At 69.2% G+C, this 230,686-nt stretch carries 186 protein-coding genes, 1 tRNA gene and 7 pseudogenes (1 of these 194 running past the window's edge); 85 read left to right on the forward strand and 109 right to left on the reverse strand.

Going from position 1 to position 230,686, the window contains the following annotated elements; translation table 11 throughout:
• Positions 1-78: 78 nt before the first annotated feature.
• The 5 genes from O7632_RS09790 (at position 79) to O7632_RS09810 (ending at position 6,412) form a co-directional block, all read left to right on the forward strand.
• Positions 79-1,596: an ABC transporter substrate-binding protein gene (locus O7632_RS09790; protein ID WP_278113324.1), complete on the forward strand. Its 1,518-nt coding sequence runs from the start codon at positions 79-81 to the stop codon at positions 1,594-1,596.
• A gap of 28 nt (positions 1,597-1,624) precedes the next feature.
• Complete coding sequence (locus O7632_RS09795) at positions 1,625-2,578, forward strand: ABC transporter permease (protein ID WP_278113326.1); 954 nt, start codon at positions 1,625-1,627, stop codon at positions 2,576-2,578.
• A 7-nt stretch (positions 2,579-2,585) separates the two neighbouring features.
• Positions 2,586-3,482, forward strand: coding sequence for an ABC transporter permease (locus O7632_RS09800; protein ID WP_278113328.1), 897 nt, complete (start codon positions 2,586-2,588; stop codon positions 3,480-3,482).
• Between the two features lie 96 nt (positions 3,483-3,578).
• The gene (gene speB / locus O7632_RS09805) at positions 3,579-4,550 is read left to right on the forward strand and encodes an agmatinase (RefSeq protein ID WP_278113329.1); all 972 of its coding nucleotides are present in this window, start codon (positions 3,579-3,581) and stop codon (positions 4,548-4,550) included.
• Entirely contained in the window at positions 4,547-6,412 is a 1,866-nt protein-coding gene (locus O7632_RS09810; protein ID WP_278113331.1) for an ABC transporter ATP-binding protein, read from the forward strand. The genes speB and O7632_RS09810 overlap by 4 nt, the downstream gene beginning before the upstream one ends.
• 32 nt (positions 6,413-6,444) lie before the next feature.
• Here the strand turns inward: O7632_RS09810 and O7632_RS09815 are convergent, their stop codons facing one another.
• From O7632_RS09815 to O7632_RS09840, 6 genes are all read right to left on the reverse strand, one after another.
• Positions 6,445-7,746, reverse strand: a complete 1,302-nt coding sequence (locus O7632_RS09815) for an MFS transporter (RefSeq protein WP_278113333.1) — start codon at positions 7,744-7,746, stop codon at positions 6,445-6,447.
• The gene (locus O7632_RS09820; protein ID WP_278113334.1) at positions 7,743-8,963 is read right to left on the reverse strand and encodes an MFS transporter; all 1,221 of its coding nucleotides are present in this window, start codon (positions 8,961-8,963) and stop codon (positions 7,743-7,745) included. The genes O7632_RS09815 and O7632_RS09820 overlap by 4 nt, the downstream gene beginning before the upstream one ends.
• A gap of 281 nt (positions 8,964-9,244) precedes the next feature.
• Positions 9,245-9,856: a GntR family transcriptional regulator gene (locus O7632_RS09825; protein ID WP_278113335.1), complete on the reverse strand. Its 612-nt coding sequence runs from the start codon at positions 9,854-9,856 to the stop codon at positions 9,245-9,247.
• Positions 9,857-10,140: 284 nt separating this feature from the next.
• Positions 10,141-10,809 (reverse strand): YdcF family protein, encoded by a 669-nt coding sequence (locus O7632_RS09830; RefSeq protein ID WP_278113337.1) that lies wholly within the window; start codon positions 10,807-10,809, stop codon positions 10,141-10,143.
• Positions 10,810-10,880: 71 nt separating this feature from the next.
• Positions 10,881-11,756 (reverse strand): DMT family transporter, encoded by an 876-nt coding sequence (locus O7632_RS09835; RefSeq protein WP_278113339.1) that lies wholly within the window; start codon positions 11,754-11,756, stop codon positions 10,881-10,883.
• Positions 11,757-11,789: 33 nt separating this feature from the next.
• Positions 11,790-13,100, reverse strand: coding sequence for a helix-turn-helix transcriptional regulator (locus O7632_RS09840; protein WP_278113340.1), 1,311 nt, complete (start codon positions 13,098-13,100; stop codon positions 11,790-11,792).
• Between the two features lie 480 nt (positions 13,101-13,580).
• Between O7632_RS09840 and O7632_RS09845 the strand changes: the two genes are divergently transcribed.
• The 5 genes from O7632_RS09845 (at position 13,581) to O7632_RS09865 (ending at position 15,583) form a co-directional block, all read left to right on the forward strand.
• Complete coding sequence (locus tag O7632_RS09845; RefSeq protein WP_278113342.1) at positions 13,581-13,910, forward strand: hypothetical protein; 330 nt, start codon at positions 13,581-13,583, stop codon at positions 13,908-13,910.
• Positions 13,879-14,118 carry a hypothetical protein gene (locus O7632_RS09850; protein WP_278113344.1) on the forward strand — a complete coding sequence of 80 codons (240 nt, stop codon included), beginning with the start codon at positions 13,879-13,881 and terminating at the stop codon, positions 14,116-14,118. Before O7632_RS09845 ends, O7632_RS09850 begins: the two co-directional genes overlap by 32 nt.
• Before the next feature lie 554 nt (positions 14,119-14,672).
• Complete coding sequence (locus tag O7632_RS09855; protein WP_278113345.1) at positions 14,673-14,948, forward strand: type II toxin-antitoxin system Phd/YefM family antitoxin; 276 nt, start codon at positions 14,673-14,675, stop codon at positions 14,946-14,948.
• Complete coding sequence (locus O7632_RS09860; protein WP_278113347.1) at positions 14,945-15,208, forward strand: Txe/YoeB family addiction module toxin; 264 nt, start codon at positions 14,945-14,947, stop codon at positions 15,206-15,208. The genes O7632_RS09855 and O7632_RS09860 overlap by 4 nt, the downstream gene beginning before the upstream one ends.
• Positions 15,209-15,340: 132 nt before the next feature.
• Positions 15,341-15,583, forward strand: coding sequence for a DUF433 domain-containing protein (locus O7632_RS09865; RefSeq protein ID WP_278119948.1), 243 nt, complete (start codon positions 15,341-15,343; stop codon positions 15,581-15,583).
• An 843-nt stretch (positions 15,584-16,426) separates the two neighbouring features.
• Here O7632_RS09865 and O7632_RS09870 read toward each other — a convergent pair.
• Entirely contained in the window at positions 16,427-17,065 is a 639-nt protein-coding gene (locus tag O7632_RS09870; protein WP_278113348.1) for a hypothetical protein, read from the reverse strand.
• A gap of 617 nt (positions 17,066-17,682) precedes the next feature.
• Between O7632_RS09870 and O7632_RS09875 the strand changes: the two genes are divergently transcribed.
• Together O7632_RS09875 and O7632_RS09880 are read left to right on the forward strand one after the other, a co-directional pair.
• Positions 17,683-19,206: a hypothetical protein gene (locus tag O7632_RS09875; protein WP_278113350.1), complete on the forward strand. Its 1,524-nt coding sequence runs from the start codon at positions 17,683-17,685 to the stop codon at positions 19,204-19,206.
• Positions 19,203-20,075, forward strand: coding sequence for a DNA adenine methylase (locus O7632_RS09880; RefSeq protein ID WP_278113352.1), 873 nt, complete (start codon positions 19,203-19,205; stop codon positions 20,073-20,075). Before O7632_RS09875 ends, O7632_RS09880 begins: the two co-directional genes overlap by 4 nt.
• Before the next feature lie 99 nt (positions 20,076-20,174).
• On the opposite strand, the gene O7632_RS09885 is transcribed toward O7632_RS09880, so the two are convergent.
• The 3 genes from O7632_RS09885 to O7632_RS09895 form a co-directional block, all read right to left on the reverse strand.
• The gene (locus O7632_RS09885) at positions 20,175-20,534 is read right to left on the reverse strand and encodes a hypothetical protein (protein ID WP_278113354.1); all 360 of its coding nucleotides are present in this window, start codon (positions 20,532-20,534) and stop codon (positions 20,175-20,177) included.
• A gap of 74 nt (positions 20,535-20,608) precedes the next feature.
• Entirely contained in the window at positions 20,609-21,160 is a 552-nt protein-coding gene (locus O7632_RS09890; RefSeq protein ID WP_278113356.1) for a GNAT family N-acetyltransferase, read from the reverse strand.
• Positions 21,161-21,175: 15 nt separating this feature from the next.
• Entirely contained in the window at positions 21,176-22,495 is a 1,320-nt protein-coding gene (locus tag O7632_RS09895) for a hypothetical protein (RefSeq protein WP_278113357.1), read from the reverse strand.
• Positions 22,496-23,147: 652 nt separating this feature from the next.
• On the opposite strand from O7632_RS09895, the gene O7632_RS09900 reads away from it, so the two are divergent.
• Both O7632_RS09900 and O7632_RS09905 read left to right on the forward strand, forming a co-directional pair.
• Positions 23,148-23,477 (forward strand): hypothetical protein, encoded by a 330-nt coding sequence (locus tag O7632_RS09900; RefSeq protein WP_278113359.1) that lies wholly within the window; start codon positions 23,148-23,150, stop codon positions 23,475-23,477.
• Positions 23,446-23,685 carry a hypothetical protein gene (locus O7632_RS09905; protein ID WP_278113344.1) on the forward strand — a complete coding sequence of 80 codons (240 nt, stop codon included), beginning with the start codon at positions 23,446-23,448 and terminating at the stop codon, positions 23,683-23,685. Before O7632_RS09900 ends, O7632_RS09905 begins: the two co-directional genes overlap by 32 nt.
• A gap of 454 nt (positions 23,686-24,139) precedes the next feature.
• On the opposite strand, the gene O7632_RS09910 is transcribed toward O7632_RS09905, so the two are convergent.
• Positions 24,140-25,231, reverse strand: a complete 1,092-nt coding sequence (locus O7632_RS09910) for an IS630 family transposase (protein WP_278113361.1) — start codon at positions 25,229-25,231, stop codon at positions 24,140-24,142.
• A 364-nt stretch (positions 25,232-25,595) separates the two neighbouring features.
• On the opposite strand from O7632_RS09910, the gene O7632_RS09915 reads away from it, so the two are divergent.
• A complete protein-coding gene (locus tag O7632_RS09915) occupies positions 25,596-26,285 on the forward strand; it encodes a hypothetical protein (RefSeq protein WP_278113363.1) in 690 nt (229 codons plus the stop codon).
• Between the two features lie 548 nt (positions 26,286-26,833).
• Here O7632_RS09915 and O7632_RS09920 read toward each other — a convergent pair.
• The 4 genes and pseudogenes from O7632_RS09920 to O7632_RS09935 form a co-directional block, all read right to left on the reverse strand.
• Positions 26,834-27,241, reverse strand: coding sequence for a hypothetical protein (locus tag O7632_RS09920; protein WP_278113364.1), 408 nt, complete (start codon positions 27,239-27,241; stop codon positions 26,834-26,836).
• On the reverse strand, positions 27,238-28,068 hold the full coding sequence (locus O7632_RS09925) for an IS5 family transposase (protein WP_278113366.1): 831 nt from the start codon (positions 28,066-28,068) through the stop codon (positions 27,238-27,240). Before O7632_RS09925 ends, O7632_RS09920 begins: the two co-directional genes overlap by 4 nt.
• Positions 28,069-28,737: 669 nt before the next feature.
• Positions 28,738-30,177, reverse strand: coding sequence for a LuxR C-terminal-related transcriptional regulator (locus O7632_RS09930; RefSeq protein WP_278113368.1), 1,440 nt, complete (start codon positions 30,175-30,177; stop codon positions 28,738-28,740).
• Between the two features lie 30 nt (positions 30,178-30,207).
• Positions 30,208-30,613, reverse strand: a pseudogene (locus O7632_RS09935) (hypothetical protein).
• Positions 30,614-31,395: 782 nt separating this feature from the next.
• On the opposite strand from O7632_RS09935, the pseudogene O7632_RS09940 reads away from it, so the two are divergent.
• Together O7632_RS09940 and O7632_RS09945 are read left to right on the forward strand one after the other, a co-directional pair.
• A pseudogene (locus O7632_RS09940) lies at positions 31,396-31,642 on the forward strand (tyrosine-type recombinase/integrase); the annotation flags it as partial.
• Between the two features lie 192 nt (positions 31,643-31,834).
• Positions 31,835-33,400: a DUF262 domain-containing protein gene (locus O7632_RS09945; protein WP_278113372.1), complete on the forward strand. Its 1,566-nt coding sequence runs from the start codon at positions 31,835-31,837 to the stop codon at positions 33,398-33,400.
• Between the two features lie 449 nt (positions 33,401-33,849).
• On the opposite strand, the gene O7632_RS09950 is transcribed toward O7632_RS09945, so the two are convergent.
• From O7632_RS09950 to O7632_RS09965, 4 genes are all read right to left on the reverse strand, one after another.
• On the reverse strand, positions 33,850-34,371 hold the full coding sequence (locus O7632_RS09950; RefSeq protein WP_278113375.1) for a hypothetical protein: 522 nt from the start codon (positions 34,369-34,371) through the stop codon (positions 33,850-33,852).
• Between the two features lie 768 nt (positions 34,372-35,139).
• Complete coding sequence (locus tag O7632_RS09955; RefSeq protein ID WP_278113376.1) at positions 35,140-36,204, reverse strand: RIP homotypic interaction motif-containing protein; 1,065 nt, start codon at positions 36,202-36,204, stop codon at positions 35,140-35,142.
• Between the two features lie 13 nt (positions 36,205-36,217).
• On the reverse strand, positions 36,218-39,448 hold the full coding sequence (locus tag O7632_RS09960; RefSeq protein WP_278113377.1) for a hypothetical protein: 3,231 nt from the start codon (positions 39,446-39,448) through the stop codon (positions 36,218-36,220).
• 280 nt (positions 39,449-39,728) lie between these two features.
• On the reverse strand, positions 39,729-40,718 hold the full coding sequence (locus O7632_RS09965) for a hypothetical protein (RefSeq protein WP_278113379.1): 990 nt from the start codon (positions 40,716-40,718) through the stop codon (positions 39,729-39,731).
• Positions 40,719-40,881: 163 nt separating this feature from the next.
• On the opposite strand from O7632_RS09965, the gene O7632_RS09970 reads away from it, so the two are divergent.
• Both O7632_RS09970 and O7632_RS09975 read left to right on the forward strand, forming a co-directional pair.
• The gene (locus O7632_RS09970; protein ID WP_278113381.1) at positions 40,882-43,590 is read left to right on the forward strand and encodes a hypothetical protein; all 2,709 of its coding nucleotides are present in this window, start codon (positions 40,882-40,884) and stop codon (positions 43,588-43,590) included.
• 228 nt (positions 43,591-43,818) lie between these two features.
• Positions 43,819-45,105, forward strand: coding sequence for an ATP-binding protein (locus O7632_RS09975; RefSeq protein ID WP_278113383.1), 1,287 nt, complete (start codon positions 43,819-43,821; stop codon positions 45,103-45,105).
• A 181-nt stretch (positions 45,106-45,286) separates the two neighbouring features.
• Here O7632_RS09975 and O7632_RS09980 read toward each other — a convergent pair whose 3' ends face one another.
• From O7632_RS09980 to O7632_RS10055, 16 genes are all read right to left on the reverse strand, one after another.
• Positions 45,287-45,664: a hypothetical protein gene (locus tag O7632_RS09980; protein WP_278113385.1), complete on the reverse strand. Its 378-nt coding sequence runs from the start codon at positions 45,662-45,664 to the stop codon at positions 45,287-45,289.
• A gap of 475 nt (positions 45,665-46,139) precedes the next feature.
• Positions 46,140-46,775, reverse strand: a complete 636-nt coding sequence (locus O7632_RS09985; protein WP_278113387.1) for a PIG-L family deacetylase — start codon at positions 46,773-46,775, stop codon at positions 46,140-46,142.
• Positions 46,769-47,668, reverse strand: coding sequence for a 5'-3' exonuclease H3TH domain-containing protein (locus tag O7632_RS09990; RefSeq protein ID WP_278113389.1), 900 nt, complete (start codon positions 47,666-47,668; stop codon positions 46,769-46,771). The genes O7632_RS09985 and O7632_RS09990 overlap by 7 nt, the downstream gene beginning before the upstream one ends.
• The gene (locus O7632_RS09995; RefSeq protein WP_278113391.1) at positions 47,668-48,768 is read right to left on the reverse strand and encodes a glycosyltransferase family 4 protein; all 1,101 of its coding nucleotides are present in this window, start codon (positions 48,766-48,768) and stop codon (positions 47,668-47,670) included. Before O7632_RS09995 ends, O7632_RS09990 begins: the two co-directional genes overlap by 1 nt.
• Positions 48,765-49,334, reverse strand: coding sequence for a phosphoribosyltransferase (locus O7632_RS10000; protein ID WP_278113393.1), 570 nt, complete (start codon positions 49,332-49,334; stop codon positions 48,765-48,767). Before O7632_RS10000 ends, O7632_RS09995 begins: the two co-directional genes overlap by 4 nt.
• A complete protein-coding gene (locus O7632_RS10005) occupies positions 49,331-50,266 on the reverse strand; it encodes a radical SAM protein (RefSeq protein ID WP_278113395.1) in 936 nt (311 codons plus the stop codon). Before O7632_RS10005 ends, O7632_RS10000 begins: the two co-directional genes overlap by 4 nt.
• On the reverse strand, positions 50,263-51,294 hold the full coding sequence (locus O7632_RS10010; RefSeq protein WP_278113398.1) for a glycosyltransferase family 2 protein: 1,032 nt from the start codon (positions 51,292-51,294) through the stop codon (positions 50,263-50,265). The genes O7632_RS10005 and O7632_RS10010 overlap by 4 nt, the downstream gene beginning before the upstream one ends.
• A gap of 2 nt (positions 51,295-51,296) precedes the next feature.
• Positions 51,297-51,761 carry a DUF6884 domain-containing protein gene (locus O7632_RS10015; RefSeq protein WP_278113400.1) on the reverse strand — a complete coding sequence of 155 codons (465 nt, stop codon included), beginning with the start codon at positions 51,759-51,761 and terminating at the stop codon, positions 51,297-51,299.
• Positions 51,758-52,378: an SUMF1/EgtB/PvdO family nonheme iron enzyme gene (locus tag O7632_RS10020; RefSeq protein ID WP_278113402.1), complete on the reverse strand. Its 621-nt coding sequence runs from the start codon at positions 52,376-52,378 to the stop codon at positions 51,758-51,760. The genes O7632_RS10015 and O7632_RS10020 overlap by 4 nt, the downstream gene beginning before the upstream one ends.
• Positions 52,379-52,388: 10 nt before the next feature.
• Positions 52,389-53,177: a reverse transcriptase domain-containing protein gene (locus tag O7632_RS10025; protein WP_278113404.1), complete on the reverse strand. Its 789-nt coding sequence runs from the start codon at positions 53,175-53,177 to the stop codon at positions 52,389-52,391.
• 166 nt (positions 53,178-53,343) lie between these two features.
• Entirely contained in the window at positions 53,344-54,045 is a 702-nt protein-coding gene (locus tag O7632_RS10030; protein ID WP_278113406.1) for a 7-carboxy-7-deazaguanine synthase QueE, read from the reverse strand.
• On the reverse strand, positions 54,042-54,425 hold the full coding sequence (locus tag O7632_RS10035) for a 6-carboxytetrahydropterin synthase (RefSeq protein WP_278113408.1): 384 nt from the start codon (positions 54,423-54,425) through the stop codon (positions 54,042-54,044). The genes O7632_RS10030 and O7632_RS10035 overlap by 4 nt, the downstream gene beginning before the upstream one ends.
• The gene (gene queC / locus O7632_RS10040; RefSeq protein ID WP_278113410.1) at positions 54,426-55,136 is read right to left on the reverse strand and encodes a 7-cyano-7-deazaguanine synthase QueC; all 711 of its coding nucleotides are present in this window, start codon (positions 55,134-55,136) and stop codon (positions 54,426-54,428) included.
• A gap of 210 nt (positions 55,137-55,346) precedes the next feature.
• On the reverse strand, positions 55,347-55,931 hold the full coding sequence (gene folE, locus O7632_RS10045) for a GTP cyclohydrolase I (protein WP_278113411.1): 585 nt from the start codon (positions 55,929-55,931) through the stop codon (positions 55,347-55,349).
• A gap of 4 nt (positions 55,932-55,935) precedes the next feature.
• Complete coding sequence (locus O7632_RS10050; RefSeq protein WP_278113413.1) at positions 55,936-56,301, reverse strand: hypothetical protein; 366 nt, start codon at positions 56,299-56,301, stop codon at positions 55,936-55,938.
• A 31-nt stretch (positions 56,302-56,332) separates the two neighbouring features.
• Positions 56,333-56,659: a hypothetical protein gene (locus tag O7632_RS10055; protein WP_278113416.1), complete on the reverse strand. Its 327-nt coding sequence runs from the start codon at positions 56,657-56,659 to the stop codon at positions 56,333-56,335.
• 558 nt (positions 56,660-57,217) lie between these two features.
• Between O7632_RS10055 and O7632_RS10060 the strand changes: the two genes are divergently transcribed.
• Together O7632_RS10060 and O7632_RS10065 are read left to right on the forward strand one after the other, a co-directional pair.
• Complete coding sequence (locus O7632_RS10060) at positions 57,218-58,114, forward strand: helix-turn-helix transcriptional regulator (RefSeq protein WP_278113418.1); 897 nt, start codon at positions 57,218-57,220, stop codon at positions 58,112-58,114.
• The gene (locus tag O7632_RS10065) at positions 58,104-58,316 is read left to right on the forward strand and encodes a DUF397 domain-containing protein (protein WP_278113420.1); all 213 of its coding nucleotides are present in this window, start codon (positions 58,104-58,106) and stop codon (positions 58,314-58,316) included. Before O7632_RS10060 ends, O7632_RS10065 begins: the two co-directional genes overlap by 11 nt.
• Positions 58,317-58,579: 263 nt before the next feature.
• Here the strand turns inward: O7632_RS10065 and O7632_RS10070 are convergent, their stop codons facing one another.
• From O7632_RS10070 to O7632_RS10080, 3 genes are all read right to left on the reverse strand, one after another.
• Positions 58,580-62,305, reverse strand: a complete 3,726-nt coding sequence (locus O7632_RS10070; protein ID WP_278113421.1) for an AAA family ATPase — start codon at positions 62,303-62,305, stop codon at positions 58,580-58,582.
• A gap of 2 nt (positions 62,306-62,307) precedes the next feature.
• Positions 62,308-62,697: a hypothetical protein gene (locus tag O7632_RS10075; RefSeq protein WP_278113423.1), complete on the reverse strand. Its 390-nt coding sequence runs from the start codon at positions 62,695-62,697 to the stop codon at positions 62,308-62,310.
• 214 nt (positions 62,698-62,911) lie between these two features.
• Complete coding sequence (locus tag O7632_RS10080) at positions 62,912-63,151, reverse strand: winged helix-turn-helix domain-containing protein (protein WP_278113425.1); 240 nt, start codon at positions 63,149-63,151, stop codon at positions 62,912-62,914.
• 298 nt (positions 63,152-63,449) lie between these two features.
• Between O7632_RS10080 and O7632_RS10085 the strand changes: the two genes are divergently transcribed.
• The 3 genes from O7632_RS10085 to O7632_RS10095 all read left to right on the forward strand — a co-directional run bounded on the left by O7632_RS10085 (position 63,450) and on the right by O7632_RS10095 (position 66,148).
• The gene (locus tag O7632_RS10085; RefSeq protein ID WP_278113427.1) at positions 63,450-64,466 is read left to right on the forward strand and encodes an ABC transporter substrate-binding protein; all 1,017 of its coding nucleotides are present in this window, start codon (positions 63,450-63,452) and stop codon (positions 64,464-64,466) included.
• Positions 64,467-64,483: 17 nt separating this feature from the next.
• A complete protein-coding gene (locus tag O7632_RS10090) occupies positions 64,484-65,272 on the forward strand; it encodes an ABC transporter permease (RefSeq protein ID WP_278113429.1) in 789 nt (262 codons plus the stop codon).
• A gap of 63 nt (positions 65,273-65,335) precedes the next feature.
• Complete coding sequence (locus O7632_RS10095; RefSeq protein WP_278113430.1) at positions 65,336-66,148, forward strand: class I SAM-dependent methyltransferase; 813 nt, start codon at positions 65,336-65,338, stop codon at positions 66,146-66,148.
• Between the two features lie 20 nt (positions 66,149-66,168).
• On the opposite strand, the gene O7632_RS10100 is transcribed toward O7632_RS10095, so the two are convergent.
• Positions 66,169-66,297, reverse strand: a complete 129-nt coding sequence (locus O7632_RS10100; protein WP_278113432.1) for a hypothetical protein — start codon at positions 66,295-66,297, stop codon at positions 66,169-66,171.
• 88 nt (positions 66,298-66,385) lie between these two features.
• Between O7632_RS10100 and O7632_RS10105 the strand changes: the two genes are divergently transcribed.
• From O7632_RS10105 to O7632_RS10120, 4 genes and pseudogenes are all read left to right on the forward strand, one after another.
• Positions 66,386-67,309, forward strand: a complete 924-nt coding sequence (locus tag O7632_RS10105) for a hypothetical protein (RefSeq protein WP_278113433.1) — start codon at positions 66,386-66,388, stop codon at positions 67,307-67,309.
• A gap of 96 nt (positions 67,310-67,405) precedes the next feature.
• Positions 67,406-67,569 (forward strand): annotated as a pseudogene (locus tag O7632_RS10110) (SAM-dependent methyltransferase); the annotation flags it as partial.
• Between the two features lie 72 nt (positions 67,570-67,641).
• A complete protein-coding gene (locus tag O7632_RS10115; protein ID WP_278113435.1) occupies positions 67,642-67,821 on the forward strand; it encodes a hypothetical protein in 180 nt (59 codons plus the stop codon).
• A 127-nt stretch (positions 67,822-67,948) separates the two neighbouring features.
• Positions 67,949-68,854 carry a trypsin-like serine protease gene (locus tag O7632_RS10120; RefSeq protein WP_278113437.1) on the forward strand — a complete coding sequence of 302 codons (906 nt, stop codon included), beginning with the start codon at positions 67,949-67,951 and terminating at the stop codon, positions 68,852-68,854.
• 318 nt (positions 68,855-69,172) lie between these two features.
• On the opposite strand, the gene O7632_RS10125 is transcribed toward O7632_RS10120, so the two are convergent.
• A complete protein-coding gene (locus O7632_RS10125; protein ID WP_347403564.1) occupies positions 69,173-70,036 on the reverse strand; it encodes a DUF6545 domain-containing protein in 864 nt (287 codons plus the stop codon).
• A 1,079-nt stretch (positions 70,037-71,115) separates the two neighbouring features.
• Here O7632_RS10125 and O7632_RS10130 point away from each other — a divergent pair.
• The 4 genes from O7632_RS10130 (at position 71,116) to O7632_RS10145 (ending at position 78,900) form a co-directional block, all read left to right on the forward strand.
• On the forward strand, positions 71,116-73,146 hold the full coding sequence (locus O7632_RS10130) for a bifunctional diguanylate cyclase/phosphodiesterase (protein WP_278113438.1): 2,031 nt from the start codon (positions 71,116-71,118) through the stop codon (positions 73,144-73,146).
• 710 nt (positions 73,147-73,856) lie between these two features.
• Positions 73,857-74,540 carry a hypothetical protein gene (locus O7632_RS10135; RefSeq protein ID WP_278113440.1) on the forward strand — a complete coding sequence of 228 codons (684 nt, stop codon included), beginning with the start codon at positions 73,857-73,859 and terminating at the stop codon, positions 74,538-74,540.
• Complete coding sequence (locus tag O7632_RS10140) at positions 74,537-77,944, forward strand: hypothetical protein (RefSeq protein ID WP_278113442.1); 3,408 nt, start codon at positions 74,537-74,539, stop codon at positions 77,942-77,944. Before O7632_RS10135 ends, O7632_RS10140 begins: the two co-directional genes overlap by 4 nt.
• Positions 77,932-78,900 carry a hypothetical protein gene (locus O7632_RS10145; protein ID WP_278113444.1) on the forward strand — a complete coding sequence of 323 codons (969 nt, stop codon included), beginning with the start codon at positions 77,932-77,934 and terminating at the stop codon, positions 78,898-78,900. Before O7632_RS10140 ends, O7632_RS10145 begins: the two co-directional genes overlap by 13 nt.
• A gap of 549 nt (positions 78,901-79,449) precedes the next feature.
• Here the strand turns inward: O7632_RS10145 and O7632_RS10150 are convergent.
• Both O7632_RS10150 and O7632_RS10155 read right to left on the reverse strand, forming a co-directional pair.
• Entirely contained in the window at positions 79,450-80,274 is an 825-nt protein-coding gene (locus tag O7632_RS10150) for an SAM-dependent methyltransferase (RefSeq protein ID WP_278113446.1), read from the reverse strand.
• 53 nt (positions 80,275-80,327) lie between these two features.
• Positions 80,328-80,780, reverse strand: coding sequence for a helix-turn-helix transcriptional regulator (locus O7632_RS10155; RefSeq protein WP_278113448.1), 453 nt, complete (start codon positions 80,778-80,780; stop codon positions 80,328-80,330).
• 372 nt (positions 80,781-81,152) lie between these two features.
• On the opposite strand from O7632_RS10155, the gene O7632_RS10160 reads away from it, so the two are divergent.
• The 17 genes from O7632_RS10160 to O7632_RS10240 all read left to right on the forward strand — a co-directional run bounded on the left by O7632_RS10160 (position 81,153) and on the right by O7632_RS10240 (position 96,562).
• On the forward strand, positions 81,153-81,347 hold the full coding sequence (locus tag O7632_RS10160) for a hypothetical protein (protein ID WP_278113449.1): 195 nt from the start codon (positions 81,153-81,155) through the stop codon (positions 81,345-81,347).
• Positions 81,348-81,487: 140 nt separating this feature from the next.
• Positions 81,488-81,790, forward strand: a complete 303-nt coding sequence (locus tag O7632_RS10165) for a hypothetical protein (RefSeq protein WP_278113451.1) — start codon at positions 81,488-81,490, stop codon at positions 81,788-81,790.
• 154 nt (positions 81,791-81,944) lie between these two features.
• Entirely contained in the window at positions 81,945-82,631 is a 687-nt protein-coding gene (locus tag O7632_RS10170; protein WP_278113453.1) for a DUF981 family protein, read from the forward strand.
• A 204-nt stretch (positions 82,632-82,835) separates the two neighbouring features.
• Positions 82,836-83,705, forward strand: coding sequence for a hypothetical protein (locus O7632_RS10175; protein ID WP_278113455.1), 870 nt, complete (start codon positions 82,836-82,838; stop codon positions 83,703-83,705).
• The gene (locus tag O7632_RS10180) at positions 83,699-84,607 is read left to right on the forward strand and encodes a hypothetical protein (RefSeq protein ID WP_278113457.1); all 909 of its coding nucleotides are present in this window, start codon (positions 83,699-83,701) and stop codon (positions 84,605-84,607) included. Before O7632_RS10175 ends, O7632_RS10180 begins: the two co-directional genes overlap by 7 nt.
• Before the next feature lie 153 nt (positions 84,608-84,760).
• Positions 84,761-85,372 carry an SAF domain-containing protein gene (locus O7632_RS10185; protein ID WP_278119951.1) on the forward strand — a complete coding sequence of 204 codons (612 nt, stop codon included), beginning with the start codon at positions 84,761-84,763 and terminating at the stop codon, positions 85,370-85,372.
• Position 85,373: 1 nt separating this feature from the next.
• Positions 85,374-86,180 carry a hypothetical protein gene (locus tag O7632_RS10190; RefSeq protein ID WP_278113458.1) on the forward strand — a complete coding sequence of 269 codons (807 nt, stop codon included), beginning with the start codon at positions 85,374-85,376 and terminating at the stop codon, positions 86,178-86,180.
• Positions 86,180-87,568, forward strand: a complete 1,389-nt coding sequence (locus O7632_RS10195) for an ATPase, T2SS/T4P/T4SS family (protein WP_278113460.1) — start codon at positions 86,180-86,182, stop codon at positions 87,566-87,568. Before O7632_RS10190 ends, O7632_RS10195 begins: the two co-directional genes overlap by 1 nt.
• Positions 87,559-88,473: a type II secretion system F family protein gene (locus O7632_RS10200; RefSeq protein WP_278113462.1), complete on the forward strand. Its 915-nt coding sequence runs from the start codon at positions 87,559-87,561 to the stop codon at positions 88,471-88,473. The genes O7632_RS10195 and O7632_RS10200 overlap by 10 nt, the downstream gene beginning before the upstream one ends.
• A complete protein-coding gene (locus O7632_RS10205) occupies positions 88,470-89,366 on the forward strand; it encodes a type II secretion system F family protein (RefSeq protein WP_278113463.1) in 897 nt (298 codons plus the stop codon). The genes O7632_RS10200 and O7632_RS10205 overlap by 4 nt, the downstream gene beginning before the upstream one ends.
• A 60-nt stretch (positions 89,367-89,426) precedes the next feature.
• A complete protein-coding gene (locus O7632_RS10210) occupies positions 89,427-89,618 on the forward strand; it encodes a hypothetical protein (RefSeq protein ID WP_278113465.1) in 192 nt (63 codons plus the stop codon).
• Between the two features lie 5 nt (positions 89,619-89,623).
• Complete coding sequence (locus O7632_RS10215) at positions 89,624-90,109, forward strand: TadE family protein (protein WP_278113467.1); 486 nt, start codon at positions 89,624-89,626, stop codon at positions 90,107-90,109.
• Positions 90,106-90,558 carry a TadE/TadG family type IV pilus assembly protein gene (locus O7632_RS10220; protein ID WP_278113469.1) on the forward strand — a complete coding sequence of 151 codons (453 nt, stop codon included), beginning with the start codon at positions 90,106-90,108 and terminating at the stop codon, positions 90,556-90,558. The genes O7632_RS10215 and O7632_RS10220 overlap by 4 nt, the downstream gene beginning before the upstream one ends.
• Positions 90,555-91,010: a pilus assembly protein TadG-related protein gene (locus tag O7632_RS10225; RefSeq protein WP_278113470.1), complete on the forward strand. Its 456-nt coding sequence runs from the start codon at positions 90,555-90,557 to the stop codon at positions 91,008-91,010. The genes O7632_RS10220 and O7632_RS10225 overlap by 4 nt, the downstream gene beginning before the upstream one ends.
• 27 nt (positions 91,011-91,037) lie before the next feature.
• Positions 91,038-93,857 carry a BTAD domain-containing putative transcriptional regulator gene (locus O7632_RS10230; protein ID WP_278113472.1) on the forward strand — a complete coding sequence of 940 codons (2,820 nt, stop codon included), beginning with the start codon at positions 91,038-91,040 and terminating at the stop codon, positions 93,855-93,857.
• Entirely contained in the window at positions 93,854-94,741 is an 888-nt protein-coding gene (locus O7632_RS10235) for a DUF2637 domain-containing protein (protein WP_278113474.1), read from the forward strand. The genes O7632_RS10230 and O7632_RS10235 overlap by 4 nt, the downstream gene beginning before the upstream one ends.
• Before the next feature lie 1,161 nt (positions 94,742-95,902).
• Entirely contained in the window at positions 95,903-96,562 is a 660-nt protein-coding gene (locus O7632_RS10240; RefSeq protein ID WP_278113476.1) for a hypothetical protein, read from the forward strand.
• A gap of 214 nt (positions 96,563-96,776) precedes the next feature.
• On the opposite strand, the gene O7632_RS10245 is transcribed toward O7632_RS10240, so the two are convergent.
• From O7632_RS10245 to O7632_RS10335, 19 genes are all read right to left on the reverse strand, one after another.
• On the reverse strand, positions 96,777-97,427 hold the full coding sequence (locus O7632_RS10245; RefSeq protein ID WP_278113479.1) for a hypothetical protein: 651 nt from the start codon (positions 97,425-97,427) through the stop codon (positions 96,777-96,779).
• A 191-nt stretch (positions 97,428-97,618) separates the two neighbouring features.
• On the reverse strand, positions 97,619-98,011 hold the full coding sequence (locus O7632_RS10250; RefSeq protein WP_278113481.1) for a hypothetical protein: 393 nt from the start codon (positions 98,009-98,011) through the stop codon (positions 97,619-97,621).
• Positions 98,008-98,556 (reverse strand): hypothetical protein, encoded by a 549-nt coding sequence (locus tag O7632_RS10255; protein ID WP_278113482.1) that lies wholly within the window; start codon positions 98,554-98,556, stop codon positions 98,008-98,010. Before O7632_RS10255 ends, O7632_RS10250 begins: the two co-directional genes overlap by 4 nt.
• A 107-nt stretch (positions 98,557-98,663) precedes the next feature.
• Entirely contained in the window at positions 98,664-99,080 is a 417-nt protein-coding gene (locus tag O7632_RS10260; RefSeq protein WP_278113485.1) for a hypothetical protein, read from the reverse strand.
• A 153-nt stretch (positions 99,081-99,233) separates the two neighbouring features.
• On the reverse strand, positions 99,234-99,845 hold the full coding sequence (locus tag O7632_RS10265; RefSeq protein ID WP_278113487.1) for a hypothetical protein: 612 nt from the start codon (positions 99,843-99,845) through the stop codon (positions 99,234-99,236).
• A 1-nt stretch (position 99,846) separates the two neighbouring features.
• On the reverse strand, positions 99,847-100,833 hold the full coding sequence (locus tag O7632_RS10270) for a DUF932 domain-containing protein (RefSeq protein ID WP_278113489.1): 987 nt from the start codon (positions 100,831-100,833) through the stop codon (positions 99,847-99,849).
• A 171-nt stretch (positions 100,834-101,004) separates the two neighbouring features.
• Complete coding sequence (locus tag O7632_RS10275; RefSeq protein ID WP_278113491.1) at positions 101,005-101,145, reverse strand: hypothetical protein; 141 nt, start codon at positions 101,143-101,145, stop codon at positions 101,005-101,007.
• 182 nt (positions 101,146-101,327) lie between these two features.
• Positions 101,328-101,732 (reverse strand): hypothetical protein, encoded by a 405-nt coding sequence (locus O7632_RS10280; RefSeq protein WP_278113493.1) that lies wholly within the window; start codon positions 101,730-101,732, stop codon positions 101,328-101,330.
• A gap of 325 nt (positions 101,733-102,057) precedes the next feature.
• A complete protein-coding gene (locus tag O7632_RS10285; protein ID WP_278113496.1) occupies positions 102,058-103,326 on the reverse strand; it encodes a hypothetical protein in 1,269 nt (422 codons plus the stop codon).
• Between the two features lie 429 nt (positions 103,327-103,755).
• Positions 103,756-104,808 carry a M23 family metallopeptidase gene (locus tag O7632_RS10290; RefSeq protein ID WP_278113498.1) on the reverse strand — a complete coding sequence of 351 codons (1,053 nt, stop codon included), beginning with the start codon at positions 104,806-104,808 and terminating at the stop codon, positions 103,756-103,758.
• Positions 104,796-105,668, reverse strand: a complete 873-nt coding sequence (locus O7632_RS10295; protein WP_278119953.1) for a replication-relaxation family protein — start codon at positions 105,666-105,668, stop codon at positions 104,796-104,798. The genes O7632_RS10290 and O7632_RS10295 overlap by 13 nt, the downstream gene beginning before the upstream one ends.
• An 8-nt stretch (positions 105,669-105,676) precedes the next feature.
• Positions 105,677-107,275, reverse strand: coding sequence for a type IV secretory system conjugative DNA transfer family protein (locus O7632_RS10300; RefSeq protein WP_278113499.1), 1,599 nt, complete (start codon positions 107,273-107,275; stop codon positions 105,677-105,679).
• Entirely contained in the window at positions 107,272-108,546 is a 1,275-nt protein-coding gene (locus tag O7632_RS10305; RefSeq protein ID WP_278113500.1) for a hypothetical protein, read from the reverse strand. Before O7632_RS10305 ends, O7632_RS10300 begins: the two co-directional genes overlap by 4 nt.
• 111 nt (positions 108,547-108,657) lie before the next feature.
• Positions 108,658-110,451: a DUF87 domain-containing protein gene (locus O7632_RS10310; protein WP_278113501.1), complete on the reverse strand. Its 1,794-nt coding sequence runs from the start codon at positions 110,449-110,451 to the stop codon at positions 108,658-108,660.
• Positions 110,448-111,374, reverse strand: coding sequence for a PrgI family protein (locus tag O7632_RS10315; RefSeq protein WP_278113503.1), 927 nt, complete (start codon positions 111,372-111,374; stop codon positions 110,448-110,450). Before O7632_RS10315 ends, O7632_RS10310 begins: the two co-directional genes overlap by 4 nt.
• Positions 111,371-113,371 carry a hypothetical protein gene (locus O7632_RS10320; protein WP_278113504.1) on the reverse strand — a complete coding sequence of 667 codons (2,001 nt, stop codon included), beginning with the start codon at positions 113,369-113,371 and terminating at the stop codon, positions 111,371-111,373. The genes O7632_RS10315 and O7632_RS10320 overlap by 4 nt, the downstream gene beginning before the upstream one ends.
• Positions 113,359-113,799 (reverse strand): pilin, encoded by a 441-nt coding sequence (locus O7632_RS10325; protein WP_278113507.1) that lies wholly within the window; start codon positions 113,797-113,799, stop codon positions 113,359-113,361. The genes O7632_RS10320 and O7632_RS10325 overlap by 13 nt, the downstream gene beginning before the upstream one ends.
• A 283-nt stretch (positions 113,800-114,082) precedes the next feature.
• Positions 114,083-114,904, reverse strand: coding sequence for a hypothetical protein (locus O7632_RS10330; protein WP_278113508.1), 822 nt, complete (start codon positions 114,902-114,904; stop codon positions 114,083-114,085).
• 472 nt (positions 114,905-115,376) lie between these two features.
• Complete coding sequence (locus tag O7632_RS10335; protein WP_278113510.1) at positions 115,377-115,499, reverse strand: hypothetical protein; 123 nt, start codon at positions 115,497-115,499, stop codon at positions 115,377-115,379.
• Positions 115,500-115,563: 64 nt separating this feature from the next.
• Here O7632_RS10335 and O7632_RS10340 point away from each other — a divergent pair, with 64 nt between their 5' ends.
• From O7632_RS10340 to O7632_RS10360, 5 genes are read left to right on the forward strand one after another with little or no spacing between them, the layout of a single operon-like run.
• Positions 115,564-116,289 carry a hypothetical protein gene (locus O7632_RS10340; protein WP_278119954.1) on the forward strand — a complete coding sequence of 242 codons (726 nt, stop codon included), beginning with the start codon at positions 115,564-115,566 and terminating at the stop codon, positions 116,287-116,289.
• Complete coding sequence (locus tag O7632_RS10345; protein ID WP_278113512.1) at positions 116,282-117,295, forward strand: DNA methyltransferase; 1,014 nt, start codon at positions 116,282-116,284, stop codon at positions 117,293-117,295. Before O7632_RS10340 ends, O7632_RS10345 begins: the two co-directional genes overlap by 8 nt.
• Entirely contained in the window at positions 117,292-118,776 is a 1,485-nt protein-coding gene (locus O7632_RS10350; RefSeq protein WP_278113514.1) for a site-specific DNA-methyltransferase, read from the forward strand. The genes O7632_RS10345 and O7632_RS10350 overlap by 4 nt, the downstream gene beginning before the upstream one ends.
• Positions 118,773-118,982, forward strand: a complete 210-nt coding sequence (locus tag O7632_RS10355) for a helix-turn-helix domain-containing protein (protein ID WP_278113515.1) — start codon at positions 118,773-118,775, stop codon at positions 118,980-118,982. Before O7632_RS10350 ends, O7632_RS10355 begins: the two co-directional genes overlap by 4 nt.
• Before the next feature lie 3 nt (positions 118,983-118,985).
• Positions 118,986-120,203 (forward strand): site-specific integrase, encoded by a 1,218-nt coding sequence (locus O7632_RS10360; RefSeq protein WP_278113517.1) that lies wholly within the window; start codon positions 118,986-118,988, stop codon positions 120,201-120,203.
• A gap of 332 nt (positions 120,204-120,535) precedes the next feature.
• Here O7632_RS10360 and O7632_RS10365 read toward each other — a convergent pair whose 3' ends face one another.
• Positions 120,536-121,306: a phage Gp37/Gp68 family protein gene (locus tag O7632_RS10365; protein WP_278113519.1), complete on the reverse strand. Its 771-nt coding sequence runs from the start codon at positions 121,304-121,306 to the stop codon at positions 120,536-120,538.
• A 43-nt stretch (positions 121,307-121,349) separates the two neighbouring features.
• On the reverse strand, positions 121,350-123,860 hold the full coding sequence (locus tag O7632_RS10370) for a helicase C-terminal domain-containing protein (protein ID WP_278113521.1): 2,511 nt from the start codon (positions 123,858-123,860) through the stop codon (positions 121,350-121,352).
• 237 nt (positions 123,861-124,097) lie between these two features.
• Between O7632_RS10370 and O7632_RS10375 the strand changes: the two genes are divergently transcribed.
• Complete coding sequence (locus O7632_RS10375; RefSeq protein WP_278112971.1) at positions 124,098-125,456, forward strand: IS4 family transposase; 1,359 nt, start codon at positions 124,098-124,100, stop codon at positions 125,454-125,456.
• 13 nt (positions 125,457-125,469) lie between these two features.
• On the opposite strand, the gene O7632_RS10380 is transcribed toward O7632_RS10375, so the two are convergent.
• A complete protein-coding gene (locus O7632_RS10380) occupies positions 125,470-126,516 on the reverse strand; it encodes a three-Cys-motif partner protein TcmP (RefSeq protein WP_278119956.1) in 1,047 nt (348 codons plus the stop codon).
• A gap of 435 nt (positions 126,517-126,951) precedes the next feature.
• Here O7632_RS10380 and O7632_RS10385 point away from each other — a divergent pair, with 435 nt between their 5' ends.
• Together O7632_RS10385 and O7632_RS10390 are read left to right on the forward strand one after the other, a co-directional pair.
• Entirely contained in the window at positions 126,952-127,134 is a 183-nt protein-coding gene (locus tag O7632_RS10385; RefSeq protein ID WP_278113523.1) for a hypothetical protein, read from the forward strand.
• Positions 127,131-127,499, forward strand: coding sequence for a hypothetical protein (locus tag O7632_RS10390; RefSeq protein WP_278113524.1), 369 nt, complete (start codon positions 127,131-127,133; stop codon positions 127,497-127,499). The genes O7632_RS10385 and O7632_RS10390 overlap by 4 nt, the downstream gene beginning before the upstream one ends.
• A gap of 174 nt (positions 127,500-127,673) precedes the next feature.
• On the opposite strand, the gene O7632_RS10395 is transcribed toward O7632_RS10390, so the two are convergent.
• Together O7632_RS10395 and O7632_RS10400 are read right to left on the reverse strand one after the other, a co-directional pair.
• A tRNA-Arg gene (locus O7632_RS10395) sits at positions 127,674-127,746 on the reverse strand.
• Between the two features lie 194 nt (positions 127,747-127,940).
• Positions 127,941-128,450 (reverse strand): DUF1707 domain-containing protein, encoded by a 510-nt coding sequence (locus O7632_RS10400; RefSeq protein WP_278113526.1) that lies wholly within the window; start codon positions 128,448-128,450, stop codon positions 127,941-127,943.
• Positions 128,451-128,662: 212 nt separating this feature from the next.
• Between O7632_RS10400 and O7632_RS10405 the strand changes: the two genes are divergently transcribed.
• Positions 128,663-129,424 carry a TetR/AcrR family transcriptional regulator gene (locus O7632_RS10405; RefSeq protein ID WP_278113528.1) on the forward strand — a complete coding sequence of 254 codons (762 nt, stop codon included), beginning with the start codon at positions 128,663-128,665 and terminating at the stop codon, positions 129,422-129,424.
• 109 nt (positions 129,425-129,533) lie between these two features.
• On the opposite strand, the gene O7632_RS10410 is transcribed toward O7632_RS10405, so the two are convergent.
• The 11 genes from O7632_RS10410 to O7632_RS10460 all read right to left on the reverse strand — a co-directional run bounded on the left by O7632_RS10410 (position 129,534) and on the right by O7632_RS10460 (position 154,924).
• The gene (locus O7632_RS10410; protein WP_278113530.1) at positions 129,534-129,707 is read right to left on the reverse strand and encodes a hypothetical protein; all 174 of its coding nucleotides are present in this window, start codon (positions 129,705-129,707) and stop codon (positions 129,534-129,536) included.
• A gap of 371 nt (positions 129,708-130,078) precedes the next feature.
• Positions 130,079-131,653 carry an MFS transporter gene (locus tag O7632_RS10415; protein WP_278113532.1) on the reverse strand — a complete coding sequence of 525 codons (1,575 nt, stop codon included), beginning with the start codon at positions 131,651-131,653 and terminating at the stop codon, positions 130,079-130,081.
• Positions 131,650-132,417, reverse strand: a complete 768-nt coding sequence (locus tag O7632_RS10420) for a 4'-phosphopantetheinyl transferase superfamily protein (RefSeq protein ID WP_278113534.1) — start codon at positions 132,415-132,417, stop codon at positions 131,650-131,652. The genes O7632_RS10415 and O7632_RS10420 overlap by 4 nt, the downstream gene beginning before the upstream one ends.
• Entirely contained in the window at positions 132,414-134,186 is a 1,773-nt protein-coding gene (locus O7632_RS10425; protein WP_278113537.1) for an acyl-CoA dehydrogenase family protein, read from the reverse strand. The genes O7632_RS10420 and O7632_RS10425 overlap by 4 nt, the downstream gene beginning before the upstream one ends.
• Positions 134,183-135,949, reverse strand: a complete 1,767-nt coding sequence (locus O7632_RS10430) for an acyl-CoA dehydrogenase family protein (RefSeq protein ID WP_278113539.1) — start codon at positions 135,947-135,949, stop codon at positions 134,183-134,185. Before O7632_RS10430 ends, O7632_RS10425 begins: the two co-directional genes overlap by 4 nt.
• On the reverse strand, positions 135,946-137,622 hold the full coding sequence (locus O7632_RS10435) for a PfaD family polyunsaturated fatty acid/polyketide biosynthesis protein (RefSeq protein WP_278113541.1): 1,677 nt from the start codon (positions 137,620-137,622) through the stop codon (positions 135,946-135,948). The genes O7632_RS10430 and O7632_RS10435 overlap by 4 nt, the downstream gene beginning before the upstream one ends.
• 7 nt (positions 137,623-137,629) lie before the next feature.
• Positions 137,630-145,084, reverse strand: a complete 7,455-nt coding sequence (locus tag O7632_RS10440) for a beta-ketoacyl synthase N-terminal-like domain-containing protein (RefSeq protein WP_278113542.1) — start codon at positions 145,082-145,084, stop codon at positions 137,630-137,632.
• Positions 145,085-145,106: 22 nt separating this feature from the next.
• Complete coding sequence (locus O7632_RS10445) at positions 145,107-152,372, reverse strand: type I polyketide synthase (protein ID WP_278113544.1); 7,266 nt, start codon at positions 152,370-152,372, stop codon at positions 145,107-145,109.
• The gene (locus O7632_RS10450; RefSeq protein WP_278113545.1) at positions 152,359-152,646 is read right to left on the reverse strand and encodes an acyl carrier protein; all 288 of its coding nucleotides are present in this window, start codon (positions 152,644-152,646) and stop codon (positions 152,359-152,361) included. The genes O7632_RS10445 and O7632_RS10450 overlap by 14 nt, the downstream gene beginning before the upstream one ends.
• A 99-nt stretch (positions 152,647-152,745) precedes the next feature.
• On the reverse strand, positions 152,746-154,044 hold the full coding sequence (locus O7632_RS10455) for an FAD-dependent oxidoreductase (protein WP_278113547.1): 1,299 nt from the start codon (positions 154,042-154,044) through the stop codon (positions 152,746-152,748).
• Positions 154,045-154,342: 298 nt separating this feature from the next.
• Positions 154,343-154,924: a sigma-70 family RNA polymerase sigma factor gene (locus tag O7632_RS10460; RefSeq protein ID WP_278113549.1), complete on the reverse strand. Its 582-nt coding sequence runs from the start codon at positions 154,922-154,924 to the stop codon at positions 154,343-154,345.
• Between the two features lie 253 nt (positions 154,925-155,177).
• Here O7632_RS10460 and O7632_RS10465 point away from each other — a divergent pair, with 253 nt between their 5' ends.
• Together O7632_RS10465 and O7632_RS10470 are read left to right on the forward strand one after the other, a co-directional pair.
• Positions 155,178-155,906, forward strand: a complete 729-nt coding sequence (locus O7632_RS10465; RefSeq protein ID WP_278113551.1) for a TetR/AcrR family transcriptional regulator — start codon at positions 155,178-155,180, stop codon at positions 155,904-155,906.
• A 154-nt stretch (positions 155,907-156,060) separates the two neighbouring features.
• Positions 156,061-156,477, forward strand: a complete 417-nt coding sequence (locus O7632_RS10470) for a hypothetical protein (RefSeq protein ID WP_278113552.1) — start codon at positions 156,061-156,063, stop codon at positions 156,475-156,477.
• A gap of 169 nt (positions 156,478-156,646) precedes the next feature.
• Here O7632_RS10470 and O7632_RS10475 read toward each other — a convergent pair whose 3' ends face one another.
• The 5 genes from O7632_RS10475 to O7632_RS10495 form a co-directional block, all read right to left on the reverse strand.
• Positions 156,647-157,852: a GAF domain-containing SpoIIE family protein phosphatase gene (locus O7632_RS10475; protein ID WP_278113553.1), complete on the reverse strand. Its 1,206-nt coding sequence runs from the start codon at positions 157,850-157,852 to the stop codon at positions 156,647-156,649.
• A 150-nt stretch (positions 157,853-158,002) separates the two neighbouring features.
• Positions 158,003-158,287, reverse strand: a complete 285-nt coding sequence (locus O7632_RS10480) for an acyl carrier protein (RefSeq protein WP_278113554.1) — start codon at positions 158,285-158,287, stop codon at positions 158,003-158,005.
• A 51-nt stretch (positions 158,288-158,338) separates the two neighbouring features.
• Positions 158,339-161,644, reverse strand: a complete 3,306-nt coding sequence (locus O7632_RS10485) for an amino acid adenylation domain-containing protein (protein ID WP_278113556.1) — start codon at positions 161,642-161,644, stop codon at positions 158,339-158,341.
• A 97-nt stretch (positions 161,645-161,741) separates the two neighbouring features.
• Entirely contained in the window at positions 161,742-163,379 is a 1,638-nt protein-coding gene (locus tag O7632_RS10490; protein ID WP_278113557.1) for a class I adenylate-forming enzyme family protein, read from the reverse strand.
• A complete protein-coding gene (locus O7632_RS10495) occupies positions 163,376-169,012 on the reverse strand; it encodes a non-ribosomal peptide synthetase/MFS transporter (RefSeq protein WP_278113559.1) in 5,637 nt (1,878 codons plus the stop codon). Before O7632_RS10495 ends, O7632_RS10490 begins: the two co-directional genes overlap by 4 nt.
• A gap of 188 nt (positions 169,013-169,200) precedes the next feature.
• Between O7632_RS10495 and O7632_RS10500 the strand changes: the two genes are divergently transcribed.
• The 3 genes from O7632_RS10500 (at position 169,201) to O7632_RS10510 (ending at position 173,103) form a co-directional block, all read left to right on the forward strand.
• Positions 169,201-170,625, forward strand: coding sequence for a condensation domain-containing protein (locus O7632_RS10500; RefSeq protein ID WP_278113561.1), 1,425 nt, complete (start codon positions 169,201-169,203; stop codon positions 170,623-170,625).
• 9 nt (positions 170,626-170,634) lie between these two features.
• Positions 170,635-172,008, forward strand: coding sequence for a condensation domain-containing protein (locus O7632_RS10505; protein ID WP_278113563.1), 1,374 nt, complete (start codon positions 170,635-170,637; stop codon positions 172,006-172,008).
• A gap of 132 nt (positions 172,009-172,140) precedes the next feature.
• Positions 172,141-173,103 carry a winged helix-turn-helix domain-containing protein gene (locus tag O7632_RS10510; protein WP_278113565.1) on the forward strand — a complete coding sequence of 321 codons (963 nt, stop codon included), beginning with the start codon at positions 172,141-172,143 and terminating at the stop codon, positions 173,101-173,103.
• A 130-nt stretch (positions 173,104-173,233) separates the two neighbouring features.
• On the opposite strand, the gene O7632_RS10515 is transcribed toward O7632_RS10510, so the two are convergent.
• The 5 genes from O7632_RS10515 to O7632_RS10535 all read right to left on the reverse strand — a co-directional run bounded on the left by O7632_RS10515 (position 173,234) and on the right by O7632_RS10535 (position 182,534).
• The gene (locus O7632_RS10515; RefSeq protein WP_278113566.1) at positions 173,234-177,034 is read right to left on the reverse strand and encodes a S8 family serine peptidase; all 3,801 of its coding nucleotides are present in this window, start codon (positions 177,032-177,034) and stop codon (positions 173,234-173,236) included.
• A gap of 250 nt (positions 177,035-177,284) precedes the next feature.
• Positions 177,285-178,466: a multiple monosaccharide ABC transporter permease gene (mmsB, locus tag O7632_RS10520; protein ID WP_278113568.1), complete on the reverse strand. Its 1,182-nt coding sequence runs from the start codon at positions 178,464-178,466 to the stop codon at positions 177,285-177,287.
• Entirely contained in the window at positions 178,463-180,001 is a 1,539-nt protein-coding gene (gene mmsA, locus O7632_RS10525) for a multiple monosaccharide ABC transporter ATP-binding protein (protein WP_278113570.1), read from the reverse strand. The genes mmsB and mmsA overlap by 4 nt, the downstream gene beginning before the upstream one ends.
• A gap of 7 nt (positions 180,002-180,008) precedes the next feature.
• Complete coding sequence (gene chvE, locus O7632_RS10530; RefSeq protein ID WP_278119958.1) at positions 180,009-181,118, reverse strand: multiple monosaccharide ABC transporter substrate-binding protein; 1,110 nt, start codon at positions 181,116-181,118, stop codon at positions 180,009-180,011.
• A gap of 432 nt (positions 181,119-181,550) precedes the next feature.
• Positions 181,551-182,534, reverse strand: a complete 984-nt coding sequence (locus O7632_RS10535) for a LacI family DNA-binding transcriptional regulator (RefSeq protein ID WP_278119960.1) — start codon at positions 182,532-182,534, stop codon at positions 181,551-181,553.
• A 693-nt stretch (positions 182,535-183,227) separates the two neighbouring features.
• On the opposite strand from O7632_RS10535, the gene O7632_RS10540 reads away from it, so the two are divergent.
• The 7 genes from O7632_RS10540 (at position 183,228) to araA (ending at position 191,957) form a co-directional block, all read left to right on the forward strand.
• On the forward strand, positions 183,228-184,172 hold the full coding sequence (locus O7632_RS10540) for an ABC transporter substrate-binding protein (protein WP_278119961.1): 945 nt from the start codon (positions 183,228-183,230) through the stop codon (positions 184,170-184,172).
• A gap of 121 nt (positions 184,173-184,293) precedes the next feature.
• A complete protein-coding gene (locus O7632_RS10545; RefSeq protein ID WP_278113572.1) occupies positions 184,294-185,820 on the forward strand; it encodes a sugar ABC transporter ATP-binding protein in 1,527 nt (508 codons plus the stop codon).
• A complete protein-coding gene (locus O7632_RS10550) occupies positions 185,817-186,962 on the forward strand; it encodes an ABC transporter permease (protein WP_278113574.1) in 1,146 nt (381 codons plus the stop codon). The genes O7632_RS10545 and O7632_RS10550 overlap by 4 nt, the downstream gene beginning before the upstream one ends.
• Positions 186,959-187,990, forward strand: a complete 1,032-nt coding sequence (gene yjfF / locus O7632_RS10555) for a galactofuranose ABC transporter, permease protein YjfF (RefSeq protein ID WP_278113576.1) — start codon at positions 186,959-186,961, stop codon at positions 187,988-187,990. Before O7632_RS10550 ends, yjfF begins: the two co-directional genes overlap by 4 nt.
• Before the next feature lie 43 nt (positions 187,991-188,033).
• Entirely contained in the window at positions 188,034-189,719 is a 1,686-nt protein-coding gene (gene araB / locus O7632_RS10560) for a ribulokinase (protein WP_278113578.1), read from the forward strand.
• Positions 189,716-190,405 carry an L-ribulose-5-phosphate 4-epimerase gene (locus tag O7632_RS10565; RefSeq protein ID WP_278113579.1) on the forward strand — a complete coding sequence of 230 codons (690 nt, stop codon included), beginning with the start codon at positions 189,716-189,718 and terminating at the stop codon, positions 190,403-190,405. Before araB ends, O7632_RS10565 begins: the two co-directional genes overlap by 4 nt.
• Positions 190,406-190,460: 55 nt before the next feature.
• Complete coding sequence (gene araA / locus O7632_RS10570) at positions 190,461-191,957, forward strand: L-arabinose isomerase (protein WP_278113581.1); 1,497 nt, start codon at positions 190,461-190,463, stop codon at positions 191,955-191,957.
• On the opposite strand, the gene O7632_RS10575 is transcribed toward araA, so the two are convergent.
• From O7632_RS10575 to tnpA, 9 genes and pseudogenes are all read right to left on the reverse strand, one after another.
• The gene (locus O7632_RS10575; RefSeq protein WP_278113584.1) at positions 191,902-192,627 is read right to left on the reverse strand and encodes a DUF6444 domain-containing protein; all 726 of its coding nucleotides are present in this window, start codon (positions 192,625-192,627) and stop codon (positions 191,902-191,904) included. The genes araA and O7632_RS10575 overlap by 56 nt on opposite strands.
• A 524-nt stretch (positions 192,628-193,151) precedes the next feature.
• Positions 193,152-194,684 carry an FAD-dependent oxidoreductase gene (locus tag O7632_RS10580; protein ID WP_278113585.1) on the reverse strand — a complete coding sequence of 511 codons (1,533 nt, stop codon included), beginning with the start codon at positions 194,682-194,684 and terminating at the stop codon, positions 193,152-193,154.
• Between the two features lie 92 nt (positions 194,685-194,776).
• A complete protein-coding gene (locus O7632_RS10585) occupies positions 194,777-195,067 on the reverse strand; it encodes a metal-sensitive transcriptional regulator (protein WP_278113587.1) in 291 nt (96 codons plus the stop codon).
• Between the two features lie 10 nt (positions 195,068-195,077).
• The gene (locus tag O7632_RS10590) at positions 195,078-197,462 is read right to left on the reverse strand and encodes a heavy metal translocating P-type ATPase (protein WP_278113589.1); all 2,385 of its coding nucleotides are present in this window, start codon (positions 197,460-197,462) and stop codon (positions 195,078-195,080) included.
• A 94-nt stretch (positions 197,463-197,556) separates the two neighbouring features.
• Complete coding sequence (locus tag O7632_RS10595) at positions 197,557-198,540, reverse strand: hypothetical protein (protein WP_278113591.1); 984 nt, start codon at positions 198,538-198,540, stop codon at positions 197,557-197,559.
• 1 nt (position 198,541) lies between these two features.
• Positions 198,542-198,748, reverse strand: coding sequence for a heavy metal-associated domain-containing protein (locus O7632_RS10600; RefSeq protein ID WP_278113592.1), 207 nt, complete (start codon positions 198,746-198,748; stop codon positions 198,542-198,544).
• A gap of 75 nt (positions 198,749-198,823) precedes the next feature.
• Positions 198,824-200,068, reverse strand: a pseudogene (locus O7632_RS10605) (APC family permease).
• A gap of 17 nt (positions 200,069-200,085) precedes the next feature.
• Positions 200,086-200,973, reverse strand: coding sequence for an SURF1 family protein (locus O7632_RS10610; protein ID WP_278113594.1), 888 nt, complete (start codon positions 200,971-200,973; stop codon positions 200,086-200,088).
• Between the two features lie 95 nt (positions 200,974-201,068).
• A pseudogene (tnpA, locus tag O7632_RS10615) lies at positions 201,069-201,484 on the reverse strand (IS200/IS605 family transposase).
• 25 nt (positions 201,485-201,509) lie between these two features.
• Here tnpA and O7632_RS10620 point away from each other — a divergent pair.
• The 3 genes and pseudogenes from O7632_RS10620 to O7632_RS10630 all read left to right on the forward strand — a co-directional run bounded on the left by O7632_RS10620 (position 201,510) and on the right by O7632_RS10630 (position 204,141).
• Positions 201,510-201,611 (forward strand): helix-turn-helix domain-containing protein, encoded by a 102-nt coding sequence (locus tag O7632_RS10620; RefSeq protein ID WP_278119963.1) that lies wholly within the window; start codon positions 201,510-201,512, stop codon positions 201,609-201,611.
• Positions 201,612-201,654: 43 nt separating this feature from the next.
• Positions 201,655-202,500, forward strand: a pseudogene (locus O7632_RS10625) (transposase); the annotation flags it as partial.
• A 141-nt stretch (positions 202,501-202,641) separates the two neighbouring features.
• Complete coding sequence (locus O7632_RS10630; RefSeq protein WP_278113596.1) at positions 202,642-204,141, forward strand: cobyrinate a,c-diamide synthase; 1,500 nt, start codon at positions 202,642-202,644, stop codon at positions 204,139-204,141.
• On the opposite strand, the gene O7632_RS10635 is transcribed toward O7632_RS10630, so the two are convergent.
• Positions 204,121-206,286: a transglycosylase domain-containing protein gene (locus O7632_RS10635; protein WP_278113598.1), complete on the reverse strand. Its 2,166-nt coding sequence runs from the start codon at positions 206,284-206,286 to the stop codon at positions 204,121-204,123. The two genes, O7632_RS10630 and O7632_RS10635, sit on opposite strands and share 21 nt — an antisense overlap.
• A 124-nt stretch (positions 206,287-206,410) precedes the next feature.
• Here O7632_RS10635 and cobC point away from each other — a divergent pair, with 124 nt between their 5' ends.
• Genes cobC through cobA form a run of 3 tightly spaced genes read left to right on the forward strand, consistent with a single transcriptional unit; the run spans position 206,411 to position 209,925 of the window.
• Entirely contained in the window at positions 206,411-207,568 is a 1,158-nt protein-coding gene (gene cobC, locus O7632_RS10640) for an Rv2231c family pyridoxal phosphate-dependent protein CobC (protein ID WP_278113601.1), read from the forward strand.
• A gap of 51 nt (positions 207,569-207,619) precedes the next feature.
• A complete protein-coding gene (cobT, locus tag O7632_RS10645; protein ID WP_278113603.1) occupies positions 207,620-208,669 on the forward strand; it encodes a nicotinate-nucleotide--dimethylbenzimidazole phosphoribosyltransferase in 1,050 nt (349 codons plus the stop codon).
• Positions 208,666-209,925: a uroporphyrinogen-III C-methyltransferase gene (cobA, locus tag O7632_RS10650; protein ID WP_278113605.1), complete on the forward strand. Its 1,260-nt coding sequence runs from the start codon at positions 208,666-208,668 to the stop codon at positions 209,923-209,925. The genes cobT and cobA overlap by 4 nt, the downstream gene beginning before the upstream one ends.
• A gap of 75 nt (positions 209,926-210,000) precedes the next feature.
• Here cobA and otsB read toward each other — a convergent pair whose 3' ends face one another.
• Both otsB and O7632_RS10660 read right to left on the reverse strand, forming a co-directional pair.
• Positions 210,001-212,610, reverse strand: a complete 2,610-nt coding sequence (otsB, locus tag O7632_RS10655; protein WP_278113607.1) for a trehalose-phosphatase — start codon at positions 212,608-212,610, stop codon at positions 210,001-210,003.
• The gene (locus tag O7632_RS10660) at positions 212,611-214,008 is read right to left on the reverse strand and encodes a trehalose-6-phosphate synthase (RefSeq protein ID WP_278113609.1); all 1,398 of its coding nucleotides are present in this window, start codon (positions 214,006-214,008) and stop codon (positions 212,611-212,613) included.
• Between the two features lie 397 nt (positions 214,009-214,405).
• Between O7632_RS10660 and ettA the strand changes: the two genes are divergently transcribed.
• The 4 genes and pseudogenes from ettA (at position 214,406) to O7632_RS10680 (ending at position 218,415) form a co-directional block, all read left to right on the forward strand.
• Positions 214,406-216,082 (forward strand): energy-dependent translational throttle protein EttA, encoded by a 1,677-nt coding sequence (gene ettA, locus O7632_RS10665; protein WP_278113610.1) that lies wholly within the window; start codon positions 214,406-214,408, stop codon positions 216,080-216,082.
• 58 nt (positions 216,083-216,140) lie between these two features.
• Positions 216,141-216,632, forward strand: coding sequence for a thioesterase family protein (locus O7632_RS10670; protein ID WP_278119964.1), 492 nt, complete (start codon positions 216,141-216,143; stop codon positions 216,630-216,632).
• A 124-nt stretch (positions 216,633-216,756) separates the two neighbouring features.
• Positions 216,757-217,284: pseudogene (locus O7632_RS10675) on the forward strand (hypothetical protein); the annotation flags it as partial.
• A 486-nt stretch (positions 217,285-217,770) separates the two neighbouring features.
• The gene (locus tag O7632_RS10680; protein ID WP_278113612.1) at positions 217,771-218,415 is read left to right on the forward strand and encodes a YbjN domain-containing protein; all 645 of its coding nucleotides are present in this window, start codon (positions 217,771-217,773) and stop codon (positions 218,413-218,415) included.
• A gap of 114 nt (positions 218,416-218,529) precedes the next feature.
• Here O7632_RS10680 and O7632_RS10685 read toward each other — a convergent pair whose 3' ends face one another.
• The 3 genes from O7632_RS10685 to O7632_RS10695 form a co-directional block, all read right to left on the reverse strand.
• Positions 218,530-219,036: a globin gene (locus tag O7632_RS10685; protein WP_278113613.1), complete on the reverse strand. Its 507-nt coding sequence runs from the start codon at positions 219,034-219,036 to the stop codon at positions 218,530-218,532.
• A 52-nt stretch (positions 219,037-219,088) separates the two neighbouring features.
• On the reverse strand, positions 219,089-220,567 hold the full coding sequence (locus tag O7632_RS10690; protein WP_278119966.1) for an MFS transporter: 1,479 nt from the start codon (positions 220,565-220,567) through the stop codon (positions 219,089-219,091).
• 250 nt (positions 220,568-220,817) lie between these two features.
• Entirely contained in the window at positions 220,818-221,948 is a 1,131-nt protein-coding gene (locus O7632_RS10695) for a mechanosensitive ion channel family protein (protein WP_278119968.1), read from the reverse strand.
• 300 nt (positions 221,949-222,248) lie between these two features.
• Here O7632_RS10695 and O7632_RS10700 point away from each other — a divergent pair, with 300 nt between their 5' ends.
• Positions 222,249-222,785 (forward strand): HNH endonuclease, encoded by a 537-nt coding sequence (locus tag O7632_RS10700; RefSeq protein WP_278113614.1) that lies wholly within the window; start codon positions 222,249-222,251, stop codon positions 222,783-222,785.
• Between the two features lie 34 nt (positions 222,786-222,819).
• Here O7632_RS10700 and O7632_RS10705 read toward each other — a convergent pair whose 3' ends face one another.
• On the reverse strand, positions 222,820-223,869 hold the full coding sequence (locus O7632_RS10705) for a class F sortase (protein WP_278113616.1): 1,050 nt from the start codon (positions 223,867-223,869) through the stop codon (positions 222,820-222,822).
• Positions 223,870-223,889: 20 nt separating this feature from the next.
• Positions 223,890-224,417 (reverse strand): hypothetical protein, encoded by a 528-nt coding sequence (locus O7632_RS10710; RefSeq protein WP_278113618.1) that lies wholly within the window; start codon positions 224,415-224,417, stop codon positions 223,890-223,892.
• A gap of 308 nt (positions 224,418-224,725) precedes the next feature.
• Here O7632_RS10710 and O7632_RS10715 point away from each other — a divergent pair, with 308 nt between their 5' ends.
• Both O7632_RS10715 and O7632_RS10720 read left to right on the forward strand, forming a co-directional pair.
• A complete protein-coding gene (locus O7632_RS10715) occupies positions 224,726-225,031 on the forward strand; it encodes a hypothetical protein (RefSeq protein ID WP_278113620.1) in 306 nt (101 codons plus the stop codon).
• Positions 225,018-225,437 (forward strand): DUF5130 family protein, encoded by a 420-nt coding sequence (locus O7632_RS10720; protein WP_278113621.1) that lies wholly within the window; start codon positions 225,018-225,020, stop codon positions 225,435-225,437. Before O7632_RS10715 ends, O7632_RS10720 begins: the two co-directional genes overlap by 14 nt.
• Before the next feature lie 40 nt (positions 225,438-225,477).
• Here the strand turns inward: O7632_RS10720 and O7632_RS10725 are convergent, their stop codons facing one another.
• The 3 genes from O7632_RS10725 to O7632_RS10735 all read right to left on the reverse strand — a co-directional run bounded on the left by O7632_RS10725 (position 225,478) and on the right by O7632_RS10735 (position 228,299).
• Entirely contained in the window at positions 225,478-226,197 is a 720-nt protein-coding gene (locus tag O7632_RS10725; protein WP_278113623.1) for a zinc-binding dehydrogenase, read from the reverse strand.
• Complete coding sequence (locus tag O7632_RS10730) at positions 226,140-226,349, reverse strand: alcohol dehydrogenase catalytic domain-containing protein (RefSeq protein ID WP_278113625.1); 210 nt, start codon at positions 226,347-226,349, stop codon at positions 226,140-226,142. The genes O7632_RS10725 and O7632_RS10730 overlap by 58 nt, the downstream gene beginning before the upstream one ends.
• A gap of 702 nt (positions 226,350-227,051) precedes the next feature.
• Complete coding sequence (locus O7632_RS10735; RefSeq protein ID WP_278113627.1) at positions 227,052-228,299, reverse strand: helix-turn-helix transcriptional regulator; 1,248 nt, start codon at positions 228,297-228,299, stop codon at positions 227,052-227,054.
• A 304-nt stretch (positions 228,300-228,603) separates the two neighbouring features.
• Here O7632_RS10735 and O7632_RS10740 point away from each other — a divergent pair, with 304 nt between their 5' ends.
• Positions 228,604-228,981 carry a hypothetical protein gene (locus O7632_RS10740; protein ID WP_278113629.1) on the forward strand — a complete coding sequence of 126 codons (378 nt, stop codon included), beginning with the start codon at positions 228,604-228,606 and terminating at the stop codon, positions 228,979-228,981.
• Between the two features lie 70 nt (positions 228,982-229,051).
• On the opposite strand, the gene O7632_RS10745 is transcribed toward O7632_RS10740, so the two are convergent.
• A complete protein-coding gene (locus O7632_RS10745) occupies positions 229,052-229,261 on the reverse strand; it encodes a type II toxin-antitoxin system prevent-host-death family antitoxin (RefSeq protein WP_278113630.1) in 210 nt (69 codons plus the stop codon).
• A 203-nt stretch (positions 229,262-229,464) separates the two neighbouring features.
• On the opposite strand from O7632_RS10745, the gene O7632_RS10750 reads away from it, so the two are divergent.
• Entirely contained in the window at positions 229,465-229,647 is a 183-nt protein-coding gene (locus O7632_RS10750; protein WP_278113632.1) for a hypothetical protein, read from the forward strand.
• A 118-nt stretch (positions 229,648-229,765) separates the two neighbouring features.
• Here the strand turns inward: O7632_RS10750 and pepN are convergent, their stop codons facing one another.
• On the reverse strand, positions 229,766-230,686 hold the final stretch of the coding sequence (pepN, locus tag O7632_RS10755; protein ID WP_278113634.1) for an aminopeptidase N. Its footprint extends 1,644 nt past the window's final position; only the last 921 of its 2,565 coding nucleotides appear in the window; its start codon lies off the right edge, out of view; it ends in the stop codon at positions 229,766-229,768.

Below are 230,686 nucleotides of genomic sequence, written 5' to 3' on the forward strand. Positions count from 1 at the left end.
CCGATTACTACCCACATAGGAAGGTGTCACATGGGTCCAAGACTCAGTCGACGTTCAATACTGGTAGCGGGTGTCGGCATGGTCGGTCTGGCGGCCACCGCCGCCTGCGGTGCCGACTCGCCCTCGCCCTCCGCTTCCCCGGGCACCTCGCCGGGGACACCCCGCAGGGGTGGCAAGCTGCGCGTCGGCGTGATCGGCAGTTCCGGCAACATCTACGATCCGCACTTCACTTCGTCGGACACGGACCAGGGCCGTGGCCAGCAGATCGCCGACAGCCTCGCGCTCCTCGCGCCGGATCTGCCCTACCGCCGCGAGCTGGCGCTGGCCGAGTCGTTCGAGATGAACGCCGACGCCACGGTGGCGACGATCCGGCTGCGCAGCGGGGTCGAGTTCCACCACGGCAAGTCCCTGACCGCCGACGATCTCATCTTCTCGCTGCAGCGCATCCTGGATCCGGACAACCCGGGCCGTGCGGCGTCGTCGCTGGCCTCGATCGACCCCAACGCCATCAGGAAGCTCGACAACCTCACGGTCGAACTCACCCTGAAGACCCCGGACTCGCTGCTGCCCACCCGCTGGGGATCGTCGCAGACGAGCATCCTGCCCACCGACTTCGACCCGGCCAAGCCCGTCGGCACCGGGCCGTGGGTCATGCAGAGCTTCCAGGCCGGCGCCCGCTCCACGTACACCGCCTTCCCGAACTACTGGCGCGAGGGGCAGCCGTACCTCGACGAACTCGAGATCATCGACTTCGCCGACAACACCCCCCGGATGGCCGCGCTGCTGGCCGGCCAGGTCGACGCGATCGACGGTGTCGACTCCACCCTGATCCCTCAACTGCCCCCGAGCGGGTTCACCACGGTCATCACCAAATCGGGCTTCTACCAGCCGATCACGATGCGCGTGGACTCCGCGCCGTTCAACGACCCCAACGTCCGTCTTGCCATGAAGCTGCTCGTCGACCGTGAGCAGATGGTGCAGCAGGCCTACAGCGGCCTGGGCGAGATCGCCAACGACATGCCCTGCCCCGGCGACCCGGGCTACCCGGACCTGCCGCAGCGCGAGCAGGACATCGAGCAGGCGAAGAGCCTGCTGAAGGCCGCCGGCTACGAAGGGCTGACGATCACCCTCAACACGAGCGCCCAGAACGGCGGCATGGTCAACTCCGCGCAGGTCTACGCCGAGCAGGCCAAGGCCGCCGGTGTCACGGTGAACATCAACATCCAGGACGCCGCGACGTGGAGCGCCAACCACAAGGAAGACCAGTTCAAGCAGAACTACTGGGCGGCCGGGCTCGTCGGCGGCTCCTGGTCGCAACGGTGGAGCGAGGGCGGCCGCTCCAACGAGAGCTGGTGGCAGGACGCCGAGGGCGACCAGATCTACACCCAGCTGCTGAGCACCACCGACGAGGCGAAGCAGGCCGAGTACTCCGGCCAGCTGTTGACGAAGCTGTACGAGTCGGGGCCGGACATCATCCACTCCTTCAAGAGCAACGTCGACCTGACCACCGACAAGGTCAAGGGCGTGATCCCGATGGAGTCGAACGGCTGGAACCTCGGCAGCTGGCGCTACCGCCTGATGTGGCTCGAAGGCTAGCAGAACTCCTTTTCCGACGGGTGGCGACATGATCCGATCGATCCTGCTCCGGCGACTGGTCAGCGGGGTGATCACCCTCTGGCTGATCTCCGTCGTGATCTTCGCGGTACTGCACGTCCTTCCCGGCGACCCGCGTCTCATCGCGCTCGGCGACGAGTACACGCAGGAGCAGTGGGACGCGATGACTCGTGAGATGCAGTTGGATCAGCCGCTGCTCAACCAGTACGGCAGTTGGCTCAGAGGATTGGTCACCTTCGACTGGGGCAATTCCCTCATGTCGCCGTACCCGATCTCCGAGCTGCTCGGTAGCGCCGTCTACTACACCGCGCTGCTCACGTTTTTCGTGATGATCCTGGTGATTCCGATAGCCACGGTGATCGGAGTGTACAGCGCCGTACACTCCGGTCGCCTGGCGGACAACGTCGCTTCCTTCTTGACGCTGAGCCTCGCCGCGATGCCCGGCTTCGCCATCGCCGTCCTGACGATCTACTTCCTGGCCACGAACGTCTTCCGGATCTTCCCGGGCTCAAGCATCTTCGATCCGAACGCTTCGGTCTGGAGCCAGCTCGAACTCTTCGCCCTTCCGGTCCTCGCCTCGGTGCTCGGGCTGATCCCGTACCCGATCCGGATGGTCCGTGCCGCCATGATCGAGGCGCTGGAAAGCGACGCCGTCATGGTCGCCCGCCTCAAAGGACTACCCGAACGTACGGTGATCTTCCGGCACGCGCTGCGCATGTGCCTCGGCCCGATCGTCCAGGCTTTCGGGCTGACGCTCGTGTTCCTCTCCGGCGGCACGATCATCGTCGAGACGGTGTTCTCCTATCCCGGCGTCGGGTACGAACTGATCCAGGGGGTCGGCCGCCGCGACTTTCCGGTCATCCAGACCCTCGTCGTGATCCTTGCCTTCTTCACCATCGTGTTGAACCTGTTGACGGACCTGGCCGTCATGATCGTCACCCCTCGCCTCAGGACGAGAATGTGAGGCCCTGATGACGACAGAAGTTGTCGACCCGCTCGCCACCCCTGTCGCGGTGGACGCCCGTACGCCGGTGGCGCGCCAGCGCGGATTCGTCCGTCGGGCGCTGAAACTCGGACGGACCCGGGTAGGTCTCGCGGCCGTGTTCGCGGTGGTTCTGTTCGCGATCGTCGGCCCGTACTTCGCCCCGTTCTCGACCACCGAGTTCGTCGGCATACCGTTCTCCGGGCCCGGCGGCGAAGCACTCTTCGGCACCGACCGGATCGGCCGCGACGTCTGGTCACGATTCCTCTCCGGAGGTCGCGACCTGCTCATCGTCAGCGCGCTCGCGACGATCCTGGGCGTCGTCGTGGGTACCGTCATCGGACTCGTCGCCGGCTACACCAAGAAGGTCGTCGACGAGACCCTCATGCGCTTCGTCGACCTGATGATGGCCTTCCCCGGGTTGGCCTTTTCGCTCCTGGTCATCACGGTCGCCGGCGCCCAGACCTGGGTCCTCGTCGTCGCCGTCGGCGTCGGCCTGTTCCCGCACACCGCGCGGGTGGTGCGCTCCGCGACGGTCGGCGTCGCCGAATCCGACTACGTGCGCTACAGCGAGGCGACGGGCACACCCACGCGCCGCATCCTCTTCTCGGAGATCCTGCCGAACATCCTCGTACCGTTGTCGGTCGAGACCGGGCAGCGCTACACCCTCTCGCTTGGCTCCGTCGCCGGCCTCAACTACCTCGGTCTCGGCGTCAAGCCGCCGGCCGCCGACTGGGGCCTGATGATCCAGGAAAACCAGGCCGGCCTGCTCACGACACCGATGGCGGTGCTCCTGCCGGTCATCGCGATCATCATCGTCACCGTCGGCGCCAACCTGGTCAGCGACGGCCTCGCGGTGGCCGCCGCCGGGGCCGACGGCCGGTGAGCGGCATGTGCCAAGGAGCCGTGACGGCGCCTGTCACCGGAATGCGGAAGGGAAACGCAGCAGTGAGTGCCAGCGGCATGTGGAGGGAGTGGGGCAATGAGTGACGAGTCACGGTCCGCCGGGCCGGGTCTGCCCATCGGGCCGCCCGACGCGACCAGGGTCCCCCGCTACGCCGGACCGGACACCTTCGCCCGGCTGCCCCGCCTGCAGGACGTGTCCCGCGCGGACGTGGCGATCCTCGGCGTACCGTTCGACAGCGGCGTCTCGTACCGTCCCGGCGCCCGCTTCGGACCCCAGGCGATCCGCGCCGGTTCCAAGCTGCTGCGCAGCTACCACCCGGCGCTGGACGTCGAACCGTGGAAGGTGCTGCAGCTCGCCGACGCCGGTGACGTGGCGGTCAACCCGTTCGACATCGAGGAAGCCGTGGCCGAGCTTCAGGTCGCCGCGACGGCGCTCTACGAACAGGTGGCGAAAATCGTCACGATCGGCGGCGACCACACGATTGCCCTGCCGTTGCTGCGCGCGGCGTACGCCCAGCACGGGCCGATCTCGCTGGTGCACTTCGACGCGCATCTAGACACCTGGGACAGCTACTTCGGGGCGAGGTACACCCACGGCACGCCGTTCCGGCGGGCGGCCGAGGAGGGCATCCTCGCCCTGGACAGCTCCGCACACGTCGGGATCCGCAACTACGTCTACAGCCCGCACGACTTCAGCGAGGACCGGCGGCTCGGCTTCGCCATCGTATCCACGCTGGACATCGCGCGCCGTGGCGTCGACGACGCGATCGACCGCGTACGCGACCGGGTGGGCGAGCATCCCGTCTACGTCAGCATCGACATCGACGTCCTGGATCCCGCGCACGCACCCGGGACCGGCACCCCCGAACCCGGTGGCCTCACCACCCGGGAACTTCAGCTCATCCTCCACGGGCTGGTCGGTCTGAACATCGTCGGCGCCGACATCGTCGAGGTGTCACCGGCCTACGACCACGCGGAGCTGACGTCGATGGCCGGCGCGGTAGCCGCCTTCGAACTCCTGGCGATGTTCGCGAAGGCCGCGTCATGACCGCCGACCTGCCCACCGGCACCGACGATCACGTCCTCGACGTCCGTGGCCTGACCGTCACCGTCAACGCCCGCGAACCGTACGACATCGTCCGGGAAGTCGACTTCGGGCTACGGGCCGGCGAGGTCCTCGGCCTGGTGGGCGAATCCGGCTCGGGCAAGACGACGCTGGCGCTGTCGCTGCTCGGCTTCGCCCGGGACAACCTGACCATGTCCGGGTCCGTCACGGTGGCCGGCGTCGAGATGGTCACGGCCACCGAGTCGGCGCGGCGACGCGCGCGCGGGCGGGTGATCTCCTACGTCCCACAGGATCCGATGTCGGCGCTGAACCCGGCGCTGCGGATCGGGACGCAGCTGGCCGAGACCATGGGCGAGTCGCGGTGGATCCGCAGATCGGCCGACTGGGACCGGATCCGGCACCTGCTCGACCGGGTCAAGCTGCCGGCCACGAAGGAGTTCCTGCGCAGGTTCCCCCATCAGCTTTCCGGTGGACAGCTGCAGCGGGTCACCATCGCGATGGCGATGCTCAACCGGCCGAAGGCCATCGTCTTCGACGAACCGACCACCGGCCTGGACGTCACGACACAGGCGGCCGTACTCGACACGATCCGCGACGTCATCGCCGAGGAGGGGGTCGCCGCGGTCTACGTCACGCACGACCTGACCGTCGTCGGGACAATCGCCACCAGGATCGCCGTCATGTACTCCGGACTGGTCGTCGAGGACGGCCCGGCGGCCGAGATCCTCACCGCCTCGGCGCACCCCTACGCCCGCCGCCTCATCCTCGCCACCCCGACCGTGGATCAGCGCCGGAAGCTGGTCGGCATCGCGGGCACGCCACTCAACCCGAAGGAGCGCGGCGCCGGCTGCCCGTTCGCGGCCCGCTGCGACCTGGTCGTCGACGACTGCCTGGTGGCGACCCCCGTACCCGTCGACGTCGGCCCCCGTCACACGTCGCGGTGCCTGCGAACTGACGTCGTCCGGTCGGCCAGCTACGCCCGCCCCGCCGACACCGACCAGCGGTGGACACCGCCGGAACGCCGCGAGCCCGGGCTGCTCTTCGTCCGCAACGTCGACATCAGCTACGGCAAGCGCTACGACGAGAACCGGGTGCTGTTCGGTGTCGACCTGACCGTACGCGAAGGCGAGTGCGTCGCCCTGGTGGGCGAGTCCGGCAGTGGCAAGACCACCCTGGCCCGCGCGGTCAGCGGCCTGCACAAGGAAGCCGTCGACGGCCGGCTGCACTACGACGGCCAGCGGATGCCGTGGCCGTCCGGATCCCGGGCGAAGGTCGCCCGCCGCGAGATCCAGTACATCTTCCAGAACCCGTACGGCTCGCTGAACCCGCGCCACACGATCGGCCGGATCATCACCCGGCCGCTGGAGACCTTCGGGATCGTCAAGGGGGCGGCGCGACAGCGCGAGGAGGTACGCCGTCTGCTCGCCCAGGTCTCCCTGCCCACCGACTACGAGACCCGCTACCCGGCGCAGCTCAGCGGCGGTGAGCGGCAGCGCGTCGCGATCGCCCGTGCGCTCGCCGCCCGGCCCCGGGTGCTGATCTGTGACGAGATCACCTCCGCTCTGGACGTCTCGATCCAGGCGTCGGTGCTGGAACTCCTGGTGAAGCTGCGGGTCGAGGAGAACCTCAGCATGCTGTTCATCACCCATCACATCGGCGTCGTGCGCGCCATCGCGGACTCGGTCGTCGTCCTGCAGAACGGTGTCGTCGTCGAGGCTGGTCCGGCCGACGAGGTCCTGGACCGCCCGCAGCACCCGTACACCGAGATGTTGCTCCGCGACACCCTTGTCATGCCCGAACCAGGCGGCCTGGACGCGGGCGATGTCACGGCGGCCCGCGCGTAAGGGTTCGTTCGGTTCGGCGTACGGCCGGGTCGTCAGTCGCCGGAGACAGGCGGCCATCCCGGGGTACGCCGTCTCGGTCCGACCGGCAGGCACAGGGCGGCCAGCCCCGCGATCGCCATGACCACGGCGGAGAGCATGAGGGCCGGGACGATACCGAGGCCGGTCGCCGTGAGGCCCCAGGCGACGGCGCCGACCGACTGGCTGCCCATCCGTACCGTCTGGAACAGGGCCATGACCCGCCCCCGGATCGGATCGGGCGCGGTCAGGGCCATGGCGGCCGCCAGTGGCGTCTGCATGACCATCCAGGTGACGCCGAAGACGAACAGGGCCACCGCAGCGCCGATGAGGTCCTCGACCAGGGCCAAGGCACCGAGCGCACCCGCCGAGGCCACCCCGGCGAGCAGCAGGCCCGTGTTGTCGCTCGCCCGTCGGCGCAGGCCCGGCAGGAGCAGGGCACCGACGACGCTGCCGGCGCCGGCGGCCGCGAGGAGCAGACCGTAACCGGTGGCGTCGACGCCGAGGCGCAGCGTCGACACCGACGGCAGCAACGCCCAGACGGCGCTCGACGGGATACCGATCAGCAACGAGTGCACCAGGATTCGGCGGACCAGCACCGAGCGCCAGGCGAAGACCATGCCTTCGACGAGCGCGCGCCGCAGGGCCGGGCGGGTTCTGGCCGGTCGGCCGGGGACCTTGTAGAAGCACAGCACGACGACGAAGACCAGATAGGAGAACGCGTCGAGCACGAACACCGCGGACGGTCCGGTCAGGGCGACGAGCAAACCGCCGAGCACCGGCCCCAGCACCCGCGCGATGTTCAGGTTCACCTGGGCGAGTGCGACGGCGGAATGCAGCAGGGGTGGGGGGACGAGTTGCGGCACCAGGGCCTGGAACGCGACCGTCGACAGCGCCGATCCGAGGCCAAGCAGCAAGGTGTAGACCAGTAGAGCGGTGGGCCCGAGCCACCCGAGCAGGCTGGTGACCGCGAGCGCCGCACCCACCAGGGTCTGGAACGCCTGGGATCCGAGCAGGAGCCAGCGCCGGTCGACGAAGTCGGCGATCGCGCCGATGGGCACCGACAGCACCAGCACCGGCATCCGCGCCGCCGCCACGACCAGCGCCGCGAGCAGTACGGCGTTGGCGTGTCCGACGATCACCCACTGCGCGCCGACGGTGTGCATCCAGTTGCCCATGTCGCCGGCGAATTCGGCGAACCACAGTGCCCGGAACACCGGAATCGACAGCGCCGCGAACGGGCCGGGCTCGGTGCCCGTCCGGGCGTGGGCCATCCGTCGCCTGCGGGGCAGCACCAGCCGTGGGCTCGGCCAGTTCACAAGGTGCGCTCCGGGCCGGTGGCGGGGACTGCCGGTTCGGTCGCCGAAGGGGCGGCCTGGGTGGCCCGGGCGAGTAGGACCGACAGCCCGTACGCGCCGAGCAGGCCGAGCAGGCAGAGACCGACCATCGCGTACATCCCGATGGCGAACGAACCGGTCACGTCCTTGACCTGGCCGAGCCCGAAGGCGAAGCTCAGGCCGCCGATGTTGGCGCAGAGATTGGACCAGCCGCTGGTCAGGCCGGCGGTGCGGACGCCGAGCACTCTGATCGGGATCTCGAACAGTGGTCCGAAGTAGAACTGGAGGAAGACGGCCTGCACCAGCACCACCACGACGACGACGGGCAGCGAGCGCGCCGAGACCAGGGCCACGATCGTCGCGGTGAGCACGGCCAGCGAGACGCCGATCACCAGGGCGGGGCGGCGCAGCCGGTCCGAGACGTGTCCGCCGAGGAAGTTCGACGGTGCGGTCACGACCGCCGCCCCGGCGAGCAGCAGGCCCGCCGTGTGCAGGGAGAAGCCCTTTTCCGCGATGAGGTACGTGGGCAGCCAGAAGCTCAGGCCGTTGACCACGGAGTAGCGGACGAACTGCACCCCGCCGGCTACCCACATCACCGGGTGGGCGAGCAGGCCGGGTAGCTCCCGCAGCCGTACGTAGGAGTCAGGCTGGCGGGTCGGTCCGGGACTACCGGCGCGCCAGTAGAGCGCGGTGATCCCGAGTCCGAGCAGGGAGAAGCCGATGAAGATCCATCGCCACCCGACGTAGCCGACCAGGGTGGGACCGGCCAGGCTCAGCACGACGTTGGAGGAGAAGCCGCCGGCCACGTAGAGGCCGAGCGCGGTGGCTCGCCGGTGGGCCGGGAACTCGTGGGTGATGAGCAGCAGTCCGGGACCGAAGACGAACGCCCGGGCCAGGCCGGAGAGGGCCTGGTTGACGAGGAGGAGGGTGAAGGAGTCCAGCAGAGCGAAGATCAGGGAGCAGAGGTTGAGGCCGACCAGCCCGAGCAGGAACAGCCGCTTGGGGCCGTACCGGTCGGCCAGGTATCCCGCCGGGACCTGCATGGCGGCGAACACCAGCAGGGAGACGGCGCCGAGGGTGCCGGCCTGGCCGAAGGTCAGCCCGACATCGTCACGGATCAGCGGGAGGAACAGGGCGATGCCGCCGAGCGAGAGGCCCTGCGTGCTCTGGCAGATCACGATCAGGGCGATCGCCCACACCGATACCGAAGTTCGCGTCGAGGTCGACGCGGGGTCGGCCTTCGGCGGCGGTACGGCTACGTCACGTGATCTCAACATCTACCTTTGCTGATCCCAGCGACATGGTGCCTCGTGTCTCCTTCGTCGGGTCGGCGTGGTGATGCGATGCTGCGCACTATAGATTGTGCATAATCAACGTGATCAAGCATCCACCAGCCGTGGGCGATCCGACAAGAGGCGAAACACAATGCTTACAAGACGCGTCCCTGGTCAGCGTCCCGGTCGCCGGGACTTGACCGACGTCACTCGTCGCGGTCGCGCTCCAGATCGCTGCGGAGCAGGCGCAGGATCGGCTGACAGTGCTCGTGAGCCAGCCGCGCGGCCTCCTCGCCGTCACCGGCTCGGGCGGCGTCGACCAGCGCCCGGTGTTCCCGCTGCGACTGAGCACGCCGACCGGGCAGACGAGCGCTGTCCGACGGTACGTGCAGCGCGCTGAGCGTGAGCAACTCGGCCAACAGGGCGATCGCCCGATGGCGACCAGACGGCCGGGCCAAGGTCAAATGGAGCTCCCGGTTGAGCAGCGCGTAGCTGCCGCCGACGTCGGCGCGGCTCATCTTGCGGCACAACGCGTCGGCCTCGGCCAGCGTCGCCTCGTCCATCAACGGCACCGCGTGCCGTAGGTTGTCCGGTTCGACGACGGCGATCAGTTCCTGCATCTCGATGCACTCGGCGATGGTCAGCTTCCGCACCATCACGCCACGGTGCTCGTCGATCGCGACCAGTCCCTCGGTCGCCAAGGAGCGGAAGGACTCCCGTACCGGGGTGGTCGACAGGCCGAGCTCGGCGGCGATCTCGACCTGGCGGAGCCGGTCACCGGGTTGGATCAGGCCCAACAGAATGCGTTCGCGCAGCACGTCGGTCGCCCACGCCTGCGCGGTCTTGGCGGTCCGCGCGACAGTCGGCTGTTTGCGTTGCTTGACTGGCGTGGCTATCGCACGTCCTCCTGTCCTGCCGCGGCGACCGCCGTCGAATGGCGCCGTGCGTGTCCATCACGCTGTCCCAGCGGCGGACCGGGGGCGACCAGCGCCGCTCCACCGCACCTATGCACAATCTACAGCCTAGCCTACGGGCCGGATGCGTCGCCGTTACGGGCAGTGGCCGCGACGCTCTGGACCGCTGATCCGACGATGCCCGCCGGTCAGGTGACGAGTCGGCGGGTGAAGCCGGGGTCGATGAGGCGAGCGTTGGCGGCGGTGACCGCTCGGGGCAGCTCCTGAGGAATCGCGTAGCCGAGTTCGGCGTACCTGTCGATGCGCTGGGTGTCGCCGACCAGCATGTTGATCACCTTGTCGGCGTCGCCGATGCTGGCGACGTAGTCGTCGAGCGGCAGCGGATGGGACGCGCAGCTGACGTCGACCTCCGGCCAGAGCTTCTTCGTGGTGGCGTAGGCGCGGCGCTGCTGGTACGGCCGAGACATCAGGATGACGGACCGGGGATGGACGCCGTGTTCCGCCAGAAGACGGCGGGTGTTGACGATGTTCTCGCCGGTGTTGGTGGCTCCGGTGTCGATCAGGATCGCGTCGTCGGGTACGCCGTTGGCCAGGGCGTACTCGCGGTAGTGGACGGCTTCGCCGCGCGGGAACCGGTCGATGGTGGTCGGTGCGTTGGCACCGGTGAACACGACGAGCGGGTACATGCCCCGGTGGTAGAGATCGGTCGCGACCTTGGCCACGCCGAGATCATGACTGCCGAGACCGATGCCGACATCGACCGGACGCAGGTCGTGGCCCATCTGGTGGTAACCCCACAGGCATTCGACGTCGCGGCGGTGCTCGGCGGGGATGCTCACGCGGTTCGTCGCGGTCATCTCGTCCGACCTCCTCGAATTGTTACGAAAGCACGGGCTCACGCTAGTGGAGGAGTGGTCGCCGGACGGGGCTATGCCGGCGATCGGTCCGTACGCTGAGCCGCGAGCAGGCAGCCGATCACGATCGCACCCAGCCCGGCCGCCGCAGTGACTGTCAACTCTTCACGCAGCAGCACCGCACTGAAGATGACAGCGAAGGCAGGGGACAAGTAGAAGGCGAGCGCTGCTCGTGCCGGTCCGGTACGCGCGATGAGCGTGTAGAACAGGACGAGTGTCAGCCCGGTGCAGACGACGCCGAGGACCAGCACCGCCGCCGAGACGTCGGGAGCGGGCAGCCGGTCCGGCCAGCTCAACGCGGCTGGTGCGAGCATGGCCGCGCTGGTCACCAGCATCGCGGAGGTAGCAACCCCGAGCGGCGACGCGTCGGCGTGGCGTCGGTGGATCATGACCGCGCCGGCGGCGTAACACAGCGCCGCGGCCAGCACGAGCAGGCCGCCCAGGAGCGCGAGTCGGCCACCCTGCAGATCAACCCCGAAAACCAGCACGAGCCCGATGAAGCCGATCACGATCCCGGAGATCCCCTTGAGACCCTGTGGTCGCTCGTCAGGCGCGTACCAGTAGGCCAGGACCGCGACGAACAGCGGCTGCGCTCCGATGAGGATGCCGGCGATCCCCGCCGGCACATACTGCTGCCCGTAGGTCAGCAACAGAAGCGGAATCGTCGACTGCACCAGGACGGTCTCGATGATCGCTCGTGGCCGGCGCCAGAGTTCAGCCAGGGCGTTTCGGTGAATCGCCAGCGGTACGAGCAGGAGACAGGCGAGCCCGACCCGCCCGAGGACGACGACGGTGGGAGACAGCTGCCGCAGGGCGACATCGATCAACGGATAGACCGCGCCCCACAGGGCGGCCAGGACGACCAGCGCCACCCAGGCCCTTCGGCTCACGGGTGACTCAGGTGAGGGGCCGTCAGCACGCCTCTAGTTAAGCAGCACCTGGCGGTAGAGACTCTGTACGCAGTCGAGATCGCTCCACGGCATGAGATCGACGAGCAGCTCACGGAGGCGTCGGCGGTTGCGCTCCGATCCGGTACGTCGGGAGATGACATCGGCTTGCCGCGCCACATCACAGGCTTGTTCCACCTGGCGCATCTGCACGTACGCGGTGGCGAGATCGATCAGGGTGCCGGCCCGTTCCCGGACGAAGGTCGCCGGCAACAGGGTGAGTGCTTCGTACAGCGACCGGGTCGCCTGCCGGGGCTGGCGTAGGCGGGTCAGACATCTGCCCTTGAGCCTTGCCGCGTGACATTCGGCGTTGTAGAAGCCCAGCCAGACCGGGGTCGTGTCCGGTACGACGGCGTCAAAGGTCCGTTCAGCCTCCACGAGCGCGGTAATGCCCGTCTTCGGCTGTCCGAGGAACCCGTACGCCTCGCCGACAGCTTCGCTCAGCCACGATCTGACGGCGGGAGCGCTGCGTCCGGGTACCAGCGACTGCGCGACGCTCAGCACGTCGAGCGCCCCTTTGCCATCGCCCGCGTGGAGGCGGATATAGCTGATCACACCCAGGCCGTACGCGTGCAGTGCTCGGTCGTTCGCTTTCTCGGCCAGGGACACCGCCAGCCGGCAGTAACCTTCAGCCTGGTCGTACTTCTGCGCGTCGATAGCGAGCCACCCCGCCAGCTGGGCCGCGTCTCCGGCAGCCCGTAACAGACGGCGATGGGTGGCGCCGGTAGGGGTTCGGTTGCTGACCCCCAGCATCGTTTTCAAGTGATTAGCTACTTCGGCGCTGACTCGACCCGAGCCTTCGCGGTAGTCGAGGTGCCGGTAGGTGTCGGTCAGCGTTTCCAGATCGGCGATCACCCCGTCTGTGACCTTGCTGATTCGTCCGCTGCTGGTTGCCGCAGGCGGCGAAGGATCGTGAACGTTCGCGTTTATGGCGCTGAGGCTGTCGAGGTCGCTGTAGTCCTCGCCGTCCAGCAGTTCTCCCGCGCTACAGCGGTACAGGTACGCGAGCTTGTTCAGCGTGTCCAGCGAGGGTGCCCGGCCCGCTGGACCCGGCCAGATCTCCCAGTACGAGATCTGTTTCGCTGTCTTCGGCGTGTCAGCGTCCGGCCACAGCTCGTTCCATCGCCGAGCTACCTCTGCCTGCGTCATCCCGTGAGCCAACCGGAACGCGACCCGCGAGTTGATCTCGTACTCTGCTTTCCACTGTCTGGCGATCTGTCGATAGGTGAGACCTCTGGCACGAAGTTGATCGGCTTCTCTCTGGAAACTGCGTGCACTTCGCGGCACGGCTTCTCCTCGCCACTGGATTTTCTGACAATCACAAATCTACTGGTCGATCGCTCCGCATGGAACTCTGTTCGTTGGCTTGTCCCCGCGAGACGGGGAGTCGGCAGAGGTCGAGGACCACACCAGACGTGGTCGACTGTCTACTCAGGTGCGGGCATTCTTTGGTCGTGTTCAACTCGACTACGCGATGGGCGGCGCGCGAGGGCCGCGACAAGTGCGGCTTCCACCACTCGGGATGGAGTACGGGTGACGCTTGGCTACACGCAGATCAATCAACGGCTGCCCGTGGCCGGCGTAGTGCTGCCCACCGTGACGGACCTGGCGGCGGGTCGGCGGCCGGGTGATCGAGACGGGGCGCCGGGCTGGGTGCTGGGTAGGTGGCGTGCTGGCCGTGCCGCTGATCCCGACAGCTGTGCATGTGGGGGCTGCTGATCCCCGCCCGGCTCGGCGCCCATCCAAACGTTCGGGGGCAGCCTAGTGATGGATCTGAAGGTGGGGGATGTGCTGCGTATCGGTGCTGCGGCGTCGGTGCAGTTCGCCGGTGACCGGGCGCTGATCTTCCGGGTGACCGCGATCCGGAAGGAGCAGACGTACATCGGTTGGTGTTGGTTGGCGGGTTACGTGCTGGATTCGACGGGGTCGGCGGTGGAGCGGCGGGAGGTGTTCGTCCGGCGGGCGGGGCTGCGTCGGATCGTCGTCCACGACCGGCGGCCCGGGACAGGGGAGCAGCGGCCGGGGTCGGGGATGACGCCGGCAGGGGTGAGGATGGAGGGTAACCGTGGCGTTCGACATCCGGGTCAGACTCGGTGACACGATCCGGCTGCAACCGACGGATCGGTACCGGCCGGCGGACGGCCCGGTCGTGATGCGGTTGACCGGCGTGCGGCTGATCACGAACCGGCCGGACAGTGACGAGTGGATCTGGCTGGAAGGTCTGAAGCTCAACCTCGACGGTTCGTGGGGTGATCACGCGTTGGTGATGGCGCGGGCGTCGCTGCTGGCAGCCGACCGGAACTGAACCGCCGCCGTGCGCCGCCTGCCGCTGCCGTATGTCGAGCTGCGGGCTGCGCAGCGGTTGCTGGACCGGCATCCCGGACCTGACCGTGACGGCCGGTGTCCGGGGTGCGGCCGGTTTCACTGCGGCCGGCGGCGGATCGCGTTGCGCGTGTTCGGACGGTACGGCTACCTACCGCGACAATGGCCGAACCGGCAGACCTGGGGCACCCGGCCGTGATGGTTGATCATCACCGGTTGGCACGGTGCGTCCAAGCTGCTGGTGCAGGCGGATGGACGTGGGTGCATCACAGACCGACCCTCGGCCTCGAACCTGGCCACAGAAACGGCCGGCTGGATCGTCCCTGGCCTTCCGCCGCCAACTCGCTCTGGTCCCGTCCGGCTGGTCACGCAGTCCCCGCCCGCCGTTGCCGCGTTTCGTACGCCAGCCGCGCCGTCTCGTACGCTCCTCGGCCGACAGGCCCGGCATCCGCTGCGTCCTGCCACATGCAGAAGTCGTACAAGATTTTGGTACGGCAGTGGTACGGTATTTCTGTACGTACCGGAGGGAGCGTAACCATGTCCATCAGCGCGAGCGAAGCGCGCCAGCGCCTGTTCCCCCTTATCGAGCGAGTCAACGCCGATCACCACCCGATACGCATCAGCTCGCGCAGCGGGGACGTGGTGCTCATGTCGGCGGAGGACTACGACGCCTGGCAGGAAACCGTGTACCTGCTGCGGTCTCCCGCAAACGCGAGGCGGCTCATGGAAGCCGTCGCCCGGGACCGGGCGGGCGGCCCCTCGATCGCCAAGACCATGGATGAGCTGCGGGAGCTGGCCGGGGGTGAGGAGTGAGGAGGGTCAACTTCGATCCCGACGCATGGGAAGACTTGCTCTTCTGGCTTGCCTCGGATCGGAAGAAGGCTCGCCGGATCACCCGCCTGATTGGTGAGATCCAGCGTGACCCGTTTACCGGCGCAGGCAAGCCGGAACCGCTGAAAGGCGATCTGTCCGGCTACTGGTCACGGCGGATTGACGATGAACATCGCCTCGTGTACCGGGCCGACGAGAAGGAAGTAAAAATCATCAAGGCCCGGTACCACTACAGCGACTGACTGGTCTCGACGTCGCCGACGTCGCCGAGTACGACGGCCTCCGCCTCTTCGACGTTTCGTAGTAGCTGCTGTTACCTTCGGTGGTCAGGGCTGAATCACGGAGGGCTATGAGGACGGCATGAGCTTGAGCGGATCACCGTTGACGCTGCCTGGATGGGCGGGGCACCGTGCGTCCGAGGGCTGCGTATCCCGGTGGCGACGGTTATGGCGATGGCCGCCGACGGCATGAGCGCTGACGAGATCGTGTCGGAGCTGCCGGACTTGGTCGTTGATGATGTTCGGACGGCGCTGCGCTTCGCCGCTGAGACTGTTCGGGAGCGGGAACTGCCGTTGCGTCACCCGGCCGGAGGTTGTGCCCGGCGCCTGATGGCCTGATGGCCGGCGGATCGGAGACGAATAGATCGGCGTCTCGGCCCAGTCTGGCTTGTCGCTGTTCAGCGCCTTGTGCTGGTGCCCCCGGCAGGATTCGAACCTGCGACACACGGTTTAGGAATGGAATTCGGATCAGGTGGCCCGCCGGCCTCTGAGCTGCGGCGGCGCCTACTACCCGACCAAGGTGCGTCATGATCAGTCCGCGCATAGTCCGTGGCGGTCTCGCCTTCGAAGCTGGTTGGCGCGGCCGTCCGCGCCGTCCGCATCGCCGCCCCGGCCTGAGGGCCGGGCGGTTCTTCGTAGCGCTGGCTCACGGCGACCGGACCACGTTCATCGAGATCGGAAGTGCCTTAGCGCTGGCTACGAGATCGGCGGACCGCCCAGACCCCACCAACGATCGCCGCAGCAGTCGGCAAGAGGCAGCAGATCATCAGGACGAACATGTGCCACGGCTTGAGAGCTCCCATGGCCCGGAGGATAGGTGCCGATCCCCAACGCTGCTGTCCCTGCTCTGTGGCCGGAGCGAGGTTGGTGCCTGGAGCCTCAGTTTGGAAGATCGCCTGCCCTGGGCGTGATCTTGCTGGTCGTCCTGGTCACGGTGCCGGTGGTGGTATCCGCTCGTGCCCGCTGGTGACCTCCTCGGCACCGGCTTATGGTCCGTGAATGGCCCACCGCCGGGCGAGGTCGGCCGGCGTCGTACGGTTTCCGCCCCGGCCTTCGGGCCGGGGCGGCTTGCCGTGCCGGTGGCTCTCCGCGACCTGGACCACGTGGCCCGGTGGCAAGCCGCGAAGCGGCGCGGCAGCCGATCGCCCCGCCCTCGACGGCGACCGACCACCCTCGCGATCGTCACGGCCGTGGCTGAGCCTCACTGGCCGTCCCGGCTCGCTCATCGACGATGTCACCCGAGGCGTTGATGGCGTCGATGTATCGGCGGAAGACGGGCCAGGGGAAGCTCAGTTTGCCGTGAGCGGTGCAGCTGACCTGGTCGGCTGGCTGGGGGGTGAAGGGTCCGTCGTCGGGAGACGCATCAGGGACGCGTACCTCGATGTAGGCGTTGTCTGCTGACTGGGTGTCGACCTCGTACATCTCGTAGCACCAGGAGTCATGCTCGCTGAAGTAGAAGGAGTTGACCTCGAACTGCCGGCCGTCGTGCTCCCAGAGGTTGCGTGACAGCGGCAGCTCAGCGTCCTCGCTCGGAGCCTGCTGGTCGTAGATGAGGTCGCCTGAGGACTCGACCAGGTCGAGGAACCGGCGCAGGATGAGCCAGGGTGTCTGGCCGCTGGCCAGACGGATGGTGGCGAGCTGGGCCGGCTGCGGGGTGAAGGGGCCGTTGTCAGGGGTGGCGTCGGGGATAGCGATTGCGAGGTAAGGGCCGGTGCCTGCGGTTCCGCACAGCCCGGCCAGCTCGTAACACCAGGCGTCGTCAGGCAGGCTGTAGTTCGAGCTGACCTCGTAGAGGTTGGCTCCGTGTGACCAAACTTCCACGGCAGGATCATCGCGCAACCTGTCGTAGTGCGCATCAGAGATCCTCCGTGGCGGCTCTGCGCGGCCGATGCCGGCCGGAGGCCGCCAGCAGGCGGCGCAGAGCCAGCCGGGGTGCGCCGCGTAGCGGCGCCTTGATCCAGAAGAGAACGTCTCGGCAGTGTGGGGAAATTGGGACAGCTTGGTCTGACCACCCCGCCTCGGCCGGGAGCTCCAACTCCTCGCTCTCAGGTTCTGTGCGCTGTCTGGCGGTGCATGCCCACGTCTGTCACCTCGGGCGCTCGTCCACGTTGCGCCGCCTGTGGTAGTCCTGGTCGAGTTCCGTTGCTGTCGACGCTGCTGTCACCAGTCCGCAACACGCGGCCTAGGAGAAGTGGACTAGCACTGCTGGTGTTGCCCTGCCTCCTACCAGGCTGAACGTTGGACGACTTCGGGCTAATGCGACTGGTCACTCCGCACTGACCCGGATCTCGCTGCATAGCGGACTAACAGCTTGCGAGCTCTGCGCACCCATCCACAGACGCAGACCGCTGGTGTCAGATCCTTGACAGTGGTCAAGCTCTGCACAGTACAGTAGACAATGATCGACTCGACGCAGAGCGACGGCGAGGGAGTGGTGCATGACCTACAAGTATTTGCGGCCGGCCCAGGTCATCCTTGATTCCCGGAATCCACGGCTTCCTGATGGCACCTCAAGTGACCGCGACGCAATCAACCGTCTTTTGGACGAGGGCGCGGACGCTCTAATCAATCTTGCACGCGATATGGCTAAATCAGGGCAGACCAACCCGGCGGAACTCCCCATTGCTGTTAAGGATGGATCAAAGTACATCATCCTTGAGGGAAATCGTCGCTTTGCCGCCCTCAAGCTATTGAATGATCCGGCGTTAGCTAACAACGAGGAGCATGAAGCGGCCTTTCGGCGCGCTCGCGCCCTGGGTGCGCCGCCAAAAACGGTCTTCACGTTGATATTGCAGAGTCGGGAAGAGGCAGACTACTGGATTGTGCTTCGGCACACGGGCGAGAACAACGGCCGAGGCCTTAAGCGCTGGAGTACAGATCAGGCTGCAAGACATGCGCGGCGCGCGAATAGGTCTTCGATTGATAGTGGTACGTTGCGATCCCTTGTCATAGCGGACGAGGTGGAAGCGGTTTATGCGGGAGATGCGGAGCTGGTCGCACTGGTTCGCCAAGTGCGTCGAGAAAAGTTGACGAATATCGGGCGACTGTTCTCGCTGGATGTTCTGAATCGCCTCCACCTCTCGGTGCGGGTCGATGAGGGAAGTGCGCTCCGTGAACGAATTTTGTTGACGAGGCATACTAGCGACGATCTGAGAGATTTGTTTGTTTGGGCATTCTCGCTAATCCTGGACAAGCCCGTTGATGTCTTCAAGAATCCCGAGAAACGCCGCGCGCTACTGTTAACAATCCCGCACCTTATTCCCAAGGATGAGGATGCGTCCGCGACGCCATTTCGACTTGCGGAAGGGCCGGGCAATACGCTTTCGGCCACAGTCGAGGGTCCGATCGAATCTGACGACGAACCAGTCCGAGATGGTGAGAACGATTCCGCTGAGAGGTTCAACGCCGGTGATGGGGTTCTTGGACGGGTCGACGGGGCGTCGAGCGGCACAACTGCAATCGGGTCGGGTGGCGCACCCAACTCGGGCCCTAAGCGGCGCGAGGCGCGTCCAGAACGATACTTACTGCAAGGGCTGAAGCTTCCCAATCATCCTGATCGGGTGCAGAAACTTCTGCAGGAGTGTAGGCAGTTGGAGGTCGATATGTTCCCAAGCATCGCTTGCGTAATGATGCGGGTAATTGTCGAGCTATCGGTATCCAGTCCTTCGGCTCTCGGCCTTACGGGCAAGAAAGAAGGTGACCCCCTGAAAGACAAGATCGTTAGTATGCTAAAGTTTCTTGATCCTCATATAGAGTACAGCAGAAAGCGGGATAAGGAATTGGAGCAGGCTTATATCGAGGTAGCGGGCGATTCCGCTGCTCCCAACGCTCCTGCGGGGCCGGGAATGCAGTACTTAAACGGCTTCGTCCATAATCCAGGAGTCAACCCGGATCCACACCTCGCCCGGCGCTTCAGTAAGGCATTTCGTCCGCTTCTCGTTCAGATCGACAGCAAGCTGTGAAGACGGCATTTATCTCACCATTGAGATACCCGGGTGGCAAGGGCAAGCTCGGCCCCTACTTCGCTCGGCTACTCGCCGATCAAGCGGCTCGGATCGACACCTATGCCGAACCCTATGCTGGTGGGGCTGGCGCTGGGCTGTATCTTCTTGCTGAAGGCTATATAGGCAAGCTCCTGATTAACGACCTCAATCCGGGAATTGCCGCCTTCTGGCGGGCCGTGCTTTATCGGAACGAGGACTTTGCAGAGAGAGTTCGGGAGGCCGATGTAAGCATAGGTGCTTGGCATCGCCATAGGCGGGTGTATCTGGAGCCCGAGGGGCATGACGATTTTGAGCTCGGTTACTCAACGTTTTTCCTCAATCGGTGTAACCGGTCAGGTATCTTAACTGCTCGACCTATCGGCGGCCTTGATCAGGCAGGCAAGTGGAAAATTGATGCGCGGTTCAACAGAACGAATCTGTTCCAGCGAATACGAAAGCTGGAAGCACTGAGCGATTCGATCCAGGTTACCCAAGAACCTGCGATTACCTTTCTGGAATCTCTATCCAAATCAATCAAACCCGTTCTTCTCTATGTGGACCCTCCTTACCTAGTAAAAGGCGAGGAGCTATACATGAGTTCCCATTCTTGGGGCGACCATGAGAGACTTGCAAAAGTTCTCGCAAGGCTGCGCCATCCGTGGGTCCTGACATACGATGTCGATGAGCGCGTCAGAAATCTTTACCCACTGAACCGGTGCATCCAATACAGCATTTCGCATACTGCCCAGACTCAAAAGATTGGCCGCGAATTCATGCTCTTCAGTAAGGGTCTCCGTGTTGGCGACCTGGCTGTTTCGTCTAATCGTCACGGTGTCTGGATCGCGTGAAGTCCTGGGGTCACGGTCACATAAAGCCCACCGAGCTATTCCCGTCTGCCATCGGTCCGCAGACCGTGGAGCGGGTGGCCTGAAGATGTACAGAATTCCTCACAGCATTCGCGGTCGGTCAGGTATGTTGCTACGTACGACGCTTGCCGACAAGCGTTCCGCTGCGGCGTGGATTGCCTGTTGGGAGCCCGGGCGGCTGGGATTCCAGACGGCGCATGCGGGCCGGATGGTGGTGGTCATGTCGGCGAGGTGGTCTGGTGTAACCGGGTCGGGTAGTGCGTCGAGCTGCGCGCAGGCGTCGACCGTGGTGCGGTAGCGGTGTTGGTTGGTGGGGGTGTCTTGCCAGTGTGGGGAGTTGCGCCATTCGGTCACGCGGGTGAGGAGTTCGGCGGCTGCGGCGCGGATGGCGGCGGCGCGGGTGGCGAGGCGTTGCGTGTCCGGGGTGGGGTCGTCTCGCATGCCGTGATGGTACCGGCGCGGCGACTACGGGTGATCTTGCGGCCGCTGGTCCTGGTCCTGTTGTCCCGCCGGTCCTACGGCTGGTCTGCCTGGCGTGTCCATTCTGGGGCGAGGATGGAGTAGAGCAGGGAGTCTCGCCATGCGCCGTTGGTGTGGACTTGGTCGCGGAGGCGGCCTTCGTAGGTCATCCCGAGTCGTTTGGCTACGGTGATGGATGCGGTGTTGTCGGGTCCGATGGCGGCGGTGATGCGGTGTAGTCGGAGTGTTCGGAAGCCGTGGGTGATGAGGGTGTGGGCGGCGTCGGTGGCGTAGCCGTGGCCCCAGTGGTCGGCGTGGATGGCGTAGCCGAGTTTGGCGGCCTGGACGCCGCCGAGTCCGAGGCGGCCGAAGCCGATCATCCGGTCCTGTTTGTCGACGACGGCTAGGTAGTACTCGGTGCGCGGCTGGTGCTGTGCTCGGCTGATGGCGTCTTCGATCATGGCGGCGGTTTGGTCCTGGTCGCGGGCGTCGAAGGACAGCCAGCGGGTCACGCGCTCGTCTCCGACGATGCCGACCGCGTCGGGGATGTCGCTGGTGCGGAAGTCGCGTAGGTCGACGAGTCGGCCGGTGAGGTGGATCGGGTCCATGCCGGTGATGGTGCCTTACCGGGGGAGGGCGTTGGCGGGGGTGTGGGTGAAGTGTTCGATGCCGTCGACCAGGTCGCGGGCGTCGGTGGCGTATCCGGCGCGGGTGATGGCTTGGTGTACGCGGCGGACGGAGTGGATGATGCCGTTGATGCGCTGTTCGGCGGGGAGTTCCAGTACGGGTGCGATGGCGTCGGCGGCGGCGTCGAGGTCGCGGCCGGCGACGCGGGCGATGGCTAGGTCGGTGTGGCTGCCGGCCTGGTCGCCGAAGGCCCATGCGGGGTCGTGGGGGTCGGCGTAGGCGGCGACGGCTTGGGTGGCGTATTCCTCGGCGGTGGCGGCTTCGTCGGGTAGCCAGGCGAGGGCGTCGGCGGCGTAGTAGAGGGTGCGTGGGTGGGAGAAGGTGCAGATGCCGCCCATCTCGTCCATTTCGTCGGGTTGGACGCGTGTCCACGCTTGTTCGGCTTCGGTGATGGCGGCTTTGGCCTGTTCGGCGTTGCCGAGGGCGGCGTAGGCGCGGGCGGCGCTGATCGGAAGCCATACGGAGGTGGTGCCGCCGGTCTGCTGGGCGTGGTGGGTGCCGGTGTTGGCGTAGCGGACGGCTTCGGCGTAGCGGCCGGCCCAGTAGGCGACCAGCGATTGGAGGCCGCGGAGCCAGGCTTGCAGTCCGGGGTGTCCGGCCTGGTCGGCGCAGAGTACGGCGGTGCGGGCTTGCAGCATCGCTGAGTGCGGGTCGGCGAGGTCGTGGGAGACCTTGGCGAGTAGGCCGCTGGTGATGCCGGCGAGGAAGTGCAGGTCCCGCGATTGAGCGGGGGGTTGGCGGCGTTCCAGGAGGGTGAACAGGGTGTCCTGTGTTTCGGTGAGGTCGCCGATGATGTGGCTGACGGGCTGCTGCGGGTAGGCCAGGGCGAGGCGTTGGACGTCTTCGGCGAGGCTGGTGATGGCGGCGGGGGTGGTGGCTTCGGCGGCGAGCAGGGCGTAGCGGCGGGCGCGTTCGGCGGCCATGGCGAGCAGGTTCCTTTCGGTTCCGGGGCCGGACAGCAGCGGTTGAGGGGTGGTCGGGGTGCGCTGCGCGGGCGGTACGGGGTGGTTGCCGGTCCAGGGTTGTTGGAGTTCGTCGACGGGGCGGCCGAACATGGCTTGTAGGGCGCGGCGGGTGGCGGGGTTGGCGCCGGTGAGGTCGCGTTCGCCTCGGGCGAGGCGGGCGAGGTGGCGGGCGCTGATCACGGCGTGGGGGTCGTGGCGGGTGAACTCGTCGGCGAGTTCTTCGTAGGTGCGGTCGCTGTGCTGGATGAGGTACTCGAGCACGGTTCGGGGTTCGCGCCGTGGGGGTGCCATCCGGTGTGCCTTCCTGGACGGTGGCGGTTCTGCTGTCAAGGCTGGTCCGGTGGATGTCCGGACGGCAACCCGTGTCCTGATGTGGTCCTGGTGAGGTCCGTCTGATGTGCCGGGCCGGGTCCTCGTTTTGTCCTGTTAGGTCGGTGGACGATCGTTGTCGTGAACCGGTTATGGATTGCTGTGCCTGGTGATGTGACGCTGTCCCGAGTGTGCCCGGCCGGCGGCTGGCTCGTCGCTCCTCGGCTGGTCGGCGTCGGCGCGGCGGTGTTCGCTGGCGGCAGGTCTGCGGCCGTGCGCTGCCATACGGGAACAGACGCTCCGAGTCCCGGCGGGTCGGCGGCGACCGGTCCGGCGTGTGTGGCGTGTGAGGGGCGCGGCTGGAAGGTGGCGTCTCCGCGTCGGGTGCTCCGCGCTCCGGCCGATCCGCACCGGTTGCGGCGGCGGCCGTGCCCGGACTGCGGCGGGCACAGTGCTGCCGGCGGTGACACACCTGGCGGCGGGTCGGCGGCCGGGTGATCGAGACGGGGCGCCGGGCTGGGTGCTGGGTAGGTGGCGTGCTGGCCGTGCCGCTGATCCCGACAGCTGTGCACGTGGGGGCTGCTGATCCCCGCCCGGCTCGGCGCCCATCCAACCGACCAGGGGTGGCCCGGTGATGGATCTGAAGGTGGGGGATGTGCTGCGGATCGGTGCTGCGGCGTCGGTGCAGTTCGCCGGTGACCGGGCGCTGATCTTCCGGGTGACCGCGATCCGGAAGGAGCAGACGTACATCGGTTGGTGTTGGTTGACGGGCTATGTGCTGGATTCGACGGGGTCGGCGGTGGAGCGGCGGGAGGTGTTCGTCCGGCGGGCGGGGCTGCGTCGGATCGTCGTCCACGACCGGCGGCCCGTGGCCGGGGGACTACGGCCGGGGTCGGGGATGACGCCGGCAGGGATGAGGATGGAGGGTAACCGTGGCGTTCGACATCCGGGTCAGACTCGGTGACACGATCCGACTGCAACCGACGGATCGGTACCGGCCGGCGGACGGCCCGGTCGTGATGCGGTTGACCGGCGTACGGCTGATCACGAACCGGCCGGACAGTGACGAGTGGATCTGGCTGGAAGGTCTGAAGCTCAACCTCGACGGTTCGTGGGGCGATCACGCGTTGGTGATGGCGCGGGCGTCGCTGCTGGCAGCCGACCGGAACTGAACCGCCGCCGTGCGCCGCCTGCCGCTGCCGTATGTCGAGCTGCGGGCTGCGCAGCGGTTGCTGGACCGGCATCCCGGACCTGACCGTGACGGCCGGTGTCCGGGGTGCGGCCGGTTTCACTGCGGCCGGCGGCGGATCGCGTTGCGGGTCTTCGGCCGGTACGGCTACCTACCGCGACAATGGCCGAACCGATAGACCTGAGGCACCCGGCCGCGTCGCCCGTATCGCGGCTGATCCCGTGCTCGGGACTGGTGTGCGAGTATGGGACGTGGTCGAGAACAACGAGGAGGTGAGCCGTGATGTCGAGCAACGCCGAGCAGGTGCCCGAGTGGCCGACCGCTGAGCACGTGCCGGCTGAGGAGTTGGCGCGTCGTCAGGGCGTGCGACCGGTTGCTTCCGTCGACGATCTCGCCCGGCCCGACCTGTTTGAGTCGGACAAGGAACTAGTGCCTCGTCATGCAGCCTTGAACGGGTAATCCGGGTGGCGGATCTTGGAGCCGGCGGCGAATCCGGTTTTCGGCTTCGCGCGTTGGTTGCGCCAGCGGATGTAGGCGCCGATGGCGGCGTCCTGCTCGGCGTGGGTGCGGTGGTCGGTGCCGTTGAGGGCGAAGTACCTGACGGCGGCGAACTCGGCCTCGATCCAGTTCAACCACGACGAGTACGTGGGCAGGAAGACCAGGTCGACGCGGTTGGCCGTGCACCAGGCGCGGACCTCAGGATGCTTGTGCGGGGAGAAGTTGTCCACGATCAGGTACAGGCGCTGGTCGGGCCAGCGGGCGCGCAGGGTCTTCAGGAAGGCCAGGAACTCGCGCCAGCGTTTACGGTCACGGATGCGGTAGTGCAGCCGTCCGGTGGCCAGGTCCAGGGCTGCGATCATGTGCCGCACGCCCTGGTCACGGGTGTAGGTGGCCCGTAGTCGCACGGGTCGGCCCCGCGGTCGCCAGGCGCGGCCGGGGCGGGGCTGCAGGTTCAGCGGCCCGAACTCGTCCAGACACAGCACCCTGCCGTCGGCGGGTGGATGGTCGTACAGCTCGAGCACCCGGCGCATCTTCGCGGTGAAGTCGGGGTCGGTGCTGGCCTTCCACGTCTTGGTGGCCTGCCAGGACACACCGCGTTCGTGCAGGACCCGCCGGACGGTCTCGACACTGACCGCGTCAACGTAGCCGGCGTCGATGAGGTAGTCGCGCAGCTTGGCCAGGGACCAGCAGGAGAACGGTTGGCCGAGGAAGCGGGGGTCGCACCGGGCGATGACGCAGATCCAGTCACAGGTCTGCTCATCGATCCGTCTCGGTGCGCCCCCGCTCCATTTTGGGGACAACGCGTCGAACCCCCGCTCGTTGAAGGCGTGGATCACGTCGCGGACGTAGTCCTCGCAGGCTTTGAGCAGGTGGGCGATGTCCGGGGCCGGCTGTCCCTGGGCGGACATCAGCACCACGATCGCCCGGCGCAGCTTGACGGGGTCCTTCGCGGTCCGGGTGATCTTCTGCAACCGTTGGCCCTCGGCCATCGACACCTGCCGGACGAACACCTCTGGCCGTCTACCCACCGGCCATCACCTCCCACGCGTCAAACGTCGGAGACAGCCCCCCCGATAGACCCCCGGAACCGGCGGATTACACGATCAACGTTCAAAGACGAGGCACTAGACGATTTCCTCGCGGACCTGTGCGCCTCCCGTCGAGCTGGGGCCGAGTGAGTCGACTACAGCGAAGCCTTACGACGGTGGATCTGTGCTCGGCTGGCACCTCGACCAACCGGTGTTGACCTTCCTCCCCCGTTGAGTTGGGAGCGAGCCCGCCGTGCCGACCGATGCCTGCCGGCGGTTGCCGGCGAAGGCCACGTCCGTTTGCCGCCGCCAGCCCGTACGCTCCGGGAGGGATGCGGGTGCGGACGGCTGGGATCATGGGCCGATGATGCACTCGTTCCATCTCGCGCTGCTTCCGCCGGCCTTGACCTTGCGCACACTGCGTCGCGGGCCTCGGGCGGCTGGGCTGCGGCATGCCGAATGCCTCGCGCTCATGCGACTCGGCTCCCCGGCGTTGTCGGTGGAACGGATGCAGCTGCGACGCCTTGCGATGTTCGCCGAATGGGACGACGAATCGGCGTTGGAACGGTTCCTCGCAGACGACGATCTAGGGCGGCGGCTCGGCGGCGGATGGCATGTGCGATTGCAGTACCTGCGGCGTTACGGCGAGGTGGCCGCCCTCGCTGGCCTGCCGGTGCAGGCGGGCCGGTGGGCTCCGGAGGAGCCGATTGTGGCCGTCACCCTCGCCCGGCTCAAGGTTCTCGAACTACCCCGGTTCCTGAAATGGGGGCGGCCGGTCGAACGCTTGGTCGCCGGCCACCCCGGCACCACCTTCGCCACCGCAGCGATACGCCCGCCCCACACCTTCTCCACCTTCACGATCTGGCACAGCGTCCGCGAGATGACCGACATGGTCCACGGCCGCAGCGCCGTCCCACAGGCCCATACACACACCGTCGCCATGGCTGAACAGCATCGCCGGGACTTTCACCACGAATCCGCGTTCATGCGGTTCCGCCCATTGTCCGAACACGGAACCTGGGAGGGGCGCAGCCTTCTCCCCGGAGCGACGTGAGAACCACGCTTGATCATCGGGTTGCGCGTTTGCGGTTCTGTGACGTGCCCCGGCAGGATTCGAACCTGCGACACACGGTTGCCGAACGTCACGGTCATGAGATTGTCATTGGCCGCCAGAAATCATCGCTGACCAGCACCGACGCAATCGTCGGCTTGTCAACGCTCGTCACTGATAGTCCACCCTTAGCAGGGGTTTTCGGGGGGTAAACGGGGGCACCGTTGACCCGTTACCGGGACGTTCACAAGCCCGCCGGGCCCCTATCCGGGCGCCAGCCGCCCTGCCAACGTCGCGCGCCCGGTGGCCGGTGGTGAGCTGACTGGGCTCACAGCGAGGCCAGCTTTCTGGCATCAGTGACCTGCCACCTGCCACCAGGCTGCGCTGTTTGCCGGTCGGCCTCCCGTGTAAGCCGGGCAGGGCTAAATCAGCGGGAACGAGGGATAACCAGCACCCGTCGACGGCCACGCCTGTCGCAAACACTCACTCAGTCCTGGTCGCGTTTGGCATCGGTGAGAAATCGGATAGCGCTCAGTGGGCAGTTCGGAAGATTACGTCCTTTTCTGGGCGAGAGTGAATACTCCGGGTTCGTCTTCGGTGAGGACTTGGCGGTTGACCATGCGCTTGAGCTTCGCGCGGGTGCCTTCGACATGCTTCGGTGAGGGCTCGACGCCGAGCGCGAGGCAGATGCCCTTCGCCCGCATCCCGGCGGGTGCGGCGGCGAGGACTTCCAGGATCTGCTGGTAAGGGGTGCTGGCGAAGGTCGGGTCGTCGGCGGTGAACTCGGCGGCGGCGAGCGCGCGCAGGGTGGTGCGGGTGGTCGCCAGGGCGGCCAGTTCGCTGTCGACGCGGCCGAGTTCGGCGGTGAGTGTGGCGATCTGCTCGCGGAGCCGGTCGGCTTGCTGGCCGGCGGTGGTTTCCCGGTGGGTGATCAGGTCGAGGACCGTGGTGAGGTTCACCGGTGCCGCCAGGTGGGTGTGCTGGTGCCGGTGAGTCGTCGGACCAGGTTCGCGGTGGACGCCCACCAGGTGCGTGACGCGCTGGACTCCGGTCGGCTCTCGTACTCGCGGACGAGGCGGCGGTGCAGCATGAGGGTGCCGAGGGTCTGCTCGACGATCCAGCGTCTGCGGACGGGTACGAACCCGGGCCGGGTGTCGGCGCGTTTGACGACCTCGACGTCGACACCCAGGACGGCGCCGTGCAGTGCCATGTCCTGTTTGAATCCGGCGTCGACCCAGGCGCGGGTCACGGTGGGGGTGTGCGCGACGACCTGGTCGAGCAGCCGGATGCCGATGGCGTTGTCGGTGACCGACGCGGCGGTGACCACGACGGCGATGACCAGTCCCAACGCGTCCACGGCCAGGCCCCGTTTGCGGCCCGGTACCTTCTTGCCGACGTCGCTGCCGGTCGTCGTGGCGGGGATGTGGTTCGCGGCGCGGATCGACTGGGTGTCCAGCACGACCGCGCTCGGGTCCTCGGTACGGCCGGCCTTCTCGCGTGCCTGGCAGCGCAGCAGGTCGTGGATGACCTGGTCGGTGCCGTCGTCACGCCACCGGGCGAAGTAGTAGTACGTCGCGGACTTCGGCGGCAGGTCGTGCGGCAGGTACGCCCACTGACAGCCGGTCCGGTTCTGGTAGAAGATGGCGTTCACGATCTCCCGCAGCTCGTAGCGGCCTTGGTGCCCGGACACCGACGGGTGGCGGGTCTTCCACGCCCGCAGGAACGGTCCGATCACCGCCCACTGCTCGTCGGTCAGGTCACTCGGATACGCCGCGCGTTCACCCATGATCGACCCAACGCGGTCGGGTCCTCACCGGTTACGACCAACGTTCACATCCGCAGGATCGGATTAACCCACAATGGACAAGAGCTAGCGAACCAGCCTCTCAGAACCAAGGCGAGCGACGCAGCAAAGCTGCCACCTCCGATGAGGATTACGTCCGAGGGCGCCTTACCTCCTGCCCAAGCGATCAACCCTGCGGCTATGCCAACCACCGTCGCAGCTAGCACCTTGAAAGCAAGCCATAGAGCCCGGACAGTGGTGTCCTGCATTGCGCAGCCTCCTGTAGACGCACTCCTCCCGTGAGGAGTGCGTCTACAGGCTTCTTCGCCTTGCTTCGCAAGATGCCGGATCTAGGTCATCGATGTCAATAGTCAGGAGAAAATTCAGGCTAAAAGTTGCTCATGTTGAAGGGGCCTGGCTGTCGGGTTGGCAGGTCAGGCCACTGTTGATCTTGCGTGTCAACGACATTTGAGATTTTCACGCGTCGTCGACACCACGCTCGCCGCTGCCGGTGGCCGGGTGCATGGTCCGACCGCCGGGACCGTGCCCGCCCTGCCACCTCGACGAGAAGCCTGGGTCCCTGAAGACTGTGATAGTCCTGCTCCGGTTCTGTGTTGCGACTGTTGATCAGGTTCGAAGCTCCTTGGTGTGGACGCCATCCGGTGGGGATCGCTATCTGAGAAGGCGTTCACGGTGTGCCACGGCGATCGCCCCCACGCTGCTGTGCACCCCCAACTTCCGGTAGATGCTGCTTAGCTGGGTCTGCGCGGTCCGTACTCCGACTCCGCGTGTGCGGGCGATGGCCGTGGGATCGAGCCCTTTACACAACAGCCGTAGCGTCTCGAATTCGGCGGGTGTGAGGCGGTAGGGCAGGGCTGTAGGGGTTGGCCGATCGCGGAGGTCGAGGCCGATCTGAGCGGCCAGGCGGGCTACCTCGGTGCGCGACGGCTCGGCTCCTAGCGCGGTTGCGGCTTGGTGGGCTTCCCGTGCCGGTGGCCGCGGGTCGCTGCCGTCGCTTCTGGCGTAGGTCGCGGCTGCTTGCCGCCATCGTGCGTAGGCGGGCCTCGTACGGCCGGTCGAGTTGGGTCCAGCCGGCTGCGACCCGGTTCCACTCGGCGGCGGTGTCGCTGCCGTGCAGACGCTTACGTTCCGCGCCGCACAGCGCCACCAGCTACGCGGTCTCCTGGGTTGTCCCCTGCCCGTTGTCCATGCCGCTTGCGCGAGCCAGTCGCCGAGTGTTGCGTCGCGTTGGTCGGCGGCGTAGCGCAGCCCAACCGCGCACAGACGCAGCAGTTCGAGCTGGTTTTCCCCGTCGCGGACCGCCTCGACCCCGCGCCGTACCTCGTCGCTGGCCCGGCGTAGGTCGCCTTCGCCGAGCGAGAGCAGGGCTTGTGCGGTGTGCAGCGGGCCGAGGAACCGGGGATCGCCGCGATGGTCGGCGTCGGCGATCGAGTCGAGTAGCTCGTGGGCCTGGGCGTATGCTCCCCGTGCCACCTTGATCTCGCCAAGGATGAGCCGTTGGTAAAGGCTTTCGGCTGGCGACCGGTCTTGGATCGCCTCCGTGACGATCTTCTCGGCCTTGTCCCAGTCGCCGAGCAACATGAACGCGGCGCTGGCGTTGTTCGCTAAGACCATCATTTGGCGCGTGTCCGCAAGTTCGTACCGCTGTGCCTCCTCCAACCCTTTCGCAGATGTTTCGGCTGACGCGCGCAACTGCCCGGCGTGCTCCAGGACCAGGCCGAGGTTCTCGTAACCCCGCAGCAGGTCCTCGATGTGGTTTACAGCACGCGCGATCTCGATCGCCCTCTCCAGCAGACCGACGCCACCGGGGTCACCGAGCAGGCCGAGCGCGAGGCCGGAGACGTTCAGCGCCCGGCCCTCCTCGGCCCGCGCCCCGGCATCAACCGCTGTCCAAAGAGCCACGTCGGCCCATTCACACCCGTCCTGATATCGCCCGGCTTGCAGGGCGGCGATGGCGACGCCAACGAACACGCGGGCCTTCACCGCCGATGCCGGCTTCTCCTGCAACTCAGCAGCTGTCTCACGGAAGGCCGCCACCGCCTCAGTTCGGCGGCCCAGCTCCCACAGGTAGGTGGCGCGTCGCTCGTTCAACTCCGATGGGTGAGAGGGCAGTTCGAAAGATTACGTCCTTTTCTGGGCGAAAGTGAACACTCCGGGTTCGTCTTCGGTGAGAACGTGGCGGTTGACCATGCGTTTGAGCTTCGCGGGGGTGCCTTCGACGTGTTTCGGTGAGGGCTCGACACCGTGCGAGGCAGATGCCCTTCGCCCGCATCCCGGCGGGTGCGGTGGCGAGGACTTCCAGGATCTGCTGGTAAGGGGTGCTGGCGAAGTTCGGGTCGTCGGCGGTGAACTCGGCGGCGGCGAGCGCGCGCAGGGTGGTGCGGGTGGTCGCCAGGGCGGCCAGTTCGCTGTCGACGCGGCCGAGTTCGGCGGTGAGTGTGGCGATCTGCTCGCGGAGCCGGCCGGCTTGCTGGCCAGCGGTGGTTTCCCGGTGGGTGATCAGGTCGCCGAGCGTGGTGAGGTTCACCGGTGCCGCCAGGTGGGGGTGCTGGTGCCGGTGAGGCGGCGAACCAGGTTCGCAGTGGACGCCCACGGCGTGGCCGAGGAGCATGGCACCAGCCGAGCGAAGGAGATCGTAGGGGTCGACGCATCCGATGCTGCCCAGCGGCGGCTGCGGCAGATCGCTAACAACCGCATCGATCCGATCGTGGCGGGTGTGGAGATGGTGCCGCTGACCGGTGACGGCAAGTCTGTGCTGGTGCTGTCGGTGCCACGCAGCCCTGACGCACCTCACATGATCGGTCAACGGGAGTGCTTTCGCGTGCCCTACCGGGATGGGTCCAAGAACGAGTGGATGCGGGAGCGGAACATCGAGCACGCCTACCGTCAGCGCTTCGACCGGCAGCACGACCAGACGGAACGATTGTCGGCCATGACCAAGGACATCGCCGACCACTTGGAAGGCAGCGGCAAGGCCTGGCTCATCGGGGTCGCGCGGCCCAGCACGCCTCTACCGCCCCTGGTCAAGCCGCTCGCACGCGGGCAGGTACGAGAACTGCTGGAGGCGGTGTTGCGGTACGCCAACCAGCTCGTGCCGCAAGACAGGTTCGGCCGAGAACTGCTCATCCGGTCGCTCGCCGACGCGGCGCTCAATCCGAGGACGGGGCTAAGGCGATGGATCATCAGCCCACTGGCTGACTACGGCCCAGAGCCACGCGCCGCATACCTGCTCGTGGAGCTGCATCGAGACGGGTCGCTGGCGTATGCGGTCGATAGTGGAGGTTGGGCACCCGGCCAGCCGGAGACGCCCGCCAGTGGCGTCAAGCCCGCGCTGAGGCGAGCCTTGAGTGGGTCACCCCACACACCTTCCGCAAGACCGTCGCCACCCTCATCGACAAGGAGACCGACGCCAAGCGCGGCAGCCCAGCTCGGACACGCCACCGAGCAGGTCACAAACAGGCACTACATCGTCAAGCCTACTGTCGCACCCGACAGCTCCGACATCCTCGAACAGCTTGGGGTTGGCCAAGCAGCCGAGCTCGAGCGTCCGCTCTGACCCACCGCTGACCCCCGACCCTGGGCCTCCTTTGGAAGCCTGAGACGCGCGGCCGACAACCTCGCCCTGTCCTGGGTCAACCGATTTGATATGTCGGAGGCTCGACGGCGGCAACGACGTACCTGCGAGTAGGGTGCTGGCGGGCCGAGGACTGAGATAGGGTGTCCGTCGGGAAGCGACTCGGAGGGTCAAGTGACGTCGATTCGACAACTAATTGCGGGTATATCCGAGGGGCGTGTCAGGATTCCGGCGTTTCAGCGAGGATTTGTGTGGGATCCCGATAGGGTTGCGCAACTCATGGATAGCATCTACAAGGGTTACCCGTTCGGGGCGCTATTGTTCTGGCGAACGAAGAATACGCTCCGTACTGAACGCGACCTGGGGCCATTCGTTCTCCCGGCTCGTCCTGAAGACTATCCTGTGGATTACGTACTTGACGGACAGCAGAGGCTGACCAGCATCTTCGGGGTATTTCAAACCGAGTTGGCGCCAGTTGGCGATGCTGCCTGGACGAACATTTACTTCGACTATCGAACGAGTAGCGATGTCCAGGAAAGCAGCTTCGTTTCCCTGGCGCCTGACGAGGTCGACCCTGAGCGGCATTTTCCGTTGAGCGTCCTGTTTGATGCGCCTCAATATGGGGCGGCCTTCCGGAGGCTATCGGAGGAAGTTGTCCCGGTAATCGACGAGATGCACAGCCGTTTCAAGGAAACCGTTATACCGATACAGACCTTCACGACCGACGATCGGGCGGGTGTGGCGATTGTATTCGAGCGAGTCAACAGGCTTGGCGTGGAGCTGGACACGTTGCAACTGTTAAGTGCTTGGACTTGGTCGGACGACTTCGACTTACAGGGAAAATTTGCCGAACTCAGCGAGGAATTGGCACCATTCGGGTTCCGTGATGTCGGCGAAGAGGTGACCCTACTCTTGCGATGCTGTGCTGCTATCGTCGAAGGTGACGCATCGCCAAAAACCATGGTTTCCCTTAATGGGACGAAGGTTCGGGAGCAATTTCCGCTGGTTGTCAACGGACTTAAAGGGGCGATCGACTTCGTCCGGAAGGAGCTAAACGTCGAGAAGTTGGATAATCTTCCGTACTCATCGCTACTGGTTCCCCTGGCCGTCTTTTTTGCCTCCGAAAGCTCGAAGTCGGTTCCATACACGGATGGGCAACGTCGACAGTTACTCCGTTGGATATGGAAATCCTGTTGGTCGTTGCGATATGGCCGTCAGGTCACTCGAAGCTTGGAGGTCGATATTGCGGAGATTGTTCGGATGAAATCGGGGCTGGCGTCACGACTGGATGACTTCGCCGTGCATCTCGACGATCGGACGTTCCTTGAGAATAGATTTAACCTTAACACCGTCATAACCAAAACCTTTGTGCTCATGCTGGCTCAAGCTCATCCCCGGAGCCTGGTTAGCGGACAGAGTGTAGATCTGTCTGAAGTGCTGCGTAGCTACAACCGAAACGAGTTTCACCACTTATATCCGCAGGCGTTCCTGAGGAGTCGCCAGGTTTCGGCAGAGAATCACAGCTATCTTGCAAACATGTGTTTTATAAGCTCAATTGATAACAAAGTGCTCGGGGGTAGGGCGCCGAGCGTCTACAAGCCCGATGTGGCAAAGGACCCCGATGTTCTTGCGCGTGCTTTCTGTCCGGACCGCGAACTGTGGGACGACAATTATTCAGATTTCGTCCGTGCTCGGGCGAATCTGCTGTGTAAAGAGGCGCAAAGGCAAATGACTCAATAACCGGGGATTGTCGGGTGACCGCGCGGGGTTTGGCTGATGCGCCTAGGGATGGTTCACTTGGTCTCGGGAGAGGTCGGTCGCACTGATCAGGCAGGCTGACCTCGGGTGCGGGTGTGCCGAAACACCTGGCGGACGCGAGCGGGCAACACGGGATCGTGTGGCGTCAGGCTTCTCGGATAGGGCTGTTTGACCGGGGTTGCTTTGATTTGCTGCAAGATTGGGTGCAGCGCCCGGGCGCTGGCGCTCACGACTGGCCACTGATCGGTCGCGATGCCGGCGTTGTGGGGGTTTTCGAGGGCCGCGAGGACTTGGCTCGGTTTTGCGGACGGCGGCCCACGCTCCGACGTCGCGGTCCTGTCGGAAATTGGCCGCCCACAGGCTTTGCCGGGCAAATTCTTGGGGTCGACTCAGAACTTCTTTGAATAGCTATTCAGTCGATCTCGATCTTATCAACCTTCGCCAAGCGCGGTACCACGCTTGGCGAGGTAACCAGCGCATCGGCGGCCAAGGCTCGTGAGTTTCCATGACCCTCCACTGTAACCCATGACCGCATCAACGTCCGTGTCGATCACCATGCCAACACTGCCCAATTTGCTGATTAGTGCATCGTATCCTTCGGTCAATCCGGGGTCGGCAGCAACAACGCTCTTCTCGCTCCACCGGCCGTCGCGCGAATTCGGGTTCTCGCTAGCGAGGATCTTCAGCAGGCGGAGATGAGGCCGTTCCAGTTGACGAACAGCGTCGAAGGCCAACACCGCACCATCGACCTTATCCTCATCTTGTGTGCCGTGCACGAAAATCCGCGCGAGAAGGTCGACCTTCCATCCGTCCAAAGATCTAGACGCTACCTCGGCGACTTGGGCAAACAGCTCCAGCTCGCGAGGATCTCCCGCGATTTGTTTAAGGAGGCTCTCTGCCGACATGCCAGCCTCAGCAGCTGCGGTTTGAGTGAATCGCTCGACGTTCATCACTCGCCGTGACCATAGCTTATGTGTTACGTCAACCATCTCTTCTGTGAAGGAGCCAACGGCGGCTCCTAAGGCGGCGCCGACGGCGGCACCGGCCCCGGGGGGAGCTTCAAGCGCGACTCCCGCCAGCTCACATGTTGCAGCGACAGCTGGAGTAACCGCTCCGCTGTTCACCCACCGCCCGGTAATTGCCGCAGTCCGCTTGGCTAGATCGCCCATGTCCTGCAGTATGCCGTGCTCAAGCAAGTTTCGGTCGGATGCGGTCCCGGCAGGTGGCAGGCGAGCGGGCCGCTCAGACGTTGGAGGACGACGGGAAGGTCGCACCCCTTTTTGAAGGCACAGCGATGCGGCGGTCTGTGAGATCCGGCGGGCGGCGGCGATGTGGCTGTACAACTGGGTCTTGCCGCCGTTCAACGGTCTACCGGAACGCCAGATGTTGCCGCGCGACCCGCCTTCGATGTGCTCGACGGACTAGACCTCAACGTTGACCACAGCAGCAACAGCTCGATCGACACCGTGGCGGGCTGTCTGATCCTCGGATCCCCGGATTCCCCGCGCCGTTGCCGCGCGGCCGTTGGTACCCCACCATGGACCTGTTCCAACCTGGTCGCCCACGGGCGTTACCGGGGGTTTTCCGGGGGAGAGTTCAATACAGTATAGATGAAAGTCGAACTATTGACCGGGTTCTTGCTCGTCAGAGCTTGCGTTGGTGCCCCGGCAGGATTCGAGCCTGCGATTCGGATTAGAGATCGAATTCCTCCGCCGCACCACTCAGCCACTGAAGGTATTACGCTGGACGTTGTGGTCGCCGATCTGCACGCCCCGGACATTGTCCAGCCGGACGTTTCGCGCGGCCGGGTTCGGTGATCGGACGGCCCGTCTGTTAAGGAGGGCGTAGAGGACCTCGGCCGAGGCACGGGCCGCGAACCGCTTGTAGCGGTCATCCTTGGCCGGGTCGGCGTGATCCATGACGCCCTTTACCACCAGCCAGTCCGGTACGCCCTGGGTCTCGGCGACGGTGGCGATGGTCGCGGCCTCCATGTCCAGGCCGGTGACGGTGCGCACGCCCATCGCCGACAGCCGCGCCCAGGCCTCGCCATCTTTGGCCACGTAGCTCCCACTGGCCATAGGCGCCACCGCCACCGCGAACGGCAGCTTCGCGGGCCCGTGCACATCGTCGTAGCGGGCGCGCTCGATGAACGTGCGGCCCTTATCGGTCAGCACCCACTCCACCCCGGGCCGGACGATGTGCCCCTGGGCCTCGATTGCCTCCGGCCGTTGCGGCCACGTGCCCGGTGGGAAGTAGCGTTCGAACGCCGGGTGCTTCACCGGGTCCTGATCGAGGAGCAGCCGTTCCAGCAGCCAGAGGGCGGCCTCGTCCTCGGTTGCGGGGCCGTAGCTGGGCAGCCCGCTCGGAGGACTCAGCTCCTGCGCGGCGCGGATCCATTTCTGGTCGAGCTGGTACTGCCGGTGGTCGCCGACGAAGCCGTCCCTGGTCTGCTTGCCCTCGTCGTACTCGTACGTCATCTCGGCTACCACCACATCGCCCAGCGCGACCTGGCCCGGATTGCCCGCGCACACGCCGGGCATGGCCAGGCAGCCCGGACGCAGCCGGTCGACCAGCGCGGTGGCCGCTACCCCGGTCGGGCGGCCGCTCATCCGGACCGGCCGGGCGAGCGCCACCGACAACCGTCGGCCGTCGGCGCATCGATATTCGCCCCGCAGGTACGGATGCGGGTCGTCCTCGTCGCAGGGTGTCCAGTCCTCGATGCAGGCCTTGGCTGCCTCGTGCTCCAGCGGGATCGCCGCGACGATCAGAACGTCGATCATGTCCATGTCATCTCCATCGTCACCACTCGATTCCGCGTCGCCAGACCTCGGCGTCGTGGTCATGCTTGCTGCTCTCAAGCTCGTACGTGTCGGCCAGCTGCCGGAGGATCCGCTGCGATCGAGGCCATCCCTCGGCCTGACGTTCGTACTCTCGATAGCGCTTGACCAGCGTCCGTTCCTGAGCGCCGCCGTCCCGGAGAGCACGCATCGTCAACCCGCGCCGGTTGTAGAGGCCGTTCCAGAGGCCGCTGTCCATCTCGTCGCTGTCGGCGTCCTCCAGCACCTCGCGTACGGCCAAAGGTGGCACCGAGCCGTCCTCGTCCGGGTTGGCGGAAGCGAGGGCCGTGCCGATGATTCCGTCAGCGAGGCGTAGCCGGCCGGAGGCCAACAACCGTCGTCTTGCCTCCTCGACCCAGGCGGCGAGAGCCTTGGCGTCGATGGTCCCGTCCGGGTCGGTGCCCGGGCATCGGCGCCAGGACCGCAGGACCTGGAAGATGGCGCGGATCCGGGCGACTTGGTCCGGGCCGTCGACGGTGTCGTCAGAGCCCTCGGCGCGGAAGGCGGTCTCGACGAGCTCGGCGAAGAAGGATGGGTCTTCGGCGAGGCGGGCATGGATCGTGGGCGTACGGGCGTCGTAGCGCAGAAGCGGGACGAGGCTCAGCTCGATCTCGGTCACCCGATGCGTCCCGAGCGCGTCCCGGTGACGTTCGAGTAGTTCGACGACGATTTGCAGGTCGTATCCGGAAAGCGGGTGGTCCTTCTTTACCGACCGGACGAATCCCTCGCAGGCGGTGGCCGCCTCGACGGCGACCTCGTGTGTGTCGACCTGTTCGGCGTACATCGCGATCAGATCCAGTGCCGGTGCACACCGACCCACGCTGATCAGGCCGGCCGCCGCCTTCGCGACACCGGTGAACTCCGGGCCGAGGCCGTTGATCCCGAACTCGCGCCAGTAGACGGCGGCCGCCTCGGGACCGGGATCGGTGTTCTCCGGATCGCGCCGCGCCAGCAGCAGCCTCGCCCGCGCAGTCCCATCCGAAGTGCGGTCGAGGTAGTCGGCGCCGCGTAGCATCCGCAGCGCGAAGTACTCGAACGCGATGTCCGGCCGGCTCGCCGGGCGGTCCTCGGACAGCCAGGTCAGCAGCACGTCGTCGTGCTCGGTGGACGGCGACTGGGCGAGAGCGGCCCCGATCAGGTCGCCGTTCCCGGTTCGGCCGGCCAGCGCCACTAGCGCGTCGAGACCGTCGGAGGCCAGGATCCGCGCCACCGCCTCGGCCCGCAGCCGGGACAGCTCGGTGAAGTACTCCTCCGCGCTGGACCGTTTCTTCGTGAAGCCCTCCGGTTGTGGCCACCGGTCGCCGAAAAGCCAGAACGTCTGATCGGCCGGTTGCGACGGCGCGAGCGCGTCGGCGGCCCGCCTGAACGGCGCGAGTTGGTCAGCCGACATCGCCCACCGCGCGTCGCCGAATCCGGTGTGCAGGGCAATCAGTTCCCGGAGCGCCTCGGACAGACGCCGCCGCATGTCCTGGTCGTTGACCGAACCGGACAGGGACATCAGCCGTTCCACGAAGCCGCAGCGCTGGTCGTCGGGCAGGTTGTCGGACAGCGGGATGAGGGCGAGGAAGCGTTCCGGATCGTCGTCGAGGTCGTCCAAGGCCAAGCCGGCGACGTCCCGGAAGGCGGCATAGGTCTCGGCCGGCGGCGGTGCCCCCGGTATCGGCCAGTCCCGCAGGAGCGGCGTCGGGTGGACCGTACCGATGGTTCCGTGCCGGGCCGACCGGAGCAGGTCGAGCAGCAGCATCCGGGCGACCTCGGGCCTGTCGCGGAGCATCCGCTTCAGTGCACGCAGCCGGACCGGTCGGGGTGCGTTGGTCTGGGGCCGTGTGACCTCGAAGATCTCGGCGAGCGAGACACCCGGCCGGTCTTGCTGATCGCTGCCCGGATCGGCCGCGGCCATCCGGGCCAGAGCCTCGACCGCACCGCCGAAATGCTCAGTCGGCCAGGCGAGGAGCTCCAGGGCCGCTCGAGAGGAGGGGCGGCCATTCCGCACGGCGTCGAGGAACGCGGTGGGAGATGCCTCGGCCAGATACGTCAGCACGTCCGCCAGGGAGACGTTCGCCTGGCTCATAACCTCGCGCACCACCCGGCGCACGAGCTCGGCAGAGCCACCGCGGACCGCGAGGACGACCAGCGACTCCGCGATACCGCGCCGGATCGCCACCGACCCGCCACGCGTGGTGAGGACGCGGACCGCCAGGGCGGCGAATGCCGCCCGGTCCTCCTCGGTGAAGCTGGGCGCCAGCAGGACGATGGCGTCCTCGGGCGCCTGCACGTACCACCGCTGACCCAGGTGCCCGAGCATCGCCGTGTCCGGGTCCGCAGCCGCCTGAGCAGAGATCTCGGCGATCTCGGCGTTGTCCACCCCGGTGAACCCACTGACGATCGTCCGATCGCCGTCGTGATCGCCGTGCCAGCCACCCAGCAGCGCCAGCCGCCGGAGGCGGACATCGGCAGACCGGGCCCAAGGCGGAATCGCGAGCGAACGGTGTTTGGCCAGGGCCCGCCGCAGCTGGCTCAGCCCACGCCGGGCCAGGACGCCGAGGGACCGGGCCCGGTCCGGCTCGATCGTGGCGGACAGGTGCCTCTCGACCTCCTCCTCGTCGAGCGGGGGCACCTTCACGGCCGGGTTCGGCACGAGCTTGCCGTACACCAGGAGGGTATGCGGGTGCCGGAGCGGGATCTCGTTCAGCGGCAGGCTGGTCGGCACGGCCAGGATCTGCGGGTCCTGCGCCGCCAGCTGGGGGCGCAGGGCCGCCTGATCGTCCTGATCGTCGATCAACAGCGTGCGATCACCCAGCGGTGTGCCGTTCAGGGCCACCGCAATGAACGCCTTCAGCTCCAGCTCGCCCAGCTCGCCCCCGACCTCGACGACGGCCGGGCTAGTGTCGAGGGCGGCGCGCAGGGCGGCGGCCTGCTCCTGGCGACCGGCCAGCACGATCTCCGCGCCGAGGGGAGGGTCGGTGAACGGCAACCATGTGTCGTTCCACCACTCCGTCAACGGCACGCCGGGCTTGGAGCCCTCGTAGTAGTGGTTGTGCTGAGTGTTGCGGTCGCCGACCTGGACGCCGGAGCTGTTGCTGATCATCGGATCCGATTCTCCCAGGCGCGGGTCGGGGCGGCGACGGAACTCGCCCAGGGTGATGGTCGGGGATGAAGGCCATGATCTACACCTCGGGTGGCCGGCATCCACGCCACGGCCGGCGTATACCGATGCACCCCACCGGGGATCCCCAGAGCGGGATCAGTCGCAGCAGCGGCGGTCTCTGAGGGCACTGACCTGTGGTTCGAGACGGAATTCCTTGGAGAAGCCGGGCTCGGAAACCCGTCACTCCGGAGTCGGCTTCGAAGGACAGCGTGATGCATTGTAGAGCGACAGGGTCGCTGGGCCGAGGCGCACATGCCGTGCGCCAGCCGCGCCCCGCGAACGGGCCACCCGCTGCACCAGCTCCGGTCCCGGAAGAGCCCCAGGGTTACGAAGGACAAACCTTTTCCTGATCGGACGTTGGAGCCGCCGGCATGCTGCCGGCCCATGTCGCCCGTGAGCTGCTGCCGGCGGTGGCTGGGTCCGCGCTCCGGCGCGCGGGCGTGCCGATCCACAGCTTCAATGGCGTGGTGTCGTCTGGGACGTTCGTGACGGGGATCCAGTCCCTGGCGCTGTTACCGTCGCCGAGGAGATCGGCGTCGAAGACCTGATCAGACGCTATGACGATGACGGCGACGTCGTCGTCGCCCACCAGAGCATCCCGGACGGTCATTGACTCGTTTTGCGCGTGCAGTGCTAGCAAAAGGGCGCCGCTACACTCCGTTCCGTCGTACTCGACCTGGCCGGCGTGTGCTAGGAGCCGCAGCTGTGGGTATGGCCGCCGCCGGTAGTGGTTGGCGCGCCGGTCGGAGGCGAGTAAGTCGTCGAACGCTGTCATCAGCCGGGCGAGGACCTCTGGATACGACCGGCCGTCACCCTGTAGGACGAGCAGGCTACCGTCGGCGCTGTCCCGACGGTTGACTACAAGCGTGTCGGCTGCCGAGTCGGTGAGGGCAGCATCTACAAGTTGCCGGATGCGCTGGGTTGCCGGGAACGGCAACAGTGGGGCGTTTACCCATTCCGCTATGACCAGCAAGACGTCGAGCGTGCTAGGGCCTGGGTGCGCGCTGTCCGTAGCCGGATGTCCGGTCGCGGCCAGCCACAGCTGGTGGAAGCGGTGCACTTCATCGCCCGAATCCGGACCCGCCGGTACCTTATCGGCAAGCTGCTCGACTAGGACGTCCAGCAGTCCCCAGTCGGGCACCCGGGCACTGATGAACGCCTCGTGGATGCGGCTGCGGCTGGCGACACCGGCGCCGATCCAGCTGACCATGGTGGTCAGCGAGGGACGGCCGGCGCGAGCGTGCAGGTCGTGCAAGGCGTCGTTGAGCGCCCGCGCCTCGTTCGGCAGCGAGCCGGGACGCTTGAACCCAGCCACCTCGACTCCTTCGCACGCTGGCTCTCGGCCTACAAGCATTGCATACCGTCTGAGTTCAGTCTCTGTCATCCTGTCTCGTCCGATGTCGTCTGGATTCGTCCGTGCCCCTTGAACCTGCCGCAGGGTTGGTGGCGCTGGACCGACTGAATCGATGGAGGTTGTCATGGAGACGCTGAATCCGGCCGCGCGTCTGGCGCTCGAAGGGTCCTGCCCCTGTGGATCGGCGCGCGACGGGTTGGCGGACAATCGCTCCGTGACGTTGCCCGAGCAGGTCGGCGCTACCCACCAAGCCGTCCTCAACGCGGTCTGGGACTTGCTGGTACGCGGCGGACGCTGGCCGACTTTCCAAGAACTTGATCAACATCTTTACCGGATCTATGACCTCGACGCGGCCTGTCTGCTGCCGGAGTTGCCACCAGGTCTGCTTCACGGCGTCGATCCCGGCAGCATCATGCCGATCGCTCAGACTACGACGATCGGGCTGACTGCCGCAGGTGCTGGCGCGACCGGACGCGCGGAGCGCGAACTCGATCTGTTTCTCACCGTCGTACACCACGCTGTCGCGTTGGAACGCGACTACGATTCGCCAGCTGATCAGCCGTACCTGCAGCCAGGTTTGGTCGCGGCCGATGTCGCGGCGCTCTTGGAGCTGACCTTGCCCGAAGACGCCGCGTTGCTCAAGCGGCTCGGGGCGATCTTGTACACAGAACGGTGGGGGTGGACCAGCTTCGGCGGCATGGGCACCGACGTGTGGGAGGTGCGAGTAGGACGGGAGGTTCGCCGGTTCCGGCACGCCCTTGACATCGCCACCTACTGGAAACTTCGCCCAAAGCACTGGGTGCCGGACGAGCCCGCGCCTGCGGCAATGCGCTCCATGGTACCGAGCACTCCGCCGACGGCGTTCCTTGAGCCGGTGGCAGAGTATGGGTCGGCGACTGAGCAGCACGGTATGGCTGCACGCGCCGCCCGCGACAGCGCACTGAATTACTACGGGGGAGACATGGACCGCGTCGATGTGCTGGTGATTGCGGCCTTGCCGGAGGAGTTCTATGCGGCCAAGGCCGCTGGTCTGGCGACCGCTCCGGCGGGTCCAGGAGTGCTCCGGTGGGAGAACCGTGACCTGGACGGTGTCCCGCCGTTTTTGTGGGGCGAGTACCACGTCGATGGGACGCCTCGGTTCACGGTGGCGTTGGCCCGGCCGACGCAGATGGGTGGTCGCGCTACAGGGCCTTTCGCTGCGTCGCTGGCCGATCGGCTGCGCCCGGCGTCCCTAGCCATGTGTGGCGTATGCGCCGGTAACGCCACAGACACTGCGCTGGGTGACGTCGTGGTCGGTGAGCCCGTATACGAGTGGGACGAAGGCAAGCAGTCGGCCTCCGGGTTCGAGGGCGATCACCGGCAATTCCGGCTGCAGCCCCGCTGGCTACGCTCCGCGCAGGACTTCGACCCCACCCGATTGGCCGGCTACGGCGACGCCAGCGAGGACGAGGCCTTGCTCTGGTTTCTCGAACAGCTACACCGTGGGCAGCAACCACGCACCCACCCTGCACGCAACGCCTACTTCCCGAGCGGCACCTGGCAACAGCGCTTGGCACAGCTCGAGGAGCAAGGTCTGATCCGACGCGAGCCGACCGGCGAGGCCGTTCTGACCAGCGACGGATCCGACCTCGTGCAGCGACGGCTCTACGACGACGCCGACGGACCACAGCGGCTTCCGTTTCGCGTCCTCGCCGCCCCCATGGCCAGCGGCAGCGCCGTCGTAGCCGACCCCGACGTCTGGGGCCGATTGAAGGCGATGGGCATGCGGAAGGTCACCGCCGTCGAGATGGAAGCCGCTACCATCGCGACCGTCGCCCACGATCGGGGACTTCCCTGGATTGTCGCCAAGGGCGTGATGGACCATGCAGACGCCAGAAAGGACGACCGGTACAAGAAGTTCGCCGCCCGCGCCTCCGCGCAGGTCATGTTCGCCTTGCTGGAACGCCTCGTGACAAAGACAGACACGAGCACGCAACGCATCACGGAGATGGTCCGAACAGCCGAGATCTCTAGTGCGTCTCACCGCGGAGACGCAGACGACTCCCGCGCGCGGGTCACTGAGCCCACCCGGGTGGATATCGTGCGGTTGCTCGACGAGTTGGCCGACGACGACCCGGTGCCGGACATTTCCGCACGCTCGAACGGCCGCCTCTGCCTCGTTGCTCACCCGGTGGACGCTGCAGCTGACGCTCTCGCTGGCGTCAGCACGATGTCCGCGAGCGGAGACCTGGACGCCATGATCCGTCAGGCGGTCGCCGTGCGTGGAGGACAGCCCTTTGCGCCTGACCTTGACAGCGGCACGTGGCGACGCCGTAGCAGCGGCATGGTCAAGGAAAACGGCATTCGCGAGGACGGATCGGTCCGGGAGGACTCCCTGCTGGTCCTTAAACTTCACGAGAACGGGGCTGTTGGCGTGCTCTGCGGTCGCGCAACCGCCGTGGCGCAATCCCAATGGCGCCCTCTTGGCTCCACCGCCGAACCCCCCGCACACCGGGTGATCTTTCCCAGTCTGGTCCTCGGACTCGTGCACGGCGCGCTGTGTGTGGCCGGCGACCTCGCGAACCGCTACGCCGGGTACGACGGCCCCTGGGTAATCGGCCTACGCCTCACCGGGATCAAGACGGCGATCGCCTATGAGTACGTGCAAAGCGGCGACGCTGACATGGTGCAACCGTACGACGCAGACACCTACCAGAGGACCGCGACAGCAAGTACCCCAGACCTACTCAGAACACCCAACGTCCTCACCGAGCAACTCGTCGGAGCACTGCTGCGCGGCCTTAGCGTCGACAAGCGTTACCTGCCGTACGCCAAATCCGCGAGTGACGAGTAACGGCGGTGAGCGCTCAGCAGGTCGGCCAGCGTGGACGGATGCTCCGTTGCACCGGTTGTCTCGATGATGCCCTCCTGTCTAGCACGGCGCGGGATGGCCTGACGCACGAGATCTCAGCGCACGTGATCCGCGCGGGGATTCACTGACCGATCCTCCCTCGTACCTGCCTATGCGACGGAGCTGGAACGCCGGCATCTGGAGGTGGACGCACCCCGGTACCGTGCCTACGTGCCTATCCGCTGGAGTTCCATCCATCAGCAGCTCGGGGAGCCTCCGTGCGACCTCAGCTACGAGATCATTCAGGCTGCCCGGGACCAGGGCGTCGTAGAGACCGACAGCTTGGACTGGAAGCGGACCCTCCCGGGCAAGGAACCCGGTGAACTGGACAAGTTCGCCACGGACGTTGCCGCCATGGCCAACACGGGAGGCGGGATCATCGTCTACGGCGTGGCCGAGGAGCATGGCACTAGCCGAGCGAAGGAGATCGTAGGGGTCGACGCATCCGATGCTGCCCAGCGGCGGCTGCGGCAGATCGCTAACAACCGCATCGATCCGATCGTGGCGGGTGTGGAGATGGTGCCGCTGACCGGTGACGGCAAGTCTGTGCTGGTGCTGTCGGTGCCACGCAGCCCTGACGCACCTCACATGATCGGTCAACGGGAGTGCTTTCGCGTGCCCTACCGGGATGGGTCCAAGAACGAGTGGATGCGGGAGCGGAACATCGAGCACGCCTACCGTCAGCGCTTCGACCGGCAGCACGACCAGACGGAACGATTGTCGGCCATGACCAAGGACATCGCCGACCACTTGGAAGGCAGCGGCAAGGCCTGGCTCATCGGGGTCGCGCGGCCCAGCACGCCTCTACCGCCCCTGGTCAAGCCGCTCGCACGCGGGCAGGTACGAGAACTGCTGGAGGCGGTGTTGCGGTACGCCAACCAGCTCGTGCCGCAAGACAGGTTCGGCCGAGAACTGCTCATCCGGTCGCTCGCCGACGCGGCGCTCAATCCGAGGACGGGGCTAAGGCGATGGATCATCAGCCCACTGGCTGACTACGGCCCAGAGCCACGCGCCGCATACCTGCTCGTGGAGCTGCATCGAGACGGGTCGCTGGCGTATGCGGTCGATAGTGGAGGTTGGGCACCCGACCAGCCGGAGACGCCATGCCAGATCTATGCACCCTTCGTCGAGAATTTCGCTGTCGACCTCGTGGCCCTGCTGAGCGTGTACGGAAGACAGATGGGCGGGCAGGCACCCATGGACTTTCGGATAGACCTGTGGAAAGCGGATCCGTCCGCGTTAGTGACCCCTGTGGACAATTTACGAGCAAGCGGAATTGTCTCCTCGCACCTAGAAAGGCCGGCAGGAGCCCGGGACGTGCGTCGTTTCCACCCATTCTACGGCGAAATACCAATCGAAGGCGACAGCTCAGACTTGCTAGACGCGGCCCGCACAATTGCATCTGACATTCTGCACCAGTTTGGCATTAGCCGTCACGCGGTACTCCCTCTGGCTTGAAATCCACACATACCCACTCTTGAAACGGTGCAGTTCTTGAACCTTTGGACCATCCTTGCCTTGCCGACCGGGGGCGCCAAGTTGAGTGCTGCAGGGCAGGCGGACGAGTCGCTCGGACCGCTGGGTCTCGCCGAGTAGTACGGGACAGCCTGTGGACTGTGAGCCTCTCGTTCGCGCGCTACTATAAATCTTCTACTCGGGAGTCGATCGTTTCGTATGTTAACGCGCTACTGGCTGATCGGCCGGCATGCGTAGAGGCGAAGGCTGCAAGGAGTGCTGCGAGCGCCCGCTTTGCCTCATCCTTGTCGTCGGATGGGACAATTGCTTCGACCGTGATCGAGTTCTCGGTCGCGTCCGTCTCGGTAGCGAGGTTCGCGATCGCACCATCTTGTTCGGCGTCAAGCAGGGCGTCCATGATGCGGTTGGCTTCTTCTCGGAGCCGGGCTGCTGGCAGTCGCACCTCGGGTCGGCCGGGTTCCGCAACCCGCAAGGTGATACGGACCCGCATGACAACATCCCGCCCCTCTTCTCTGGCCAACAGCGAAGCTTCCGTGCCCACGCCAGCAACTCGTCGCCGTAGTCTCTGGGCTTGCTTGGCCAGTAGTGTGCCGCTCGGGAATGCTCCTTGCAGGGACAGATCACGTTGCAGTACTTGGCCTTGACTTCGAATGTGAAGCCGTGGCGATAAAGCACCCACAGCACCCACGTCACGTATGTGTTGGGATACTTCGGGTACTTGGTCGGGGGTGTCATCACTCGTCTCCATTGACTCAGGGGGTTTCCCCATCGGCAACGAGGCGGGCGATCGAGTGGTTACGCACATCTTTTTATCGGAACCTTACGCGGATATGTTCGGGCAAGCGCTACCCCGCAGTACGTGGAATTTCCACGCAGTTTAGTTGCGTTTTGCAACTTTCGTCGCACAAAATGTGCGACGCATTAATCGAGATGGCCATATTTATACGAAATATTAATATTGTCCGTTTGGCAAATATTCACCCAGTGAGAATAGCGGCAATTCATGCATACTCCACCTAATGCGCTGCTAGGGCGAGTGGGGTGGTGGGGAGCCTGCCGAGGACGGGTACGGGGGCGAAGGCTTCGCCGTATCGGACGCCGGCGCGTCCGCCGTGGAGGCGGGCCAGGGTCTCGGCCATGGGGCCGAAGTGTTCGGTGATGGGCTGGGACTGGTGTACTGCGAGCGCGGTGGTCTTGGTCTGCCAGGCCGAGGTGATGTCGATGATGGTGGGCAGGTGGAGTGCGTGTCCGTGGCGGTCGAGGTTGTGGTAGCTGTCGCAGGTGTAGACGGCGTGGGGTCTGCCGGTGCTGATGACGACGTCGGGTAGCGCGGTGAGCAGCGTCTGCGCAGCGTGTTGGTGGTCTGGGTGGATGTCGTCGGGGTTGTGGGTGATGACGACCTCGGGCTGAACGCCGACGAGAAGTTCCCGCACCGTGTCGACGGTGATGGCGTCCAGTAGCTGCGGTGTCGCGCCGAGGATTCGGGCACCGGCGACGGCTTCCCGACGTCGTGTTGGATTGAGGCCGGGCACCGCGATGGTGACGGGTACGCCGGTGGCGGCGTGTACGGCGAGGGTTCCGCCGGCCCAGAGTTCGGCGTCGTCGGGGTGGGCCATGACGGTGAGGATTCCGCCGGAGGGGGTGGCTACCACAGTCGGAGTTCCTCAACGATGTCGGCTGGTCGGGGGAGTGCGGGGCTGGGGGTGCCGGTCGGGTGGTGGGGCAGGTCGAGGGTGGTGGTGAGCCGGATGAGGTCGCGCCATTTGAGGGCGAGGTCGTACTGCTCGGCGACGGTTCGGCCGCGGCCGGTGGCGAGCCGGCCGGAGGTGGGGAGGTCTTCCAGATGAAGCCCGCCGTCGAGGAGTCGTGCGGCTGTCTTGGCACCGATGCCGTGGACGCCAGGTATCTCGTCGGCGGGGTCGCCTGCCAGGGCTCGGAAGTCGCTCCACTGGTCGGGGGTGACCTGGTGGCGGGCGTACACCTCGTCGGGGGTGACGAGCCGGTGGCCGGCGCGGAAGCGGGTGTTGAGGACGTGTACGCGGTCGGTGACGAGTTGGTAGTAGTCCCGGTCGCGGGACATGACGATCACGGGTCGCGGTGTGGGGGTGGTGTGGACGAGGGTGGCGATGACGTCGTCGGCTTCGGCGTGTTCGAGTTCGATCCAGCCGATGCCGCAGCTGTCGAGGCCCCGCTTGACGTCGGGCAGGAACCGCAGCGGTAGGAGGGCGTCGTCGTCGGTGGGCCGGCTTGCCTTGTACCCGTCGTGTTCCTGCTGGCGTGCCTGCGAGCCGTGTTCGCCGTCCCAGACGACGATGACTTCGGGGTTGCCGCCGGGGATCTCGTTGCGGATCGCGACCCGTAGGAGGGCGAAGAAGGCGAACAGTCCGGTGAGCAGGCGAGTCTTGTCGCGGGAGTAGATCGGCGCGGGGAAACCGAAGGTGGCTCCCCACAGGAGGTTGTGTCCGTCGACGAGCAGCAGCGGCGGCACAGCAGTTGCGGCGTCGGCGGGGATCGGGAGCGTTGGCTGCATGGGGCGACCGCCCATCAGCTCACCACCTTCAGGAGTTGGCCAGCGATGTGGGCGGGTCGATAGTCCCGCGCGCGGTAGTAGCCGACCCTGGAGATGCGTTCGTAGCGTACCGGGTCGTGCAGGAGCTGGTCGGCGGCGCGCCACAGCCCGGCGTGGCCGCTGGCCTGCTCGACGATGACGCCGCCGTCGCCGATGAGCGTCGGGAGGTGGTCGACGTCGAGGGCGATGACGGGGGTGCCGACGGACATTGCTTCGAGGGCGACCAGGCCGAACGTCTCGGCCAGGGAAGGGACGATGCAGACGCTGGCGGTGGCGAGCCAGGCGGGCACCTGTGCCCATCGCAGACCTGCCCGGAGCTGCACTCCGGCTCCGGCGGCGAGACGCCGCGCTTCACCAAGTAGCTGAGATTGGCCCCCGGTGGAGTTCTCGAACCCGGCCGCGGCCAGGGCGATCTCGACGGTGTATCCGGACGGGCGATCGCTCGCAAGAGCGAGCAGCTGCGTGACGCCCTTCTCCGGGCCCAGGCGCGCGACGACGCGGATCGGACCTTCCCGGCGTAGTAGACGGCGGAGGGATTCCGATGCTGGCGGCTGATTGGTGAGCAGGGGGTTCGGGACGACTCGCCAGCGGGAGCTGTCGTAGCCGTGAGCGGCGGCGCGGCGCAGGCCGGTGTCGGATGGGGCGATGACGGTGTGGGCTCGGGGCAGGGCGGTGGCTAGGTCGGTGTGGTGGCCGACGACGTGCATGCCGAGGACTCGGCGGGGGGTGTCGGTGGTGGGCATGACCCGGCCGAGTCCCCAGAGGCTGTCGACGTACACGGCGATCTCGACCTGGTGCGCGGCGAACGCGCTGGCCAGCTCGGCGCGGATCGCCGTTTCGGCGGCGGTGATGGCGTCGCGCAGGCTGTCGTCGTCGCAGGGGTGCGGAATGTGCAGGCTGTCGAGGGTGACGACGGGTGCGGCGGCGTAGCTGGGTGGCGCGGTGCGGTCGGCGGTGATGATGACGGCACGGTGGCCGCTGGCGGTAAGGCCGGTGACGGTGCCGGCTACGGCGCGTTCCATTCCGGCGGGGGCGTCCGGTCGCCAGGAGGCGAGGATGAAGGCGACGGTGGTCATCGGTGTTGCGCGGTGTCGGGGACGGCGAGGTCTTCGACGGGCGTGGCGGTAGGGAGGGGCGCTTCCCAGGGGAAGTGCACCCAGTCGTCGGTGTCCCAGATCCACAGGTGGGGGTTGTAGTCGGCCCCGGTGTTGAGGCACAGGACGGCGGTGTGGACGACCGATCCCGCCCAGAGGTATGGGAGCAGTCTCGGGTAGAGCGTGTCGATGGTCGCGCCGGTGCCGCAGATGTCGTCGACGAGCAGGACGTTGCCGCGCAGGCGGGTGTCGCCCAGCACGGTGGTGAGTGGCCGCAGGTCGAGGGTGACGTGGCCGGTGGCCTGGGTGTAGATCGTGTCGGTGGGGTTGTGTCGGGCGTCGACTCGCAGGACCCGGGCGTCGAGGCAGGCGGCGAGGCTGTGGGACAGGGGTACGCCGCCGTTAGCGATGCCGATCACGGCTTCGATGGTTCCGATCCGGTTGGTCACCTCGCGGGCGAGGAGGTTGACTGCCTGCTCGTAGGCGTCGGCGGTGAGCCGTAGGACGCGGCGGTGGGTGAAGGTCCGCCGGGCGGTGCGGCTGGTCATGCGGATCCGTCCTTCGCGGTGAGGGTGAGGTCAGCGGGCGTGTTCAGCGGCTCCAGGCCGGCGATGGTCAGACCGCGCTGGTCGTTGCGCCAGATGCGTCCGTCGGCGCGGACGACGGTGAATCCGCCCGCGAGTTCGCGGGTGCGCAGCCGTACGCGCAGGGTGTCCGGGATGTGCAGGCGGCCCATGAGGTCGAGCGCGGCGACGTCGGTGAGCATCTGGTTCTGTTGGTACAGGCCAGCGCCGATGGGCAGCATCTGGAGCAGGGTCAGGCCGTTGACCCCGAGGTCATCGGCAAGGTCGACCATCCGTTGGGTCTCCGGCTGGTTGGCAGCCATCAGCACGGTCTGGATCTGGACGGAGACGCCGGCCTGAACGGCGGCGCGGATCCCGGCGACGGCGTGGGTGAAGCTGCCGATGCCGCGTAGCCGGTCGTGGGTGGCCTCGGTCGCTCCGTCGAGGGAGACCCGGATGGCATCGACGACGCCAGCGAGGTGCGGGACGCGGCGCTGCAGGTGGGTGCCGTTGGTGGTGATCGACACTGCGGCGCGTCCGCCTGCGGTGACGGTGCGGACCAGGTCAGGTAGGTCCTTGAGGAGCAGCGGCTCGCCGCCGCTGATGTCCACGCCGAGGATGTCGCTGCTGGCGAGGATCTGGGCGATACGGCGGCGGTCGGCGGGTCCGAGCTCGCGGACGCTGGTGTCGTCGAGACAGTGCGAGCAGTGCAGGTTGCAGCGGACGATCGGCGACCAGCAGATACTGACCGGTTGGGACCGGGCGTGCTGGTCGGGAGCGACGACCGGCCAGCGGTTGACCTCAGCCGAGTCTCCGCTCCATCTGCCGGCGGGTAGCGGGTGTGGGGCGTGGTGGGTCAGTCCGGTCGCCGGGTCGTGGGCGAGGTGCCCGTCGACGCCATAAACACGAGAGGTCACCGCAGTACCTCCGCGTGCGCGAGCAGGGCCTGCGCCCGCGAGGCGAGGTCGGCTTCCCGCTGGGCGGGGGCGGGCTCGCCGAGAAGATGCCGGTAGTAGGCGATGCGCGCTGGCGTGCTGGCCAGCTTCGCGCGCCACTGGATTGCGGCGTCGGGCGCGTCGATGTGCCAGGCGCGGAGCTGACGCAGGGGTGTGATCTTGCAGCCGGCGGCGATCAGCGTCGCGCCGAGGTGAGTGTCCTCGGCTCCCCAGCCGGCGGCGGTCCATCCGGGGTCGAACCCGCCGACGTGGGCGACGGCTGCGCGGGGCGCGGCGACCAGGGCGGTGACGACCATCCTCGGCAGGTCCCAGTCGAAGTAGCGGGCGCCGTGGCCGAGATCGACGAAGTCGTGGGTGTCGTCGAGCGGGCGCAGGTCCATCGGCTGGTGATAGACGTCGCCGGTGTAGAACATGGGTTTGCCGACCGGTGGGGTCCAGCGGACGCGGTGGTCAGCGTGCAGGTCCGGTTCCCCGGCGGGGACCTCGGCTCGCAGGTAGCGGCCGGGCTGGTAGCCGATGTTGTGCCGAAATCCGACCTGAACGAGGTTGGGGTGGGCTCGTACGGCGATGTCGGCGAGGGCGTGGGCGGTCAACACCATGTCGGCGTCGAGGTAGACGACGGTGTCGGCGTCGGCGAGGTGGGTGCCGAGGTTACGGGCGGCGGCGGCACCTACCTGTGCGGGCAGCCGGTAGGCGGTGTCGACGGCGGGGTGCAGTCGGATGATGGCCGGGGTGTCGTCGGTGGAGGCGTCGTCGATCACGATGACCTGGACCGTTCCGGAGGTGTCCTGCTTCGCTAGTGCGTCGAGCACGACGGGCAGGCTGTAGGCGTTGTTGTGTGCGGGGATCACCACCGACAGGACGGTCCCCGCCGCCATCGCCGCTGGTGTCGGGTCGTGCCAGCCCAGGCCGGTACGGGCGGTGAACGCGGCGGTCACTGCGGCGTGGTCGTTGTCGCTGGCTGTCAGCATCTGGGCCAGGGCCGGCATGGTCACCATCCCCAGGTGTCGAGGACACGGGTGGCGTCGGGCCACCCGGACGCGTGGTCGGGAATCCAGTGGATGCGGGGACGTGTCGGGTGGGCGAGCAGGTCGGCGAGTAGGACCAGGTACAGCGGTTCGGCGACGACGAGGATCTCGTCCGGTACGCCGGTGGCGGCGAACTCGGCGGTCAGTGCCGCCGACACCTGGGGCCGCAGCTCGACGGCGCGGTGCGGATCGAGCGGCCGGTCGTAGGTGTGCAAGGGGGTGTTGGCGTGCACGAGTCCGTGTTCGGCGCTGAGGAAGCGGACCCGGTCGCGGTGTGGCCGATAGCCGAGCCGATCGCGCATCGGTGGGATACAGCCGCCGCCGTAGAGGTCGAACGCGGCCAGCGCGCGGCGCGTTGCTGACTTCTCTTTCGAGCAGCCGACGAGGACAAGTCCGTCGCTGACCGGCAGCGCGAGTTTGTAATTCATGCTGGCCTCACCGGGCGTACGCCGATTCCCGCACTGCGGCACTCGGCGTGCACAGCGTTGAGGAAGGTGCAGCGGGCGTACAACGGGGGCGAGGCGTAGGAGCCGCCTCTGATCACGTACCCGCGTCCCATGGTTGCTGTGGACGTCCACTCCCAGCAGTTGCCGGCCAGGTCGAGCAGGCCTTCCGGGGTCGCACCGGCCGGGTGGGCGCCGGCCGGTCCGCACCGGGTGTGTTCGACCTCCGTGCCGCGGAGTCGGGCGAGGTCCGGCCGCCAGGAGTGGTCGCCCCACGGCCAGGTCCGTCGTTGCCGGCCGCCGGCGATCCATTCCCACTCCGTCGATGTGGGCAGCCGTCCGCCCACCAGGGTGGCGAGCCGGACGGCCTGGGCGTGGTCGACCTCGACGACCGGCAGGTCCGGGTCCGGCGTCTCGTCGGGGCGGTTCAGGTGCCGGTACGTCAACGGTGTGGCCGCCACGAGGAGGTCGATCACCGTACGTTCCCGGGCTGCGTCCCCGAACCGGCCGCTGCCGCCGGGAACGGGTAGCCACCGCAGCGGTGACGCCCGCCCAGCCCCAGCGTCCGCGTTGGCGGAACGTGTCGTATCGGTGCTGTGCATGTCTCTCCCGTTATCCGTCGATCAGGAACAGGTCTTCGGGATGCGCCAGGTGCGGTGGCCGGATTCGGCTCTTGCGCGCGTTCGGGGCGAGCCCTACCGCCGCGAGCGCGCAGGTGATCCGCTCGTACGCGATGGCCGCACCTTGGCGGTCAGGTGCGAGCGCGGTGTAGTTGTCCGCGAAGCGCACCACTGACAGCCCGTCGAGCTGCGCGTCTGCCTGCGCCAGACGCAGGTGGAACACGACCGGCCACAGGCCGCTGCCGGGCATCATCGGGGTGGGCAGGGCATCCAGGGCGCGGCGGAACCGTGCCAGGAACGCACCGTCTTTCACGTGTACGGCGAGCCAGCCGACCAGCTCGTCGACGGTGCCGCCCTGTGACGCGCCGGCAACGTCGACGTCCGCGACCCAGCGCCTTCCCGCACGCTGGTGCTGGTCGGCCTGCCGTACCGAGGTGATCCGGTTACGGCCGGCGCGGTAGCCCGACACCCAGTCGGCGAGCACCCTCGCCTCCATGATCGGAGTGAGGGCGTCGCGCATCGCCCGGTGCACGATCCGGTCCTCCACTGTCGGGATCGCGGCCGGGAAGGTCTTGCCGGTGTAGCTCGGGATCCACACCGGCCGCAGCGGAGCCGGCTGCCAGGAGCCGCCACGGAGACGCTCCGCGAGCTCCGCGAGCCGGTCCCGTAGACCCACCCGGTACGCCGCCCAGGTCATCCCGTCGACACCGGGTGCCGACGCCCGCCGCATGCAGGCGCGGGCCGCCGCGACCAGATGGACCGGATCGACGAGGTACGACATCAGGGAGTGCGCCGCGAGGGCCGAATCCGGTACGCTCGATCCAGCCTGGACGGCAGGAACGATCCCGCCCCCCACAGCGTCCCCCGAGCCGCTACCCGACACGCGCGGCCGATGGGGCCGGGAACGACGGCCCCGTCCAGGCCCTTCGCCGTCGTGGTAGGTCGAGTCACCGGCCACGGACGTCACCCCACGCCAACACGTGCAGCCGCGACGTCAGGTTCCATCCCCGCCGCACCACCTCGTCGGCCAGGCCCCGCAACCCGGTCAGCACCTGATCCGCTGCGGTGCCTTCCGGCATCACCCAGACCGGGTCCAGTCCGAACCGCTGCTGCAGGCCGGCGATCTCGTCAAGGTCCGCCGGGCCGGACGCGACGAACTTGAACCGCGCCCGGCCGGTGCGCGCGAACGCTTCCAACGCCTCGCCGACTGTCCGGCGCAGCTGGTCACGCGGGGCGCTGAAGCTCGCCAGCTTCGGCGAGACGTTCCAGTCGACCAGATTCGCCACCGCCGGATCGGGCACCACCGTGCCGTTGGTCTCCACCTCCACCCGCCGGCCGGCAGCAGCCAGCTCGGCGAGCAGCGGCACCAGCTCGGCCTGCTGAAGCAGCGGCTCACCGCCGGTGACCACCACCAGCCGGGCCGGCTGGTCCAGCACCCACCGCAGCACCTCGTCCGTCGAACGCCGGGTCGCTTCACGCGCCGGGTCGAACCGGCTCCAATCCCAGGTGTACGGGGTGTCGCACAACGGGCAGGACAGGTTGCACCGCGACAGCCGGACGAACAACGCCTGCTGGCCGCAGCTCGGCCCTTCGCCCTGCACCGTCGCGAACATCTCTGACACCAGCAGCCCGCCGGCCGACGCGCTCATGACCGACCATCCGCCGGGGCGTACTCCGCATATGTCGACGCGGTCTCACCGACGCGGACGGCCCTCAGCTGGACCGTCACGGGCAGGGACAGGTTCTCCTGACACCACTCGTAGAGGAACCACGCCAGGTTCTCGCTCGTCGGCGCGACGTCGAGCACCTCCGTCAGGTCCCGATGGTCGAACGTCGCGGCCAGGTACTCACCGAGCGGCGCCAGGTCGGCGAAGTCCACCACGAACCCCGGCGGCACGAGGTCGGGGCTGCTGACAACGACCTCGACGGTGTAGCTGTGCCCGTGCAGCCGCCCGCACTTGTGATCGACGGGGAGACCGGAGATCCGATGCGCCGCCTCAAAGCGGAACGACTTCCTGATCGTGAACACCTACGGCACCTCGTACTCGGTCGGGTCCGCCACGTCGGCGACGAAGAAGGCCTCGCGGCGCTCGACGCAGGTCCCGCACCTGCCGCAATGCCGTGCGCCGCCCCGGTAGCACGACCAGGTGTCCTCGAACGGCACACCCAGCCGGGCACCTTCGGCAACGATCTTCGATTTGCTTGCGTCGATGAACGGGGCGAGAACCGCGAAGTCCGGATCAATGAATCCCTCGTTCGCCACCCGTACCATCTGCTCGTAGGCGGCGACGAAGCTTGGCCGGCAGTCCGGGTAGATCGGATGGTCGCCAGCGTGAGCGCCGAACGCCACAGCGCTGGCTCCGACGGCAACCGCGTGTGCCACCGCCACGTCGAGCAGGATCGCGTTGCGGTTCGGCACGACCGTCGCCCTCATCGAGGAGTCGGAGTAGTGCCCGTCGGGCGTCGCCACCGCCGGGTCGGTCAGCGACGACCCGGCGAGCAGCTCCGTGATCGCGCCGAGCTGAATGACCCGGTGGGCACCGCCGAGGCTTGCGGCGCTCCGGTATGCGAACTCCAGCTCCCGGCGATGCGACTGCCCATAGTTGAACGACAGCATCGTCAGGTCGCAACCCTCGGCCCGCAGGCGATGGGCGAGCACGGTGCTGTCCAACCCGCCGGACAGCACCAGTACCACTTTCCTGGGCGATCCCGCGTTCGCCTTGCTAGGTCCGTGTCCCATCGCCCCTCCTGGCGTCACCTGAAACGTGCGTGAGGTTTGCCGTACGGTCGTGAACTCTCGTAGGTGCGGAACCCGTTACAACGGCAGCAGGATCCGATAGACGGCGTGACCGCCTCGATACCTGCCGCGATGTCGTCCCGTACCAACCGATCGCGCTGATCAGCTGCGGCGATTCGGTATCGCGTCTCGGTTTCCGAGCGGGACCGTCGGTCACAGCGGGCCGCCCGCAAGCAGCGAGACTCCGGCAAGGGTCAGGAACTCTGCCCTCGTGGACGGATCGTCAGCGAGGGTGCCGCGCCATCCCACGCTGACGGTTGTCGCACCGTGTGCTCTGATGCCTCTGCGGGTCATGCAGGTGTGCTCCGCGACGACGACAGCCCCGGCGCCGCATGCGCTCAGCTCGTCGAACAGCCAGCCCACGATCTGTTGGGTGAGGCTTTCCTGGACCTGCGGACGTCGGGCGAACATCTCCACCAGTCGAGCGATCTTCGACAGGCCGAGAATGCGGCCGTCGGGGAGGTAGCCAACGTGCGCGACCCCCGTGAACGGCAAGAAGTGGTGCTCGCACAACGACACGAACGGCACCGCGCGTGCCAGGACCAGATCCCGGTGCCCTGCGTCGTTCGCGAAGGTCGTCGGTGCGAACTGCGGGCTGGCCAGCAGCTCCCGGTAGGCGGCCACCATCCGCGCCGCGCTGCGCGACCTGGAGTCCGTGTCCAAGGTGACACCCAGCTCCGTCAGGAACTGCTCGGCTGCACGTTCCGCAGCCTTCACGTCGACAGAGCCGGAGGGCATGGGCTCACGCCCCCGACTCGCGGATCACGTCACGACCCGCCTGCGCCTGCGCGAGGAGCACGTTCAGTACGTCGCGCATCGCCTCGCCCTGCGCGAGGCGCACGTAGTGCGAGCGCCGCTCCTCGAAGTTGCCCAGCTCCACCCGGATGAAGTCAGTCTTCGGCGGATCGTCGACGAACCGGACGAGCTGGACCGCCACCTCGGTCGGGTACCGCCCCGGCTCCGGGTTGCAGGGATGCCGGTGGCCCCAGTGCGCGGGCGGCGACGACTCGGGGTGGAACTCGCTGGGGCCGCCAGCGGTGCACTCACTGAGATCACACCAGTTCGGATGGTCGAGGATGTCGGACGGTGCTGGGAGCTCGTTGTCCACACGTAGCCCTTTCACGTCGAGAGTCGGCTGGTCAGGCTGAGGCGGTGGCTCGGGCGACGACGGGTCGGATGTCGCGCAGCCGGATCGGAAGGGACGAGGTGCCGTCGAGGTTGGCGTCGGGCTCGATACGGGCCATGACGTTGTGCGGGAGGAGCGAGTCGACGCTGGTCCCGCCGCCGGGACGCTGGCAGGTCACCAGCACCGCGACGTCCGACCCGGCTTCCACGACGCCGGGCAACCACTGGCCTGTGTACGGGGGCCATACCCACACGCGGTCGGACGGTCGATAGGTGGCCGCGTCGGCGATGTCGTCGGGGCGGCGCTGGTGCGGGTCGATGGCAGGGGTGGGTGGTGGCATCACGCCTCCGTCCTTGAGTTGCTATGTAACAGCTGTTGGGCCGGGTCCCGGCCTGGGTGGCGAGGTGCAGGGGTCCCGAAGCTCCGCGAGCCCGTCGTCGGCCGCGCGCGTCGGTCGGTCACGCGTCCGCTTGATCAGGACTAAGGTCTTCGGGTACGGGTCTGGCCGCCAGCACGGTGCAGGTCGGGTGGGCGCACCCGATCCCCGCACTCCACGCACCAGCCGCTGACTTCCTTGCCGAAGCAGAACCCTACGATGATGCCGGCGAACAGGCATATCGCGGCTACCAGCACGAGAATCACGCTCTTGCTCCAGTCGATAGCACGCCAACATCAGAACGGTCGGCAGAGAACTTGCGACCACCTCATTACACTTTGAGTGTGTCCAAAAATCAACACCTCAGGGTGATCGGCTTTCCATTAATCGACCCCACGTGAGATCATCGGTAATTGTCCAGCCCATTTAGGCGGGGCCAATGTTTGTAATGGCAGATCGGTTGTATCATTTGGGCAAGACACACGCCCAAGACGAGCGGGAGGTGGTCGACAGGTGTCGGATATGGTGGGTTCTGCACTGTTGCGTCGGTACGTCGGCCGGCGACTCGAAGCGCTGCGACGGCGTGCCGGCCTGACCCAGGAGCAGGCGGCAGACGCACTCCAGAAGGGCCGCGCGACGATCGCTCGGATGGAGGACGGGCACGAGGCCGTACGCTTCCGGGACATCGACGTCAAGGCCATGCTGGAGCTCTACGGCGCGGAGCCTGAGGACGGGAGGATCCTCCTCGCGCTCACCGCCGAGACCCGCAACGGGCGGCGGAAGTCCTGGTGGCACGACCGCACCGAGACCGAGCTGCCGGCCTTCTTCGCGCTCTACGTCTCGCTGGAGGACTCCGCCGAGACGATCCGGAAGTACGAGGTCGAGCTGATCCCGGGTCTGCTCCAGACCCGGCGGTACGCCGAGGAAGTCCACGGAGTGCCGACCGACTACATCGATGACGACGAGAAACGGCGACGAGTCGAGGTTCGGATGGAGCGGCAATCGCTACTGACCCGCCCTCGCGCACCACACCTCAGCGTCGTCCTCAACGAGGCCGTACTGCACCGGCTCGTGGGCGGGCGCGAGGTGATGATCGAGCAGTTCGAGCACCTGCTCGACCTGACTCGGCGCGGCAACATCAGCATCCGGGTGCTGCCGTTCACCGCCGGAGTCCACGGCGGCATGGCAGCGTCCACCCCGTTCGCGCTGCTGACCTTCCCGGCGGACCCGCAGAGCGGTGAGCCGCTCGAACCGCCACTCGCCTACGTCGACACATTGACTGGGGCGCTCTACCTGAACAAGCCCGGTGAGTCCGGCACCTACCAGCTCGTCTGGGAAGACATCGACCGCCGCTCACTCAACGAGGACGAGTCGAGAAGCATGATCACTTCTGCATTGGAGGCACTCCGTGAAGCCTGACCAGACCGGTGCCCAGTGGCGTAAGTCCAGCCGCAGCGGCAACGGCAACGACTGCGTGGAGGTGGCCACCAACCTCCTCCCGACGACCGGGCGAGTCCTCGTCCGCGACAGTAAGGACCCTGCGGGCCCCGTCCTGAACATCAACCCCGAGGACTGGCAGTCCTTCGTACGCGAAGCGAGCCGCGAACGCTTCACCGCCTAACAGCCAGTACGCCGCAGCCACCCTGCCGTTTCCGGTAGGCGCTTCTTGACAACGGCTGACGACGGCTCGCCGCACCGACGCCCAGTAGCCGGCACGCCACCGTGCCGGCTACTGCTACTACATGGCAGTGATCTGCCGTTTCAGTGTTTGTTGAACTTCCACAAGTCGCCGGCGGAGAGCCACCGACCGTCTCCGGCAAGTCGGCCGTTGATCGCCTCGAATGACGCCTTGGGCGAGAGTCTGGCCACGGGTCACCATCGAGATCACCGTGAAGCTGCTCCAATCTCGCGACAATCCGGAGTGTCGCTGTTGGGGCTGCGGGCTGGCGCACGGCTCTTCGGTCCCTGGCAATAAACCACCACGGAACCGTCGTCGCCACCGGCGACAATGCGGTGTCGGCTATCCAGGCCAGGTAACACCGCCAACGACACCACCTCACTGGTCTGGCCCGTGAATTCGGCCAGTTGGCAACCGGTGTCAGAGTCCCAGACCTGCACCACCCCATCGTTCAAGCCGCCGCCGGCGGCGATGATGCAGTGTCGGCCGTCCGGACCAGGTAGCGCCGCCAGCGCGTTGATCCTACCGACACTGGTCAATTCGGCTAGCTGATCGCCGGTATCAGGGTCCCAGACCCGCACCGTCCCATCGTTCAAGCCGCCGCCGGTGACGATGCGGTGCCGGCCATCCAGGCCCGGCAACACCGCCAACGATCCCACCGAGCCGACGTGGGCGGTCAGCTCGGCCAGCAGGTCGCCAGTATCAGGATCCCAGACCCGCACCGTCCCATCGTCCCGACCGCCAGAGACGATGAAGTGCCGGCCATCGAGGCCCGGCAACACCGCCAACGATCCCACCGAGCCGACGTGGGCGGTCAGTTCGGCCAGCAGGTCGCCGGTATCAGGATTCCAGACCCGCACCGTCCCATCGTCCCGACCGCCGGTGACGATGCGGTGCCGCCCATCCAGGCCCGGCAACACCGCTACTGACATCACTCCATTGACGTGGGCGGTCAGCTCGGCCAGCAGGTCGCCAGTATCAGGATCCCAGACATGCACCGACTCGTGCATCCAACTGCCGGTGACGATGCGGTGTCGGCTATCCAGGCCAGGTAACACCGCCAACGACACCTCGCTGGCCTGAAACGTGAGTTCGGCCAGATGGTCGCCGGTGTCAGGGTCCCAGATATGCGCCGTCCCATCGAGGATGTCGCCAGCCGAGACGATACGGTGCCGGCCATCCCTGCCTGGCAACACCGCCAACGACACCACCGCGGCGATGTGGCCAGTCAGCTCGGCCTGCTGATCGCCGGTATCAGGATCCCAGACCCGCACCGTCCCATCACCCGGGTAACCGCCGCCGGCGACAATGCGGTGTCGGCTATCCGGGCCGGGTAGCACCGCCAGCGCGTTGACCCTACCGACACTCGCTGATTCGGTCGGATGGTCGTCGGTGTCAGGGTCCCAGATAAACACCGTTCCATAGACCATCATATCGCCGCCGCCGGCGATAATGCGGTGCCGGCCACCCAGGCCCGGCAACACCGCCAACGACACCACCGAGCCGACGTGGCCAGTCAGCTCGGCCAGCAGGTCGCCGGTATCAGGATCCCAGACCCGCACCGCATCACCCAAGCCGCCGCCGCTCGCGATGATGCGATGCCGGCCGCCTGGGCCTGGCAACACCGCTATCGACATCACTCCATTGACGTGGGCGGTCAGTTCGGCCAGCAGGTCGCCGGTATCAGGATCCCAGACCCGCACCGTCCCATCGTCCCGACCGCCAGAGACGATGAAGTGCCGGCCATCGAGGCCCGGCAACACCGCCAACGATCCCACCGAGCCGACGTGGGCGGTCAGCTCGGCCAGCAGGTCGCCAGTATCAGGATTCCAGACCCGCACCGTCCCATCGTCCCGACCGCCGGTGACGATGCGGTGCCGCCCATCCAGGCCCGGCAACACCGCTACTGACATCACTCCATTGACGTGGGCGGTCAGCTCGGCCAGCAGGTCGCCAGTATCAGGATCCCAGACATGCACCCTCCCATCGTCCCGACCGCCAGAGACGATGAAGTGCCGGCCATCCAGGCCCGGCAACACCGCCAACGATCCCACCGAGCCGACGTGGGCGGTCAGTTCGGCCAGCAGGTCGCCGGTATCAGGATCCCAGACCCGCACCGTCCCATCGTCCCGACCGCCAGAGACGATGAAGTGCCGGCCATCCAGGCCCGGCAACACCGCTACTGACATCACTTCGTGCGTACGACGCGCGAGGATACGATGAGTGGTCCCCGACCATATGGCGGTCTGCACATGCCAGGGCCGTGCAGAGTGGTCGACGGTGAGGGCGTCTGCCAAGCGAGTTGATCTGGTCTTGCGAGCCCAGACGTGCAGCCACCACGCCCGCTTCTCGTAGGACCAGCCGTTCCACTCGCTTGTAGCGGCGCTCTCCATGGCCGCAGCTGCAGTGACAGCGTCGCGGGTGTCGAGGGTGTGTCGATGCGCCAGGATCTGGCCAGGCGGACAGGACAGCAGGAATCCGGGATCGGCCATCAACTCGTCGAGCATTCTGGCGATGGCAGCGTGTCCGGGCAGTCGCTGGCGGATGTAGTCGTCGATGCCGGACCAGTCACGTCGGCCGGTGACCGGGCTGGCGGGTGGGACCAGCCATGTAGTGATCGTTCGGTGCGCCGTCTGCCAAGCGGTGTGCAACTCGTCGGCCAGCCCGCCGTCGATCGGTTCGTCGCCTCCGCCGTCCGGGGCGGCGGTGAACAAGTCGCGCAGGCTCTGGTGGCGTACCTGGTATTGGCGGTGGCGGTCCGGCCCGGTGGTCACGTCGAGGAACGCGCGCGCTGGCCCGTCCAGCCACGCCGCCAGCTCATTGCTGGCGTCCGGCCTGCTCAGCACGGTGGCGAGGCCGTTGCGGTCGATCGGGCGGCCGAGCGCGGCGAGTACCGCCAGCGCGGGCAGGTGCAGCGAGCGCCAATCGGGATGTTTGGCCCACCGCTCCTGGATCTGCAGTTCGTAGTAGCCGCGCAGCCCATCCGGCAGGCATGCCACATCGTTCGGCGGACGCAGGCCAGCCCGGACCTCGTCGAGCACGTACCGCAGATAGATCCACACTCCGCGGCAGCGGTCGAGCAACGTCGCGACGAACGTCGTCGCAGGGACCCGGCGCTCGGCTAGCACCTTAGTCAGCGCCGGATCCGGGGTCGGACCGGTGGTCGCGGCGTGCAGGTAGGCAGCCATATCTGCCAGGTTGTCGGCACCCTCCACCTCGATCTGCGACCAGCCGACCCGCAGCGGATCCCGCAGTGCGACCAGAGGGAGGCCGTACCGGCTGGTCGCCACGATGTACGCCCCTGCGGGCAAGGCGTCCGGTGCTGGCAGGCCGAGTGGAATCCCGGTACCCATGCCAGCCGGATCCGCCTCGGCCTCGTCCAATCCGTCGACGACCAGCACCAACGGCCGGCGCTCGGCCGGCACGAACCGCTCATCACGGGCCGCCACCGCCGCCCGGATAACCTTGGCCAGCCAGTCTGGCCGCTGCGCTGCCGCAGGGAACACGTCTCCCGGGGCGAACCTGTCCGCCAGATCCCATGCGCCGATCAACTGCGCGGCCAGGCTCTTGCGTGCCTCGATTGGGTTGCGCGCTCCGCCGTCGAGCCGCGTGAAGTGGTGAGCGCACGTCCGCGTCCACACCAGATGCGCCGCCAGGGCGCTCTTGCCGACCCCGGCTTCGCCCCGCACCACGACGTACCCACGGTCGGTGGCGGCGATCCGTTTATCGATCTGGGTGATCAGGCCGGAGCGGCCCTGGAATCGGGCGAGATCCAGCTGCTCGTACAACGGCGCCGGATCAAAGATCGCGTCATTCAGCCGGTCGAATCGGCCCACCGTGACCTGCACGTATGTCGGTCCGGTGTGCACCGTCCCGGTGATGTCCCGGCCAGCGGCGACCGCGCCTGGGGCCAGCTGCCATCTCGGTCCCACCGTTACTGAACCGGTCCCTGCTGTCGAGGCGACCGGGCCCTGCCGCCGGTGGTGTCGATGTCCGCTTGTCCGGTGATGTCCCGTCCCGCGACCACCGCGCCCGGAGCGACCCCGGACTGCGGCATCGGCTCATCACCAGCCGTAGTGGACGGATCGGTCCGGACCCGGCCGCCGAGGTCCCGACCAGCGACCACCGCACCAGCACCGATTCGCCGGTGTGATTCCGACGCTTTTCCGGCCAACCAACCCGCTACCAACGCCCCGACCAGTGTCAACACCCCTGCCGCGAGCCACCACTGCCAGCCGCCCTGCAACCTGTTGATAACCGCGCTGTTCGCGGCGGCGATCACCACCGCAATGCCTGCGGCCCAGGCGACTTGCCGACCAGACACGTAACCACCTCATGATCACCAGAAGCGTCGGACCTGATACCGGGAGTCAGATCGTAGTCGGTACGAGCAACCTCCGCTGGGCACCCAGCCTGGATCGGCAAGCGCCTGGCGGCCGGAACGTTCGAGTGTCACCAGTCAACCGAAGGTGAGCGATCAGCTATCGCGGCGCAACCTGCGGAAGTTGACTACGCAACCATGGATACCAGGTCCCTGGTCAGCTCGGTGCGTTGCTGACGTAGACGCCTCGGCCTTGGTGGCCCTGAAGGACGCCCCGCTCCTGGAGACGCGCAAGGGCCTGGCGGACGGTAGGTGCCGAGCACTCGTACTGTTCGCCGAGTTCTGCTGTGGACGGGATTTTGTCGCCTGGCTTGAGGTCACCGGTGGCGATGGCGGACTCGATGTCGCGCATGATCCGCCGGAAGACCGGCTCTGCGGGCTGGGAGGGGGTCGGCACGGCAGGCTCCTCGCGTAGGTGAAGCCATCGCATCACGCCTGACCTGTGTTGGCAAGCAAGGCAAGTGCTACGTCTTGACTTAGCTTACTTAGCAACATAGGTTTTCGATCTGGTCGAGGTGCCTCCTTGCGTAGGAGCTGAGGTGGAACGCCTCGACTGCGGCCTGCCCTCCCATGCCCGGGCGTCCCCCGTCGTTCAGGAGGGGAGGGCAGGCCATCTTCCCGCGCCCGCCGGCCCCCCGGGCCTGAGGCTCTTTACCCACCCCAGCTTATATTGCTAAGTAAGCGAGGTTGTGATGGTGCGTACAGTCACTCGCCGCCGGCTGCTCGTCAGCGGGGCCGCTGTCCTGGCCGGGACAGCGATCCCGGCCTGCGGTCGCGAACCCTCTACCGACCGCGCACACATGGAGACGGTCACCGTGTTGACGGGCGCCGGATTCCAAGGCCGGGAAGCGCCGCTGCTGGTGGCACGGGCGAACGGCTGGTTCCGCGCCGAGGGCGTGGCCGTGGAGGTGCTGCCTGGCAAAGGATCAGGCGAAAACCTGAAGCTGTTGGCGGCCGGGCAGGTCGACGTCGCGACCTTGGATGTCAACGCCGCGATGATCGAGGCCAGCACCCCCGGCGGCATTCACGACTTCCGGCTGACATCCGTACTGCACCAGCGGAACCTTGCCTGCTTCGTGGCGTTGGCGTCGTCGGGGATCCGTACGCCGGGCGACCTTGCCGGCCGACGGCTGTCGTACCTGCCGGGTGGCATCAACCACGTGCTCTTCCCCACGTACGCGCAACTGGCCGGCTTCGACCCCTCGGCGGTGAGGTGGGTGAGCAACCCGGTGCCAGCCCAGCACGCGGCGCTGCTCGCCGCCGGCCAGGTCGACGCCATCAGCCAGTTCGTGCCGGCGGTGGAGTCGGTACGGTCCGTCGCCCAGCAGGACGTGACCGTACTGCCGTTCGTCGACTACATCGGTGACCTACACGGATCGGCCATGGCAGTGTCCACGGCGACCGCGACCGACCGCGCCGACGTGATACGCCGGTTCAACCGGGCACTGCTACGCGGGCTCGAGTTCTGCATGGAACAACCCGACGCTGCCGGCACGGCGTACGCGGCGCAGCCGGAAACGCAGGGCCAACAGTCAGCCCTCGCCGCCGCCGAACTGACCGCGCTACGCGGCTACGTCACCCCGGTCGAAGGACGGCTCGGTCACTTCGACATGGCCAGAGTGGCCCGCAACATCGCGATCCTGCACGGTGCCGGCGCCATACCCGCAGGGCTGACGCCGCCCGACATCATCGCCCCCGACCTCGTCGAATGACCCGACCCACGTCGCTGATGCCCAGCTCTGACCCCACCAGCGCTAGCCGGCTCGGCGGGATGATCGCCCGGGCCGCCGCTCCGGTACTCGGCGTGGCCGGGCTGATCGCCGCCTGGTGGGCAGCAGTCGAGGCCACCGGCATCGCCGACTACGTCGTGCCGGCTCCACCAGCGGTCGCCGCCGTGATCCGCGACCAGCCCGGCTACCTACTCCACCACGCCAGCGTCACCCTCACCACGGCGTTGACCGGCTACGCACTCGCCACCGCCACGGCGGTAACCCTCGGCACCGTCCTGGCCATGTCACGGCCACTCGCGCGAGCACTCACCCCGACCCTGCTGATCCTCAGCGTGCTACCGAAGCCCGCCCTCGTACCAGTGCTGATCATCGCCCTCGGCTTCGGCACCGGACCGAAGATCGTCCTGGTCTGGTTGATGTGCTTTCTCCCGATCGCTCTCGCTACAGCCACCGGCTTGACGGCCACCCCGGCCGATCTGGTCGAACTGGCCCGATCGTTGACCGCCTCCCGCTGGCAGACATTCGTCAAGATCCGGCTGCCGGCCGCGTTGCCGTACCTGTTCGCCGGGCTACGAATCGCGTTACCCCTTGCTCTCATCGGCGCTGTCGTCGCTGAACTGTTCGGCGGGCTCGCCGGACTTGGCGTCGTGATCCAGAACGCCGGCACCCGCGCGGACATGGCCTTCGCCGCCATCACCGTCCTCGCCGCCATGAGCACCACGATGTACGGCCTCCTCACCGCCGCCTGCAACGCGGCGACACCGTGGACCCGCCACACCACCACCTGACCAGACCCCGGCCAGCCCTGGCCACCAACCATCCAGCCCCAGATCGACTTCCAGGAGACAGCTGTGACCACCTCCACCTACCTGTTCCACGACACCCCACCAGACACCCGCAGCGACAACGCGACGATGCTCGACGCCCTGGCCGGAATGCTGGACCTGTTCTCCCGCCGGCAAATCCGCCGTATCGGAGTCCGCGCCGACGCCCGGTGCGTCGTCGTCGCCGTCGGTGCCAGCTGTATCGCCGCGACCCTCGCCGAGATGGCGTCCCACGGTGAGGTCACCGCCACCGACATCGACCTCACCCCATGCCGCCGCCATCCGCACGTCAACCTGATCCGCCACAACATCCTCACTGACCCCCTGCCCGGCGACGCCTACGACCTGATCCACGTCCGGCTCCTGCTCGCACACCTGCCCGCCCGGCAGCGCAACACCGTGCTCGCCAAGCTCGCCCGCGCTCTGGTCCCCGGCGGTGTTCTCATCATCGAAGAGTTCGAGCCCACCTGGCGTACCTCCGTGCTGTCCGCGCCGGACCTCGACGAAGCCGACCGGCTGTTCGCCGCCTACCATCGGGCGTTCGGGGCCGCGCTCACCGCTGCCGGCAACGATCTCCGGTGGGGACGCCGCGCCCACCACGCGATGCACGCCCTCGGCCTACAGGTCGAAACGACCGGCCACACCGGCACCTGGACCGGTGGACAACCCGGCTGCCTCCTGCCCCACGCCACCGCTGGTGTCATCCGCGACCGGCTCACCAGCGCCGGTATGACTCCCGCCGACATCGAGGCATTCCGCGAACTCCTGCTCGATCCCATGCTCGTGGTCAAAGGCAACCTGGTCCTGTCCCACATCGGCCGCGCCCCCACCAGCAGCTGATGGCCAGCCGAGTACAGCCTCTACACCACCGCCACCGCATCGGCCACGACGCGCTGAACCTGGCGGGCAGCGCGCTCCGCGCCAAGCGAATCGGAATCCACACCGAGCGGGTCGAGGTCGGCCTGGTTCGCGACGGTACGACCGTCCAAGCCTGGCCCCTGCGGCCCGACCGTCCGACCCCCGCGCCTCACCTGACCAGCCCCACCCGGCCGCGTCGCTGACCCCACCGGAGCAGCCATGACCCGTATCGACATCGCCCTGTTCAACTACGAGAACGGCGGCCGCACGCCGGACGGCCGCTACGACTTCACCCGGCTCCAATACGCGTTCGCCGACGTCACTGCGGTACCCGCGTTGATCCTGTTCTGCGAAGCCAAGCACTACCGCGACAACGCCGGCATGGCGAAGTACGCCGCCGCCGAGGCCCTGTCAGACGAACTCGGCGTGCCGTACGTCGTCGAGCTGGGCTGGATGCGACGTGGACCCATGCCACCGGCCATCTTCTACAACCCGGACCTGCTGGTACTGCGGCGTTGGTGGAACCCCGACGACCCCGCCGCGTTCGACGACCAACGCAACGTGGCCCGGTTCGCCATCCGCGACAGCGGACGCGTACGCGACGAACGACGAGAGTTCCTGACGTTCGTCCATCACTTCGAACCACTCTCCGGCGACACCCGGCTGGAGCAAGCCCGACGCCTCAGCCGCTACGGCGCCACCGAGACGCTGCCCGTCATCGGCGGAGGCGACCTCAACGCCACCGCGTCCGGCGACCACTTCCCACAGCGGGACTGGGCAGCCGCCGCCGTCCACCACCGCACCCACAAAGGCACCCGGCGGCCCGACGGCACCTGGGGACCGGACACCCGCGCGCTCGACCACCTCATCGGCCGATGGGACGACACCACCCGGCAGCGCACCGACGGCTGCGGACTGCACGCCGTCGCCGAAATGGCCTGGCGGGCCGACCCCACCCGACCGATCACGCCGACCGTCAACCCCGCCATCGACGCCGGCGGCGGTCTGCTCATCGACTGGCTCCTGGCCAACGACGCCATGACACCCCACGTCCTGCCCGACACCTACCACGTCCACATCCCCGACCCCCGCTACCCGCCGCCGTCAGACCACCGGCTCGTCACCGCCGCGATCGACCTGTGACACCGACGACCAACCACGCCACGGGCCCGACGACCCCCGTGACCGCCGCTGCCACCCCACTGGCGACGTCGCCCGCACCGGAACGCCGAATCGACCGGCCACCACAGCCGTGCCCCACACATCGTCGAAATCGCCCTCGCGCAACGCGCGTTCCTCGTCCGCGCCGTCACCCACCTCGCCCACGCCGGTATCCGCCAGTTCCTCGACATCGGCACCGGCCTGCCACCGCCAACAACACCCACCAGGCCGCACAAGCGCTCGAGCGACGCCCAACCAACCACCGCACCCCCACCGCCGCGACACCAGGCGACCACCCCACCGAAAGGCGAACCATGACCGCCCTCGCCGCCGTCGCGGTCGGCATCATCCTGATCGCGATCGCCATCCTCCACGCCGGCAACAGCGTGACCTGGGCCTACGCCAAATATCGTGCCCGGCGTCTCCTCACGGCAGGACTTCTCGTCCTCACCGCCGTCGCCATCCTGCGCCACCAGACCGGCGAACCCGAATGACCACACCCACGCCGCATCACCTCCCGCACGTCCGGGCACCACCACCAACCCGAGCCCACCACCGCCACCCCGACCGGCCCACGACGCCACCGCGCGTCAACGCCACCACACCCTCGAAAGGCACAAATTGAAACGCCATCTCCTCACCACGACGATCGCCGCAGCCCTCACCGGCGTCATTGCCGCCACGGCCACTCCCGCTGCCGCGATCGTCGGCGGACACGACGCCACCACCCTGTACAACGGGGTCGCCTCCGTCCGCACTGTGTTCCCCGGCCTCGGCACCGGACTCTGCGGCGGCACCCTCATCCACCCCCGCTGGATACTCACCGCAGCCCATTGCGTCGCCGACCAGCAAGCAGCCCCCACCCCGGTCGCGATGCCCGGCGACGCCGTCACCATCCGCGTCGACAGCCTCGACCGCACCACCGGCGGTCACACCGCCACCGGCAAAACCGTCCACCTGCACCCCGGATTCACCTGGGGAACCAACTGGCCAGCCACCCCGGTCGCCGACCTCGCCCTCGTTGAACTCACCCACCCCGTACCCGCACCCGTAGCGAAGATCGCCGACCGGCAGATACCCGAGTCCACCCGCCTCCGCCTCGTCGGATGGGGCCTCACCGAATTCCCGCCCGGACCCGACACCACCCCACCCGCACTGCTCCAGGAACGCGACAGCCGCCGGCTGCCCGCCGCCGCCTGCACCAACGGATTCATCGGCATCGGCGACATCTGCGCCGACGCCGGTGCCTGCCACGGTGACTCCGGCAGCCCCGCCCTCGCCCGGTGGAAAACCCCCGATACCCGGCCGGCCTGGACCGCCACCGGTATCGCCAGCCGCGAAACCAGCCAGCACGACCCCTGCGGACAACCCACCGTCTACACCGACCCCACCCACCCACCATTCCGCACCTGGATCCACACCACCACGCTCACCCGCACACCCGCACCCCACCCGGCCCCGACCACCCACACCGCCCCCGTGAACCCCGACCTACTCGACGCGCTCAAACTCACAACGTTCGAGTAACAGCGATCAAGCGTCCCAGCCAATCCCGGGTGGTCCGCCCGGTGCCACACACGCCGGGCGGACCACCACACCCGACGCCCAAACATGAACCCCGGCCCCTGAGCCACCCGTACCGGCTACGGCAGCCACCCGCAGCCGCTCCGCCCCAACCGCAACATGACCCATCACCACTGCCTGCAGATATGCTGCCCACGGGCGGCGCGGCACCATCTCCATGTCGATCTCCCGCAAGAGTCGACCGCGCCGCCCCGCCAACACCTGTCCGGCCGCAACGAGGGCGACCCGACGCCTCAACGGGGGGGGAGGGGGGAGGCCAGGTCATCTGAGCAGGTCGATGTCCTCCTCTGCCTGTGGCCGGGAGATTGTGTTGATGGTCAACACGTAGGGGGAGCTCGAAAGTGCTTGCGCCGTGCGCGCGAGGTGGGCTGCGATCGCGTCTAGGTCGGTTGTAGCGGTCGGCACGACGGTGCCCGGCGGAGCGTCACGGGGCGGTGCGCCGATGGCGTAGGAATCGAGGGCTACACGTACGGCGGCGGCTGCGGCGATCGCGTCAATTTCGGCTTCGGAGAAGCAAGCGCGTCTCGCACGGCGTCGAGCTTGATTGACGATCGCCGGGTCGATGTAGGCGCTCAACCGGCGGAGTCCGTCGAGAATCTCGATGGTTCTTCGGTGGTAGGCATATGGAAGACGCGTCACGGGGACGGGGTCGTCGAGCGGGAAGCCCTCGTGCCACACGGCTGCGCTCAACCTCGTCGGCTGCGCTGCGGGTGCGCTGTGATGGAGCGCGAGCCAGAGTGGACGCATCTGCCAGTGGTACTGGCAACGGGTCCACCATCGGGTCAGACGGGCGCGGAGACCGCCGCCGAGGTCTCTGGTCGGGTGGGCTGGCGTGACCGGTCCCTCTTCGGAAATGGTCGGAGTTTCGAAATGCGATCGTGCCCGGCTGAGGCGGGTAGCGAGAATGTCGGCGGCCAGTTCAGCCTCGTGTTCTTCGGTCAGGTCGCCGGTGTGGTTGTCGACGAGTCGTGCCCCTCGGTGACCGAGGACGATATGGGAAAGTTCGTGGAGGATTGTCTGGGTTCGTACTAGCGGCGGTAAGGCCGCGTCGACAAAGATGAGGTCGGTAGTTGTCGAGTCCATCCATACGCCGGGCGCTTCGTTTGAGGGGATGGCCAGGGGCACGATGGTGATGGATCGCGCCCGGGTCGATCCGATGGCGTGGCACCACGCGTCGACGGTGTACGGCGGGGGCGGCGGAGGCAGTTGCAGACGGCGTAGGCGTCGCTCAAGGCGACGACGCTGGTGCCAGCTACTTCCTGGCACTGCCTCTGTGCGCACCTGGGGCTCTCCGGGTTCGTCGAAGATGCTGGTGGTCGTGGTCAGCCGCTGAGCGGCTGCGCCGCCAGCGAGGGTCTTCCGATCATCATGCCGTTCATCGACACTGGTCGGCTACTGGTTCCACGGTGGTGCTGAGCGGGGAGAGGTGATCTGTCCGGCCATGCTGCTCACCTGTCGTCTGGGCCCGGTCGTCGTGTCGTCTGGACGAGACGTACGCGGGCGGGGGGTAAGCCGACATGCGGCCGAAGTCGAGATTGCCTTATTGTACTAATTAAGAATTTTGCCTGGTGTGAGGTTGGGCTCGAGAGCCGTATTGCCTAGCTTCGGGTTGAGAGCGTGGGAGGAGGTAGGCATGAACGGCAAGGGCTACGACTGGAACTGAGCAAAGTCGGCTGGCGTCGATTGCTGTTAGCCTGGGCTGCCGGAACCGGGCGGAGCTCCCGACAGGTGCGACGGGATTGGCAGCAGGCATGGGACGACAGGACCGCCGGCTATGGACACTGACACTCGCCGTAGGCGTACTCGCCGGTTCCTCGGTAGCGCATGCGGTCACCCAGCTTGCGCTGCCGAACGCCAACCTCTGGTTGTACCCCGTCACGGCAGCCGCGCTGATCGCGGTCGGCAACGCATGCTCGGTGGAGGTACCGGTCCGATCGGGAGTGCGGCTGACCCTCGCTCCCACCGCGATCTTCGTCAGCGCGGTGGTGCTGCCGGCACCGTGGCTCGTGCTGGCCACCGCGGTGGGTAGCGGCATCGCGAAGATCATCACCCGGTATCCGACGAGTGCGGCGGTGCACAAGGCCATCCACAACACGGCGAAGGACACCGTCGCGGCCACGGTGGTCGGCGCTGCGGTCGGCGCTGCCGGCATCCATCCTGATCTGGGTAGCAACGTCCTCCCCGCGCCAGCACCGTCCTATCTGGTGGCCCTGGTGCTGTCCGTTCTGGCGTTGGTGCTGGTGGAGGAGACAGTGACCACGACGACGGTGTCCGTCGCCACCGGCAGAGCGTGGCGTACCGTCGCCGGTACCGCAGTGGACTTGAGGCTCGCGGTCGTGCTGGCCGAGTTCCTGGTGGCGGCGGTCTCGATCGCGATGGTCAAGGTGGACCTGCGGCTCATGATCGCAATGCCGCTGGCAATGCTGCTGGTCTACGCGGTCTACCACCATCGCATGCGGTTGCGAGCGGAGCGGGAAACCTGGCAGCGGCTGGCGGGTGTCACGGATACGCTCAACACTGCGGATCCGACGGGCGTGTTACACACGGCGGTTCGCGGGGCCGTCGGGTTGTTCGGGGCTCGGCAGGCTGAGGTGGAGGTCACCCTCCCCGCCACAGGCCGACGCCTCGTCCGAGCATGTCCGACCTGCGTGTGCTTCGACGGGCCGCCGGACGGCGTACCTCCGCTCGACCGCGCCGACGTCGTGCAGCCCCTGACAACGGGCAACGCGGACTCAGGGGCCGTCCGCATCGTTCTGCATGGTCCACGTGACGTGCCATCCGGTCGGGAAGAGGCCGCTTTGCGCGCCTTCGGTGCCGCGTTGTCGACCTCGCTGGACAACGCGATGACCTATGCCCGCCTCGCCGCTGACGCCAAGATGCACGCCCACCTCGCTACCCATGACGCACTGACCGGCCTGACCAACCGGCACGCCTTCACCGCTACCGCTGACCCGCGCTGCGCCGACGATCCAGCTGGTGTCGGGCTGCTGCGTCTGCGCCTGGTGGGATTCGCTGGCATCGCTGCCACTCTCGGTCATGCCGGCGGTGATCTTTTGCTGGTCGAGGTGGCGACGAGGTTGAAACGCGCGGTCGCCGCAGCGGGGTACCTCACCTGCCGGCTCGGCGTGGACGAATTCGCGGTCCTGCTGACCGGGAAGACCAGCGAGGCGATGGAGAGAGAGTCCCTACGGATCGCTGGCGCGCTGCGTGGGCCGGTGGACGCGGGTGGGGTCTTGGTCGGTGTGCAGATCGGCGTCGGACTGGCCGCAGGTAGTGCGGGGGTTGGCGTCGAGGAGCTGCTCCGCCGCGCGGACGCCGCGCTTCGCCGGAGCGGAGGTAACGGGTCGGCGAGGCTGGCGGTGTACGACCCGCAGGAGGAGCACCACGATCGGGAAGCTCAGCTGGCGGAACTCGTACACGACCTGTCTGCAGATTTGCACGCCGGCCGCGTCCATGTCGAGTTCCAGCCGGTCCTTGACCTGACAGCGGGTGTCCCTGTTGCCGTCGAGGCCGTGGCGACGTGGCGGCATCCGCGCCACGGGACTCTTGAGGCGCAGCGTTGGCGCGCGGTCGCCGAGACTGTGGTGCGGCCGGTATCGATCATCGAAGTTGTGCTGGACGAGGCACTGGCCGGAGTCAAAGCGTGGCGCGATGCCGGCTTCGACTTGCCCGTCGCGGTGACCGTGTCCGGACCCTGCCTGCTCGATGCGCGATTCACCGGCTTGCTCTTCGGCAGCCTCCTGCGCCACGACGTCGCACCGGATCGCCTGATCCTGCAGATACCTGAAACGGACCTGCTCGGGCCAGACGCCCTCCTCGAGACGCTGACCGAGATCGACAAAGCCGGAGTCCTGCTGGCGCTGGAACGCTTCGGAGCGGGTCCCGCATCGCTGGCGACCCTGGCCACCCTCCCGATCCGTGGCCTCAAGATCGATGAGACGTTCATCGACAGCATGGCGAGCCGTCAGGCAGCGGTCGTAATCCGGGCCGCAGTGACCCTTGGGGATGATCTAGGGATTCCGGTTTGCGCGCCCGGGGTGCGCAGCCTCGAGCAGCGGCAGGCTCTGCGTGACCTGGGGTGCCGCGTCGGCCAGGGCGATCACCTCGGACCAGCGATGGAACGTGACCACCTGCTCGGCGCGTTGGGGCGCGGCGTCAACGGCGTACCCGGGCAGCTGGCTGCCGCGTTGGAGGAGGTACGCGTGTTGCCGCTGCGATCCCGGAATGCTAGCTGATCCGTCTGTCCGCGCCGCTCGGCGCGTAATAGTCGCGCCACGTGCCGCAGTTCCCTGGGGACATCTAGGGTGGGCACGATAGGCAATCACGTGGGGTCCTTTTGGGTGGATCAGGTTCCGTCGCGAGTGCTTGTCTAGCGAGGGGTCCTATGTCCAGTCTCCATACTATCCGCTATGGACGCGATGCCCCGTGTCGTCCCGAACCGGGATCGAACCGTTGTTGAGATCACTTCAGCTTCAGTAGGTGCTTCGATGGCTTGAGTCCGTTACCTTCGATCTCATCTGGCCGTCGTGTTGCAGAATTGATCATGGGAGACCTGGATTGAGACGGGGAAGTCGATGTTGACATGGATCGAGGCCGCAGCCTGCGGAGCCGTCGGGGGTCTCATCACGGAGGCAATTGTGACCTTCGGTCGGTTGCGGGCCTGGCAGCAGGCGAGGTATGCCGCCCGGGGTGCGGGCTCGGTGCCGCCGAGTCTTGCCAGCTTTGTGGATCCACTCGCTGATGCGCTTGCGGCGGTGTTCCGTACTGTGCTGGGTGCGGTTGCGGGCTGGTTGCTTCACGATCAGATGACCGGGGTGTATGCCGCTGTGCTTGTCGGTGCTTCCGCGCCTGCCCTTCTCGCCCAGGTGGGTCGGACAGCGGTGGCGGAGGTGACGCAGGCTCCGGACAGAGTACCTGCGGGTGCGCGGGTCGAAGGTGATGCATCGTGACCAGTATCGGCTCCGTTGCTCGCCGCTCGTGGCAGTCCTTTGTCGGCACGCCACTTCCCCGTTCGGCCTCTGTCGGGCGGGGACGCGAAGGTTACGGTCTCTGGCGGCGGGTGTGGGCGTCGGTCATCGGCCGTGACCTGATCCGGGTGGAGACGGCCCCGGTCGTGCCCCGTGTCCCGTCTGTTGTCCGTCGTCGTGTGACGGGTTGGTTCGGGCTGCCCACTGTCCCCACCTCTGGCGCGCTAGCTGCTGCCGGGGAGGACGGGATTGTGTTAGAGGCCTCGCCAGTGGATGGAAGCGTGCTGTTCCTGGTCCGCGGTGTTGGGTTCGACTACCGGCTCGAGGTGGTGCTACGCGGTGGCGGCGAGTCCGGTCCGGTTGCGGTGAGCATCCGTTACGCCACTGTGAATGGTGGGGAGGAGCGGGAACTCATCGTGCCGATGTTCTATGGGTCGATCGGGCCATCGGCCGGGTACGTTCGGCTTCCTGGGTTCGGTCCTGGCGCGGCGTGGACGGCTCGTGGTCCCGAGCCGGTCGTCTCTGACCCCGGCTGGTCGGACGAGACGGTCACCGGATCGATCCGCGCGGCGCATAACGAGGCGACCCGGCAGGCGTGGCGGCGGATCGGTGCCATACTTGGCGGGCGTCTCGGCGGCCTGATCAGCGAGGTGCTTCGATGACCGGCCGCAGCGCGGCGGGGGTGCGCGCGCGAGTCGAAGCGTTGCTGGCCAATTCGACGAGCCCACAGACAGCCATCCGGGAGCTGCTCGGCGAGCGCTGGTTGTGGTGGCGGGCGTGCGGTGAAGCGGTGACCGACGATCCCGGGTGGCTCACTGACACGCGGAGCGCGGAGTTGCACGCCTGGATCAAGGCTACCGTGCCGGACCGGGCTGCCGGGCTGACAGCGGTCGACCAGCCGTTTCTGCTGGGCCGCGCCCTGTCCGCCTCCGGCGGGACTACCGGGGACCACCATGAGGCGCTGTCGACGCTCCGCGACATGTGGGAACACAGTGGGCTGCTGTCGGCGAAGGCCGCACCAGGACACCCGCGCCCATCCGGCCGCGACAGCGGTCACCTGACCCCGGCTGCGACGTCGGGGCTTGCCTCGCTCGTCGAGTGGTTGCGCTCGGCCCGAGCTGATGCCGAGCCGACGCCGGCTGAGAACATGCTGGTGATCGCCGCCCTGCTACTGAGCGGCGCCGAGCCGCGCCGGCGGCCGGTCGTGACGATGCCGGTGGTGTTCGGTGGATCGACCGGCGAGCCTGACATGGACGGGCCAGGCGTCACGGGCATCCTCGAACTGAGAGAGTTCCCGGCCGGCCCGGCAGGGTTGTATCCGGATCCCCGTGCAATGGCAGACGTGCGAAGTCCGAACGGGCAGTTCGCCTTGTCCGTCGGGCATGCGTGGAGCGTGGCCGGACCGAGGGGAGAAGGCCGGTGCGTCCTGTGGCGCATCGTGCTGACCGACCGTGCTCCCGCGCCGCTGCGTATCGAGGGTCCGTCCCTCGGCGCGGCCTTCGCTCTTGGTCTGCGTGAGCTTCTGCGTTACCCGCGTTCCCGCCGACCCAGCATCGCGGGTGTCCGGGCTGCGTTCTCAGGGCCACGGCCCCGGACAGCGGTGACCGGCGCGTTGGATGGAGGTGGGCGGCTGCTGAAGGTCAGCGATATGGAGGCCAAACTGAGGGCCGCGCGACGCGGTGGTCTCCGGCTCGTCGCCCCAGCCGCGAACCGGATCGATCTGGCCAATGCGCCCGAGCCCGATGATGTGCGCTTCGCGGCCACGCTCGGGCAGGCCCGCCGATATGTGCGTCGCTACCGGACTGTCCGGGTCGCCACGGCATTGGCCCTACTGCTCGCGGCAACCACCTCAGGGCTGGTGGTCCAGTACCAGAATGCGGAGGCCCGGCAGCGCCTGGTAACCGCACATCGCCTCGCCGAGGTCGCACAGAGTCTGCTAAACAGCGATGTCGGGCTCGCGGAACTGTTCGCCGTTCATGCATACCGGCAGCATGACGACTCGTTGACGCGGCGCGTGCTCTTCGAGGCGGTACGGACCAGCCCGCACCTCGTCAGCCGGGTTGACGCGGGCGGAACGGTGACCGCCGTGGGAAGTTCCGCAGACGAGAACCTGGTGCTGGCGGGCACCGACGCAGGTGAGGTCCGGCAGTGGGAACTCACCGGGCTGCAGCCGAGCGCAGGTCGTACCCTCGGCCGGCTGCCGAGCGCGGTCACGGAGGTCGCCGCTGACGCGGCGGGCCGTACCGTTGCGGCGATCGACGAACGTTCGGTCATGGTATGGCGGAAAAGCCAGCCTTCGGCCACGCCGACCCTGCCAGTCGGCTCCACACCAACCGCCGTGGGAGTATCCCCGGACGGGCGTTTCGTGGCCGTGACGGCGAAAGGCTCCGCGTTCGATGCCCCGCCGACGCTGCTGGTGTTGGACCGGTACACCGGCGACACTCGGGCACTCGAGCTACCCGATATGCCCTCCTCACCTGACAGCATGGCGTTTTCCTCGGACACGGAGGTTGTGCTCCTCGACGGCGACGGCTACGGCGCTTGGACTCGGGTCGGGCTCGAGTCGATGATCAGGGTGGGCGGGAGCGTGGTTGGCTTCGGCGTGCACAACGTGGGCTCGGCCATCGCGCCGGATGGCAGCGCTTTCACGTACAGCAACAAGGGATCGTCGCTGCCGGTGTTGATCACCGTAGGTGAGCCGGACCTGGAGAAACCGCACCGGCAGGCGCAGGTTCCTGAGGGGTTACCCGCAGCAGTGGCGCTCAGCGGCGGGGCACTAGCGGCGGCTATCGCGATCGGCAGCACTCTGTATGTGTCCTGGCCCGCAGAAGCCGGTCGGACGGTGTTCGAGCCTTGGTCGTTGCCGGGTGCGGGCAAAGTCTCAACCCAGGGGTTGGCATTCGTCGGGTACAGCCAGACCAAGCTCGTCTCCGCTTCGGGCTCGGTACTAACGATGTGGGACCTCTGGCAGTACTCCCGGGTCGCGACCGCGCGATACGCGACCATTCCCTTCCAATGCAACGGATGCCCAGGGCCCTCAGTCTCAGTGTCACCCGACGGTCGGACCGCAGCCGTGGGCACCGGCACGACGATCGTCGTCCAGGACCTAAGCGGCGACGCACCCGGACGCGTGGCCCAGGCGGAAGACCAGCGCTTCGGGGCCATGGTGTGGCGACCGGACAACTCCGGAGTCATGGTCGGCCAGCCCGACGGGAGCACTCTACTCTTGACCCCCGATGGTGAGGAGGACCTGCTGGCCACCGACTTCTGGGATCCGGTGCCGGATCCGTTGGATTTGCCTGATGAGATGGCGCTGCTGCAGCCCCTGCCGGGCGGGCGACAGATAGCCGAACTCGACAAATCCGGCACCGTACTGATCAGGGACGTCGCCACTGGCGAGGTACTCCGCACGGTACCAGGACCCGAGGACAGAGCGCCGACAATATACGGATCGAGCTACCTCAACGACAGCTGGCGGGCGCTCGACCAGCGGGCTGCGCATGCCGCCATCATCAACTACAACCTTGAGGACGACACCACAACGATCGTGGTGACCACCATCGCCACCGGCCGCTCCCGCATCCTCGACGGAGAAGGCGCCGCCGGCCTCGCCTACATAGATGATCAGCTCCTCATCCAGCGTGACGAGGGCGAACTGGAGATCTGGACCGCCGACGGCAGCCGCCGGGTCGGCCGGCTCGAGGGCACACCCGGCACGGCCGTCGGCCCCGCCGTCGGAGATGGCCTCTTGGCGGCGAAGCCGGGTACCGACGACAGCGTGCGACTCATCGAGTACCCGTCCGGCGACGTCCTCGCTACCCTGCCCCTGCCCCAGCTCGCCGGCTCCAGAGACCTCTCCACAGGGCTAGCCTTCTCCAAGGACGGCCGGACACTGGTTACCGCCACCGAGGCGATCGACGGCCGGGGAATCATCATCGCCTGGCAACTCGACCCGACAGCTTGGGTCCGCGCCGCCTGCGCATCGGCCGGCGGTACCCTCTCATCAGAACTCTGGCGGCAATACCTAGACACCGATCCACCCTCGGACCTTGGGTGCACATCGTGACCGGCCGGTGGTGCGCGGCCGCGCTGTGTGTCGCGCTCGTGACCACCGGATGCCAGGAGACACCACACCCGACGCCCCCACCGAGTGCCACCACCGGTGTCATCAAACTGCCAGGCAACGCCGGCCCGACCAATATGGCCCTCGCTGCGGACGGCGCACTATGGATCGTCGAACACCGGATGGGCGCGATCGCCGAGGTCGACCCCACAGGACGGGTCACGCAACACCGCGTGCCCGGCCGCGTAGTCCAGCCTGGCTCCATCCTGGCCGCCCAGGACGGCAGAACCGCCGACTGGCGACTCGGGTGGATCGACCGGCCACGAGGCTTTGCAGCCTTGATCGGCGAAGGTAAAAGCCCTCGCTCTGGTTCCATACGAGGGCTTACGGTCGGGCCAGACGGTGCGATCTGGTTCATCGCCGCATCCACTACGCCCTCCGTCCGACGCGCGCACCCAACGGAGGGGATCCGGGTCATGGCATCACTGCCAGGCACCGCAAACCAGGTCCCGCAGGACGGTCTAACGACCGGCCCTGACCAGGCAGTATGGTTCACCATGTCCGACGGTATCGGCCGAGTCGGACATGACGGCCGGTACACCAGGTGGCCGCTGCCTCCGAAGGCGAACCCGCGACAGATTATCGCTGGCCCGGATGACGCCCTATGGTTCATCGAGCGGCGCGGCATCGGCCGGATCACGATCAGCGGCGTCGTCTCACACACGCCGGTGCCAGTGCCGGACCCGGAATGGATCCGCGCCCTCACCTCCGGGCCGGACGGCGCGCTGTGGTTCATCACCGACACCCAGGTAGGTCGTCTCCAACTGACTGGTACGCCAGAGCTGTGGCCCGTCGCCGGCGCGAAGCGGCTCAGCGCCATCGTCACAGCACCGGACGGCTCACTATGGCTCGCCGACTCTCGAACCAACCTCGTGCTGCGCTTCCGGCCACCCCAGTAACACCGCTGCGCCACCGGCTGCGGCCGATGCGCACTCTACGCGCCGGGCCGCACCGTACAGGTAATCACCGGAAAGGCCTTCGTCTAGAACCTGCGACACGGACACCACGAAGTTGCGCTTGACACGCCACCTACGACTCGGGTGTCCGCCGCGTTCACCGGTTCGACGCGCCATTCGTCGGGCACCTCATGCCGCTACACTGCGGCCCTGGCTGGCGACCGTGCCGAACGGCGCCATCCGTAGCCCAGCCGCGCGAGTGCGACTGGGCTACGGATGGGACGGAGCGTAGTCGGCAAGACGGTACGCAGCGGCATGAAGGTTTACACGACAGGTATCGTCGATCCTGCCAGCTCCTCCTTCTGGTCGATCTCTGTACGACCCGCTCCGGCGTACCTACTTGTGCACTCGGTCCTGCACGCCGAAACACGCACACCGCAAGCCAGCGCTACCGGCTGGTGCTGGTACAGACCCGGTTACCAGACGGGGTGCACTATCCTCGGCTGCCTGCCTCTGGGCGTCCCTCGTTGACGGGGCCATCGCCTCTGTCGGTCAGTCGGGTCTGCGGCCGAGTCCGGCGTGTGCTCCCGAGCCGACCGGGTCGTCGGCGAAATCCTCTGCCGGTCCTGGCCGCCATTGGGGCAGCCAGACGATTCCGGGCTCCTGGATCTCGTAGTCCGCGAAGAACCGCGCTACCTGTTCGCGTGATCGTGGGGTAGGAAGTGGTGCCGATCGCGCGCCGTAGGCGGCGGCGACACGTTGCGCTTCCTCCGGGGTGTATGACTCGGCAGCGCCGTGGCTGATGGCCAGGTAGCTGCCGGGGGCAAGTTGGTCACGTAGACATTCGACGATCCGGTACGGGTCGGCATCTTCAGGGATGAAGTGCATCACTGCGACGAGGAGCAGCGCGGTGGGCTGCGCAAGGTCGATGACGGTCTGCACATCGGGCCGGTTGAGCTGGTGAAGTAGCTGCTCAGGCCGGTGGAGGTCTCCCTCAATCGCGGTGGCGTGGGGGTTCTGGGCCAGCATCTGGTTGGCTGTCATCACGGCCACGGGGTCGATATCGACATAGACGACGCGGGCATCGGGCGCGGCGTCCTGGGCGATGTCGTGGACGTTGCCGGACGTCGGGATACCCGATCCTATGTCGAGAAATTGGCGGATTCCCAGGCGTACAAGGTGTTTGACCACTCGTTGAAGGAAGGCGCGGTTGGCGCGGGCCTGACGCGGCACGTTCGGCGTAATGCTGACGACGGCTTCGGCGGCTTGGCGATCGGGAGGTAGGTGGTAGCGACCTCCCAGGAAGTAGTCGTAGACGCGGGCGGCGCTTGCCCGTCCCGGGTCTACGCCGACCGTCCACGCCTCGTCCGCGCCCACTTCTCTGCCTCCATCGTCGGTTGCCATGTACGTACGGGAGTCTGTTGTCGGGCTCAGGACGGGTCGGGCGTCTCGCCGGTGGGGTGATCGCCGCTCTGGGCTGACTTGCCTTCGATCTTGCGGGCGAGGTCGGCCATGGTGGCCAGCGTCTCCAGCGACGGTGCCGACAGCCCTGCCGCTCTGAATGCGAGCCGCGCGACGCCAGCGTCATGCAGCAGCGCGACCCGGTCCATGACTTCGTTGACGTCGTCGGCCGTCTGTGAGTCGAGGAAGTAGGTGACCGGGACGGCGAAGAAGGTAGCGAGCGCGATCAGGACCTTAATCGTGGGGTTGTCGCTCTTGCCCTTGTGGAGCCGCCAGATGTAGGTGTGGGTAACCGCTACACCTTGTTGTGAGCGGATCGCCTCGGCGACCTGCTCGTAGCTGTACGGCTTGCCGTCCGGCCGGCGGATCTTGTCGAAGAGGTGATCGAGGCGGCTGGCTAGGGTTCCGTCGACGCTGGCCATGCCCCCGTCCCTTCGTCGTGCCTCGGTCGGCTGCCACCGCAGCGGCGCCGATCGCCGACGTCGCCACGCGCCAGATGAGTTTATGCTTCGGGTGGACACTTATCAACCACGAGTGACGACAGGACGGTCCGGTCGGAGCCACACAGGTCCAGCCCGGACGTCAGCTACCGCCTGCAGTCGCTGCTCATGGCGCGTGGCGGACACGCTGACCACGCAAGGTGCCCGGCATCGACAGGGTGCCACGGGGAGATTTCGGTGGGAGGAACCGTGCTGAGCAGTTCGAATCAGCCGTCATGCATCGATCGGACACGCAGCCCTGGTCGGCTGATCCGGCGAGCCCGGATGCAACGCGGATGGACGCAGGTTCGCTTGGTGAAGGCCATGCAGGACGAGGCTGCGCGCCGGGGCATGGCTCTGGCCAAGAGTGAATCGCTCCAGGCCAACCTGTCGCGCTGGGAGCGAGACAGGCAGGTGCCTGATCAGCTGCACAGGCGGGTGCTCGGTGCCGCGCTCGACGTCTGCGTCGAGCACCTGGGGCTGGATGCTGACCCCGACTTCCCGTGGTAGCACGGCACGGCCCATAGACCTGACAACCCATCAACCCTCGTCGGGTGGCATCCAGTCACGTCCAGACGCGTCGTCTTCCGGTGCGCAGGACCCGTCCGGCAGGGTCTATTCGTCAGAACCCGTGACGAATGAGGTGGGAAGTGAACGTCGACGAGCGAGCCGATTCGGTGGCACGGACCCGAGGCCTCGATCAGGATCGGCATGCACAGCCGTATGCGGAAACGCTGCAGATTGTTGCCCGACGAATCCGCCAGATGCGACGCCAACTGCAGGTCGCTCGCACCGCACAACCGACGGAGCATGACCGGGCGCTTCGAGGGCTATACGGGACCGCGCGGGCGATATCCATGTCTCTCAACCGCGCGCTCGACGACGGCGTGCGCGACTATTCCGTAGATCGTCTCGAGGTCACCGTCAGCCAGTATCGCACCACGGCGGATTGACGTTCGCGGTGCGACGACTCCCGGCCATAAGGCGACAGCCAGCGAGTTGCGTCCTATCTGGCCTGAAATCGACTCGCCCAATTAGGGCAAATCAGCAAAGACTGCGATCAAGTGGGGTGATCAACGCGTGCCGATTATAATGTTCAACACACTGATGGGCGTCTGTGCCGGGCTGTCGTTGCTGCTCGTTCCAAGGTTCTGGGCAGTGGTCACCAATGATCGGCCACCATTGACGCTGTTCTCCTCAACCGAGTTCAGTAGGTCCGGGTGGAGCGCAGCCTTCGGAATTCTCGGCAGCCTCTTGACCCTCCTTGGCTTCATCATGACCGTTGCACATCCGTTGGCGAGGGCGAAGCCATACATAGATTCGGTTTTTGGGGAACCTTGCCTGCTCCTAGGTGTCGTGCTCCTAGCAGCCGCTGTATGGCTCGGGTGCACCCCTCAGTCCCAGGCGTTTGACAAGCAATACTTACGGGCTTCCTTGGCTCCAGCCAGTTGGATCATCTTCGCCACCGGCATCGTGCTTTCCTGGTGCACTTTGGCGATCGTTCGGTTCGATCTGATTGGTTCCGCGCCACAGCATGAGCCCATCACTGGCCTCCTGCACGGCTCTCCCGCAGAGAACATCTTCTTCGCCCTCGTCCTGTACGGGCCATCGGCAGTGGGTTGCCTGCTGTTCCCCGCCGTCGTCCGAGGCAGGAGCCGGATCTCCTGGCTCACCCTCTACTGGTGCTGGACGGTCGCGGGGGTAGCCTTCCTGCTCTTTAGCGCCATGAACTACTACACCCACGCCGGGATGCTCGTCAATGAGGTATCCGACGGCCCTGCGCTCCGCTGGTGATCCACCGGCTGAAGTGCTATTAAAGTCGTCTTCTATTCACGGTGCTCTCGACTGAGGCGGCGCCTTGGTTTCCGGTGCCTGCTGCTGCCTCTATAGCCCCTAATGAATCCGGTAACGATCGGACGGTCCCGGCCCGTTGAGGGGGGCGGGCCGGGACCACGTGACAAGCAGGTCAAGTCCCCCAACGAGAAGGTAGAAGAGTCCATGATTCGCAAACACAAAGGAATCCTCACCGACCGGATCGGCCGTCCTGGACCAGAGGTAGAGATGAGTAGCGGATCCGCTCCCGTGGAGATCGGCACACAGCAAAGCGACGGGGCCAGCCGACCAGGATGGAGTCGTGGTTTCGGGCTCACCATGGCAATACTTGGTGCGGTCTCCCTTGCCGGACCTGCTCCGGAAACCGGTGCCGGCGGCAGTGGAAGTGTCGACTGCAACGCCAATCCGAGTGCGCCCGGGTGCGGTGTCGTCGTCGGCGCGCCGGATGGCGACCGTAGGGGCGGTAACGGTGGCGGCCTGGGCTCTATGACGAACCGCCGGCTCATGGCCTGTCTCGTTGGCGCATTAGCGCTGCTTGTTACGGCGTGCAGCGCCGACGAGACCTACGGCTCGCCGCCTACCCCGCCGCCAGCGACGGCATCGGCCACGCCAAGCCTCGAACCAGCCGACGCGGCAGAGAAAGATGTTCTCACAGCGTACCGGGGCATGTGGGACGCATTGGTGGAGGCAGGCAAGGTCTCGGATCCCGACGACCCCGATCTGCGAAAGTACGCCTCCGATCAGGCCCTGAGGTTGATCGTCAACGCGCTCTACATCAATCGGCAGCAGGGTGAGGTCATCCTCGGCGAACTGATACTCGACCCTCAGATTTCGGCTCTCGTGCCCGCCGCAGATCCCACCACGGCCACGGTCCTGGACTGCGTGAACGACGAGAACTGGTTGGAGTACAAGGCATCCGGCGGTCTGGTCAACGAGGAGCCCGGAGGCAGACACCGCATGACCGCCACTGTCGATCGGACCGCCGAGGGTTGGCGGGTCAGTTCATTCATCCTGGAGGAGGCCGGGACATGCTGACCGGCGGACCACGACTCGCGGCTCTGGTCATCGTCGTGGTGACAGCCCTCGTCGTATCGGCAGCAGTCGCCTACGCCGGTGGCGGTACCGGCGGTGTGCAATGCAGCGGGGACGACGCTCGCCCGGTCTGTGACGTCAACGCTGGTACTCCCAGCAAGCAGGGAAGCCCGAGCGCTGGTGGGAACGGCGGGGGCCAAAGCGGCGACGGCACGTGCCGTAACCCTTCCGGTGAGGAGATTCCGTGCGAGCGGGACGGGGGCTGGGCAGGCGCTGACGGTTGCTACTACGCGCCTGCCGATCCGCCGCCGTCCACGATCGAGGCCCTTGGTGGTCAGCCGGCGGGCGAGGGTGGCTGGTACATACGGATCTGCTATGGCGAGGACGCATCGTTCGGGGCCGTGGTGTGGATTGCTGGCGATCCGCCGGTGGTGTCTCCGGCGGTGTTGGCCCGGCAGGCGTGGGCGCGGCTTGATCTGCCGTCGGTCGTCATCCGGATGAATCCGTCCGGTGAGCAGCTGGTCAATCTGCCGGTGTGGCTGGCTCTCGAGGAGGGGTCGTGGCGTTCGCAGTCGGCGACGGCTTCCGTGCCGGGTGTCTCGGTGACGGCGACGGCGCGGCCGGTGGGGGCGAGTTGGTCGATGGGCGACGGGACGACCGTGACCTGTGAGGGTCCGGGGACGCCGTGGGCGTCGGGTGCCGATCCGGCGAAGGCGTCGCCTGATTGCGGGCATGTCTACCGGCGGTCGTCTGCAGCCGCACCGGGCGGCGCCTACACGGTGATGGTCACGGTGACGTGGGAGGTGACCTGGGCTGGTGCCGGGCAGTCCGGCACAGTGCCGGCACTGACCACCAGCGGGCAGGTGCAGGCCCGGGTGCAGGAGTCGCAGGCAGTCGTTCGCTAGGCCAGCAAGTTCGGTTCGTTCGAGCGCCGAGTCCGAGGAGGAGACGTCATGGCGCTGGATTCCGTGCGCCCAAAATCAGGTCGAGAGGGTGGCGCGACGGCTGCTGCCCGTGCGGGTCGGGGACCGTGGCGGGCGACCCGGCGGCGTCGCCGGTTGCCGTTCGTCGCGCTGGGCGGCCTGCTGGTCATCGTGTGCGTGCTGGCCTACGCCTACGGGGCAGCGCAGCTGGGTGACCGTGTTCAGGTGCTCGCGGTGGCGCGGCCGGTGGCGGCCGGGCAGGCGATCACCGCTGCGCATCTGACGCAGGTCTCGGCCGCCCGTGAATCGCGTGTGCGGCTGGTGCCGGCTTCGAACGCCGTGGAGGTGGTGGGTCGTACGGCGGTGGTGCCGTTGGTAGCCGGCATGTTGTTGACGCCGGAGGTACTCGGCGACGCGGCGTTTCCGCCGGGCGGTCAGGTGACCGCCTCGGTGGCGGTGAAGCCGGGCCAGTATCCGCAAGGGCTGGCGGCTGGCGCGCGGGTCGCGGTCTACGTCCCAGCGTCTGTACAGGATGACGGCCAGCCGGACCCGGCACCGACCTCGGCACCGACCTCGGCGGCGACACCGGACCGGTTGGCGGCGGTGGTGCTGGGGGTCGACCTCGCTGGCGATGGCCAGGGCGCGACGGTCATCACCCTGTTGTTGGATGCCTCAGACGCGCCAGTGTTAGCGGCGGCTCCGGCTGGCGCTGTGGTGCTGATGCAGACCTCACCGGTGGAGGGCTGACATGCCCTTGCTGGCGGTGACGTATGTGAAGGGTCGTCCGGGTGCGACGACGACCGCGCTCGGGTTGGCCGCGGTGGCGCCGGAGTGGGCGCGGCCGGTGGTGGTGGAGTGCGATCCGGCGGGTGGCGACCTGACGCGCCGGCACCGGTTGCGGGCAGCGCCGAGCATCGTCGATTTGGCCGCTGCGGCGCGGGGTGTGGCGAGCCCTGGGGATGTGTACGCCGTCGCGTCGCAGCAGTTGCTGGTGGCTGACGTCGCGGTGCCGGTGGTAGGGGCCCCGGCCGGCGGCGCGCAGACCCGGGCGGCGGTGCCGGAGTTGACCGGCAGCGGCCGGGCGGTGCTGACCGCGTCGGATCGGGTCGTGGTGGCGGACTGCGGCCGCTTGGGTCCGGGGTCACCAGTGTGGCCGTTGCTGCGGCAAGCGGATGTGGTGTTGGTGCTGGTGCGGGCGAACGCCGACGAGGTGGCGCATGTGCGGGAGCACCTGGGCGAGCTGGTGGATGCGGGTACGGGTCGGATGGTCGTGCTGCTCGGTGCGGGCGGTGCATATCCGGCCGGGGAGGTGGCGGATGTCCTGGCGGCCCATGTCAGGGGCGAGTTGGCGGGCGATCCGGAGGCGGTGGTGGTGCTCGGCCCTCTACCGGATGACCGGCGGGCGGCGGCGGTGCTCGACGGGGACCTCGTAGCTGGTGCGCGGTGGCGTCGGCTGCCGCTGATGGCCGCGTACGCGCGGCTGTGGACCGACCTCGCCCCGTACCTGCCCGTCGTCGCCCCGCAGTCCTCCGATACAGCGCCGGAGGCGACATGATGACCAGTCCGTTCCTGCCGACCCAGGGCGCGGGGGAGGCCGGCGAGGCCACAGTGGTACGGCGTGTCCGCCGCGAGGTCGCTGAGCGGCTCACCCGGGCCACCCGGGCGCACGAGACGGCGACCGGTTCACCGATGCCCGCCGACGACCGTGCGGCGACGACCCGGCGGTTGATCACCGAGGTTCTGGACGCGTACGCCACGGAGGAAATGAACGCCGGCCGGCCGCCGCTGCGTCCACACGTCGAGTCGCGGGTGGGCCGGGTGGTGGCGGACATGTTGCTCGGCGCAGGTGGCCTGCAACCACTGCTCGATGACGGGCAGATCGAAGAGGTCAACGCCAACGGGTGTGACGAAGTGTTCGTCCAGTACTCCAACGGCGGGCGGGCAAAGGTCGGACCGATCGCCGACTCCGATGCGGAGATGGTAGAGCTGATTCGCCGGCTGGCCGCCGACGCCGGCCGCGCCGAGACCGGCGGCGAGGGTGCGGAGGAACGCCGGTGGGATCGGGCCGCTCCGATCCTGAACTTGCAGCTCGCGGACGGTTCGCGGCTGCACGCGGTCATGTCGGTGACGAGGCGTCCGGCGTTGTCGATCCGCCGGCACGGCTACGTGAAAGTCACCCTCGCTGATCTGGAACAGCTCGGCACCGTCAATCCGGTGCTGCGGGAACTGCTGTCTGCTGCGGTGCGGGCGAGGTTGAACGTGCTCATCGCAGGGCGGGTCGGTGCGGGCAAGACGACCCTCCTACGGGCGCTGGCGTCGGCGATTCCACCGCACGAGCGGATCGTGACGATCGAGGACACCTACGAGTTGGCGCTCGACGCGGACAAGGCCGTGCATCCAAACGTGGTGCCGTTGCAGTCGCGGGAAGCCAACGTCGAGGGCGAAGGCGCGATCGACATGAGCACGTTGTTCCGCTCGGGACTGCGCATGTCCCCGGACAGGGTCATCGTCGGAGAGATCCGTGGGCACGAGGTCATCCCGATGCTCAACGCCATGTCGCAGGGTAACGACGGGTCGTTGGGCACCATCCACGCCTCGTCATCGGGTGGGGCGCTGAAGAAGCTGATGCTCTACGCCGCGCAGGCACCGGAACGTCTGGCCCCGGCCACCACCAACCTCCTCGTCGCCGAGTCCGTGCACCTGGTAGTGCATATGGGGCTCACCGGTAACGGCAGTGGCCGGGTGCTGACCTCGGTACGGGAGGTCGTCGACGCGGACGGGCTGAACGTGTCCAGCAACGAGATTTTCCGCCCCGACCCCGATGGGCGGGCGGTGCCGGGTGCGCCGCCGTCGACCGGGCTGCTGTCGGCACTCACCCGACGTGGTTTCAACCCCGGGTTGCTGGATGAGGCCCGCACCGCCCCGGGTGGGGGGTGGGCGTGATGGTGTTGTCGACGCCGCTGGCTGCCCTGCTAGGGGCCGGAACCGCGTTCGGGCTGGTCCTGCTGGCGGTGGGTTTGTCGCGTCGAGACGGCGGGCCCGCCGACTCCGCAGCGGACCTCGATGCGGAGCCGTGGTGGTCGAGGCTGACGGCATCCCGTGGCCCGGTCGACCGGCGTCGGGTAGCGCTGTGCCTGGCCGTCGGCGTGGTCGTCGGTGCGGTGACGCGGTGGCCGGTCGCGGCAGGTCTGGCGGCGGCCGGAGCGTGGATGCTGCCGGCCATCATCGGCCCGGACCGCGACCACGCCCGTCGGGTGGCCCGGATCGAAGCGATCGCGACCTGGACGGAGGCGTTGCGGGACAACCTGTCCGCAGCGGCCGGGCTGGAGCAGGCGATCACGGCCAGCGCGATCGAATCCCCGGAGCCGATCCGTGAGGAGGTGGCCCGGCTCGCGGTGCGCCTACAGCGCAGTTGGCGGCTACCGGACGCGCTGCGCGGGCTCGCCGACGAGTTGGCCGATCCGACCGCTGATCTTGCCGTCGCCGGGCTGGTGATGGCCGCGCGGGGCAGCGCTGGGCAGCTCGGCGATGTCCTGGGCGAGCTGGCCGCGTCCGCGCGGGCCAAGGTCGCCTCTCGACAACGCATCGCCGCCGCCCGCAAACGCAACCGCACCTCTGCGCGGGTGATCGTCGGTGCGACCCTGGCCATGGCCGGAATGCTGGCCCTGCTCAACCGGGGCTACCTCGCCCTGTTCGACACCCCGACCGGTCAGCTGGTGCTCCTGGCCGCCGGCTGCTGCTTCACGTTGGCATTCGCGTGGCTCGGCCGCCTCATGCGCGACCGCGATGCCTCCAGGATCTTGGCGGGTGCCGCCGTGCCGGACGAGTCGCGGACGGTGCCGACATGACCGGTCTGGTGTTGCTGGCCGGGATCGGCACCGGCCTCGGATTGTGGCTGATGGTGGTGGGCTGGTTTCCCCGTCCACCACGGTTGGGCAAAGCCCTCGACGTCCCGTACGGCATCGACCTGGTCGACGCCGCCATCACCGCCCCGCCGGTGGGGTGGTCGGGGCGGTGGGGCCGTCCGGCGGTGCGGTGGCTGCGCCGCGCCGGGCTGCCTCTTGCTTCGACCCGCCGGGACCTCGCCACCGTCGACAAGCCGGTAGAGGTGCACTTGGTCGAGCAGTCGACCGCAGCGGTGTTCGGGCTCCTGCTGCCTCCCGCCGTCGCGTCGCTGCTCGCCCTGGCCGGAGTGGGCACCGGCGTGACGATGCCGGCCGCCGCGTCGCTGCTGCTCGGCGCGGCCGGGTTCCTCGCCCCGGAACTGTCAGTGCGATCGGAGGCCGCCAAGCATCGGACCGCGTTCCGCGACGCCTTGTCATCATTTCTCGATCTGGTCGTGATCAGCCTCGCGTCCGGGGCCGGGGTGGATCAGGCGCTTGATGACGCGGCGAAGGTAGGCTCCGGCTCTGCCTACACCGAACTGCGCTACGCCCTGGCCGAGGCTCGGCTGGCCCGGGTACCGCCGTGGGACATCCTCGCCGCTCTCGGCCGCCGGGTCGCCGTCGCCGAGTTGCAGCAGCTCGCCGCCACCATCGGGCTGGCCGGCACCGAGGGGGCCAAGGTCCGCGCCTCTCTGCGGTCTCGTGCCGTCGCCCTACGCGCCCGGCAACTCACCGACGCCGAGGGTGAGGCGAATGCCGCGACCGAGCGGATGGCGCTGCCCATCGTCGCCCTGTTCGCCGGCTTCCTGATCTTCCTCGGCTATCCCGCGATGGCCGCCGTCCTCGGAGGTCTGTAGCTCCAGTTCACCAGGCCCGACCTGTCACCAGGTCTTCGTACCGCATTGGAGGAACACGCGATGTCCGCTCTCCTCGCCTACCTGGCCGCCGAGCTGCGGCACCGCTGGCAGGCAGCCCGTGCCAACCCCGACGGCGGCTACTCCACCGAGTCCGTCCTCGTCACCGCCCTGCTGGTGACCCTGGCGATCGCGGTCATCGGCATCATCGCGGTCAAGGTCGTGGGCAAGGCCAACAGCATCAACCTCGGCTGACACCGATGCCGCCAACCACCACCGTCGCGGAGCACCGCACCGAGCGCCGACCCTCCCCGGCGCTCGGCGCGGCCAGGCGGCTACGCACCCGATGCCGCCACGTCACCACCGGCTCCGACACCGGCGCCGCCACAGCCGAGCTGGCCATCGCGATGCCGCTACTACTGCTCATCGTCATGTTCGTGATCCAGGCCGGAGTGTTCATGCACGCCACCCACATCGCCCAGAGCGCCGCGAACCGCGCGGCCAACGCCGCCGCCGGCTACCAGTCCAGCGCCGCCACCGGCCGCGACGCGGGCCAGCAGACCCTCGCCGCGATCGGCGACGGGGTACTGAAGGACCCGTCAGTGTCGGTGACCCGTACCGCAACCGAGGTCCGCACCGAGATCACCGGCACCGCCGCGACCGTGGTCCCCGGCGTACGGTGGCCGGTCCGAGCCACGGTCATACGACCCGTCGAGCGCTTCGTCCCCGACAGAGCCGCACCATGACCAATGCCGCAACGCGCGCCCGGCTTCGCCAGCACGCCACGGGCGGCGACCGAGGGACGAGCACCACCGAGGCAGCGCTCGTGACCCCGCTGCTGGTCGCCGTCATGCTGTTCGTGGTGCTCTGCGGCCGGCTGGTCTCCGCACAGATGGACGTCGACGCCGCCGCCAGCGCCGCCGCCCGGTCAGCCTCACTCGCCCGCACTGACGCCGCCGCCCACGCCGCAGCTGAGCACACCGCCCGGGAGACCCTCGCCGCCCGCGCCGTCACCTGCCAGCAGGTCAGCGTCACCGTCGCCACCGGTGGACTCCAGCCAGGCGGAGCGGTCACCGTCACCCTGGCCTGCACCGTTTCCCTGGCTGATCTCGCACTGCTGTCCGTGCCCGGAGCCCGCACCGTGGCGGCCACAGCGACCTCCCCAATCGACGCCTGGCGCGGAGGCGCATCATGAGGCCATCCGACGTCGGCCGCTGGTGGCGGCTACGCGAACGCGCCGGTGACGACTTCGGCCAGGTGACCGCGTTCGCCGTACTCATGATCATCGCCTTGCTCGCGGTCGCCGGGCTCGTCCTTGACGCCGGGCTGGCCCTGACCGAGAAGGTCCGCGCCCTCGACATCGCCCAGGCCGCAGCGCGCGCCGGTGCGCAGGAACTGGACCTGTACCAGTACCGCACCCGCAACATCGCCGAACTCGACCCGCCACGCGCCGCGTCGGCGGCACGAGCATGGCTCGCCTCGGCAGGCACCACGGGCGAGGCCACCGCCACGGCGACCACCGTCACCGTCACCGTGCACCGCACGAGTGACACCCAACTCCTGCAGATCGTCGGCGTACACCAACTCGACGTCTCCGCGACCGCTACCGCCACCGCCGTACAAGGCGTCATCGGCCCCGCCACCTGACCACGCACATCCTGAGGACGATCACGCATGTTCCGCGCCTTCGCCGTCATCGCCCGAACCGTGCGCGCCATGCTCGCGTTCACCGCGCTGGCCGGCTTCACCGCCGGAGTCCCGTGGCTGCTGATCGTCACTGCAGGCTGGCCCCTCGATTGGATCGGCTGGCCAACCCTCGCAGCGATACCGATCACGAGCGACCTACACACGGCGGTCACGAGTCCGTGGTCCGATCAGATGGTCCTCGCGCTGCTCGCCACGATCGGCTGGGTGCTGTGGGCACAGTTCCTCCGCGACACCATCATCGAGATCGTCGAGACGTCCGCCGCCGCGTCAGCAACCCGACGCGGTCAGCCCCGGCCGCCAACTGCGCGGCGCGGCCCAATTCGCTGGGTTGCCGCTGTGCTCGTCGGGGCGACCGTCGGAGCCGTGCTGTTCGACGCCGCCCGTGTCGTCACCAGCCCCACGACCGCCAACGCCGCTGACGTTGCCGCCCGTCGCCCAACCGTTGCCGTCAACCCCGCACACACCGACACCCCACAGGCGACGCACCACGACCGACGGCCAGCGCTGACCGTCACCGCATCCGCCACCAGCACCGCGCTCCCGCTGACTGGCCACCGAGACAATCCCACCGTCCCCGTCTGGGCACGCGACGCCCCAGGAGGGACACACCACGTCGTCGCCGGAGACAACCTGTGGGACCTAGCCGCGACCCACCTCAGCGACCCACACCGCTGGCGGGAGATCTACAAACTCAACCGGGGACACGAGCAGCCCAACGGGTACGCCCTCACCGACCCCGACCAAATCCACGTCGGCTGGATCCTTGCTCTCCCCGCACGTCAGGCGACACCCGCGACCGATGCTGAGGCCCCCGCCGCCGACAGCCCGGGCACCAGCACACCAGGAGCCGACGAGGCAGTCCCACCTGCGCCGCCGACCAGTGCCACACCAGCGCCCAATAGCCCAGAGCCAAGCACACCAACCCCGCGTACCACCGATCCGAGCGCAACCGACGACTCGGCCGAAGCCGACGCACCCCAGGCGGACAACGATTCGGCCGACGACGAGCCGACCGACGAGGCCGGCATCACGCTGCCTACGCAGGGCTGGATCAGCCTCGGCCTGGCCGCCGCCATCGCTGCCGTCGCCGCACTGCTGCGCCTACAACGACGACGCCGCGCCCGCCTCACCTTCCCGGCACCGGCCAACATCGCACGGCAGCCGTCCCCGATGCCACCGTCCCTCGCTAAAGCCGACATGATCGGCAGCCGCAACCTCGGCCGCAACGGCGATGACCACCGACCCGCCAGACCGGCCGTGCCGGCACCGGTCGGCCTCGACGCCGACGCCGCCGAGGTCAGCCTGTTCCAGCTACCCGGTACCGGCATCGCCCTACACGGCGACGGAGCCATCCCGGCAGCCCGCGCCATCCTCGCCGCTGTCCTCACCACCAACGCCACCGAGACCGCCGTCCTACGGCCCGTGGTCGTCACCACCACTGGCCTGCTCAACGAACTCCTCCCCGAGGAAGCCTCGGCGATGGGCCTGGACCCGGACGGCACCGCCTACGACGGGGAACGACTCATCGTCCTCGCCGACACCGCAGCGGCTGTGACGCACGCTGAAGAAGAAATGATCGGCCGTAGGCGCCTGCTGGACACCTTCGACGCGAACACCATCACCGACCTCAACGCCCGCCCCGACCACGCCGAGACCCAGCCGCCGTACGTGCTGCTCATCGAGTCGACCAGCCGCCACGCCGCCCGACTCCAGGCCGTCACCACCCACCGCGCTGCCCTGGACCTGCACCCCGTGATCCTCGGCGACCAAGGAGGCGTCCCTACCGTCGATGTCGCCACAGATGGCACCACGACAGGCACCGGCGAGCCGTACCCCGCAACGAGGCTGTCCACCCTGGGTGCCGATGGCCTCGCCGCCATCCTGAGCATGCTCACCGACGCCCTCGCCCGCCCCGAGGCCGGCACCGACGTCGACGCCCCGCCCGTCGACGCTTTTCCAACCGCGGCCACCGTCGAGACGACCGAGCCAGCGCCCGTCCAGCCCGCCGACGCACCGGCCCTGGTACAGCTCCGAGTGCTCGGCCCAGTCTCCGTCGCCACCGATGCCGGCCCGATCGCGACGGGAATGCGCACCGGCTCGTACACCGTCCTGGCCATGCTCGCCGCCCACCCCGCCGGCCGGACCCTCGACCAACTCGCCGCCGCCATGCACCCCGACGCCGACCCGACTGCCGCCGTCAAACGGGTACGCACGGACATCACCTCCGCCCGGCGGGTGCTGCGCACCGCCACCGGCCACGAGGAACCCATGTTCATCGTTCACGACCCGGCCACCGGCCGATACCAGCTCGACCCCGAGACCGTCACAGTGGACCTCTGGCAGATGCTCACCGCCATCAATCAGGCCACCACCGCCACCGACGAGCAGACGGCCCTCACCGCCTTACGCCGCGCGACCGACCTCTACTCAGGTGACTTCGCCGACGGCCACGACAACACCTGGGCCACCGACTACGCCACCAGCTACCGCCACCGGATCCTCACCGCCCACGCCCGCATCGCTGAGATCCTCGAGACCGACCACCCCGACCAAGCCATCGCAGCCCTCGAACACGCAGCCGAACTCGACCCAGTCAACGAAGAGCTGTACCAGCGGATCATGCGCATCCACGGCCGTCAGCAACGCCCCGACGCCGTACGGCGCACCCTGCGCCGGCTGGAGGAACGCCTCGCCGACCTCGGCGACGCCGAACCATCCCAGGCCACCCGCCGCGTCGCCGAACGGCAGCTCCGACCCACCGCCCCCGTCGCCGGGACACGACCATGACCGGCCGACGCCTTCAACGACTGCAGTGGGCGGTACGGGCAACGCTCGCCCTCGGCGTGGCCGCCTCGGTCACCGCGAACATCCTGCACGCTCAGCCCAACCCGATCTCCCAGGCCATCGCAGCATGGCCACCAATGGCCCTGCTCATCACGGTCGAACTGGTCACCCGTGTACCCGTGCACCGCCGTACGCTCGGCGTCATCCGGGTGGTCGCCGCCTCGGCCATCGCCGTGATCGCAGCCTGGATCAGCTACCACCACATGGTTGGAGTAGTCGCCCGATACGGCGAAACCGGAACCGTGCCCTACCTCCTACCGCTCTCGGTGGACGGGCTGATCATCGTCGCGTCGGTGTCACTCGTCGAACTCGCTGCCCGTCGTCGCGAGGTCGACAACCAACCGCCGACACCAGCCACGGCACCGACCACTGCTACCGCCCCGACCGCCGATTCAACGCCGAGCACAGGCGATGCGATGCAAACGCGCCCAAGCCCTCCGTCGGAACGCCCGAGCACCGACGCCGACAGGCCGCACCTCGGTGTCGTCACCACCAACCAGCACTCGGTAGCGGACCACGTGCCGGACGACTCCGGGTACGGACATGATCCGGCAAGTGGCACACACGAGTATCGTCACCCAGACACGGACGACGAGGCCGGCGAGGGCCCCGATCTCCCGCCGGACCTGGTACCGCTGCTACCCGCAGCCCGCGCCGCTCGCGACGAGCTGACACGCGAAGGCCAGACCGTCAGCCGGGATGCCCTCGCGCGTCGGCTTCGCCGCAACGGCCACTCCATCCGCAACAGCGGTGTGTCGCAGATGCTCGCCGCGCTACGCCGCGAGACGCGAATGGTCAACGGCTCTCGTCCCACGCCCCCGGCATAGCCAGCCAGCATTCTCAGGAATACTGCGGCAGACGAGAGGAAGCCCCCGTCAACATGACCCTGAAGCAGGACGACGCCCGCCCGCCGCACCCACAGCACTGACCACCCTGTGCTACTGGTCGCTGACCCGCAGCACCGCCTCCAACGGATGCGTCGAAAGGCATGGACGACGCTTGTACTCTCGGCATGGCCGCCCAGTCCCGCAAACATCCTGCAAGCCCCCACCCACTCGTTACCCCAGGCCGTCTCGGCATGGCCCCACACATGATCGGAGTCGCTTGTCGGAGCCCGACGCTCCCACAATCCACCGAAGCTGACTTCCTACCTTGTGGACGATGGCATGACCGACCGTGCCGCTACTGATAGCCATCTAGCTGTATCGAAGCTGAACAGAACGATTCATGCTTGACGGCGCGTGCTTCCCCATAAGGGCTCATGGTAGGAGACTTTTTGACCTTGCAGGATCATGTCCAGCGCGCGCTGGATCTCAAGGACGAGCTCGGTCCCTTGCTCCACGGCAACGAGCGCCCAACCGCTTGGGCGATGGAAGAGAGGTCGACAACGACATCGCAAGTGGCCATTGCTTCTGGGTGTTCACCGACCAGGCACTCAATGTCGTCAACTGGCCGGGCGGTATGACGAGGTGCCGCCTGCCTACGGCGACCGGCAGTGGCAGCTGCAGGTCAAAGCCAGCCCCGGTATTCCTGATCCTCGCGCGCCGCTCCTCGTTTTGATTTGGCTGTCTGGCAAACTCGTGCATGGAGGCGTAGTGCCTATGGTGGATGAATTTTTCGCGGGGCGCCTGTGGGAGGTGTTCCGCGATCGGTCACATCGTGGATAGCGTCGTAGGTACCGCGACAGGCAGTGATGATCGCGCGAAGCGCGCTCGTCATCCCCGCTGCCACACCGCCGACGACGAACCGACCAGCGACGGCAAGCCGTGGGCAGGGATGCCGCCGCACGTCGACTACGCCGTAACGTCAACGCCATCGGCGACAGCGGCGTGTCGCAAAGGGTCGCCACGATACGCCGCGAGACCCGAACGGTCAATGGCTCCCGCCCCACGACCGAAGAGCGAACGTCGGGCTAGGCGACTTCAGGGTCAATAACCCACCAAACTGATTCCATCCGAACTTCATCATTATTGAATTGGAGAGCCCTTGTGTGGCTAGCAGCTGAAGTAGGCCAGCAGGCGCCACTGTGGCAAACTGCAGTGATCTCGACCCTTAGTGGTCTTGTCGGCGGCCTACTCGCGCTAACAGGTAGTTGGTTAACGCAACAATCGACCAAGAAGAGGGAGAGTGAACGCTGGGAACGTGAGCTGCAGAAACAGCGAGACGATCGGGTTGCTCAGGTCTACCTAGACGCGGCTGAGTTCGCCGAAAACACTCGCGCGTGGCTCAAGACAAGCGGCGACCCGTTCATTCGGGCCGAGCTCGCCACCCTTAGCGTACACGAGAATCAACTTTCTGCACGAATAAGGTTGTTTGGCGGCAGATCTGCAAATGCCGTATGGATCAAGTTCATGGAAGATCTGGGCGTCATCCGAGCCCAAATTGCATATGGAAACATCGCCCACGACAAATATGGCCAGGAGTATCTCGAAGATTCCAAATGTGAGCCGCGAGCCGAGGTCTCGTCAGTTATTGTACTACTAGCCTTCCGGCAGCTAATCGATGGGCGTGATCAAGTCGACTGGAACGCACTAGAAAGCGGATTCCCGGAATCCGCGAGCTCCCTGGATCACGAGTCTTATCAAGAGTTCATCAAAGAGTGGTTTAGTTCAAAATGGCGCTCCGCAAAGCTTGGGGGTATCGAATAGGCGTGGGTGGTGATGGTCTTTTCTTGCAAGGAATAGTCGGAAGGCTGCGAGCCAGCCGGGCCCAGCAGCCTTCCTGTCTAATGTGCCGCAACTCGGAGATCTTCGGTGTAGCTGGGGACTGTTCACCTGACGTAGGTTGAGTTCTGCATCACCGACAGGGTGGACAACGGCAGAACGAGGTGCCGAGGGTGGAGCTGATACTCATCGTGGCTCGTCACGGGAGACCCGCAACGCGGCGCGCTTCGGTTAGCAGGCGTTGTGCGGTGCGTTGCGGGATGCCGAGTTTGCTTGCCAACTTTGCACCAAGCCCACGCCGGTCACGTCCAGCAGTGCCGGCGTCGTTCAGCAACTGGATGGCGGTCTGGAGGCGGGGGTCGTCGGCGTACGGGTGCGGCTTGCGGTCGCCCGTGGTGCCGGGGGTACGGCCCGTCGATTGTCGACCGGTGCGAGCATCGGCGACAGCCCAGACGGTGCGCCGGTACCACAGGCGTCGTTGCCGCCCGTCTGGCAACATCTCTGTACGGTCGGGGCGTTCGAGCAGGGTGTCGGGCAGGTTGCGGTAGGAGCCGTAGCCGAGGATCCTCGCTGCCGCACCGGAGCCGACGAGGTCATTGGGGTGTCCGCGGCGGTCGACCTTGGTGAGCTCGGCGCGCTTCGCGGCCTGGTGCGCTTCGTGGAATGTCTCGATGTCGTCGAGCCAGAACCACTGGCGACCGTCGCTGCGGAAGCCCTCAGGGAAGCCGAATCGGGCGCGGTGGCGGTGCCAGTGGTTGACGGTGGAGTAGGCCGCGCCGGTGTGCGCGGCGGCGCCGGCCCGGTCGAGGGCTGTCCGTCCGTCGATCACGCGTCGTGCCACGCCGTTCATCCTCCCTCGCGGGCGGCTCGGTAGCCGCCCGCGTCGTCGAGGTGGGTGTGGCTCGGGTCGTAGGATCGGCGGTACGCCTGGCCCGGGTATTGGTGGTCGTGTGGCCGGCAGGTGGCCCGGGTGGGCGAGGTGGCCGGTCGGGAATTGCGCGCACCCTCGGGTGTGCCCGCCGGCCACCGACCCACGTCGAGTTAGACGTGTGGGCGCAGCACTCGCCATGCCACCTGCGCCATGCGGTGCAGGGGCAGCGCGGCGAGTTTGGCCCGGGTAGCGGGTTTAACAGCGTCGTACAGGGTCAGGATTGCGGCGGCGGTGGTCGGGTCCACCACGACCCCGTCGATCTTGCGTGTCGCGCCGTGCATGGCTTCGCGGAGGACCTCGATTACGCGGGAGTCACCTACGGTCGCGTCGTCGGGGAGTGCGTCGATGTCGGCCAGTTCTTGACAGTCCGGGCAGGTCACGAGGTGAGGGTCCTCGGTGACGCGGATCAGCGGACCGTTGTCGAGGCCGCAGATCGGGCGAGGACGCCAGACGGACTTGGCGTGGGTGTATGCCAGTGGGCGGTGCCGTGAGGTGGTGTTCACGACGCTGCCTCGGGGGGCTCGGGCGAGATGCCCATCGGGTTTCCGGGTGTGATCCGGCCACGGCCGGCGGCGAGGGTGTCGAAGACCGTCGAGTACGTCTCGTGGAGCAGGGCACGGGTTCGTGCGAGATGTTTGCCTCGTACCATTTTCGCTGGCATCGCGTCGGCCACCCGCTGGATGAGGCCGTAGATGTCCCGGTTCTCGATGAGGTCGGCGCAGCCGTCACAGGCGGACCACCGTTCTCCCCATGCCTGGGTGAGTGCGTGTTCGGTGTCTGTGCGGCGGACGCGCGCGGCGTTGTGCCGATTGCGATAGTCGCTGACGGCCACAACCTGCGCGGTGACTCGTCGGACATTGGTCAGCTGGTTCGCACACTGGTAGATCCAGGTAGCGTCGGGTGCGGAGCAGAAATCGCACTCGATGATCGGGTCGGGGATTTCGGTGACCGGTACCGGCTCGGCTTTGTGGTCGCTGCGTTCGCCGCGCTGCTCGGCCGCGTGGAGGTACTCGACGATGACGCCGTAGGGATTGAAGCGGACGTTCACGCCTCGGCGGCACCGCCGACAGTAGAGCGGTTCGCCGGTCTGGCCGGGGGGCGTACCGGGTTCGGTCGGCCTGATGGAGTATCCCGGGTGGGGGTGGTGCGAGGGCATCAGTGTCCGCCTCCGGTCTTGCTGTTGGTGTGGGATCGGTTGAGGTTGGTCGGGTCGAGGGTCAGCGTGAGGCGTAGCCGGGCGAGGTCGATCAGGCGCCGTAGGAGGCTCGCGGTTCCGTTGGCGAGGTCGGCGTCGTAGTCGTGGGCGATGCGGCAGGCGTCGCGTAGTGCCACGCACGCGGTGACGAAGGCGGTTTCCAGTGCGGCGTAGTCGTCGGCGCGGGTGCACCACGCGACGTGGGCTGCCGGGTAGGTGCGCTCGGTGCCGTCGGGGAAGCGGAGGGTGTAGCTACGGGCATGGGTGGTATGCCGGGTGGAGTAGCTCACGTCGGTGACGGTGCCGAGGCGGTATTCGGTGGCGTCGGTTGGTGCGATCACCCGGGCGGTGTCGCCGTACTCCATGGATCGGTACATCAGGACTCCGTTCAGGGGTGGGTCTGGCTCAGCGGCGAGGTCGAACGGTCGGGCTGGGCCCATGCGAGTAGTCCGCCGTGAGCCGGAGGGGTGTTGGCCGGTGTGCCGCGCGGCCCGGGGTCGGACCGCTAGCCGCGCGGCGACCGGCGGCGGTCAGGCTTGGGTGGCCGTCGGCCCGGCGGCACGGTCGGGGTTCGCCGGTTGTCCGGCGGTCCCGTGGGGGTCGAACGGTGGTGTGGCCTTCAGCGGGGGCAGGCTCGGGTCGAGCTTCTGTCCGATGCGGTCGAGGCTGATCGCTCCGTACGCGGTCAGGTGCGCGCCTGCGGCGAGGGCCTGCCGGCCGGTGAGCAGCACGACGAGGCGGCGGCCGGCCTCGTCGTGGACGTGCAGCTCGACGTGGCCGTTGGTCAGCGGCCGGACCGGCATGAAGTGCTCGGCCTGCCCGGTGTGCGGCAGAGCCGTCCTGATCGCCTCGACCAGGGCGGGCCACCGCTCGTTGACGAGGGCGTCCCACTGTGCGGCGCTTGCGCTGAGATGGGCGTGTTCAGCCTCGCTTGTCGCCTGTTCGGCCAAGGCGTGGGCGACCTCGGCCGCCGCGAAGGTGGAGCACATCTCGTTGGCCAGCGCGACCACCGTCTCGGCGGTGGGTGCCGGTGCGTACAGCGGCGTGATGCTGGGCTCGGCGGGGATGTCTGTGGTCCCGGCGGCGGGGTTCCCGCCGGTACCGGGGCCGGGCGTGGTGGCCCGGCCCCCGTGCCGGCCCACGTCAGACCGCCAGCAACTCGAAGGCGCGGGCCTTGAGGTCCGCTCCGGCACCGGTCAGCGCCCGGGTGGCCCGGACGAGGTCGTTCTTGGCGGGGGCGAAGTGGTCCACGTACTCGGTGATGGCCTGGTAGCCGGCCCACCGGGTGCCCTTGATCGCCTTCTGCGTGTCGGCGTCGCGGATGAGGTAGCGCAGCGTCGCGGTGCGCTGTTTGGTGTTGTTGCGTGCTGTGTCGGAGGCATCGTCAGCGAGAGGCCACACCTGCGCGACGATCTTCTCGAACTCACCCATGGTCAGCGACGCGTTGATCATCTTTTCGGCTTCGGTCTCGAAGGCGTCGAACGCCTTCCACATCAGACCGAGTGCCTGGCGCGCCTCGGCGATCTTGTTGGTGACGTTGGAGGTGTGCCGGAACGTGTAGGAGCTGCGCGACCGTTGGTAGGCGAGGGCCTGCGTGTTGGCGCACACGATCCGCACCGGGGTCGCGTCGAGGCGCAGCGAGGCGGTGCCGTCGTGGCTGGTGGTGGCGGCGAGGTAGAGGTCCATGTCGTCCACTCCGGCGATCCGCATCGCGCTCGGCAGCTTCATGGTCACGAACACCGACCGGCCCTTGCGCATGGAGCCGGCGGTTTCGAAGTGCGCACCGGAGGCGTCGACCAGGAGGTTGAGTGTCTCGGCGACCTGCTCGTTCTGGACCACGCTGTAGTCCTCGCCGACAACGCCGAGGTACTCGGTCTCGCCGGTGACCGGGTTGGTTCGTACGGTCATGTACTTGTCGGGGCAGTCGACCTTCGTCACGCCCTTGTCGGTGATCTCGATGCCCTGGATGGCGATCTTGCGGACCTCCCAGCCTCCGAGCCACGCCTTGCTCATGACCTCCTGGGCGGTCATGCAGGAATCGGTGACGGTGCCGAGTTGGTGCCAGGCGGACAGCCGCGCTGAGGCGAAGGCGGCTTCGCCGTTGGCGAACGTCTCGAGTTCGTGTGCCACGGTGGCACCCCTTTCCGGGTCGTGTGGTTCGGGTGGGCGGCGGGCCGGGGATTGCGACCCCGGCCGCGCCGTCACAAACAATGTTTCCTACCTCTATGGGTGCATCAAGCCGATCGAATGGAGTCGATCGAGGTTTCTGTGGCGAATTTGACGCCCACCGCTGGGCGCGGCCTACCGGGTACCGGTGGCCGGTCGTAGTCGCCCGTCCGGCCCGTACAGATAGGTGTGCACGGCGTTAAACGGGGCCGGCAGGTACACGGTGTAGCCGTTCTCGGGGATGAACCAGGTTCGGTAGGCGCGGATGACGCCCAACAGGTACCGGTCGGGTTTGTCGCCGTGCGACCCGGCGGGATGATGCCCGCCCCGGGCCGGTCGGCACGGGCGCGACGGTGCCGACCAAGCGCCAGATGCGGGCACAGCGACAGATCGGCGGGATGCGCTCGCAGTGCCCCGGTGGGTCCGGTCGGCAGTCGGGCCGGTGCCCGATGGGTCGGTCACGACGTACCGGCCGCATGGCTGGGCCGGGCATCGGTCACGGTGATGTGCGGTTGCTGCGCCCGCAGAACGGCTTGCGCCTGTTGCCATTGCGCCTCGGTCAGGCAACAGGTGACCGGTGCAAGATCCGCGCAGCCCATCGTTACTGCCATGAGGTCGGCTGCTTCCGCCGAGTCGAACACGGCCACCATGTCACCGCCTGCGACCACGTACACGCGTGTCTCGTCGGGCCGGCGATATCTCGGTACGGTGCGGCGGTACTCGGCCAGCCACCGGCCGACGACCTCGGCCAAGTGGCCGGTCACGTCGTCGGTGTCGTAGCCCTCGCCAGCGAGCCACGCGAGGTGATCGCTCACGGTCCATTCAGGGTGGTTGAGCCAGGATTGCTGGACGGCCTGCCGCATGGTCAGCCGCGCGGCGACGCCGACCGGTTCGGCCGGTTGTGAGCCATCGGGGCCTGGCACCGGGCATAGTGGGGTGCCGTCGCGGTGCGACGCGTCCGGACGTGGGGCGAATCCGTCGAGGGGCCAGTGACGCGGCGGCACCGGCCGGGCCGGTTCCCCGCATTCGGGGCAGCGCAGCGACCCCGGCGCGCACGTCGTGCCATTGGTGGCGTGGTCGTGGTGGGGGCGGTCGTGAGTGGTCATTGTTCGTTCCTTCCGTGGCGCTTGCGGTGGGCGTACGGGTGCCGGGGCCGGGCAGGCTGCCCGGCCCCGGCAGGGCGGTAGGTCAGGCGGCTACCGGCGCGGCGGTGGCCTCGTCGGCGCTGGTCTCGTCACCAGCGGTCGCATCGGCCTGTGAAGGGGACATGAACGCCCGTACCTCGGCGGTCGCGGCGGGCGGGTTGTCGGCGAGGGCGTACGTCTCGGGGGCCTCGCGGGTCAGGATCAGCACACCGGCCCCGCCGAGCTTGGCCATCGCGTTACGGACCGCGCCGGAGCTCCGTCCGCCGATCTCACGGGCGACGGTGCCGGGGGTGACGTCGTGGCCGGTGCCGAGATCGCGCATGAACGCCTCGACCCGGTTGCGCAACTCGTTCTTGCCGAGCTTGGTCGATCCGTCGCTGTTGATCTCACCGGTCGTACGGCCGGTGCCGCTGACGCGGCGAGTGGAGGGGCGGCGGATCTTGCGGGTGTGCCCGCAGGTGGGGCACGTCGTGTGCGTCGGGGCGTTGGCTGGATCCACGGTGGCGAGGTCCCCGTCGCCGATGACCCACAACTCGTTGCCGTCGTCGTCAACCGGCAAGCGACGGGCGGCACCGGCAACCTCCATCGCTGCGAGGATCGTGTCGCCCATCGCGACCGACAAGCCACTTTCACCGATCGCCGCGTCAGCGGTGATCCCGTCCGGGTGCCCGCCCAAGACACCAGCCATGATCAGCACCTTCAGGTCAGGCTGACGCGCGGCGACCGGCGCACCGGACACGGGAGCCTCGGGCAGCGACGCCTCGTCGGTCGTTTCCGCCGCCTCGTCGGTGGTAGGTGCGTCGTCCGGCGTCGGCTCGTCGGTGAGGGCCGTCGCGTCGTCGGTGCCGGTGGGCTCGTTGGTCGGATCTGGCGTCGTTTCCGTGGCGGCCTCGGCGTCGGCCGTGCCGGTCGCCTCGTCGGTGGAGGTGGCGTCGTCCGGGGTCGTCTCGTCGGCCGTGTCCGGGATCGTGCCGCCGGTCGCCGGGGTGTCGTCGGCGGTAGGCGTCGGCTCGTCGCCGGTGGTGGCGTCGTCAGCGGAGGGCGTCTCGTCGGCCGTGTCGGGCGTTACCTCGGCGGGGGTAGCGAGTTCCCACGTATCGGCGCTCTTGCGGTTGCCCTTGGCCGGATCGGGCGTGCGGGTGGCAGTCCCGGCCGTTTCCATGTGCTGGAGTGCCTCGGTCACGACGGGCAGCGGCAGGCTCGCCTGTCCGGCCAACTTGCGGGCCGTGACGCCGGGGTACTGGCGCAACGCGTCGGCCACTGCGAACCGGGCCTCGTCCGTGCCGGGGGTGAGCAGAATGTTCGCGGTCATGGCGAATGCACCTCCATACAAGGGGTCGACAAATGGCGATTCCGCATGCGCGCGGTGCGCATTTCTTTTGCGGTTCGCCGGGGCGGTTTTGTTGCCCACGTCCATGGACGCTCGACACCCTGGTGATTGTCAACCCCGTTGACCAAGACTCTTTAGGTGGGACGCACCCGTACCGCTTCCGTGCTCGATCCGGGAACAGTTGTAGCCGTTTCTTGTGCCGTCCGGTGGCCCCTGTTCGTCGCTGGGCCACGTTCGACACCTGTCCCTAGTGCCGCACAGGATGGGTAGCGTGCCGGGCGCTCACGCCATCTGGCGGGGTCGCGAATTTCGGTCGATAGAACGATGTCGCGCGCCCGGTTCGCCGGACGCGCGGCGGTCTGCGCGACCCGTGAAGACCTCTGTGGATTGTGCCGAAAATCACTTCAGTGATTACGGTCCTACGCCTTTGCTGCGCATGAACGGAACCGGGTCAACGGCATTGCCACTCGTGGCGGGGTGGCCTTCGTGGATCTCGAAGTGTAAATGTGGTCCGGACGAGTTTCCGGAGCTTCCGACGCGCCCGATTGGCTGACCGGCGATCACCGTTTGCCCGACAGTTACGGTCGGTTGCCGGACCATGTGGCAGTAGCGCGACACGATGTCGTCGGCGTGGCGGATTTCGGCGTACCAGCCGCACCCGCCGAGCCCGGGGTGGCCGTCGCTGTCGCACGGCATCGGGTCGCCGGTGGGTTCCCACGAGTCGCCGTCGATGTTGCACAGGACGCGCGCCACGATGCCGCCGGACGCGGCGCGGATGGTGGTGTCTTTCGGGGCCGCGATGTCGACCCCGTCGTGGTCGGGCCGGTCGGCGGTGCGGAAACCAGAACCGGCCGTACCTGGCACCGGGCTGGTCCACCCGGAGGCGCTGATCGGTGGGCCGTCGCACACGGGCAGCGTGCCGCCGGTGTACGCGGCGACGATCTCGGTTGCCTGTGCCTCGTGGCGGGCGTAGGCGTCCGGATACGCCGACCGTTGCACCGCCTGTGCCGCGTCGGTGAGCGGTAGCCGTTCCCACTCCGGCACGGCGAGGAGACGTTCGTAGAACGTCGCGGCGGCGTACTCGGGGTTCATGATCTGTTCCGGGGTGCCCCACCCTTGCGACGGTCGCTGTTGGAACAGCCCCAACGAGTCGTGATCGTTGTCCGGGCCGAGGTGCCCGTGGTTGATCAACGAGGATTCCTGGAGAGCGGTGGCAACGGCGATCACCCAACCGCGCACCGGCACCCGCATCCGCTCACCCACAGCGACGATCACCGAGGCGTTATGGGCCTGCTCCGCCGACAACCCCGCCGGGACCGCCTCCGGTACGGTGACCGCCCCGGCGCAGCTACCCCCGCCCCCGCCACCACCGAACACGGACGAGACGACACCGGCCGTGGCCGAGGTGAGCAGCAGCAACGCCACAGCGGCCCCGACCGCGACCCACAGGGCTACCCGTCCCACGACGCACCACCGTCTCCGCCCGGTGCGGGCAGGCCAGCCAGACGCACCCGGTCGGGATGCCCCACGATGCGCCAGACCGGCCCCGCCGGACCGCCGGACGTCGCAGCATGGTCAGCGGCGGCGGTGGCCACGGTCACCCCGTCCGGCACCCCGGACCGCCGGAAATGGGCGCGCAGGTTGGCCTCACGGACGGCGGTGGGCAGCCAGAACAGCACCGGGTACGCACGCCGAGGCGGTAGTGCGGCGTAGCCGGCGAGTTTGCCCGCCACCCGACCCACCGTCTCGCTACCGAGATCGACCTCGGCCCAGAACGGCACCGCCGAGCCGTTGTCGGACCACACACCGTGTCCGTCCGGGCGGACCAGGTTGCCGCACGCCTCGCGGCAGCGTGCCTCGTTCCACCATCGCGCCAACCCCGTCCCAGGGTGCACGCGGGCGTGTGCCGTGAGCGCGACGAAGAACCCGTTCACCGCGATTAGGTGCGCCAGTGTCGGGGACATGGCGAGTCGTCCGGTGGCGTCGCGCACAGCGGCCGGACGCGGCAGCGTCTCGCCGCGTCCGGCCGCGATGAGGGCCGCGCCGACCGGGCCGAGGGTCCACCTCCATGCTTGCGAGCCGGGCCGCTGGTAGTGGCGGAACCGGTCGAGGATGTCTCGGTCGTGGAGGGTGTTGAGCCGGTTGCGGGCACGGCCGACGGATCCGAAGGCGAGGTCGACGAGCTGGTCGGTGGTGAATGTCCGGTGTTGGTCGAGCAGGTCGAGCAGGAGCCGGTCTCGGGGGGTAAGCCGGCCGAGTTCGGCGGCAACAACGGACGCCGTGAGGCGGGAGCTGCCGTTGGCTGGTGTGCGGGTAGGAGGGATATCTCTTATCAGTCGGTTCCGGTCCACAGGTCCTCCTCACCGCCGTCCACGTGCGCGTATGACGTGTTCAAGGGGGCGTGTTCACCCGGCTGTTCGTGGTCGTTGCGTTCCTCGTTGGATCGCTTGTCAGAACTCTCGTTAGACCGCTCGCCCTGAACAGCAAAGGTGTTGCGGCCCACCAGGTCAGCAGCAGCGGTGCCGACCGGGGCAGACGACTCGGCGACCGCTGGGGCGGTGGCGGCTTCGCTGAACAACTGCCTCCGCCGTGCAACCGGCAGGCCGGTGTGGTCTCGGGCGGCGCGGCGCAACTCGCCGGCGCGCCCGGCGATGGCTGGTGGTGGAGGTTCGGTGTCGGCGGTGACCGGTGGGACGATCCGTCCGCCCGCGACCGGGCGCAGGACGACCTCGTAGCCGCCGAGGCGGATCAGGTCACCGTCGTCGAGGTACGGGCGTAGGTGCCGGGCTTGGTCGATGGCGTCGCGGGGTGCGAGGGCGAAGTACACCTTGTTACGGGCGTTGGCGTCGATCGCCTCCACCATGTCCCCGGACAGCTGGCCCAGGTACTGATGGGCGAGGACGAACGAGGTGTGCAGGCCACGGGCCTCGGCGAGGGCGTCATCGATTCCGATGGGCAGATGTAGGAAGTTGTGGCATTCGTCCAACACGATCATCGCGTCGGGGCGGTCGTCCTCGGGGATGCGGGCGCGGGCGGTGGTGGCCTGCCACAGCCCCGCGAGCAGCAGCGAGCCGACGAGGCGGGTGCCGTCCTCACCGAGGACTCCCTTGGGCAGCCGGGCGAGCAGGACGCCGCCGTCGAGAATGTCGGCGAAGGAGAACGTGGTGGCCGGCACACCGAACAGGCTGTTCGCCATGGGGTGCGCCAGCACGAGGCGCAGCCGGGACAGCAGCGGGGCGACGAGGCCGGAGCGTTGAGTGGCGGGCAGCTCGTTGAACCCTTCCCAGAACTCGCCGAGGGTGTTGCCTTCCCACGCGTTCAGCTTGCTGGTTGCCGTGTTGACCCTGCTGGTCCTCCACTTCGAGTCGGACAGCAGCCGCGGTAGTTGGGCGAGGGTGGCGCCTTCGACATGGGCGAGGGTGAGCAGGCCGTGGTAGCAGATGTCGGCGGTGCGATGGCCCCACCAGCGGGACCACACCTTCGCCATCACCGCTGTGAGATTCGCGGCGACGTCATGCGGGCTACCGCCGTGCACGGCCGGGTCGAGCAGGTTGATCGCCGGTGGCGCGGTGTGTTCGTCCGGGTCGATGAGGACCAGCCGGTCACCACAGTCCTTCGGTAGCCGGGCGAGTAGGTCTCGGATGAGGTCGCCCTTGGCCGGGTCAAACGCGGCCACCCCACGTCCGGCGGCCACGTCGTCGAGGATCATCCGCATCAGCAGGGTGGTCTTGCCCGTGCCGGTCGGTCCGAGCGCGTGCAGGTGATAGCGGCAGTCGGTCAGGGAGATCCCGACCCGCATCGCTGGTCCGGCGTTGGCGACACCGATGACCTTGCCTCCCAGGCCGTGCCGATCCTCGACGGGCACCAGGTTCAGCCGGCGGTTTTCTAGGTGGGAGGTGGTGGCCTGTGCCTTGGTGTTGGTCTTGTTCATGGGGTGCTCCAGGCGGTTGGCGGTTCGTCGTCTTTGGCCGCACCGGGCTCTGCTTGCGCCGTCGGACGATGGTTCGTGTTCCGCTCAGTGGTCCGGAAGATGTCGCGGGTCGCGGCGCGGCGACGGGACGCCGCGCCGGGCAGTCCGTAGGCGGCCGGCTCGGCGGGCAGCCCGGCGAGGGCGGCGGCTTCCGTCACGGAGACGACGCTCATCCGGGTCTCGGGCACCCACCGGTCGGCTGCCGCGACGGCTCCACGCCGGAGCCGGCGGCGGGTGAAGTGCGCCGACAGCAGCCCGAACCCGGAGCTGACATCAGCGGCGGCAGCGCGAGCGGCAGGCGTGGTGGGGCCGGTGGCGACCGCGTGTACGGCGACGAGCAGGTGAGGTGCGTCGGCGTACTTCGCTCGCGCCCGCCGGGCCAGCTCGGCGGTGTACGGGTCGCTCGGATTGGCGCGTCGCCTCGGGGCCGACGGGCCGGGCGTGAAGATGTCCAGGACGCCGATGATCAGCGCGCGTAGCCCGTCGGCGAGCAGGCCAGCGACGCGGGAGACACCTCGGGGGCGGTGGACGCGCTGCGGGTTGGTCATCGCCCGACGCAGCAGCCGCAGCCGGTGAGCCGGTGCCCGGCCGAGGTGGACCTGCAGGAGCGCGCCGCCGGTGCGCCCGGCTGAAGCGAGCCCGCCGTAGACGGCTCGCAGCCGGTCTTCCTCCGGGGCGCCCGCGTCGGTGCCTCGGCGCGTTGGCGGAGATGGGTCTTCGACCAGGGGCAGCCATTCCGGCTGCGTCGGCCAGACCGCGAGGGCGGCGACCGCCCCGGACATCGGGACGGCGGGTGGACGGGCCTGTTCGGTCCTCACGCCGGGCCAGCCGCGTTGCAGCAGCCGCACGACGGCGGTCGGGTTGACCCCGGGTGGCAGCCACAGCCCGCAGCGCATCCCCTCCGGGTCGGCAGCGACTTCCCAGATGAGCCGGGCCGGGCGCGGCGCCCACCGGCGCGGCGCGGGCAACACCGTGGCGAGTAGCCGCCACAGGCCGATCGTCGCGGCCGGCGTAGCGGTCACCGGTGGAGTGATCTCCAACCACCGTGCTCCGGTGGCGTGCCGCCGCCAGACGCGCCGCCGCCACACCGCCCACAGAACTCGGATGGCGATGAGCACCGCCACAGCGGTCAGGAGCAGCGGCCACCGGTCGCGGACGAGACGCCACACGGCAGCGGTGGCGTCGCCGCCCCACGAACCGCACAGCAGCTCACCGACAACGGAGCCGGGCACGCCGCCCTGACCAGGCACACACCCGGCAGGCTCCAGGGGCGGCGACGGCGGGGATGCGGACAGGACAGGTACGGGAAGCATCGAGGACTCCGATCGGCGGACGGAAGATACTCAGCGGCGACGGGCCGTTGCGCCGGTGACCGGGCCTGTGACGATCAACTCGTGCTCGGTGGCGGAGGCGTGGCTGTGGAATGCCACCCGCGCCGACCCAGCCGTGAGCAGGGCATCTCCGCGCTGGCAAGACAGCAGGAATGCCCGTTCGCCGTCGGTGAGGCCGAACGCCTCGGCCACGGCGTCGATCGCCTGCGGCGCCTGTCGCAGCAGCACCTGGGTGGCGGCGTTGGAGACGACGGCGCGGCCGGTCTTGGTGGCCAGAACGTCAGCGGCGTCCTGGGTCACGACGGTCAGGCCGACCCCGTACTTGCGGGCGGACTTGGCCAGGGTTTCCAGGAACACACCGCCGCGTCCGCCGGACAGCAGCTTCCACGCCTCGTCGACCAGCACCATCCGCAGCATGTCCGGGCCGGCTCCGTAGGCGGTCGCGCCGCGTACGGTGCGCCAGATCGTGTCCAGAGTGAGCAGGGTGCCGACCGGGTGTAGCTGTTCGGGAAGATCCTTGATGGCGAACACCACCAGGTGCCCCTGCGCGAGCGTGGTGGTCGGTCCGTCGAACAGGCCCTTCATGCTGCCGGCGATGTAGGGGTGCAGGCGGGCGGCGACTCGACGGCCGGCGTCGTCGGTGTCCTCAAGGGCTGCTGTCACGTCAGCGAGCAGCGGTGCCGGGCGTCGCCAGGTGCGCGGGTCGGTGGTGATGCCCTTGGCCCGGTACGCGGCGAGCACCGCCACGTCGAGGGACCGGGCTTCGTCGCCGGGCAAGGGCGCGCTGGCGGCGGTGTCCCCGCTGCCCATGACCGTCACGAGTGTGTGCATGAACCGTGCCCGGTCGTTGAGGGCGTCGTCGTCGCCGGGCGGCAGGTCGAGGGGGTTGATCTTCACCCCTGGCGTGCCGAGGCGGATGACGGTGCCGCCGACGGCGTCGGCCAGCCGCAGGTATTCGTCTTCGGGGTCGATGACGAACGCCTCCACGCCGAGGCACAGGTTGCGCAGCAGGTCAAGCTTGGCCAGGTAGGACTTGCCTTCCCCGGAGCGGGCGAGGATGACGGCGTTGTAGTTGGACTGCGCCCACCGGTCCCAGACGACCACGCCGGCCGAGTGCAGGTTCAGCCCGAACAACACGCCCATGCCGCTGTCGGCGGCGGTGTCGGGCAGGTCCGGTGACGTGAACGGAAACGCGGCGGCGAGGGCGTCGGTGTCGAAGACCCGTTTCATCCCGAGGGCGTCGAACGCCAGAGGAAGGCCGCTGACCCAGCCCTGCAACTGCCGCCAGGTCACCGGCGCGGTGTCCAACAGCAGCGACGCGGCCAAGGATCGCACCTCGGCCACCCGGTCAGCCAACTCGTCCGGGCTGGTGCCGTGGACGGTCAGATACAGGCTCAGGCGGAACAACCTCGCTTCGCCTCGGGCGACACGGCCGGCCAACTCGGCGGCGTCGGCCGCGGCGGCATCCAGCTCCGGATCGTCCAGGCGGCCCCTGGCCGCGTCCTGCCGGCGGGAGGACTCGAACCGGCCGCGCTGTTTACGCAGCCGCTGTGAGGCCACCGCCGGCGCGACGGGCTCGATGTGGAACGCGGCGTCGACCAGCCCCGGGTAGGCCAGGATCGGCTCGGCCCACCCCGGGCCGACCGCGGCCGGATAGCCCACGACAGCCAGTGTGGCGCTGTAGCCGTTCCCGACCCGCACGTGTCGGCCGTCGACCTCGACGGCGTCCGGTGAGCCGGGCAGGATCACGGCCGATTCAGGCACAGCGGGCCACCGCTTCGGCCGTAGCGCCGAAAACAGGCTCACCGCTGATCACCTCCGTCAGATGGGGCGTTGGACACGAGGGTTGGGGCGGCGGGGTCGAGACTGGCCGCGATCCGCACCGCCGCGTCCGGTCCGTCGAGGACCCGGGCGGGAACCTCGCAACCGGCGAGAGCACGAGCAGCCTCGGCCGCTGCGTGGGCGGCGTGGTGCGCGCCGCGTCGACTCCGTACCGCGACGGAGATCTGCCGGTGCAGCAACTCACGCCGCGCGGCCAGGTCGTCCAAAAACCGGACGTGGGCGTTGGCGGCGTCCTCCAACGCGGGATGCGGCAGCCCTGGCGCGGCGGCGAGAAACCGGTCAGCGAGGTAGGTCAGATCGACCCGCTGCGCCCGCACCACGATCTGCACCGGGCCGTCGAGGCTGTGCAGCCACCGCGCGAACCCAGCCACCAGACCGTTCTGCTCGCTCGCGGTACGCAACCCGAACGCCACCGTCGAAGCGGCGACCAGGCCCGTGGTGCCGTCCGAACCGAGATCGATCAGCCCGTCACCGGTGATGCCCTTCGCGGGCAGCCGCAGCGGTGCGGGCAGCGGTAGCCGGTCACCCGGCCCGGCGGTGGTGGAAATCCACGCCGGGGCCGGGATGACCGGTCCGTCTGCCGGTACGAGCCGACGGAGACTACGGCGGTGCCGTAGCGCCGCGAGGACCCAGGCGTCGAGGCTGATGCCGTCCCGGCGGCCGACCGCGAGGAGGAACGCCCCGGCCGCGACCGGGATCGCACCCGCGAGGAACACCAGCGGATGCACCACCGTGGCCACCGCCGTCCACGCCGCGTACAACAGCAGACCCGCGACAGCCAGGATCATCAACTGCCGTCCCGACATGCCGAACGCGATCCGATCAGCCTGCTCGATGTCTGCGGGAACCCGCGCCCGCATCGGGGCTTCGTCGCTGCGGCGACTCATCGCTGATCACCTCTCGGATCCGGGGACGGACGCCGCACCGGAGCGGACGACCGAGACGGCGCGGACGGGGACGGCCTGGTACCGGCTGCGGTCGGACCCGCCGAGGTCGCCCCGTCCGGCGGGGACGGGCGCGGCGGCGGGGTCAGGGTCGCCGTCTGCCGTCCGTCCGGGGAAGGCGGTACGGACGCCGGTGGACGGGTCCGGGGTGTGCTGGTGGCTGGTGCCCGCCGGGCGGCGGCCGGGCTGCCGGTGCTGGAGGAGGCTTGCCCGGTCGGTGTGGCTCGCCGGGCTGCCGTAGGTCGTGTTGCCGGAGTCGAGGCGCGTCGTGTCTCGTCGGCCGCTGATGTGGTCGGAGCTGCCGAGAACACCGGCGTGACCGGGGCAGGTGGCCGGCGCGGCGCGCTCTGCCGTGCTGGCGCGGCCGAGAACGTCACCGCTGGCACCGCGCCGGCCGGTGCTGGTCTCGGGGCTGTCGTCGTGGCGTCGCTGAAGGCGACCCGCGCCGGGGGCGCGATCGGGGACGGCGGACTTGGGTGGGGCGTGGTCGGGTGGGAGAAGTGCGCGGCTGGGACGCCGCCGGGCGGCGCCGGTGGTGGAGTGGACCGGGCCGCCGGGTGGCTGAAGTTCGGGGCGGTGTTCGTCCCGGACGGTGCGGGCATCGGCGTATGGACGGCCGGGGCGTGGCTGAAGGCCACCGGTCCCGGCGGGGACGGCGGGACGGGAGCCGTCCCCGGACGGGGCGGTCGAGGTGGACGGGGCGGACGTGGACCGCCGGGCGATGGACGGGGACCGGACGGCCGAGGCGCTGCCGGACGGCCAGCGGTCCGGCCGGCGCTCGCGCCGCCCAGGACACCGGCCGCCGCCCCGATCGTCTTGACCATCACGAAGGCATGGACGAGCTGACCGATCAGACCCCGACCGTTTGGTCGCAGGGGGCCGAGGACGAACTGCCGCATCCAGCCCGGCAGCTTGATCAACAGCCACAGCATCGTCAGACACACCACGACCCCGAGAAGCCCTTGCCCGGTCGCCGGTACGCCCACCAGGGTCGGCCCGGCGGGAGTCAGAAACACCTTCACGGCGGCCATGACGACGATGGCCTGACCGAGTTGCAGACCGAGGCAGGCCAGGACGCAGCGCCACCACAAATGGGCCACGCCCTCGGTGAGCGGGCTGGCGTGGCAGATCAACGCCGCCGGGGCGACCCCAAACAGGATGACCAGCGCCGCCAACCGCAGCACGAACGTGAACTCCAAAACTAGGCACATCACGATCACCGCCATGGCCAGCAAGGCCATCAGGAACCCGCTGCCTTGCAGAGTGTTGTCCACAATCTGCCGGATCGCCGTCGCGGCGCTCGGCCCGTCGATCGTGTTACCGGCGATAGCAACCGTGAGCGCGTTGGTCAACGCGATGGCCTTCTGGCCGATGATCAGACTGCAATTTGCGAGGACCACGCCGACGGCGATGCGGGGCACCACCTGCTTGAGTCCGTACTGGGTCTGCAGGGTCTCCCTCGCGGTGACCAGGAACCCGCCGACGACGACGAACAGCACGACGACGCCGTTGGCGACGATCAGGCTGGTCGTCCAGATCGCCCGCACGTGCTCGTTGGCGGTGAGGTCCGGGGTGGACAGCCACGACGCGCCGAGGGCTTCCATCACCGGCTGCAGCGCCTGCTCGGCGGCCCACACGACCAGGTCAACGATCGCCCTGCGGGTCTGGCCCCCGATATCGTACCAGGCCGGCTCGTCATCGACCTCCAGTGACGGCTGTCCAGTAGTCGGGGCGGGACCGGGCGTGGATTCGGGATCGGGATTTGGCACGTCCGGTGGCGCTGTGGAAGTGCCGGGTGGGCCGGGTGCCGGGCTCGGCTGAGCGTGCGCCGGCCCGGCGAAGGCCAGCCCTCCAAGGAGCACGACGCCGAGCAGTAGCAACGCCACCCGCTGAGCAACGGGATGAGGTCGAATCGAGAAGGTGATCATCACGCCACCCACGCGCCGACGATGGTGACCAGCAGCGGCGCGAGCAAGGCACCCGCATAGCCGATTGCCGCGCTACGAAGGGCGAGCTTGCCTTTCTCCACCTCTCCGGGCTCACCGCTGGTGTAACGCAGGAAGCCCACAGTGAGGCACAGGGACGCCCACGAGAAGAGGATTCCGACCAGCCAGAAACGGATGTTTTCGATAACTTGGTCGATCGACTCAACGGCCAATACAGCAAGGTCAGGCTCAGCCGCGTACGCGGCAACCGGCGTGGCAACGACAGCGACCATCATCGCGATCGCAGCAAGCACCAGTAGCCCCACGCGAGCTGGTGGAGAAGAGCATCGACGCAGGCGAGGAACGGCAGGCCGTCCCCGCCTGCGCGTCCCGGGGCGGCGGCTCGCCGCCGCCCCGGGACGCGCAGAGGGGTTGTGTTTCATGGGATGGGGCACCTCCGATGCGCACGCCTCAGCAACCCGCAGCGGGGCGTGAGTGCGCGAGTGGCTGGCGAAGGCGGGACTGGGCGGCGCGCTCTTGGGTGACCTGTGGTGCCGACCGCGCGGCCGTCCTCCTCACCAGAAGCGGCGGGTGGGCTGGGGACCGTACGGGTGTCAGCGCCGTCAGCGGTCCGGTCGGAACGAGGTCATCTGCGCGGAAGAGTCCCGCACTAGGGGATTACAAATCCGAGCCTCGGATTGGAAAGCCGCAGCTCAGGCAGGATGTTCACGGACGCTTGCGGGCGGTCGGGGCGTCGAGGACCTGGGTCGAGGTGGCTTCGTTGACCGCATCGGCGTAAGGGTCGGACAGCTCGCCGGACTCGATCGCGGCCTTCAGCCGGGTGACGGCGGCGGTGCGCCGCTTGTAGAGGTTCCAACGCGCCTGGCCGGTCCGCTCGGCGTACGCGGTCAGGCTGACCTCTTCCAGGTAGGTCGCGCCGATCAGCTCCGCCTCCTGCACGGTGATGACCCCGGCGTTGACCGCGCGGGCCAGGACGAGATCCGGGTGCCCGTACGGGGCCGGCGGCAACACCGCACCCGGAGCGTGATTCGGCACCCAGGACGACGCCGGTTCCTGTTCGCGCAGCTCGGCGCGGGCCTTGGAGAACGCAGCGGACAGCAGGTTGCCGACCACGCCCGGCTTGGCCACATCGACCGTGCCGAGAGCGCGCAGGAAGTGCTCGACGATGGCTGCCTGCACGTCACCGGTGAACAGTTTGGCCAGCAAGTACGCCTTGAACCGCAGGCCCGGCAATGCGACCCCGACCGCACCGGCACGCCACGCCGGATCCCCAGTGCGGGCACGCCGCACCAGCAGCCGCCACACCGCGTCCCGGGCGGCGTAACCGCAGGACGGATGCATCAGGATCGCCGACAACTCGGGCAGGGCAATGGGCCGGCGGGGCAGGCCCAGGCCGAGGGCGCGGCCATCGACCGACAGCGGGCTCGGTCCCTGCCCCATCAGCCGGAACCGGTACTCGATGTCGTTGAGCAACGTCTCGCCGCGCCGGGAGACGGCCGGCGCGGCGTTGGGGGTACGGCGGTCCATGGTGGTGCTCCTCCGTGGTGACCGTGTGCCGTCCGGCGGGAGTGCCGGTCGGCGCTGTGCCACCACGCCACCAGGGGCTTTGAACAGATCATGGACACTGGTGATCTTGTCCAACGTGTCTCGGCCCATGTTCAACCCGACCGTCGCCAGTCCCGGTCAATGCGTCTCGACATCAACTGGCGGACACCCAGTGCCGGGGTGTGCAATCCGTTGCCAAGCTGTTCAAGGCCCTTAATGCCGGGCGCAGCCGCGTTACGACGGCACCCTTGAACACGCGCCAGCACGAGGCAACCACGGAGTGAAACGGAAAGCGCAACGAGCGGCGCTCGCCGGGCGCACTCACGTCCCATCGCGATCGTGTTCAAGGTCCCCAGGCGGGTAGCCGTCTCGTGTTCAAGCAGATGGCGATCTTGTTCAAGCCAGCGAGGACCTTGTTCAACCGGTCACCGATCGCGTCGGCACTCCGCGCGGCTCACGTGATGTCGACAGCCGGCGTCTCGGCGGCTCTGACCTGCGCGTTCAACCCGTTGAGGATCTTGTTCAACCGGGCGGCGTCGCGCGACGCACCCGGATCGGCAACGAGCGCGGCTTCCAATCCGAGGCCCGGATTTGTAATCCCCTAGTGTCAGCGCTTGTCGGCGGACGTGGCCTACATGCCCATGCCGAAGCCCAGCTCCACCGCCCCTGGTAACCGGCCTCAGCCGGTACCAGTCGGTCTGCTCCTACCGCCTACCCACGTCCGGCGCACCTCCGGCCGGCATGTGCCGGGGGGCTGGCACGGACTTCCCCTGAACCAACTCGCCTACCTCATCCGCCGCTACACCAACGTCGACGACGTGGTGCTCGACCTCGACGCGTACCCCGCCGCCATCGCCGCGACCGCGTACCTGCGTCGAGTGCCGGCCCGGCTGTCCACCGGTCGTCCCGGTCCGGCCGTGCGGCTCCTCACGTCCGCCGCCGAACGCGGGGTACACCAGGCGGCGCGGCAGCCTGGCGGCGTTGACCTGATCCTGGCGAGCCTGCCCGAAGGAGCACAGCCCTTCACCCGGGACAGCGCGGCCACAGCAATGACCACCTGGCGGCCCCTACTGCGCCCCGGCGGCTTCCTTGTCGTCGGACTCACACCGCCACGGCAGCCCCAGCCGGGCGAGCTCAGCCGCCGCGCCACGGTCATCGCCGCCGCCCGCGCCGCCGGGCTCTTCTACCACCAGAACATCCCCGCTGTCCTCGTCCCGCTGCCCGAGCACGAGCCACGCACCGCCCCCGCACATCCGGACGGGGCCGGCGACAGGCGAGTCCTGCTTGCCGGCCGGCACCTTCCGATCGTTCGAGACCTGGTCGTGTTCGGGACCACCGCCACCGGTGAGGAGAACGCCCATGTCTGAGCCTCGTCCGCCGTTCCCGACCATCGGTTCCCCCAACTCCGAGTCTCCGTACCTCGACGGGTCCGACCTTGCGGCCCTGCTCGCCAAGGGCTACCTCGGCTCGGTCTGGCTCACCGGCCAACACCCGTCCCGCGACCTGCGACGCGGCCGATACACCCCAGAATCGATGACCCACCCCGGCAAGATGCTGCCGACCATCCCCCGGTACGCCATCCGCACCTACACCAACCCCGGCGACGTCGTCCTCGACCCCATGGCCGGCATCGGCACCACCGTCATCGAGGCCATGCACCTCGGCCGACACGGCGTCGGCGTCGAATACGAAGCCGAATGGGCCGCGAAGGCAGCGGACAACATCCGCCACACCGTCAAACTCGGGGTGCCGGGCCGGGGCGAGATATTCCACGGGGACTCCACCGCGCTGCCATCCCTGCTGCCAGCGAGCCTGCACGGTCAGGTCTCCCTCGTCATCACTTCACCGCCGTACGGGTCGTCCACCCACGGCCACGTCCGCACCCCCGGCCCGAGACGCGGCAGGGTCCGCAAGCTCCATCACAAATACGGTAGGGCGGAAAACCTCGCCTATCGCAGCCACGGAGAGTTGGCCGACGGGTTCACCGCGATCCTCGCCGGCTGCCGGATTTTGTTGCGGCCCGGCGGGCACGTCGTCGTCACCGCCCGGCCCTACCGCCGCCACGGCGAACTCATCGACATCCCCGGCATGGTCGCCGCAGCCGGCGTCAACGCCGGACTCGAACTGGTCGAGGAGTGCATCGCCCTCATCTGCGGCGTCCGCGACGGCGTGATCATCCCCCGGGCCTCCTTCTTCCAGCAGAAGAACATCCGCGACGCCATCGCCACTGGCGACCCGCAATGGCTGGTCCAGCACGAAGATGTGGTGGTCCTCCGCGCGCCGCTCGGTGATAGCAACCCCGACACGCGAGCACTCGCACCGCCGCCGACCAGCGCCCCAGGTAGCAGCGAGCCGGTCGGAGGTGCAGCATGAGCACCAGCAGCCACCCGACATCCGCGCCCCAGCCGTCGGCCCCGTGGTGGAGCGTCGGACCGGTCACCCTCCACGTCGGCGACGCACATGACGTGCTCGCCACGATGCCCGACGAATCAGTGGACTGCATCGTCACCTCACCGCCCTACTGGGGACTGCGCTCGTACGACACGGGTCAATGGCACGACGGCCAGGCCGACTGCGATCACCGTCTCGCCCCAAACCTGTCAGGTGGGCAGCAGCGCTCGTGTCTGGAATGCGGAGCAGTCTGGAGCGACCGCCAGTACGGCCAGGAAGCCACAATCGACGGCTACGTCGACCACCTCGTTGCCGTCTTCGACCAGGCCCGTCGTGTGCTCCACCCCCAGGGCACCTTTTGGCTCAACCTCGGCGATTCCTACGCCAGCACCGGCCCTCGCAAAGCCCAGCCCCACGGCACCAACAGCGTCATCAGCGGCAACTACACTCACCAGAAGTGGACCCCCGGAGCCGTTGCCGGGCTACCCGCCAAAAGCCTGATCGGCATCCCATGGCGAGTAGCACTCGCCCTCCAGGCCAACAACTGGATCTTGCGAAATGCGGCGGTCTGGGCAAAGACGAACGGGCAGCCCTCCTCGGCCAAGGACCGGCTGACCACCACCTACGAGATGGTTTTCCTCTTCACCAGAAGCCCTCGCTATTTCTTTGACCTCGACGCCATCCGCATCCCGCTGAAGAACCCCAACGACCGCAGGCTGCGTGCCCCGGTCAGCCACGGCAAGCCCGGCGACACGAAGACACGCGGCCATGACCGGACCCGACCACCCGGCAAGAACCCCGGCGATGTGTGGCCCTATCCCACACGGGCATTCAAGGAAGCCCACTTCGCGGCCTACCCGATCGAGATCCCGCTTCGGTGCATCGCAGCCGGATGCCGGCCCGGAGGCGTGGTACTTGACCCGTTCAGCGGTGCCGCCACGACCGGACTCGCCGCGCTACAACTCGGCCGCTGCTACATCGGCATCGACCTGAGCAGCAAGTACGCAGCGATAGCGCAACGCCGACTCCACCCCCACGTCAACCGATCCGAGCTGACTGGTCCTGCGGCGTCTAGCCACGACGGCGTCGAGCTGACGCCGGCCCTCAAACCGAACCCTCACGAGATCACGCCGCCCCTCGATACCCTGGCGGCCCAGCACGGCTCCACGCAGAGCCGGCCAGCACGCACCAGGACACAGACTGATCGGCTTGATGCCTCCGCCCCGCACCGCGTGGATCGACGCGCACAGGCGATGCCCCCCGGAAACGCCATTCCCGGCGGCAGCGTCATCGATCCCCGGTCCCAGCCGGACCGGGACGGTGAAAGGACATCCGATCCGTGCCCGCCCTATCCGCACCCCACGCCAGGGGACGTACGGCCCGACACCAATGTCCGCAGACGGTCCGACGATTCCGACAGGCCACGCCCGCGACTCGGCTCGCCTGGCATAGGTCAGCGATGAGCACCCCGGCCACCGCCGAGTGGCGACCCGACCCTCTACTGACCATTGACGACGTAGCGGCATGGCTCGGCAAGCCGAAAAACACCCTGTACGCCTGGCACAGCCGAGGCAAGGGACCGCGCGCCATCCGCGTCGGCAACACCCTGCGCTACCGGCGCAGTGAGGTCGAACGCTGGCTCGACGCCCACACCGACCCGGAGCGCTGAGCCATGGGCCGACCTCCACTACCCATCGGCACCTGGGGCAACATCCGCACCGAGAAACTCGGCCCCAACCGGTACTGCGCCCGAGCCCGATTCCGCGACTACGACGGCAGCACCCGCGACGTCGAGGCCACCGACACAACCGGCCCCGCCGCCACCCGGGCGCTCAAGGTCAAACTTCGTGACCGCGCCGCTCCCAACGACGACGAGATCACCAGGGAGACCCACATCAGCAAACTCGCCAGCCTGTGGCTCGAAGAGATCTCCGCAGAGGAGCGTCTCGCGCCTCAGACCATCAGCCAGTACGAAGTCAGCGTGCGTGTCTCAGTCGTACCCGCCCTGGGTAACCTTCGCATCCGGGAGGCCAGCGTCGGCCGGATCGACAAGTTCCTACGCAAGGTCGCCGAGGACCGTCCGACAGCCGCCCGGCTCGCGAAGGTCGTCCTCACGCAGATGCTCGCCCTGGCCGTACGCCGAGGCGCATTAACGACCAACCCAGTCCGCGACACCGGCCGACTACGCAACCCGCGCCGCAAAGTCGTCGCCCTGGAGACGGAACAGTTGGAGGGCGTCCGAGCGGCGATCCAGCGGTGGCAACAGGCCACCCCCGGTAAACCCGGACCTCGGCACACCGGCGATCTGGGCGACATCGTCGATCTCATGCTCGCCACCGGCGCCCGCATCGGGGAGATCCTGGCAACGCGCTGGGAGGACCTTGACCTGGCCGCCGAACGCCCGACACTGACCATCTGCGGCACGATCGTCTACCTCAAGGGCAAGGGCTTCTTCCGGCAGGACTGGACGAAATCCTACGCCGGCTTCCGAACGGTTGTCCTTCCTCGCTTCGCAGTCGGGATGCTGATGGCCCGCAAGCTCAACGCCGCCGACAACCCCCACGACGCGATCTTCGCCTCCCGGCGCGGCACTTGGCTATCTCCACAGAATGTACGTCGCCAGTGGCGTCAAGCCCGCGCCGACGCTGGCCTCGAATGGGTCACGCCGCACACCTTCCGCAAGACCGTCGCCACCCTGATCGACAAGGAGACTGACGCCAAGCACGCCGCTGCCCAGCTCGGGCACGCCACCGAGCAGGTTACGAAGAAGCACTACATCGTCAAACCTGCCCTCGCCCCAGACAGTTCCGGCATCCTTGAGCAACTCGGCGCCGGTCAGGCGACGATCGACCCCGAGCATCGCGACGATGCCCCAGGCCTGACCGGATAGACGGGCGGCGACGCCAGCCGCCCCCACGGCGTGGGCCGGTCGCAATCCGATTGCCCAAGGGCGCTACCGGGGGATTCGGGGGACAATTCAAAGATTCATAGATTGATATCGAGTCATTGGCTGGATTTTTGCTGGTCAGGGTCTCGTGCTGTTGCCCCGGTCAGGATAGGCGCTGCGGCTGCTGACGATTCGTCGCAGGCAGCTTGGCCGAACCCGTCGGATGATCGTTGAGCTTGACCAAAGTGGCGACTAGGGCGGCCGGACCAGATGGTTGTGGTGGAACGGCCGCCTCGTGATGACTCCGCCCTACGCCTGGGCGATTGCCTTGGTCGTTATCGCGCTACGCGTCGAGGCTGACACAAGTCCGTGCTCGCTGGCATCTGGTCCCATATCTGCCCGTCTAGGTCACGTCCGAGGGACTTAGGTGTGCGGCCTCCCCACTGCTTGAAGAAGAACGGCACACCCGCTTGTAGGCAGCCATCGCGGATTCCCCGGGCCCAGCGGATGTCCATCGGTCGATGGTTCACGCCCGACTCCCCGCCCGCAATCACCCAGTCGATCCCTGTCAGGTCGAACCCGTCGAGGGGCCCGAGCAAGGGTTCGCATGAGAGGAATCTCACCGCCGCAGGGACGCGGCGCAGATGATCCGCGCGTTTGGCGACGCCCATGCCCTCAATCGAGACCCCGAGCCATACGTTCGACGGCCATGGAAGCTGGTCGGCGATGCGTGCGGCTCGCATCGGGCGCTTCGTGAGCACCTGGTACGTGTGCTGAGGAGTGTCAGACATGACCTGGAAGACATCACGGACGAACGGCGTGGGCACCTTCGCGTGGAACAGGTCGCTCATCGAGTTGACGAACACGGTTCGCGGGGAGCGCCACCGTCGGGGTTGGTCGAGCGATCCCGGATGGATCGTGACTGCAAAGCCTGGGCCAGAGGTACGCGGATCGCCGTCTTGTTGGTACTTTTCCGCGCCCATCGCCTTTAGCCGTCTCGCGAGGGTCAGGGCGTAGCAGTTGTCGCAGCCTGCCGAAACGCGGTCGCATCCCGTCACCGGATTCCACGTGGCCTCGGTCCACTCGATCCGCGACCGGTCGCTCATCGAAGGTTCACAGATCGTTGGGTAGCCACGGCGGGAGTGTGCCTCATGAAGACTCAACCCTTACAGCCGCCCCGTAGCGCGTGGCGAACTCCGGACCGTTTAGGTGCAGGTGAACGAGCTGCTTCTGAACGGCCCGGGGGTCACGGAACTGACCGTCGGTCGCCAACGCGGTGGCGTACGCCCGGATTGAGGCCATCAGCTTGGAGTGCGATTCGGTGTCCACGCAGCGAGTGCCTGCGGGCGGGGTACCGGTGCGCTCGACGGTGCGACTTGGGTGGACGATCACCGGCACGATCCGCGTGACACCGGTCAGCGTCTGCTCGGCCCATCGCAGTGAGCCGCCGAGCTGGTTGATGTCGCGCTTGGAGATGAGAGGCACCTCGGCCCCACTCTTGACCTCGATGACGAGGTGGTTGCCGTCCGAGTCCGACCAGAGAACATCACTGCCTCGGCCAATTTGCTTCTCGGGCCGCTGACCGGAGAAGCCCACATGGTTGGCCAGGTCGGTCCACGCCTGCTCCGCCTCCTCGGTTCTCCCGGGATCCCAGGCGAGGTCGGCAATGAGGGCTTCGACACCTACTCGGAGCCGTGCGCCGTCCGTGTAGCGATCGGCGAGGTATTGGGTGGCTGCCTCTGCTTGGCGACGGGTGGGGCGTGAGGGCTTAAAGGCCAGACCAGACATTGGGCGAAGGATTGAGGAGTTATATGCTGTTGCGCCCGCGAGCACGGCCTGTGCTCGTGCAGGGTCGGTGGCGTGTCGGTAGGCGGCGGCCTTCTCCGCGAGCCAGCCACCCAGCCGGTCGTCCTTCATCACTCCCCGGGCGGCATTGACTGCAGCGTCTGCGGCATTCGCGGCTGCCTCGTAGTCACCGCGCACGGCGGCATCGTACGCCTCCCGTTGGTGCACGGCCGCAGGGGTCAGCGGGACGGTCTCGTATGTGACCGAGACGAGCGCGTTGCGGGCAGCGGCTCGGAAGTCCTCCGCTCCATCGACGACCTTCCGAATGAGGTCGACCACGCCAGCCATCGTCACGTCGGGTCGTCCCTCGAGGCTCCGGGCCACCTTTCGGGACAGGCCGAGCTGCGCGCGTGTACCAGGGGAGAGTCGGCTGGGGACGTCCGGGCGGGAGATCAGCTCGACGAGGCGCCGGTCCATGACGAGGACGGCACACCGATCTTCACGCGAGCGAACACCGCGGCCCATGCCCTGCTCGAAGCGCTGGACCTGCCGGGTGATGATGGTGTTAGATTCCCGGAGCGCGGTCGCCTCGCGGCGTTCCGACCCGGACGCCGCCTGAGGCAGCCCGTCGATTACTAGGACGCGGCACGCGTTGTCCGGTAGGTCGATGCCGTCGTACTGGTTCACGACGACGACGAGTCCGACGGACCCGGCCTGCAGGCGGGTGACGGCGGCAGAGATGTCGCCGGACGTCGACACGGTCTCATTCGCGACCTCGCTCCACTCCCGAGCTCGCGGCCAGCTCGGAACGAGGACCACGACGTTGTCGGTGACGGCGATCGAGGCGATCGCAGTCCGCAGCTCGTAGTCGGACAGGTCAGGAACAAGTTCCTGAGGGACGAGTACAAGACGATCGCCGAGATCAGCAGCGGAGTCGGGCACGACGGGACGAGCGACGGTTGAGGCGTCAGCGGCGAAGTGCGTGACAAGTGCGGAGTCGTTGGCGAGCGTCGCCGTCATGTAGATGCGCCGCTTTGCATCGACGAAGCTCGGGAACTTCTGAGTCGGCGGTAGGGGCGGGGAGATCTGGATCCCGTCGCTGGTCAGCGTCGCCTCGCAGGCGGCCAGGTGGTCCTTGATTAGCGGCCAGACCCACTCGAGGGTCGGCGTGGTCCGCAGAGGGTGCAGCACCTTGAGGACTTCGGCCGCCTTGTCCTGCCACGCCCAGAACGGGATGCGCATTACAGCTCCGCGCTCACCAGCCTTGATGTCCATCACAGTGGCTGCGCTCTGGGCGTTTAGGTCGTCCTCGAACAGCTGCATCAGCGGCTCGTAAGCCGCATCCGTCGGCGGGATCATGACCCGGCTGTACTCCTCGAGTCGGGTGATCGCCGAGTGTGCGTCGTCGATGACGACCGATCCGACTTGCATCGGCGATTCGCTGTCAGAGAGCCCGAACCTAGTCTTGCCGTTGAACATGACCCGCAGCGATGTGATGCAGATTGCATCGCACGAGCGGAACTTGCCGTTGGCCGGGTCGGTGACAACGGTCAGACCGAGTCTGCGCGCTTCGACCACGGCACGCTCAGCCAGCTGAGGGTTAGGTGCCAGGAACAGCGCCGGCCCGGCGCCGTCGTGGAGGCTGACCTGCAGAATGAGCAGACCCACGATGGTCTTACCGGTGCCTGTGTTCATCTTGACGACCAGATCCGTCTCGTCACGGCGCGCGGACCATCGTTCTAGGACGATGGCCTGGACCTGACGCAGGTACCCCAAACCCTGCTGCTTGCTTGGCAGCGCGTCGAACAATGCCGCCGGCTCGTGGATCGCGCTCAGGTCCGTCCCGGATGAGATCTCGCCGAAGTCAAAGTCCACCCTCATCCTCCCCTCGTGAGGCCGGCGGCGGTCAGCCATACGCTGCCGCCGAGTCGCACGCTGCCATCGGCGCCGTCCCCGACGGCCAACTGCCTCTCGACGAGTTGGTCTAGTACCAACGCCGCTCGGTTAAGCCGTTGCGGCAGCGGTCAAGGGTGTGTCGGTCGGACATGGGAAAGCGGAGTTCCTGTAACGAGGTGAGTCACTCCAAGACGCCTCGAGACCAGGAACTCCGCTTTGGTCGATCAGATTGCCATAACTCGGACGGTGCGGGTAGCCGCAGGTGTGTTCGCGCCGGGTCATCTGGGTGAGTTGACCCAGTTCCTGCCCTTCGAGATGGTCGATGAGGTCCTTGCCGCGACCCGTCGTACCCAGCAGCGGATCCGGCTACTCCCGGCCCGGGTCGTGGTCTACCTCGTCCTCGCAGGCTGCTTGTTCGCCGAACTCGGCTACGGGCAGGTGTGGCGGAAACTGACCGCCGGTCTGACCGGGCTGGATCTGACCGAACCGGCCTCAGGCACGTTACGGGAGGCGCGTCAGCGGCTCGGGTCGACGCCGTTGCGGGCCCTGTTCGATCTGCTGCGCGGCCCGGCGGTCACCACGGCGACGCACGCCGTGCGGTGGCGGGGCCTGCTGGTGACAGCGATCGACGGGACCACGATGTCGGTCGCCGACGCCGAGGCGGTCCGGGTCCGTTACCGCAAACAACGGGGTAACCACGGCGGCGCGGGCTACCCGGCACTACGGCTGAGTGTCCTGCTGACCTGCGGCACCCGCTCGATCATCGACGCCGTGTTCGCTCCACTCGGCACCAGCGAACTCGACCAGGCCCGCTCCCTGGCCCGGAGCCTGGCCGCCGGGATGCTGCTGTTGGCCGACCGTAACTACGCCGCCGCCGACCTCATCCAGACACTCGCCGCCACCAGGGCCGACCTGCTGATCCGCTGCAAGAACGGCCGCCGCCTGCCGGTGATCCGCCGGTACCACGACGGATCCTGGCTGTCGACCATCGGCACGGTACGGGTGCGGGTCGTGGACGCTGAGATCAGCGTCCAGACCATCGACGGCGTCCGCACGGGCGGCTACCGGCTGATCACCACCCTGCTCGACCCACGCACCCACCCGGCCGGCGAACTGATAAAGCTGTACCACCGCCGGTGGGAGGTCGAAACCGCCTACCTGGAGATCAAATCCAGCATCCTCGGCGGCCGGGTCCTGCGCGCGCGTACTCCCGACGGCATCGACCAGGAGGTCTACGCCCTGCTGGTCGTCTACCAGATCCTGCGTAACGCCATGACCGACGCCACCGACAGCCGGCCCGGCACCGGCCCTGACCGGGCCAGCTTCACCACCGCCCTGAACGCCGCCCGCGACCAGGTCACCCACGCCGCCGGCGTCCTCGCCGACACCGTCATCGACCTGGTCGGCGCCATCGGTCGTGCGGTTCTGGCCCACCTGCTACCTGAGCGTCGGATCCGGGTGAAGACCCGCATGATCAAACGCTCGAACTCCAAGTACCAAGCCCGCGGACCCAACGTAGACCGACGCAGCTACAAAGCCACCATAGCCATCGATATAATCACAAACACTTGCTAACCATCCACCCGCCCTAACCGAGCGGCGTTGGGTCTAGTACGGGCTTGACCTGGCTCTCCTTGTAGACCGTCCGGTACAACGCGAACCGGCGAAGATCGCTGACGCTGGCCGTCTGCTCCGGCTCGCCGCGCAGGTGCTCCAGCAACTCTCGTCGCAGTGGAGCGGTTACGGGCTCGAGCTCAATGTCGAGAAGCTGCTGGTCGGGGTCGGCGGGGTCGCGGTACTGCACGCCGTGAACCGGGTCGACCTCCCACATCGCCTCCTTCATCTTCTGCAGGCCACGCACGTGCGTCGTGCCGAAGATCAGAAACAGGGAGTGTCCACGGGTGTTGACAAGCTCAAACGTCAGCACGAACGGGAACCCCACCTCCTGCAACACTGAGCGGTACTTGGCCACCACCCACTCCGCCTTGGCGGAATCGGGCTGCTCAGCAACCCGGCGCCAGTCAGGGTCGCCAAACACGGTGTCGCCGTGCCGGACCCTCTCTGAGCCGGCGAACCGGGCGAAATACTGCGGCTCGAAGGTGATGATCACCTCGCTAGAGGGATTCAGCGCGATCCTGCGCACGAGGTCGAGCTTGACGCTGCCGCCAAACGTGTCGAGCACAACGAGCATCGGCCGCCCCCACGCGTTGCGTCTCGTGAGCAAGTCGACGAGCGTTGGGTCGTAGTCACCCGTCGCGACTGCCAAGTCGATCCCGTACCGGGCCAGATCGTTAAGCGGGACGGGCGTTGCCGCATGTTCGAGCTCTTGGCGCAGACGCTCGGCTCGCTTGTTGTTCTGCTCGACGAACAGGAAGCGCAAATCACGTGCACGCGTGCGGATCAGCGGGTCCCCGATCAGGGTCTTCAGCGCGATGACAGGCGAACCTGGCTCGCCACCGGTGTACACACCGGGGCCTGCGAATCCCTCGGCGTATGTAACGTCGCCCTTCCAGCTGTGGACCATGATCGGCATCCACTTGCTGAGATACTGCTTGTAGACTTGGTGCTTGGCGAGCGTATGCGGAGACGCCTCCCAGATGACCTTGTCGTCCCCCAGCGAACCCCCCTGGGCCATCCTCACCTCCACGCTCCTCATCGCACTCATTGCTACCCTACCGACCGAGAGCGTGCGCTCGCCGCCCTCGGGAAGTGTGGCGGACCCATGATGGGGGCACATGCCACCGGCCAGGATCCAAGCCTGCGCCGGTCGCCGGTCAACCTGGTCGCTCACCTGTGTTGCCGGGGGGTTCTCGGGGGGCGATTCAAAATCAAATAGGTGAGCATCGATGTCCTGCCAGGGTTGCTGCTGGTCAGGGCCTAGCGTTGGTGCCCCCGGCAGGATTCGAACCTGCGACACACGGTTTAGGAAGGCGACTCAGCGGAGCCGGCCGGCATGGCTGCCACCAGGCGCAACAGGTCGACCGGCCGGGGCAGTCGGGTACTCCGTTGCACGTACTCTGCACGCCAGCGGCGGGACCCGGCAGGGGGCATCCGGTAGTAGGATCGGCGTGTGAAGCCCGACGAGACCACTCCCGAGCCGCTGACGGCAGCGCAGCGCTTAGCGGCTGCCCTGGGTAAGCCGCTGCCGCTGCCGCTGAGCGCGGATGAGCTCGCGGAGCTGGAAGCCGCGCAGGACCGTGCGGACGCCGACGCTGAGCTGATCTGGGGCGTACGGGGGCAGGCAGCGGCGTGAGGCTACGCCCGCCACGGGTCTTCGACAGCACGGCACTGATTGATCTCTTTCACGGCTACCGGGAGCTTGGCGAGCTCCTCGAACAGGCCGAGTCCGGCTGGCTGCAGATCCTGCTACCCACGACCGCGATCGCTGAGGCCGAAGAGACGTTGACCGCCGGCCGGAGCGGCTGGGAAGGCATCCTGCTGACGCAGGGAGTACAGTCGCTGCCGCTGACCGAGCACACTGCTATCGAGATCGGTGGCTGGCCAGGAAGTCTGCCCGCTCGGCACGTCGTGCACGAGGCGGCGGCGGTACGCGGTGTCGTGGTGACTCGCTCGCCGGGCACCTACAGCGGCCTACGCGTTCCGCTACTGGTGGTGTGAGCGGGAGGCTGCTGCCTTTGCGCCTACAAGTGGTCGCGGCGGTTGGCCGGTGCTGTATGGGTTGCAGGGCAGGCGACAAACGGCGGCTTGCGGTGGCATCCGGCTTGCATCCTGTGGATCATCGACGGATCTGCGTACGTGCTGTTCGGCTGGCGTTTTCGCTGATCTCTGGGGTGCCCCCGGCAGGATTCGAACCTGCGACACACGGTTTAGGAAACCGATGCTCTATCCCCTGAGCTACGAGGGCGCGAGGGCGCAGTCTACCGGCCAGCGCGTCGGCTCGGGACGGCCGGGGGTCGCTGGCGTGTCCGTCCGGGCGACACCGCTCGGGGCAGCCCGGAACGGCGTGGAGCGGGACCACCCCGGGCAAGTCCCACAGTGATCCCGCCAATTGTCTGCGTGTCAGCGGACTGCCCGGTGACAGCGCGTACCGCCTTGGGTTCAGCTGGTCGGTCGGCCGGCGGCCTGGTTGCGGGCGACCAGGGTCACCGGTACGGCGTGCCCGAGTACGCCGATGCCCCAGCCGAGGATCGGCCAGACCGGCCACGGGTACCACGCACCCGCCGTCAGGCCGATGACCAGCCAGAGGGCGATCATGAACACCGAGGCGGCGAGGTAGACGCCGACGTGGATCCGTACTCCCAGCATGGCGGCCCGGGACAGCTTGGCGCGGCGCTTGTCTCGGTTGATCCGCTGCAGCAGCTCCGGCGGCAGGTCCCGGGTGAGGGCGTCGAGGTCGGCGCGGTCGCGGGCCAGCTCCGCCCGGTGGCTGCGCTCCTCGAACTCGGCGAGGGTCAGGTAGTCGGCGCTGACCGCCTCGCTGAGCAGCGAGATGGTGCGGTCCCGTTCGGGCCGGCCGATGCGACGGTCGCCGGGGTTGGTGTCGACTGCCGACCGCGTCGACCCGCCGGTCACGTCCGGGCTCCGCCGGGTGCCGGATTCGATGGTCATGGCTGGTACCTCCAGAGAAGGGCGGGTGGGACCGGCGGGGCCGCAGCTCGGTCGACCTGATGGGAGTTGATGCGAATGGGACCCGGTGTAACGGGACTCGATGTAAACGTACTCTTACATAGCTAGAATAGTCTCCGATCGGCCCGCGCGCCACCTTGTCAAGCAACTCCGGCTACCTGACCTCGTCGAGGCCCGCGTGCAGGTGAGGCGGCATGTTAGGGTACGTCAACATGGGGGATCGGGAAGCGGCAGCGGCTGATCGGGACGTGGTAGCCGATCAAGGCCTGGCAGCCGATCAGGATGCTGCGGCGTCGGACGCCAGCGGCTCGAAGGCCGGCGCGACCCGCAGCCGGTATCACCACGGCAACCTTCGGCAGGCGCTGCTGGACGCGGCCGTCGAACTGATCGCCAGGAACGGTGTACAAGGGTTCAGCCTCAGCGCCGCCGCGCGCGCCGCCGGGGTGAGCACCGCCGCCCCGTACCGGCACTTCGCCACCAAGGAGGCCCTGCTCGCCGCCGTGGTGGAACACGGCTGGGAGCAGTTCGCGGCGACTTTACGCCGCGCCGCGCAGCGGCACCCCGACGACCCGTTGGCCCGGCTGGCCGCCCTCGGCCGCCGCTACATCGAGTTCGCGGTCACCCGACCGGCGGTCTTCCGGCTGCTCTTCGGCGAACGGGAACGGGATAGGCTGCGCTCCGCCGCCGGCCTGACCACCTTCGCCACCCTGCAGGACTGCGTACGGCAGGCCCGAGAGCAAGGCCAGATCCAGCCCCGCCTCGACGATCGCGCGGTCGCCCACGCCGCCTGGGGGATCGTGCACGGGCTGGCCACCCTGTACCTCGACGACGTACTGGCGGTCACCGAACCGGACGCCTCACCGTACGAGATCGGTGACGCCGCCATCGAACTGTTCGTCGACGGCCTGCGGGTCCGCCGACCAGCACACTCGGCACCGGGCACCGGCGGCGACTGACAGCCCCGGTGCCCTGCGGCCTGACCGCGGCGATTCGCGCTGGTCAGCGCCGGCTGCGTCCGACCGTATCCAGCCCCCCGGGACCGGTCGGACCTGTTGAGTCGGAGCGTTACCGCTCCGGTGCCGGCGTGGACGTCGACCGCTTGTCATCGGTCGCGCCGGCTTTCTGCCGCGAGTCGAGCGCACCTGTCGTCCGCGCGACCAGCCGCTCGGTCATGCCATCCGGCATCTTGCCGATCAGCTCTTTGAGTCGTTCCGACGTTTCACGAAGTTCGTCGTCCATGTGGTCCATCGTTCTACTACCCTCCGGATCGGACCCTCACCTCCGGATCGAAACCTCCCTCCTTCTCCCGCGCGTGCTCCGCTGAACGACCGCTTGGCCGCCGCTGGCCGCCGCGATGTCCGCCGGTGCTACCAGTTACTGACGGTCCACGACGTGACATCAGACTACGGCCGCGTATCGGCGCTGCTCAAGCGCTGCTCAACTGCTGGTCACCGATGCGTACGGTGATCTTCGCAGGCTACGGACCAGCCGCTCGGAGACGCGTGGTCGAACACGTACCCCGAATTCTCGGTGGGTGCCGGGCCGTGCCGGGGCGGGCGGGCATGCCAGGCCCGGCACGGCCCGGCCGGACCCGGCACCCACCGTCGACGTCACACCCGAGCCGGGTCGGCGTCCCGCGAGGCGGAACCGGCCCCGGAACCGGCCCCGGAGCCGTCCGACGCGCCACCCGCGTCGCCCGCGTCGCCCGACGCGCCACCCGCGTCGACCGACGCGACGGGCGCCGTACCCGGGTCCGGTGCCGGCACCGGGGCGTCGGCCGCGCCCGCGGTCGAGTCCGCGACCCGCCTCGGCCGGCGGATCAGCGCCCCGGCCAGGGCACCGGCCGCCACCACGGTGGCGCCCACGTACAGGGCCGGGACCAGACCGTCGAAGAAGGCGTCCGGACCGGCGGTCGGATCCGGGCCCACCACGCCGCCGGACTGCAGGAACACCGTGGCAAGTACGGCGATGCCGAGCGCGCCACCGACTTCCCGGATCGTGCTGTTGGCCCCGGACGCCTTACCGTGCTCGTCGTCGTGCACCGCGCCCAGCACCGTGGCCGAGTTGGGGGCGAAAGTGAGCCCCATGCCGGTTCCGGCGACCACCATCGCCGGGATCAGGGCCACGTACTCGCGGCCCGGGTCGGCCAGTGCGCCGATCCAGAACAGCCCGATCGCCTGCAGCGCGAGTCCGACGGCCATCAGCGGCCCGCCACCGACCCGGCTGGTCAGCACCCCGGCCACCGGGGCGAGGAACATCGGCATCAGGGTCCAGGGCAGCGTCCGTACCCCCGCCTCCAGCGGCGAGAAGCCCAGCGGTCCCTGCAGATACTGCACCAGCAGGAAGATCGAACCGAAGACACCGAAGTACATCGTCAGCGACACCAGGTTGCTCAGCACGAACGGCCGACTGCGGTAGAAGGTCAACGGCAGGAGCGGATCGGGGGTACGCCGTTCCCAGGCCACGAATCCGATCAGCAGCACCGCCGCCGCGCCGAACGCGCCCAGGACCTCGGGGCTGGTCCAGCCGCGCCCCTCGGCCTCGACGATCGCCCACACCGCGACGGTCACCGCACCGCCACCGAGCAGCATGCCCAACAGGTCCAGCCCTTTGCCGGTGCCCCGGCCCTCGCCGAGCGCCCAGTAGGCCAGCCCGATCGCGGCCAGCCCGATCGGCACGTTGACCCAGAACACCCACTGCCAGTTGAGGCCTTCGGTGACCGCCCCGCCGACCAGCGGGCCGATCGCCACGGCGGTGCCGGCGACGGCGCCCCACAGCCCGACGGCCAGGTTGCGCTTGGCGCGCGGCACCCCGGCGGCGAGCAGCGTCAACGACAGCGGGAAGACCGCCGCCGCGCCGACCCCCTGCACCACCCGGGCGGCGATCAGCAGTTCGGTCGTCTCGGCCAGGGCACAGGCCGCCGACGCAGCCACGAAGACCAGGATGCCGCCGACGAACACCCGCCGCCGGCCGAGCCGGTCACCGAGCGCCGCCGCCGACAGCTGCAGGCCGGCGAAGGCCAGGACGTACGCGTTCACCACCCATTGCAGCTCGTTGAGACCGGCCCCGAGATCTTTGCCCATCTCTGGCAGCGCGTTGGTGACCACCAGATTGTTGAGGGCCACCAGGAACATGGGGATGGAACTGGCCACGATGGTGACCGCGAGACCACGACGTGGGCTCATCGGATGACTCCTTCCGGGAGGTGTCGCACAGACAGCGGGTAGGGGACCGGCGCGGGCCGGCGGACGGCGACGGCCAGGGTGTGGCCGGTGTCCAGACGCTCAAGATGGAACTGCCAGCGGCGTCCCCGGGTCACGGGTAGCCGTGGATCGTGCACCGCGACGGGTCCGCCCGGCGCGCCGTGGACCTCGAAGCGGCCGAAGCCGTAGTGCAGGCCGACCCCGATCGCCTTGGTGTAGGCCTCCTTCACCGCCCAGACGTCCACGATGGCCGACGCCTGGTCGTGCGGGTCCAGGTCGGCCAGCCGGGCCTGTTCCCGCTCGGTCAGGGCCGACCGCAGACCCGGCAGCGTCTCCGGACGCAGCGGACCCTGTACGTCGACACCGCAGGGCACTCCCCGGGTGACCACGCAGGCGATCAGTCCCCCGGTGTGCGAGACGTTGAACCGCAGCCCCCACGGGTTGGGCGACAGTTCCGGGCGGCCGTACGGGCCGGTGACGAACGAGAGCGCGCCGGGACGCACCCCGGCGTGCCGGGCCAGCAGCAGCCGGCTCATCAGCCGGCCGCCGAGCCGGCGGCGGCGCGCCCCCGGCGTGGCCAGCCGGCCGATGCGCGCCAGCTCGTCGGCGGACAGCACCTCCGCCGGCGGTACGTCCGCAGCCAGCCGGGGCACCGCCGACTCGGCTAACAGCCAGACCTGCGCCCCGACCAGGTCGGGCACCCCCTCGGCGGTGTCCGGTGCGGGCCCGGCGGTGAGGACACTCATCGCCGTTCACCGGAGGCGCGGAGCTGGAACTGCCAGAACGAGAAGAGCCGACGCTCGTCGTGCAGTCCCCGCAGGATCTCCACCACCCGGTCGACCACTGCGGCGTCGGTGGCCGGCCGGACCGGGTCGAACCGCCGCCACGCCCGGTCCAGGCACATCAGCAGCAGCGCGCCGTCCGGGAACGGCTCGGCCAGCACCCCGGCCGAGCGGGTGAACAGGTGCACCGTCGCGGCGGCGGCGTGGATCGCGCAGTACTGCTCGGCCAGCCGGAACAGTTCCGCCGTACCGGCGAAGCCCCGCCCGTGTTCGGCGCGCAGCCGGGCCACCTCGGAGTCGATCCGCTCCAGCTGCTCGTACAGTGCCTCGGCCACGTCGGCGGCCCGGAACATCCAGTCTCGCTGTCGCTGGTCGGGGCGGGCCTCGGCCTGCGCGCGCAGCAGCCGGACCGAGTCCGGCAGCAGCAGTACGGTGTCGTCGCCGCCCCGGCTGAACAGCTGCTGCCGTTCGGGCCGCCACCGGGGCAGCTCACCGTCCAGGTCGTACTGCAGCTCGATCCGGGCGGTGGCGTCGGCGGAGACCGGGCCCCGTACCGTTGTGAGGATGCCCTCCAGCTGCAGGGCGATGTTCTTCAGGTTCACCACCGTGTTGCCGTCGGCGAAGATCGCCACCAGCATGTCCCGCAGCATTTTCTGGTAGATGCCGTAGTGCGGGTGCCCGCGCAGGTAGAGTCGGGCGCCGAGGACCACCGACAGCTGGGCCATCATCCGTTCCAGCGACGTCGGCACGTAGTACTTGACCACCGAGGAGAAGACGCTGGTCTGCCCGGGGTTGGCCTGCAACCCCCGGACCGCGCCGGCGCTGACGCAGTCGGCGACGATCATGTCCGCGAAGCACTCGGCGAGCTGACGCCGGGTGTACGGCACGTCGATGACCTTCTCCCCGAAGATGACTCGTTCGGTGACGAAGTCCAGGGTCACCCGCATCGCGGTGTCCACCGCGCCGAGCGCCATGCTGCTGATCGTCGTCCGGGCCACCTGGGCGCTCTTGAGCGCCAGCTCCAGGCCCTGGCCCTCGGCGCCGAGCCGGGCCGAGTCGGGGACGAAGAGCTTGTCCAACCGGATGCCGCTCATGTCCAGCGCCCGCAGCCCGTGCAGCCGTTCGTTGGGCAGCTCCACCACCGCGCCGGCCGGGGCCTTGCGCTTCTCCACCGCGAAGATGGACCAGCCGCCCGGCCCGCCCCGTTCACTGGTACGGGCCTGCACGCTCACCACGTCGGCGATGGTGGCGTTGCCGATCAGCCATTTCTCACCGGTCAGCAGATATCCGCCGTCGACTCGTTCGGCACGCATCTCGTTGCTGAGCACGTCGCTGCCGTGTTCCCGCTCGGACAACCCCCACGCCATCCGGGTGCCGTGGTTCACAGCGTCGACGAAGTACCGCTTCTGCTCGTCCGTGCCGGCGACCCAGGCCGGCATGAACGCCAGATCGGTCAGCATCAGCGCGGTCGCCGTGGTCGGGTCGCGGCGCGCCACCAGCCGCAGCAGGTTGAAACCGACCTGGACGTCGCCGGCCCGGCCGCCGTACTCGGCCGGTAGGCAGTACTCGTGGAGCTGCCAGCGCTGCAGCAGACCGACCAGCTCGTGCGGGAACTCCTCGCGTTCGTCGAAGCCCAGCACCCTGGCGAAGGACATCTGGTTCGACGGATCGTGGGGGTCCCCGAGATAGCGTTCCAGCTCTTCGGCGACCGCGATCTGGTTCTTGACGCTCACGGGACGCGCCCCTTTCTCGTGTCGGCACGGTCGTGTTCGGCCAACGGCAGCGCGGTCACGGACAACAGCCGCCCGTCGGCGTGCAACCGGTCCAGCGACCGGTACATCGGTTCCACCAGGTCGGCCGGCAGCCGCCAGACGCCGCCCTCGGCCCGGGCCAGCAGGACGCTGACCGTCGCGGCCAGCCAGGCCGGGTCGGCGGCGTCGCCGGCCAGCAGCGGCTGTCGGCGGTTGGCCCACCACAGGTGTACGCAGCTCGCCGCGGCGTGCAGGAAGCAGAACCGTTCCGCCTCCTCCAGCAGATCCGGTGCGGCCCCGCCCCGGCGCCGCTCCAGCAGCCCACCGATCCGGCCCAGGTGACTGGTCAGCGCGGTGCGCAGCCGGGCGACGGCCTGCGCGGCGGCGTCGGCGAGCGGGCCGCCGCCGCGCAGTTCGGCGCGGACCCGGTCGGCGACCAGCGGCAGTCCGCCGGTGACCGGGTCGCTGCGGCTGGCCACCGCCAACGCGTCGAGCCGGGCCGGCGGCGGCGTCGTCGACAGGTCGAACAACCCAGCTGTGTCTAGACTGGAGCCGGGTTGGCCGGTCAGCGCCCACTGGGTCAGCGCGGTGGCGACCAGCCGCAGGTTCGCCACCGGCCCGGTGTCGATGTGCCGGACCACCGCGTTGTCCCGACGGAAGGTGTCGAAGGCCGCCGCGAAACCCTCGCGGAGCAGGGCGTGGGTGCCGAGCAGGTCGCCACAGCGGCCGAAGACGTCCGCCGAGCCGTCCGTGCAGACCTGCTTGACCACACTGGACCACAGGCCCTGCGCCTGCGGTGCCAGGTGCAGCGCCCGCGCCGCGCCGAGCGCGCCGGCCTCCATCGCCAGCAGCGTGGTGGCGGCGGTGGCGAGCTGCCGGCGGGTGTGCGCCAGGCCCGACATCGGCTGGTCGGCCACCCGGTGGCTGGCGGCGAAGTCCAGCGCCCAGCGCAGCGCCGAGTCGGCGGCGGCCAGGCTCGCCCCGGTGCTCATCACCCGTACGTACTGCATGGCCCGCATCGCCACGTCCAGACCGCGTCCGACCCGCCCCACCAGGGCGTGCGCCGGGACCGGGGTGCCGGCGAAGTCGAAGCCGGTCAGGCCGATGCCGCGCATCCCACTGCTCGGCCGGACCTCGGTACGGCCGGCGGCGACCAGCGGCCCTTCCACCAGCACCAGGGTGAACGCCCCCGGACCCCGGCCCCCGGTACGGGCGCAGACCAGCAGCGCCTCCGCGCGCTCACCGAGCCCGACCAGCCACTTGGCTCCCCAGAGCCGGTAGCCGCCGGCCCCGTCCGGCTCCAGCCGGCAGCCGTTGGCCAGCAGATCACTGCCGTGTTCCGCCTCGGTCGTGGCGAAACCGATCGCGCCGCCGCGTTCCAGCAGCTCCACCACCCGGGCCCGCTGGTCGGCGTCACCGGCGAGCAGGACGCAGGTGGCGGCGGTGATGCTGAACATCGTCGCCGGCATCACCGTCAGGTCCCGCCGGGCGGCCACCCGTACCGTCATCAGGGTTTCGTCGGCGGCGCGCAGCGTGCCGCCGTCGGCCACCGGCACGTACGACCGGCGCAGCGCCGGGCCGACGGCGTCGGCCAGCGCGGCGGGAAACGCGGCGGCTTCGTCGCGGGTCAGCGCCGCGTGGAAACCGTACGGGTTGCGCTCGTCGACGGGGTCGCCGAGCGACCGGTCCAGTTCGGCCGCCGCCGCGAACCGGGTCAGCGGCCCGGCCGCCAACACGCTGGTCACGACACACTCCCCGGCTGGTACGCGCGCACCGACACCGGCAGCCGGATCCCGGCCAGCGTCAGCTGCTGCACGCGGCTGGTGAACGCCGCCCCGCGCATCAGCTCTCCCGCCACCCGGGCCACCCGGCGGTTGCCCGGTTCGGCGAGGTCGGTGCCGGCCACCCACTCGTTGAAGGCGCCCATCGCCGGCCCGCACCACACCTGGAAGTCCGGTGCCCGGTCGGCCTGGCCGACGCTGGCCCAGCGCGACGCCATCCCGAGGTACCAGCGGAAGACCAGCGCCATCTTGCGGCGCGGCTCCCGGCCGGCCCGCTCCAACTGATCCGGGTCCCGGCGGGCGAAGTACTCCCGCACGTCGGACCAGACGTCGTCCAGCGACCGGCGGAAGACCTGGGTCTCCAGCCGGGTACGTTCCTGCGCGGGAAGCGCCTCGATGCCGTCGTAGAGCTTGTACAGCTCGTAGAGGCGACGGGCCCGCATCGGGAACAGCGTTCCCTTGCGCAGCACCTGCAGGTCCACGCCGAGTTCGAACATGTCGGCCGCCGGGGCCATGTCGCAGTCGGCCACCCCGGCGGCGGCGAGCATCGTGCGGACCGCGTCGGAGGTGCCCGACTCGACGCACGCCTGGTGCACCGAGCCGATCGCCACGTAGTCGGCGCCGAGCCCGTACGCGGCGGCGATCGAGGCCGGCGTGCCCAGCCCGCCGGCCGCCCCGACCCGCACCGGGTAGCCGAGCCGGCGCTGGGCCTGTTCGCGCAGGGCGGCGATGACCGGGAAGAGGGCGATCAGCGGTCGGCGGTCGGTGTGTCCGCCGGAGTCGCCCTCGACCGTGATGTCGTCGGCCATCGGCACCAGCCGGGCCAGCTCCGCCTGCTCGGCGGTGATCGCCCCCCGGGCCAGCAGGTCGGCGACCATCGACGCGGGGGCGGCGTCGAGGAACTTCGCGGCGACCTCCGGACGGGACACCTTGGCGATGACCCGGTTGCCGACCACGACCCGACCCTGCGGGTCCCGGCCGAGGCCGGCGACGCGGTACCGGACGATGTGCGGGGTGAGGTCCATGAACGCCGACGCCTCCACGCAGCGCACCCCGTGGGTGAGGAACAGGTCCACCCCGGCGTGTTCGAGCCGTTCCTCACTGGGGGCGTGGATCAGGTTCACCGCGTACGGCAGCTGCCCGATCTCGGTGCGGAAGCGCCGCAGCGCCCGGTCGATGCGTTCCGGCAGCAGCCCGGCGGCGCCGAAGGAGCCGAGGTAGCCGGCCCGGGCGAGCTCGATGACCAGGTCCTCGGAGGCGATCCCGCCGGCCATCGCGCCGCCCATGTAGGCGTAGCGCAGGCCGTGTCGGGCCCGGAACCCGGCGTCCCCGAGACGCTCCGGCGGCAAAGGGCCGACGGCGGCGAGCACCGACGTGGCCGAGGTGGGCTGCTGGTTGGTCACGCCGATCCCGCTGCCGGCGCGGACCACGAAGACCGGCTCGTCGAGCCGGGCCAGGGCGGCCCGGATCCCGGCGGGGTCGACGTGCACCGGCCCGGGTACGACGTGCACCGGTCCGGCTGGCCCGGTCCCGGCCGCCCCGGTGGTGGTGGCGGGAACGGTCGGCTGGACCGTGGTGGTCGGCTGGACCGTGGTGGTCGGCTGGACCGTGGTGGTCGGCTGGACGGTGACGGTCATGGCGTTCTCACTCTCCCCGGCCGGCGGCGGCACCGGACCGAACCTCGACGGCGACATCGGTCAACTCGTAGATGCGCAGACCCGGCTTCCAGACGCTGGCGTCCGCGACGACCAGCAGCCGGTCGGCCTCCCGGCGGATCTCCTTGACGTGCAGGTCGAACGTCATCTCCTCGTCGGGACGCAGGATCTGGCCCCGGTACTTCCAGCCCATCGGTACGTCCACCGGGGAGGCGAACCGGGCGTCCGGGACGTCGTCGGCGAGTCCGGCTTCGATCACGTACGTTTGCAGGCCCTGGATCACCGACTCCACTCCGAGCGAGCCGGGCATCACCGGGTCCCGGTGGAAGTGACAGGTGAAGTACCAGTCGGCCGGATCGATCGTCCGGGTGCCGAGCAGGTAACCCTTGCCGTACCGGCCGCCGTCGGTCACCAGCGTGACCTCGTCGACCAGGTCCAGGTGTCCGCCGCCGAGCCGCAGCCCGCTGCGCGGGTGCGGGGTACGCCAGCGCGCGTCACCGCGTACCGGCAGCCGCCGGACCCGGTCCGGGTCCAGGTCGGCCTGCTCCGCCAACCAGGGCGGAAGGAAGCGGCCGGCGTCCAGCCCCACCTGGTTGGCCAGCGCCGCGTCGGTGAAGTAGCCGAACATCGACTCGCCGACGTAGAAGACCTCGCCGTCGGCGGCCAGTTCGTAGCGGAAGTTCTGCAAGGTGGCGCCGGTGACCGCCTGGCTGGACAGCATCGTGGTGTGCTGCCGGATCGTCTTACCGGCCAGGTCGACGTCCTTGACCAGGGTGGCCTTGCCGTCCAGGTTGCGGATGGCGAACTCGTCGTCCGGGTTGGCCAGCGTCGCGCCCAGGTAGTAGCCGCAGAGGATCGCCGCCTGCAGCGAGGTCTCCATCAGCACGCAGTTCGGCATGTTGCCGGTCGGGCTGTCGGCGTAGTACCACGCCTCCGGCGGCGAGTCGTACTCGGTGACCATCTCGGCGCCCGGCTTGAGCACGCCCCGGGTGCCCTTGAGCGACATGATCCGGTCGACGAACTGGAAGTCGCCGTTGGGGATGTGCGGTGCCCGCCGGTCGGCGTAGATGTCGAACTCCGGGCCCATCGCGGTGCCCAGGTCGCCCTTTGCGGCGTGCGCCAGGTGCAGCTCGTTGATGAACGCGGTCTCGCCGAGGGCGTCGCGCCGGCCGAGGAACTCCGGCACCCCGCCGGGACCCGGCCGGTACGGGGTACCCGGCTTCTCCCGGATCTGCACCCCGAAGTTGCGCATCGCCACCATCGGCTTGTCGCCGACGTAGACGGTCAGGTCGGCGATCACCGTCGGCCGGGGCAGCAGTGTCAATTCGATGATCTCCGCGTGGTAGCGGATCTCGGTGGTCTCCGGGGTGATCTGTCCCCGTACCTTGACCTCGGTCTTGAGACCCGGCACCGACTGGAACTCGGCGTCCGGCAGGACCAGATGCATCCCCAGGTACATCGCGTACGTCTGCAGCAGCTGCACGCCGCCTTCGGCGACCAGCGAACCGGCGAGCACCGGGTCACCGGGGAAGTGGCAGGTGAAGTACCAGCCGTCCGGAACGAGGCGCTTGATCGCGGTCAGCTCACCGAGCCCGCACGGTCCGCCGAGCCGGTCGATCCGGGGGATCTCGTCGATCATGCGCAGCATCGCGGTGGGCAGCCGCAGCGACCGGTTCGCGTCGCCCTGGTCCCAGGCCGGGCCGAAGACCTCGGCGCGGCGGCCCTCGGTCAGCAGCTCCAGGTCCCGGGTGCCAAGCGAGGTGCGCCCGGTACGCGCCAGTGGCTTGAACCAGGTCCGTTTCAACCCGGCGCGGCGCTTGCGGTCGGCGTCGGACTCGACCACCCCGAGGGAGTTGGTCAACTCCGTACGGTTGAAGTAGCCGGCGCAGGCGTCGAGCAGTTCCAGGATCAGCTCGCCGTCGGCGTAGCACTTGTAGCTGAAGAAGAACAGCAGTGCGTCATCGTTCCAGACGAACCGGTTGATCGAGATGTCGTAGCGCAGGGTCTGCCCCTCGCGGGGCAGCGGGCCGTGGAAGACCAGGGTGCTGTCCAGCAGCCGGTAGACCCGCTCACCCTTGTGGTGCAGGTCGATCCCGAGGTAGCTGATCAGCAGCAGGTCGCACTGCCCGGCCTCGATGGTGACCGCGCACGGCACCAGACCGTCCACGCTGTACCAGGAGCCGGCCGGCACGTCGTACTCGGTGGTGATCGTCGACGGTTCGAAGACTCCCCGCCGACCGTCGAGCCGGGTGACCCGGCTGACGAACAGGTACGGCGGCTCGGGCAGCCGGGTCCGCACCGGGTAGCTGTCGATCTCCGCGTACGCCGGGCCGAAGACCTTGGCCACCTGGCCGGAGGCGAACTCCAGCAGGTCGGCCTCGTCCCAGATCGGACGGGCACCACCCGGCGGGGGAGTACCGCCGGCCGGTGGCGGGGTGCCCCCGCCGGCCGAGGGCGCGCCACCGGTCGGGGGCAGAGCGCCGCTGCCCGTACGGGTGGCGACGGTCGCGCCGCCGGTCGAGAGCTCCAGCTGGGTGACGGCGTTGTCGAGGACCGCGTGGTGGGCCCGCAACGCCGCCCGGTGCGCTTCGGCGACCCGGTTGGCCAGTGCGGCCACGGCCGCCACCGGGCTCTGCGTCGGGCGCTGGAGCTGCCCGGCCGACCAGCGTGAATGCAGCCGGTGCGGACCGGTCCGCGCCGGGTGCACCCGGCGTACGGGTCGATTGGCGTCACCGTCGCTCAGCGCCGGTGACGCGGCGGACGACGCGCCGGTCAGCGCGGGTGTCGCGGCCGTCGCGGGCAGGAAGACGAACGGCTCGCCGTCGACGGTGATGATCTCTTCGGGCCAGTGCACAGTGGGATCGGTCATGGCGGGGGGCACCACCTCGGGGGCGTGCGCGACGACGGTGGACGTCTCGCGCTCGATTCGTTCGCGGGTCTCGGCGGCCTGCCGTTGGAGCACGTCGGTGGCCTGCCGTTCGAGCACGTCGGCGGCCCGCCCGGCGACCCGCGCGACGATCGACTCACCGCCGCAGGCGACGGTGCGCACCAGACGGCGACCGCCGGCGGCACCGCCCACCAGTCCGGCACCGCCCACCAGTCGGGTCAGGTCGACCGGCAGACCGTGACTGACCAGCCGGGCCAGCGCCTGGGCGAGCGCGGCGGCCACCGGCTGGCCCCGGCGGTCCACCGAGACCGCCACGTGCGGCTGGTCGGCGAGGGTCTCGCTGATCCAGCGGGTGCAGGTGGCACCGGGACCCACCTCGACGAAGAAGCGGAAACCCCGGTCGTACGCGGTCCGGGTCAGCTGGGCGAAGTCGATGGTGCTGCGCAGCGTCCAGGCGATCCGCTGGGCGATCATCTCCAGGTCGGTCGGGTCGACGACGTCGTTGTCGTACGCGGACAGCAACTCCAGACCGGGGTCGGCGGCACCGGCGACGTACCGGTTCAGCTCGGCCAACTCGGCCAGTCCCGGGTCGACCACCGGGCAGTGCATCACGTGGTTGGCCGGTGCCTTGGCCGCCTGGCAGCCGACCCGCCGGATCAGTTCCTTGACCTGGGCCGGGTCGCCGCCGACCACGACCTCGCGGGGCGTGTTGACGTGGGTGAGGAAGACCCGGTCCAGGCCGGCCATGCCCGCCCGTACCTCCTGCTCGCCGGCGAGCAGGACGTAGCTGGCCCAGACCTCGCCGTCGGGGGTGTCGGCCGACAGCGACCAGGTGTCGCGAACCAGGTGCTTGGGGCCGCGCAGCCGATCCCGGAACAGCGGCGTGGCCGCCAGCTTCGCGTCGTCGCGGGTGGCGGCGGACCAGACGTCCATCGCGAACAGCATGCTGCTCTCACCGAGGCTGTAGCCGAACCCGCCGTGCGGGGCGACGCCGAGCACGTCGCGCAGCAGCTGGGTACGCAGCACCGCCGTGTTGGTGCCGGCGGCCAGCAGGACCGGGATCTCGTCGATCAGTCGTTCCTCGTGGCGCATCAGGTCCCGCCGACCCACCGGCTGCGCGCCGCGCGGGTAGAGCCAGCGGTGCTTGAACCGGTCCCGGGGCCGGTCCGCTTCGGCCTCGAAACGGTCCAGCAGGCCGGGGAAGAGCCGGAACAGATCCCGGTCCACGCCCGGGTAGCTGGTGAACGCGCCGGGGTAGACGAACGCCACCCGCCCGTCCGGGCCGATCGGCCGGCCGGTGCAGAAGCTTCCCGCCGGTGTGGCCCACTCGCCGCCGTCGGCGAACACGCCCGGCAGGTCCCGCTCGGCGGCGTCGAGCTCCCGACGGAGCCGCTCGCCGTCGGCGGCGACCAGCACCGCCGTGTAGCGTCGGCTGCCGCTGTCCGGTGCCGCTGCCCGGATCAGGTCCCACGGGTCGCGGCCCTGCTCCAGCTCGGCCCGGTACCGCCGTACCTGGTCGGTCATGGCAGCCGCGTCGTCGGCGCTGATCGCCAGCAACAGGTGCCCGGTGGCGGCCGGCCAGTCGACCTCGACCTGCGTGCCGACGGTGTCGGCGCCGGCCACGACCAGCTGGGCGGCGGTGTTGGCACCGGCCAACGGTCGAGTGTCCCAGGCCGCGACCGTGGCGATCCGTGGGGTGTCCCGGCGGCGCCGCAGCCACGGCATCGCCTCGGTCGACACCTCCAGCCGGGTGGTCGCCTCCGGCCGCGTGGTCGCCTCCGGCCGTGTGGTCGGCAACCCGGTCAGCGCTTCGCGCAGCGGCACCGGGGTGGCCGGCAGCTCGGCCCGGTGCAGCCAGTAGGCCGTGTTGACCAGCGCGGTCAGCACCGAGGCCTGCTGGGTCTCCCCGACCAGGGCGGCGGCCCCGCCGATCAGGCAGCCGTCGTCGTCTGCCCCGGCCTGCCACGCCGCCGCCAGGTCGGCCAGGACGTCGCCGGCCGGTGCCGAGGCGAGCTCCAGGTAGTCCACCTCCGCGACGTCGCGGCCGGCGGCGGCCAGCCCGGCGCTGCTCGCCGCCGCCACGGCGGCACCGGCACCGGCCGGGTCGCTGGCCACCGCCACCGACTCCACGGTGGCGTAGACCCGGCGACCAGCGGTGTCCTCGGGTCGGGCGACCACGACCACCGCGGCGCTGTCACCCGGCACCGGCGGTGCGGTCGCCCCGGCGGCGGCCAGCGCGGCCCGGGTGAGTACGTTCTCGACCCCCCCGGCCAGGTCGACCCCGCCGACCAGGACCGCCTCCACGGACGGGTCGCGCAGCAGCAACTGAGCGACCTCCAGGGCGCGGGCACCGGAGGTGGCGTCGGCCGCGACGGTGAACGACGGCCCGGTCAGGTTGCGGGAGGAGGAGATCCGGCTGGCCATGATGTTGCCGATGTAGCTGAGCACCTCGTTGGCGCCGATCGGGTCGTGCACCCCGGCGCGCACCGCGTTCTCCAGCCGGGTCAGCGTCTCCTCGTCGACGTCGAGCCCGGCCCGCGCGCACTCCGCGCGGACGTGGGCACCGATGTCGAAGCGGGCCCGGTGGGTGTGGGTACGCGGCTCCATCTCCATCGCGATGACCACCGCGACCCGTCGCTGCGGCAGGTCCTCGGCCCGGACGCCGGCCGGCGGCGGGTCGTAACCGGCGTCGTGCAGGGCCTGCTCGGCCGCCTCGAAGAGCAGCAGGTGCTGCGGGTTGGCGAAGTCGAGTTCCCCCGGCGGGATCCGGTAGGTCCGCGCGTCGACGTCGATCGTCTCGGCGTACCCGCCCCGATCGGCGTGCTCGAGGCTCGTCGCGGCGGCACCGGAGCTCGTCGCGGCGGCCTCCGAGAGCCCGTACCAGCGGTGTTCCGGACGGTCGACCAGCGCCGGGGTGCCGGTGCGGGCGGTGACCGCCCAGTCCGCCAGGTCGGTCGCCGGCCCGGCCCGCAGCCCCAGCCCGATCAGGGCGAGCCGCCCGGTGCCGGACGTCACGCCGGCCGCGGCCCGCTCGGCGGCGCCGCTGTCCGGGTTTCGCTCGGCGGTGCCGCCGGCCGGGCACCGCTCGGCTACCGGGTCGTCGGGGGTCAGCACCGCGTCGCTGGCGGCGTCGGTGGTCAGGATGGCGTGCGCGTTGGTGCCGCCGAAGCCGAACGCGGAGACCGCCGCCACCCGGTGCGCCGGATCCCGGTCGGTGCGCGGGGCCGGCCACGGGCGTTCGGTCCGGACCACCTGGTCGGCGGCGGCGAGCGCGTCGGCGGGCCGCAGCGGCTGCTCCACCCCGGGCGTTGTCGGAAGGACCCCGTGCCGCAGCGCGAGGATCGCCTTGAGCATGCTGGTGAAGCCGGCGACGGTGAGCAGATGCCCCACGTTGCCCTTGACCGACCCCAGCGGCGGCACCCCGCCGCGCTCGGCGAAGAACTCGGCCACCCCGCGTAGCTCGGTCGCGTCGCCGAGCGGGGTGCCGGTGGCGTGACATTCGATGTAGTCGACCTGCCGTGGATCGATGCCGCCGTCCAGGTAGGCGCGGCGGTACGCGGCGATCTGCCCGTCCTTGCGTGGGGTGAGCAGATGCCCGCCCGCCCCGTCGTTGCTCAGCCCGATCGGACCGAGTACGGCGTGGATCGTGTCGCCGTCGCGGCGGGCGTCGGCGAGCCGCTTCAGGACGAAGATCCCGGCACCCTGACCGGTGACGATGCCCGCCGACCGGCCGTCGAAGGGCTGGCTCGTCCCGTTGGCCGGAAAGGCCTGCAGGTCCGAGAAGGACAGGTGGATCAGCAGCGGGTCCGGGGCACAGACCGCCCCGGCCAGCATCACGTCGGCCTGGCCCGTGGCGAGGTAGCCCCGGGCCAGGGCCAACGCGTACAACGCGGAGGAGCAGGCCGCGTCCAGAGTCAGCCGACCGCCGCCGAGGCCGAGCGCCTGGGCGATCACGGTGGCCGGCAGGCCGAACGGCCACAGGTCCGCCGGGTCGGCGCCGGCCGTCTCGACCGGCTCCGACTCCGACAGCCCCAGTGCCGCCTGCGGCCCCGACTCCGACAGCCCCAGACCCGCCTGCCGCAGCCCGGCGGTCACCGCCCGGCGTACCAGCGGCACGCAGGCCCGGACCGACGACTCGGTGGGGAACGCGTAGTTGCCCAGGACGAGACCGGTACGGGCCAGGACCGGCGAGTCCACGCCGATACCGGCGTCGGCCAGCGCCCGGCGGGCGGTGTGCAACGGCCAGCGGACCACCTTGTCCAGCCGGTCCAGCGTCTCCGCCGGGATCCGCAGGCCGGTCAGGTCGATGGTCGGCTCGGTGACGAACCCGCCCCGGGTGGCGGTGACCCGATGCTCCGGGTCACCCCATCCACCGGGAACGGTGGCGTCCGTGCCGAACACCTCGCGGCCACCGGGGCGACGCAGATCCGCCCCGGACCGCAGGTTGGCCCAGAACTGCTCGGGTGTTTCCGCGCCGGGCAGCAGGCAGGAGATCCCGACGATCGCTACGGGTTCCTGACCGGTGCTGGTCCCCGCGACATGCTCTGGCGTGGACATGACTCTCCATCCGCAGGGTGGGTCAGCGTGCGTGGGATGTGGACCGTGCGTCGCCGGTGTCCCGGACGATCGCCTGGATTCCGGTGAAGCGGACCAGGACCGTACCGTCGGTGCCGCACGCGCTGACCGTGCAGCGCACCGTCGGGGCGTCGACGGTGACCTCGTCGACCACGATCAGGAACGGCTCCCCGGTGGGCATCGGCGCGAACAGTTCGGCCCGGCCGACACCCGTCGGCAGGCTCGCCTGACCGGTGTGTCGGCGGACCCAGACCAGCACCGCCTGCAGCAGCAGGTCGGCCAGGGCCGGGTCATAGTGGTCGGCGCTCCAGGCACCGTCGGCGAGCGGGGTGTCCGGCAACTCGGCCAGCAGGACCATCCGCCGGCCCGGGTCGAGGACCCGACGCAGACCGCGCAGCGTCTCGCCGTGGAACAGGGTGCCGTCGGCGTACGCGGTGGTCTGCTCCCCGGCGTCGACGCCGGGCAGGCCGGTCAGCCGGGGCGTCGGGCCGAGGCCCGCCGTCTCGACGACCGCCCGGTATCGGGGCCGGCCGGCGTCGTCCCGCACGTCGACGCGGGTGCCGGAGCCGTCCGGGGTGACCAGGAAGCGCAGCCGCTCCGGTTGCCCGGAATCCAGAACGACGCCCTTGAGGACGGAGAAGTCCCGTGCGCCGACGGCCGGCACCCCGGTCACGGCGGCGGCGGTGGCCAGGATCCCGCCCAACGCCACCGTCGCCGGCAGCACCGGGTGGTCGTCGATCCGGTGGTCGGTCAGCACCGCCTCGTCGCGCAGCCCGGCCAACTCGCGGGTCACCCGTACCCCGTCGACCGGCAGCGGCCGGGGCTCGGCCTTCGACAGTGGCTCGTCCGGCCCGATGACGGTGACCAGGTCGGCCGAGTGGGCGGTGCCGAACTGCTCGGTGAACATCCGTACGCCGGTGTCCAGCGGAATCAGGTCCACCCCTCGTTCGGTGAACAGGCGGGCCAGTTCCGGGGTGACCATTCCGCCCGCCCAGGCACCCCAGTTGATCGAGGTGATCCGGGCGTCCGGCCGGGCCCCGCGCAGCCGCGACGCGATCCGGTTCAGCGCCTCGTTGGCCATCGCGTAGTCCGACTGCCCCCGGTTGCCGAAGAAGCCGGCGACCGAGGAGAAGAGGACCACGTGCCGCAGTCGGCTGGTGTCCAGCGCTGCCAGCAGCCCGGTCAGACCGGTCAGTTTCGTGCCCAGCACCCGGTCGATGTCCTCCGGCCGCTTGTCGACGATGAGCTGGTCGGCCAGGACGCCGGCGCCGTGCACCAGACCGGTGATCCGGTCGCGGTGTTCGGCCAACGCCGCATACAGCGCCGCCGGGTCGGTCACGTCGGCCGGCAGATAGGTCACCGACGCCCCGCCGGCCGATGCCTCCGCCAGTGTCCGGCGGATCTCCCGCTGCGCCGTCAACTCCTGGTAGCGCCGTTCGACGTCCTTCGGAGTCACAGTGGCCCCGTCGGCCCGCAACGCCTGGACGATCGCCGCCTTGAGCCGCTCCTGGGGCACCCCTTGGGCCCAGGCCGGCTCGTCGGCCAGCGGCGTGCGGCCCAGCAGCAGCAGACCGACGCCGTACCTGCGGGCCAGGTCGGTGACGCAGGCCGCGGTGACGCCGCGTCCGCCGCCGGTGACGACGAGCAGATCCTCCGGTCCGGGCGGGGCGAGCTCACCGCCGCCGGGGTACGCCGGACCAGCGGTCAACCGGGTGGTCCACCGGACGCCGTAGTCGTCGTACCCGACCTCACGCGTGGACGTACCGGCGTCGTGCAACTCGGCCAGGAGCAGCTCGACCACCTGCGGCACCGGCAGCGCGGCCGCGATGTCGACCGCCCGGCAATACACCGCCGGTGCCTCGATGGCCAGCGTCTTCACCAGGCCGGACAGGCCACCCAGCGCGACCGTGGCCAGGTCCGCCGCCTCGGCGGTCCCGTCCGACGCGAGTACGCCGAGCCGGCCGTCGAGCCGGGCCACGGTGACGAACGCCGCCCGGGACGTCTCGGCCACCCGCTCCAACGGTCGCTGCACCTCGCGGGCCAGCAGGGCGGCTTCCCGCAGGGCCGCCGTGGCGGCGGCGGTGTCGTCGGCCCGCTCCGGCGCCAGGTAGAGCACCAGGTCCAACCCGTCGTCGTACGCCTCACCGGCGTGGACGGTCCGCCAGCCGGCGGCGGTCAGGGCGTCGGCGAGCGCGTCGGCGAGCGGGCCGCCGGCCCCGGCCAGCAGGGCCACCGGGTCGTCCCGGTACGCCCTTTCCTGCTGGTCGGGAACCGGGAGCCGGGTCAGGCTGGCCTGCCACCGGTCGATCCGGGGCAGGCGCTCAGCTTTTGGGCCGCTGGTCACCACCTCCGCCTCGGCGGCCGCCCCCGCTACGAAGTGGACGATGTCGTCGAGGGTGTGCAGTTCGGCCAGGCGTTCCGGGCTGGCCGACGGCGAGCCGGGGAAGGAGTCCCGCAGCGCGCCCATGATCTCCACCCGCTTGATGGAGTCGATGCCCAGGTCGGCTTCGATGCCCATCGACGGGTCCAGCATGTCGGTCGGGTAGCCGGTCTTGTCCGAGACAATGGTCAACAAGGTGGTACGGACCGTGGCCTCGTCCATCGCCGCCGTGGTGTCGGCGGCCGGTGCGGCCGGGGCGGCCGGGGCTGCGGCGGCCGGTGCGGCCGGGGCTGCGGCGGCCGGGGCCGGGGCGCCAACCGCGGGCGAGACCGGGGCCACGGCGGGGGAGACCGGCGCGGCCTGCTCGACGGTCTCCGGCGGGTAGGTCGGAGCGTCCACCTGCGGCGGGTAGCCGGTACCCGCCGGGTTGTTCCAGGCGTACTGCTGCGGCCCGGTGCCGATCGCCGGCGGTTGGTACGCCGGCATCGCCGTCGGGTGGGCGACCGGGGCGTAGTCGATGCCGGAGCCGGGGGCGATCAGCGCGGTTTCCAGCTGCGCGAAGCTGCGCAGCACCTCGCTGGCCGAGGCGTGGCTCTGTCCGAGGGCCAGGCTGTGCTCGGCGACCGCGGTGATACCGGCGATCACGTTGTCGGCCGGCCCGTCGTGCCGCCGGCTGCCCTCCTCGACCAGGTTGGTCAGCCGTTCCGACAGACGCAGCTGGTTGTGCAGGTAGTCACCGTGCATCGCGAGGTGGCTCGCGGCGATCGCGCCGACGTTCGGCACCAGCTGATGCGGCATGACGGACCCGTTGCCGTTGCCGTTGTGGCCGTTGCCGTTGTGGCCGGCGTGCCCGTTGGTGTCGTGCCCGTTGCCGTTGTGGCCGCCGTGCCCGTTGCCGTTGTGGCCGTTGCCGTTGTGGCCGTCGGCCGCTGCGTTCGCGGCGACAGCGGCGGCGGCGGGGGCGGCGGGGGCCGGTGCGGACGTCGAAACGCCCTCGACCCGGTAGCCGTTGCGCAGCGCCTCTTGGTATTCCCGGCGGCGCCCCTCCGGTACGTAGTTGACACCGTTCAACTCGATCGTCATCCCCTCGGTGCGCGGCGGCGTGGTGGCCACCGCCTGGTAGCGGTTGAAACCGGTCAGCGGCAGGCCGAGGACGGCCAGCCGGGCGGCGAGCTGCTTCAGTGCGCGGTCGCTGTCGCGACCCGGCCCGGCGTCGGCGGCGAGCACGACCACGTCGGCGTGGTCGGCCAGGATTCGCCGTACCAGGCCACCCAGGACCTTCTTGGGGCCGAACTCGACGAAGACCCGGAAGCCGTCGTCGTACATCTGCGTGACCCGGGGCGCGAAGCTGACCGGGTTGGCGAGCTGGCGCACCAGGACCTGGGCGTTCGCCTCGCTGTCGGCGCCGTAACCGGCGCCGTCGGTGTTGGCGTAGACCGGGATCTCCGGCCGACCCACCGTGACCCGCGCGACGGCGGCACCGAAGCGGTCCACGGCGTGACCGACGTAGCGGGTGTGGAAGGCGGCGGCCACCGGCAGGGCCCTCGCGTCGACCCCGGCCGCCGTGCAGGACTCGACGAACCTCCCGACGGCCTCGGTGCCGCCCCCGACCACCAGCTGGTCCGGTGCGTTGATGTTGCAGACGACGACGTCCGGGTGGCTGTCGAGCAGGCGCTCGACCGTCGGCCGGTCGGCCGAGACGGCCGCCATGGTGCCCGGGTCGTCGCTGTCGGCACCGTCGCGCGTGGCCATCGCCACGCCGCGTGCCTTCGCCAGCGTGTGGAACTGTTCGTCGGTGAGGCTTCCGGCGGCCCAGAGCGCGGTCAGTTCGCCGAAGCTGTGCCCGAGGGCTCCCTCGGCGGCGAAGCCGAGTTCCCGCAGGTAGGCGAACTGGCCAGTGGAGATCGCGCCGATCGCTGGCTGGGCGTGGTCGGTGCGCCGCAACACCTCCTCCTGCCGGCGCCGGGTGGCGTCGTCGAAAGCCAGCGGCGGGAACACCACCCGGCCCAACGCCTCGGCGCCGGTGACGCGTACGGCTTCGGTGTGTGCGGCGGCGGTGTGTCCGGCTGCTGCGGCGGCGTCGAAGGCCGCCCGTACCGGCGGCACCGCGACCGCCGCCTCGGCACCCATCGCCACGTACTGGCTGCCCTGGCCGGCGAAGAGCGCGGCCACCCTGCCGGTGTCCGCCGCCGCCCGACGGTAGTAGGCCCCGCCGGGCAGGTCGAACGACTCGACGGTCGGGTCGTCGGCGATCCGCCGGCAGGCCTTGTCCCGCAACTCGTCGCGTTCGGCGTCGTCGCGGGCGACCACGGCCAGCCGGGCGTGTCCGGCCGGCACCACCGCGTCGTCGCCGGACCCGTCCGGGTGCTGGCCGACCTGGGCCAGCAGCGCCTGCGGGTCGGCACCGTGCCAGAGGTACACCCGCGCGGTACGGTGCAGCACCCGCAGCCCGGAGCCGGTCGGATCGTGCTCCTCCAGGACACAGTGGAAGTTCGTACCGCCGAATCCGAACGAGGAGACTGCGGCCCGGCGGCGGGGCCGCTCCGGTTCGAGGATCCACGGCCGGGTCTTGGTGTTGACGTAGAACGGGGAGTCGTCGAAACCCATCGCCTCGCGCGGCTTGTCGACGTTGATCGTCGGCGGCAGCAGCTTGTGGTACAGCGCCAGCGACGACTTGATCATGCCGGCGGCACCGGCCGCCGCCTTGGTGTGGCCGATCTGGCTCTTGACGCTGCCCACGGCGGCGAACTCGCGGTCCTCGGTGACCGCCGCGAACACCTCCTTGAGAGCACTGACCTCGGTCAGGTCACCGACGGCGGTGCCGGTGCCGTGACACTCGACCAGGCCGACCTGCTCCGGGCCGAAACCCGCGTCCTCGTACGCCCGGCGCAGCGCGACCACCTGACCCTCCTTGCGCGGGGCGTAGATGCTCTTGAACCGCCCGTCGCTGGAGGTGCCGATGCCGCGCAGCACCGCGTAGATCCGGTCTCCGTCGCGTTCGGCGTCGGCCAGCCGCTTGAGCGCCAGCATGCCGATGCCCTCGCCGATCAGGGTGCCGTCGGCGTTCTCGTCGAACGGCCGGATCTCGCCGGCCTTGGAGAACGCCGGGGTCTTGGAGAAACACAGGTACATCAGGATGGTGTTCTCGGCGTCGCAGCCGCCGGTGAGCATCAGATCGGCCCGGCCGGAGATCAGTTCCGCCGCCGCCGAATGCACCGCCGCCAGCGAGCTGGCGCAGGCCGCGTCCACCGTGCAGTTGGTGCCGCCGAAGTCGAACCGGTTGGCGATCCGGCCGGCCACGACGTTGCCCAGCATGCCGGGGAAGGAATGCTCCTCCCACGGCGCGAACGCCTTGACGAACTTCGCCGAGATCTCCTCGGCGTCGCGTTCGCTGAGCCCGCAGCTGCGTACGACCTCTTTGAGCACCGGCGTCTGCAACCGGGTCGCCAGTGGCTGGGTCAGCGAGTTGGCCCCGGTGATACCGAGCACCACGCCGGTGCGCTCCTTGCGGTACCACGGGGCGTCCGGCGCGCCCGCGTCGGCCAGGGTCTGCTTGGCGACCACCAGGCTGAGCAGTTGCAGGACGTCGGTGACTTCGAGGGTGTTGGGCGGCAGGCCGAACTCCATCGGGTTGAACGGCACCGTCGGCACGAAGCCGCCGCGCTTGGCGTACGTCTTGTCCGGCGCGCTCGGGTCCGGGTCGTAGTGGTCGGCGATCCGCCAGTGCGTCTCCGGTACGTCCTGGATGCAGTCGGCGGCGTCGACCACGTTGCTCCAGAACTCGCCCAGGTCGCGCGAGCGGGGGAAGAGCGCGCCGAGCCCGACGATCGCGATCGGGGTGTCCGCCATCCGGCGGGCGGTGGTGTCGTCGCTGTCCATGAAACGCTCCGATCTGGTCGATGTCGTCTCGTGGTCGGTGCCGGGCCGCTGGTCGGCGGGGTGGGTGCCACGGGCGGGTGCTAGGTCGGCACCCTCGCCCGGCAGGTCACGTGCCGGTTCGGCACCCTCGCCCAGCAGGTCACGTGCCGCGCCGGCGATTCGCCCGACGGCCGTGCGGTCCCGCACCATCGTGTAGTGGTCGCCGGGGCAGTCCAGCACCGTCAGGTCGTCGGTCAGCGACGCCCACCCCAGCGGGTCCGGCCCGTCCAGCAGCCCTCGATCGGGCCGGACCAGCACCACCGGCACCGGCGCCCGCCGGGGTTCGTACGCCTGCGCCAGCCGGTTGTTGCGAACCAACCCCTGCAGGTACGTGTCGAGCACCTTGCGCAGCCCCGGCAGGGTGGTGTCGTCGCGGACCGCCCCGTGGGCGCGGGCCAGGTCCAGCACCGTACGCAGCCCGCTGTCCCGGTCGGCCGGTGCCGGTCCGGCCGCCGGGAGTTCGACTTCGGACAGTGGGAGTTCGACGCCCCGACGGGCACCGAGGTACATGGCGAACCAGCGCAGCACCGTGGCGTCGTCGAGGTCGCCGTCGAGTGCCGTGTACTCCGGCACCGGCGCGATGCTGTCCAGCGTGAGTAGCGCACCGGGACGTTCGGCCGGCCCGAGTAGACCGGCCAGTTCCAGCGCCACGACTCCGCCGAACGACCAACCGGCCAGACACCACCGACCGGTGGTCAGGTCGCGTCGTCGTAGTTCGTCGGCGACCCGCTCGGCGAGCCAGGGGATAGAGGTGGCCGGGGCACCGCCGTGCAACGCCGCCTCGAAATACTCCGGTACGTGCTCGAGGTTGACCACGTGCAGCGCGGCCGTGGGCGCGAGCGCGGCGGCGAGGTCGGCGTAGACGGCGGTCGGCAACGCCCCCGGGTGCACCAGGACCACCGCTCGTGCGTGCGGTCCGGCGTTCCCGATCCGGGTCACCACCTCCGGCGGCCGCCGGTCACGCCGTCGCATCGCGCTGCTTTTCCACGATATAGCCGGCGAGCTCGTTGATGGTCGGGTGGTACCACAGCGCGGTGGTTTCCAGTTCGAATCCGAGCCAGTTCTCCAGTTCACCGGAGAGCACCAAGGCTTCGGTGGAGTCGAGGTCGAATTCGTCGAAGTACTGGTCGACGTTCACCCGGTCGGCGGGCACACTCAGCCGGTGCGCGAGTTTTCCGACCAGCCAGTCGCGTACCTCGTCCTCGGTCAGTACGGTGGCAGGGCGGATGGTCACCTGTTCTGTCATCGTATTCCTCGCTTCGGACCGTATCGGGGCATGGCGGACCGTGCTCCGCTCACGCTCGATTCATGGAATGAACAGTTGGGGCTTTTGGTGCGCTGGTTTTCAGGGGGCGATGCCGGCGGCGCGTCGGACAGCTTCGGCGGCGGCGACGCCCGAGTCGAATGCCGACTCGTGGCTGCCGATGATGTCGATTCCCATCTTTCGGGAGTGGAAGTACGATCCAGCGAATTTGATCCGCGAATCGTCGGCGTTGATCGAATGGATGTCGCGCTGGAGAGACCGGACCTCCGTGGTGAGGATCGGGTGCCGGTAGGCCATTTCGTGGATGACGAGTTCGTCGCGGGCGTCGAGCGGGCAGTCGAGGGTGACGAAGTAGTCCCGCTCGGCGCCGAGGTGCTGCAGGTCGTTGAGGTAGTAGACCACCCAGGACTGCTGTCCCTCGCCGTCGCCGACGCGCCCGTAGTTCCAGCTGCGCCAGCGCGTCCGGTCGGCCGGCAGCACCGACGCGTCGCTGTGCAGCAGCGCCCGGGTGCCGTGGTAGCGGATCGGGGCGAGTCGCTGCTGGCTCGGGCTCGGTGCGACGATCATGCCCAGCGCGTCGTCGGCATGGGTGGCGAGCACCACGTAGTCGAACCCCTCCGGCCCGTCGGGGCCGTATACGACGACCTGGTCGCCGTCGGTGCGGACCTGTCCGACCGGGGCGTTCACCCGTACGTCCACTCCGGACCGGGCGAACGTCTCGGCGACTCGCCGTACGTAGCTGATGCTGCCTCCGGTGACCGTACGCCAGGGAGCGCTCCGCCCACCGAGGCCCTCGTGCCCGTGGGCGAAGAAGAAGGCGATGATCGTGCTGGCCGGCATCTGCCAGATCCGCTCCGCCGGCACCGACCACGCGGCGGTGGCGATGAGCACCACGAAGCCGTACCGGAACGCGGCGCTGTAGCCGTTACGGTCCAGGTACTCGCCGAGCGGGATGTCGGCCTTGCGGCGGATGAAGTCGCGCGGCGCTTCACTCTGGAAGCGGCGCGCTTCCCGCCACAGACTGGCGAAGTCCGCGTCGTACCGCTGCCCGATCTGCTCCTCGGTGAGCTCGAAGTCTTCGGACACGTAACTGCGCTGCCGGTCGAGGTCGAAGAAGCAGAACTGTCCCGGGTGGTCCTGGGTCTGCACTCCCAGTTCGCCGAAGAACTTGGCGAGCATCGGGTAGTGAGCCTCGTTGTAGACGATGAAGGCGGTATCGAGACCGAGAGTCCGGTCGCCTTCCTGGACCTCGATGGTGTTGGCGTGTCCGCCGAGTCTGCTGTCGGCTTCGAACAGTGTGAGTCGAGCGTCGTCGCGCAGATGGTATGCGGCGGCCATGCCCGCGATCCCGGCGCCGACCACTGCTACTCGAGGGGTCACCCGCGTCCTCCCTTCGCTGGCTACTTCCTCCATACAGAGAGGGTGGTCGACGCTCTGGATACATGACGGGCGAAGTAATTTAGATGAGTTATCATGATCAATGTGACGGCCGACACGCCTTCGCGTGTCGGCCGTCACATTGATCATGGGATGGTGGCTCATTCGCCTGGGTCCGGGATGCGCATGAGAAGCGATGTCGACGTCTGCGACAAGCGCTGGCATCTGCTAGCTGGAATGTGCGTCCACCTATTGGAAAGGCGTGCTCACTGGAAAGGCGCGATCGGGACGTCGGCCAGGGTCAACTGGCCAGAGCGAGTTGCGGCCGTAAGCTGTCGCGTAGCCGCCGCAGCAGGCGATTGCGGGTCGGCCCGATGGAGCCGCGAGGTATGCCCAGGGCAGCGCTGATCTCGTCGTAGCTCATCGCCGGCTCGTGCAGGAGCATGGCCAGTAGCGCCTGGTGCTGCTTGTCGAGGCTGCGGTAGGCGGCCATCAGCCGGGTGTCCGCCGAGCGGTTGACAATGATCTCCTCCACGACCGCAGCGGTGTCCGGCTGGGCGTCGAAGGGCGAGTTGTCGCCGATCGGTACCTGCCGGCGCTCCCGCTCCACCTGCTTCATTGCCTCCCGGCGGGCGATGGTCACCAGCCATGGGGCCAGTTTTCCGGGCTCGCGCAGTCGGTGGAGGTTTTCCACGACCCGCAGCCAGGTCGCCTGGCAGACATCTTCGCAATCGGTGGTGCGCAGCCGGAACGACCGGGCGACCGACCAGACCACGGGGGAGTAGGTGCTGATCAGCTCGCGCCAGGCGGCTTGGTCTCCGGCCTGGCAGGCCGCGACGAGCAGCGCCGGATGGTGGGGAAGGGTTGGTCCTGGGGTCGGCACGTGGTTCGGATGAGTGGCATCGTCGTGCGAGGGTGTCTCTGAGCTGGTGCTCAGGCTGACCACATTCACCTTCCCTGCCCCCTGACAAGTTCCGCGATCGAAAGTAACAGTAGCTTAGATCAGATGCGTTCGCTAGCGATAGACGCTACAGTTAACACCCGACAACACAAACTCCATGAACCGGACACGCGCCGCTGGACCCGCGCGTGGCGAGGTTCGCGCCGGAAGGAGGGCTCGAGCCGTGGAGAGAGCGATGACGCCTCCCCTGACCCGCAGGCAGCGGGTCAGGGATGCCACGCTGCGGGAACTTGTCGCGGTCAGCCGTGACATCCTGAACAGCCAAGGGACCGAGGCGCTGACGATCCGCGCGGTCGCCCGCGAGATGGGCATGACGGCGCCCGGCGTCTACCGCTATTTCGGTAGTCACCGTGACCTGATGGACGCGGTGATCGTGGCCATATTGGACGAGCTCACCGAGTACATCTCCACCGAAGTCGGCCAGGTCGACCCGAGTGACACCGCCGCCCGGTTGATCGTCGCCAGTCGGGCGTTGCGTCACTGGGCCGTCGAGCACTGCCGGGAGTTCCAGCTCTCCCTGATCGTCACGATCCCGCCGGAGGAGGACGACGCTCTGGTGAGCCAGGCCCGTCGACAGGTTGGCGGGCTCTTCGGCGCCATCTTCGCCGAGCTGTGGAACGAGTACGACATCCCCGCCGCCGAGCCCCAGCGTCACCCGGCCGCGACGAAGGCGCTCGCCGAGCGACTCCTGCAGCGGCTGGAGGTGCCGTTGCCGAACAGTCTCGCCGCCATGACCTTCACCCGGTGCTGGCTACGGCTGTACGGAGTGGTCTGCATGGAATCGATGGGGCTGACCCGGACCATCGGCGACGAGGCCGGCGTGCTCTTCGAAGCCGAACTGGCCGACCTGGCCCAGCAACTCGGTCTGCCCGAGTCCGCACTGGACGCGGGTACTCCACGGTAATCTTCCCCCGCCAGAATCGATCCGATCACCCGCGACCGTCACGTTGGCTGCGTCACCCCGAACGACCGTCACGTCGGCGTCGCGCGGCCACCGTCGAGGGCGAACGCCCCACGGTCGACAGTGGAACGTCTGGACCAGAGGAGACAGGAGACCCATGACCGCCGTAGCTCTCAGCGCGGAAAGCCGGATCATCGCCGGCGCTGTGCTGCTGACCGTCGTCACCATCGCCTTCGGCGGCTGGTTCCTCAGCCGCGTCGTGCGAGGCCAGGTCGAGATGACCCCGTTCCAGGCGGCGTTCGCCCGAGCCGGCCACGCGCACGCCGGTGTCCTGGTGACGCTGGGACTGGTGGGTCTGCTCTACGCCGATGCCACCGGCCTGTCGGGCGTCGCGCTCTGGATCGCCCGGCTCGGCGTACCGGTCGCGGCGGCGCTGATGTCCGCCGGCTTCTTCCTCTCTTCCCTGGGCAAGGGGGTGACCCGGCCGAACAGGCTCATCATCCTGCTCTGGCTCGGCGCGCTCAGCCTCTGCGCCGGGGTGATCGCCCTCGGCCTCGGGCTGATCACCGCCTGAATACCAGCCCGAGCGGGCACGTCCGAGCCGTGCGCGTAAGCCCCACCGCCTGCTGGCCGGACCGGAACCCGGTCTGACCAGCAGGCGAGACGAGCGGCGAGGACAGTGACCAGCGACGGATCGGCCCGTCCGACCGAGGGCCCCGTGAGGTGTCCGAGACGATGGACGGTCAGCGGCGGCGCAGCGCGACCATGGCGATGTCGTCGACGAGCGGACGGCCGTCGACCAGAGCGCCCATCACGGCCGAGCAGGCGGCCTCGGCGCTGCTGCCGGTGATCGACCGGCACAGCTGCCGTAGGCCGCTGTCGATGGTCGGGCCGCAGCGTTCCACCAGTCCGTCGGTGAAGAAGAACAGCAGCGACTCGGGGCGCAGATCGACCGAACGGGCCCGGCGCGGCCGATGGATCCGGGTGCCGAGGGGGAGATCTGCGGGCACCAGGACGCAGTGGGCCTCGGTGTCCGGGCCGACCAGCACCGGGGCCGGATGCCCGGCGGTGGACAGCGACATCACCGTCCGGGACGGGTCGATCGTCGCGTAACAGACCGTCGCCATCAGATCCGGTTCGAAGTGCTGCATCTTGCGGTCGAGCCGGGCCAGCACGTCGGCCGGGTCGGTGGTCTCCAGCGCGTACGCGCGTAGTGCGCTGCGTAGTCGCCCCATCACGATGGCGGCGTGCAGGCCGCGTCCGGTCACGTCCCCGATCGCGACCCCGACCCACCCGTCGGGCAGCGGCAGTACGTCGTACCAGTCGCCACCGACCCCGACGTCGTGTCCCGCCACGTACCGGGCGGCGAACTCCAGGCCGGTCACCGCCGGCAGTTCGGTCGGCAGCAGGTCGTGTTGTAGCGCCAGCGTGGTGGTCCGGTCGACCTGCCGCTCCCGGACCTGGCTGGCCAGCGCGATCCGGTCGGCCAGCAACCGCAGCATCTGCTCGTCGTCGCCCCCGCCGCCGAGGCGGCCACGGGTCGCCACGTGCAGTACGCCGATGACCTGCCCGTGTGCGGTGACCGGCACCGCGAGCAGCGCCCGAATGCCCTGTCCGCGCAGACCGGGGTGGGCCAGCTGGGCGTCGTCCGGGTCGGTCAACCGGACCGGAGCGGCGGTGGACACCACCGCCCCGGCGTAGCCACGCCCGAGCGGCAGCCGGACCGGGTGAGCATGGCCCGCCTCGATGCCCCAGGCAGCGGCGGTGACCAGTTGCTGGGAGTGGGCGTCGAGCAGACACACCGCGGCGCTGTCGACATCCAGCAACCCACCGGTACGGGCCAGTGACTCCGCCAACAAGGCGTCGAAGCTCAGCCGGGACAGGTCAGGGTCGGTCACCGCCTCGATGCGTTTGAGGCGCTCGTCCGCTTGCTGACCGTCCGCTGGCACGACCGCAGCCTAGTCCAGCGGACGCGGCCATCCGCAACGAAACACGACGATGTGATTTGCCCGGCCGACATGGTACGGGCACGTCGTGAACGGTGGTTGACTCGTGACGCAGCGCTGGGCTGGCTCGGACTGGGTTGGTTGCGTGCCTGGTCAGGCGGTGGTGGCAGATGCGGTGGTGGCGTCCGGAATCGGCCGGGCGTCGGCCAGTGACGCGACCAGATCGTCCACCGTGTCCATTCGCCGCCCCGGTCCGCCGAACTCGACCTCGACGCCGAACTCCATCTCGATCGAGTCGACCAGCCGGAGCAGGCCGAGTGAGTCCACCCCCATCGCGACCAGGGAGCCACCGCCGAGCACGTCGTCGACCGGCACGTCTCCGCCGGTGGCCGCGCTGACCAGTTCGGCGACCCGCTGTCGTAGCTTCTCGTCATCCATCGTTTCCTCCGTACCGCTGCTCTGGTTGGGTGGGGGCCGGCCGGGACGCGGTCAGTGACCGGCGCGCTCCTGCCGGACCACGTCGGCGATCTCGGCGATCGTCGGGGTGTCGAAGAACGCGTCCAGCGGCACCTCGACTCCGAGCCGGCGGTGGATCCGGCTGCTGATCCGGGTGATGGTCAGCGAGTGTCCACCGAGGTCGAACAGGTCTTCGTGGATGCCGATCTCCGGAATCTGCAGGACGTCCTGCCAGATCAGCCGGATCTCCTCGATGACCGGATCGCCTGAGCTGTCGGCACCCGAGCTGTCAGCACCTGAGCTGTCAGCGTCGGTCAGCGCGGCCAGTGCCGGGCGGGCCGCCTGCCCGGCCGCGTTGTCGGCTGTCTCTCCGGCGGCACCTTCGGCTGCGGGATGGCCAGCCACTGGTGCTCCCATCGGGGCCGGCGGTGGCAGGGCGGCCCGGTCCAGTTTGCCGTTCGGGCTGACCGGTAGCCGGTCCAGGACCACCCAGTCGGTCGGCAGCATCGCGGTGGGCAGGCTCTCGGCCAGATGCCGGCGTAGCGCGGCCGGGGCGGGTGCCGGACCGCGTGGCACCAGGTAGCCGACCAGCCGCGGTTCGTCGGTGCCGCCGTCGGTGGCGTGCAGCAGCACCGCCGCCTGAGTGACCGCCGGGTGCTCCAGGAGCCGCGCGGTGATCTCGCCCAGTTCGACCCGGTGGCCACGGATCTTCACCTGGTCGTCGGTCCGGCCCAGGAACTCGATCCGCCCGTCCGGCGTCCATCGGCACAGGTCCCCGGTCCGGTACAGCCGTCCCGGGGCGCGGCCGTCGGTGAACGGGTCGTCGACGAACCGCTGCGCGGTCAGCTCCGGGCGGCCCAGGTAGCCGTCGGCCACCCCGCGTCCACCGAGATAGAGCTCGCCCGGCACGCCGATCGGCACCGGTCGGCGCGCTTCGTCCAGCAGGTACGCCGTGGTGTTGGCAACCGGCCGGCCGATGGTGACCTCGTCCGGTTCGGCTGGGATGTCCGCCATAGTGGCATATATCGTCGCCTCGGTCGGACCGTACCCGTTGACCAGGCGGCGTACCCGCTGGCGCAGGTCCCGGGCCAGTGGCACCGGCAGGGCCTCGCCTCCGGTCACCGCGACCACCGAATCGTCGAGTCCGGCTTCCAGCAGCACCCGCCAGCCGGACGGGGTCGCCTGCACGTGGGTCACGCCCTCGTCACGCACCAGCCGGAGCACGCCGGCGCCGTCCAGGGCGCTCACCCCGGCGGCGACCACCACCCGACCGCCGGTGGTCAGCGGCAGGTACAGCTCGACCCCGGAGATGTCGAACGACAGCGAGGTCAGGTTGAGCCATCGGTGTGCCGGCTCGGCGTCGAACTCGTCCCGCATCGCGAGCACCAGGTTGGCCAACGCCCGGTGCGGTACGACGACTCCCTTGGGTCGACCGGTCGAGCCCGAGGTGTAGAGCACGTACGCCGGATCGTCCGGTGTCGGCAGGTCGGTGGCCGGTGCGGAGGAGCCGGTACCCAGGCCGGCCTGGTCCGTCTCCGGCCCGGCGTGATCCGTCTCCGGCCCGGCGTGATCCGTCTCCGGCCCGGCGTGATCCGTCTCCGGCCCGGTCAGGTCGACCTGGTCGAGGGCCAGCGTCGGGACGTCCGTCGTCGGCGGAGCACCGGAGGCCGCGAGGGCGGCGGTGGCGGAGGAGGCCGTCAGCACCAACGTCGGAGCGGCGTCGGCGATGATCATCGCTCGCCGGGCCGGTGGGTACGCCGGATCGACCGGCACGTACGCGGCGCGGCACCGCAGCACCGCCAGCAGCGCGGCGACGGCCTGCCAGGAACGGTCGAGCGCGACCGCCACCACGGCGCCACGACCCACCCCCCGGCCGCGCAGCGACGCGGCGAGCCGGGCGCTGGCGCGGTCGAGGTCGGCGTAGCTCAGTCGGCGTTGGCCGTCGACCACGGCGACCGCGTCCGGCGTCCGCCGTACCTGGTCGGCGAAGAGATTGACGACGGTGGCGTCCGCCGGATAGTCGCGGCCGGTCGCGTTCCAGCCGTGGCAGACCTGTACGAGCTCCTCGGCGGGCAGCACCGGCAGCCCGGCGATCGGCTGATCCGGGTCGGCGGTCACCGCGAGCAGCATGGTGCGCAGCTGAGCACCGATCCGGGCGACGGCGTCCGTGGCGATGGCCGCCGGACTGTGCTGCAGACTCAACTCCAGGGTGTCCGGGCCCGCGTCGTGCCCGGGGCCGTCCACGATCTGGATGTGCAGTGCGTTGCGGGCGGCGCCGCTGAACAGCGCCCATTCGACAGAGGTCGCCACCTGGTCGAAGGTGGGTTCGGGGCCGCGACGCCGGTATCCCACCGAGACGGGAGTCAACGCCGGAGCAGGTCGGAGCCCGGACACCACGTGGGCCAGCGGGACGGCCCGAATCCGGTTCAAGGAGCGGACCTGGTCCCGGACCGCGTGCGCGTGGTCGCGGAAGTCGCCGTCGGTGACGGTGACGGTGACGGGCAGTTCGTTGACGAAGAGTCCGACCTGGTCGGTGGTCTGCTCGGTCCGGGTGGACAGTCCGACGCCGACCGGCGTGCCTCGGTTGCCGTACCGGTCGAGCAGGAGATGCACCACGGCGAGCACCAGCTCGAAGCGGGTCACCTCGAGCTTGCGGCGGGCCTGGTCGAGCGCGGCGACCAGATCCGGGCCGAGAGCCACCGGTACGACGGCACCGGGTTCGGCTGCGGCCGGAATCCGGGTCAGTCCGGGTAGGACGACGCCACCCGGTCCGGTCCAATGGGTGGCCCAATGGGCGCGGGCGGCGGCGGTCTCGGCGGCCACCCGGTCCCGTTCGGCCGCCGCGTGCCGCTGGTAGTCGGTCGGCAGGGGTGCCAGTCGGGCCGGCCGACCGGATCGGGCGGCGGCGTACGCGGTGGCCAGGTCCCGGACCAGCACGTCCTTGGACATCCCGTCGAACACCAGGTGGTGTGCCGTGACCAGCAGCAGCTGGCGGCCGTCGGCCCCGGCCAGCAACTGGAACCGCGCCAACGGTCCGGTCCGTAGCTCGTGGCCCCGGGCGATCTCGGCCGCGATCCGGTCGTCGGTGAGGTCGCCGACGACCAGGGTCGGCGGGTGGGCGGCCGGTGCCAGCCGGGGCATGCCGTCGTCGTCGGCGATCCGGGTCGTGAGGATCGGGTGTCGGGCGACCACCGCGTCGCAGGCCGCCGCCAACGCGGAACGGTCCAGGTCGGCGGCGAACCACACCCCCAGAGCCATGTGGTACGCCGTACCAGCGGCCCCGGCCTGTTCGGTGAACCATACGGCGTGCTGGGCGTACGTCGCTTCGGCGGTACCCACGTGATCCTCCTGGTGCTGCTGCTGCTGGTGCTGTCGTCGTTGCGGTAAGTCGGTGGCCAGCTGCCGCTGGCCGGGCCGGCCGGTCGTGCCCGGCTGATCAGTCGGCGGGCGGGTCGAACAGCGCGGTGAGCTGTCGTTTCAGGACCTTTCCGGCGTCGTTGCGGGGCAACGTGTCGGTCACCACCACCCGGGCCGGCAACTGGTAGTCGGCCAGCCTGCCGGCGAGGAACGCGCGTACCTGCGGCAACGCCAGGTCGGTGGCGGGGACGCCGGGGCGGGGTACCAGCACGGCCGCGACGGCCGAGCCGAGCACCGGGTGCGGCATCGCCACCACGGCGGCTTCGGCCACCGCCGGATGGTCGTGCAGGGCCGCCTCGACCTCCAGCGTGGAGATCTTGAACGCCCCTGACTTGATCATGTCCTGGTGGCGGTCGGCAAGGTAGAGATAACCGTCCTCGTCCAGCCGGCCGAGGTCCCCCATCCGGACCCAGCCGTCGCGGAACGTGTCCCGGTTGGCGTGATCGTCGCGGTAGTAGGACCGGGGATGGGCGCAGCGCAGCCAAACCTCGCCGACCGTGCCCGGCGGCACCGGTCGGCCCGCGTCGTCGGCGATCCTCAGCTGTCCGTCGATCGCCCGGCCCACCGCCGTACGCCGCGCCGGGTCGAAGATCATGACGGTCTGGGCCGGCGCGGCCTCCGTCGAGGAGTAGTAGTTGACGATCGTCGCGGCGGGGAAGCTGTCGGCCAGCCGGGCCGCCACGGCCGGTGCCAGCGCCGCTGCGGTCGACCCGATCAGCTGTACGCCGGAAGTGTCCCGCCCGTGCAACGCGCCCGATTCGAGCAGCTCGATGGCCATCGAGGGGACCAGGAAGACCGTACCTGTCCCGGGGGTGGCGATCAGCCGGGCGAACCGTACCGGCGTGAACAGTGGCAGCGTCAGCGCCGTCGGCTTCGCGGTCAGCGCGTTGAACAGCATGGTCTGCCCGGCGTTGGTGCCGATCGGGAAAGCGTGCAGGAACCGCTCCGAGTGCGCCAGTGCCAGCCGGCGCGGATGGCGGGGTGCCCCGGCGACCAGGTTGGCATGGCTGGCGCCGACTCCTTTCGGCCGACCGGTCGTACCCGAGGTGTAGAGGATCTGCGCCAAATCGTCCGGCCGGACCCGATACCCGCCCGCAGCTCTGCCCGTGTCGTTCACGCCCCCGCTGTCTGCGCTGTCTGCGATCAGCTCGGCCACGCTGCGTACCGCGATGCCGTCCGGTGTGGCCGGACCGGTCGCGTCCGTGCCGGCCACCGTGCCGGTCGCGCCGGGGTCACCAGTCGCGCCGGTCGCGCCGGTCGCGCCGGGGTCGTCGGGCAGCGATCCGTGCACCACCATCTGGGCGTCGCAGTGGCGCAACGCGTACTCCAGTTGGCCGGCGGCGAGCCGCTCCGACAGCGGGACGGCCACCGCGCCGGCCCGCAGCACCCCACAGTACGCCACCGCGTAGCCGGTCCAGTCCCGCGCGCCGAACACCAACCCGACCCGGTCACCCGGGCGCAGACCGGCGCGCCGCAGCGCGGTGGCGACCGCCCGGCTGCCGGCCTGCCAGTCCGCGAAGGTCAGCCGGTCCACGCCGTGCACCTCGATCGCCACCCGGTCGGGGTGCTGGGCGCACCGCCAGTCCAACAGCTCCGGGACCGTACGGGCGGCCGGCGGAGCAGGAGCGCGCCGGGGTGCCCCGGTCGCCGCCGTCACCGCGCACCCGCCGCGATCCGGGCCTGGCGGGCCTCGATGCCGATCAGGTCGTCCGGCGGCGCGTCCGGGACCTCGTCGTCGAAACGGGACAGCACCCGGGTCCGCAGCGAGACGATCGCGGTCAGCGCGATGCCCAGCCCGAAGACGACGTAGAGCAGGGCGATGCCGCGCCCGGGACCCACTCCGATGACGACGCCGACCGACGAGGCGAGCGCGCCGTCGGGCATCAGCAGCGGCTCCATCAAACTGGTGGCCAGCGGCGCGATCACTCCCCACCCGAGTGGCATCGTCGACCAGGCGACCATCTGGTTGAGCGCGAACACCCGACCGTGGAACCGCGCCGGCACCTTGATCTGGATGATCGTGTTGTAGATGCCGTTGACCAGGCCGAGCGAGCAGTACATGCCGAAGGCGCCGGCTCCGATCACCAGCAGGCTGGGACGCAGCCCGGTGAGCACACAGGCCACCGCGATGCCGAGCGTGCCGATCAGCACCGCCCGCATGCGGTATCGACGCGGCCCGCCCCAGACCAGCATCACCAGGCCGCCGAGCGCCGCGCCGACGCCGCCGGTGAGGGCGATCTGCGCCACCTGGGCCAGGTCGGCGAAGCCGAGCACCAGCGGGGAGAGCAGGAACAACACCGGGAACAAGAACAGGTTGAGCGCGGCGAAGAAGGCGAGCATGCCCCGGAACTCGCGCCGGCGCAGCGAGTACCGCAGCCCGCCGAGGATTTCCTGGCCGAGGCTTTCCCTGCGCTGCAGGGCCAGCGTACGGGGGAAGCGGATGGCGATCAGCACGGCGATGGCGAAGACGTACGCCACCACGTCGATGATCATGATGCCGCGTAGTCCGACCGCCTCCAGCAGTGCGACCGCGAGCAGCGGCACCATGAACTGGGTCAAACCAACCGCGGTCTGGGTCAGACCGTTGGCGTGTCCGAGGAAGCGTTTCGGCACCAGCTGCGGCACCGCCGACACGAACGACAACCGTTGGAAGGCCAGCACCACCGACAGCCAGCCGACCAGTAGGTAGAAGTGCCATATCTGAGCCTGGTCGGCGATCAGCAGCCCGGCCATCACCGCCTTGGCTCCGCCGGCACCGACGCTGGACAGCAACAGGATTCGTCGCCGGCTGGTCCGGTCGATCACCGCGCCGGCCAGCGGTGCCAGCACCAGGCCGGGCAACAGGCTGACGATCGAGAAGAGCGCGAAGCGGGCCAGCGAGCCGGTCTCCAGATAGATCCACAACGGTACGGCGAAGTTGGTCATCGCCGTACCCGTGGTGGTGATGATCTGACCGGCCGCGACCAGGCCGAACCGGCGCAGGCTCGGCTGCGGCCCGGCCGGCGGTGCCACGGCCGGCCGGGCCGACCCGTCCGACGTCGCCGTGTCGGCCGCCGCTGGCCGGCGATCGGAGACCGCCTGCAGCCGCCAGGCCGGATCGACGGCGTTCGTCGGCGTGGGTGGATCGACGGCGTTCGTCGGCGTGGCCGGCCGGTGGTGAACGCCGGTCACGATGTCGGCCAGCTCCTCGGCCCGGTATTTCAGGAAGTAGTGCCCGGCCTCGTCGATCACCGCCAGCGCGGTCCGGTCGCTGAGGAAATGCCACTCCTGGAAACGTTCCTCGTAGAAGTCGGTCCCCCGGTCGCGTTCCCCGACCACCGAGATCACCGGTGCCCGCAGCTTCGTCACCTGATCGCGCAACAACGCGGTGAAGTAGTCCTCGGAGACCCGGGCGTCGTGCCGCATCGCCTTGATCAGGAACGCCACCTCGTCCGGGTCCAACGAACCGATAGACGTACCTTGGGCCTGTAGCCAGGTTCGGTAGATCCGGTCACTGCGGATCCGCTCGACCAGCCGTAGCCGCAGCAGCGGCCCGAAGATCCCGCCGCTCGGACGGCCGAACGGGAACACCGCGCCCAGATAGACCGCGTCCAGGTCGCGTCCGGCCGCCTCCAGCCGACGAGCCACCTCGACGGCGAGCGCGCCACCAGGACCACAGTGGCCGTACAGGATCAGCGGTCCGTCGACCCGATCCAGGATCTCGGCGACCACCCCCTGCGCGACTTCCTCGATCGGTGCCGGTTCGTCGGCCAGTCCGATGTCGTGACCGGGCATCGCCACTGACAGCAGCCGGTGACCGGCCGGCAGCGCGTCGGCGAGGGGCTGGTAGACGACGGCGCTGCCGCCGCCGTACGGCACGCAGACCAGGGTGGCCACCCGGGTCGTGTCCGGCGCCGGCGGGGTCAGCTCGTGCAGCAGCAGGCCGCGGTCGGTGCCGTCCCCGGTGAGCAGGCCGGCGAGTTCCCGTACGGTCCGGTGCCGGAACAGGTCCATGACGCTGACCGCCGGCCGGGCGTCGGCGGTGCCGACCCCGGTGACCGTCGGTAGTTCCCGCCGCAGCCGCGCCACCACCTGGGTGGCCAACAGCGAATGACCGCCCAGGTCGAAGAAGTCGTCGGTGGCGCCGACACCGGCGACGCCCAACACCGTCCGCCAGATCTCGGCGATCAGCGTCTCCACCGGCCCGGCGGGCTCGACCCGTTCCCCGGTGGGCTGCTCGTCGACCGGATCCGGCAGGGCCCGGCGATCGACCTTGCCGTGATCCTGCAACGGCAGCCGGTCCAACCAGCAAAACCGGCTCGGGATCATGTGGTCGGGCAACCGGTCGGCGAGCAGCCGACGCAGTTCGGTCCGGTCCGGCGCGGTCCGGTCCGGCGTGGCTCGGTCGGGCGTGGCTCGGTCGGGCGTTGCCTCCTGCGAGGTCGGTTCCAGGTAGGCGACCAGCCGGTCGTCGCGCAGGACCACCGCCGCCTGGTGGACGGCGGGCAGGTCGCGCAGCGCCGCCTCCACCTCGCCGAGTTCCACCCGGAAGCCGCGGATCTTGACCTGGTGGTCGGTGCGGCCGAGGAAGACCAGCTGCCCGTCGGCCCGCCAGCGGCCCCGGTCGCCGGTGCGGTAGAGGCGGTCACCCGGCTGGCCGAACGGATCCGACACGAACCGTTCCTCGGTCAGTTCCGGCTGGTGCAGATAGCCCCGGGCAAGTCGGTCGCCGCCGAGATAGATCTCGCCGGGGACGCCGACCGGCACCGGGCGCATTCGGGTGTCGAGCACGTGGACCCGGGCGTACGGCAGCGGCCGGCCGATCGGGACGGCCCCCGGCCCCCGGTCGTCGGCCGACACCGGGTAGGTGGTGACGCCGACGGTGGCCTCGGTCGGCCCGTAGTGGTTGAACACCGCCACGCCGTGCCGGGCCAGACCGGCCGCCCAGCCCAGGTCGGCCGCCTCGCCGCCGAGGATGAGCGCCCGGCGGGGGAGCAGGCGGGCCGGGTCGACCTCGGCGGCCAGTGCGGTCAGGTGCGACGGGGTCATCTTGAGGTAGTCGATCGCCCGGGTACGTAGCTCGTCGGCGAGCTCCTCGCCGGTGCACCGGCGAGGCACCAGGTGTACGGTCCCACCGGTTGCCAGGGCGAGGTAGAACACGGTGACGCTGAAGTCGAACGACAGCGACTGCAGCAACGCGTACCGGCTCGCGGGGACGATCGAGAAGCGTTCGGCGACCCCGTCGAGGTAGTTGAGCACCTGTCGGTGGGCGACCGCCACCCCCTTCGGGGTGCCGGTGGAACCCGAGGTGTAGATGACGTAGGCGAGGTGGTCGCCGCCGGCCCCGCTCTCCGGTCGGTGCGTCGGCTGGGCCGCCAGGGTGTCGTTGATCAGATCCAGACAGGTGGCCCGGTCGATCTGCGACGCGACCCCGCCGGTCGGGTCGGTCTGGCCCGCCCGGTCGGTCGGGTCGGTCTGGTTGGTGCCACTCGACAACTCGGCCCGGATCTCGCTGCTGGTCAGCACCACGGCCGGATCGGCGTCGGCCAGCATCAGCGCCAACCGGGCCGGCGGCTGCTCCGGGTCGAGCGGCAGGTACGCGCCACCGGCCCGCAGCACACCGAGCAGCGCCACGGCCAGCTCCACCGACTGGTCGAGACAGATCCCGACCAGTCGGTCCGGTCCGACTCCCCGCGCCCGCAGGAAGTGTGCGAGCTGGTTGGCCCGGCGGTCCAGCTCCCGGTAGTCGATCCGGTCCTCGCCGCAGACCACCGCTGGTGCCTGCGGGCTGCCCGCGACGTGCCGGTCGATCAGGTCGGCCAGGGTGACCGCCCCGGCGGTCGCCGGCCGGGGCGCGTCCGCCGGTGGGGTCGGGCCGGTCGCGAACTCGCGTAGCCGCCGCTCCTGCCCGTCGTCGAGCAGCGGCAGGTCGACCACGGGGAGGTCGGGTCGGGCGAGCGCGGCCCGCAGCAGTGTCTCGTAGTGGGCGCCGAGCTGGCGGGCGGTGTCCGGGTCGAACAGGTCGGTGTTGTAGACGAGCATTCCCCGCAGCCCGTCGCTGGTTTCGCTGACGTACAGGGACAGGTCGAACCGCGCCGCCGCCGCGTCGCTGCCGAACCCCGTACTGGTCAGGCCCTGCGGCCAGGTGGTGGCGGCCCGCGAGTAGTTCTGCAGGGTGAACAGGGTCTGGAACACCGGAGCGCGGCTGACGTCGCGGGTCACGTTGAGTTCCTTGACCAGCCGTTCGAACGGCACTTCCTGATGGCTGAGCGCGCGCACCACACTGTTGCGGGTACGTCGCAGCAGGTCGCTGAAGCTGGGCTCGCCGTCGTTCTCGCGGTCGCCCTTCTCGCGGTCGTCGTTCTCGCTGCCACCGTCCTTGCGGTCGCCGCCGTCGTGCGGCTTGGCCGACAGGTCGGCCCGGATCGCGACCGTGTTGACGAACAGACCGACCAGCTTCTCCAGCTCCGGCACCACCCGGCCGGCCACCGGGGAACCCACCGCGAAATCCCGCTGACCGCTGTAGCGGAACAGCAGCGCCTGCCAGCCGGCGAGCAGCGTCATGTAGAGCGTGGCCCGCTGAGCCCGGCCCAGGCGGCGCAGTCCGGCGGTTAGCTCGGCGTCGAAGGCGAACCGGTGGACGTCGCCGGCGTACGAGGCGACGGCGGGTCGCGGCCGGTCGGTCGGCAGTTCCAGGGGCGGCACCCCGGCGAGCGCGCCACGCCAGTAGGCGAGTTCGCGTTCGGCGGCCGGCCCGTCGCTGCGGTCGCGCTGCCAGGCCGCGTAGTCGGTGTAGTCCACCGACGGCGGTGGCGGAACCGGCCGGCCGTCGGTGAGCGCGCCGTAGAGGGCGGCCACCTCGGCAAGGAGCAGGTTGAGTGACCACCCGTCACTGACGATGTGGTGCATTCCGACGTGCAGGACCTGGTCGGCCTCGCCGAGCCGGACCAGCAGGACCCGCAGCAGTGGAGCGGTGGTCAGGTCGAACGGGGTCCGCACGGCGGCGTCGACGAGCGTCCGGGCGTGCGCCTCGTCGTCCGCCGTGACCACCGTGAACGGTACGGTGACCTGTGGAATCACCGCTACCTGCGGTTCGCCGTGGGCGTTCTCGGTGAAGCACATGCGCAGGCTGTCGTGCCGGGTCGCACAGGTGTCGAGCGCGGCGCGGAGCAGGTCGGCGTCGAGTGGTCCGTGTAGCCGTACGGTGCTGTGCACGATGTAACCGGCTGTGTCAGGAGTCAGTTGCTCGGTGAACCAGATCCGTTCCTGACCGAACGATAATGCCGGACTTTGCCCGTTTCGGCGCTGCATCACTTGTGATTGAATCGGGACATCCTGCGCCGGTACGTCGAGATTCGTCACTCGGATTGCCTTCAATCTTCCTATCGATGAGTCACCAGGGTGCCGGTAGCCGTCTGGGCAGCGGAATCAACTTTTGGTGTGTTGTGGAACATACGAACGATCGATTCGATGCAAGTCGGTGCGTCGTATGGTCAGGAATGCGATTCGCGGACGCGGTAGTCCCCGCTGAGTGGGCGACGGGTGAGCTGGCCCATGCCGAGTTCCACGGTGGTCGGACCGAGACCGGGCCGATGACCTGGGCGCAGCAGGTCATGTGGCGGGCCGCCGCGTTGTCGAAGACTCAACACCTCTTCCTCAACCTGCGCCGGGTGCTGCCGGTGCCCCGGCGCGCCGTCGCCGACGTGTCCAGCGTGGTGCACGCGATCGGCCTGCTGGTCAGCCGGCATGGCGCCCTGCGTACCCGGGTGCGGGAGATCGACGCCGCGGCGTGTCAGGAGACCGCTGCCGCCGGTCAGCTTCCCGTTCTGCTGGTCGACGGTGCCGGCGACGGCAGTGGCGACGGCAGCGAGGCCGCCCGTGAGCTGATCCGGACGCTCGGCGACGCCGCGTTCGACCACGGTCGGGAGTGGCCGGTCCGGTTCGCCTTGGTGGTCGTCGACGGTCGGGTCCGGCAGATCGTCGTCGTCTTCAGCCACTCTACGGTGGATGCGTACGCGGTCGACGTGGTGCTCCGCGACCTGCGGCTGATCCTGCTGCGTGGCGAGCTTCGCACTCCGGCCGGTTGGCAGTCGATGGACGTGGCCCGCCAGCAACATGGTCCGGACCAGTGGCGGTCGCGGCGCGCGGTGCGGTACTGGACCCGGCAGTACGCCCGGCTGTCGGGCACGCCACTGGACGAAATCGGTCCGGAGCTAGCGCCTCGGCTGCGTCGCGGCGTGCTCGTCTCCTCTGCCGTCGCCATCTCGGCCCGGATGATCGCCGCCCGACACGGAGTCACCGTCTCCACCGTTCTGTTGGCCGCGACCACCGCGCTCGCCGCCGGACCGGCCGGTCGTGACCTTTGCGGATTGTTCAACATGTCACACAACCGCTTCCGACCGGAGTACGCCACTGCGGTCGCCAACCTCGGCCAGATCGGATTTTGTGTGCTCGACGTTTCCGACCGACCGAGTTTCTTCGCGTTGTTACCACGGATCTATCAGGTAGCGCTAGACGGCTATTTGCACGCCTACTACGACACCGCCGCGATGCGCCGTAGCTTCGAGGAAATCGGGCACGACTACGCTACGGCGTTTCTGCCCTACTACTATTTCAACGATGTACGGCTTCCCGGCGGCAATGCGCTGGACGACGCGGTGAACGTCCCCGAGAGCGCGGTGCGCGCCGCGACCGTAGGCAGCACGTTCCGCTGGACCGACGGACTGGACCGGTCCTCCTGGCACCTGCTCACCCACGTCGTCGACGAGCCGGACGCGGTCGGCCTCACCCTCAGCGTCGACACCCGGTTCCGGACGCCCGACACGGTCGAGCCGTTCCTGCGCGAGCTGGAGGCGTTGCTGGTCGAAGCCGCCTACCGCGACGTGCCCTGGCCCTGGCGGCCGCCGGCCGGCCACCGGAGCTGAGCCGCGTCCGTGATCAGTGCATCCTTCGCCGGGCACCGTACGGTCAGCGCGCCGTTGACCTGGGGCCAGCGGGCCATCTGGCGCAACCTGGACGAGTTCGCCAACCCGTACACCGTCCTCAACCTGCCGCGCACCCTGCGCGTGCCGGACCGCGCGGCGGCCGGGGTCGGCGACGTGAGTACGGCGATCGGTCGGCTGGTCGACCGGCACGAGTCGCTGCGGACCCGGTTTCACCCGGGTGACGGCACCCTGCGCCAGGTCGCCTCGGCCGGCGGGGAGCTGCCGGTACGGGTGCGGACCGTACCGGCGGCGGACAGTGATCCGGACGGCGCGCGGGCGGCGGGTGAACTCGCCGCCGAACTCGCCGCCGCGCCCTTCGACCACCAGGGCGAGTGGCCGCTGCGGGCCGGGCTGGTCGTGGTCGGCGAGCGGGTACGTCAGGTGGCGTTGGTGTTCAGTCACGCGGCGGCCGACTTCCACGCCGCCGAGATCGCGCTGCGCGACCTGCGGCTGCTGCTGTTGCGGGGGTCGGTGCCGACGCCGGCCGGCTGGCAGTCGGTCGACATCGCCGAGCACGAGCAGCACCACGAGGGCCCGCGCGCCCAGCGGGCGGCCACCTACTGGCTCGACCAGTACGCCCGGCTACCGGCGGAGATGTTCCCGCCGGTCGGCCCGGGGTCGGTTCCCCGCTACCGCGTCGGCCGGCTGGTATCCGGAGCCGTCGGCGTCGCCGCTCGGTCGCTCGCGGCGCGACATCGGGTGAGCACCGCGACCGTCCTGCTGGCGGCGATCGCCGCCGGGGTGAGTGCGCGCGGTGACCTGCCGGGCTGCGGGATGGTGATGATGTCCAGCAACCGGTTCCGGGATCGGTACCGTGCCGCCGTCGCCACGCTCAACCAGCTCGGGGTCTGCCACGTGGATCTGGCGGACCGGCCGCGCTTCGCCGAGGTGCTGATCCGCGCCTGGCACGCGTCGCTGGCCGGCTACCGTTACGCCTACTACGACCCGGCGGTGCTGATCGAGCGGTTCGCCGCACACGGGCACGATCTCTACACCGCGTTGGCGCCGTTCTGCTACCTCAACGACATTCGGCTGCCGTACGACCCGCAGTCGAGCCGGTCGGTCGAGCCGGTCGATCCGGCCGCCCTGCGGGCGCTGGCCGAGCGGAGCTCCTTCACGTGGGCTCCACCGCCGGACCGGTTCGCCTGGCGATGCCGGATCCAGGTGCTGGACGCCCCGAACGCGGCGGTGGAACTCGTGGTGACCGCGGACACCGTCCACCTGCCGGCGCCCGACGCGGAGCGGCTGCTGCGCGGGGTCGAAGCGACGCTCGTCGAAGCCGCCGGCGACGACGCCGCGCCGGGCTGGTGGCCCGTCGACTAGCCCGACGCCCCGCGCCGGAGGTGGGTGGCCGCCGACCAGCCCCGACGCCCGCCCTGTGACGGGTGCCCAGTCGGCTTGACGCCGGACACGGAAGCGCTCCACTATCGGGCGATCACGGAGGGGGCGAGGCGTGTGCTGAGCGCGTTCGGGCTGTCCGAAACGGCCGAACGGATCTATCTGGCGCTGGTCGACGGACCGTCGGGTAGCCTGCCGGAACTCGCCGAACGGCTCGCCGCCGATCCGGCCGACCTGGATCAGGCGGTGGTCGACCTGCAACACGCCGGTCTGGTCCGCCTCACCGACGGGCGGGTCGGTGCGGCACCGCCGGAGCTGGCTATCGACGCACTGCTCACGCAGCGGACGCGGCAACTGCAGGAAGCCCGGGTCAGCCTGCGGGAATGGCTGCGACAGCGGGCCGCCGGGCCGGCGGACCAAGGCGTACGGATGGTGGTCGGCGCGGCGGCGATCACCCAGACCTTCGACCAGTTCCTGCGCGGCGCGCAGGAAGAGGTGCTGGGTTTCGACCGCCCGCCGTACGCCACCGACTACTACGACAACCCGACCGAGCTGGAGCTGCTGGAGCGGGGGATCCGGTTTCGGGTGGTCTACGACCGGCGGGTGTTGGAGCGGCCGCACGCGGTCGAACAGATCGGTCGCTTCGTCGCCGCCGGTGAACAGGCCCGGGTCGCCACCGACGTACCCGGCAAGCTCGCCGTCGCAGACCGCCGGGTAGCGCTGCTGTCGTTTCCCGGCCGGGACGACTCGGCCGAACCATGGGCGCTGATGGTGCAGGGCGCCACCTGGGTCGATGTGCTGGTCGCCCTCTTCGCCGAGGTGTGGGACCGGGCCACGCCACTGCGGCTCGCCCCAGCCGGTGGTGTCCTCGACGACGCCGACCGCTGGACGGTGCCGACCGCGACCGACCGCCGGATCCTGTCCCTGCTGATGACCGGGCTGCCGGACAAGGCGGTGGCCAGCCAGCTCGGCATGTCCCTGCGTACCGTCCAGCGGCGGCTGCGCCAGCTGATGGACGTCACCGGCAGCGCCACCCGGATGCAGCTCGGCTGGTACGCCGCCCGCAACGACTGGCTGTGACCGGCGGTCGGCGCTGATCCCGCCGCCGGTGCGGCGGTTCGGAACAGCGATCTGCCCCGCCCCCGTCGTGTGGGGGCGGGGCAGATCCCGGGTAGGCGTGGATGACCTACGTCGTGTGGACGAGCCCTCGTCAGGTGACCGTGACGGTCACCGTGACCGGGACGGCCGGCATTTTCGGACTGTCATTGACGATCAGCAGGGTGGCCGTGTGCTTGCCGGGTGCCAGACCGGCGGTGTCGATGGTGAGATGGACCGTACCCTTGCCGCCGGCGGTGACCACACCGGACGGTTCGGCCACCGACAGCCAGGCGACGTCGCGGTAGGCCGGCAGGCTGGCATCCACGTGGTACGCCGTCGCTTGGTAGAACTGCGTCGCGGCCTGACCCAGCACCCAGAGATCGCCGTTGTCGTCCAGACTCAGGCCGGCCCCGCTGATCGGATCCGGGTCCGGGTCCGGGATCGAGCCGAGGATCTCGCAGCTGTCCGGATCCATCGCCCAGATCGCCTCGCCGGTGTGGTCGTTGTTGATGCCCCACAGCACGTCTTGCTCCTGGTTGAGGGCCAGCCCGCTCATCCACGGCACCGCCGGAGTGCACTGGCCGAGCACCGCTCCCGGCTCGTCGTGGCCGAAGCCGGCCAGCCGGCGGATCGCACCGTTACCGGCCAGGTAGAACGTGTCGTCGGAGCTACGGTAGGTCAGGCCGTAGTAGTAGCCACCCGCCCATTCGCCGGTCAGCGTCTCGCGTACCTCGAACGTGTCCGGGTCGAAGCAGACGATCGGCAGTTCACCGGTGAACGACAGGCTCGGCCCACACATCAGGTCCCGGTCGGCCAGGTACGTCAGATCCGACGGCCAGCCGGTCATCGGCTGCACGACTCCGCTCTCGCGCAGTTGCCCGTCGGTGCCGTACCGCATCATCTGACCCCAGAAGTAGCTGTTGGAAATGAGCAGCTCGCCGTCGCGGTAGCCAATTCCGTACGCCCGGTTCATGTCCGGCAGCGGAAACGTCGACAGCACCTTGCCCGGCACCGATTCCGGTGGCGTCGGCGAGTCGATCTCCCGTGCCGTCCAGTTCGCCGACACGCCGCCGTGATTGGTCAGGGTGACCGTCGGGGTACGCACCCCGCCGGCCCGCGCCGTCACCGAGACAGCGGCCTTGTTTCCGATCAGCAGCGGGGCGAGCAGCCCGATGTCGTACCGGTGCATCCGGCTGTCGCCGACCGGCACCAGCGCCGCCGGCCCGCCGTACCCGGTCATGCTGGCCGTCACCACGACCTCGCCGGCCGGGACCTGCAGCTGGTAGAAGCCGTCCGCGTCGGCCCGCGTGGTGAGCGGCGGCCCGGAGGAGGGGTGGACGGTCACGGTCGCCCCCGCCAACGGCTGCCGGTCGTTGTCGTCGCGGACGGTGCCGCGCAACAGCCCGTGACCGGGCACCCGGAACGTCACCGCGGTCGTCTCGTCGAGCACCGGTTCGTCCACCGAGTACGCCAGCGAGTCCCGGCCGTACGGACTCTGGATGCCGACGGTGGCCCCGCCACCGGTGCCCGCCGCGCTCGTCGGATCGAGGTTGCGGTGCCGCACAGTGACGGTGCCGTTCTCGCCGAGCACGACCTGGGCGTCGATCCGGGTGCCGGGGGAGTCCTTCACCCCGGCCCGCAGCCAGCTGATCACGAAACCCCGGTCCGGGTTGTCGCCGGTCCGTACGGTTCGCACCGTCGACCGGTGGTCCAGCACCAGGTCGTCGGCGAAGGCGAAGACCGCCGCGCTGGCATCCGTGTCGGCACCCGCACCCGCGCCGGCACCCGCGCCGGGGTCAGCGCCGAAGGTCAGGTAGCCGTCGGCGTGCACGGTGATCTCACTGTAGGTCTGCCCGTAGAAGGTGACCGGCCAGGGCAGCGGCACGGTCCGGCTGGCGGTGTCCCCGGTCAGGGCGAGCACGTTGCCGCCGGTCGTCCAGGCCGCTTCGGTGACGCCGACGGCGTACCCGTGCCGGTCGGTTTTGGCCTCCAGCGTGACGTCCAGGGTGCGCTCGCCGTCGACGGTGAGCCCGACCGTGCGTGGTGCCAGCCAGCGTCCGGCGTCGACCACGACGTCGTAGTCCGCCTCGGGCAGCATGCCGCTGTAGCGCCCGTCCGATGCGGTGACGAAACCGGGAAAGCTCTCCCCGGCCAGGGTGACCCGGGCCTGTGCGACCGGGTGTCCGTCCGGATCGACGACCGTGCCGGAGACCGGATGCCACGGTGCCGGCTCGGATATGTCCACAGTAGTGCTGACCTGGCCGTCGGCCGGTACGGTGATGGTCTGTCGCTGGGTGCGCTGGGCGAAGAAGCTCACCGTCAGCGGGTACTCACCGGCCGGCAGCCGACCGAGCCGCACGATGCCGTCGTCACCGGTGGCCGCTGCGGTCACCATCGCGTACGCGTCGAGATGACCCTCGCCGTACACGTTGTTCTTCTCCGGCGTACCGCCGCAGGTCAGGTCCGCCACGTCCGGCGCGGTCCGGGCCAGCAGTTCCCGGGTGGTGGCCACGTCCCGGCGCAGGTGCGGCACCGCCGACCAGGCCAGCGCCACCGCACCGGAGACGTGCGGGGCGGCCATCGACGTGCCGCTCGCGCTGCGGTACTGCCCACCCGGGTGGGCGGACCAGATATCCACGCCGGGCGCGGTGATGTCCGGTCGGACCGCGCCGTCCGGGCCGGGGCCACGGCTGGAGAAGTAGCCGATGGCACCGTCGCTGTCGACCGCGCCGACGCCGTACGCCGCCGCGCTGATCCCCGGATAGCCGGCGGTGTCGCAGCCGTTCTCGCCGCTGTTGCCGATCGAGAAGACCGGGAAGATGCCGGCGGCCAGCCAGGTGGCGACGATCTGGTCGTAGTAGGTCTCGGTACGGTCGTCGGTGCCCCACGAGTTGTTGATGATGTCCGGTGCCAGGTCCGGCCGGGGATTCTCGCCGTCCCGGTCGGTCGGCGCGACCATCCACTGGCCCGCCGCCAGCAGCGACGGGTCGGTGCAGTAGTCATACTCGCAGCCCTTGGCCGCGATCCAGGTGGCGGCCGGTGCCACCCCGGTCACGGTGCCGTTGCCGTCGTCGCCGAGGACGGTGCCGACGGTGTGCGTACCGTGGCCGTAGTTGTCGCACGGCACGCCGGGCGGGCAGATCCCGGTCGGATCGAACCAGTTGTAGGTGTGGTCGACCGTGCGGCCCGCCGCGCCCCGGTACTGCCGGGCCAGGGCCGGGTGGTCGTGCTGCACACCGCTGTCGATGCTGCCGACCACGACGCCCTCGCCCCGGCTGCCGTACTCCTGCCAGATCCGGTCGGCACCGATCTGGCTGAGGTTCCACGGCACCTCGCCCTGCCCGGTCCCGTCGCGGGTGCCGTCGCTGGCGGCGGCCACCGGATCGCCCAACGCGGTCCGGCCCACTGGGACGATCCGGGCCACCTCGGGGCGGGCGGCCAGCTCGGTGACCAGCGTCAGGTCGCCGGTCACCTCGATCACGTTGGCGATCCAGTACGGCGTGAACGTCGCGCCCCGCTCACGCAGCAGTTGGCGTAGCCCACGTTGGGTCTGCGCGGCGTGGGTGACCTTCTGTTCGTAGACCCAGGTGGTGCGCGCCACCCGACCGGCCCGGCCGCCGTCGCTGGCGCCGTCCGGCCCGCCCGCCCGCTGACTGGCCTGCTGTTCGACCCGGTCCAGTTCCCTGGTGTCGAGCGTGCCCGGGTCGGCCAGCTCGACGAAGAACGACACCTCGGCACCGCCGGTCACCGGCTGGAGCACCTGGGCGTCCACTTTGCGCAACGGATCGGCGGCGATCGTACCGGTGTAGTCGGTGTCGCCGCTGGGCCGGGCGCTGGCCGTGGTGGCCGGCCCAGCGAGCAGCAGGCTCAGGACCAGCGCTGCGCCGGACAGCCAGCGTCGCGATCTGGACATGTGGTTCTCCTCCTCGGACAGGCACCGTCGACGAAGGCGCCGCGCCGATTCTCGGCGGTCCGGGGCGGCTGCGGGCCGGTGCGCCGGTGGCGGAGGCTGGACATGGCGCAACTCCGCCACCTGCGTGAACACGGGACGCGTGGACGTTCAGGTGGGGGGTGTCGGCCGCAACTCGCGTGAAACGCACTCGTGACGGTGACCCGTCAGCGGTGCAGCGGGCGGGTCAGGGCCGGCGGACGGTGGTGGCCCGTCAGCGGGCGCTGGCCCCGGCCCGACGCTTGGTCCACACGTCGAAGGCCACCGCGGCGAGCAGCACCGCGCCCTTGACCAGCATGACGTTCTCGCTGGACGCGCCGATCAGCGACATGCCGTTGTTGATCACGCCCATGATCAGGCCCCCGGTGACCGCGCCGACGACCTTGCCGACCCCGCCCTGCACGGCGGCGCCGCCGATGAACGCGGCAGCGATCGCGTCCAGCTCGAAGGTGGTACCGGCGGTCGGCCCGGCCAGGTTGAGCCGGCCGGCGAAGATGATCCCGGCGACCGAGGCCAGCACGCCCATGTTGACGAAGATCCAGAAGACCACCGACCGGGCCTTCACCCCGGACAGCACAGCGGCCTGCAGGTTGCCGCCGATGGCGTAGATCTGCCGGCCGATGACGGCCCGCTTGGTCAGCAGCGAGTAGCCGAGCACCAGCAGCGCCAACAGCACCAGCACCCAGGGCAGGTTCTTGAACCGGGCCAGTTGCACGACGACGAAGAGCACCACCGCCGACGCACCGAGGATCTTCAGTAGGAACAGCGGCAACGGTTCGACCGGCTGGCCGTAGCCCAGTCGGGCGGCCCGCGCCCGCCACTGGCTGACCGCGATCCCGCCGACGGCGAACAGGCCGATCAACAGGCTGGTCAGGTCCGCGCCGCCGAGCGGACCGAGCCCGATGTTGCCCAGGTAGCCCTCGGTGAAGCCGTTGGCCAGGGTCCGGACCGGGTCCGGGAACGGCCCGATGCCCTGGTTGCCGAGCACCGTCAGGGTCAGTGCCCGGAACAGCAGCATGCCGGCGAGGGTGACGATGAACGCCGGGATGCCGAAGTACGCGATCCAGAAGCCCTGCCAGGCACCGATCGCGGCGCCGGCGATGACGGTGATCAGCAGCGCCAACGGCCAGGGCACGTCGTGCTCGACCATCAGTACGGCGGCGATCGCCCCGGTCACCCCGACGACCGAGCCGACCGACAGGTCGATGTGCCCGGCGATGATGATCAGGATCATCCCGATCGCCAGGATCAGGACGTACGAGTTCTGCACGATGATGTTCGAGATGTTCTGCGGCTGCAGCAGCGCGCCGTCGGTCAACACCGCGAACAGCGCGACGATCAGCCCGAACGCGATGTAGATGCCGCTCTCACGGATGTTGATGCGGGCGGCGTTCACCGGCCGGCCTCCTGTCCCTGCACCATGTGCTGCATGAGTCGTTCCTGGGTGGCGTCGGCCCGCTGGACCTCGCCGGTGATCCGGCCGGCCGACAGCGTGTAGATCCGGTCGCAGAGCCCGATCAGCTCAGGCAGCTCCGAGGAGATGACCAGGACCGCCGTACCGTTGTCGGCGATCCGGTTGATGATCGAGTAGATCTCGTACTTGGCACCGATGTCGATGCCCCGGGTCGGCTCGTCGAGGATCAGCACGTCCGGCTCGGTGAAGATCCACTTCGAGAGGACGACCTTCTGCTGATTGCCGCCGCTGAGCTTGCCGACGACGCTGGCCACACTCGGCGCCTTGATGTTCATGCTGGCGCGGAACTCCTGGGCCACCCGGTGCTCCGCGCCCTCGTCGACCCAGCCGCGCCGGGCCAGCCGGCTCAGCCCGGCCGCCGAGACGTTGCGCTGGATGTCCTCGATCAGGTTCAGGCCGTACCGCTTGCGGTCCTCGGTGGCGTACGCCAGGCCGTGGTCGATCGCCTCGCGGACCGTGCGCAGTTCGACCGGCCGGCCGTCCTTGACGAGCCGGCCGCTGATGTCCCGGCCGTACGCCCGCCCGAAGACGCTCATCGCCAGTTCGGTCCGCCCGGCACCCATCAGCCCGGCGAGGCCGACGATCTCTCCGCGACGCAGGGTCAGGTTGGCCCGGTCGATCACCACCCGGTCGCGGTCGGGGGAGTGCACCGTCCAGTCCTCGATCCGCAGTGCCTCGGCGCCGATCGTCGGGGTCCGGGGCGGGAACCGGTGCTCCATCGACCGGCCGACCATGCCGGAGATCAGCCGGTCCTCGGTGACCTCGTCGTCGGCCACGTCGAGGGTCTCGATCAGCTCACCGTCGCGCAGGATGCTGATCGTGTCGGCGACGGCGAGGATCTCGTCGAGCTTGTGCGAGATGATCACGCAGGTGATGCCGGTGTCGCGCAGCCCGCGCAGCAGGTCCAACAGGTGCGCGGAGTCCTCGTCGTTGAGTGCCGCCGTCGGCTCGTCCAGGATCAGCAGCTTGACCTGCTTGGACAGTGCCTTGGCGATCTCGACGAGCTGCTGTTTGCCGACGCCGATCTCGGACACGACGGTGGTCGGGTTCTCGGTCAGCCCCACCATGGCCAGCAGCCGGGCCGCCTGGTGGTTGGTGTGGTTCCAGTCGATCAGCCCGCGCCGGGTCTGCTCGTTGCCGAGGAAGATGTTCTCGGCGATGGTCAGCTGCGGGCACAGCGCCAGTTCCTGGTGGATGATGACGATGCCCCGGTGCTCGCTGTCGCGGATGCCGGCGAAGTGGCACGGCCGGCCGTCGAAGGTGACCTCTCCGGCGTACGACCCGTGCGGGTAGACGCCGGAGAGCACCTTCATCAGGGTCGACTTGCCGGCGCCGTTCTCGCCGCAGATGGCATGGATCTCGCCCCGGCGTACGCTCAGGTGCACGTCGTGCAGCGCCCGTACGCCGGGGAAGGTCTTGGTGATTCCCCGCATCCGCAGGATGGCGTCGGCGGTCATCGTCGGCTCAGCCCAGCTGATCCGCGGAGTAGTAGCCGCTCTCGATCAGCACCTCGTAGTTGCTCTTGTCGACGATCACCGGTTCGAGCAGGTAGGACGGGACGACCTTCTCCCCGTTGTCGTAGTCGGTGGTGTTGTTGACCTCCGGTTCGTCACCGCTGAGCAGCGCGTGCGCCATCTCGACGGTCTTCTGAGCCAGCTCCCGGGTGTCCTTGAAGATCGTCGAGTACTGCTCGTCGGCCAGGATCGACTTGACCGAGCCCAGCTCGGCATCCTGCCCGGTCACCACCGGGTACGGCTGACCGGCGGTGCCGTACCCGTTGCTCTTGAGCGCGGACAGGATGCCGATGGAGAGTCCGTCGTACGGCGACAGCACCCCGTCGACGGTGACGCCGCCCTGGTAGGTCCGGGTGAGCACGTTCTCCATCCGCTGCTGCGCGGTGGCCGGGTCCCAGCGCAGGATCGCGACGGTGTCGAAATCGGTCTGGCCGCTGCGGACCACCAGCGCGCCGGAGTCGATGTGCGGCTGCAGCACCGACATCGCGCCGTCGAAGAAGAAGGTGGCGTTGTTGTCGTCCGGGGATCCGGCGAACAGTTCGATGTTGAACGGCCCGGCGGCGTCGCCTTCGGAGCCGTCTTCGTTGAGCATGCCGAGCCCGACCAGCAGCGACGTGGCCTGCTGGACGCCGACCTTGAAGTTGTCGAAGGTGGCGTAGTAGTCCACGTTGGGGCTGTTGCGGATCAGCCGGTCGTAGGCGATGACCGGGATGCCCTGGTCGGCGGCCTGCTGCAGCTGGGTGGTGAGTGCGGTGCCGTCGATCGAGGCGACGATCAGCAGCCGGGCGCCCCGGGTGATCTGGTTCTCGATCTGGTTGGCCTGGGTGGGGATGTCGTTCTCGGCGTACTGCAGGTCGACCTCGTAGCCGAGTTCCTCCAGGGCGGCCTTCACGTTGTCGCCGTCGCTGATCCAGCGCTCGGAGACCCGGGTCGGCATGGTGACACCGACCAGGGCGCCGGTGTTGTCGCCGCTGGTGCCCTGCTGGTCGATGGTCTTCTCGCTGGATCCGCAGGCGGTCAGCGCGGCGGCCAGCAGGCCGGCCGCGCCGATGACGGCCATGCGTCGGGTCACGGTGATGGGACGCGGTTCCACGAGCGTCTCCCTTCGGGTGGGGTGCTCCGCGAACGGTCGTCGCGGGCGGGAGGTGCCGGGTCGTCGACCGCGGCCGAAGGCGCCGACCGTGGCCGAGATCCGTGACGACGGTGTGGCGGGAACGTCATCCACGGTGGAGCGTGATGCCTGGTCGATGGCTACGTGAGTCAGCAGTGTTATCGCTAACAAGATCGCTGTCAAGAGCCACGCAAGGTCGACGAAACCACTGCGAAACGTCCGAGGTGGGGCCGGGCCCGCCCCGGCATGGTCCGGACGGCGGGCGCGGTGAGCCGCCCGACCGCAGCTCAGCGGTACCGGCACCCAAGCAAACGTCTGCTGTGGATCGGCCGGCCGTCGGGATCGGCCGTCGGGATCGGCCGTCGGGATCGGCCGGCCGGGTCAGCCCGGCGGGGCGACGCTGTCGCGGCGTACCAGGGTCGGATCGATGGTGTGCCGTTCGTCGCTGCGCGCGCCGGACTCGATCTGGCGCAGCAGCAGCGCGAGACTGGCCTTGGCCACCGCGTCGAAGTCGGGACGGACGGTCGTCAGCGGGGGAGTGAAGTAGGCCGCCTCGGGTACGTCGTCGAAGCCGACGATGCTGACCTCGTCGGGCACCCGACGACCTCGTTCGCTCAACGCCCGCAGAATGCCCAGGGCGAGGTGGTCGTTGGCGGCGAAGACCGCGGTGACGTCGCGCATCCGCGCCAGCATCTGTCCGGCCCGGTAGCCCGACGCCGCGCTCCAGTCGGCGGGGACCACCGGCGGCACCTCCGCACCGGCCTCCCGCAGGGTACGTTCCCAGCCGCTGATCCGTCCCGCGCTGTCGAACCAGTCGGCGGGTCCGGACACGTGCCACACGGTCGAGTGGCCGGCGTCGAGCAGGCACCGGGTGGCCGCCCGGGCGCCAGCGGCCTGGTCGACGGTCACCAGCGCGGTGGTCCGTTCGGGATCACCGTCGATCGTCACCAGCGGGACCCCGGCCGGCACCTGCTCCACGGCTTCGCCGGCGGACACCACCGGTGCGATCACCACGAGGCCGGCGACCCGCTGGTCGAGGTGCCGATCCACCACGCCGGCGATGGACTGCCGGTCCAGGCTGCGGACGCTACCGACGTTGACGGCGAAACCGGCGGCGCCGGCCGCCTGTTCGAAAGCGGCCAGCAGCGACGCCGGGCCGTAGAGGGTGGAGTTCTGGGCGACCACGCCGATCACCTGGGACCTACCGGTCACCAGTGCGCGAGCGGCGCGATTCGGTCGGTAGCCCAGCTCCGCGATCGCCGCTCGGACCCGTAACCGGGTCTGCTCCCGGACGTTCGGGTGGTCGTTGAGCACCCGGGAGACCGTCTGGTGACTCACCCCGGCCAATCGGGCCACATCCGTCATCGCCGGTTCCCGGACGCTTCTGCTGTTCACTGTCGCCACCTCACGTCCGGCCGGGTCGTGCCGGCACTGCCAATCTGGAAGACCCGGCGTCGGTGCCGGGTCCCGGGGCTGGATTGGTCGTTCGGTGGCCTGGGCGCGTTCGGGTGCACGCGCCGACTGCGCCCGTCCGCGCGTCAGCTCCGTTACCAGGAGGTTAGCGGTCACCTGCCGCCAGACGCCATCGCGCCCGCCGGGGCGGCGTCCTGTCTCGATCACAAGGTTTGCCCGTGCCGGGTTCGGTGCCGGCCATCGAGCGGATATCCTGACTTGCGACAACTGTCTATGTTATCGCTCATCTGGAGGATCCGTGTATCAGCCGGGGGTCGGGGCGTTCCGCGCAACGGACCGGTAACGGCCGTGATTCAACCCCTTGACGGGCACGATGAGAACGGTAACACTCCTGAAACGTGGTGGCTAGCTCACAGCTGCCAGCGGTCTCGCTCCCAGTCTGGCCACCTGGGGAGGGGTCGGAAGGTTCGAAAGCCCGATGTGTCGAGGGATGTTCGGCAAACTCAGAAGTTAACGCTAACAATCGGTCTTCCCGATCCCCGTGGATCGTTCGACCGCCGGCCGTCCGGCCAACCGGCGGATGGCATCAGCCTCAGCGGGAGGTAGGCAGTGCTCAGACGTTTTTCCGCCGTCGTGATCGCGGCGATGATGGTGGCGACCGCCGCCGCGTGTGGCGACTCTGGTGGCAGTGAAGGCAGCGGGAGCGGAGACGACTCCATCGTCCTCGGCTTCTCACAGGTCGGCGCCGAGAGCGGCTGGCGCACGGCGAACACCAAGTCGATCCAGGAGTCCGCCGAGGAGGCCGGGATCGAGCTGAAGTTCGCCGACGCGCAGCAGAAGCAGGAAAACCAGATCAAGGCGATCCGCAACTACATCGCCCAGCGGGTCGACGTCATCGCGTTCTCGCCGGTGGTGGAGTCCGGCTGGGACACGGTGCTCAAGGAGGCCAAGGACGCCGAGATCCCGGTGATCCTCACCGACCGGGCCGTCGACTCGGCCGACGACACCCTCTACGAGACCTTCATCGGCTCCGACTTCGTCCAGGAGGGCCGGCTCTCCGGTGAGTGGCTGGTCGAGGAGTTCGCCGACGCTCCCGGGCCGGTCAAGATCGTCGAGCTGGAGGGCACCACCGGTTCGGCTCCGGCCAACGACCGCAAGCAGGGCTTTGGTGAGGCGATCGCCGCCGACCCGAAGTTCGAGATCATCGCCTCGCAGACCGGCGAGTTCACCCGGGCCAAGGGCAAGGAGGTCATGGAGGCCTTCCTGCAGGCGCACAACGACATCGACGTGCTCTTCGCGCACAACGACGACATGGGCCTCGGCGCCATCGAGGCGATCGAAGCCGCCGGTCTGGTGCCGGGCCAGGACATCACGATCATCACGATCGACGCGGTCCGGGACGGCATGCAGGCCCTTGCCGACGGCAAGATCAACTTCATCGCCGAGTGCAGCCCGCTGCTCGGGCCACAGCTGATGGAGCTGGTCGAGCAGGTGCACGCCGGTGAGACGGTGCCCAAGCGGGTGGTCACCGAGGAGACCACCTTCACCCAGGAGCAGGCGAAGGAAGCCCTGCCCACCCGGGAGTACTGATCCCCACCCGTGGCCCTGCCCGGCATCCGATGCCAGGCAGGGCCACGGGGTCGGTGCCCCGCACACCGGCACCCCCGAGCTGGCGCCGGGCCGGCGGCAGCCACAGCAGTGAGAGGTACGGATGACCGACGTGGTGCCGATCCTGGAGATGACCGGAATCGGCAAGACCTTTCCCGGCGTCGTCGCCCTCGACGACGTCGATTTCAGGATGTTTCCCGGCGAAGTCCACGCCCTGATGGGCGAGAACGGCGCGGGCAAGTCGACCTTGATCAAAGTGCTGACCGGGGTGTACGGGATCGACCGTGGCGAGATCGTCCTCGCCGGCCGACCGGTCCGCTTCAGCGGACCACTCCAGGCGCAACACGCCGGTGTCAGCACCGTCTACCAGGAAGTCAACCTCTGCCCCAACCTGTCGGTGGCGGAGAACATCTTCATCGGCCGCGAACCCCGCCGACTCGGTTCGATCCACTGGTCCGCCATGCGTCGGCGCTCCGCCGAACTGCTGCGTCGACTGCGTCTCGACATCGACGTGACCGCGCCTCTGGTCAGCTACTCGCTCGCCGTACAACAGATGGTCGCCATCGCCCGCGCGGTCGACATCTCGGCCAAGGTCCTCATCCTCGACGAGCCGACGTCGAGCCTGGACGCCTCCGAGGTCGCGCAGCTGTTCGCGGTCATCCGCACGCTCAAGGAGTCGGGGGTGGCGATCCTGTTCGTGTCGCACTTCCTCGACCAGGTCTACGACATCGCCGACCGGATGACGGTGCTGCGCAACGGCCGGCTGGTCGGCGAGTGGCCGGTCGCCGAGCTGAGCCAGCTGGAGCTGGTCGCCAAGATGATCGGCAAGGAACTCAGCGTGCTGGAACAGCTCCACGGCAAGGCCGGATCAGACCTGGACGCCCTCGAACGTGGCCAGCCGGTGCTGGAAGCCGCCGAACTCGGTCGATCCGGGGCGATCGCCCCGTTCAACCTCACGATCCACGCCGGGGAGGTGGTCGGCTTCGCAGGCCTGCTGGGCTCCGGCCGCACCGAGGCCGCCCGGCTGCTGTTCGGCGCCGACCGCGCCGACAAGGGGCGGATCTCCGTCGGGGGCAAGCCCGTGGCGATGCGGGGACCGCGCGCCGGGATGGCCAACGGGATCGCGTTCTGCTCCGAGAACCGTCGGGCCGAAGGCGTCATCGAGGAACTGTCGGTCCGGGAAAACCTGATCCTCGCGCTGCAGGCGGCGCGGGGCTGGGCCCGGCCCGTCCCTCGGCGCAAACAGGACGAACTGGTGGCCAAGTACATCGCCGCTCTGCAGATCCGCCCCGCCGATCCCGACCTGCCGATCCGCACCCTGTCCGGCGGCAACCAGCAGAAGGTCCTGCTGGCCCGCTGGCTGATCACCGAACCGAGGCTGCTGATCGTCGACGAGCCGACCCGCGGTATCGACGTCGGCGCCAAGGCGGAGATCCAGCGCCTGGTGGTCGAGCTGGCCGGCGGCGGCATGGCGGTGCTGTTCATCAGCGCCGAGCTGGAGGAGGTGCTTCGGCTCAGTCACAAGATCGCGGTGCTGCGGGACCGGCGGATGATCGACCAACTCGCCAACGGCGCGGACGTCGACACCGACCGGATCATGCGCACCATCGCCGGAGGGGTGGCGGCATGACCAGCGTCCGTCAGCTGACCGGGCTCACCCGCCAGCGACTGTTCTGGCCGGTGCTGATCCTGGTGGTGCTGCTGACCAGCAACCTCTTCTTCTCGCCCGGCTTCTTCTCGATCACCATGCGGGACGGGCACCTGTACGGCTCCCTGATCGACATCCTGCGGGCCAGTACCCCGCTGATCCTGGTCGCCGTCGGCATGACCGTGGTCATCGCCACCGGCGGCATCGACCTGTCCGTCGGCTCGGTGATGGCCATCTCCGGCGCGGTCGCCTGCCTGCACATCAGCGAGCTGACCGACCAGAACAGCGTCGCCGGGGTGCTGCTCGCGGTGGCCATGGCACTGGGCCTGTCACTGCTGCTCGGCCTCTGGAACGGCGCGCTCGTCTCGCTGATCGGCATCCAGCCGATCATCGCCACGTTGATCCTGATGGTGGCCGGACGGGGACTGGCCCAGTTGATCACCGACGGGCAGATCATCAACGTCAACTCCGCGCCGTACAAGGTGATCGGCGCCGGCTACGCGCTCACCCTGCCGGTGTCGGTGCTCATCGTGGCCGGTGTGGTGACCGCCGCCGCGCTGCTCATCCGGCGCAGCGCGCTGGGCATGCTGGTGGAGTCCGTCGGCGGCAACCCGACCGCCAGCCGGCTGGCCGGCATCCGCGCCCGGCAGCTGGTCATCCTGGCGTACGTCTTCGCCGGTCTCTGCGCCGGCATCGCCGGCCTGATCTTCAGCTCCAACGTCTCCAGCGCCGACGGCAACAACGCCGGCAACCTGATCGAACTCGACGCGATCCTCGCCGTCGTGATCGGCGGCACCGCGCTCACCGGCGGCCGGTTCTCCCTCGCCGGCAGCGTCCTCGGCGCGGTGATCATCAAGGCGCTCGACATCACCATCTACACCATCGGCATCCCCAGCCAGGCCAACCTGCTGTTCAAGGCGCTCGTGGTGATCGTGCTCTGCCTGGCCCAATCGCCGGCCTTCCGGGCCCGACTGACCGGCCTCGGCCGCGGCCCCGGCGGCCCCGGCGGTCCGCCCCGACCGCCCGGATCCCCGCCCGACCAGCGACACGGCGGTACGACCGGCGAGGAACCACCACACCAGAGCGAACCGGCGGGACAGGAAGCGGCGGAGGCACGGGCATGATCGACGTCAGCGACCCCCGGCAGCAGACCGCCACCGCCACGGCGGCGGTGAGCACCGGCGCCCGGACCCGCCGTTACCTGCCGCAGCAACGGCACCTGCCGGTGATGGCCACGCTCACCCTGCTCGCCACCATGTACGGGCTCGGCGCGCTCAACTACACCGGGTTCTCCCAGCCGCAGATCCTGCTGAACATCCTCGTCGACAACGCGTTCCTGCTGGTCGTCGCTGTCGGCATGACCTTCGTCATCCTCACCGGCGGGATCGACCTGTCGGTCGGCGCGGTGGTCGCCCTGACCACGGTCTGTGCCGCCGTGCTGCTGCGGGAAGGCTGGCCGGCCGCGGTCGTGCTACCGCTCGTACTGTTGATCGGCACCACGATCGGGCTGCTGATGGGCCTGATCATCCACTTCTTCGACATCCAGCCGTTCATCGCCACCCTCGCCGGGATGTTCTTCGCCCGGGGCCTGTGCCACCTGATCACCCGGGACTCGATCACCATCACCGACGGGTTCTGGACCACCGCCGCCCAGCACCGGATCCGCTTCGGCGACGGCTACTTCATCTCAATCAGCGTGGTCGTCGCGCTCGTCGTCGTGCTGATCGCGGCGTACGTGCTGGCCTACACGCCGTTCGGCCGCAAGGTGTACGCCATCGGCGGCAACCCCCAGTCGGCGCTGCTGATGGGTCTGCCGGTCGGCCGGACCAGGATCGCCGTCTACACCATCAGCGGCTTCTGCGCCGCGCTCGGCGGGGTGCTGCTCAGCTTCTACATGCTCTCCGGCTACAGCCTGCACGCCCAGGGCATGGAACTGGACGCGATCGCCGCGGTGGTGATCGGCGGCACGCTGCTGACCGGCGGATCGGGCTACCTGCTCGGCACCGTGCTCGGTGTCGGGGTCCTCGGTCTCATCCAGACGATCATCGCCTTCCAGGGCACGCTGAGTTCCTGGTGGACCAAGATCGTCATCGGAGCGCTGTTGTTCGCCTTCATCATCCTGCAACGCCTGGTAACGCGGCGGCGCGGATGACCCACCATAGTGGTCTGACAGGAACCCACCGCAGGGAGATCGGGTGAACACCGACCAGTACACCATCGGCATCGACTTCGGCACGCTCTCCGGCCGGGCCGTCGTGGTCCGCGTCGCGGACGGTACGGAAGTCGGCTCGGCGGTCCACGCCTACCGCAACGCGGTGATCGACCAGACGTTGCCCTCCAGCGGCAAGCCGCTGCCGCCGGACTGGGCGCTGCAGGACCCGGAGGACTACCGCGACGTGCTGCGGTACGCCGTACCGGCGGCGCTCGTCGAAGCGGGCGTGGACCCGACGCGGGTGATCGGGATCGCCACCGACTTCACCGCCTGCACCGTGTTGCCGGTGCGCGCCGACGGTACGCCGTTGTGCCAGCTGCCCGAGCTGGCCGACCGCCCGCACGCCTGGCCGAAGCTGTGGAAGCATCACTCGGCGCAGCCGCAGGCGGACCGGATCAACGCGCTGGCGCACGAGCGCGGCGAGCCGTGGATCGGCCGCTACGGCGGTCGGATCTCCGCCGAGTGGCAGTTCGCCAAGGCGCTGCAGCTGCTGGAGGAGGATCCGCAGGTCTACGCCCGTACCGACCGGTGGATCGAGGCGGCCGACTGGATCGTCTGGCAGTTGTGCGGCGTCGAGACACGCAACGCCTGCACCGCCGGCTACAAGGGCATCTACCAGGACGGCAGCTACCCGGAGCCGGACTACCTGGCCGCGCTCAACCCCGACTTCGCCGATTTCGTCCAGACCCGGCTGGCGCATCCGATCCTGCCGCTCGGCGCCCGAGCCGGCGGACTCACCGCCGAGGCGGCTGCCTGGACCGGACTGCCGATCGGCATCGCGGTCGCCGCCGGCAACGTCGACGCCCACGTCACGCCGCCGGCCGCCCGCGCGGTCGGCGCCGGCCAGCTGCTCGCCGTGATGGGCACCTCGACCTGCCACGTCATGAACGGCACCGAGCTGGTCGACGTACCCGGCATCTGCGGCGTCGTCGACGGCGGCATCACCGCCGGGGCGTACGGCTACGAGGCCGGCCAGTCCGGGGTCGGTGACATCTTCGCGTGGTTCGTCGACAACCAGGTCCCGCCGGCCGTGCACGACGAGGCCGCCCGGCTCGGACTCAGCGTGCACGACCTGCTCACCCGGCAGGCCGCCGAGCAGCCGGTCGGCGGGCACGGGCTGGTCGCCCTGGACTGGCACAGCGGCAACCGGTCGGTGCTGGTCGACCACCACCTCTCCGGGTTGATCGTCGGCCTGGCCCTGGCCACCCGACCGGACGAGATCTACCGGGCGCTGATCGAGGCGACGGCGTACGGCACCCGCAAGATCGTGGAGACGTTCGAGGCGGCCGGCCTGCCGGTGACCGAGTTCGTCGTCGCCGGCGGACTGAAGCGCAACGAGCTGATCATGCAGATTTACGCCGACGTGCTGCGTCGGCCGGTCAGCGTGGCCACCTCCGACCAGGCGCCGGCGCTCGGTTCGGCGATCCACGCGGCGGTCGCCGCCGGGGCGTACCCGGACGTGGTCACCGCCGCCGACGCGATGGGCCGGGTGCAGACCGCCGTCTACCAGCCCGATCCCGACCGGGCCGCCGGCTACGACCAGCTGTACGCCGAGTACCTGCTGCTGCACGACCACTTCGGCACCGGTGCCGACAAGGCCATGCACCGGCTGCGGGACATCCGCAACGCCGCTCTGGCCCGTACCGACCGGGAGGTAGCCGCCCGATGACCACCACCGCCCGGCCCGGCGCCGACGTGGCCGCCGAGATCACCCGGCTGCGCGCCGAGGTGTGCCGGCTGCACGAGCACCTGACCCGCTGGGGCCTGGTCACCTGGACCAGCGGCAACGTCTCGGCCCGGGTGCCCGGTGCCGACCTGCTGGTGATCAAGCCGTCCGGGGTCAGCTACGACGAGCTCACCCCGGCACACATGGTCGTCACCGATCTCGACGGCACCCTGGTCGAGGGCGACTACGCGCCGTCGAGCGACACCGAGGCGCACGCCTACGTCTACCGGCACATGCCGGCCGTCGGCGGGGTGGTGCACACGCACAGCCCGTACGCCACCGCCTGGGCCGCGCGCGGCGAACCGATCCCGTGCGCGGTGACCGCGATGGCCGACGAGTTCGGCGGCGAGATCCCGGTCGGCCCGTTCGCGTTGATCGGATCCGACGCGATCGGCCGGGGCATCGTCGCCACCCTGTCCGGTCACCGGTCGACGGCGGTGCTGATGCGCCAGCACGGCCCGTTCACCATCGGCGCCTCCGCCAAGGCGGCGGTCAAGGCGGCGGTGATGTGCGAGGACGTCGCCCGCACCATCCACCTGGCCCGTCAACTCGGTCCGGTCGAGCCGCTGCCGCGGGCCGCGGTCGACGCGCTGTACGAGCGTTACCAGAACGTGTACGGCCAACGGTGAGCTGCGGCCGGCGGATTGTTGTACTAAAGGGGGAATCGTGGTGATGGAGGCAGCGATGCGGTCCGCGCAGGTGTGGTTCCTCACCGGCAGCCAGGGGCTGTACGGCGAGGAGACGTTGCAGCAGGTGGCCGAGCAGTCCCAGGAAATCGCCGGGCGGCTGGACGCCGCCGCCGGACTACCGGTCAAGGTCGTGTGGAAGCCCGTGCTGACCAGCCCGGAAGAGATCCTGCGGGTCTGCCTGGCGGCCAACGCCGAGCCCGGCGTCGTCGGCGTGGTCGCCTGGATGCACACGTTCTCCCCGGCCAAGATGTGGATCTCCGGCCTGGACGCACTGCGCAAGCCCCTGTTGCACCTGCACACGCAGGCCAACGTGGAGCTGCCGTGGGCCGAGATCGACATGGACTTCATGAACCTCAACCAGGCCGCGCACGGCGACCGCGAGTTCGGCTACGTACAGACCCGGATCGGGGTGGCCCGCAAGACCGTCGCCGGGCACGTCAGCGACCCCCGGGTCGTCGGCCGGATCGCCGGCTGGGCGCGGGCCGCGATCGGCCACACCGAACTGCGGTCACTCAAGCTGGCCCGGTTCGGCGACAACATGCGCAACGTCGCGGTCACCGAAGGCGACAAGGTGGAGGCGCAGCTGCGCTTCGGCGTCTCGGTCAACACGTACGGGGTGAACGAACTCGTCGAGGCCGTCGACGCGGTACCGGACACCGACGTCAAGGTGCTCGTCGACGAGTACGAGCAGCGGTACCGGGTCGACCCCGCGCTGCGCGCCGGCGGCGACCGACACGACTCGCTGCGCTACGCCGCCCGCATCGAGCTGGGCCTGCGCGGCTTCCTCACCGAGGGCGGCTTCGGCGCCTTCACCACGAACTTCGAGGACCTCGGCGGGCTGCGGCAACTGCCCGGCCTGGCCGTGCAGCGGCTGATGGCCGACGGCTACGGCTTCGGCGGCGAGGGCGACTGGAAGACCGCCGTACTGGTGCGCACCCTGAAGGCGATGTCGGTCGGCACCACCGGCGGCACGTCGTTCATGGAGGACTACACCTACGACCTGACCCCGGGCCAGGAGCGGATCCTCGGCGCGCACATGTTGGAGGTCTGCCCGAGCATCGCGGTGGACACCCCGTCGTGCGAGATCCACCCGCTGGGCATCGGGGGTCGGGAAGACCCGGTCCGGCTGGTCTTCGACGCCGCACCCGGCCGGGCGGTGGTGCTCGGCATGGTCGACCTGGGGGAGCGGTTCCGCCTGGTGGCCAACGAGATAGAGGTCGTGCCGCCGGCACAGCCGTTGCCGAAGCTGCCGGTGGCCCGGGCGGTGTGGCGCCCCGAGCCGGACCTGCCGACCTCGGCGGAGGCGTGGCTGACCGCCGGCGGCCCGCACCACACCGTGCTGTCCCAGGCGGTCGGGGTCGACGAGCTCAACGACCTGGCCGAGATGACCGGCACCGAACTGGCGGTCATCGACGCGGACACCTCGGTGCGGCGGTTCACCGCCGAGCTGCGCTGGAACCAGGCGTACCACCGGCTGGCCCGCGGCTTCTGAACCGGAGTCGGCCCCTCCGCCCTGGCGCTCGAGCCCGGGCGGAGGGGCCGATGGACGGGCCGTGGATCAGCGATGGCGTGGTGAACTGGGCGGGTGCCTCCACGCCGTCCGTCGGGTCACGGATCGCGTCGGCGGTACGGCCGATGGACAGGAACTGCCCATAGAGCAGGTAGACGCCGATCGCGGCGATCCGTGGTCCGTAGACCGTGGGCGCGGTGGCCCCGTCGGGTGTCGCGGCGGTGGTGTGGTGCCCGCACGGGCAGGCGACGGTGACGATCTGGTGCTCGGTCACCACGACCCGGGGCTGCGGGATGTCGAACACCTGCCGGCGGGTCACCGTCACCTCGGCCGGGTCGGTCAGGCCGCCACCGCAGCCGCCACAGGTGTCCGGCACATGCCGGACGACCACGTCCGGATCCGCCACCTGGGACAGGGTGGTGTCCTCACCCCCGGCCGGACGGCCCGGCCGGCGACCCGAACGGCCCCGCAGCGACTTCGGCGCCGGCTTGGCCAGCCGGTCACTCGACGGCGGTTTCGACGAGTTGCTCGACGACTGCTTCAACCGGGCCTCAAGCTCAGCGATCCGCGTCGGCGCCTGCTCCAGCCGTGCGGCCAGCCCGGCGTTCAACACCAACAACTCGTCATACGACGGCGGCGGATCGGCGGGCACGGCTGGTCAACCTACCAGCCTCCACAGCAGACAACACCACCGGGATCCTTGTCGCGGCGCATCACGGTGTGCTGGTGCCGGTAGATCAGCCTCGCCTGGTCCAGGTCGTTGCCGGCCGAACGGACCAGTTTGGATGTGATCGGTTGGTCCTCCGCTCGGGCGGGCGTCGCCACCAGTATGGGGGTGTTTGACAGGGGTGTCGCACGGTGTGTCCGACTGGTGTTCGTCGGTGGAAGAATTGGCCGGGTATGAGAAGGCGACGAATGTATCCCTCGGACCTGACGGATGAGCGACAGACGGGATCGAGCCGTTGCCGCCGCTACGCAAGGAGCCTGGCCGGGCGCCGAAGCGCCCTGTCCCGACACCGGCTGGGCCCGTACGGCGGCTGTTCCGTACAGCTGCCTGGGTCCGATCTTCGGGGTCTGCGGCAGAAGCGTGCGCCCGGCAGCTGACCAGCTGCCGGGCGCACGGCCATCGGGAGGGGGAAGGTCGGCGGCTCGATCACGTCAAGGCGGCGGCCCCGCTCACGTTGTGGGCAGGTCGCGTGGTTCCAGCGGGCGGGTGGCAGGTCCGTGCAGGACGGTGCCGTCGGGTGCGAAGCGGGATCCGTGACAGGGGCAGTCCCAGCTCTGCTCGGCGTCGTTGAAGGCCACCAGACAGCCCAGGTGGGTGCAGGTGGCCGAGACCGCCCGCAGCGTTCCGTCGGCGTCCCGGTGCACCGCGCACCGGGCACCGTCGAGTCGGACGATCGCGCCGCCACCGGGTGGCAGCTGCGCCAGGGTGTCGGCGTGGCCGGCCCGATGCAGCCGGTCGCCGACGAAATGCTTGGCGACCTCGGCGTTGGCGCGCAGGAAGGTGCCGGCTTCGGCGGTCGGACGCAGCCGACGGGGGTCGAACAGGTCGCTCCAGGACGGCGGCGTACCGTCGATCCGGGCCGCGATCAGTTTGCCCGCGAGCACGCCGTTGCTCATTCCCCAACCGCCGAATCCGGTCGCCACCCACACCCGCTCGCCGCCGGGACGCAACTGCCCGATGTACGGCAGCCGGTCGGTCGTGTCGTTGTCCTGCGCCGCCCAGCGGTACGTCGGCGACCGGACCGCGAAGCGCGCCTCGGTCCAGTCGGCGAGCCGTCGCCAGCGTTCGGTGACCGATCCGGTGCCCGGGGTGAAGCTTTCCCCGGTGACGATCAGCAGCCGTTGGCCGTCGCGGTACGGCGCGGTCCGTACCGACCTGGTGTTCTCCTCGGTGGTCAGATACATGCCGTGCGGGTCCTGGCCGGCCGGGATCGGCGCGGCGACGACCAGTTCACGGTGCGGGCTCAGGCGGGCGAAGAGCCCGGCCCGGTCGAAGATCGGATAATGGGTGGCGACCACCACGTGATCGGCCGTGACGGTCTGCCCGGTCGCGGTGGTCAGCCGGTGCGGGTCGCCTTCGTCGAGCCCGGTGACCCGGCAGTGTTCGAAGACCTGGCCGCCGCGTCGCAGCAGGTCGGCGACCAGCGCGAGCAGGAACCGCCGGGGATGGAACTGCGCCTGGTTCTCCACCCGGATCGCGGCGGCGACGGGGAACGGCAGCCCGGTCTCGGTCACCAGCGACGCGGCCAGGCCCGACTCGCGCGCGGCGGCCACCTCGGCCTCGATCTGTCCGACCTGGTCGGGCTCGGTGACATAGGTGTACGCCGGCAGCCGCTCCAGCTCACAATCGATGCCCAGTTCGGCGCTGACCGTCGCGACGTGTTCCACCGCGTCGAGCTGGGACTGGGCGTACTGCCGGGCGGTGTCCTGGCCGAACGTCGACCGCAGGTGGTGGTAGACGCCGGTGTGCGCGGCGGTCAGCTTGGCGGTGGTGTGGCCGGTGGTACCGGCCGCCACCCGGTCGGCCTCCAACAGCACCACCTGGCGTCCGGTGCGGGCGATCTCCCAGGCCGCACAGATCCCGGCGATGCCGGCGCCGATCAGGGCGACCTCGGTGCGCGGCGATTCGGTCAGCGACGGGTACGCGGTCGCCGACGTCGAATCCATCCAGTACGAGGTGGGCCGTCCACTCAGCGACTCCATGGACCCTTCCATACCCGCCGCCCGTCGTTTGATGCGGGTCGGGCGGATCGCGGTCCGTGAGTGGCCGTGGGCGGGGTCTGACGGAGACGGGGTCAGCCGCGCTTCATCAGCCGGCCGACAGCCGCCATCATCTCGGTGGTCATCTCCTCGGCCTGGCCGGTCTCGGCACCCTTGTGCATGCAGTGCCGGGCGTGGTCGTCGAGCAGCCCGAGGGCGACCTTGTCCAGCGCGGCCTGAATGGCGCTGATCTGGGTCAGGATGTCGATGCAGTAGCGGTCGCTCTCCACCATCCGCTCGATCCCACGGACCTGGCCTTCGACGCGGCGTAGCCGGGCGAGGAGCTGCTCCTTGGTGGCGGTGTAGCCGCGTTCGACGGTAGCCATGTCGTCCATCCTACGCCGGAACCCCCGGGGGGTATCTACTCTCGTGGTTCGGTCGCCGGTCGGCCGTCGTCGACCCTTGGAAGCGCCGTAGCCGCAGGCTGTTGGCCACGACGAACACCGACGACAACGCCATCGCCGCACCGGCGATCATCGGGTTGAGCAATCCGGTGACGGCCAGCGGCAGCGCCGTCACGTTGTAGGCGAAGGCCCAGAACAGGTTGCCCCTGATCGTGCCCAGCGTCGCCCGGGACAGCCGGATCGCGTCCGGTGCCACCGCCAGGTCGCCCCGGACCAGAGTCAGGTCGGCCGCCTCGATCGCGACGTCCGTCCCGGTGCCCATCGCCAGGCCGAGATCGGCGCGGGCCAGCGCGGCGGCGTCGTTGACCCCGTCACCGACCATCGCGACCACCCGGCCGTCGGCCTGGAGCCGGGCCACCACGTCGGCCTTCTCGGCCGGCAGCACCTCGGCGATCACCTCGTCGATGCCCACCTCGGCCGCCACCGCCCGCGCGACGGTCGCGTTGTCCCCGGTCAGCAGCACCGGACGAAGGCCGAGCCGGCGCAGGTCGGCGACCGCCGCCGCACTCGCCGGTTTCACCGTGTCGGCGACCGCCAGCACAGCCCGCGCCACGCCGTCCCAGGCGACCAGCACCGTGGTCCGCCCGGCTCCGGCGTCGGCCGCCGCCGCGCTGGCCAACTCGTCGGGCACATCGATCCGTTCCCGGGCGAGCAGGGCGGCCCGCCCGACCAGCACGTCGTGCCCGTCGACCCGGCCCCGTACCCCCAGTCCCGCGACGGCGCGGAAGTCCTGGACCACCGGCGACCCGACGCGCTGGCGGATGGCGCCGCCCGCCGAGCAGCCCTCGGCGGCGGCGTCGGTGGCGACCCCGGCGGCGGCACCGGCGGTGATCGCCCTGGCCACCGGATGCTCGGACGCCTCCTCGACCGCGGCGGCCAGCCGCAGCGCCTCGACCCGGTCCACCCCGGCGGCGGCCGTCACCGCCACCAGCGCCATCCGGCCGGTGGTGACCGTGCCGGTCTTGTCCAGCAGCACGGTGTCCACCCGGCGGGTCGATTCCAACACCTGCGGCCCTCTGATCAGGATGCCGAGCTGAGCGCCCCGGCCGGTGCCGACCAGCAACGCCATCGGCGTCGCCAGGCCCAGCGCGCACGGGCAGGCGATGATCAGCACCGCGACGGCGGCGGTGAACGCCATCGCCGTACCGCTGCCCGCGCCCAGCCAGAACCCGAGCGTGAGGACGGCCAGCACGATCACCACCGGGACGAACACACCGGAGATCCGGTCCGCCAGCCGTTGCACCTGCGCCTTGCCGGTCTGCGCCTGCTCCACCAGCCTGGCCATCTGCGCCAGCTGGGTCTGCGCCCCGACCCGGGTTGCCCGGACGACGAGCCGGCCGCCGGCGTTGACCGTCGCGCCGGTCACCTGATCGCCCGGACCGACCTCGACCGGCACCGACTCGCCGGTCAGCATCGAGGCGTCCACCGCAGACGTGCCCTCCTCGACCAGCCCGTCGGTGGCGATCTTCTCGCCCGGACGGACGACGAACCGATCGCCGACGGCCAACCAGTCGATCGGGATCCGGGTCTCGACGCCGTCGCGCAGCACCCCCACGTCCTTGGCACCGAGGTGGAGCAGTGCCCGCAGTGCCGCCCCGGCCCGGCGCTTGGACCGGGCTTCGAAGTAGCGTCCGGCCAGCAGAAACGAGGTGACCCCGGCGGCGACCTCCAGGTAGATGTTGCCGCTGCCGTCCGTACGGGTGACCGCGAGACTGAAACCGTGGGTCATGCCCGGTTCGCCCGCGGAGCCGAGGAACAGCGCCCACACCGACCACGTGAACGCCGCCAGGGTGCCCATCGACACCAAGGTGTCCATCGTGGCTTCGCCATGACTCAGGTTGGCCCAGGCCGCGCGGTGGAACGGTGCTCCGCCGTACGCCACGACCGGCCCGGCGAGCGCCAACGACAGCCACTGCCAGTGGGTGAACTGCCACGCCGGGACCATGGCGAGCAGCACCACCGGCACGGTCAGCGCGGCGGTCACCGCCAGCCGTCGCCCCAGGGCGTCCGGCCCGGTCGGCTCGGCCGGCCCGGTCGGCTCGACGTCCGTCGCTGGCGCGGTCGAGTCGTCGCCGGGTCCCGACACCGGTCGGGAAGCGGCCGGCGGCACCGTCGCGGTGTATCCGGCCTGCCGTACCGCCGCGATCAGATCCTCGGCGCCGACGTCTCCGGTGACCTCGACCGAAGCCTTCTCGGTGGCGAAGTTGACGGTCGCGGCCACCCCGGTCATCCGGTTGAGCTTTTTTTCGATACGAGTGGCGCAGGTGGCGCAGGTCATCCCCTCGATCGCCAGATCGATGCGGACGCCGGGGGCCACGGTCGCGGCGGTGGCCGACCCGACGTGGCCGGGGGGCGGAGGCGCCGTCGGAGGTGTCGTCGGAGGCGCCGTCGGAGGTGTCGTCGGAGCTGTCTCAGTCATCGGCGGGCCCATCGGGGTCGTTCTCGGCGAGCATGGTGAACGCGGCGGCGTGCACCTGCCCGGCGTGCTGGAATTCCAGGAACAGGCGGTACGTCCCGGCGCTGGGCACCTCGACGTGGAACCCCAGCCGGCCGTCCTGCTCGGCGGTGTCGGGGTCGTCGGGCAACGGCTCGGGATGGATGTGCAGGTAGGCCAGGTCACCCGCGCGCAACGCCACCAGGTGCCCGTACGCCCCGAGGTAGGGCTGCAGGTCGGTGACCGGTGCGCCGTCCCGCGTGACCATGGCGGTCAGCATTGTGCCGGCACCGGGGCGGAGCGTGCCGGTGACGCTCACCTGGTAGCCGTCGACATCGACCTGGCGCACCGGCTCCGGCACCGGTACGGGCTGGTAGTCGCCGGCGACCGGAAGGTCGACGCCGAGGGTGATCGAGTGATCGGTGCCGACCGGCTGGAACTCGGTGAAGAGCCGGTACTGTCCCGCGTCGGGGAGGGCGAGCCGTTGCCGCCAGGTACCGTCCGCGTCCCGCCGGGGATGCAGGTGCTGGAAACCGGTGAGATCCCGACGGACCACGATGAGATGCAGGTCTCGTTCGTGGGTGGGGGTGTAGGCCGTCACTGGTTGGCCGTCCGGTCCCAGGATCCGGAAGGCGAGCTCGCCCGGCGTGCCCGGAGCCAGCGGGTCGGTGGCCAGCGGGACCAACTGGTAGCCGGCCTGGACCACCCGCAGCCCGCCCAGGGTGTCGCTTCCGTCCGGGACGGCCGGTACGGGCCGGTCCTGGGCGGTCGGGTGGTCGTCGTGGGTCTGGTCGTCGTGGGCGGGCCCGTCCTGGGTCTGGTCGGTGCTGGCGGTGCCGTCGCTGGCCGGGGCGATCGCGGCTGGCAGATGGGGGCCGACCAGCCGGCCGGCGCCCAGCGCGAGGGCGAAGGCGACGGCCAACGCCAGCGTGTACGCGGTGAGTCTGGTCGGCGCGCGCATGTCAGTCGGCCAGTTCGTAGCCGGCCTCGTCGATCGCGGCGGCCACCGTGGCCCGGTCGAGCGGCTGCTCGCTGTCGACCGTGGCGGTGCCGGCGCTCAGATCGACGGTGACCTGCCGTACGCCGGGCAGGTTCGACAGCTCACCGCTGACGGCCTGCACACAGTGCCCGCAGGTCATGCCCTTTACCGCGTAGGTGTCGACGGTCATTCTGGCCTCCTCGGTACGATTACCCGGTTGGGGTATCGGCTCGACCGTAACACATACCCCCAGGGGGTGTCCGGCTCAGCCCGTGCCGGTCGCGCGCCGGGCCCGCGCGGCGCGGCCGGCCCACCAGACGACCCCACCCACGCCGAACACAACCAGGCCGGCGGCGACCGCCGTACCAGGCAGTGTCGCGGCGAGCAGCAGACAACCGGCCAGCCCGACGGCCGGCACCAGCGGCGGCAACCGGCCCTCGTCGCGCCCCAGCGTCCACGCCGCCGCGTTCGCGATCGCGTAGTAGACCAGGACCCCGAACGAGGAGAACCCGATCGCCTCGCGCAGATCGGCCACCAGCACCAGCGCGCAGACCGTGACGCCGACCACGATCTCGGCCCGGTGGGGCACCCGACGACGGGGGTGCACCGCGTCCAGCCCGGCCGGCAGATGCCGGCCGCGCGACATCGCGAAGACCGTCCGGGACACGCCCAGGATCAGCGCGAGCAGCGCACCGAGCGCGGCGACCGCCGCGCCGGCGCGGACCACCGGCACCAACCAGCCCACGCCCGCCGCGTCGACCGTCGCGGCCAGCGGTGCCGTCGCGGCGGCCGTCCCGGCCGGCCCCAGGACCCGCAGTACGGCCAGCGCCACCAGCGCGTAGACGACCAGGGTCACCGCCAGCGCCACCGGGATCGCCCGGGGGATGGTCCGCTCGGGGTCGGTGACCTCCTAGCCGAGCGTGGCGATGCGGGCGTACCCCGCGAACGCGAAGAACAGCAGGCCGGCGCCCTGCAACACCCCCCAGCCGTCGACCAGTACGGCGGCCGGTGGGGCGGCCGTACCCGGTTCGCCGGTCAGACCGGCGACCACCACCGAGGCCAGTACGAGCAGCACGAATCCGACGGCGATCCGGGTGACCAGCGCCGACCGGTGTACGCCGAGCAGGTTCAGCCCGGTCAGCGCGACCACTGCGGCGACCGCGAGCGGCCGGGCGTACTGCGGTGCGGCGTAGGCGCCGAAGGTGAGCGCCATCGCCGCGCAGGAGGCGGTCTTGCCGACCACGAAGCCCCAGCCGGCCAGATGGCCCCAGAGGTCGCCGAGCCGGCGCCGGCCGTAAACGTAGGTGCCGCCGGATTCCGGATACCGGGCGGCCAACCGGGCCGACGACATCGCGTTGCAGTACGCCACCAGCGCGGCGACCGCCAACGCGAGCGGCAACCAGGCCCCGGCCGTGGCCGCCGCCGGTGCGAAGGCGGCGAAGACTCCCGCGCCGATCATCGCGCCCAGCCCGACCACCACCGCGTCGCCGGTGCCGAGCCGGCGCGCCAACTCGCCGCCGCCGACGGTCACGGCCCGGCCGATCCCGCTTCCGCTTCCGCGCCCGCTCGACCAGCCGTGGTCGGGTCTCCGGCGGCCCGGTCTCCGACAGCCCGGTCTCCAGCTGCTCGGTCTCGGGCGGCGGCCTCGTCGGCCGGCTTCGCCCCGCCGGTGGCCTCCCGCCGGGCCAACCAGCCGAACCCGACGAGGGTCATCGCGGCGAAGATCCACCACTGGGCCACGTATCCACCGTTCTGCCAACTGTTCTCGTGCCGGACCGCGACGGCGGCCAGCCCCGGGTCGGCCGGTGGATCCTGCTCGTCGAGCAGCACGTAGCCGCCGTGAACCGGGTACGGCAACTCGGCGGCGAGTTCCGCCGTCGCGATCCGCCGGCTTTCCAGCTGGCCGTCACGGCGGTGCACCGCCCCGGACATCTGCTCCGGCTGGCGCAGCAGCCCGGTGACGGTCACCTCGCCGGCGGGCACCGGCGGGACATCGGGCGGGGCGCTCGCCCCGCTGTCGGCGGGCGGGATCCAGCCCCGATCGACAAGTACGGCGGTGCCGTCGGCCAGCACCAGCGGGGTCACCACCTCGAAACCGACCCGGCTGTTCACCGTACGGTTGCGGATCAGCACCTCGTTGGCGCTGTCGTAGCGGCCGGTCGCCGTCACCCGGGTCCAGGTGAGGTCCGACGGCGGCGCGGGCGCGGCGGTCCCGGCAGCCCCGGCCGGCGCGGACAGCACCTCGGTCAACGGCACCGGCGACGCGTCGGCGGCGGCGTCGATCCGGTCGTTGATCGCGCTGCGCTGCTGATAGCGGTCGAGCTGCCAGTTGCCCAACTGCACCATCACCGCGGCCGCCACCAGCGCGAGCGCCAGGTAGCCCAGCCAGCGGGGGGTCAGCAGGAACCGGTACACCTGACGGAGGCTACCGGATTGCGGGCCGGTGCTCCGGCCTTCGGGCCGGGGGTGAAGGCCCGTGCTGGGAGGGCCGCCAGGGCCCGAGCAGTGTTCTAACCTGGCTGGTTCTGCTGCTCGATGTACTGCTTCACGGCGCTCGGCGGCGTGCCGGCGACGGAGCCGGCGAAGTACGAGCCTGACCAGAGCTTGTTGGCCCGGTAGAAGTGGCGTGCGAGGTCGGGGAATTCCTGCCGCAGGCGGCGCGACGAGACGCCCTTGAGGCTGTTGACCAGGCGGGCCACGGCGACTTTGGGTGGGTGGTTGACCAGCAGGTGGACGTGGTCGTGGCCGCCGTTGAACTCGACCAGTTCGGCCTCGAAGTCGTGGCAGACGTCCCGCATGATCTGTTCCATGCGGGTCAGGTGCCGGTCGGCGAACACCTCGTGCCGGAACTTCGTGACGAAAACCAAATGGACGTGCATCGCGAAACACAGTGCCTGCCGGTACGGACACCTTCGAGTTCTGCCATAGACCAACATGATATCGTGTGGTTCGTGCAGCTCCGGTACCAGTTCCGGGTCTATCCGACACCCGACCAGCAGATCGCGCTGGCCCGGGCGTTCGGATGCGCCCGGGTGCCGGTTCCGGTCCCGTAAGGACAACCGGCAGGCTGTCCGCTTCACCCGCAACTCCCGGTTCACGGTCCTGGACAACGGCCGTCTGCGGCTGCCGAAGATCGGCGACCTCACGGTCCGCTGGTCGAGGTCGTTGCCGTCGGACCCGTCCTCTGTGACGGTCATCCGGGACGCCGCCGGGCGGTATTTCGCCTCGTTCGTCGTCTCGTCCACGGACGAGCCGCTGCCCGAGTCGGACTCGGAAGTGGGGATCGATCTGGGGCTGACGCATTTCGCGGTCATGTCGGACGGTACGAAGGTGGCCGCACCCAGGTTCCTGCGCCGCGCGGCCCGCAAGCTCAAGCGGCTGCAACAGGCCCTGTCCCGCAAGCAGCGCGGGAGTCAGAACCGCAAGAAGGCTGTGGTGAAGGTCGCCAGGGCACACGCCCGGGTGGCCGACACCCGGCGGGACTGGCAGCACAAGCTGTCCACGACGATCATTCGCGAGAATCAAGCGGTGTACGTCGAGGATCTGTGCGTCGTCGGTCTCGGCCGCACGAGGCTGGCGAAGTCCGTCCACGACGCGGGATGGTCGTCGTACGTCGCCATGGTGGAGTACAAGGCGGCGAGGTACGGACGCACGTTCGCCCGGGTGGACCGGTGGCTCCCGTCCACCCGGATGTGCTCGGACTGTGGCCGGGTCAACGAGAAGATGGCGCTCGACGTCCGGTCGTGGGTGTGTCCGTGTGGCGGTCTCCACGACCGGGACGTCAACGCGGCGATCAACATCAAGGCCGCCGGGCAGGCGGACTTCAACGACCGTGGAGCGCGGGTAGGACCGGGACCCGTCCCGGCACCGCGCGGTGAAACGGTAACCCACCAGAACACCGCGCGTGACACGCGCGGTGTGGCTGGAATCGCCGCCGCTTAGGGCGGCGAGGATGTCAACAAGGCACCGGTCGGTACCGACCGGTATGGTCTTGCGGCCGTCACCGACAATCGTGCGACGACGGTCGGACCGTCGAACGCCCGTCCGGTCACGGCCGGACCCGGATCGCCAGAGGAGTCGCCGATGCCGCCCGTAGCCCGCCTGGTGGTGAGCGCACCCGCGTCCGGACACGGCAAGACGGCGGTCGCGGTCGGCCTGCTCGCCGCGTTGCGTCGGCGCGGCCTGACCGTCGCGGGGATGAAGATCGGCCCGGACTACACCGACGCGGCCTATCTCGGCGCGGCGGCCGGCCGGCCGGGACGCAACCTCGACCCGCAGCTGGTCGGCGCCAACCGGATCGGGCCGCTGCTGGCGCACGGCGCGGCCGGTGCGGATCTGGCCGTACTGGCCGGCGCGATGGGCCTGTACGACAGCCTCGGCAGCCGCGCCGACAGCGCCTCCACGGCGAGCGTGGCCACCGCGCTGCGCGCGCCGGTGGTGCTGGTGGTCGACGTCGCCGCGATGGGACAGTCGATCGGCGCGTTGGTGCACGGCTTCCGGGCCTACGACGACATGCTCTGGCTGGGTGGGGTGATCCTCAACCGGGTCGGCTCGGAGCGGCACGAGCAGGTGTTGCGGGACGCGTTGGACGAGATCGGTGTGCCGGTCTTCGGTGCCCTGCGGCGCGGCGAGCTCCCTCCCGGTCTTCCCCGCGCGGCCGGGGTGGTGCCGGTCGCGCAGCACACCGTCGACGCGGTACGGCTGATCCGTCGGCTCGGCGAGGTCGTCGACGGCGCGATCGATCTGGACCGGCTGCTCGGGTTGGCCCGCTCCGCGCCACAGCTGACCGTACCGGCCTGGTCGGCGGCGGACGCCGTGGCCTCCGACGGCCCGCTGCCTGCGTCGTCGGCCCGTCGCCCGGTGATCGCCGTCGCCGGTACCTCCGAACTGGTCTACGGCTATCCGGAGACCGTCGAGTTGATCACCGCCGCCGGTGGCGCGGTGGTGCCGGTCGATCCGTTGCGCGACGAGTCGCTGCCGGAGTCGACCGCCGCGCTGGTGCTGCCGGGCGGGATACCCGAGGGGTACGCGGCGGAACTGTCCGCCAACCGCGCGTTGACCGTGGCGGTGGCGGATCTGGCCCGGTCCGGCCGGCCGGTCCTGGCCGAAGGCACCGGGCTGCTCTGGTTGCTGCGCGAGTGCGACGGTCGCCCGATGGGTGAGGTGTTCGACGCGGTCGCCACCACGACCGACCGGATGATCGTCGGCTACCGGGAGGCGACCGCACGGGCGGCCACCCCGATCGCCATGCTCGGTGCCCGGGTCACCGGCTACAAGCAACACCAGCTGGTGGTCAGTCCCCGGGCCGGGCACACTCCGGCCTGGACCTGGGGAAACGGGGTGCCCGAGGGGTTCGTGTGGCGGCGGGTGCACGCCTCGCAGCTGATCCTGCACTGGGCCGGTATGCCGCAGATCGCCCGACGGCTGGTGGTGGCGGCCGGTCCGGCCTCCGCCGGTCCGGCGGCGCAGTTGCCCGTCGGCCCGGGTGCCGTGACACCTGGTCCGGATGCTCCGCCGGCCGGGCCACGGCCGGCGGAACAGGATCCGTCGCTGCTCGTCGGCTCATCCGACGATCTGCGCTGACGGGGGAGCGAACTGCCGGACCGGGCGGTCCTTCAGCGCGTTTTTCAGCGTTCCGGCGGCCGAGTCGACCGGCTTCTGGGACTGCCAGTCACCGACCGCGTTGAACGGGTTGTCCGGGTCGGCGATGAAGCTGGCCACCGCGAGCTCCGGGGTGTAGCCGGTGAACCAGGCCGACCTGGTGCTGTCGGTGGTACCGGTCTTGCCGGCGACCGGTCGGCCGACCGCCTTGGCCACGCCGTCGGCGGTCGACCAACCGCCGCAGCCGCCGGTTGCCGGCCGGTCGCCGACCGGGCAGCGGGCCGCGTCGGTGGCTGCTCGGGCGACGTCCGGCGAGAACGCCGCGTGGCAGCGCGGGGTGGCCACCTCGACCTCGACCCCGGTCAACGTACGGTAGGTGACCGGGCTGCCGTCGGGGTTCTGCACCGACAGCACCGGCGAGTCCTCGCAGTGGCTGCCGTCGGCGGCGATGGTCGCGTACGCGTTCGCCATCTCCAGCGGCGTCACGTCGGACACGCCGAGGGTGAACGCACCCCACTTGTCGGCGTGCTCGGGTGAGGCGTTGCGCTTGTCGACGTCGGTCCGCCAGCGCAGCCCGAGCCGTTCGGCCATCTGCACCGCCTTCTCCGCGCCGACCTGCTGCAGCAGCCACACGAAGTAGGTGTTGACCGACTTGCCGAAACCGGACCACATGTAGTGGAAGCCGGCCATCGCGCCGGAGGCGTTGCTCGGGCACCAGCGTCCGCCACAGCTGCTACTGCCCTGACCGCCGTCGTAGATGGAGTGGATCCGGTGCGGGGCGTTGAAGCCGGAGCGCAGCGGCATGCCGGCGTCCAACGCGGCCAGCATGGTGAACATCTTGAACGTTGATCCGGCCTGGTAGCCGGGCAGGTCTCCGCCGCCGAGCAGCGGGGTCACCGTGTTCGGGTAGTTGCCCTTGATCTTGTCGCGGAGGCTGGGGTTGGAGTGCGCGCCGTTGTCTGTCTGGTCCAACGAGTAGACCCGGTTCACCGCCATCGCCTTGACATGGCCGGTGCCCGGCTCGACGGCGACCAGACCGTGCGCGAACGGGCTACCGATCGACTCGCGGGACGTCACCTGGTCCTGGGCGGCCTTCTGGATCCCGGGGTCGAGGCTGGTGACGATCCGGTATCCGCCGGTGCGCAGGTTACCCAGGCGCTCCGACGGGCTGTCGCCGAACGCCTTTTGACTCATCCACCACGATTTCAGGTAGTCGCAGAAGAAGCCCCAGTCGTTGTGTTCCTGTGGCACCGAGACGCACTCGTTGGCCGGGGTGCTCAGATTGAGTTCGATCGGTTCGGCCTTGGACCGCTGCGCCGCGATCGGGGACAGGTATCCCAGATCGGCCATCCGATCGATGACGTAGTTGCGCCGCTCGGTGGCGGCGGTCTGGTCGGACGTCGCCGGGTCGTACTCCGAGGGCGCCTTGACCAGGCCGGCGATCAGCGCGGCCTCGCTGGCGGACAGCTCCCGGGGATGCTTGGAGAAAAAGATTTCCGCTGCCGCGTAGATGCCGTACGCCCGATGGCCGAAGTACGCCGCGTTGAGGTAACGCTCCAGGATCTCCGATTTGGACATTTCCTTTTCCAGTTCCATGGCGATCCGGATCTCGCGGATCTTGCGGCCGGGGGTCTGGGCGGTGGCCGCCTGCAACTCCAGGGGGCTCTGCGCGGTCTCCTGCAGCGCCAGCCGGACGTACTGCATGGTGAGGGTGGACCCGCCCTGCGAGACGCCGCCGGCCTGGGAGTTGGCGACGAACGCCCGGGCCACGCCCTTGGGGTCGACGCCGTTGTGCTGGTAGAACCGGACGTCCTCGGACGCGACAATCGCCTGCTGGATAAACGGTGACATTTCAGTTAGCGGTACGTATTTGCGATGTTCCTCGTAGAACATGGTCACCAGCGTCCGGCCGTCCGCCGCGTACACGTACGAGGTCTGGGCCGGGTCGGCGTCACGCAGTTTGGTGGGGATCTGCTCGATCGCCTTGGTGCTGGCGATCACCGCGAGGCCGGTGATTCCGGCGATCGGATAGATGGTGGCGGCGACCACGACGCCGGCGATCAGTCCGGCACGGACCAACTGGACAAGGCGACCGCTTCGGGCGGGAGTCCGGGTGCGCTTCCTCACGAGTCGAAGGTAAGCCGGACCGCCGCAAAATATGACCAAAAGGATTAAAACCAGAAGGCAAATCGTGTCACAAGCGTCACCCTTCGTCGATTTCGCCTCGTCCGACCAGGCATGATCGGCGGTCATGGGGGACAACGGCAGCAGCGGTCGGACCGGGCACGACCTCGCCCGGCGGGCCGACCGCGGGGCAACGGGCGATCTTGCCCACCACGGCGACCGCGAGGCAACGGTCGACCTCGCCCACCACGGCGACCGCGAGGCCACGCCCGGCCTGGTCGACCTCGCGGTCAACGTACGGACCGCGCCGATGCCGCCCTGGCTGGCCGAGCCCATCCGGGCCAGCCTGGACACCCTCGCCCGCTACCCCGACCCGCGCCCGGCCCAGATCGCGGTCGCCGCCCGGCACCGGCGTGACCCCGACCAGGTGCTGCTCACCGCCGGCGCGGCGCAGGGTTTCGTGCTGCTGGCCCAGGCGCTGCGGGACGCCCGCCGCCCGGTGGTCGTACACCCTCAGTTCACCGAGCCGGAAGCCGCGCTGCGCCACGCCGGACACCGGGTGGAGCGGGTCGTCCTCACCGCGGAATCGGGGTTCACCCTGGACCCGGACGCGATCCCGCCCGACGCGGACCTGGTGGTGATCGGCAACCCGACCAACCCGACCTCGGTGTCGCACCCCGCACCGACCCTGGCCCGGCTGGCCCGCCCCGGCCGAACCCTCGTGGTCGACGAAGCGTTCGCCGACACCACCTGCGCCGCCGGCGTGCCCGGCGAACCGCACTCCCTGGCCACCCGGACTGACCTACCCGGCCTGGTCGTGGTCCGCAGCCTCACCAAGACCTGGGGCCTGGCCGGGCTCCGGATCGGCTACCTACTCGGGCCAGCCGACGTGCTGCGCCGACTGGCCGTCGTACAGCCGCTCTGGGCGGTGTCGACCCCGGCGCTGGTCGCCGCCGAGATCTGCGCCGGCCGCCGGGCCGTCGCCGCCGAACGGCGGATCGCCGCCGCGCTGGCCGCCGACCGCGCTCACCTGGTCCAGCGGCTGGCGCACCTGCCGGACGTCACGGTCGCCGGGCGGCCGAGCAGCGCGTTCGTCCTGATCCACCTGGCCGGCGCGGACCGTGCCCGGTCGAGGCTGCGGGCCCGGGGCTACGCGGTACGTCGGGGCGACACCTTCCCGGGACTGGGCGCCGACTGGCTGCGGGTCGCCGTACGCGACACTGCCACCACCGACGCCTTCGTCGACGCCTTGGCCGAGACCTTGGCCGAGACCTTGGCCGACTGACGCCCGACGCGACGACCCCCTGGATGTCCGACAGACGACCTTGGAGGACCGATGCTCGACGCGACCCTGTCCGCGCTGCGCCCCGCCGACAGCGCGGCGATGGAACAGGCCCGGAACCTACACGCGCGACTGACCAAACCCGCCGGCTCGCTGGGCGTCCTGGAGAACCTGTCGGTACGGCTGGCCGGGCTCGCCGGCGGCTGCCCGCCGCCGCTGCCGCAACCCGGCGCGGTCGCTGTCTTCGCCGGCGATCACGGCGTGCACCGGCAACGGGTGACCGGCTGGCCGCAAGAGGTCACCGCGCAGATGGTGACCAACTTCCTGACCGGCGGCGCGGTGGTGAACGCGTTCGCCCGGCAGACCGGTGCGACCGTGACCGTGGTCGACGTCGGTGTCGTCGGACCGCTGGACCCCGCCCCTGGTCTGATCAGTGCCAGGATCCGAGCCGGCACCGACGACCTGTCCGCCGGTCCGGCGATGACCGTCGAACAGGCGCGGGCGGCCGTCGAAACCGGCATCCGGGTCGCTGGCGAACTGCACGACGCCGGAGCCCGAGCGCTCCTCACCGGTGACATGGGGATCGCCAACACCACGGCCGCCGCCGCGCTGGTGGCCGGGTTCACCGCAGCGACCGCCGTCGAGGTGACCGGTCGCGGCACCGGGGTCGACGACGAGACGTACCAGCGGAAGGTATCGGTGGTCGACACGGCGCTGCGCCGACACCAGCCCGACCCGAACGACCCCCTCGGGGTGCTGGCGGCCGTCGGCGGCGTGGAACACGCCGCGCTCTGCGGCTTCGTCCTCGGCGCCGCCGCCCGGCGGGTGCCGGTGATCGTCGACGGGGTCAGCGCGGTCGCCGCCGCCCTCGCGGCAGCGGCGTTCAGTCCGCTGGCGGTCACGGCGATGGTCGCCGGCCACCGCTCGGTGGAGCCGGGCGCTACGGTAGGGCTGCGACATCTCGGCCTGACGCCCCTGGTCGACCTGGGGCTGCGCCTGGGCGAGGGCACCGGCGCCCTGCTCGCTCTGCCGATCGTCGCCAGCGCGGTCCGGGTCCTGCACGAGGTGGCCACCTTCGACGCGGCGGGAGTCTCCGAGAAGTGAACTTGTACCCATTGGGATTGCGGCTCGCCGGACGCCGGGTGCTGGTCGTCGGTGGCGGAGCCGTCGCCACCCGGCGGGTCCCGGCACTGCTCGACGCCGGCGCCGACGTCCTGGTGGTGTCTCCCGGACTCACCCCGGCCCTGCACGGGATGGCCGACGCCGGTCGGCTGACCTGGCGGCGACGGCGGTTCGAACCGGCCGACCTCGACGGGGTCTGGCTGGTGCAGGTCGCCGTCGACGATCCCGCCGCCGCCGCCGAGGCCAGCTCGGCCGCCGAGGAGCGGCGGATCTTCTGCGTACGGGCCGACGACCGGACCGAGGCCACCGCATGGACCCCGGCGGTGACCCGACACGGGCCGGTGACCGTGGCCGTCATCGGCGGCGGCGATCCGCAGCGCGCGGTCCGGGTGCGGGACGCGATTCGGCACCGGCTGGCCGACGGGACGATCCCGGTGGCGGTGTCGCCGCCTGGTCCGGCCGGTCACACCGGTGCCGAGCCCGTTGAGCCCGCCGAGCGCGCCGGCCGGGTCTTCCTGGTCGGCGCGGGGCCGGGAGATCCCGAGCTGATCACCGTCAGGGGACGCCGACTGCTGGCCGAAGCCGACGTCGTGGTGGCCGACCGCCTCGTCCCCGGGCTGCTGCTGGACGAACTGCCCGCGCAGGTGGAGCTGATCGACGCGGCCAAGATCCCGTACGGGCCGGCGGCGGCCCAGGAGGAGATCAACCGGCTCATCGTCGACCGGGCGCGGCGTGGCGCGACCGTCGTGCGGCTCAAGGGTGGCGATCCGTACGTGTTCGGCCGGGGCGGCGAGGAACTGTCGGCCTGCCTGCGGGCCGGGATCTCCGTCTCGGTGGTACCCGGGGTGACCAGTTCGATCGCGGCTCCGGCGGCGGCCGGCATCCCGGTCACCCATCGTGGCGTGGCGCACGAGTTCACCGTGGTGTCCGGGCATCTGCCCCCGGAACACCGGCTCTCGCTGGTCGACTGGGCGGCCCTGGCCCGGCTGCGGGGCACCCTGGTGATCCTGATGGGGCTCAAGAACCTGCCGGCGATCGTGGCGGTGCTGCTCGCCAACGGCCGACCGGCAAACACCCCGGCGGCGGTGGTGCAGGAGGCCACCACCGGAGGGCAGCAGACGATCCGATCGAACCTGGGTGACGTGGTGGCGGCGGTGGCGGCGGCCGGGCTGCGACCGCCCGCCGTGGTCGTGGTCGGCGCCGTGGTCACCGCACTCGACCCGACCGATCCCGACTGACCCGCTCCGCAGAAACGGTTCGGGTGGCGGTCCGGCACGCCGGGGGAGCGACGGCCGGACCAGGTCAGAACCGGATCACCGGACGAACATGTCGTCCAGCAGCAACGCGCATCGGATCAGGCCCAGATGGCTGTACGCCTGTGGATGGTTACCCAGGCCCCGCTCGGCGAGTGGGTCGTACTGCTCGGGCAGCAGCCCGGTGGGACCGGCGGTAGCGATCATCTGTTCGAAGAGTTCCTCGGCGTCGCCGCGTCGGCCGGTCCGCAGATAGGCCTCGATCAGCCAGGCGGTGCAGATGTGGAATCCGCCCTCCCGGCCCGGTAGCCCGTCGTCCCACCGGTAGCGGTAGACGACCGGACCGCTGCGCAGGTCGGCCTCGACCTTCAACACCGTGGCGAGGAACCGGGGGTCGTCGTCGGGCAGCAGCCCGGACAGCCCGATCCACAACGAGGACGCGTCCATCTCCTCGTCGCCGTACGCGACGGTGTAGGCGCCGGCCTTGGCGTGCCAGCCGTACTCCAGCACGTTGTGGCCGATCCGGTCGCGCAACTCGACCCATTCCGGCCGATCGCCGCCGCCGTGCCGACGTACCACGTGCAACGCCCGGTCGACGGTCATCCAACACATCACCTTGGAGAAGACGTGATGCCGGGGCGCCAGCCGCGCTTCCCACAGGCCGTGGTCGGGTTCGTGCCAGCGACGCTCGACCGCCTGCACCATCGCCTCCAGCACCCGCCACTCCTCGTCGCGTACGGTGCCTCGGGCGTCGGCGACGACGGCGAGCAGGTCGGCGATCGGTCCGAAGACGTCCAGCTGCAACTGGTGGTTGGCGAGGTTGCCGACCCGTACGGGACGAGAACCGGCGTATCCGGGCAGCGTGTCGATGACTGCTTCGGCACCCAGTTCGAAACCCTCGACGGTGTAGAGCGGGTGCAGCCGTTCCGGGTGTCCGCCGGTCCGTTCCACACAGCCGTCCACCCAGCGCAGGAACGACTCGGCCTCGGCCAGCGAGCCGAGATCCACCAGTGCGCGGGCGCTCATCGCGGCGTCGCGCAACCAGCAGTAGCGGTAGTCCCAGTTACGGACCCCGCCCACCTCTTCCGGTAGCGACGTGGTGGCGGCGGCGAGGATCGAACCGGTCGCCTCGTGACACAGTCCACGAAGCGTCAACGCGCTGCGGGCGACGAGTTCCCGGCCGGTGTTCGGCAACCGCAGTCCCCGTACCCAGTCTCGCCACGGCTGCTCCGCGGCTGCTTGGCGCTGCGCGATCGCGACCGTGTGGTGCTCCAGGCTGTGCGAGCCGAAGCGCAGCTCCATGGTGAGCATGCCACCGAGGCCGGCCAGGTCGACGGTGGCGCGAGCGGTCTCCCGGCCGGCGTCGTCGACGACCTTCCACTCCACACCGGGGGAGTAGAGGGCGACCGGCTCGTTGGATCCGAGTACCAACAGCCCGTCACCGACCGGTTGCAGCTGGACGGTGACCTGGCCGAACTCGGGTCTTGGCGCGAACTCCAGTTGCGCCTGCCCGGTACCGGTGAGCACCCGGAGCAGCGTCGAGTCGGCATCGAGCACGACGGTGTCGCCGGTGGCGGCCTCCGCCGGGGGATGGTCCAGCCAGTCCGTCACGGTCAGCCCGGACCAACGGGTTTCCACCGTCATGGTGCCGGGGCGGTACCGCTGGCCGAGCGGGATGCCGCCGCGAGCCGGTGCCACCGTGAAGTGGCCGGCCGGTGCGCCGCCGAGCAGATCGGCGAAGATGGCCGACGAGTCGGGCTTGGGGTGACAGAGCCAGGTCACCTTGGCGTCCGGGGTGAGCAGAGCCACCGTCCGACCGTTGGCGAGCATCGAGTGGCGCTCGATCGGTACGGCGTGTTCGCCGTAGAGCCAGTTGCGTCGGGTCGCCAGCAGCACGCCGAGCACGCGAGCGGCGTCGATGGGCTCGTCCACCCGGAACCCGGCCCGGGTCTCGCCGGGGCCGATCTTGATGCCGACGTCTGGTCCGTGCAGGTTGGCGAAGGCGCTCTCGTCGGTCACCGAGTCGCCGATGAACAGTACGGCGCTGGCCGAGGTCTGGGTGCGGATCTGGTCCAGCGCGCTGCCCTTGTCGGTGGCGACCACCGACAGTTCGATCACCTCTTTGCCCTGGGTGACCGTCACGTCGGGCCAGGAGGCCGGTCCGGAGCGAACCATTTCGACGACCGCTGCGGCGACCTGCGGGTCGGCTCCCCGGGTGTGCACCGCGACGCTGGCCGGTTTGACCTCCAGTCGGGCACCGGGCTGTTCCTTGATGAGCTGCCGGAGTTCCCGCTTGAGCTGCGAGTGCACCTGGAGCTGCTCGGGGGAGAGTCGTTCGACGAAGCCGATGTCGAACTCGGAGCCGTGACTGCCGACCAGATGGACTTCGCTGGGCAGCCGGGACAGCGCGGCCAGGTCCCGCAGCGCCCGGCTGGAGACCACGGCGACCGTGGTCTGCGGCAGGGCCGCCAGTGCCCGTACGGCCGCCACCGACTCCGGCAGTGGCACCGCCTTGCTCGGATCCTCGACGATCGGGGCCAGGGTGCCGTCGTAGTCGCAGGCCACCAGCAAGATTGGCATCCGGGCGATCCGCCCGATAGCCGCGCGCAGGTCGGGGTCGATCTGATCCGCCGCCGCGCGTACGTCCCCGTCAAGGACGGACGTTCTCATTCATTCCTCCGTCTCGGGCACACCGAGTTCTGTGAGGAAGGAGCGGGCCCAGTGGCCGACGTCGTGGGTCCGCAGGTGGCGTTGCATGATTCGCATCCGCCGCCGGGCCTCGGAACTGTCGACGTGTACCGCCCGCAGTAACGCGTCCTTGACTCCGTCCGGGTCGTGCGGGTTGCACAGGAACGCTTGACGCAGCTCCGTTGCGGCGCCGGCGAACTCACTGAGTACGAGTGCCCCGCCGGTGTCGGCGCGGGCCGCGACGTACTCCTTGGCCACCAGGTTCATTCCGTCTCGCAGTGGTGTCACCATCATCACATCGGCCGCGCGGTAGAGCGCGGCGAGTTCACTGCGACTGTACGACTGGTGGAGGTAGTGCACAGCGGGGACACCTACCCGGCCGAATTCGCCATTAATCCGGCCAACTTCGCGCTCGACCTTGACCCGAAGTGCCTGGTAGTGCTCGACCCGCTCGCGGCTCGGAGTGGCGACCTGCACCATAACCGCGTCCGGAACTGTCAGCTTTCCGTCAGCAAGTAGCTCACGGAAAGCCTTCAGCCTGAGTTCGATTCCCTTGGTGTAGTCCAGTCGGTCGACGCCGAGCACGACGGTCTTGGGATCGCCCAGCTCGGCGCGGATCTGCTTGGCGCGCGCCTCCACCGCCGGGTCGTGCGCCATCCGTTCCATCTCGGGTACGTCGATCGAGATCGGGAACGCCCCGGCCTTGACTTTTCGGCCGTCGACCTGGATCATCTGGCCCTCGTAGCGCAGGCCCAGCAGGTGCCGGGCCAGCCGGACGAAGTTCTGCGCCGCCAGCCGTTGCTGGAAACCGACCAGGTCCGCACCGAGGAGACCGCGCAGGATCTCGGCCCGCTGCGGCATCTGCATGAACAGTTCGATCGGTGGGAACGGGATATGCAGGAAGAACCCGATCCGCAGGTCAGGACGGATCTCCCGGAGCATCGCCGGCACCAGCTGGAGCTGATAGTCCTGCACCCAGACGGTCGCGCCTTCGTCGGCCACCTCCGCGGCGGCCTCCGCGAACCGGGCGTTGACCACCCGGTACGCCTCTCGCCAGCGGCGCTTGAAAGCCGGCGTCTCGACCGCGTCGTGGTACAGCGGCCAGATCGTGGCGTTGGACTGTCCTTCGTAGTAACGTTCCAGTTCTTCGGCGCTCAACGGCACCGGATGCAGCCGAATACCCTCGAGGTCGAACGGCTCGGGTGCGGCACCGGCTCCACCGGCCCAGCCCACCCAGGTGCCCTGGTGCTGGGCGAGCACCGGATGCAGGGCCGTTACCAAACCGCCTGGACTGCGTCGCCACTGGCGACCTTCGGGAGTGGTCACCTCGTCCACCGGCAGGCGGTTGGCGACCACTACGAACGAGCTCCGAACCGTCACGTTCCGTACACCTCCGGTGATTACGGGACCGCCCTGAGCCTACTGTGCAGGCACGGTGGCTGGATCCCCGTCCCCCTCTTGGTGCCAGCCGATCTGGTACCCGGAGGGTCCACCCCTTGGTGCCCAGCGGATCGGGACGCCGAAACCACTCGACGCGGTGGCGTACCCGACACCCTGGTTCTCGACGCGCGGCGTCGGGTCTATCGGTGGGTCCATCGGTGGGGTGAGGTGCGGTGTGACGTCTCCACCTGTCAGGATTGACGACGGCGTACACCGGTGGTTCGCCGTACGCGAAAGACCACGCCCCACCGCGCAGCGCGGGGGCGGGCGGACCGCGAGGTCCGAGATCGCCCGTACGCGGCGGGGTCCCACGAGATTTCTGGAGGTAGGCCGCACCGTGGCCCAGTACATTTACGTCCTGGAGAGGGCGCGTAAGGCGCACGGCGACAAGGTCGTGCTGGACAACGTGACGCTCAGCTTCCTGCCCGGTGCCAAGATCGGTGTGGTCGGTCCGAACGGTGCCGGTAAGTCCAGCCTGCTCAAGATCATGGCGGGGTTGGACCGGCCCAGCAACGGCGAAGCGCGGCTGATGCCCGGCTACACCGTCGGCCTGCTCGCCCAGGAACCCCCGCTCAACGACGCCAAGACCGTGCTCGGCAACATCGAGGAAGCCGTCGCCGAGACCAAGGCCAAGCTGGAGCGGTTCAACAAGATCGCCGAGCAGATGGCGACCGACTACTCCGACGAACTGATGACCGAGATGGGCCAGCTGCAGGAGGAGTTGGACCATGCCGACGCCTGGGACGTCGACTCCAAGCTCGAACTCGCCATGGACGCCCTGCGCTGTCCGCCACCGGAGGCCGAGGTGACTCAGCTCTCCGGTGGGGAGCGGCGCCGGGTCGCGCTGTGCAAGCTGCTGCTGGAGGCCCCGGACCTGCTGCTGCTCGACGAGCCGACCAACCACCTCGACGCTGAGAGCGTGCAGTGGCTGGAACAGCACCTGGCCAAGTACGCCGGCACCGTGATGGCGATCACCCACGACCGCTACTTCCTGGACAACGTCGCCGGATGGATCCTGGAACTCGACCGGGGTCGCGCGGTCGGCTACGAGGGCAACTACTCGACCTATCTGGAAAAGAAAGCGGCCCGGCTGGCCGTCGAGGGGCGGCGCGACGCCAAGCTCAAGAAGCGTCTCGGCGAGGAACTGGAGTGGGTGCGCTCCAACGCCAAGGCCCGGCAGACCAAGTCCAAGGCTCGGCTGGACCGCTACGAGGAGATGGCCAGCGAGGCGGAGAAGACCCGCAAGCTGGACTTCGAGGAGATCCAGATCCCGCCGGGCCCCCGGCTGGGCAACACGGTCATCGAGGCACACGAGCTGACCAAGGGTTTCGGCGACCGGGTGCTGATCGACAAGCTGAGCTTCTCGCTGCCCCGCAACGGCATCGTCGGCATCATCGGCCCGAACGGCGTCGGCAAGACCACCCTGTTCAAGACGATCGTCGGTCTGGAGCAGCCGGACAGCGGTCAGGTCCGGGTCGGCGAGACGGTCCAACTCTCCTACGTCGACCAGAACCGGTCGGGCCTCGACGGCAGCAAGACCGTCTGGGAGGTCGTCTCCGACGGACTGGACCACCTGATGGTCGGCAAGGTCGAGATGCCGTCCCGGGCGTACGTGGCCGCCTTCGGCTTCAAGGGCCCGGATCAGCAGAAGCCGACCAAGGTGCTGTCCGGCGGCGAGCGCAACCGGCTCAACCTGGCGCTGACCCTGAAGATCGGCGGCAACGTCATCCTGCTCGACGAGCCCACCAACGACCTGGACGTGGAGACACTGTCCAGCCTGGAGAACGCGTTGCTGGAGTTCCCCGGCTGCGCGGTGGTCATCTCCCACGACCGGATGTTCCTGGACCGGGTGGCCACCCACATCCTGGCCTGGGAAGGCGACGAGACCAACCCGGCGAAGTGGTTCTGGTTCGAGGGCAACTTCGAGTCGTACGAGAAGAACAAGATCGACCGGCTCGGTGCCGACGCGGCCCGACCGCACCGGGTCACCTACCGCAAGCTGACCCGTGACTAGACCCGCGACGAGTCGGCCGGACCGCGTCACGGCACCGGCCGACTCGAACGCGGTCGCCCTGCCGGCAGGCCAGCCGGCAGGCCCGCCGGCAGCGTCCGGTCCGGGGGGTCGTCGGTACACCTTCCACGCCGCGTTGCGCTGGTCCGACCTGGACGCGTACGGACACCTGAACAACGCGCGGTTCCTCACTCTCTACGAAGAGGCCCGGGTGGCGCTGATGTTCTCGGGTGGCCGGGCCTGGGGCATCGACTCGTTCGCCGAAGGGGTCCTGATCCATCGACACGAGGTCGACTACCTGCGTCCGGTCGACTACCGACTCGGCCGGGCAACGGCCGAGCAGGCGCCGAGCGTCCGGATCGAACTGTGGATCGAGGAGATCCGGCCGTCCCGGTTCATCGTGGGCTACGAGATGTTCGACGGGGACTCGTTGGTCAGTCGGGCCCGGTCGGTGCTGGTTCCCTTCGATCTCGGCCAGGGACGGCCGCGCCGGCTCACCGAGGCGGAGCGCGCGTTCCTGCTGCCGTACGTGCCGGTTGCCGCCGGTGGCTGACGTGGCTGCTCCAGCCCCGGACGGCACCCCGCCCGGCGGCGACGGCCGCGACGGCGCTCGGCCCGGCCGCGACGGCGCCCCGCACGGCCACCGTCTCGGTGGCGTCGACGACGCGGCGGCCTTTCTGACTCGGTTGATCCGGCTGGACCGGGCCGGCCTGGTACGGGTCCGCTCGGCCCGTACCGGCATGGTCGCGGGGGCGGACCCGGCCCGTGGGCCCGACGCCACCCGGGGGCCGGACACGGCCGCCGGGCCCGTTGTCGCGGCCGCCAGCGCCGTTGTCGCGGGCGGAGCGACCTCCGGCGCGCCCGAACGGACCACGCTGTGGGCCCGACTGCCATGGTCGGTGCTGGTCCAGCGGACGGTGTCCGGCCCCGGGCCGGGGGACGTTACCGTGGCGGCCTCGGACCTGTTGCTCGAACTGACGGCCGGCGGCGTGGCGCTGCCTCGTCGGCGCGACGGCGACTGGCGCTGGTCGTTGCCGACCGGTGCCTCACACACGGTGGAGACCGTACCCGTCGCGGAGATCCGGCGGATCGCGGCGGCGGCGGCCGGCACCCTGCGTACGGCCGCCGCCGAAGGCGTTGGCGGCCGGCCCATCGGTCAGCGTGCCTTGCGGGACGCCCTGCTCGACCATGTCGCCATCGTGGTGAACGCCGACCGGCCGGCCGGCGCGCGGGCGTACCGGGCCGCCGTGGCCGGGGTCGAGGACCTCGACCCGGCCCGGCGGCGTGCCGAGGGTGGCGTGTCGGCCGGGCCGTCGGGGAGTCGTGCGTCCGGCGGGTGGACGGAGCGGATCGAGATTCCCCAGCGGCTGATTCAGGCTCTGGTCCAGATGGGCTTCCTCGGGGCGGACGCCGGTCCGCCGGAGATGGGCTCGACGGTGCCCATGGTCCGGGTTCGCCGGGTGGGGACCTGGATAGCCATGGATGCACCGTTTGGAACTGCCTGGATGCAAAGAGTTAACAATTTGGGCATTGCGCCGAGGATTACTCATACGAACGTATGAGGGTATCTCATCCCTCTGGCTCGGTGCGGCCGTTGGGGGGGTGCCTCGATACAGCTATCCGGGTACCGTCGTCCCTCGGATCCGACGCAATGTAGGCGCCCGGATCCGCTGGGGAGTGAGGTGCGCACAATGCCGTGGTGGTCATGGCGCTCCGGTCACACAGGTGGCGGTGAGCCGGATAGCCGAAGCAGATCCGGAGGGGACGGCAGCGTTCGACTGGGGCCGCCGGCCCCGCGGACGCCCGAGCAGGCGTCCCGTTCGTCAACCGAGCTGAGCCCGGCGAGATCGCCGGTGCTGCCATGTCAGCCGGCACCGTCCGCCGCTGGCCAGGCAGTCAACAGGAACGGGTCGTCGCAGGTCGCTCCGGTCACCCTGCGCCGTATCGGCGAGGCCCTCGACCTGCTCGACGTACGATATCTCGCCGATGGCGACGGCAGCCTGCTGGCCATGTGGGAGCGGCACGCGGTGTTGTTCACTCTCGAAGGCCCGGACGACGAGATTCTCGTGGTCCGGGCCCGACCGCACTCCACCGTCCCACCCGACTGGGCGGACCGTGCGTACCGGGTGGTCAACGAGTGGAACCACACCCGTCGGTTCTGCAAGGCGTACGTCGGTGACCCGACCGATCGGGGACAGTTGCCGATCTACGCCGAGTTGCAGGTCCCGCTGGCAGCCGGCGCGCACGACGCGTTGCTGGTCGAGGTCCTGGATTGCGGTGCGGCGGTAGCGACCACCTTCGTCGACTGGCTGCACGACGAAGGCGCGCTGCTGTGACGTCGGCGCCGACGGTCGTCGGCCTGCTCTGACGCCCGTCGGTCCCGGCCGTCGCCACCCAGTGGGATTGCCCGCTGGGTGGCAGGCCGGGCACACCGCGCGGGATGCTCTCCGTCAATCCCGTACGGGCAGATCCCGACCCGGTGGTGCGGTCGGTGTCATGTCGTTGACCATGAAGTACGCCGCGCGTTCGAGGTAGTCCCAGAGTAGACCGGCCAACTCCGGATGCAGGCCGAGGCTGTCCACGGCCCGGCGCATGTGGGTCAGCCAGGCGTCGCGTTCGGCCGCGCCGATCCGGTACGGTGCGTGCCGCATCCGCAGCCGGGGGTGCCCCCGCTGCTGGGAATACGTGCCCGGACCGCCCCAGTACTGCATCAGGAACAGGGCGAGCCGGTCGGCGGCCGGTCCCAGATCCTCCTCGGGATACATCGGCCGCAGCAGCCGGTCGGTGGCGACACCGGCGTAGAACTCGCCGACGAGCCGGCGGAACGTAGGTTCGCCACCGAGGGCGACGAAGAAGGCGGCGGGATCGTCGGCCGCCGGGGTCGGGGTGCCGCCCGTGCCGCCGCTCGTCGTACCGCTGGTGCCGCTGGTGCCGCTGGCGGGATCAGGCACTGTCACCGTTCCATCCTGCCAGCCGGTCCGCCGGTGCCGGTCGGCGGTGCGGCGCTCCTCACATCGAGCCGATCCCGGTCGCCGGATGTTCGCCGGAATCGCCGTCGAACCGGGCGCCTCGGGCGTCGTGGGCGTCGTGGGCGCCTCGGGCGTCGTGGGCTCGGGAGACGGGCAGCCGCGGCGGTGGTGCCGCCGCCGGCTCGGTCCGGGCGGCCGCCTCGGTGCGCACCGGGGTTTCGGCGCCAGCCGGTGTCTCGCCCTGCTGGTGGGCGGCGGAAATGGCGGCGTCGAAGCGCTCCGCGCTGGGCCACTGGACGACTACCAGCGCCATCAGTACGACTCCGGCGAGGCTCCACACCCCGACGACGGTGGGAATGGCGAATCGATCGGCCAGGATACCGGTGATCAGGACCGCCACCCCCTGCGCGACCTGGATGCCGGTGGCGATCACCCCGAACGCCCTGGCCCGGTATCCGTGCGGCAGGGCCTGCACGAACAGGCCGTTGGCGACCGGCATCAGGCCGGCGACCGCGAACCCACAGACTGCGGCGAGTGCCGCCACCACCGGCGGCGAGGGATCGAGCATGGTGGGCACGAGCGCGAGGGGAGCGATCACCGCGAACGGCCGGATCAGCCGTCGACGGGTGTCCGGGCGTACCACCCGGCCGATCAGCAGCCCGCCGATGATGTAACCGGCCGGACTGGCCGCCATGATCATCGCTTGGGCGAGGCCACGTTCGGACTCGCTCACTCCCGGTTCGGCGGCCCACGCCGCCGCCAGACCCTCCGGCACGATAGCGAACAGTGAGACGGCACAGACCAGCAGCGCGATGGCGCGCAGCACGCCCGTACCGAGGACCAGTCGGAAGCCGTCGGCCGTTTCGCGCAGCAGATGCTGCCGGCGGTCGGGGGCCAGCGCCGACGGGCGCGGCCGGATGCCGAACTTGATCACCAGCGCGGAGGTGGCGAAGGTCGCCGCGTTGAACAGCAGCGCGGCGCGCGGGTTCGCGGTGGCCATCGCCGCACCGGCCACGTACCCGCCGACCTGGGCGAGTTGACTGGTGCTGGCGACCAGGGACAGTCCGACGATCAGCCGGTCGCCGGTGAGTACGAGCGGCATCAACGCCGACCGCGCCGCCTGGTTGGGTGGATTGGCCAGGGTGGTGCAGAACAGGAGGCCGAGCATCATCCAGACCGGCATTCCGGGCACCGCGACCAAGCCGATCAGGACCATCCGGACCACGTCCGTCGTGATCATGACCCGGTGGTACGGGTACCGTTCGGCGACCGTGGTGAGCAGCGGCCCACCGATCAGCCACGGCAGGAAGCTGACCGCGAACGCGGCGGCAGACAGGGCGACCGACTGGGTTTCCCGATAAACCAGGACGGTGACAGCGGCCTTCGCGATGTAGTCGCCGATCCAGGACAGCGTCACCGACGCGTACAGGAAACGGAACTCGTCTCCGGCGAACACCTCGCGGAAGGTGGCCGGATCACCGGCGGTGTGTGTCTCTTTGGACACGGACGGCGCCTCCATCGTTCTCGGCAGCGGCCCGTTCGTGGCGGGGTGCTGCTGCCGGGGAACGTCCCGGACGTACGGCTGAGCGAAGTAGCGGTGACACTCCGATGACACTCGTCCCGGATCATGCCCGATCGGATGACTTCTGGCTAGTGTGAACGGATGGCTTGTCGCCGTTCTGACTGTACGAACGGACGATATCCGACTCACCGTACGGCGTGCGACACCTGCTCGTCAGTTGAGGTGTTTGGGCTGGTCGACAGCGATCTCAGGTCGCGTCGGCCGGACCGCTCTCCGCCCCGGTGGTCTCGGACGGACGGGCCAGGAACATCCGACTCGCCGCCATCTGTGCCGATATCCCAGAGGTCTGCAAGGCGTTGGCCAGCTGCCGGCGCAATTCCCGCCCGACCACGAACTGTCCCTCGGCGGTCGTCTTGGCCACCGTACGGATCACCGCCCCGTCGACGGTGATCTGCTCGACGCCTAGCACATCGGGCGGCTCGACGAAATGCCCGGCCAACTCCGGGTCGGCGGCGACCACCAGCGCGGCGTTGCGGAGCACCGCGCTGGCCTGCTCGGCGCTGGCGAACCCGATGGGCATGTCGACCACCACCATCGCCCACCCCTGGCTCTTGTTGCCGACCCGGATGATCTCGCCGTTGCGGATGTACCACAGCACGCCCCGCCCGTCCCGGACAGTCGTGATCCGTAGGCCGACCGCCTCGACCACGCCTGTCGCCTCGCCCAGGTCGACGGTGTCCCCGACCCCGTACTGATCCTCCAGCAGCATGAACAGGCCGGCGATGAGGTCCTTCACCAGTGACTGCGCGCCGAACCCGAGCGCCAGCCCGGCGATACCGGCGCTGGCCAGCAGCGGGGCCAGGTTGAAGCTCATCTCCCCCAACACCAGGAGTACGGCCAGGGTGAAGACCACCGCGCTGACCAGGCTGCGCAGCACCGACCCGATCGCTTCGGCCCGTTGCCGGCGTCGTTCCGGCATGGCACGGGCAGCGACGCCCGCGCCGACGCCGGCATCTGCACCGACGCCGGTACCGGCACCGACGCCGTTGGTGGCGGCCCGCTCGCGCAGCGGTCGCAGGATCGCCGGCCCGGAAACGGTCGACGTGCTGGTCACCAGCCGACTGATCGCCCGATGCAACAGATGACGCAGCAGTACGGCGGCGAGCACGATCAGGACGATCCGGATCGGCTTTACCAGCAGATAGAAGCTGCCCTCGGCCAGCCAGTCCAGGCCGGTCCAGTCGTACACCTGGTTGCAGACGGGATCCTCGTCGGGGCACTCCGGGCTGACCGAGGGTTCCGGGGCGGACTCGGCCGCCCACCACCGCAAGCCGGTCAGGAAGGCGTCCACGGCGGGCACGAGTACGGTCACCGCCATTTCGTACCGCATCGCCCGCCCCGACCGGTCGGCACCCCACCAGGTCGGCGGCACCGACGGGTGGCCGACCTCCGGCCAGTGGGCCGTCGCCCGAGGCCATCCGCCGAACGACCGAGGTGTCAGGCCCGAATAGTACGTGCATTCGGGTCATCTATCGGGGACTATTGGCGCACGGGCGCTGGCGATCCGCCAGCGCCACGCGTGATCGACCGCGCGGATCGCCGTGTCGATCACCCGGATCGCGTCGAGACCAGGCAGTCACTAGGAGCGGGTAGGACCACAACCGAGAGGGTGAGCGGGATGCCTGACATACGACCCACGGTGGGCTCCGGTTCGTTGGTGCTCAACGCGACGTACGAGCCGCTGTGTGTCGTTTCGGTCCGGCGGGCCGCGATCCTGGTCCTCTCCGCCAAGGCGGTGTGCGTCGCCGACGGCGAAGGCATGCTGCACAGTGCCCGGCACCGTCTGCCGGTTCCGTCGGTGGTACGCCTGACCCGGTTCGTCCGGGTACCGTACCGCACCCACGTCGGGCTCTCCAGACGAGCGATCTTCGCCCGCGACGGCTGGCGCTGCGCCTACTGCCGAGGCCCGGCCGAGACGATCGACCACGTCTTCCCGCGCAGTCGGGGCGGGCGGCACGTCTGGGAGAACGTCGTAGCCGCCTGCGCCCGCTGCAATCACGCCAAGGGCGACCGTACGCCGGCGGAGCTGGGCTGGCGGTTGCAGACCACGCCGGCGGCACCGAAGGGCATGGCCTGGCGGGTCCTCGGCCACCGTGCCCCGGATCCCCGGTGGGCGGACTGGCTCGACCTGTCGGAGGCCGAGGCCGCGGCCTGACGCCCGTCCGGGCGGCTCAGCCTTCCCGGGCGGCTCAGCCTTCCCGGGCGTCGACCAGGGACGCGAACACGACCACGTTGTCGGCGTATCCCGTGTCGCCACCGACCCAGCGGCCACCGCAGGTGATCAGTCGCAGCCCCGGCCGGCTGAAGTCGGCGTACACCCGCTGCACCGGCAGGGACGACTTGTCGAACCGCTCCACCGAGTTGACCTCGAACACGGCGACCGACCCGTCGACCCGACGGATCTGGATCTGCGCTCCCGGATGCAGGGTGCCCGCCTGGTGGAACACCGACGGACCGGTCCGGGTGTCGACATGTCCGACGATCACCGACGGGCCGTTCTCGCCCGGGGTGGGACTCGCGACGTACCAGCCGGCCTCGTTGTGCCGGTCGAGCTCGGGCACTTCGATGGTGCCGTCGTCGGTCATGCCCACGTCGTGCACCGCCGCCTGCAGGTTGAGGGCGGGGATGTCGAGGCTCACCGGGTCGCTGGCCGGCATCGCCGGGTACTCCTTCGTCGGCGACCGGTGCCCGCCCGGCAACCAGTGCGCGAGCGTGGTTCCGGTGACCCGTTCGAAACCGATCCCGACGGCGAAGATCCCGAACAGCACCAGGGCCAGCGCGGCCGGACCCCAACCCGACCGGCCACCGGTGCGGCGGCGACCCGTCCCCGCGCCGCCCGGCCGGGTGCTCCCACCCGGCCCCGGACGCCTCCCCGACCGTCGCTTTCCGCCGCCGACGCCCCACCATCCGCGTCCGCGCGGCCGGGCCGGTCCGGGCCGGCGGCCGGCTCCGCCCGGGGTCGGTCCGGCCCGACCTGGTACGGCCGCGACACCGCGCACCGGTGCTCGGGCGATGCCCCGGGCGGTGCCCGGGATCGCCGGCAACGGCGCCGCCTGCGGCTGCCCTGTCTGCTCCGTCGGCGCCGGCTCTGTCTGCTCGGCTGGCGCCGGCTGGGGCCGTCCGTACGTCGTGACCGGTGCGGCGACCGTGTGCGGGGTGGTGCCGGCCGTACCGATCTGCGTGGCCAGCGCGATCAGCCAGCCACGGGCCCGACCACCCGTCGGTGCGGGGACGGCCATCTACCCGCCTGCCCGCTCGGTCAGGCGCCCTCGTCGGCGCGACGACGGCGCAGCGCCATCAGCCCGATGCCGGCACCGAGTCCGACCGCCGCGATCCCGCCGACCAGGAACGCCGAACCACCCACGCCGGTGCCGGCCGAGGCGGTGCCCCCGCCGCCGGCGTCCGGGCCCCGGGTCGGATGCGCGGTGCCGGTCACCGTCAGCGTGTTGGTCGCGGTGTTGCCGTTCTGGCATTGCAGGTCAACGGGGTAGCGGCCGGGACGTTTGCTCCCCGGTACGGTCACCGCGCCGGTGAGGACGCCCTGCTCCGGTGTGACGATCACCCGCCCGAACGCGTCCGACTCGACCGTCGCCTGGCTGGAATTGTCGTCACCGCAGCTGGCCCGGATGGTGACCCGGCCACCCGCCTGTACGGTGCTCGGATCCGCTTCCACGTAGGTGCTGCCGGCGTGGGCCGGCGTCGAGCCGATCGCCACCGTCCCCGCTCCCAGCAGCAGCGCCGCGGCCACGCTCGTCAGCACCCTGACCGGATGACTCGATCTGCGCATGGTCTCCCTCGCAATGCCGTACCACTCGTCCGGCCCGCCGGCCGGTCGTGATCTGCCGGCGGACACCGCCGATCCGCCGGCGTCGTGGCGGCGGTTTCCCGCGATCGCCCCCGCCACGCCCGTCAATCGGGTGAATTCGGCGGCGTGGCCGGGCCGTCGAAGGGGAGCTCACCGGCACCCGGAGATCTGGCGGGCCGACCGCTCCGCTACCGTGATGGCGTCTGATCCGGTGCGGGCTGGCGGTGCTGCCAGGTCGTCCGCGCCGGACACACGCGGAGTCCCTTGAATCGATGCCGGGGGGTGTTGAGATGACTGTTACCAGCACGCTGCTCTACTTCGTCGTGATCCCGGCGGTCATCGTGCTCGTGGTGACCGGTCTGTCGATGATCGGCGGCCGTGGTGGGACGGACCGGCGTTACCGACCGGGTCGGTCGTTCGAGTTCAGCCCGGTCTGGTACGTCTCGGCCGGCCACCCCGCACAGGGCACCCGCGCGGCCGAGTTGCCGTCCGGCAGCGAACCAGCGGCGATCGGCGGTTCGGGGACCGTAGCCGCACAGACCGGGGTCGGTCGGACTCGGCCCGGTGCGACGGGAGGCGCAAGTGACCGTTGGTGAGCAGACCCACGAGCAGGCCAGCGAGGCGACCCGGCAGACCGCGACCCTGCCCGGACCGTTCGGCACCCGGCAGTTGCTCCGGCTCGACGAAGCGTTGCGGCTGGCCGACCGCAGCACCGGGTTGACGTTCAGTCTCTACGTCGGCGACCTCGACGAACCGGTCCGGGACTACGCGGTGACGCTGCATCGGCAGTTGCCCGATCCTGATCAGTCGGTGCTGATCGCGGTCTCGCCCAACCAGCGGGTGCTGGAGATCGTCACGGGAGCCGAGGCCCGCAAGCGGATTCCGGACCGCGACAGCAAGCTCGCCGCGCTCTCCATGGTGGCTGCGTTCGGCGGTGGCGACCTCGCCGGCGGTCTGATCAGCGGCATCGACCAGATGGCGTCGCGGGCCGGCCGGGCCTGATCGGCGGGCCGGCCGGGCCTGACCGCTTGATCGGCGGCGATCAGGGGACGATTACGGCTCGACCGTGGATCTCCCCGTCGCGCAGCGACTGGTACGCCCGTACCGTTTCGGTCAGCGGGAAGGTCTGCACTTCGGCCCGGAGCAGCCCCTGCGTGCCGAGCGCGATCACCTCGGCCAGTTCGGCGCGGGTGCCCCAGAACGGGACGACCGCGCTGGTTTCGAACGGCACCGGTGGCGGGCCGGCGGCGGTGGCCGTCATGTGCAGGGTGCCGCCGCCGAGGCCGACCAGCGTCAGATGACCGCCGGTCGCCACCACTTGCCGGGCGGTGTCGAGGGTGGTGTCCACGCAGACGAAGTCGAGCACCACGTCGGCCCCGTCGGGTGCCGTACCGGTGATCTCGCGGATCTGCTCGACCGCCGCCGGACCGGCCTGCACCGTGTGATGCGCACCCATCCGCTTGGCCAGCCGCAACGCGGCGTCGCTGGTGTCCACCGCGATGATCGTGGCGGCGGTGGTGACCGAGAGGATCTGCACCGCCATGTGTCCCAGACCGCCGATGCCGATCACCACGGCGTGGGTGCCGGGCCGCAGCACGTCGCGGTGCAGCGCGATCGCGTGGTACGGGGTGAGCCCGGCGTCGGTCAGCGGGGCGGCCTGGACCGGGTCGAGCCCGCCCAGCGGCAGCAGCCGGGACGCGGGTGTCACCACGTAGTCGGCGAGCCCGCCGTCGCGGCTGAGCCCGATTCCGCCGATCGGCACCCTGCGGCACTGTTTTCCAGCCCCCGCAGGCAGGCCCGGCAGGTCCCGCAGCCGATGATGCCGTAGACGGCGACGGCGTCGCCTTCCGACCAGCCGGTCACCCCGGCTCCGAGTCGGGCGACCCGGCCCGCGATCTCGTGGCCGAGGGTCATCGGGGTGGGGAACGCCGGCTGGCGCGTCGAGGATGTGCAGGTCCGAGTGGCAGGCACCGACAGCAGGTGCTGGCTGAGGCGGCACCGACGCAGCGTGGCGCGGCATGCAGTGGTGTCGGATGTGACGGGGAGCGGTCACATCGGGATGGAGGGCCAACGCACCGTCAAGACCACGGAATCTTGTTCCGCCTGCCATGAATGGTCGATACCCGGCCCCCACACGACATAGTCACCCTGACGTTCAAGCACGATCTTCCCGACGGACAGGTCTAGACGGAAGCGACCCTGAATTAGGACAAGCAGAGTGGTTCGCTCGTCACCGGAGACCCACTCAGCCCGCCGCTCGCCCTCTGGATGAATACCCCACTTGACTTCGAGGGCCTCAGTCGCGCGAACACCGCCGTTCGATTCCTTCAAGAAGTGGCCGAGAAGCCACCCCCGCGTGCCTACTCCATCAACTTCAGCGTTTCCGGTGTACCATTTATCTGTCATGACTAGTGCAACTCCCACTCGATTTTGGGTATTTCCACTCGCCCACCACCAATTTCACTCAGCCGGCGCAGTCCTTGCAGCAAGGCGAACAGCTTTTCATTGTTCCATGCTGGATCGTTGAGCAGTGTAGTTACCGCCCTACCGTCAAGCGTCGAATATCTCTGGAGTCCGTCTGAGAGGGCTTCATGCAGGGCAGCCCGGCGTCGGACGCTACCCGGTCTCGGCGAAGGCGCGGATCTCGGCCCGCAACTGATCGGCCTTCCGGGTGCCGGCGAATCGCTTGGTTCCGAGCATGTCGGCCAAGCGTCCGATACGTTTATGGATCCACGAAATTCGGCGCTCCGGCGGAAGATTGAGCACCGGACGTACGGCGGCTGCGGCTTCGTCCAGCCTGCCGACCTTCAGGTAGGCGGTGCCCTGGTACACGTGCGCCAGCGCTTCGTCGTCCAGTGATCGATCCTCTTCGGAACTGATTTCCCAGAGCCGGATTGCCTCGGCTGATTCTCGGATCGCCCTGTCTGCGTCTGAGGCTCCATCCAGCCAGATGAGGCTGCTGCTGGCGTAATAGTGTTGCTTTGCTTCGCTGAAGGCAAATATCCCGTGCTCCGAAGCCTTCGGGATCAACTTTTCCCGCTCGCGTTGCACTTGGTCGAGGGCGCGGTTGCTGCCGGCCGAGTCCCCAAGGTTCGCTTTACTCTGGGCGTACCCGCAGATCAGGCGTAGTCGGCTCACACCGACAGTTGAGTGCGCGAGCCCGTCCGTGACGGACGCCAGGGCTCGGCTGTAGTCGCTATCGAACCTGGCTATCAGGCTTTGAGTTCCCCGCACCCAGGCTCGGAGCTCGCGATCACCCGAATTTTCGGCGCAGACCAGAGCCGCGTCCGCGTGTGTCATGGCTACCGCCGAATCTCCGAGGTCGAGGGCGGCGTACGCGAGAACGCCTTGCAGGCGACCCGCTATCTGATACAGATCGGCCAACTCGTTCGGTCGGTACTGACGGCTTCGCAGCCGGCGTAAGGCATCGCCCCGAAGCTCTACAGCGGAACGCAGCATCGGTGCCGGTGCGGTGCCGAGGTAAGCAATCGAAAGCTGGGTGGTGGCTCGTTCGAGATCGGCCAGGTCCATGGACTCCTCCACGGCTGCGATCATCTTCAACGAGTCTTTGGTGGAGGCGGTCAGCAGTCGTCCTGTCGCCAGAGCTTTTCGTCGCTCCTCAGCTGTATCTTGCCATACGGCTGTCAGGGATCCGTTGGCGTTCAATGCCCGATCGGCAAGTTCGGCGAACTGTCGGTCGGGGAACTTGTCGCCTTGCTCTATTTTCCCGATGTAGCCACGATTGAATCGTATCTTTTCGCCGAGATCGCGAAGTGACCACTCGTGTCCGACCCGGAGTGCTCGGAGCGTACCACCGAAGTCGGCCGAGTCGTTTTCGCCGGTAGTCCTTGGCTGCGTTGTCATCGCGGCCTCCCCGCTGTCGCCCGTCGCTGCCTACAGCCATCAGGCGACAGCCTACCCCTGCAGCTTTTGCTCAGCATCGTCCAGTGTGGGTCTATCACAGGCGGATGACCATGTCGTTGATCCATCGCCCGCACGTCTACCGCCGTGACGGGCAGTCGTGCCGCGCACGAAATCGCTGTACCGAACTCGATCAAGTGGCTGTTGGAGGAGTGTTGTGGATGTTTCTTGCGATCGTGGCCGGTCTGCTCGTTGGCGTGATCGGCGGGTTCGGGTTGTGTCGGTGTCGGCATCGGTGGTGTTCGGTGTGCGGGCAGACGTTGACGTGTCGGGACTGCACGGCGCCGATCGAGCGGACCTGGCCGGCCGTACCCCCGTCACGGGCAAGGGCGCGGGGTCGGCGGTGGGGTCGCCACCAGTCGGGGGCGAGCCGCCGCTGACCGCACCCGGCGACGTGCTGCATGTGCCGGTACGGCCGATCTGGTCGTGTTCGGGGTGCGGTCCGCTGGTCGACTGGCCGTGCGCGTATGCCCGAGCCGAGTTGACCGTCAACCTGGATCCGATCTCCCGCAGCATGTACGCGGCAGAGTGGATGGTGGAGGCGATCGCAGACCTGCCGGCGGAGTCGTCGCCGGGGGAGATGTTTACCCGGTTCCTGGCCTGGACGAGGCGGTCCGGTCGGTGACCGTCTACCGCAGCACCTGCGGCGACGCGCGCCCGTACCGTCGGGGGTCGAGGACCTGTTGCACCAATGGTCACCCGACCAGGTCGATGTCGTGGGGGAGATCCCGCTGGCGCTCGATCTCGAAGTCGTCGTCCAGGCAGGGATCGCCGCGAAGGTACTCCATGAGGCTGGTCTGCGCGCCGCGTAGTCGGCGGTACTCCGCGATGTCGACGACCACGGCCACCTCCTCGCCGTGCCTCGTCACGATCTGGGGCTCGCCCCGCTCGGCCGCGCGAAGCACCTCGCTGACCTCTGTTCGGCTTCCTGGACCTGCCAGCGCGTCACGTACCTCCGTTTGGGTGGTCAGCGGGACGTGACAAAGACGCCCCGCCCATTGACCACGTGGACCTGGCCCTCGTCCGCGAGTTGCCGATAGAGCGGCACCGGCCCGTCCGGATCAATCACGTACTCGACGTTCCTTTTGGACAGGAGAGGTAGAACAGTATGGCGCACGTGTTGGTGGTTGGCCCGCGCCAACTTCCGGAAGACAGCGTGGTGAAGGTCTGGATCGACAGCGGCAGCACCGGTGGCGGCACCATCCAGGTCCGCCGGGACCGCCTGACGCTCGCCGAGATCGACTCCGGCGAAGGCAGCGTCGCTATCTACCAGATGCGGACGTACGACTGAGGGATGCCGACGCCGGACCCCGACCGGGTCCGGAAAGCGGCGTGCGCGGCGCCACGGATGTGACGCCGCGCACGACGGTCGAATCGGTGTCCGATTCCGGGTTCGCGTTCGGGATAGGTCAGCCGGCGGCGGCCGCGTCCTTGGCCTGGGCCCGCAGCGCGCGGACCACGCCGTCGCGGCCCTCGGCGACCAGCCGGCGCAGCGGCGCCGGGTGACCCTCGCCGGCCAGCCACTCGTCGGTGGCGGCCACCGTCTCCTCACTGACCTGGAGGGCCGGGTAGCCGAGCACCACGAACTCCTGCGCCGGCTCGCTGTCCCGGGTGGCCCAGATCCGGCCGGCAGCCTCGAAGAACGCCTCCCGGTACGGCGCGGTCAACGCGATCTGTGTGGAGTGCTGGAAGCCCTGCAGCAGCGCCCGGTGCTGCCAGTTGGGCAGGGTGTCGGGGCCGGTGAGCCGAGCCCACACCGCCGCCTTGCCAGCGGGGTCGGGCAGCAACGCGTGGGCCAGCGCGGCTTCCCGCTCGCCGCTGGTGGTCCGGTCCCGCGTCAGCTCGGCGTCGATCTCCTCGGCCGTCGCCGCGCCGTTGGCGGCGAGCGCCTGCAGCACCGTCCAGCGCAGCTCGGTGTCGATGGTCAACCCGGGGACGACCTCCCCGCCGGAGAGCCAGCCCCGCAGCACCGCCAGGTCGTCGTCGGCCCGGGCGGCCGCCGCGTAGCTGCGCGCCCAGGCCAACTGGAATCCACTGCCCGGCGCCGCCGCCTGCAGCGCCGCCTTGGCCGTACGGGCCAGCTCGGCCCAACCCTGTGGGGCCCAGTCCGGGGCGGCGTAGAACGTCAGCGTGCTGGTCGCCTGCCGCAGCGTGGCCGTGACCAGGTTGATGTCCCGTTCGTTCGGCAGCCCGGCGATCACCAGCGCCAGGTAGTCGCGGGCCGCCAGTTCGGCGTCGCGGACCATGTCCCAGGCCGCCGCCCAGCACAGCGCGCGGGCCAGCGACGAGTCGAAGCCACTGATGTGCCCGACGACCGTGGCCATCGACCC

The organism is Solwaraspora sp. WMMD406, assembly GCF_029626025.1.
Taxonomy (GTDB): domain Bacteria; phylum Actinomycetota; class Actinomycetes; order Mycobacteriales; family Micromonosporaceae; genus Micromonospora_E.

What these genes read in the sequence shown, in the direction of transcription:
- O7632_RS10155 (WP_278113448.1), bottom strand. Translation starts at nt 80,780, where the DNA reads ATGGCCAGCGTCGACGGAACCCTAGCCAGCCGCCTCGATCACCTCTTC.
- O7632_RS10700 (WP_278113614.1), top strand. Translation starts at nt 222,249, where the DNA reads ATGCCTGACATACGACCCACGGTGGGCTCCGGTTCGTTGGTGCTCAAC.
- O7632_RS10595 (WP_278113591.1), bottom strand. Translation starts at nt 198,540, where the DNA reads ATGCGCGCGCCGACCAGACTCACCGCGTACACGCTGGCGTTGGCCGTC.
- O7632_RS10140 (WP_278113442.1), top strand. Translation starts at nt 74,537, where the DNA reads ATGACCGGCCGCAGCGCGGCGGGGGTGCGCGCGCGAGTCGAAGCGTTG.
- O7632_RS10690 (WP_278119966.1), bottom strand. Translation starts at nt 220,567, where the DNA reads ATGGAGGCGCCGTCCGTGTCCAAAGAGACACACACCGCCGGTGATCCG.
- O7632_RS10405 (WP_278113528.1), top strand. Translation starts at nt 128,663, where the DNA reads ATGTTAGGGTACGTCAACATGGGGGATCGGGAAGCGGCAGCGGCTGAT.
- yjfF (WP_278113576.1), top strand. Translation starts at nt 186,959, where the DNA reads ATGATCGACGTCAGCGACCCCCGGCAGCAGACCGCCACCGCCACGGCG.
- O7632_RS10030 (WP_278113406.1), bottom strand. Translation starts at nt 54,045, where the DNA reads ATGAGCGCGTCGGCCGGCGGGCTGCTGGTGTCAGAGATGTTCGCGACG.
- queC (WP_278113410.1), bottom strand. Translation starts at nt 55,136, where the DNA reads ATGGGACACGGACCTAGCAAGGCGAACGCGGGATCGCCCAGGAAAGTG.
- O7632_RS09795 (WP_278113326.1), top strand. Translation starts at nt 1,625, where the DNA reads ATGATCCGATCGATCCTGCTCCGGCGACTGGTCAGCGGGGTGATCACC.
- O7632_RS09990 (WP_278113389.1), bottom strand. Translation starts at nt 47,668, where the DNA reads ATGGGCGGTCGCCCCATGCAGCCAACGCTCCCGATCCCCGCCGACGCC.
- O7632_RS10565 (WP_278113579.1), top strand. Translation starts at nt 189,716, where the DNA reads ATGACCACCACCGCCCGGCCCGGCGCCGACGTGGCCGCCGAGATCACC.
- O7632_RS10175 (WP_278113455.1), top strand. Translation starts at nt 82,836, where the DNA reads ATGATTCGCAAACACAAAGGAATCCTCACCGACCGGATCGGCCGTCCT.
- O7632_RS10325 (WP_278113507.1), bottom strand. Translation starts at nt 113,799, where the DNA reads ATGAAACACAACCCCTCTGCGCGTCCCGGGGCGGCGGCGAGCCGCCGC.
- O7632_RS10330 (WP_278113508.1), bottom strand. Translation starts at nt 114,904, where the DNA reads ATGGACCGCCGTACCCCCAACGCCGCGCCGGCCGTCTCCCGGCGCGGC.
- O7632_RS10500 (WP_278113561.1), top strand. Translation starts at nt 169,201, where the DNA reads ATGCGATTCGCGGACGCGGTAGTCCCCGCTGAGTGGGCGACGGGTGAG.
- O7632_RS10000 (WP_278113393.1), bottom strand. Translation starts at nt 49,334, where the DNA reads ATGACCAGCCGCACCGCCCGGCGGACCTTCACCCACCGCCGCGTCCTA.
- folE (WP_278113411.1), bottom strand. Translation starts at nt 55,931, where the DNA reads ATGCCCTCCGGCTCTGTCGACGTGAAGGCTGCGGAACGTGCAGCCGAG.
- O7632_RS09790 (WP_278113324.1), top strand. Translation starts at nt 79, where the DNA reads ATGGTCGGTCTGGCGGCCACCGCCGCCTGCGGTGCCGACTCGCCCTCG.
- O7632_RS10345 (WP_278113512.1), top strand. Translation starts at nt 116,282, where the DNA reads ATGTCTGAGCCTCGTCCGCCGTTCCCGACCATCGGTTCCCCCAACTCC.
- O7632_RS10215 (WP_278113467.1), top strand. Translation starts at nt 89,624, where the DNA reads ATGCCGCCAACCACCACCGTCGCGGAGCACCGCACCGAGCGCCGACCC.
- mmsA (WP_278113570.1), bottom strand. Translation starts at nt 180,001, where the DNA reads ATGACCGCCGACGCCATCCTGCGGATGCGGGGAATCACCAAGACCTTC.
- O7632_RS10545 (WP_278113572.1), top strand. Translation starts at nt 184,294, where the DNA reads ATGACCGACGTGGTGCCGATCCTGGAGATGACCGGAATCGGCAAGACC.
- O7632_RS10180 (WP_278113457.1), top strand. Translation starts at nt 83,699, where the DNA reads ATGCTGACCGGCGGACCACGACTCGCGGCTCTGGTCATCGTCGTGGTG.
- O7632_RS10715 (WP_278113620.1), top strand. Translation starts at nt 224,726, where the DNA reads ATGACTGTTACCAGCACGCTGCTCTACTTCGTCGTGATCCCGGCGGTC.
- O7632_RS10015 (WP_278113400.1), bottom strand. Translation starts at nt 51,761, where the DNA reads ATGAATTACAAACTCGCGCTGCCGGTCAGCGACGGACTTGTCCTCGTC.
- O7632_RS10630 (WP_278113596.1), top strand. Translation starts at nt 202,642, where the DNA reads ATGCCGCCCGTAGCCCGCCTGGTGGTGAGCGCACCCGCGTCCGGACAC.
- O7632_RS10495 (WP_278113559.1), bottom strand. Translation starts at nt 169,012, where the DNA reads ATGCAGCGCCGAAACGGGCAAAGTCCGGCATTATCGTTCGGTCAGGAA.
- O7632_RS10585 (WP_278113587.1), bottom strand. Translation starts at nt 195,067, where the DNA reads ATGGCTACCGTCGAACGCGGCTACACCGCCACCAAGGAGCAGCTCCTC.
- O7632_RS09995 (WP_278113391.1), bottom strand. Translation starts at nt 48,768, where the DNA reads ATGACCACCGTCGCCTTCATCCTCGCCTCCTGGCGACCGGACGCCCCC.
- O7632_RS10010 (WP_278113398.1), bottom strand. Translation starts at nt 51,294, where the DNA reads ATGCCGGCCCTGGCCCAGATGCTGACAGCCAGCGACAACGACCACGCC.
- O7632_RS10020 (WP_278113402.1), bottom strand. Translation starts at nt 52,378, where the DNA reads ATGCACAGCACCGATACGACACGTTCCGCCAACGCGGACGCTGGGGCT.
- O7632_RS10235 (WP_278113474.1), top strand. Translation starts at nt 93,854, where the DNA reads ATGACCGGCCGACGCCTTCAACGACTGCAGTGGGCGGTACGGGCAACG.
- O7632_RS10750 (WP_278113632.1), top strand. Translation starts at nt 229,465, where the DNA reads ATGGCGCACGTGTTGGTGGTTGGCCCGCGCCAACTTCCGGAAGACAGC.
- O7632_RS09845 (WP_278113342.1), top strand. Translation starts at nt 13,581, where the DNA reads ATGGATCTGAAGGTGGGGGATGTGCTGCGTATCGGTGCTGCGGCGTCG.
- O7632_RS10580 (WP_278113585.1), bottom strand. Translation starts at nt 194,684, where the DNA reads ATGGAGTCGCTGAGTGGACGGCCCACCTCGTACTGGATGGATTCGACG.
- O7632_RS09955 (WP_278113376.1), bottom strand. Translation starts at nt 36,204, where the DNA reads ATGGACATGATCGACGTTCTGATCGTCGCGGCGATCCCGCTGGAGCAC.
- O7632_RS10355 (WP_278113515.1), top strand. Translation starts at nt 118,773, where the DNA reads ATGAGCACCCCGGCCACCGCCGAGTGGCGACCCGACCCTCTACTGACC.
- O7632_RS10220 (WP_278113469.1), top strand. Translation starts at nt 90,106, where the DNA reads ATGACCAATGCCGCAACGCGCGCCCGGCTTCGCCAGCACGCCACGGGC.
- O7632_RS10400 (WP_278113526.1), bottom strand. Translation starts at nt 128,450, where the DNA reads ATGACCATCGAATCCGGCACCCGGCGGAGCCCGGACGTGACCGGCGGG.
- O7632_RS10055 (WP_278113416.1), bottom strand. Translation starts at nt 56,659, where the DNA reads ATGCCACCACCCACCCCTGCCATCGACCCGCACCAGCGCCGCCCCGAC.
- O7632_RS10245 (WP_278113479.1), bottom strand. Translation starts at nt 97,427, where the DNA reads ATGAACGGCGTGGCACGACGCGTGATCGACGGACGGACAGCCCTCGAC.
- O7632_RS10420 (WP_278113534.1), bottom strand. Translation starts at nt 132,417, where the DNA reads ATGAGTGTCCTCACCGCCGGGCCCGCACCGGACACCGCCGAGGGGGTG.
- O7632_RS10285 (WP_278113496.1), bottom strand. Translation starts at nt 103,326, where the DNA reads ATGACCGCGAACATTCTGCTCACCCCCGGCACGGACGAGGCCCGGTTC.
- O7632_RS10340 (WP_278119954.1), top strand. Translation starts at nt 115,564, where the DNA reads ATGCCGAAGCCCAGCTCCACCGCCCCTGGTAACCGGCCTCAGCCGGTA.
- O7632_RS10735 (WP_278113627.1), bottom strand. Translation starts at nt 228,299, where the DNA reads ATGACAACGCAGCCAAGGACTACCGGCGAAAACGACTCGGCCGACTTC.
- chvE (WP_278119958.1), bottom strand. Translation starts at nt 181,118, where the DNA reads ATGGCCGTCATCGGCGCGGCCGGCCTGCTGGCCGCCGCGCTGACCGCC.
- O7632_RS10365 (WP_278113519.1), bottom strand. Translation starts at nt 121,306, where the DNA reads ATGAGCGACCGGTCGCGGATCGAGTGGACCGAGGCCACGTGGAATCCG.
- O7632_RS09800 (WP_278113328.1), top strand. Translation starts at nt 2,586, where the DNA reads ATGACGACAGAAGTTGTCGACCCGCTCGCCACCCCTGTCGCGGTGGAC.
- O7632_RS10210 (WP_278113465.1), top strand. Translation starts at nt 89,427, where the DNA reads ATGTCCGCTCTCCTCGCCTACCTGGCCGCCGAGCTGCGGCACCGCTGG.
- O7632_RS10260 (WP_278113485.1), bottom strand. Translation starts at nt 99,080, where the DNA reads ATGTACCGATCCATGGAGTACGGCGACACCGCCCGGGTGATCGCACCA.
- O7632_RS09925 (WP_278113366.1), bottom strand. Translation starts at nt 28,068, where the DNA reads ATGGGTGAACGCGCGGCGTATCCGAGTGACCTGACCGACGAGCAGTGG.
- O7632_RS10465 (WP_278113551.1), top strand. Translation starts at nt 155,178, where the DNA reads ATGACGCCTCCCCTGACCCGCAGGCAGCGGGTCAGGGATGCCACGCTG.
- O7632_RS10435 (WP_278113541.1), bottom strand. Translation starts at nt 137,622, where the DNA reads ATGACCGTCACCGTCCAGCCGACCACCACGGTCCAGCCGACCACCACG.
- O7632_RS10350 (WP_278113514.1), top strand. Translation starts at nt 117,292, where the DNA reads ATGAGCACCAGCAGCCACCCGACATCCGCGCCCCAGCCGTCGGCCCCG.
- O7632_RS09885 (WP_278113354.1), bottom strand. Translation starts at nt 20,534, where the DNA reads ATGCGAGACGACCCCACCCCGGACACGCAACGCCTCGCCACCCGCGCC.
- O7632_RS10470 (WP_278113552.1), top strand. Translation starts at nt 156,061, where the DNA reads ATGACCGCCGTAGCTCTCAGCGCGGAAAGCCGGATCATCGCCGGCGCT.
- O7632_RS10380 (WP_278119956.1), bottom strand. Translation starts at nt 126,516, where the DNA reads ATGGCCCAGGGGGGTTCGCTGGGGGACGACAAGGTCATCTGGGAGGCG.
- O7632_RS10480 (WP_278113554.1), bottom strand. Translation starts at nt 158,287, where the DNA reads ATGGATGACGAGAAGCTACGACAGCGGGTCGCCGAACTGGTCAGCGCG.
- O7632_RS10025 (WP_278113404.1), bottom strand. Translation starts at nt 53,177, where the DNA reads ATGTCGTACCTCGTCGATCCGGTCCATCTGGTCGCGGCGGCCCGCGCC.
- O7632_RS10360 (WP_278113517.1), top strand. Translation starts at nt 118,986, where the DNA reads ATGGGCCGACCTCCACTACCCATCGGCACCTGGGGCAACATCCGCACC.
- O7632_RS10090 (WP_278113429.1), top strand. Translation starts at nt 64,484, where the DNA reads ATGCCCAGCTCTGACCCCACCAGCGCTAGCCGGCTCGGCGGGATGATC.
- O7632_RS10445 (WP_278113544.1), bottom strand. Translation starts at nt 152,372, where the DNA reads ATGCGACGGCGTGACCGGCGGCCGCCGGAGGTGGTGACCCGGATCGGG.
- cobT (WP_278113603.1), top strand. Translation starts at nt 207,620, where the DNA reads ATGCTCGACGCGACCCTGTCCGCGCTGCGCCCCGCCGACAGCGCGGCG.
- O7632_RS10280 (WP_278113493.1), bottom strand. Translation starts at nt 101,732, where the DNA reads ATGCGGCAGGCCGTCCAGCAATCCTGGCTCAACCACCCTGAATGGACC.
- O7632_RS09875 (WP_278113350.1), top strand. Translation starts at nt 17,683, where the DNA reads ATGACCTACAAGTATTTGCGGCCGGCCCAGGTCATCCTTGATTCCCGG.
- O7632_RS10515 (WP_278113566.1), bottom strand. Translation starts at nt 177,034, where the DNA reads ATGTCCAGATCGCGACGCTGGCTGTCCGGCGCAGCGCTGGTCCTGAGC.
- otsB (WP_278113607.1), bottom strand. Translation starts at nt 212,610, where the DNA reads ATGAGAACGTCCGTCCTTGACGGGGACGTACGCGCGGCGGCGGATCAG.
- O7632_RS10300 (WP_278113499.1), bottom strand. Translation starts at nt 107,275, where the DNA reads ATGAACAAGACCAACACCAAGGCACAGGCCACCACCTCCCACCTAGAA.
- cobC (WP_278113601.1), top strand. Translation starts at nt 206,411, where the DNA reads ATGGGGGACAACGGCAGCAGCGGTCGGACCGGGCACGACCTCGCCCGG.
- O7632_RS10550 (WP_278113574.1), top strand. Translation starts at nt 185,817, where the DNA reads ATGACCAGCGTCCGTCAGCTGACCGGGCTCACCCGCCAGCGACTGTTC.
- O7632_RS10440 (WP_278113542.1), bottom strand. Translation starts at nt 145,084, where the DNA reads ATGTCCACGCCAGAGCATGTCGCGGGGACCAGCACCGGTCAGGAACCC.
- O7632_RS09895 (WP_278113357.1), bottom strand. Translation starts at nt 22,495, where the DNA reads ATGGCACCCCCACGGCGCGAACCCCGAACCGTGCTCGAGTACCTCATC.
- O7632_RS10315 (WP_278113503.1), bottom strand. Translation starts at nt 111,374, where the DNA reads ATGAGTCGCCGCAGCGACGAAGCCCCGATGCGGGCGCGGGTTCCCGCA.
- O7632_RS10415 (WP_278113532.1), bottom strand. Translation starts at nt 131,653, where the DNA reads ATGAGCCCACGTCGTGGTCTCGCGGTCACCATCGTGGCCAGTTCCATC.
- O7632_RS10680 (WP_278113612.1), top strand. Translation starts at nt 217,771, where the DNA reads ATGCCGTGGTGGTCATGGCGCTCCGGTCACACAGGTGGCGGTGAGCCG.
- O7632_RS10225 (WP_278113470.1), top strand. Translation starts at nt 90,555, where the DNA reads ATGAGGCCATCCGACGTCGGCCGCTGGTGGCGGCTACGCGAACGCGCC.
- araA (WP_278113581.1), top strand. Translation starts at nt 190,461, where the DNA reads ATGCGGTCCGCGCAGGTGTGGTTCCTCACCGGCAGCCAGGGGCTGTAC.
- O7632_RS09855 (WP_278113345.1), top strand. Translation starts at nt 14,673, where the DNA reads ATGTCCATCAGCGCGAGCGAAGCGCGCCAGCGCCTGTTCCCCCTTATC.
- speB (WP_278113329.1), top strand. Translation starts at nt 3,579, where the DNA reads ATGAGTGACGAGTCACGGTCCGCCGGGCCGGGTCTGCCCATCGGGCCG.
- O7632_RS09970 (WP_278113381.1), top strand. Translation starts at nt 40,882, where the DNA reads ATGGAGACGCTGAATCCGGCCGCGCGTCTGGCGCTCGAAGGGTCCTGC.
- O7632_RS09830 (WP_278113337.1), bottom strand. Translation starts at nt 10,809, where the DNA reads ATGACCGCGACGAACCGCGTGAGCATCCCCGCCGAGCACCGCCGCGAC.
- O7632_RS09915 (WP_278113363.1), top strand. Translation starts at nt 25,596, where the DNA reads ATGATGCACTCGTTCCATCTCGCGCTGCTTCCGCCGGCCTTGACCTTG.
- O7632_RS09900 (WP_278113359.1), top strand. Translation starts at nt 23,148, where the DNA reads ATGGATCTGAAGGTGGGGGATGTGCTGCGGATCGGTGCTGCGGCGTCG.
- O7632_RS10205 (WP_278113463.1), top strand. Translation starts at nt 88,470, where the DNA reads ATGACCGGTCTGGTGTTGCTGGCCGGGATCGGCACCGGCCTCGGATTG.
- O7632_RS10105 (WP_278113433.1), top strand. Translation starts at nt 66,386, where the DNA reads ATGACCCGTATCGACATCGCCCTGTTCAACTACGAGAACGGCGGCCGC.
- O7632_RS10230 (WP_278113472.1), top strand. Translation starts at nt 91,038, where the DNA reads ATGTTCCGCGCCTTCGCCGTCATCGCCCGAACCGTGCGCGCCATGCTC.
- O7632_RS09810 (WP_278113331.1), top strand. Translation starts at nt 4,547, where the DNA reads ATGACCGCCGACCTGCCCACCGGCACCGACGATCACGTCCTCGACGTC.
- O7632_RS10695 (WP_278119968.1), bottom strand. Translation starts at nt 221,948, where the DNA reads ATGGCGGTGACCGTACTCGTGCCCGCCGTGGACGCCTTCCTGACCGGC.
- O7632_RS10600 (WP_278113592.1), bottom strand. Translation starts at nt 198,748, where the DNA reads ATGACCGTCGACACCTACGCGGTAAAGGGCATGACCTGCGGGCACTGT.
- O7632_RS10535 (WP_278119960.1), bottom strand. Translation starts at nt 182,534, where the DNA reads ATGACGGATGTGGCCCGATTGGCCGGGGTGAGTCACCAGACGGTCTCC.
- O7632_RS10170 (WP_278113453.1), top strand. Translation starts at nt 81,945, where the DNA reads ATGGGCGTCTGTGCCGGGCTGTCGTTGCTGCTCGTTCCAAGGTTCTGG.
- O7632_RS10190 (WP_278113458.1), top strand. Translation starts at nt 85,374, where the DNA reads ATGCCCTTGCTGGCGGTGACGTATGTGAAGGGTCGTCCGGGTGCGACG.
- O7632_RS10710 (WP_278113618.1), bottom strand. Translation starts at nt 224,417, where the DNA reads ATGCGCAGATCGAGTCATCCGGTCAGGGTGCTGACGAGCGTGGCCGCG.
- O7632_RS10195 (WP_278113460.1), top strand. Translation starts at nt 86,180, where the DNA reads ATGACCAGTCCGTTCCTGCCGACCCAGGGCGCGGGGGAGGCCGGCGAG.
- O7632_RS10540 (WP_278119961.1), top strand. Translation starts at nt 183,228, where the DNA reads ATGATGGTGGCGACCGCCGCCGCGTGTGGCGACTCTGGTGGCAGTGAA.
- O7632_RS10115 (WP_278113435.1), top strand. Translation starts at nt 67,642, where the DNA reads ATGACCGCCCTCGCCGCCGTCGCGGTCGGCATCATCCTGATCGCGATC.
- O7632_RS10060 (WP_278113418.1), top strand. Translation starts at nt 57,218, where the DNA reads ATGGTGGGTTCTGCACTGTTGCGTCGGTACGTCGGCCGGCGACTCGAA.
- O7632_RS10730 (WP_278113625.1), bottom strand. Translation starts at nt 226,349, where the DNA reads ATGACCCTCGGCCACGAGATCGCGGGCCGGGTCGCCCGACTCGGAGCC.
- O7632_RS10450 (WP_278113545.1), bottom strand. Translation starts at nt 152,646, where the DNA reads ATGACAGAACAGGTGACCATCCGCCCTGCCACCGTACTGACCGAGGAC.
- O7632_RS10410 (WP_278113530.1), bottom strand. Translation starts at nt 129,707, where the DNA reads ATGGACGACGAACTTCGTGAAACGTCGGAACGACTCAAAGAGCTGATC.
- O7632_RS10705 (WP_278113616.1), bottom strand. Translation starts at nt 223,869, where the DNA reads ATGGCCGTCCCCGCACCGACGGGTGGTCGGGCCCGTGGCTGGCTGATC.
- O7632_RS09890 (WP_278113356.1), bottom strand. Translation starts at nt 21,160, where the DNA reads ATGGACCCGATCCACCTCACCGGCCGACTCGTCGACCTACGCGACTTC.